Genomic DNA, 225804 nt, shown 5'->3' on the forward strand with positions numbered 1-225804 from the left:
GTCGGTCTCGGAATTGACCTCGACGACGACGCCCTTGGTGCCCTGGGTCAGGGCGCCGATCAGGCCCTCGGCCGCAACGCGACCGGCCTTCTTGGCGGCCTTCGACAGGCCCTTCTTGCGCAGCCAGTCCTGCGCGGCCTGCATGTCGCCGGCGGCCTCGGTCAGCGCCGCCTTGCAATCCATCATTCCCGCGCCGGTCGACTCGCGCAGGTCCTTGACCATCGCTGCTGTGATCGTTGCCATCATTGAATTCCTTCTTGCCTGTGAAGCGCGGCGGCGCCCTTAGGGCGCCGCCGTCAGCGACAGGGAATGCCTTGATCTGGGAATTGAAGCGCTGGCCGGAAAGGTCCGGCCACGCGGCCGTTCAGGTTATTCCGCTTCCGCGGTAAGCGCCTTGGCCTGGGCGACCCAAGCGTCGGCACGGCTCGGCAGACCGACCTGTTCGCCGATCTTGTGGGCGGTGTCGTGATCGAGCTCGGCGAGCTGCCAGTAGTGGAAGACGCCGAGGTCATTGAGCTTCTTCTCGATCGTGCCCGACACACCGGTGAGCTTCTTGAGGTTGTCGGCAGTGCCACGCGGCCCCGGCAGACCCTGGAAGCCGGTCGTCGCCGACGGCGCCGGGAGTTCTTCCTGTTGCGGCTGGACGGAGGCGCCGATATCGATGCCGGCATCGCCCTGCGCGCGCGAGATGCCGTCGATCGCGGCCCGCGCGACCAGGTCGCAATAGAGCGAAATCGCCCGGCCGGCGTCGTCATTGCCCGGCACCACATAGGTGATGCCCTTCGGGTCCGAATTGGTGTCGACGATCGCGGCGACAGGGATGTTGAGCCGCTGCGCTTCCTGGATCGCGATGTCTTCCTTGTTGGTGTCGATCACAAAGATCATGTCGGGCAGGCCGCCCATGTCCTTGATGCCGCCGAGCGAACGGTCAAGCTTGTCGCGCTCGCGCTGCAGCGTCAGCCGTTCCTTCTTGGTGTAGGAATTGGCTTCGCCGGACGAGAGCACCTCGTCCAGATGGCGCAGCCGCTTGATCGAGGCCGAGATCGTCTTCCAGTTGGTCAGCGTGCCGCCGAGCCAGCGCGAATTGACGAAATACTGCGCCGAGCGCTTGGCCGCATCCGCGACCCCGTCCTGCGCCTGCCGCTTGGTGCCGACGAACAGGATACGGCCGCCCTTGGCGACGGTATCGCTGACCGCCTGCAACGCACGGTGCAGCATCGGCACGGTCTGGGCGAGATCGATGATATGGATGTTGTTGCGGGCGCCGAAAATGTACTCCGCCATTTTCGGGTTCCAGCGGTGGGCCTGGTGGCCAAAGTGCACGCCAGCTTCCAAAAGCTGACGCATAGTGAAATCGGGTACCGACATCGTTTTGATTCTCCGGTTGGTTCCTCCGGAAACGTGTGAGCAAGCGAGCCTTGTCGGCCCGGCTGCCACCGGACGGCCTTCTAGAGCCATGTTTCCGTGTGAGATGGCGCGCTGTATAGCGCGATTTCCGCCAGAAGCAAATATGGGCGGATTTGGGGGCGCCTGGCGGCCTTAGGCGATTGGCGACGATTGGCACGCCCATTTCCTCGACATCTCGGCGGCGACACCATTTCCCAATGGCAGCAATCACTTATCTCGGTTCAACAACCGAATCTGTGAAGAATGCAATCCGCTGCGCCGTCGGTGGCGTCGGATCCGCAATCCGCCGCTCACAGCGTTTCGACCATCTCGACGCCGGTCACCGCCTTGATGGCGCCTGCGATCTGCGGGGATACCTGGAAGCGGCCTTCGAGCTTGAATTCGACCTCGGTCTCCAGATCGAGCCGCAGCACCAGCGCGACGTCGCCACCGGTGCCGTTGCCCGGCTGAAGCCGCTTGGCGATCGAGTCCAGCGGCTTGGTGTCGCGCAGGAAGATGCGCAGACCCTTTTGCGTCTTGGCGGCTGCGGCATCGAGCGGCTCGGCATGCAGCACGCGGGCGCGGACGTCCTCGCCCTGCAGCTCGGCGCCGAGCTGCAGCAGCACGGCTGCGCCCGGCTCCAGCACGTCGCGGTATTGCGCCAATCCTTCGGAAAACAGCACCGCCTCGAAATGGCCCGTGGGATCGGACAGGCCCATGATGCCCATCTTGTTGCCGGTCTTGGTGCGCCGCTCCATGCGCGACACCACGGTCGCGGCCACCTTGCCGGCGGTCGCACCGGTTTTCACCGCGCGCGAGAACTCGGCCCAGGATTGCACGCGCAATCGCTTCAAGGCCGTGGCGTAGTCGTCGAGCGGGTGACCCGACAGGAAGAAGCCGATGGCGTCATATTCGCGTCGCAGCCGATCCGCCGGCAGCCACGGCTCGACCTGCGGCAGCACGATGCTCGGCGCGTCCGAAAGCCCGCCAAACATATCGTTCTGGCCCGATGTCGCGGCCTCATGGCTCCGCTGGCAGGCGGCGAGGATCGCATCGGCGCCGGCGAAGACGCGGGCCCGGTTCGGGTCGAGCGAATCGAAGGCGCCGGCGGCGGCGAGGCTTTCGATGATGCGCTTATTGATTGCGCGCGGGCTCACGCGCGCCGCGAAATCGGCCAGCGATGTGAAGGCCCCCTTGCGCCGCTCCTCCACGATCTGCTCGACCGCCTGCAGACCGACGCCTTTCAGCGCAGCCAATGCGTAGTAGATCGTCTTGTCGCCGACATCGAAGGTTGCGCCGGAACGATTGACGTCGGGCGGCTCGACCTTGATCCCCAGCCGCTGTGCCTCGGCACGGAATTCGGAGAGCTTGTCCGTATTGTTGAGTTCGAGCGTCATCGACGCTGCCAGGAACTCCACGGGATAATGCGCCTTCATATAGGCGGTCTGATAGGAGACCAGCGCATAGGCCGCGGCGTGGCTCTTGTTGAAGCCGTAGTCGGCGAACTTGGCGAGCAGTTCGAAGATCGTCTCCGCCTGCCCTTTCGGCACGCCATTCTTGACCGCGCCGGCGACGAAGATCTCGCGCTGCTTCTCCATCTCGGCGCGAATCTTCTTGCCCATGGCGCGGCGCAACAGGTCGGCTTGGCCGAGCGTGTAGCCTGCCATCTGCTGCGCGATCTGCATCACCTGCTCCTGGTAGATGATGACGCCGAACGTCTCTTTCAGGATCGGCTCCAGGATCGGATGCAGATATTCCGGCTCTTCGTCGCCGTGCTTGCGCGCGCAATAGGTCGGGATGTTGGCCATCGGGCCGGGGCGATACAGCGCCACCAGCGCGATGATGTCCTCGAAACGGTCCGGCCGCATGTCGATCAGCGCGCGCCGCATGCCCTGGCTTTCAACCTGGAACACGCCGACCACATCGCCCCGCGCCAGCATCTGATAGCTTTTGGCATCGTCGATCGGCAGCGTAGCTAGGTCGACATGCACATCGCGCTGCTTGAGCAGCCTCACGGCGACATCAAGCACCGTCAGCGTCTTCAGGCCAAGGAAGTCGAACTTCACAAGCCCCGCCGGCTCGACCCATTTCATGTTGAACTGGGTCACCGGCATGTCGGATTTGGGATCGCGGTAGAGCGGCACGAGCTCGCTCAAGGGGCGGTCGCCGATCACGATACCGGCGGCGTGGGTCGACGCGTGCCGCGTCAGGCCTTCCAGGCGCTGCGCGATGTCGAAGGCGCGCGCGACCACCGGATCCTCGTCGCGGAAAGCCTGCAGCTTGGGTTCGCCCTCGATCGCCTGCGCCAGCGTCACGGGCGCGGCGGGATTTTGCGGCACCAGCTTGGTTAGCTTGTCGACCTGGCCATAGGGCATCTGCAGCACACGGCCGACGTCGCGCAGCACGCCGCGCGCCTGCAGCGTACCGAAGGTGATGATCTGCGCCACCTGGTCGCGGCCGTAGCGCTCCTGCACATAGGAGATCACCTCGCCGCGACGATCCTGGCAGAAGTCGATGTCGAAGTCCGGCATCGACACGCGTTCGGGATTGAGGAAGCGCTCGAACAGCAGCCCGAATCGGATCGGATCAAGATCGGTGATCGTCAGCGCCCAGGCAACCAGCGAGCCTGCGCCGGAGCCACGGCCCGGCCCGACCGGGATGTCGTGGGCCTTGGCCCATTTGATGAAGTCGGAGACGATCAGGAAGTAGCCCGCATAGTTCATGCGGTTGATGACGTCGATCTCGAAGGCGAGACGCTTCTGATAGTCCTCTTCCGTGATGCCCGGTGACAAGCCGTGGATCCGCAGACGCCTCGCGAGCCCCTCCTCGGCCTGGCGCATCAGCTCCGCCGCCTCCTCGCTTGCCGCATCGGAGGCCGATTCGGCGCCGACCGTGAAGCGCGGCAAGATCGGCTTGCGTGTCCTCGGCCGGAACGAGCAGCGCTCGGCGATCTCGACCGTCGACGCCAGGGCTTCCGGAATGTCCGCAAACAGCACCGCCATCTCGGCGCGTGTCTTGAAGCGGTGGTCGGGCGTGAGCTGCTCGCGATCGGTCTCTGCGATCAGCCGGCCGCCGGCAATGCACAGCAGCGCATCGTGGGCCTCGTAGTCGTCGGTGCTCGCGAAATAGGGCTCGTTGGTCGCAACCAGCGGCAGCCCCTTCGTATAGGCAAGATCGATCAGGCCGGCCTCGGTGCGGCGCTCTTTGTCGATGCCGTGGCGCTGCAGCTCGATATAGAGGCGGTCGCCGAACAGGCTTGCCAGCCGGTCGCAACGCGTGGCGGCAAGGCTCGCTTGATCGGCCGCGAACGCAAGCGTGATCGGCCCGTCCGGACCGCCGGTCAGCGCGATCAGGTCCTCGGCATCGTCCGTCAGCCAGTCGAACTTGATATGCGGCAACTGGTGGACGGGCGTCTCGAGGAACGCCCGCGAGTTCAGCCGCATCAGGCTGCGATAGCCGCGTTCGCGCGCGGCGAGCAGCACGATTCGGGCCGGAGCGCCGGCCAGCACACTGCGCGAATTCGGATCGACGTCGCCGAAATCGATCGCGAGTTCACAGCCGACAATAGGCTGGATGCCATAGCCGGCCATCTTGTCGGAGAATTCCAGCGCCCCGAACATGTTGTCGGTGTCGGTCAGCGCCAGCGCCGGCTGGCGGTCCGCCTTGGCGAGCTCGCCGAGCTTGGCGATCTTGATCGAACCCTTCAGCAGCGAATAGGCCGAATGAACGTGAAGATGGACGAATCCGGCACTGGGCATGGGTGATTCGAACGGCCTTGGTTTGGTGGAGGAACGCAACCGCCGGGCCTGGGCACATGGCCGCCGATCCCGACTCGCCATTCAATGGTGAAGCGTCCGATCCCCGGAGTCCACGCCGAACGCGCCATCGTGATGCGGCGTCCCGCTTTTCCCCAAGGGATGGCAACCGATGGCGGCCGACGAAATCGATGCGCCCTCCTCCCACTCAGAACTGCGGAATCAACTGCGCCCAGACCGCGATCATTCCAATGAACAGCGTGATCGATGCCAGCGCCGCCGCCTCTTCGACGAAAATCTTCAACATCGGCCGTCTCCTTGATGAGAACATACGAGGAACATTGTTCCTTATTTGTTCATGGAGTCAAGGCCGAGCCGTCGGGCTGCCGCGGAGAATCGAACGCGAATGAAGCGGGTGGTTAATGCGCGGCCGCAACCAGCAAGGTCATCCGAACACTTTTTCCGGTTGGACCGTCAGCCTGTGAGCGACGTAGGGCTCCTCGCTGTAGCGCTCGAGGATTTCATTGCAGACGAGGCAACGGAATTCCCCCGGCTGACCGGGAAGCGAATCGACCTCGATGCGGCGGTAACCGGCTTCGCATCTCGGACATTGCACGTCGGATTTCAGCCTGGCGCTGGGGATGCGCCGCGATCGCGTCATTTTCGCGCCGCGCGCCGAGAATGATCAGGAGCCGATCGCAGGCAAGCCAAGAAAAAAGCCCCGGGCAGATCGCCCGGGGCTGATTGTGCCGCGTTGGTTTCGCGAGGATCAGTACTTGCCGATGAGCGGAGCGCCGCCGAAGCCGAACTTGTAGTTCACGCGGACGGTGACGAGGTCGGCGTCCTGCTTGATGTCGTCGATACGCGTGACGCCGAGAATCGGGCTGACGAAGGTGTGGCTCTCGGTGTCGAGGAACAGATGGTTGTATTCGACGCCGGCCGACCAGCCGGGAGCGAAGGCGAATTCGAGGCCAGCGCCAACGGTGCCACCCCAACGGGTCTTTTCGACGCTATCAATGGTCAAGCCAAGGACCTGGCCCTGGTACTTGCTGTTGGTGACCGCAGCACCGCCCTTCGCGTAGAGCAGCACGTTGTTCCAGGCGTAACCGACCTGACCGGTGATCAAACCGAAGGCGTCGATCTTCGTGCGGTTGGAGAGAGCAGGAGCAAGGAGGCTGGCGTTCGAGCCGCTGAAGTCGGCCCAGTTGCCCTGGCCTTCGACACCGAACACCCAGTTGCCCGCCTGCCAGCGATAGCCGAGCTGGCCACCGACCGTACCGCCGGTCGCATCATGGGAACCTTCACCGACGCCGAAACCAAACTCCGACCTGTTGGTCCAGGTGTTGTGGCTCGAGCCCCAGCCGCCGTTGACGCCGATGTAGAAGCCGCTCCAGTCATAGATGGCGGCAACCACCGGCGGAGCCTTCGTATAAGGACGCGCAGCGAGATCCGCAGCGACCGCGGGCGCAGCGGCGCCAAGGGCGACCAAGCTCGCCGTTACAAGCAAAACCTTTTTCATTTTATTTCCCGTTCCAGATGTGACGACCCCACGGCCTTCACGCGCCTCAATAAACAGGGTTCCTCAAAATTGCTGTAACTTGGCTGCAACAGATACGGCGAAACGATTCTGACGAAAACGTGAGTTAATGTTGTATTACTTATACTTAGCTTCCGAAGATCGTACCGTTCCCCTGCCTCAAAAAATTCACAATTCGGCCTTCGCCACACTCGTTGTGTTGCATATTTGTTTGACGTCCTCTCGGTTGTACGGCTTGGATCGGGTGACGAGCGAACGAGCGACGAGCTGCGATCAAGGAGAAGAGATGCGCAACGTAATCGTGGTTTTGTCCGCGGCCGCCGCGATCGGCGCCCTTGGAACCGCGCCGGCCGCAGCGGTCGGCACGCGCTATCCATTCTGTATCCAGGGGAACGAACAGCCCGGGCTCAGCAACTGCACCTTCACCAGCTATGAGCAGTGCCAGGCAACGGCGTCCGGGCGCTTCCTGTGGTGCATACCCAATCCCTTCTATGCCGGCGGCGGCAACGGTCCGCGGGCTTCGCGCCGGCCTCTGCCGCCGTCCCCGCCCGCAATCCCCTTCTTCGAGCCTTTCAACGATTGAGTCGGGGTGCACGTCCGCTCCGCGAAGACCAAATGATCGGCGCGGGAACGTGACTTGACGGTCCCGCCCGCGAATACTCTGTTCCGAGCGGGGTTAGCGATGGGAGGACGGAATAGTCGTCCTGACGCGGGAGGAACCGATGCGCATCCCGATGTTGGCGATCCTGACGCTTGGCGCGGTCGCGGCGGCGTCATCCGCCCGCGCGCAGACTTATGACCCGAATTATCCGGTCTGCCTGCACGTCTACGGCCCCGTCACCTATTACGACTGCAGCTACACCTCGCTGCCCCAATGCGCGATGTCCGCGTCGGGCCGGGCGGCCCAGTGCGTGATCAATCCTTACGCGGCCAACGCCTACCCTTATCCTTACGCGGCCAATGCGTATGTCAACTCGTCACCGCGGCGTCACAAACGATATCGCCGGGTCTACTGAGAGACCTTTGTTTAAGCATGATCTCCGCGCAAACGCTTCGCGTTTGTCGCGAGGAGAAACGTGCTCTAATCAAGCTCGACCACCTGCCCGTTCGCCAGCGACACGCGGCGGTCCATCCGGGCGGCAAGGTCCATGTTGTGGGTCGCGATCAGCATCGCAACCCGCGTCGCCTTCACCAGTTGCATCAGCGCGTTGAAGACGTGGTCAGCAGTCTGCGGATCAAGGTTGCCGGTCGGCTCGTCGGCCAGCAGCGCCCGTGGCGCGTTCGCAACTGCGCGCGCAATGGCGACCCGCTGCTGCTCACCGCCGGAAAGCTCGGCCGGCCGATGCTTGATACGGTCTCCGAGACCAAGATAGGACAATATCTCGGTCGAGCGTTTCACGGTCTCGGAGCGTTTGAGGCCGCGGATCATCTGCGGCAGCATCACATTCTCCAGCGCGGAGAATTCCGGCAACAGCCGGTGCGACTGGTAGACGAAGCCGATATCGGTGCGGCGAATCTGGGTGCGGTCGATATCCGACATTTGCGACGTCGGCGTGCCTCCGACGTAGACTTCGCCGTCGTCGGGAGTCTCGAGCAGACCCGCGATGTGCAGGAGCGTCGATTTGCCCGAGCCTGACGGCGCCACCAGCGCCACGGACTGTCCCGGCCACAGCGCGAGCTTGGCGCCGTCGAGAATCGTCAGCGTCGCCTCACCCTGCCGGTACTGGCGCTTGATGTCGTGGAGATAGATGACCGGCACATCTTGCGCCCCCTCCGCCATCTCAGCCCTCATTCGTAGCGCAGTGCTTCGACGGGATCGAGCCGCGCGGCCCGCCACGACGGATAAAGCGTCGCCAGGAACGACAGCGTCAGCGCCATGATGACGACGGCCGTGGTTTCGCCGAAATCGATCTCGGCCGGCAGCTTCGACAGGAAATAGAGCGTCGGGTCGAACAATTCGGTGCTGGTGAGCCAGGACAGGAATTGCCGGATCGATTCGATGTTCATGCAGATCAGCATGCCCACGAGGAAGCCGACGATGGTGCCCACGACACCGATCGAGGCGCCCGTGATCAGGAAGATGCGCATGATCGATCCTTGCGAGGCGCCCATCGTGCGCAGGATCGCAATGTCCTGTCCCTTGTCCTTTACCAGCATGATCAGGCCGGAGACGATGTTGAGCGCCGCGACCAATACGATCATGGTCAGGATCAGGAACATCACGTTGCGCTCGACCTGCAGCGCGTTGAAGAAGGTCGAGTTGCGCTGCCGCCAGTCGACCAGGAACACTGGCCGTCCCGCGGCTTCCGTCACGGTCTTGCGAAACGTGTCGATGCGATCGGGATTGGTGGTGAATATCTCGATCGCGGTGACGTCGTTGTTGCGGTTGAAATAGGCCTGCGATTCCGCAAGCGGCATGAACACGAAACCCGAGTCATATTCGGACATGCCGATCTCGAACACCGCCGCGATCTTGTAAGGCTTGATGCGCGGTGTCGTCCCCATCGGCGTCACCGCACCGCGCGGGGCCACCAGCGTGATGCTGTCGCCGGCATGCAGCGATAGTTGATCGGCCAGGCGGCGGCCGATCGCGACCCCCTGCGCTTCGTCGAAATTCTCGAGGCTGCCCTGCTTGATGTTCTTCGCGATCGAGAACAGGTTGTTCAGATCTTCCGCCCGCATGCCGCGCACGAGCACGCCGGAGGCATTGAAGGCGGAGGACGCCAGCGCCTGGCCGTCCACCACCGGCGCCGCAAGCCGGACGCCCTGCACCTGGCTGATGCGCTCGGCGACATCCTTCCAGTCGGTGAGTGGCGATTCCAGCGGCTGGACCAGGAGATGGCCATTGAGGCCGAGGATCTTGTCGAGCAATTCCTTGCGGAAACCGTTCATCACGGCCATCACCACGATCAGCGTGGCGACGCCGAGCATGATGCCGAGAAAGGAAAAGCCGGCAATGACGGAAATGAAACCCTCCCTGCGACGCGCCCGCAGGTAACGTCCGGACAGCAGCCATTCGAAGGGCGCAAAAGGCGGGGTACGGACTTTTTCGGTCATGGCCTCATCCATGTGTCGATAATCCCATGATTCGGGGCCAAATGTGGCCAGACTGGCCAACCGCACGCGGATGCGGTGGATAAACGCTATCCCGCGATCTTCACAAGCGCGTCGTCGAGCGTGAGGTTTTCGCGCGTGCCGTCGCTGCGCCGCTTGATCTCGACCTTGCCTTCGGCCAGGCCTTTCGGGCCGACCAGGACCTGCCAGGGGATGCCGATCAGGTCGGCGGCGGCGAATTTCGCGCCGGCGCGCTGGTCGGTATCGTCATAGAGCACGTCGACGCCCTTGGCCTTCAAATCCGCGTAGAGCTTTTCGCAGGCAGCATCAACGGCGGCATCGCCCTGCTTCAGGTTCAGGATCGCCGCCTTGAACGGCGCAACCGCCTCCGGCCATTTGATGCCGGCATCATCGTGGCAAGCCTCGATAATGGCGCCGACCAGCCGCGAGACCCCGACGCCATAGGAGCCGCCGTGGATCGGCACTTCCGCGCCGTCGGGCCCCGCAACCAGCGCCTTCATGGTGTCGGAATATTTGGTGCCGAAATAGAAGATCTGGCCGACCTCGATGCCGCGGGTGTTGACCCGCTTCTCCGCCGGCACCTCACTCTCGAAGCGCGCAGCATCATGGACGTCCTCGGTCGCGGCATAGACCGAGGTCCATTGCTTGATGATGTCAGTGAGATCGCCGTCGTAGTCCACGTCATCGGGCGGAATCGGCAAATCGAGCACGTCGCGATTGCAGAACACGCCGGACTCGCCGGTCTCCGCCAGCACGATGAATTCGTGGCTCAAGTCGCCGCCGATCGGCCCGGTCTCGGCGCGCATCGGGATCGCCTTCAGCCCCATTCGCGCGAACGTGCGCAGGTAAGCCACGAACATCTTGTTGTAGGCGCGCCTCGCACCGGCCTCGTCGACGTCGAAGGAATAGGCGTCCTTCATCAGGAACTCGCGGCCGCGCATCACGCCGAAGCGCGGCCGCTGCTCGTCACGGAACTTCCACTGGATGTGGTAGAGATTGAGCGGCAGGCTCTTGTACGACTTCACGTAGGCACGGAAGATTTCCGTGATCATTTCCTCGTTGGTCGGCCCGTAAAGCAGCTCGCGCTTGTGGCGGTCGGTGATGCGCAGCATTTCCGGGCCGTAGGCGTCATAGCGGCCGCTCTCGCGCCAGAGGTCGGCGAGCTGCAGGGTCGGCATCATCAGTTCCAGCGCGCCGGCGCGGTCCTGCTCCTCGCGCACGATCTGCGCGATCTTCTGCAGGACCTTGAAGCCGAGCGGCAGCCAGGCATAGATGCCCGCGGCCTCCTGCCGGATCATGCCGGCGCGCAGCATCAGGCGATGCGAGACGATCTCCGCCTCTTTCGGGTTTTCTTTCAGGATAGGCAGGAAAAACCGCGACAATCGCATGGGCGCACTCAGGAATCAGTTGAGGAGGCAAGAGAAACGCAGTGAAACCGGATCGGGTGCGAAAACACAAGGCCGGGAATTGCGAAAAAGCCGCCAAATAAGCCGATTTGCGGGCGTTGCGCCGATTTGTAATGAGATCGCCGGGGGTGGGTAAAGCGAACCTTACCAGCCGTTCACACTAAATCTGGCCCACCCTGCAGCTCCATTGCCTCACTTGCTGCCGGAATGATCGTGCGACTTCTTCATTTCCATGTGGCCGCCCTGTTCGCCGCCCGGCGCCTGTGCTCCGACAGCCTGCACATCGAGCGACAGCGTCACCTTGCCCGCCTTCTCGAATTCGAGCGTGACCGGCACCTTGTCGCCCTGCTTCAGCGGCTGCTTCAGGTCGAGCATCATCAGATGATAGCCGCCGGGCGCGAGCTTCACGGTCTTGCCGGGCTCGATCGCGAGGCCCTTGTCCTGCGGCCGCATCTTCATCACTCCGTTCTCCGTCACCATCTCGTGCACCTCGAGCTTGCCGGCGATGTCGCCGGAGGCCCCCACCAGCCGGTCCGGTGACGAGCCCTTGTTCTCGATCGTGAGATAGCCGCCAGCGACCTTCGCGCCGCTCGGCGTCGCCCGGCTCCAGGCCTGGCTGATGACGAGATCGCCGGCCTTGATGTCTTCGGCCTGCGCCGGGACACCGAACAAGAGGGCCAGCAGAGGAGCGAGCGTAATGATGGAAGAGAGTTTCTTCATGTTGTTTTATCCCGTATTTCAGATTGACTTGTTATCTTGATCCCGTCGTCGCGGCTTGTCCTTGTGCCCATTTGTCGAGCTCCGGCATCTCGGCCGCTCCCTCGATGGTGGTGACTGCGCCGCCGCGCGCGATCAGCATCGTGCGCGGAATATCGCCCTGCCAGGCCGGATCGATTTCAAATCGTAGCCGATCGGCAAAGCCATCGCTGAACATCCAGTTCTCGGCCGCGGAGAGCCCGGCTTTCTGCAGCATCGATTGCGTCGCCTCCGGGAGGTTGGGCACCAGGTCCGCACTGATCGTGACCACATCGATTCCAGGATGGTCCTTCATGAACTTGCCGAGCTGGGGCAACTCGACCTTGCACGGACCACAGGTCACGCCCCAGAAATGAACCAGGGTCGGACGACCGGCGTGTGAACGCAGAATTTGCTGCCAGCTTCCGCGTTCGAATGACTTGAGCTCGGCGTCATCCGCGGTTGCTGCGGCGGAAAGCGTCCCCAACAGAAATGCTGCGGCAAGCAGTTCGCGTTTCATGGCTGTCTCTCGATTGGTTGGAAACGATATCCATCGGCCTTCGTCATCCAGGAGAGATAGACTCGCCGGCTGTCCGAGACGAGCAGCGGATGGTCGGAATTGTCGGTCGTGCTGGCGATCACCCTGGATGTCGACCAGGTCGCTCCATCATCTTGTGACGTCATCAGCTTCACCTCGGTCTTCTCGCCGTCGAACTCCTTCCAGACCATCACAAGCCCTTCCGGTCCGGCGATGACCTGCGGCCGCGACGGGCTTCGGCTGGGCTCGCCGATCGGCAGCGGATGCGAGAAGGTTTTTCCGCCGTCGGTCGAGCGCGCATAGAACAGCCCCTTGCGCGCCTTGCCGTTCGTGTACCAGGCGACATGATAGGTTCCATTCGGCGAGATTGACAGGCTCGGTCCGTGGTGCGGACAAGCCGCGATCTGCCAGTCATCCCGGCTGACGCGGTGAACCTCCCCCGGCGAGGCCGAACCTGAGAAGGTGACGACGGCATGATCGCGGACACCGCCTTCAAAGATGTTCCTAAATACGATGACCGGGCGGCCGCTACCATACAGGGCCAGGCCGAGGCGACAACATTCGCAGGTGTTGTCGGCGACGAGCTGCGCGTCGGAGTAAGTCGAACCGCCGTCCTTCGATGTCGCGAAGAACAGGCCCGCGCCGTCGTAGGGCTTGCCGTTCTGCCGCGCCGGCACGCGGTTGCGCTTGTCGAGCCAGGCCGCGAACACGGTGCCGTCAGGCTCCAAGGCAATGGCCTCGAAGCGCTGGCTCTCGTTATCAGCGGTGATCGGGCGCACCGGAGCAAAGCTCTTGCCGCCATCGGTCGATTGCGTCGCGAGCACCTGACCGTTGAAGGCCTTGTCCCTGAAGATCGAGAACGCCAGCGCAATCCGTCCCTTGCCATCGATGGCGATCTTCGGACGAGCGTCCGGCCCCCAATCCAGATTTAAGCTCTCGCGCGTGACCTGCACCGCCGAAGAGAAAGTCTTTCCGTCGTCCTTCGAACTTGCAACGGAGATCTGGCCGCCGGCCATCCACACCAGCCAAAGCGTGCCGTCGGCAGCGAACACGGGCGTGACCTTGCTCGCGCAGCGCAGGAGCGTTTCCTCGCACGCGGCTTCCGATGCGTGCTGATGGTTCATCTGCGCGAATGCACCGCCGTGCCAAAGCGTGGAGACGGCCGCGATGGCGGCAGCGCCGAGGATAGCTCTGAGGTCCCTCATGACAACGCACCTCATTTGAACGCCAGTTTCATGCCGGCCACAAACGTTCTTGGCGCTCCGGCATAGATCGAGCCGGTGGTGTTGGCCAGCACGCTCGCGGGGTTTTGAATGCCCGCCGCCGTTACCGTGTCACCAATGTTGTTGGCGGAAGCCACATATGTGCGGTCAAAGACGTTCCGCACCTCGAGGTAGAAGTTGACCGCCTTGAAGTAGTCCGAGACCAGGTCGGTGCCATAGTGGACATTGAGATTGACCAGCTCATAGCCGGGCGCCTTCAGGAGGTTGGCGTTGTCCATGTAGAAGGAGTCCTTCCACTGCACTTCCACGAACGCGCCGAGCCCTCGCAGCGGCCCAGACAACTGGTCGTAGGAAAGCCGTGCGGTCAACTCGTTCGGCGAGATGCCGGGGATCTTGTTGCCCGCGCGGTTGAAGCCGAACACCGCACCATTGGTGATGTTCTCGATGTACTCCGTGTAGATCTCATCCAGATAGGTGTAGGCCGCCGTCAGCCGCCAGCCCGAATAGAAACGCCAGTCGACGGCAAGCTCCACGCCGCGATGCTCGGATCGCGGTGCATTGAACGTATAGCTCGCATTGGGTGCTCCGACTGGCGTTGCCTGCGTCACCAGTTCGTCCTTGAAGAACTCGTAGAAACCGGTGGCGCTCAGCCTGAGCGCGCTGTTCGGCGTCCAGTCGAAGCCCAGATCATAGCCGAGATTTTTCTGGGCCTGCAGCCCTGTATTGTTGCCGTTCTGGCCGTTCGGCAGCACGAAGAGATTGCTGACCTGCGGCGTCCCGTAGCCGGTCGCCACCCTGCCGCGGAATTGCCACTCGCTGTTCAGCCTATAGAGAAGCGCAAGCTCCGGCGCGGTGTTCTGGAATTGCCGATCGGTGGTCGTCACCATCGTCGTCGTGATCGGTATCGGCCCCGTATAAGTGTACGCCGTGTTCCTTCCCTTGAGGTTGGTCGTTTCCCAGCCAATGCCCGCAATCGCGGTGAGCTGCGGGTTGAGCTTGAGTTCCTGTCGCGCGCGAACGCCGTAGTTGGATGTATCGCTGTAGAGATTGCTGGATAGCGCGCCGAGCGTGGCATTGCCGCCCGGCGCGACATTGCGCGTGTCGCTGGAGGCGACGAGCGTGTTGTACCAACCCCCGAAATAGGTGGTCGATTCCATGCCAAGGATCTCGCCGCGTCGCGTGACGTCGCTCATATAATTGTAGGACGGGAAGTCGCCGATCGCGCTGGTCGCCCCGGTGGGCTGGTTGATGTTGCGGTCGTCGAACACGAACTGGTTGCGCCAGGTGGTCTGGTTGTCGAAATCGTGCTCCCAGCGGCCGCCGACGATGGTGCGGCGATCGTTGCGACCGAGGCCTGCCTGCAGCGCAGTCTCCCTGTCGATTCCCGCCGCTGCGTTGAAGCCATTGTTGAACAGCGGCACCGTTGCGCAGCCAAGCGCGGCCGTGGTTCCGGTGACGCAGCCGCGCTGGAACGGGTTTTGGTCATATTGATTCAGCGACAGCCGGATCGGCAGCCGCGCGCTCAAGTCGTTGTTGATGAACTTGACGGTGAAGCGGTCATCGGGCGTGGCCTGCAGCGTGCCGAGGAAATTCACCGTCTGGGTGTTGAACCAGCTATTGGTGATGTAACCGTCGCCGCGCGCATCGCTCGCAAACAGCGAGCCCTCGAAATTGCCGACCTTCTTGCCCGCAGCCAGATAGTTGTTCAGGTAACCGAAGCTGCCGCCGTCGACGCCGTATTCGACACCGTCGATCGTACCGCCCGGCCGCGTCCGGAAATTCAGCGCGCCGCCGGTTGCGTAGTTGCCGTAGAGCGCCGAGGACGGTCCACGGATCACGTCGATTGCGCTGTAGGCGTGCGGATCGATCAGGTCGCTGCGCGACAGTCCATCCGGCTGGGTGACCGGAAAACCGTCCTCGAAGATGACGAGGTTGCGAATCCCGAAGCCGTTGCGGGCATTCGATCCGCGGATCGAAATGCCGACGTCGCGCGGCCCGTTGCCCTGCTTGATCGAGATGCCGGGGCTCTCTCGCAGCACGTCTCCGACCGAAAACGCCGGCCGATTGTCGAACTGACTGCGGTCGACGGTGGTTTGAGTTTGGCCACTGGGAGCCTGGTTCAGCCCGTCGCGCAGAACCGTGGGCGTGACGTCGCGCTGCACCACGACGGTCGGGATGGCGGTGGTCCTTGGCGGCGTCACCCGCGGCCGGGCGGCGAGCGTGCGTCCCGCCGGCTTCGGTTTCGCCGGCTTGGCGCGGGCTTCTCGGGGAGCCTCCACGTTGACCGGCGGCAAGGCGGTTTGCGCCGTAGCCGGTAATGAATCGGTGGCGAGCATGGCACCGAGCACCATTGTGCCGGCACCGCTCAGGAAAGCGAGGCGTAACATTGAGAAATTCCTGACACCGGCTCTGCGGCCGGCTTGATGGACGACGTCAACCGGCGCAGCGAAGGCCTAACCGGCAGCGAACGGCAGTCAGGAAATCGATGGTGGGGCGCGCGCCTGCGCGTGGGAGCGTGCCCGGACATCCGCCAGACGGGAGACGAAATCGAGCCATGCCACCTGTTCGGGCGACCGCTCGATAACGCCGGCGGTCATCTCGGGTGGATCGACCGGAGTGCCGGTCTGCAGCACATTACAGATCGAGCAGCAGCCGTCGCGGACGTGCGGTCCGCCAGGGTCGGTTTCGCCGGAACCGGCGCTGTTGTCATGGCAGATGATGGCGGCGGCCAGCGGATCAGAGGCGGCGATTCCGGCCGCCCAACAGGCCGCGATCGGCGCAAAGATTTGCACCATCAGCGCAATCAGGAAAACGGGCAGAAAATTCTTCAGCCGCCGGCGCATCGCAAAACCCATCCGATGGCGGAACTAATCACTGCGTCCGGCCGGAGTCGAGAGCGGAAACGCCGCCTTTTTGTCCCGGCACAAGGAATAATCGGGTTCGGATCGGCAGCCTCATACCCCTACTTTCGTACCCCGTGGCGGGTCTTAAACGCGGATTTACAACCGATAGTGGCGAAATCCCAATCATTTCGCAAATTGCTCGAATTTTGAACAATCGTTGCTGAAATTGATGACAAAACAAAAAAGATGGTCTACCAATTCAAGCTCAGGCCAGCCACAGGGCGGACGGTCTGGTGGTCCAAGTCTCGGGAGGAGCCCGGCGCGCAGAAGCAGCGTCACCCCATCAATCAAGATCAAATCCGAATTTTTGGGGAAATAGGGTCGACACAATTCCTCGAGCAGGGCTAGGAGCCCTGCTCTTTTTTCTTTGGGCCATCGCGATCGCTGATCATGTCATCGGCAAATCCGATCGAGCGCAGCTTCGAACTTGCGGCGGCGCGCTGCGATGATCTGACACCGCTGATCTATCGTCGCTTGTTCGAAGCGCATCCCGAAACCGTCGCAATGTTTCGCACCGAAGGCAGTGAGCTCGTCAAAGGCTCGATGCTGGCGCTGACGATCGAAGCGATTCTCGATTTCGCCGGCGAGCGGCGCGGCAACTTCCGGATGATCGAATGCGAGGTCGCCTCGCACGATGCTTACGGCACGCCCCGAGATTTATTCGTCCCGTTCTTCGCCGTGATCGCGGGCACGCTCCAGGAAATTCTTGGTGTGGAGTGGACAGCCGAGATCGATGCTGCGTGGCAAAAACTGCTGCGCGAAATCGAAAGCATGGTGATTCCTGACGTCGCCTAGCGCAGCCGCGGAAGCGGAACCGTTGGCATGAACGCTCCGATTGTGACAGACTTTCCCCGATCCGCGGCGCGTGCAACAGACGCCGACGGCGCCAAGAACAGACATCAGGGAGCGTGCGATGCCAGGGAAGGACACATCTTCAAGGACCAGGCGCGATCTTCTTCAGACGGCGGCAGCCGGCGGCGCAGCGGCTGCGCTGCTCGGCGGAATTGGCGTGAGCCCCGCGCTCGCGGCGGAAGTGGGGCGTTCCGAGAAACCGCTGAAGGCTGCATTCTCCAACGCCGGCCTGCAGGCCACCTGGTGCGCGCAAGGCAAACAGGCGGCCGAATATTGGGGCAAGCTCTTCAACGTCGAGGTCACATGGTTCGACGGCCAGCTCGATGCGGTCAAGCAGCGCGCCGCGATCGACAATATGGCGTCGCAGAAATGGGACTTCGTCGCCATCCAGGCGTTCGGCATCGGCACGCTGACCCAGCCGGTGCAGAAGATGATTGACGCCGGCATTCCCGTCATCGACATGGATACGCTGATCGCTCCGCTCGATCAGATCAGCGTCCATTCCTTCCTCGCCCCGGACAATGAATTCATGGGGTCCTCGGTGACGCAGGCGCTCGTCAACGCCATCGGCGGCAAGGGCAAGATCATCATGACGCAAGGCGCGCTCGGCCATACCGGCGCGCAGGGCCGCGCCAAGGGCTTCAACGCAGTCGTGAAGCAGTATCCGAACATCGAGGTGCTCGACACCCAGCCGGCCGATTGGGATGTCTCCAAGACCGCGCGTCTGTGGGAGACCTATCTCACCAAATACCCGCAGATCGACGCCGCCTTCTTCCACAATGACGACATGGCGCTCGCCGCCTACAACATCATGAAGGCGCGCAACCGCACCAACATCCTGATCGGCGGGGTCGACGCCATGCCGCCGGCGATCCAGGCGGTGAGCGAAGGCCGCATGTTCGCGACCGTCCGTAATCCATCCTGCCGCATCCACGGCGGCGCCATCATCGCGGGCGTCGCCGCGGTGACCGCGGGCGAGAAGAGCGGACAGGGCATTCCAAAGAGCGTGGTGACCGACGGCCCGGTGGTAACCAAAGCCAATGCCGCTGGCATGCAATGGATGGAGGATCATTTTCTGATCTGAGCCGCCCGCATGCCACAGGGACGCTCACCGATCCTCGAATTGAAGGAGATCACGAAGGCTTTCGGCGGTGTCGAAGCGCTTCGTGGGGTCGACTTCGCGCTTTACGCCGGCGAGATCCACGGTCTCGTCGGCGAAAACGGCGCTGGAAAAAGTACGCTGATGAAGATCATCGCCGGCGTGCATCCCGAATTCTCCGGCCACTTCGCACTCGACGGACGCGAAACTCGTTTCCGCTCCGCGCGCGACGCGCATTCGGCTGGTGTCGCCATGGTGCATCAGGAGTTGAGCGTCGCGCCCGATCTTTCCGTCGCCGAAAATGTCTTTCTCGGGACACAGCCGACCAACCGTTTCGGCCTGGTTCAATGGCGGAGAATGGCGCGCGAGGCGGGCGAGCAGCTTGCGCGCTTCGGAATCGACATCGATCCGATGACGCGGCTCGGCGATCTGCCGATCGGCCTGCAGCAACTGATCGAGATCGCCCGCGTGCTCTTTTCCGGCGCCCGTATCATCATTCTGGACGAGCCGACCTCCGCGCTCTCCCCGCCCGAGGTCGAGCGGTTGTTCGCGACCTTGCGACGGCTGCGCGACGAGGGCACCGGCATCGTCTTCATCTCCCATTTCATCGAGGACATCCTGCGCATTTCCGACACCGTGACGGTGTTCCGCAATGGGCGGAAGGTCCACGAAACCGAAGCCGCCGCGACCAGCAAGGCCGCACTGATCGAAGCCATGATCGGCAAGGGCCGCGAGGCGCTGGAAGAGACCTATGCGCATGACATCACGCTGCCGCCGCGCGGTGACCGCCCTGTGGTCTTGAAAGCCGACGCACTGTCGCTCGCACGCAGCGTCCAGGACGTCTCGTTCGAGGTACGCGCCGGCGAAGTGCTCGGCATCTACGGCTTCATGGGATGCGGTCAGTTGGAACTGGCGCGGGTCCTGTTTGGCAAGATCAAGCCAGATAGCGGCACGGTGGTCATCGACGACAACCGCACAGCCTTCCGCAGCACGGCCGCGGCCCGGCGCGCCGGAATCGCCTTTGTCCCCGAGAGCCGACGCGCGATGCTGTTTCACCAGGAGCCGGTCTACAAGAACATCTCGATCAGCGTGCTCGACCGTATATCTGCACTTCTGCTCAAGCCGTCGCGCGAGCGCTCGATTGCCGCCCGACAGGTCGAGCAATTGCAGATCCGCCCGGCGGCGGTTGAGCTCGACCTCGGGATGCTCTCGGGCGGCAATCAGCAGAAGGTGGCGCTGGCAAAGTGGCTGAGCTATCCGCCGCGGGTGCTGGTGCTGTGTGAGCCGACCCGCGGCATGGATGTCGGCGCCAAGAACGATGTCATCAACATCGTCCGCGAGCTCAGCGCCAAAGGGCTCGCCATCATCGTGCTCTCGACCGAACCGGAGACGGTGTTGTCGCTTGCCGATCGCATCATCGTTATGAAACGCGGCGCGGTGGTGCGCGAATTTGCGGGTGAGGTGGTCAGCAAGGACCGCCTGCTCGAGGCGGCCTGACGGAGAACAGCATGGCAAGCAGCGAAGGGGTGACTGCAACGGTGCATCGCGGCGGACAGCGCAGCGCGGCTGCGATCCTGCGCTCGCAGATGCGCAACATCGCGCCGTTCCTGACACTGATCTGCCTGAGCGGGTTCTTCGCAATCGCGAGCCCCTCCTTCGCGACCCTCGACAATCTCGGCAACATCCTGACGCAAGTCTCCGTCACCGGCATCATCGCCGTCGGCCTGACCTTCGTGATCCTGTGCGCCGAGATCGATCTCTCGATTGCCGCCATCGCCAACGTCACCGGCATTGCCGTTGCCTATTTCACGCTGCAGGAATCCTATGTGAACATCGCCAATGTCCCGTTGCCGGGCTGGGCGGCGATCATGCTGTCATTGGCGCTCTGCGCACTGCTCGGCCTCGTCAATGCCCTGGGGCTGACCGTGATCGGCATCCCCTCCTTCATCATGACGCTGGCGATGATGCAGATCGCGGCCGGCATCTCGGCGCTGCTGGTGCGCGGCCAGATCGCCTACAAGGTGCCCGACCTGGTCGCGACGCTCGGATCCGGATCCATCGGCGGCATTCCATGGATCGTGATCGTCGCGGCGGTGATGCTGCTCGCCGGCCACCTGGTGCTCACCTACACCCGCTTCGGCCGCTACGTCTACATGGTCGGCGGCAATCGCGAAGCGGCGGAATATTCCGGGCTCAACGTCAAGCTGATCCTCGGCAGCGTGATGGTGATCTCAGCAGTCTGCTCCGGCATCGCCGGCATGCTCGGCGTCGCGCATTTCGGCAGCGCCCAGCAGAACGAATTCGACACCTATCTGCTCGATTCGATCGCCGCTGTGGTGGTCGGCGGCACCAGCCTGTTCGGCGGCCGCGGCGGCATCGGCAACACCATTGTCGGCCTGTTCGTGCTGGGCGTGCTCAACAACGGCCTCGACCACGTCAATATCGACAGCTTCCTGAAGATCCTGATCCGCGGCCTGATCCTGCTCGCCGCACTCGTCATCAATGTCTATGCGCAGCGGCTGCGAGCACGGGCGGCGGAATAGTGTGCGGATCAGCTCGAACCCGTATCCTTGAACGGAGACAGATAAGGCGGCAGCGGCGACCGGTCCGCCTTCGAGAAAATCTCGAAACGCTCGAGCCAGCGTGTTGCTGCGGAGCCCAGATGCTCGCGCAACAATCTGGCGGCCTTGCTGACATTGTCGCGGTGGAGCTGCTCGACGATCGCGAGATGCTCCTCCAGGGCATCGTGCATGGTCCCCTGCGGAACGCTCAGCCTGGAGTCGAGCAGATAAAGGCTCGGCACAAACAGGATATGCGTTTTCTGCAGCGCCTTGACGATCTCGCGGTTGGGACAATGGTCCAGCAGATTGATGTGGAGGTCAGTTTCGAGTTGCCCGACCGGTCCGATTTCGACTGGGCCGCTTGATATCGCACGCCGCAGATCCGCATGCATGCGTGCGAGTTCCGCAGCCGGCGCCAGCGGCGCGGCGCGCGTCAGCGCCTCCGGCTCGAGGATCGCACGCATCTCGAATAGTTCGCGGATCTTGTCCGACGACACATGCGGCGCAATCCAATGGCCGAGCCCGTCCTTGCCGACCATCCCCACGCTGTGCATGCGGGCAAGGACATCGCGGGCGACGGTGCGGCTGACATTGAAGAAGTCAGCTAACGCCGCCTCGGTAATCCTGAGCGATCCGAACAGCACGCGAATCCAGAGTTCCTGCTCGACCTTCTTGTAAACCCGTTCCCATTGCGGCAACGGAGCGATCCGCGCTTCGCCAAGCGAGGCGATCTGCCCGACATGCTCAGCCTTCGGACGGCCGGCGACCTGGTAACCCCGCCCCTCCAATGGATGGACGATCTTCGCCTCGCACAGCGCCCGCAACGCATGTCTGGCGGGCGAACGGCTGATGCCGAATGCTTTGGCGACCTGCACTTCCAGCAATTTCTCACCGGGCCGAATCCGCCCCTGCTCGATCATGTCCTTGAGCAACAGAAATGCATCCCGTTGCATCGACGTCTTCTCGAATGCTTCGGCAGCAGCGGCGGCTTGCGGTGACGCTTTCATGTTCCCAACGTCTGGTTGCAGACTTCGCCGGAACTTAACCGGCGAACAGCGCTTCGCGAAGATATACCTTCATCGCAGGAAGGCAGCTATCCGCCGGTTCAGCTCGGAGGCGGCGGCTGGATCGGTTGCACTGGCAACCTGGTGGCCGGAATCCGAGATCACCTCCACCAATTCGCAATCGGCGATGTGCTGCGCCGCCCAGCGGCCGGCCTCCGTCGGATTGTAGAGGTCCAGCGGCGGGATCGCGATCAGCGTCCGCGCCCGGATCGATCGCAGCGCGGCGATGGTATCTCCCCGAAAGCCCGGCGTATCGCCGACATCATGGCCGTCATACGCGAAGGACTGATAGATCCAATCGAGCGGATCGAAACCCTGCTCCAGCCAGAGCCGCGTACGATCCGACAACCAGCGCCTGATCTCATCCGGACCGCTGAACTGCCTGTCAATATGCTGCGGCGTCCGCGCGCCGAGAAGCTGCATGACCGCGCTCCAGCTTTTCCCAGCGGTTCGGAAGCTGGTCCGGACATATATCCGGATCCGCCGCATGGCTTTGCAGGGCAAGCCGCGCGGCATGGTTGACGGCGCCCGACCAGGCGGTCGTCTTCGCCATCGGCGTCATGGCCACGACCTGCCGCACAATATCGGGATAGGAAACCGCCCATTGCAGCGCCTGCATCCCGCCCATCGAGGCGCCGATCACGAGATCGACGGTTTCGATGCCGAGATGCTGCATCAGCAGCTTCTGGCTGTTCACCATGTCGCGGATGGTGAAGCGGGGGAAGTTCAGCCGCGGCTGCCTGCGCGACAGTGACGGTGAGCTGCTCAGGCCGTTGCCGATTGCGTCGATCGCGAAGATCCTGGCCCGGCCGGGATCGAGCGCCCGGCCCTCCCCGATCAGGAAATCAAGCCGGTGGTGGCTGCTTCCGATGGCGCAGAGGGCGACGATGACCGGAAGCGAACGATCATCGATGTCGCCATGGACGGCATAGGACAGCTCGAAGTCCTCGATCGCTTCACCGCTCTCCAATACAAGGCGCGGCAGGCTTAGCCGTCCGTGCGGTGCATCGATCCAGCCGGGCTGCACGGGAGGGTGCATCTATGCCGGCACCTTCACGCCCTTATAGAGGATCTTCACCGAACGTTCGTGCTGCTTGCGATGAAACTCGACCGCCACCGGGTCCATGTCGCGGCTTGGAATCGGTTCGTGCTCGAAGGTCCGGTAAGTATCGACGCCACGCACCAGCGAGGCGCTGTCTTCCCCTTCGAGCTGCCGCACCGACGTCGGCATGTAGCGGATCGCAAAGCCGATGCGGCGACGCTTCGACGGATTGGGCGCCGAGCCGTGGATCAGGCGCACATGGTGCAACGACATTTCGCCCGGCTCGAGTTCGAGCATGACCGCCATTTTCGGATCGACCTCTACCGCAACCTCCTGTCCGCGCGTGAGCATGTTGTTCTTGGAGAACGTATCGCGATGCGGGATCTGATCCTGCAGATGCGTGCCGGGCACGACTTCCAGGGCGCCGTTCGCCTTGTTGCTCTCCGACAGCGCAACCCATGCGGTGACGACATCCGGGCTCGACAGGCCCCAATAGGTGGAGTCCTGGTGCCATGACACGAATGATGGATCTTCCGCTTCCTTGATGAAGAAACTGCTCGCCCAGCACAGGATATTCTCGCCGTAGAGATCCTCGATCGCATCGACGATCCGCTCTTCGCGGATCAAGTCGTTCAGCCAGGTGAACAATAGATGGCTCCGTCCGCGCAGCGACCCGCTGAGCGGACCGCCGATGGTTCGCTCGAACGCCTCAAGCTTCGCGCGGATCGAAGCCGCTTGCTCGGTCGATATCGCGCGGATGGGAGCGACATATCCATCTTTCCAAAAGCCTTCGATTTGCGCAGGCGACAACACCTTCGGCATTTCCTTCTCCCCTTGTTCTTCCCTACCCTCTTATGATGTACATTGCATTCAATGTACATTGATGGCAGGATATCGCGTCAAGTTCGGACCGGTCAACCCTCCAGCATGACGGTCCGGCCGGACCGATCCAATGAGGCCGCGCGAAGAAAGCGGCCCGCGCAAGCTAGGGAGAGTTGGAATGTCATTGAGCCATACCGTCCGGCGGGTGTTTTTCGCGGCCGTCGCTGTGCTTGCCGCAACCAGCACGGCCTCGGCGCAGAAGAAATACGACGTCGGCGCCACCGATACCGAGATCAAGATTGGCAACATCATGCCCTATAGCGGGCCGCTGTCCGCCTATGGCGTCATCGGCGAGACCGAGGCGGCCTACTTCAGGATGATCAACGAACAGGGCGGCATCAACGGCCGCAAGATCAACTTCATCTCATATGACGACGCCTACTCACCGCCGAAGACGGTCGAGCAGGCCCGCAAGCTGGTCGAAAGCGACGAAGTGCTCCTGATCTTCCATGCATTGGGAACGCCGACCAACAGCGCCATCCACAAATACATGAACACGAAAAAAGTGCCGCATCTCTTCGTCTCCAGCGGCGCCACCAAGTGGAACGACCCGAAGCACTTCCCCTGGACCACGGGCTGGCAGCCGAACTACCAGAGCGAAGCCCGCAGCTTCGCGAAATACGTACTGAACGAAAAGCCCGACGCCAGGATCGGCGTATTCTTCCAGAATGACGATTCCGGCGTCGACTTCATGAAAGGCTTCCGGGACGGGCTGGGCGACAAGGCTCGCTCGATGATTGTCGCCGAGGAGAGCTATGAGACCTCGGAGCCGACGATCGACTCGCACATCGTGAAGATGAAGTCAGCCAATGTCGACGTCATCGTCAACTTCGCGACTCCCAAGTTTGCAGCGCAAGCCATCAAGAAGATCGCGGAAATCGGCTGGAAGCCCATGCACGTCATGACCAGCGTCTCGATTTCGGTCGCGAGCGTGATGAAACCGGCCGGCCTGGAGAACGGCCAGGGCATCGTATCCGCCACCTATCTGAAGGATGCGACCGACGCCCAGTGGAAGGACGATCCCGGCATCCGCCGTTTCGACCAGTTTCTGACGAAGTATTATCCGAGGGGAAATCGGGCCGACGTGCTGGTGCTGACGGGATATTCAGCCGCCCAATCGCTGGTCCATGTCCTGAAAGCCTGCGGCGACAACCTGACGCGCGAGAACGTCATGAAGCAGGCCGCTTCGCTGAAGGACGTCGAGCTTGACGGGCTGCTGCCGGGCATCAAGATGAACACGAGCGCCAACGATTTCGGCCCGATCCAGGACCTGCAGCTCATTCGCTTCAAGGGCGAAAGCTGGGAGCGCTTCGGCGACGTCATATCCGGACGCCGCTCCGCGAGCGAGACGAACTAGCCTAGCGCTCGGGCGCCCCCTCTCCCTGTAAGAACGGGGAGAGGGAGGAAACCCGGGCTCGCTTCGCGTGCCAGAAATCGCGGCACGCCACCCGCGCAAATGAACCTCAGGAAAGATGATGGACTTCCTGCAGGCCGTAAACCGGCGTCGCAAGTCCCTCCTTTCGGGCCTTTAGCTGCAACGAAAGATACTGGGAGTAGTGGCGCGACTGGTGCAGATTGCCGCCGTGGAACCAGAGACCTTCCTGTTGCGTCGGTTTCCACATGTTGCGCTGTTCGCCTTCCCAGGGACCAGGGTCCTTGGTCGTGTTGGAGCCAAGTCCCCAGCATTTACCGACCTTGTCGGCCACGTCCTTGGAGATCAGGTCCGCAGCCCAACCATTCATCGAGCCGTAGCCGGTGGCGTAAACGATCAGATCCGCATCCAGCTCGCGGCCATCATCCAACAGGATGGAATGCTCCTTGAGCTCGCGAACGTTCACGCCGCTCACCAGCTTGATCCTTCCATCGGCAACGAGATCGCAGGCTCCGACATCTATGTAATATCCCGAGCCGCGCCGCAGATATTTCATGAACAGGCCGGACTCGTCATCGCCGAAATCCAGCATGAAGCCGGCCTTTTCCAGCCGCTTGTAGAACGCTTCGTCCTTCTTGCGAATGGCGTTGTAAATCGGGATCTGGAATTCGTGCATGATGCGATAGGGGAGCGAGGCGAAAATCAGATCCGCCTTGCGGGTCGTCATGCCCGAGGCGACGGCACGCTCGGAATAGAGATCGCCAAGGCCGATTTCCATCAGCGAGTCCGATTTCACGATGTGGGTCGACGAGCGCTGCAACATCGTCACATCGGCCCCGGCCTCCCAGAGCGCCGCGCAGATATCGTGCGCGGAGTTGTTGGATCCGACGACAACCACCTTCTTTCCCTTGTAGGCGTCCGGTCCCGGATGCTGCGACGAATGCTGCTGCTCGCCCTTGAAAACGTCCTGTCCCCTGAACTTCGGGATGTTTGCCTTGCCCGACATCCCAGTCGCCAGCACGAGCTGTTTCGGTTTCAGCACGATCTCCTTGCCGCCACGCTCGACGATGACCGTCCACTCCTTTGCCTTCTCGTCGTACTTGGCGGATTTGCACGTCGTGGAACTCCAGTAGTTCAGCTCCATGACCTTCGTGTACATTTCCAGCCAATCGCCGATCTTGTCCTTGGGCGCGAACACCGGCCAGTTCTCCGGGAACGGGATGTAGGGCAAGTGGTCGTACCAGACCGGATCGTGCAGGCAGAGCGACTTGTAGCGCTTGCGCCAGCTATCGCCCGGCCGCTCGTTCTTCTCGACGATAATGGTCGGCACGCCGAGCTGCCGCAATCGTGCGCCAAGGGCGATGCCGCCCTGACCGCCGCCGACAATAACGACGTATGGTTGCGTCTTGATGCCGAGCTCGGCGATCTCCTGTTCGCGCTTTTCCTTCCAGGTCTTGCGAGCAGGATCGCTGCCGTGCTCGGCCCCCATGGGCCGCATCGACCCTTTCGGCTCCTCGTGGCCTTTCAGCTCCGTCATGGTTGTGAGCAGCGTCCATATCAGCCCGTTCTTCAGCCGGATATGGCCGTAGCCGCGCGCCACTTCGGTTTCGAACTCAAACCAGCCGTCCGCGACGCCGTCGACTTCGCTCGCGGGATTGCTTGCGTCCTGACGAAAATGGCGGGGTTTGATGCCGGCGAGCTGCGCCGTCAACATCTCGCGAACCTGGCCCTGACCTTCCATGGTGCGCAGGTTCCAGGTGAAGGCCACGAGATCGCGCCAGTAGCAATCGGCCTGAAACAGATTCACCGCAGCATCGATCTCGCCGCCGGCGAGCGCGTCCTCCAGCTTACCGAGGGCAGCCTCCACCTTGGTGTGAGGGCTATTGTCCAGCATAGTCGTCTCCTCTCTCTTGTATTTTGGTAACATCAGTCAACGCGGGCGCTCGCCATGCATGGCGAGCGCCCGCGCCTTTCGCAGAAGCTATTTCGTCAGATCGATCAGGATTTTCAGATGCTGACCGGCGGGATCGAGCAGCACGTCGAAGCCTCCTCCGACCGCCTGATCCAGCGTGATCTTCTTGGTCACCACCTTCTTCGCCGGCAGCAGACCGGTGCTGATCAGCCTGATGACACGCGGCCAGTAATGCGTGGGATAGGCCCACGATCCCCGTATATCGATGTCCTTGAACGTGACCTGGAACCAGTCGAGCGGATTTTCGTGGGGATGAAGACCGGTCTGCACCACCACCCCCTGCTTCCGCACCGCGTCCGTGCAGGCCTTGAGAGCCTGCTCGTTGCCGACGCATTCGATCGCGACGTCGCAGCCGACATTCCCTTCGCTCAGCGAGCGGACCACATCGCCGGGATTGTCGCGCTTCGGATTGATGGTGACGACGTCAGGCAAGATGGACTTGGCGAATTTCAATCGCGCGTCGTTGATGTCTGAAACGAAAAGCTGAGCAGCACCCGCCCCCCGCGCAGCCAGCAGCGTCAGTATCCCGATTGGACCTGCGCCGGTGACCAGCACGCTGTTGCCTGCCGTCACGCCACCGCGGTCGCAGGCGTAGACGGCCACCGCTGTCGGCTCGACAAGCGCGGCTTCCTCATCAGTCATCTCGTCTGGAATCTTCTCAACATTGTATTCGTTGAGCAGGGCATATTCCGCCATTCCGCCCGACACCCAGCTCAATCCTGCCAGTGCAAGTTGCGGGCTGAGATGGAAGAGACCGCGGTCGGCGAAATAATCGCCGGCGCGTGGCATGATCAACGGCTGAACCGATACGCGCTCACCCGGCTTCACCGATGTAACCCCCTTCCCGACCGCTTCGACCACGCCGCCGAATTCGTGACCGAGAACCTGCGGCCCGCTGACACCTGTAAACGGATGCGGTTCGACGGGGATGAAGATCGGCCCGTAGGCATACTCGTGCAGGTCAGTGCCGCAGATGCCGACGAAGCGGTTCCGGATCAGGACCTGACCCGCGGCTGGCGTTTCCGCCGGTATTGGAATCGTATCGAGACGCAGATCTTTGGCTGCATGAAATCGCAAGGCTTTCATTCTTTCCTCCTGTAACTATTTGCGTTTGTGGTTTGCTGCATTCGGCTTCAATGCCTGGTCCGGCTCACGCCGGGCTGGAGGTCATGGAAGGAAATTTGCCTGACCGGCTATGATCGCGAGTTGCCCGGTTCGGCTTCTCTCTCATCCTCACGGGACATCATCCCATGAGCCTGGTGTCCTCTGTCCCTTCCAGAGATAGGGCTCAGCCAGCCCGTAACCGAACAGCATCGGAACTATGAAGGACCAGTGCGTGCCCATGTAGCCGTAGGTGAAGGCTTCGCTGATGTTGCCGAAAACCGGCCCGATCAGGTCGAACAAGAGTTTCGTCACCAGATAGGCGAGCAATAGGCAAAAGCTGGACGCCGCCAATCCACCCCACGGCATGGGAATCTGGGAGAACGGCCAGTTGTGAATGGGGATCAAAACGCCATAGGTAACCGAACAGGCGACCATGAACCACAACAGCCAGTATTGATCGTCGGTGAAGTATCCGATGGACCAGAAATTCCCGACGCCGGGCTTGGCGGAATCCCACAGCCCCAAATAGCGGCTGACCCATAGGCAGAGCAGCACGGTCAGGAACAGGATCGCGATCTGCGTAAACCCGCGACCCGGTTGTTTCATACCCCGCGTCCAGTATGCGAGCAGTCCCGTAGCGGCCCCCATCTGCACGAAGGGAAACCACCAGGCCGGTATCCACCGCACCACCGAACTCGTAACGAGATAGGTGCAGAACCCGATCAGAACCAGCAGAATGAAAAACTGCCGGTACGGCGGCATACCCGCCACGATCCAGTTCTCACCCGTGAACGAAAAGAACGCCAGAAAGAAGAAGATGCATCCGACGATCGGAAATATCCAATCGGCGCCAAGCCCGCTCCAGTAGATCGACTTTGCCGATAGCCAGCCCAGCATCCACGAAGCTGTAACGATGACAAATCCGCGCGCGAGATTGTTCTTGATCCGATCAAACGGCCAGCCGCAACATACGATTGACAGCAGGGCCCACCACAGACTGAGCAATTGCCAGGTGACGTTATCCAGCCAGAACATCTGGCTGATCTGATCGCTGCTCCATGGTCCGATCGGCATCGCCTTCACGATCAGATTGACGATGAAACACGAAAGTATCGTGAGCCCGTAGACCAACGCCAATCCCTTGATCGACGAATTAAGTCGTAATGGCGCAACCTCGATCGCATACTGCATGTTTGTTTCCCCTCCTGGAGCCTTTCCGGCGCTGATGGAATCAAGCCGGGGTTTTGGTTTTTGTTTTGATGCGGTTTCTTCGCGCGAACCGCTTTTCACGTCGCTCAAAAACGCAATAGAGCGTGATGATTTTTCTTCGCGACCTCAGATAAGAACCATGCCTCCGTCGACGACGAGACTCTGGCCGGTCATGTAGTCGGATGCGGATGACGCCAGGAACCGGGAAACACCGCAGAGATCGTCCGCCGCGGATGGACGCCCGAGCAGAATCCCGGCAGAGAACGTCTCGAAGGCTTCGTTGTCGCGCGAGGTCAAACCCTCGTCCTTGAAGCCCTTGTCGATGAGCTTCCACATGTCCGTCGCCACGACACCCGGACAGATGGCATTGACGTTGATCTTGTGCGCTCCGAAAGCGCGGGCCGCCGCCTGCGTCAACGCCACGACGCCGAACTTGCTGGCCGAATAATGAGCGAGCGGTTCATAACCCTGCTTGCCCGCGATAGAGGCGGTGTTGATGATCTTGCCTCCGTGGCCCTGCGCGATCATCTGCTTGATCGCCTCCTGCATGCAGATGAGAACACCGAGACCGTTGGTATCCATAACCCTGCGCCAATCCTGCTCGGTGATGGACAGGAACGGCTTCGTCTGCGCTATGCCCGCATTGTTGAAGATCACATCCAGCTTGCGGTGCGCCTTCACCGTCGCGGCGATCATGGCCTTGACGCTGTCGCGGCTGGTGACATCGACGCGGACGGCAATCGCCTTGCCGCCTGCGGCGCGAATTCCTTCCGCGACTGTCGAAGCATTGCCTTCGTCAATGTCCGCGATCGTCAGCAGCGCCCCATCCGCCGCAAGACCGCGTGCGATGGCTTCGCCGATGCCGCGGCCGGATCCGGTCACGACAATCGCGCACCCCTCGAGATCGAATGGCATGAAGATCCTCCCATTTGCTGTTGCACTCTTACGAATGCTTGCAAATGAAAGGAGCAATCGCCGTGCCAACGGCAAAACCCGAAGAAATCCTTCGTTTTCTGGAGCGTTTTCGAGCGAAGTGGACACCGGTTCGCGTGAAGAAAACGCGTCAAAACAAGAGTCTAGAGCGTCGGTTCTGATCAATCAGAACCGAAAATGCTCTAGCGAAATAGCGGCCGCTACTGTTGCACGGCCTGCAACAGATGCCACACCTGTTGCAGTCGCACCGCGACAGCGTCAGGTACGTTGGCTCAAACCGTATCGCTTGATTTGACGATGAACGGTGGACCGGTCGACACCTAGCCTGCGCGCGGCTTCCGAAATATTTCCGCCGCAGGCCGCAAGCATCGTTTCCAGCATCGTCTTCTGCGAATGCGGCTCTTTCGCCTTTGCGACGCCGGTCGTTCTCAGCAAAGCATCCGGAAGATCGTGAGGTTCGATGACGCCGTTCTGACAGAGCGCCGCGGCAACCGAGATGACATTGTCCAGTTCACGGATGTTGCCAGGCCAGGCGTATGTCTCAAGCACATCGAGCGCTGCCGGGGACACCACCAGCGAATCTTCCTTCGCCCGATGCCTCTCCACGATCTTGCCCAGCAGCCACGCAAAGTCGGATCGCTCCCTGAGCGGCGGCAAGAACAGCGTTGCGGCGTTCAGCCGGTAAAACAAGTCCTCACGAAAGGACCCTTCCCTCACGAGCGTTTCGATCATGCGGTGGGAGGCGGAGATTACGCGAACATCGACCGGCTTCGGACGGGTCGCACCGATCGGCATCAGTTCCTTCTCGGCGAGCACACGCAACAACCGGCTCTGCAGCGGCAGCGGCATGTCACCGATCTCGTCGAGGAACAACGTGCCGCCGTCAGCCTCTTCAATCAGACCCTTGCGGCCCTTGGCATTGGCCCCGGTGAAAGCCCCCGGAACATGGCCGAACAGTTCGCCTTCGATCAACTGCTCGGGAATCGCCGCACAATTGACGGCGACAAACCTGCCCTTGACGGCGCTGCTGTCATGGATCGCACGGGCGAGATATTCCTTGCCGGTCCCCGTTTCGCCCTGAATGAGGATCGACAACGGCTTTGCGGCAAGTTTTGCAGCCTTGACCTGAAGTGTCGCGATTTGCGGATCGCCTCGGCCGAGATCGCGCAACGAGGCGGGAATCTCGTGCCTGATGCTTGCGGGGGCGCGCACGGCGATGTTCGGTTCGATCGCATGGGCAAACAGCGCGTTGCCGTCGCGGGCAAAGACGAGGCGATCCTGCGTGCGGCGTTGTCGTGTCAGATTCGGCAAGTCGTTGATATCAATTTCAAAGAAGCGCGAAATGGGCTGCCCGATCAGATCGTCGGGCTGGCGCCAGTCGCGGCTCACGGAACGTGCCAAGATCTTGGCGCCACCATTGGTCATCCCGATGATGCGTCCAGATCCGTCGATGGAAATGGCCGCCTCCGGATCGACGTCCAGAAATTCCGGCGATCGGGCGAAGCGCAGCACCCACTCCCGGCTTGCCTGCGCCATCAAGTTGGCCAGTTCGATACGCCGCACGGTCGCCGTGACCAGGTGCAAAGCGAGATTCTGGCTCGCCTTCTTGATGGGAGAACTCAGGAGCGAAATGTCCAGCACCGCCGCGAGCGCACCGCGAACATCGTAGATCGGCGCAGCAGTGCAGGACAGCGGCGTGTGCGTATTGTCGAAATGATCGGTCTGATGAATGCTTAGCGCATCCCCGCTTTCGATGCAGGCGCCTACGGCGCAGGTACCCGCCCGGGATTCCGACCACTCTGAGCCAAGATAGAGCCCCGCCTTGCGCAGATTATTGTCGAACAGCGGATCTCCAAGAAATTCGACCGTCACGCCCTGGCGGTCCGAGAGCAGCAACACATAGTTCTGGCCGGCGACCTGCCGAAACAGGTTCTCAAGTCCCGAGCGCGCGATCGATATCAATACTTCCGACTGCTGACGGTGCTCACGCAACTCGGTATCGGGGACGATATAGGCTTCGCAAGCCTGTGCTGGATCGAGCCGGTGTTGGTTGATGCAGCGCAGCCAGCTCTGCACGACAATATCATCACGGTTGGTTGCCGCGCCGAGACTGACGCTTTCGATTTCGCGGATATGGTCAGAATGCGAAAACATGCGACAATCCGCGCTGCCTCCCAACGGCCACGGCCATATTTTCTCTTTTTTTCCCAGGCCGGGCAAGTCTGCACGAGTTTTGTCGAATGTAAACACGCTTCTTCCGGCGGATCAGTTCGCATCAAGCGCCTGTGTCCGCCGCCTCGCACAGCAGCATCTCAAATAGACCGGACCGTGCCCGAAGGCCCAAGACCGAAGCGCCCATCCTTCCCATGAGGAACAGGCCGAAAGTCAGTGGACTAGTCAAAAAAACAACGCGCGCTAGAACGGCGTTCCCATCAACTTCGACAATCTTTCGATACTGAGATAGCCGGCGTTGTAGGCCCACATCGCAACAGCAAAAATGGCCGCCGAGATCAGCGTGGTCCAAAGCAGCTTGCGGCCCATCCGCGCCATGATCGGAGCGCCGGGATCGGTGCCTTCGACGCCCCCGCCCTCCTCGTGCTGGCTGCGCACGCCGAACGGCAGCGTCAGGAACAGCACGACCCACCATAAGACGAAGTAGATCGCGAACGCGGTTGAGATGCTGTAGGCCATACCGTAGCGTTTTCAAGCGAAGTGGATGCCGGTTCGCGTCAAGAAAACGCGTCGAGACAAAAGCTAGAGCCTGATCGGTTCTGATGCAATCAGAACCGATCAGGCGCTACTCCTGCTCAATCTCGACCAGCGCGCCGGAAAAATCCTTCGGATGGAAGAACAGCACCGGCTTGCCGTGGGCGCCGATCTTGGGCTGGCCGTCGCCGAGCACGCGCGCGCCTTCGGCGATCAGCCGGTCGCGCGCGGCGATGATGTCGGGCACGTCATAGCAGACGTGATGGATGCCGCCGTCGGCATTGCGCTCGACGAATTTTGCGATCGGCGAAGCATCGCCGAGCGGCTCGATGAACTCGATCTTGGTGTTGGGCAAGGTCACGAACACGGTGATGACACCGTGCTCCGGCAACGGCACTGCATCCGAAATCTCGGCGCCGAATGCCGCGCCGTAGATCTTGGCCGCCTTCTTGGCGTCCTTGACCGCTATCGCGACGTGGTTGAGCCGGCCCAGCATGTTGTCTCTCCGTCGCAGATACGCTTGTTCTTGTCGCCGCCCGTGCCGAACCGGCGTCAGACCGTCAGCACGTGAACGATGCAAATCGGCTTCTTGCCCCAATGCTCGTTCACGGTCCCGCGCACTGCGCGGCGGACCGACTCCGCGACCGCATCCGGGTCGCGCCGGCGGGCCCGCGGCAGGCCTTCCACGGTCGATACCACCACATCGAACACGATCTCGTCGAGCACCTCGCCTACGCTATTTTTCTCCGGCACGCCGACCAGGTCGACCTCCGGATCTTCGGCCAGTTCCCCCTGCGCCGTCATGACGATCGCGACGAAGGCGCAGCCGGCAAATCCCAGCCGCCGCCGCTCGACCACGGCGCGCGACTTGGCGTCCTCCAGAATGATGCCATCCTTGTAGAGCCGCCCTGAGGGCACCTCGGCGATGATCCCGGGCTCGCCGGGCCCGAGCTTGACCAAGTCGCCATTGCGGCACTCGATCACTTTTGGCACGCCCGCAGCACGCGCAAGCTTGGCGTGCTCGTGCAAATGCAGCGCTTCACCATGTACCGGGATCAGAACCTGCGGCCGCACCCAGGACAGCAGGTCGCGCACCTCGTCGCGGCGCGGATGGCCGGAGACATGGACCAGATGGTCGCGATCGGTGATGACCTCGATACCCTGCTCGACCAGGTCGTTGATGATCGAGCCAACTGCTTTCTCGTTACCCGGAATGGTACGGGAGGAGAAGATCACGCAATCGCCCTTGTTGAGCGTGATCTCCGGATGATCGTCCTTGGCGATCCGCGCCAGCGCCGCGCGCGGCTCGCCCTGGCTGCCGGTGCAGATCGCCAGCACCTTGTCAGCCGGGAAGTGGCCGTAGAGATCGGGCCCGCGGAAATTCTGCACGCCGTCGAGGTAGCCGGTCTCGCGCGCGACCTGGACCACGCGGTCCATGGCGCGGCCGACCACCACGACTTCGCGGTCCGCGATCCGCGCCGCATCGGCGACCGCCTTGATGCGTGCGACGTTGGAAGCAAAGGTCGTCACCGCGACGCGGCCCTTCGCGCCCTTGACCAGCCCGGCGATGGTCTTCGACACCTCGGCTTCCGAGGGCGAACGCCCGTCGCGTACCGCGTTGGTGGAATCGCCGACCAGCGCCAGCACGCCGGCGTCGCCAAGCTCGCGCAAGCGTTTCTCATCGGTCGGCGGCCCGACGGTCGGCGTCGGGTCGAGCTTCCAGTCGCCGGTGTGCAGGACGGTGCCGACCTCGGTGTGGATCGCGAGCGCATGCGACTCAGGAATTGAATGCGCGACCGGAATGAATTCGACGTTGAACGGGCCGATATCGATGCGCCCGCCCGAGGGCACCACGGTGATCGGGATTTTCGGCGGGTTGCGCTCGGCGGCGCATTTGGCCTCGAACAGCGCCGCGCTGAACTTCGTCGCGTAGATCTTGCACTGCAGCTTCGGCCAGAGATCGATGATGGCGCCGAAGTGGTCCTCATGGGCGTGCGTCAGCACCAGGCCCATCAGGTTCTCTCGTTCCTTCTCCAGGAACGAGATGTCGGGCATGATCAGGTCGATGCCGGGCAGATGCTCCTCGTCACCGAAGGAGACGCCGAGATCGACCGCGAGCCAGGACCGCTGCTGGCGGTTGCCGAGCCCATAGATCGACAGGTTCATGCCGATCTCGCCGACGCCGCCGAGCGGCGCAAAGGTCAGTTCATCCGGCCGCGCCATCAGGCAGATCCTACTGAGGCCGCCGTACCGAAATAGACCTCGCCTGCGGTTACGGGGACGTGCTTGCCGTCGGGCAGCCGGATAATCATGCAACCTGTCTCATCGATGGTGTCGAACGTGCCTTCGAGAATAGCGTTCCCCGTCTGGACCGCCACATTCTCCCCCAGCCGGGCCGCACGCGCGAGCCAAAGCCTGCGGATTTCCGCAAAACCGCGGCCGTTGTCCCAGACGCCGCGGAATTCCACCCAGGCCTCCGAAAGCGCGGTAAACAGCTCCTCGGCGCCGACATGGACGCCAAGAGCGGCCAGCGAGGTCGCGGGCGTCGGCGTGCCCTCCGGCGCCCCCACGACATTGGTGCCGATGCCGACCACGACGGCAAGGCGGCCGCCCGCGACGATCTCGGCCTCGAGCAGGATGCCGGCGAGCTTCTTGTTCCCGGCCAGCACGTCGTTCGGCCATTTCAGGGAGAACTTCAGCGCATCCGTCCCGCCCAGACGCAGCGCCGCCTCGACGCTGATCTTTTGCAGCGCAGCCTCCAGCGACAGCCCCGCGGCAAAGCCGAGCGTCGCCGCGACCGCGGGCGCGACGTCCATGACCTCAAGGATGCTGCTGGCGAGATTGCCGCGTGGGGCGATCCAGGTCCGCTGCCGTCGGCCGCGCCCCGCCGTCTGCTCAGTCGTCACGAACCACATCGGTCCGCGCTCGCCTTCACGGGCGCGGACCAGAGCCTCCGCATTCGTCGAGCCGACCTGGTCAAAGGCGGCTAGCCTGTAGCCGGCGGAAGTGGCGCGATGACCAAGTGTAAACGGCATCTAGAAAAGTGACTTCGCCGCGGCGGTCGCAACGCTGACCAGCGGTCCTGGATAAGCGAAGAAGAAGATGTTGAAGAGGCCCGCGACCGCCAGCACCCCGCGCAATTCGATCCGGACCGGATCGAGCTTGCCCACCGGCTCGTCGAAATACATCGTCTTGATGATGGCGAGATAGTAGTAGGCGCCCACCACGCTGGTCAGCACGCCGATCACGGCGAGTGTGAACAGGTTGGCCTTGATCGCCGCGACGAAGACGTACCACTTGGCGAAGAAGCCCGCGAGTGGCGGAATGCCGGCGAGCGAGAACAGGAGCATCGCGAAGAAGAAGGCGAGCAGCGGATTGGTGCGCGAGAGGCCCGCGAAATCGCTGATCTGCTCGACATGCTGTCCGTTGCGCTTCATCGCGAGGATGATTGCGAACGAGCCGAGCGTCATCGCGACATAGATCGCGACGTACATCAGCACGCCCTGCGCGCCTTCCACCGTGCCGGCGGCGAGCCCGACCAGCGCAAAGCCCATGTGGCCAATCGAGGAATAGGCCATCAGGCGCTTGATGTTCTTCTGCCCGATCGCAGCGAATGAGCCGAGCGCCATCGAGGCGATGGAGACGAACACCAGGATCTGCTGCCACTGCGGCACGATGCCGGGGAATGCGGTCAGCGTCGCACGGGTGAACACTGCCATCGCCGCGACCTTCGGCGCGGAAGCGAAGAACGCCGTGACCGGCGTCGGCGCGCCCTCATAGACGTCGGGCGTCCACATATGGAACGGCACCGCCGAGACCTTGAAGCAGAGGCCGGCGAGCAGGAACACCAGCCCGAACACGATGCCGGGTGTGCCGGTCGTCGCAGCCGCCGCGATGCCAGCGAAATTGACAGTGCCGGTGAAGCCATAGATCAGCGAGGCGCCATAGAGCAGCATGCCCGAGGACAGCGCGCCCAGCACAAAATACTTGAGTCCGGCTTCGGTCGACTTGGCGTTGTCGCGGTGGCTGGCGGCGACGACGTAGAGCGCAAGGCTCATCAGCTCGAGCCCGAGATAGAGCGCAATCAGGTCGCCCGCTGAGATCAGCACCATCATGCCGAGCGTCGAGAGCAGCACCAGGATCGAATATTCGAAGATGCGACGCGACGGGTCGGACAGGAATTCCGTCGACAGGATCAGCGTTGCCGCCGAGCCGATCAGCGCGAGGATCTTCAGGAAGCGGGCAAAGTCGTCGACGATGAAGCTGCCGCCGAAGGTGACGAGCTTACCGGACGGCAGCATCAGTATGAGCACGCCGGTGAGGATGAGCAGCAACGTCGCAAGTGTGGTCACGAGCCGCGTCGTCCCCTGCCCGCGATAGGCCCCGATCATCAACAGCACCATCGAGCCGACCGCGAGCACGAGCTCGGGCAGCACCGGCTGCAACTGATAACCTGCACTCGAGAAGCTCATGGGTTAAGGCCTTACTGGAGCAGCGCGGCTGCCTTCACGGCAGTCACGGCGGTGTTGTAATTATTGACGAGCTGCTGGACCGATGCTTCGGACATATCGAGCACCGGCTTCGGATAGACGCCGAACAGGATGGTCAGCGCCACCAGCGGGAACAGGATCAGGCATTCGCGCGCCGTCAGATCCTTGATGCTCATCAAGGACGGCTTGACCAGCGCGCCGAACACCACCTTGCGATAGAGCCACAACGCGTAGGCCGCGGACAGGATCACGCCGGTGGTGGCAAGCACCGTGGTCGGCAGCGACACCTTGAACGTGCCGAGCAGCGTCATGAATTCGCCGATGAAGCCGCTGGTCCCGGGCAGGCCGACATTGGCCATGGTGAAGACCATGAACACCAGCGCATAGAGCGGCATCCGGTTCACCAGGCCGCCATAGGCGGCGATCTCGCGGGTATGCATGCGATCGTAGACGATGCCGACGCAGAGGAACAGCGCGCCGGAGACGATGCCGTGGGAGATCATCTGGAACACGCCGCCGGCGACACCCTGCATGGTCCCGGCGAAAACGCCCATGGTGACGAAGCCCATATGGGCGACGGACGAATAGGCGATCAGCTTCTTGATGTCCTCCTGCATCAGGGCCACCAGCGAGGTGTAGATGATGGCGATGACGGACAGCGCGAAGACCAGCGGCGCGAAGTCATGCGACGCCAGCGGGAACATCGGCAGCGAGAAGCGCAGGAAGCCGTAGCCGCCCATCTTCAAGAGGATTGCCGCCAGGATCACCGAGCCCGCGGTCGGCGCTTCGACGTGGGCGTCAGGCAGCCAGGTGTGCACCGGCCACATCGGCATCTTCACCGCGAAGGAAGCAAAGAACGCGAGCCACGCCCACTTCTGCAGGTTGTACGGCACGGCGGTGTGCATCAGGGTCGGAATGTCGGTCGTACCCGCGTTCCAGTACAGCGCCATGATGGCAAGCAGCATCAGCACCGAGCCGAGCAGCGTGTAGAGGAAGAACTTGAAGGAGGCATAGACCCGGCGCGGGCCGCCCCAGACGCCGATGATCAGGAACATCGGGATCAGGCCGCCTTCGAAGAACAGGTAGAACAGCACGAGGTCGAGCGCCGAGAAGGTGCCGACCATCAGCGTTTCCAGGATCAGAAACGCCATCATGTATTCGCTCACGCGCTGCGTGACCGATTTCCAGCTCGCTATGATGCAGAACGGCATGACTGCGGTGGTCAGGATCAGCAACGGCAGCGAGATGCCGTCGACGCCCATGTGATAATTGATGCCGGTGGCGAGCCACGACGCCTTCTCGACGAACTGGAAGTCGGCGTTCGCCGGATCGAACCGCACCACCAGGATCAACGAAATCAGGAAGGTGATCAGCGTGGTCCAGAACGAAATCCAGCGGGCGTTGCGGTTCGCCGCTTCGTCCCCGCCCCGCGCGAGCAGATAGACCAGAAGCGCGCCGAGCGCCGGCAGGAAGGTAACTACGGAAAGGATGGGCCAGGTCGTCATCACTGGCCTCCCAGGCCGAACATGAACCAGGTGATCAGGCCGGCAGCCCCGATCAGCATGGCGAAGGCGTAGTGGTAGAGATAGCCGGTCTGGATCTTCACAGCATTACGGGCGACATCGAGCACACGCGCCGACACGCCATCCGGCCCGAAGCCGTCGATGATGGCGCCGTCACCCTTCTTCCAGAGCGTGTAACCGATCCACTTGGCGGGCCGCACGAAGATCAGATCGTACAGCTCGTCGAAATACCACTTGTTGAGCAGGAACTGGTAGAGCATCGGCTGCTGCTTGGCGAGCTCAACCGGCAGATAGGGCCGACTGATGTAGAAGAGATACGCGATGAGGAAGCCCAGCACCATCATGACCGTCGGCAGGAAGGCGATGCTCTCGGGGATGTGGTGCATTTCCTCGATGATATGCGGGTTCATCTTCACGGATTCGCGGAAGAACTCCTCGATGCCGTGACCCGCGAACAATTCCTTGAACGGGAAACCGGCGAGGAAGGAGCCGACCGCGAGCACGCCGATCGGGATCAGCATCCAGATCGGGCTCTCATGTGCAGCCTCGTAGTGCTCCTCGTCGTGCGGCGTGCCGTGGAAGGTCTTGAAGATCAGGCGCCAGGAATAGAACGAGGTCAGGAGGGCGGCGAACACCGTCAGCAGGAAGCCGTAGAACGCGAACGGATTATGCGAGGCATAGGCCGACTCGATGATCGCGTCCTTGGAGAAGTAGCCGGCGGTCAGCGGGAAGCCGGTCAGCGCGAGCGTGCCGACCACCATCACCGCATAGGTATAGGGGATCTTGCGCCACAGCCCCCCCATGTTGCGGATGTCCTGCTCGTGATGCATCGCGTAGATCACCGAGCCGGAACCCAAGAACAGCAACGCCTTGAAGAAGGCGTGGGTGAACAGATGGAACATGCCGACCGAATAGGCCCCCGCTCCCATCGCCACGAACATATAGCCGAGCTGGGAACAGGTCGAATAAGCGACGATGCGCTTGATGTCGTTCTGTACCAGGCCGATGGTCGCGGCAAAGAACGCGGTGGTCGCGCCGAAGAACATCACAACGGCCTGCGCGTTCGGCGCCAGCTCAAACAGCGGCGACAGCCGCGCCACCATGAAGACGCCGGCGGTCACCATGGTCGCGGCATGGATCAGCGCCGAGACCGGCGTCGGGCCTTCCATCGCGTCCGGCAACCAGGTGTGCAGCAGGAACTGCGCCGATTTGCCCATCGCGCCCATGAACAGCAGGACGCAGGTGAGCGTCAGCGCATCGACATGCCAGCCGAAGAAATTGATGGTCTTGCCGGTCAGGCCCCCGGCGCCGCCGAAGATGGTGTCGAAATCGGTCGAGCCGATCAGCGCGAAGATCGAGAAGATGCCGAGCAAGAAGCCGAAATCGCCGATACGGTTGACGACAAACGCCTTGATCGCGGCGGCATTTGCTGTCGGTTTCTGATACCAGAAGCCAATCAACAGGTAGCTCGCCAGGCCCACGCCTTCCCAGCCGAAGAACATCTGCACCAGATTGTCCGCGGTCACCAGCATCAGCATCGCGAAGGTGAACAGCGACAAATAGGCGAAGAAGCGCGGCCGGTTCGGGTCCTCGTCCATGTAGCCGATGGAGTAGAGGTGCACGAGCGAGGACACGGTGTTGACGACGACGAGCATTACCGCAGTCAGCGTGTCGATCCGTAGCGCCCAGGAGACCTGCAGGTCGCCGGAAGTGATCCAGGGAAACAGCGGGACGCGGGCGTCGTGGTGCAGGAAGCCGACGTCGACCAGTGCGAACCAGGACAGCGCCGCCGAGACGAACAACAGTCCGGTCGTGATCAGCTCGGCCGCACGTGAGCCGGCGGCCGGCGGCTCGCTCACGTGGTGGTCGTCGTGGCCATGATCGCCGTGGGCATGTTCATCGTGGGCCGTGGAGGCATGGGCATCGCCATGCGCATCGTCGTGATGTTCGACGGTGTCGCCGCTCGGGTTGCGCGCATGGGCGCCGACGATCGCGATGAGCCCTGCGAGAATGGCGCCCAGCAGCGGCAGGAAGACGATTGCCTGGTACATCGGCGCGTTAGCCCTTCATCAGATTGACGTCTTCAACCGCGATCGAACCGCGGTTGCGGAAATAGACCACCAGGACGGCAAGCCCGATCGCGGCTTCCGCGGCCGCCACCGTGAGCACCAGCAGCGCGAACACCTGGCCGACGATGTCGCCGAGGAAGGTCGAGAACGCCACCAGGTTGATGTTGACCGAAAGCAGGATCAATTCGATCGACATCAGGATGACGATGATGTTCTTGCGGTTCAGGAAGATGCCGAGGATCCCGAGCGTGAACAGGATCGCACCAACCGAAAGATAGTGTCCGAGGCCGATCGTCATTTCACCCACTCCGCCGCATCAGCTTCCTGCAGCCCCTGTCCCGACGCCACCTTGCGCAGCGCCATCGCCATTTCGGGCGTGCGCGCGTTCTGCACGGTGATGTTCTGCCGCTTGACATTCGCCTTGTGGCGCAGCGTCAGCACGATGGCGCCGATCATCGCGACCAGCAGCACGAGGCCCGCGATCTGGAAGTAGAAGATGTACTTCGTGTAGAGCACGAGCCCGAGCGCCTCGGTATTGGAGACGTTGGTCGGGATCGCCGCGGTGATCGTCTTGGTGACGGCGGGATTGATCACCCAGGCGCCGGCTATCAAGAGAAGCTCGAACAGGAAGATGCCGCCGATCACAAGGCCGACCGGCAGGTATTCGAGGAAGCCCTCGCGAAGCTCGGTGAAATCGACGTCGAGCATCATGATCACGAACAGGAACAGCACCGCGACCGCGCCGACATAGACGACGATCAGGATCATCGCCAGGAACTCGGCGCCCATCAGCACGAACAGGCCCGAGGCGTTGACGAAGGCCAGGATCAGATACAGCACCGAGTGGACGGGGTTGCGCGACACAACCACCATCACCGCCGACGCCACGCAGACCGCGGCAAACAGGTAGAAGAACAGTGCGGGAAGGATCATCGGCGAGCCTCCGCGCCCCGGAATGACGTGGGAATGTTCTGAAGGATCATGCCCTCACCTCAGCGGTATGGCGCGTCGAGCTCGATCGCCTTTGCGATCTCGCGCTCCCAGCGGTCGCCATTGGCGAGCAGCTTGGCCTTGTCATAGTAGAGTTCCTCGCGAGTCTCGGTCGCGAATTCGAAATTCGGTCCCTCGACGATCGCATCGACCGGACAGGCCTCCTGGCACAGGCCGCAATAGATGCACTTCACCATGTCGATGTCGTAGCGCACGGTGCGGCGGGTGCCGTCGTTGCGGCGCGGCCCAGCCTCGATCGTGATCGCCTGGGCTGGGCAGATCGCCTCGCACAGCTTGCAGGCAATGCAGCGCTCTTCGCCGTTCGGGTAGCGGCGCAGCGCATGCTCGCCGCGAAAGCGGGGCGAGATCGGGTTCTTCTCGAAGGGATAGTTGATGGTCGGCTTCGGCTGGAAGAAATAGCGCATGGCGAGGAAGAACGCCGAGACGAATTCCGAGAGCAGAAGCGAGCGGGCTGTTGCGTTGATATTCATGACGGCCTCACTTCGGCGCGATGCCGGCGAACTGCAGCACAGCGGCAACGACCACCACCATCACCAGCGACAGCGGCAGGAACACCTTCCAGCCAAGCCGCATCAGTTGATCGTAGCGGTAGCGCGGCACGATCGCCTTCGCCATCGCGAACAGGAAGAACATGAAGAAGACTTTCAGCGCGAACCAGATCACGCCGGGGATCCAGGTGAACGGCGGCAGCGCCACCGGCGGCAGCCAGCCGCCGAGGAACAGGATCGTCGCCAGCGCGCACATCGTGGTGATCGCGACATACTCGCCAAGCATGAACAGAAGATACGGCGTCGAGCCGTATTCGACCATGAAGCCCGCGACCAGTTCGGATTCCGCTTCCACGAGGTCGAACGGCGGGCGGTTGGTTTCCGCCAGCGACGAGACGTAGAACACCACGAACATTGGCAACAGCGGCCACACATACCAGTTCAGGATGGTGAGCTGCGGCAGGCCGATCAGGTGGGCCAGCCCGCGGGTGTTCTGCGCTTCGACCACCGCGGAGAGATTGAGCGAACCGGCGCAGAGCAGCACGGTGATGATCACGAAGCCGATCGAGACTTCATAGGACACCATCTGCGCCGCGGAGCGGAGCGCCGCCAGGAACGGGTATTTCGAGTTTGACGACCAGCCGGCCATGATGATGCCGTAGATCGACAGCGAGGAGATCGCGAAGATGTAGAGCACACCGACATTGATGTCGGAGATCACCCAGCCGAAATTCATCGGGATCACCGCCCAGGCGGCAAGCGCGAGGACGCAGGACACCAGCGGCGCCAACAGGAACACGCCCTTGTTGGCGCTGGCCGGGATCGTCGGCTCCTTCAGCACGAACTTCAGGAGGTCGGCGAAGGATTGCAGCAATCCCCAGGGCCCGACCACGTTGGGGCCGCGGCGGATCTGCACCGCCGCCCAGATCTTGCGGTCGGCGAGCAGGATGTAGGCGATCGCGATCAGGAGCACGACGAGCAGGAGCACGCTCTGGGCGAGCATGATGATCAGCGGCCAGAGGAAGCCAGTCCAGAACGAGCTTGCGAAGAAATCAGACATCAGATCACGCTCACTCCGCTGCCGTCAGCATCCGCGCCGAGGCCAGGCGCGAACATTCCGCCATCACGGCGGACGCCCGGGCGATCGGGTTGGTCAGGTAAAAGTCCTCGACCGGACTCTGGAACACCGCCTTGTCGGCGCTTCCGCCCTTCGACGCAAGCGCCTTGATATCGTCGGCCTTGCCCGGTTCGATCTGGTCGATCCGCATCAGATGCGGCACCGCCTTGAACAGCGCCTGGCGCAAGGCAGCCAGCGAATCGTAAGGCAGCTTCTTGCCCAGCACGTCCGAGAGCGCGCGGATGATCGCCCAGTCCTCGCGCGCTTCCCCGGGCGGGAACGCGGCACGGGCGGCCATCTGTGCCCTGCCCTCGGTGTTGACGTAGATGCCGGACTTCTCGGTGTAGGCCGCGCCCGGCAAAATCACGTCGGCGCGGTGCGCGCCGCGGTCGCCATGGGTGCCGATATAGACGACGAACGTCCCGTCCGGCACCTTGATCTCGTCGGCGCCGAGCAGGAACAGCACGTCGAGCGCGTTAGGGGTCGTCATCTGCGTCGCATTGAGGCCGCCGGCGCCGCCCGAAAAGCCGACGTCGAGGGCACCGACCCGGGAGGCGGTATCGTGCAGCACGCCGAACCCGTTCCAGTCGTCCTTCAGCGCGCCGAAGTCCAACGCAAGCTTCGCCGCCTGCGCCAGCACCGCCGCACCGTCCTGGCGCGCGAACGCGCCGGCGCCCACCAGCACGATCGGGTTCTTGGCATTCTTGAGCACGTCGGCGAAGGAATGCTTGCCGGCAGCGAGAGCTGCAAGCGTCTCCGGTCCGGCGCCAAGATAGTCGTAGTCGTAGGTCAGGTCCGCCTTGGCACCGATCACGCCGATCTTGAGCTGGCCGGTCCGCCAGCGCTTGCGGATCCGCGCGTTGATGATCGCGGCTTCCTTGCGCGGGGTCGAGCCGATGATCAGGAGCGCGTCCGCCCGCTCGATGCCCGCAATCGTCGGATTGAAGATGTAGCTGCCGCGGCCCGCCTTCGGATCGAAGGCATCGCCACCCTGCACGGCAAGGTTGGACGAGCCGTATTTCGTCAGCAGCTCCTTCAGCGCGAACATCTCCTCGACCGCGGCAACGTCGCCGGCGATGGCGCCGATCCGCTTGCCGTCGATGCGGCCGGCCTTGGCCGCGATCGCTGCGAAGGCTTCCTGCCACGAGGCCGGGCGGAGCTTGCCGTTCTCGCGGATATAGGGCCGGTCGAGCCGCTGGGTACGCAGGCCGTCGACGATGTGGCGGGTCTTGTCGGAGATCCACTCCTCGTTCACGGCCTCGTTGATGCGCGGCAGGATCCGCATCACCTCGCGGCCGCGGGTATCGACCCGGATCGCCGAGCCGACGCCATCCATCACGTCGATCGACTGCGTCTTGCCGAGCTCCCAGGGCCGCGCCACGAAGGCGTAGGGCTTGGAGGTCAGCGCGCCCACCGGGCAGATGTCGACCAGATTGCCCTGCAGTTCCGAACTCAGCGCCTGCTCCAGATAGGTCGTGATCTCCATGTCCTCGCCGCGGCCGGTCGCGCCCATTTCCGGGGCGCCCGCCACTTCCGCGGAGAACCGGACGCAGCGCGTGCACTGGATGCAGCGGTTCATCGAGGTCTTGACCAGCGCGCCCAGATATTTGTCCTCGACCGCGCGCTTGTTCTCGGCGAAGCGGCTGGTGTCGACACCATAGCCCATCGCCTGGTCCTGCAGGTCGCATTCGCCGCCCTGGTCGCAGATCGGGCAGTCCAGCGGATGGTTGATCAGCAGGAACTCCATGACGCCTTCGCGCGCCTTCTTCACCATCGGCGAGCGGGTGGAGATTTCCGGCGGCTCGCCCTTGGGGCCCGGACGGCAGTCGCGCACGCCCCAGGCGCAGCTTGCGACCGGCTTCGGGCCGCCCTTCACTTCGACGAGGCACATCCGGCAGTTGCCGGCGATCGACAGCCGCTCATGGTAGCAGAAGCGCGGGATTTCGGCGCCGGCGGCCTCGCACGCCTGCAGCAGCGTGTATTCCGGCGGCACATCGATCTCTTTGCCATCGATGATCAGTTTGGTCATTTCTCTACGTCTTTCCCAGCTTGCAGTCGGGCGGCACGACGCTGGCGGTTTTCAGTGAAGCCTTCACCCATTGCTGGGTGTCGGCGCTGTAGGTCGCGAGATAGGCCGGCTCGGCGGCGATCTTGGCGCAGAGGAACGGCAGATGCGGCCTCAAATCGTAGTCGCAGGAAGCCGCCCATTCGCGCCGATTGGCAAACGCCGACATCGCCTCCTCGCAGGCATAGAGGAAGTACGAGACGAAGCTCTCGTACTGCACCTGGTCCTCCTGGCTCCCCGCCTTGATCCGCTCATAATCCGGCTGCGCATATTTCGGGTTCTTGAAGGCAAGATCGGTGTAGCCAAGAAACGCCTGGCGCGCGCTGGAGGCACGATTGCCGGTGCGCAGCTCGTTGATCTGGAACAGGATCGCAACAAAGCCGAGCAGCGCCACGGCCGCCTGCGCCATCTGCGCCAGCGTCCCGTATCTCTGCCACCAGAAGCTTGGTTGCGACATTACCATCACTCCGCCGCCACCATGTGCGCGGGATCGAGCACGCCGACATCATCAATGTCAGCCTTGTGCGAATATTGGTCGATGCGCGCTTCGATCTCATGACGGAAGTGCGCGATCAGGCCCTGGATCGGCCAGGCCGCGGCGTCGCCCAGCGCGCAGATGGTGTGACCCTCGACCTGTTTCGTCACCTCGAGCAGCATGTCGATCTCGCGCTTGTGGGCGCGCCCTTCGGCCATGCGGGTCAGCACGCGCCACATCCAGCCCGTGCCCTCGCGGCAAGGCGTGCACTGGCCGCAGCTCTCGTGCTTGTAGAAATAGGAGATGCGCGCGATCGCCCGGATCAGGTCGGTCGACTTGTCCATCACCATCACGGCCGCGGTGCCCAGGCCCGAGCGCAATTTGCTCAAGGAGTCGAAATCCATCGGCGTGTCGATGATCTGCTCGGCCGGCACCATGCGCACCGAGGAACCGCCGGGGATCACCGCTTTCAGATTGTCCCAGCCGCCGCGGATGCCGCCGCAATGCTTTTCGATCAGTTCGCGGAACGGAATCCCCATCGCCTCTTCGACGTTGCAGGGCCGCTCGACATGGCCGGAGACACAGAACAGCTTTGTCCCGACATTGTTGGGCCGGCCGATACCGGCAAACCAGGCCGCGCCGCGGCGCAGGATATCCGGTGCAACCGCGATCGATTCCACGTTGTTGACGGTGGTCGGGCAGCCGAACAGGCCGACATTGGCCGGGAACGGCGGCTTCAGCCGCGGCTGGCCCTTCTTGCCCTCGAGGCTTTCCAACAGCGCCGTCTCTTCGCCGCAGATATAGGCGCCGGCGCCATGGGCGACGTAGAGGTCGAATGGCCAGCCATTGACGTTGTCCTTGCCGATCAGCCTGGCCTCATAGGCCTGATCGATCGCGGCCTGCAGATGCTCGCGCTCGCGGATGAATTCGCCGCGGACATAGATGTAACAGGCATGCGCGTTCATCGCGAAGCTCGCGAGCAGGCAGCCTTCGATCAACAGATGCGGATCGTGCCGCATGATCTCGCGATCCTTGCAGGTGCCCGGCTCGGACTCGTCGGCGTTGACCACGAGATAGCTCGGCCGGCCGTCGGTCGATTCCTTCGGCATGAACGACCATTTCAGGCCGGTCGGAAAACCGGCCCCGCCGCGGCCGCGCAGACCGGAGGCCTTCATCTCGGCGATGATCCAGTCGCGGCCCTTGTCGATGATCGCCTTGGTGCCGTCCCAGGCGCCACGGCGGCGCGCGCCCTCGAGGCCCCAATCGTGGAGGCCGTAGAGGTTCTTGAAAATGCGGTCCTTGTCGTCGAGCATGCCTAGAACTTTCCAAACATCAACGATTGGCCTGGGCGTAAGCGAGCCCCGCGGCGCATCCGCCGAAGGTCAGCGCCCACAACAGGCTGGATTCGAGCGAGGCGTTCAGCCCGTAGCGCTGCAGCAGGAAAATGAACGCGGCAGCGACCGCCGCGTGGAGAGCGATGTAACGCCAGTGTTTCATCGCGACCTCCCTTCCCGCCCGCTGCCATGCGAGACCAGGCCTCATGTGGTTTCCTTCAGCGTGGTCGGCCCGCCCGCTGGCGCCGAGAACTGACGGTCGACCTGCGGACCCGGCTTCGGCGGATTGCCCGAGGCGAAACCATCGAGCACCTTGCCGAAGCTCTCCTTGGTGAGGTCCTCGTAGGTATCCTTCCAGATCTGGACCATCGGCGCGTTCACGCAAGCGCCGAGGCACTCGACCTCTTCCCAACTGAAATTGCCGTCCTTCGACAATTCGAAGGGCTCGTGACTGATGCGATGCTGGCAAACTTCGATCAGGTCGCCGGCGCCACGCAGGCGGCAGGGCGTGGTGCCGCAGACCTGCACATGCGCCTTCTTGCCGACCGGCTGCAACTGGAACATCGTGTAGAAGGTCGCGATCTCGAGCACGCGGATGTGGGGCATTTCGAGCATGTCAGCGACGGTGCGGATTGCGGCTTCCGAAACCCAGCCCTCGTTCTGTTCCTGCGCCCGCCACAGGATCGCGATCACCGCGGAGGCCTGACGTCCCGGCGGATACTTCGCGATCTGCTGCTTGGCGAAAGCGAGGTTCTCCTCCGTGAACGCAAAGCTCGCGGGCTGCAATTCCTTCGGGGCAAGGCGACGGACCGACATTTCTTACTCTCTCATTGCATGCGGCGAACGGGCTTCGCATTCAGCGCGTTGATCCGGTCCTGCCAGAAGGCGCTTGCGGTGCCGAACACGTTGTAGCCGACATGGGTCGATACCTTGATGCGATCGAGGATCGATAGCTCGGTCACGGTTTCAAGGCGATTGGAGCTGGGATCGTAGACGATCAGCTTGAGCGGGGTCTGTTCGAGGATGTAGCGCGACACGGTGTGCTTGCGATCGCTGCCATGCTCCTCGCACAGCAGCACGCTGTCGCCCTGCATCAGCCGCAAGCCGCCCTTCATCGCCTCGATCTCGACGCCCTCGACGTCGAGCTTGATCAGATATTTTCCATCCAGCGCGATCTTGCCGTCGTCGAGCAGATTGTCGAGCGCGATCACCGGCACGTCCTCGCCGCCGGTCTGGTCGCCGGCGATGCTGAACGCCTCATGCTTGGTGCCGGAGAGCTTTGCCGTACCCCTGCCTGCGCCGATCGCGCATTTCATCGTCTCGAAGCGATTGCCGTTGATCGCGGCGTTGTTCGCAAGCTTGGGAAAATTCTGTCCCGACGGCTCGATCGCGATCGCCTTTTGCGAACCGAACGGCTTGCTCGAAACCAGCACCGACCAGTAGCCGTAATTGGCGCCGCAATCGATCAGCGTGTAGTCGACGTCGGCGGAATCCTTGAACAGCAGCTCGAGCTCGTCCTCGTAATGGTAGGAGCGGTTGAGCAGCTTGCTCCAATAGCCGTCCCCATAGGGAAACTCGAACACCGCGTCCTCATTGAGCCGGATGGCGATGTTGCGCTCGGGCAGCGTCTTGCGCAGCAGGTTCGCGCAGGCGATGTAGCCCATGTGGGAAAAATGCGAGGAGATCTTCGAACCGGTCGACAGCGCCAGCGCAGCCGTCCGCTCCCACAGGTTGGCTCCTTCGAGAGCCCCTGAGGCGCGGTCAAACTGGATGGGCGGCTGCACCATCACCGATCGACCTCTCCGAACACGATGTCGAGCGAGCCGAGGATCGCCGAGACGTCGGCAAGCAGGTGGCCCGTGCAGATGTGATCCATCGCCTGCAGATGGGCAAAGCCCGGCGCCCGGATCTTGCACTTGTAGGGCTTGTTGGTGCCGTCGGAGACGAGATAGACGCCGAACTCGCCCTTGGGCGCTTCCACCGCGGCATAGACTTCGCCGGCCGGCACGTGTACGCCCTCGGTGTAGAGCTTGAAGTGATGGATCAGCGCTTCCATCGAACGCTTCATCTCGCCGCGGCGCGGCGGCGCGATCTTGTTGTCCTCGACCACGACCGGCCCCTGCCCGTCTGGCGATTTCAGTTTCTGGATGCACTGCTTCATGATGCGCACCGACTGGCGCATCTCTTCCATCCGGATCAGGTAGCGGTCGTAGCAGTCGCCGTTCTTGCCGATCGGGATGTCGAAATCCATCTCGGCATAGCATTCATAGGGCTGCGACTTGCGCAGATCCCAGGCTGCGCCCGAGCCGCGCACCATTACGCCCGAGAAGCCCCACTCCCAGGCTTCCTTCAGCGGCACGACGCCGATGTCGACGTTGCGCTGCTTGAAGATGCGGTTGCCGGTGAGCAGCGTATCGAGGTCCGCGACCACTTTAAGGAACGGATCGCACCACGCCTCGATATCGTCGATCAGCTTCGGCGGCAGATCCTGGTGCACGCCGCCGACCCGGAAGAAAGCCGCATGCATGCGCGAGCCGGAGGCACGCTCATAGAACATCATCAGCTTCTCGCGCTCTTCGAAGCCCCACAGCGGCGGGGTGAGCGCGCCGACGTCCATCGCCTGCGTGGTGACGTTGAGCAGATGCGACAGGATGCGGCCGATCTCGCAATAGAGCACACGGATCAACTGCCCGCGCCGCGGCACCTCGATCCCCAGCAGCTTTTCCGCCGCGAGGCAGAAGGCATGCTCCTGGTTCATCGGCGCGACGTAATCGAGCCGGTCGAAATACGGGATCGCCTGCAGATAGGTCTTCTGCTCGATCAGCTTCTCGGTGCCGCGATGCAAGAGCCCGATATGCGGATCGACGCGCGCAACGACCTCGCCATCGAGTTCAAGCACCAAGCGCAGCACACCGTGCGCCGCCGGATGCTGCGGTCCAAAGTTGATGGTGAAGTTGCGCAGATTCTGCGGTTGCTCGTTCATGATCAGGCCTTCGGCTCCGCCTTCGCCTTCTCGTCTCCGGGCAGCGGATAATCCGCACCTTCCCAGGGCGAGAGGAAATCGAACTTGCGGAATTCCTGGTTGAGGCGCACCGGCTCGTACACCACCCGCTTCTCCTGGTCGTCGTAGCGGACCTCGACGAAGCCGGTGAGCGGAAAGTCCTTGCGCAGCGGGTGGCCGTCGAAGCCGTAATCGGTCAGCAGCCGGCGCATGTCAGGATGGCCGGTGAAGATCACGCCATAGAGGTCGTAGGTCTCGCGCTCGAACCAGTCGGCGCCAGGAAAGACTTCGATGATCGAGGGCACCTGCGTGTTCTCGTCGGCCTCCGCGCGCAGGCGGATCCGTGTGTTCAGCGTCGGTGACAGGAAGTGGTAGACGACGTCGAACCGCTTGTCCCGCTCGGGATAATCGACCGCGGTCACATCGGTGATGTTGACGAAGCGGAGAGCCGGATCGTCACGCAGGTGCCTGACGACGTCGACGATCTTCTCGGCGTCCACGTCAACCGTGAGCTGATTGAACGCAACCGAATGCGCCTTCGCAGCGCCGGGAAGCGCGCTAACGATCGTCTGCCCCAAGGCGTCGAGCTTGGCGTCGTCCATGACGTAATACCTTAGCGTTCGATAGTGCCGATGCGGCGGATCTTCTTCTGCAGCAGCAAGACGCCGTAGAGCAGCGCTTCCGCCGTCGGCGGACAGCCCGGCACGTAGATGTCGATCGGCACGATGCGGTCGCAGCCGCGCACCACCGAATAGGAATAGTGGTAGTAGCCGCCGCCATTGGCGCACGAGCCCATCGAGATCACGTAGCGCGGCTCCGGCATCTGGTCGTAGACCTTGCGCAGCGCCGGCGCCATCTTGTTGGTCAGCGTGCCCGCGACGATCATCACGTCCGACTGCCGCGGCGACGCGCGTGGCGCAAAGCCGAAACGCTCGACGTCATAGCGCGGCATCGAGACCTGCATCATCTCGACCGCGCAGCAGGCCAGGCCGAACGTCATCCACATCAGCGAGCCGGTACGGGCCCAGGTGATCAGGTCGTCGGCAGCCGCGACGAAGAAGCCCTTGTCGGAGAGCTCGTGGTTGATCTCGCGGAAATACGGATCATTGGCGCCGACCGGCTTGCCGGTGGCGGGATCAAGGATGCCCTTCGGCGCCGGCGCGATCGCCGGCCGGGGCGTTGCGACGTTAGGGCTCAATCCCATTCGAGCGCGCCTTTCTTCCATTCATAGGCAAAGCCGACCGTCAGCACGGCCAGAAACACCATCATCGACCAGAACCCGGTTGCGCCCAGCTTGCCGAACGCCACCGCCCACGGGAACAGAAACGCCACTTCGAGGTCGAAGATGATGAAGAGGATCGCCACCAGATAAAAGCGGACGTCGAACTTCATACGGGCGTCGTCAAAAGCGTTGAATCCGCATTCATAAGCGGAGAGCTTTTCCGGATCGGGCTGCTGGAATGCGAGCAGGAATGGCGCGATCAGGAGCGCCAGGCCGATCACGCCCGCGACCCCGATAAACACCACAAGTGGAAGATAATTCTGCAGGATGCCGTTCATCGGCGGTGCCTTCTTGCTGCGGTTTCGGACGACCGCAGATTCGTGTCATTGGAATTATTCTTGAGCCTTAGCGCAGCGCAACAGAGGGCGCAAGACAAGCTATTTTAAAGCTCTGCCGGGCGGAGCCGCCTCCGATCAACCGGTGTTGAATGCTCGTTCTCGCCCCACATGAAGAACGCGTGACCTCGAAGGTTCGTGCCCCAGATTTGCAGCTCCCGATCGCTCAAATGCACGGTGGCTAATAATCGCCCGGCCGTCTCTGCGCGCCTCTCGTTTAGTTGAACCGCAGCGGTCCTGTCGGCCGACACGGTATGTTGGCCCGCCGCCCCGTGGCAGCGTTATCCCCAAGGAATCCTCCCTCGTTTGTGACTTTTTTCCTTTAGCCCCAGCCGCCTGCGGTCAGACACGCTTCGCACGAAACCAATCCCGCCGAGCAACGAAACCATTTTGGGGAACCCGCGAAACCATCCTGAAACAGATTAAAGCTACCTGTCCTCCCGACAGGCGGCGGCAAAGTTCGCCCGGAGGCGTCAGATGAACCACTCAATTCACTCGGCGGATCGCTCGACCCACCTGAAGATCGTGGTGGTCGCGTTGGTGGCGGGCATTGCGGTCACAGCCTTGGGTATCGCCGCGCGCAACAATTCGGAGTTCACCCAGACCGCCCAAACCCAGGTGATGAAGGCTGGCAAGCCGGTGGCGATTACCAGCTCGGGGACCTCCACGGTCCGCTGACCCGCACATTCCCTGACAAGAAGGCACCGAAGGCCGCCTCCGGGCGGCTTTGTTCTTTGGTGGGCTTGCGAAGCTGACAGGCTGCCCGGTTTGGAACAGCCTGTACCAATCCGGCGCAGGCGCTGGCAAAATCGCCCCCACCTTTCGCCGCCGCCGACCTGGATTCGGCTGCACGACGGCCTATGCGGCGGGCCGAAAACCCCGAAAACCCCGCCTCCGCTACCGCCGTTAACCGCGTTACCTGGGTTTCGGCCCCCCTGATGGCCTCCCTCGTCACTGCGGCACGATCGCTGCCCTTCCAAGGCATCTTCCGTCGCATCCGCCCCGATGCGGCACAGAGGCAGCCTGGAGGATTGCATGTCCGTCACCCACTACGCGCCGCCGTCGGCGGGTCTCGCCGACTACATCGCCATCGCCCGGCCCGATCACTGGATCAAGCACGTGCTGATCGTGCCAGGCGTCGCCTTCGCGATGATCATGGCAGGGACCGGACCGGTCGACTACGCGACGGTGGGAGAACGCCTGCTCGCCTGCCTGTTCGTCGCCATGGCGCTGTCGTCCGCCAACTACACCATCAACGAATGGCTCGACGCCCCCTTCGATGCGATGCACCCGACCAAGCGGGCGCGTCCGGCAGTGCAGACCGCGATGTCGCCCAGCATCGTCTTCGCCCAGTATATCCTCTTGACCGGCGTGGGCCTGCTCGTCGCCAACCAGCTCGGCCGGAGCTTCGCCCTCACCGCCGCCGTATTCGCCGCTTTCGGCGTCATCTACAACGTGCGCCCGATCCGCGCCAAGGATCGCGCCTTCCTCGACGTCATTGTCGAGTCCCTCAACAATCCCCTGCGCTTCCTGTTCGGCTGGTTCGCAGTGGTCCCGCATATCGCGCCGCCGATCTCGATCCTGCTTGCCTACTGGTTCGGCGGCGCCTTCCTGATGGCCGCCAAGCGCGTTTCCGAACATCGCGCCATCGTCGAGGCGGGCGGCACCGCCAACCTCGCCGCCTATCGCCCCTCCTTCGCCGTCTATACGCATTCGAGCCTGGTGACGAGCTGCCTCGTCTACGCCCAGGGCTTTGCGTTCATGATGGCGATCTTCCTGATCAAGTACCGGATCGAATACATCGTCGCGATCCCGTTCCTGATCGCGCTGTTCGCCGCCTACATGCGGCTCGCATTGACCCCGGATTCCGCGGCCGCACGGCCCGAGGAGCTGATGCGGCAGCCGTCCATGCTGATCGCCGCTGCCGTCACCATGGCACTGTTCGGCATCCTGACCTTCGTCGACCTGCCGCTACTCAACAGCCTGACGAGTTCGGACCTCATCCGTCTCAGCACGGGTCACTGACCATGTCGATGACAGCTTCCCTGAGCGCCCCACGAAACTACGCCGGCGTCGCGGTCGCGACGCTGGCTTTTGCCGCGCTGGCGCTTTTGCTCGACGGCCCGGTCTGGTTGGTCAAGCTGGTGCCGACCCAGGATGGCCCGGTGCATCTGGCACAGGCCGATCTGATCGCCCGCTTCGGCTGGGGTGGCGTCCTGCAGGAGCCTGCCGCCTCCTTATACCAGTGGAATTCGCGCATCGAGCCGAACTCCGCAATCTATCTGTTGCTCGCCGGCCTGATCCGGCTGACCGGCAATCCGCTGCTCGCCAACACGCTGTTTCTCAGCCTCTACGGGCTGATCTGGATCGCGGCCGCCTTTGTGGTGTCCCGCACTGAGACCGACCGCCCGCTGCTGCCGATGCTGCTGCTGTTGCCGGTTGCCTTCGGCGTCTTCATCCATTGGGGCTTCTACAATTTCGCCCTTGGCGTGCCGCTGTTCCTCTTGTTCGCAAGCTTCTGGAGCAAGGTGCGCGGGCGCGGTGACATCTTCACCTTCCTCGCCACCGCACTATTCCTGGCGGCCCTCTACCTGACCCACATCACCTCCGTGGTCGCGGCCTGCCTGCTGCTTGCGGCTGACGGTATCGCCCGTGCGCTCCGCACGCTGGAGCACGCCGGCCCGCGCGCCGCCGGCCGACGATTGCTCGTCGATGGCGTCTGGTCCGCTGCGGCCGCCATGCCGGTGCTGGTCCTGATCGCAGGGTTTCTCCTCGCCTACCAGAACATTCCCGGCGAGGTGCCGGGCGGCGAAGGCGGCATCACGCAGATCCTGCGCCGGATCCTTGCCGCCACGCACCTCTTCACCTTCACCTCCTGGGAAGTGGTGGCGCTGGCGCCGCTTCTGGCGGCGGTGCTGGTGACCGGTGTCACGGCGCTGCGGCGCTTGCGGGCGGGCAACCTGACCTGGCCCATCTTCTTCGTCCTTGTCGTGCTGCTGTCGCTGCTGAACCTGAAGACCGGCTCGGCGCTGCTGTCGGAACGGCTCGCTCCCTATAGCTGGATCGCGGTCGTGCTCTTCATCGCGAGCCGCCAGCCACGCGAAGCACTGGTGCGCATCCTGTGCTTGGCCGCGATCGCCGGCCTGGTCGGCCAGACCGCGATCCGCACGGCGGCCTACAAGAGCTGGGCGCCGATGCTGGAAAGCGAGCTTGAGATCGGCCGCGAGAACCCCGGCAGGACCTTCGTCAATGCCGATCTGATCGCCCAGCGCGACAGCTCCCTGTTCGCCTGGCGCATTCGCCCCACTTTGCATGCGGCCCAGACCGCGGCGCTGGCCGCCCGCGGCGCAGGTCTCTCGTCCACGCTGCCCTCGACCCGCTATTTCGGCTATTTCCCGCTGCAATATGTATCGTCGCACGATTTCCTGCGCGCGACCACCGACTGGGAGAGCGAGCGCGACGCCGCCGAGCTCGCAAAATTCCGCAACTCCAATCACGGCGCGCCGCAGGTGCTGATCGTGTCGTCCTCCGATCAGAGCGGATCAGCCGTCGCAAGCAATCTCGGCTATGGCGACTGCAAGGCAAGCCAGAGCGGCGGACGCGAGATTGTGGCCTGCACGGTTCCGAACCAATTGAGTGCGATACGTGACTGACCTTACCCTGAACGTTGCCTCAACACCGCGGAAGCAGCGGGACGCACGCATTGCCGCCGATACGCTGCTGGGCCTGCCGATATCGATGCCGCTGGTGCTGGACCTCGACGGCACGCTCATCAAGAGCGATCTCCTCTATAAGAGCTTCTTCTCGATCCTGCGCCGCAATCCGCTGATCGTGCTCGCCTGCGCCAGATGGCTGTTGCGAGGACGCGCCGCGCTCAAGCGCCAGCTTGCGCTGCGCAACCGCATCGACTGGGATCGGCTCGAATTTCATCATGAGGTCATCGCGTTGGCGCGCCTGGAGCAGGCCGCCGGCCGCATGATCGTGCTCGCTACCGCCGCCGACGCCGTGCTCGCCGGCCAACTCGCATTCCGCCTACCCGTCTTCGATCAGGTGTTCGCCTCCGATGGCAAGGGAAACCTGAAGGGACCGGCCAAGGCCGCGTTGCTCCGCGAGCTATTTCCGGAAGGCTTCATCTACGCCGGCGACAGCAAATCCGACCTCGCGGTCTGGGCCCACGCCAGCGGCATCATCCTCGTCAACACGCGACGATCGGTCCGTGACGCCGCGCTGGCGCTGGGACGGCCAACGCTGGATTTAACCGCCCGGCCAGACAGCCAGCGTTAACAAGCCCTAACGCAATCGTTCGATTGCAACCGACGTTGCGATCCCAAGCTTAAATTTCGGCGCGTATAGAGAAGGCCAGTAGGACCCTCGCCGCCGATGAATCTGCATCAGGAAACATACGCCTCCAGCTTCAAGATCGTCTGCACCGATTGCGGCAGCCTATCGATCAAGCTGGAGAGACCGGCCGCCGCATCCGGTGACACGGTCATCGAATGCCGCTGCTGCAGCGCTGTCCGCGGCACATTGGCCGATCTCAGGGATCTGGCCCGCGGCGGCCGGGACCTCTACGAATTCTAGTCTGGGCCAGAATCTGGCGGTCTCCGCCGTCAGGCGGCGGTCAAGCGAGCGCCGACATCCGGTACCGGAATGGCATTGATCGGACCGTCCACCCAGGCTTGCTCTTCAATATCGAGCGCACTGCTTCGCAGCTTTGCGGCGTATCCCAGAAACAGGAACAAGGCGACGTCCCTGCTGATCCTGCCGTGCGCCATGCTCAGCATGAGCGTGAATACCAGGCTGCACAGCACGAAGCGGGCTTCGCGGTTGATCCTCGCCAGCGACAACATCCGCGTTCCCATCGCGTGATAGAGCAACAGGATGAGGAAGATACCCGCCGGCCAGCCGAATTCGATGATGGCCTGCAGGATCGAGTTGTGAACCTGGAAGCCTTTCAGGCACGACCGCTGGGTGAAACCGTCCAGTCCCAGTCCCGTAAGCCCCGCTTCCGGCAGCAACGCGAAGGCGTCCTTGTAGAGCTGCTGCCGGATGACGATCGAATTGTCCAGGTCGATCGAAGGACAAGAGGCTTGCGAAGGCGGAGGCGGCACTGGCGGAGCTGCCTCGGTTGCGATGCGGCCTGATGCGGCGGGGGCTGGCAGTGCACTTGCCGGCGGCGAAACCGGCGGCGCCGGCGATTCATCGTTGCCCGGCTCGGCAACCTGAAAACCCAACGCCGCTCCGGCGAGTTTGGCGAATCTGAGCGTTGTTGATGACCTGACGACTGCGCCAAGCGCAACCGAAGCGATCGTGACGCACACGATCACGGCAATGAATTTGCGCTGGCCGGCCTTGGCGACCAACATCGCTGCGAGCAGCGCCACCACGATCACGATGAAGGAGTAGCGTACCATCGACGCCGCGAAGATGACCAGGGGCACGGCCGCGAGGATCGAGATCCATGCAGTCCGTCGCCAATTGAGTTCTGTGCAGGCCAGCGCCAGAAGCAGCAAGCCAAGCGACGTCGTGAATTGCGCCGGCGCAGCGTCGTACTCGTCAAAGACCAGCGGTTTACCATGGTGGTCGTTCCATTGGCCAAGCAGCGCCACCAGCGTGACGACGGCTCCGACCGCCACGATCGCGCCTGTGACAACCACGAAGGCTTGGGGAACTTGGCCGCAACGGGAGCTCACCCTGATCGCGGGATAAGCCGCAAGCGACAACCCCAGAAGGGCGGCCTCTTTCGGCGCGGCGACGCCGTTGACGGCGAACGAGAGCGCGATGCCGCAACACAACAGCACGAACAGCACGTCGCAAATGTCGGGTCTGAACTCACGCCATCTCGCCAGAAGAAGCAGCGCAGCAATTGGCGTGGCCAGCAGCAGACCGGTGATTGTCGAGCCAGCCCCGGCGAAACCGTGCGCGAGCACCGCAAACGGCCCAGCGGATAGCAGGATGGCGAACAATACCGATTGCAAAGCCCGGCCCTCGTGAAACTGATAGTGTCGAAGCTCGATCAGAAGAGTTCTCAGAACAGCTCTATATCGACTCCGTGACAGTTCTCGCAATTCCAAAGGTAGCAGCACGCGCCGGTCGCCACTCGACGTAAATTCGCTCTATGCTTGTGGCAACACGATGGCACCTCCAAGCGCTTTCCAGCCCGCCATCTGATGGAACCCGGCGAGTCGCCTCGGGGCAGGAAACGCGGAGCCTTCCGTGCAGCGCCGCTGATTCCCTATCAACACGCTGCAAAGCCCTGCAGGACACGGGGAATCTCAACCCTTGACTTCAAAAGACCGCCCCTTTAAGTCCCCCACGTCTCGCGGAATTGCGCATCACGCGGGAGTAGCTCAGTTGGTTAGAGCGCCGGCCTGTCACGCCGGAGGTCGCGGGTTCGAGCCCCGTCTCTCGCGCCATTTTGGCGATGTGTATCAAACAGTTAGCTCCGCGCTCGACTTTCGATCCGCTCCCTTCGCCAAACTTCCCGCCGGCAACTCGGCGCCTTCAGTTGTTGCGAACGGACCCGTTCGCACAACCGTTTCGTAGCTGCGACGTTTGGCGGTTTTGCGGTTTCGATGCAGGAAACGCCTGATTTTCGGGCGAAACGGCGTAGTCAGTCAGGGTCCGAATCGACTAAGGCCTGAAATGTCAGGGTTTCCTGGACCCTCGCCATCGAGACCCCCTAGGGCTCCAGATCTCCCGTCGACGCGTTTTCCCCAACGATTCAGCATCCGCTTCGTTCGAAAACGCTTCTTTAAGCCGTTCATCACGAGGAGGGCCACACATGGCGAAGAAAGCAGCGACCCCGGCGACCATCACCCTGAAGCATCTGGCGGCGGCGATCGCCGAAGACCAGGAACTCTCCAAGAAACAGGCCGAAAGCATCCTGACCGACGTCGTGACGCGAATCACCAAGCACCTGAAGAAGGGCGAGCGTATCCGCATCGTCGGCCTCGGCATCCTGCAGGTGCGCAAGCGCGCCGCCCGGATGGGCCGCAACCCCGCCACCGGCGAGCAGATCCACATCAAGGCCAGCAAGAAGGTCGCCTTCCGCCCCGCCAAGGAACTCAAAGAAGCCATCTGATCGGCCAAAGTGACCGGCCGAGTGATCGGCCAAGCCCTTCGTTCAGTCAGCGCCACTCCGGCTCTTCGACGCAGCCCCCGGAGTGGCGCTTTTCTGTTATAGAGCCAGCCCAATCCCTCTCGTGGAATTGCGGTCACCATGCTGGCTCCAACGCTTGATTTCAAACACACCGTCACCGAGCGCTTCCTGCGCTACGTCGTGATCGACACCCAGTCCGATCCGGAATCGCCGACCTGCCCTTCCACCGAGAAGCAGAAGGATCTCGGCCGCCTCCTCGTCTCGGAATTGCAGGCGATGGGGCTCAGCGACGCCCACCTCGACCAGCACGGCTATGTCTATGCGACCATCCCGGCCACATCAGACAAGAAGGTGCCGGTGCTCTGCTTCTGCTCGCACATGGACACCTCGCCGGACTGCACCGGCAGGAATGTGCGGCCGCAGATCGTCAAGAACTATCGCGGCGGCGACATCGTGCTGCCGGCCGACCCCGCGCAGGTGATTCGGGCCGCCGAGCATCCAGCGCTGTCCGACCAGATCGGCAACGACATCATCACAACCGACGGCACCACGCTCCTGGGAGCGGACAACAAGGCCGGCGTCGCCGAGATCATGGATGCCGCCCATTTCCTCGTTAACAATCCCCAAGTGAAGCACGGCACCATCAAGATCCTGTTCACGCCCGATGAGGAGATCGGCCGCGGCGTCGACAAGGTCGACCTGAAGAAACTCGGCGCCGATTTCGCCTACACGATCGACGGCGAGACCGCCGGCCATATCGAGGACGAGACCTTTTCCGCCGACGGCGCCACCATCACGATCGAAGGCGTCTCCACCCATCCCGGTTTCGCCAAGGGCAAGATGGAGCACGCGATCAAGATCGCCGCGGGGATCATCGAGCGGCTGCCGAAGACGACCTGCTCGCCGGAGACCACCGAAGGCAAGGAAGGCTTTCTGCATCCGATCGCGATCTCGGGCGCGCTGGAGCAGGCCAGGCTCGACTTCATCGTGCGCGATTTCACGGAAGCCGGGCTGAAGGAGAAGGAGGCGCTGCTGGAGGCCATCGTCAAGGATGTGATGAAGGCCTATCCGCGCTCGACCTACCGCATGGAGGTCAAGCAGCAGTACCGCAACATGAAGCAGGTGATCGACCGTCACCCCGAGATCGTCGACTACGCGGGCGAGGCCATCCGCCGCGCCGGCCTGACCCCGGTGAAGACCTCGATCCGCGGCGGCACCGACGGCTCGCGCCTCTCGTTCATGGGCCTGCCCTGCCCCAACATCTTCGCCGGCGAGCACGCCTTCCACTCGCGCCTGGAATGGGTGAGCCGGCAGGACATGGAAAAGGCGGTGCAGACCATCGTACATCTCGCGATGATCTGGGAAGAGCGGGCGTAGCGGTTACGTACGCAAGCTCTCTCCCCTCGTCATTGCGGCGAGTTGCTACGAAGCCTTTGCCGTGACGATCCAGATCGAGGCAGGCAGCATCACTGAATTGCCTTTGACGAACGGCGCGAGCGCCTCGCGGATCGCACCCGCGGCAGCGGTGCGGAGTTCAGGCGGCTGATCCTGCAGCGCCCGGCTGACCGGCCCGATCTCGAGCGCGCCCCGCACGGCGCCATCGAGGCCGCCGCCGATCGCAGCATCGAGCGAGAGCGGGCACGGCTCCATCTCCACATTCGTAAAGCCGGCTGCGCCGAGGATGCGTCGCACACGTTCCTCCGAGGCGAACGCGAACGGCCCGGGATCGTCGGGCCCCTGCTGCGGCAATTTCGGCACGTGCTTGTAGGCGGCCTGCAACGGCGTCATGAAGAACGGATTCTCGCGCGGCTCGCGCCAGCAGACGAATGCAAGCCGCCCCGACGATCGCAGCGCCTTCCTCATATTCGCAAACGACACCGCGGGATCGGCAAAGAACATCACGCCGAACCGCGACGCCAACAGGTCGAAGCTTGCGGGAGCGAACGGATACACGGTCGCGTCCGCGAGCGCATATTCCAGCGACAATCCCGGCGTCACGCGTTGCCGCGCCCGCTCGAGCATCGGGCCCGATACGTCGATGCCGAGCACGTGGCCGGACGGCCCGACCTTCCCTGCAAACGCGACGGTGGTCGCGCCGCTGCCGCAGCCGACATCGATGACGCGCTCGCCCGTCTTCGGCCTGGCGCGATCAATCAGGATGTCGAGGACCGGTGCCAGCAGGACGTCCTGCGCTGCCTGCCGGTCAGCCCAGCGCTGGCCCCCCGGCCCGTTCCAGTAGGCGATCTGGTCGGCGTTCTGCTCGTGGCCAAGGGCGGCGTTCATCATTGCGGCGCCTGCTTCGCGGCGCTGCCGGTCTTGGATTTCTTCTGCGTTGTGTGGCTGGCCGGCGGAGCCGCGTTGTCACTGCGCACAGCGCCCCAGGGATCGCTGGGCCCTGCCTTGTCGGGAATGTTGCGCAACGACTTCTTGTAGGCGCGCTCGGCGTTGCGCTCCTCCTCCTTCTGCGACGGACTCTTCTCCTTGTCGATGTCACCATATTGCGGCACGGCATTCTGTGCGAACGCCGATCCGGCCATCAGCGCGATCATCACGGCGGCAACAAAGACTCGCATGGGCAGCTCCCGGGGTTTTCATGCAATGATATCACCCGCTTGGGCGCATCGCCAATCCTCCGGCGAGCGCAACGCCGCGCATTGAGGCCGCATTGCTTTCACCGAATGGCCACATGAAAAGCAGACGCCTACCAGATTTCCCGGATAGGACTTGTTTGGTCTTCAACCTGGAAAGGCATGACCATGCGCATCTTTACGGCATCCGCCATCATTGCAGCTCTCTGCCTCGGAACACCATCTTTGGTGCTGGCGCAGGGAACTCCCCCGCAACGTGGGGCGGAGTCGCCGCCCGCTCAGTCCGAGCCCGGCACCGTGATACGGACCATACAGGTTGTTGACGTCAAGGAACTGCAGCCGGCGGTGCGCTCGAAAGTCGATGAGATCATCTCGCAGACGAGCGACGAGGACATGCAGTCACTTCGGAAGACCATCGACGCGACCCCGCAGGCGGTATCCGCGCTCAAGGCCAAGGGCGTGACGTCGTCGCAAGTCGTTGCCATCAACATCGCCGACGGTGTCCTGACAATGTTCACCAAGACGGCCTGAGATCGGGATATCACTCGACAGGCTGAGTTTGCATTGGTGCGGCATCGAACTTGCCGCACCAATTCGCCTTCGCTCTGCGAAACTTCGGCCCGCCGAGCCGAAGCCCGCGCAGAGCGCATTCGCGCGAGCTCAATTGTGACTGGTGCGCTATCATTGCCCATCTGAAATCCAGCCGTTGCGGCTCCGCGACGGCGAAACTATGGGTCATGCGTACCATCGAGGATCATCATGAGCTTGAGAGAAGGCGCCGCGGCCATCGTGATCGATACAGATGGTCGCTTTCTCATGCAATTGCGCGACGACAAGCCCGGTATCGTCGATCCCGGCAAGATCAGCCTTTTTGGTGGCCGACGCGAAGGCAATGAGACTTTCAGGGACTGTATCGCCCGTGAGATCCACGAAGAACTGGGCTGCCATCTGCCGGCAGAGCGCTTCCAGCATCTCGCGCGCTGCGTTGGTTCAAACCACCCGATTACCGGTGGCCACTTTCACGCCGAGATATTTATCGTCCGATCGATTTGTTCTGAAGAGCTGACGATTACTGAGGGCAAGCTAAAGACGTTCACGCTCGCCGAACTCTGTCAGATCAGGGAATCTCTCGCATCGCTTGCCCAATTTGCCGTCGACGCCTTCTTGTCGGAGGCCAAAGCGACCGACATGGCGCAAGAGTAGAAAGGCCCTGCGCTACAAAAGCTGACCTTCGCGGGTGAACAAGGATGCACGCTGACGAACAGCACTAGTCCGCCTCGCTCTCCAAGCTCCGGCTTGCCGACCCGAAACCCGCAGGGCGAAGGCTGGTGGGCGGCGAGAGATTCGAACTCCCGACCCTCTCGGTGTAAACGAGATGCTCTAACCAGCTGAGCTAGCCGCCCTCGCCTGCTTCTTTACCCTCGCCCTGCCCCGCGACGCAAGGTGGGCGACTACAGCATTTTCGGTTCTGATTGAATCAGAACCGAAGCTCTAGACTCTTGTTTTGACGCGTTTTCTTCACGCGAACCGGTGTCCACCCCCGGATCAAGTCCGAGGGCATGCTTCGCTCGAAAACGCTATAATCATTCAGTCGGAAGTCCCGGCAATGCCTTGAGATCATTGATCCAGGGCGCGGCCGAGCGGCACCAGATTTGGCGCCGCGGCTGCAATTGGTCGCGCTGGCGGATGCTGCCCCAACGGATACCCCAATCCTCCGGGCCACCGTCCTCGCCGCTCGTGAACAGCGGGGAACCGCATTCGGGGCAGAAATGCTGGAAGCGGATCCGGCCATTGTCGCCGGGCTTCCCATAGATTTTCGGCGATTGGCCCGTGAGGTGTATCGCTTCGCCGGCGCAGATCACTGTGACGCGGTAGGGCGAGCCGGTCAGCGTCTGGCAATCCGTGCAGTGGCAGATCGAGACCCGCTCCGGATCGATATCGGCATCAAAGGTCACGAAGCCGCAATGGCATTGTCCGTCGATCTTCATGGCGCCCTCCTCTCTGCCTGCCGCTTGTCCTGGCGTTATCTTCGCGCGAAACTCCCATAAACAAAAACGGCGCCCGAAGGCGCCGTCCGTTGTTCAAGCAATCCGGTCCGGTCAGTGCGCCGTCAGGCCGCCGGTCTCTTCGGCAGCGTCGGGCTTGACGTCGACCTTGGTCTCCTCTTCCCAGACGATCGGTGTGGGCACCCGCACCAACGCCCTGGCGACGACCTCGTCGAGCCGGGAGACCGGGATGATCTCCATGCCGCCCTTGATCGCATCGGAAATCTCCGTGAGATCCTTGGCGTTGTCCTCGGGGATCAGCACCGTCTTGATGCCGCCGCGGGCGGCAGCCAGGAGCTTCTCCTTCAGACCGCCGATCGGCAGCACGCGGCCCCGCAGCGTGATCTCGCCGGTCATCGCGACCTCGTGGCGGACCGGAATGCCGGTCATGACCGAGATGATCGCGGTGGCCATCGCCACGCCTGCGGACGGTCCATCCTTCGGCGTCGCACCCTCGGGCACGTGCACGTGGATATCGCGCCTGTCGAATAGCGGCGGCTCGATGCCATAGGTGATCGCACGCGAGCGGACGTAGGAGGCCGCCGCCGAGATCGATTCCTTCATGACGTCGCGCAGATTGCCCGTGACCGTCATCTTGCCCTTGCCGGGCATCATGACGCCTTCAATGGTGAGCAACTCGCCGCCGACATCGGTCCAGGCCAGACCGGTGACGATACCGACCTGGTCCTCGCTCTCGATTTCGCCGAAGCGGTACTTCGGCACGCCGAGGAACTCTTCGATGTTCTTCTCGGTGACCTTGACCGACTTCTTCTTGGAGATCATCAGCTCCTTCACCGCCTTGCGGGCGAGTGTGGAGAGCTCACGCTCCAGGTTGCGCACGCCCGCTTCGCGGGTGTAGCGGCGGATCATCAAGAGCAGCGCATCGTCATCGATCGACCATTCCTTGGAATCCAGACCGTGCTTGGAGAGCGCGTTCGGGATCAGGTGCTTGCGCGCGATCTCGACCTTCTCGTTCTCGGTGTAGCCGGCGATCCGGATGATCTCCATGCGGTCCATCAGCGGTCCCGGAATATTGAGCGTATTCGCGGTCGTAATGAACATCACGTTCGACAGGTCGTAGTCGACCTCCAGGTAGTGGTCGTTGAACGTCGAGTTCTGTTCGGGATCCAGGACCTCGAGCAGCGCCGATGACGGATCGCCGCGGAAGTCGGCGCCCATCTTGTCGATCTCGTCGAGCAGGAACAGCGGATTGGAGGTCTTCGCCTTCCGCATCGACTGGATGATCTTGCCGGGCATCGAGCCGATATAGGTGCGGCGGTGACCGCGGATCTCGGCTTCGTCGCGCACGCCGCCGAGCGAGACGCGCACGAATTCACGCCCCGTCGCCTTCGCGATCGACTTGCCGAGCGAGGTCTTGCCGACGCCGGGAGGCCCGACCAGGCACAGGATTGGTCCGGTCAGCTTGTTGGCACGCGACTGCACCGCGAGATACTCGACGATGCGGTCCTTGACCTTCTCGAGCCCGTAATGGTCGGAGTCCAACACCGCCTGCGCGGCTTCCAGGTCCTTCTTGACCTTGGACTTCTTGTTCCACGGGATCGACAGCAGCCAGTCCAGATAGTTGCGCACCACGGTCGCTTCCGCGGACATCGGCGACATCTGACGCAGCTTCTTCAGCTCATGCTGCGCCTTTTCGCGCGCTTCCTTGGACAGCTTGGTCTTGTTGATGCGCTCTTCCAGATCGGCCAGCTCGTCGCGACCTTCGTCGTCGCCAAGTTCCTTCTGGATCGCCTTCATCTGCTCGTTCAGGTAATACTCGCGCTGGGTCTTCTCCATCTGGCGCTTGACGCGCGAGCGGATGCGCTTCTCGACCTGCAAGACCGAGATCTCGCTCTCCATCAGGCCCAGCACCTTCTCCAGGCGTTGGGTGACCGACAGCGTCTCCAGGATCGCCTGGCGATCGGCGATCTTGACCGCCAGATGCGAAGCGACGTTGTCGCTCAGCTTGGCGAAATCGGTGATCCCCTGAACAACGCCGACGACTTCGGCGGAGATCTTCTTGTTCAGCTTCACATAGCTCTCGAAATCGGACACGACCGAGCGCGCCAGGGCTTCGGCTTCAACCGAATTGGCGTCGGTGTCGGCGAGCGCGACGGCGGTCGCCTCGTAGAACTCGCTGCGGTCGGAGTATTTCTCGACGCGTGCGCGCTCGAGCCCTTCGACCAGCACCTTCACGGTGCCGTCGGGCAGCTTCAGGAGCTGCAGCACGCTGGCGAGCGTTCCCGTCTCGTAGATCGACTCGGGTGCCGGATCGTCGTCGGACGCATTCTTCTGCGTCGCGAGCAGGATCAGCGCATCGTTCTTCATCACTTCTTCAAGAGCGCGGATCGACTTCTCGCGGCCGACGAAGAGCGGCACGATCATGTGCGGGAAGACGACGATGTCACGGAGCGGCAGCACCGGATAAGAATGGCTTTCGCCGTAGACAATCGATGGCCGGGGTTTTGAGGTTGTCATGGCCTATTCCTTTCGTTGTGCCCCCTTGCACGCGGCCCGCTTGCTTGCGCAACCACCACAAGGTGCCTGTATGATCCGAATGTCGTTCGGCCTTCGGCCGCTCGTTTCAGATTTCAGATGACGAATCTTGAGACGTAAATTCTCATCACCGACAGCATTAGGTGGCTATCGGCCATGGGGGTGTCAAGTACTTAGAAATACCGGAAAATCCGGAATAAACACGCGGCATTAATTACATCGAAATGGCCACCGGGAATCCGGTAGCCATCGGTATTTGCGTTCATTCAGCGGCCGCCCGCGAGCGCGATCAGGCGCTCGCGCTGCTCTCGACCGCGCGGTCGGAACGATCCGCGTAGATGTACAGCGGACGGGCCGTTCCCTCCACCACCTCGCGCGAGATCACAACCTCCTCCACACCTTCGAGGCCCGGAAGATCGAACATGGTCTCGAGCAGGATGCTCTCCAGGATCGAGCGCAACCCGCGCGCGCCGGTCTTGCGTTCGATCGCCTTGCGGGCGACCGCGCCAAGCGCCTCGTCGGCGAAGGTCAGCTCGATATTCTCCATCTCGAACAGCCGCTGATACTGCTTGACCAGGGCGTTCTTCGGATCGGTCAGGATCTTCTTCAGCGAGGTCTCGTCGAGATCCTCCAGCGTCGCGACCACCGGCAAGCGGCCGACGAATTCCGGGATCAGACCGTACTTCAGCAAATCCTCCGGTTCGACGTGGCGGAAAATCTCGCCGGTGCGGCGATCTTCCGGCGCGAGCACCTGTGCCGCAAAGCCGATCGAGGTCGAGCGGCCGCGTGCGGAGATGATCTTCTCCAACCCGGAGAAGGCGCCGCCGCAGATGAACAGGATGTTGGTGGTGTCGACCTGCAGGAATTCCTGCTGCGGATGCTTTCGGCCGCCCTGCGGCGGAACGGAAGCGACCGTGCCTTCCATGATCTTGAGCAGCGCCTGCTGGACACCCTCACCCGACACGTCGCGCGTGATCGAGGGGTTGTCCGACTTGCGGCTGATCTTGTCGATCTCGTCGATGTAGACGATGCCGCGCTGCGCGCGCTCGACATTGTAGTCGGCCGCCTGCAGCAGCTTCAGGATGATGTTCTCGACGTCCTCGCCGACATAGCCGGCTTCCGTGAGCGTCGTCGCGTCCGCCATCGTGAAGGGCACATCGAGGATGCGCGCCAGCGTCTGCGCGAGCAGCGTCTTGCCCGAGCCGGTCGGACCGATCAGCAGGATGTTCGACTTCGCGAGCTCGACGTCGTTGTGCTTGGTCTGGTGATTGAGCCGCTTGTAGTGATTGTGCACGGCAACCGACAGCACCTTCTTCGCATGGCTCTGGCCGATGACGTAATCGTCCAGCACCTTGCAGATTTCCTTCGGAGTCGGGATGCCGTCGCGCGACTTCACCAGCGAAGACTTGTTCTCCTCGCGGATGATGTCCATGCAGAGCTCGACGCATTCGTCGCAGATGAAAACGGTTGGACCCGCGATCAGCTTGCGGACTTCATGCTGGCTCTTGCCGCAGAACGAGCAATATAGCGTGTTCTTGGAATCGCTCGTGCCGACCTTACTCATTCTTATCTCCGTCCGCCGTTCGAACCCGTCGCTCCATCGACCTATTCCGGTACTGTCCGGGCTTTAGGTGTAGATAGAGCAAAAACCGTACCAAAAAAGACCCTACTTAATACTGATCCGGCGAATCGCGGTTCAGTCGAATCTCCCCCGCAACTACATCCGATACGCCAGAGCCAACCATGCTGTCATCCGACTATCAAGAATTCGCTAACCGGGTGCTTGCCGGGCACCGTGACAATACCGTGATTTATAACGTCCGCACGTGGATAACCTGTCGAAAACGCACGGTCGTTGCGAGATTGCCACGCGACAGAGCGATGCGAAAGCGGAACTTTCTGCCCAAGTTGGGGCATACTGCACCGCAATCGCCTGAGTTTGCCGACAGGGATTTCGTCGTCAACGCCAAAATCGCGCAAGCGATCCCGTAAGACTACGCGGCTTTTGCTGCAGCCGGATCGTCAGGACGCTTGTCGATCACCTTGTCGACGAGACCAAACGCTTTCGCGTCGTCCGCCGTGAGGAACTTGTCGCGCTCGAGCGCATCCTCGATGGCCTTGTAGGTCTGGCCGGTGTGCTTGACGTAGATTTCGTTCAGCCGCTTCTTGAGATTCAGGATCTCCTGCGCGTGCAGCATGATGTCGGTGGCCTGGCCCTGGAAACCACCGGAGGGCTGGTGCACCATGATGCGCGAGTTCGGCAGCGTGAAGCGCATGTCCTTCTCGCCGGCGGCGAGCAACAGCGAACCCATCGAAGCCGCCTGCCCCGTGCACAGCGTCGACACCGGCGGGCGGATGAATTGCATGGTGTCGTAGATCGCAAGGCCCGATGTCACCACGCCGCCCGGCGAGTTGATGTACATCGAGATTTCCTTCTTCGGATTCTCGGCCTCGAGGAACAGAAGCTGCGCGACGATCAGCGTCGACATGCCATCTTCGACCGGGCCGGTCACGAAGATGATGCGCTCCTTCAGCAGGCGCGAGAAGATGTCGTAGGCGCGCTCACCGCGGTTGGTCTGTTCGACGACCATCGGCACGAGGTTCATGTAGGTTTCAACGGGATCGCGCATGGGGTTACCCCTGGAGTTGGCGGGGCCGAACGTCCGCCGGCTGGCCCGGACGGACGGTCGTCCCGTGATGCAGGACTGCGTTAAGCTGCGCTCAGATATGCGCCATTTTCGCGGCGGCAAGACCGCACAGATGGCTAGGTCCGAACGCGGCAACTCAAACCGATTCGGCTGGTCCCGCCTAGCGACGGAATGCCGTCGCCGGGCCGGTTTCGCCGTTCATCATTAACACGAGGTGCCGGGATTACGCCGCAGTTTTCTCGGCGTCTTCATCCTTGAACAGGTCTTCCTTCGAGACCTTTTTCTCGGTCACGTTGGCGAGTTCGAGGATGAAATCGACCACCTTGTCCTCGTAGATCGGGGCACGGAGTTGGGCGAGCGCCTGGGCGTTGTTGCGGTAGAAGTCCCAGACCTCCTTCTCGCGGCCCGGCATCTGACGCGCGCGCTCGATGACGGCGCGGCCGACCTCATCGTCGGACACCGTGATCTTGTTCTTCTCACCGATCTCCGACAGCACAAGGCCGAGCCGCACGCGGCGGTCGGCGATCTTACGGTACTCTTCCTTGGCGGCGTCCTCGGTGGTGTTCTCGTCGGCAAAGGTCTTGCCGGCGGAATCCATCTCGGCCTTGATCGAGTTCCACATCAAGTTGAACTCCTCGTCGATCAGCGACGGCGGCGCCTCGAACTTGTGGTTCTCGTCGAGCTGGTCGAGCAGCGCTCGCTTGACGCGCTGACGCGTCGCGCCGGCGAACTCGGCCGTCAACCGCGCCCGCGCAGCTTCCTTCAGCTTGTCGAGCGATTCCAGCCCGAGCGTCTTGGCGAACTCGTCGTCGATCACGGTTTCGCCGGGCGCTTCCACCGCGGTCGCCGTGGTCTCGAATTCAGCCGGCTGGCCGGCGAGCTTTTCGCTGGCATAGTTCTTCGGGAACGTGACCTTCAGCGTGCGCGTCTCGCCTGCGCCGATGCCGATCAGTTGCTCCTCGAAGCCGGGAATGAACTGGCCCGCACCGAGCACGACCTGGATGCCTTCGCCGGTTCCGCCGTCGAAGGCTTCACCGTTGATGGTACCCTTGAAGCTGATGGTGACGCGATCGCCGTTCTCAGCCTTCGCGCCCTCGCTCTTAGCCGCATAGGGACGGCTCTGGTCGGCGATGCGCTTGATCGCCTCGTCGACATCAGCGTCGGTCACATCAGTGACCGGCTTCTCGACCTGGAAGGTCTTGAAATCGGCGAGCGTGATCGGCGGCACGACCTCGATCGCCACCGTGTAGGTGAGGTCGCTCTTGCCGGCGAGCAGCTCCTCGACCTCTTTCTGCTCGGTCGGCATCGTGATCTTCGGCTCGGTCGCAAGGCGGAAGCCGCGGTCGGTGAAGATCTGCGTGTTGGTGTCGCGAATGGTCTGGTCGATGGTCTCCGCCATCACCGAGCGGCCGTAGATCTTCTTGAGATGGCTGACCGGCACCTTGCCCGGACGGAAACCGTTGATGCGGACCTTGTCCTTCAGGTCGACAAGCTTCGCGTCCGCCTTGGCATCGAGGTCGGTGGCGGGAACGCTGATCTTGAACTCGTGCTTCAGTCCCTCATTCAGGGTCTCGGTGACCTGCATCTTCTTCTTCCGCTTCTGTCGCGCCTCGGTTGGCGCGACTGTGTCAATGGTTCGACGCGTAGCTCAACGCCTGCGCCGGTGGTTCGGCGGACCCGTCTCTCGAAATAAAGAGACAGGCCCTCCAGAAAGGGATCATGCAAACGCTGGATGAGCGCTTGGTGCGGGTGGAGGGACTCGAACCCCCACAACTTTCGTCACTGGAACCTAAATCCAGCGCGTCTACCAGTTCCGCCACACCCGCTTGGCGCATCATCTCCGGCCGCGATGCCGCGGGCGGCGGCTTATAGCATGGCCCTGCCCCCACGCAGCAAAAAAATGGCCTTTTTCGGATGTCCACTCGGCTCAATGTCCGCTGGACTCACAGGTGCAAAAATGGTCCGGATCGGGCCGATGGCAAGCCTTTTTCCGATGCTCGATCGACGCACCCTGCTCACCGGACTGGGCGCTGCTGCGCTGGAAGCAGGGCTTCCCGCCGCAACCTTGGCGCAAGCCCGCCGTTCACTTGCCCTTTCCGCGAGAGCCCACAGCCTGGTGCTGCGCCAGGGCGGCATGGCCACGCCGATCTGGTCTTTCCCGGGCGAGGACATCAGGGCGAATCGCGGTGAGACCATCGAGGTGGCGCTCAGCAACGATCTCCCCGTGCCGCTTGCAGTGTACTCCCGGGGAATCGACGGCGCCCCCGCCGGCGAGCCCCTGCTCGCCCGCCCCCCGCTTGCCGCCGGGGCAAAAGAGAGCTTCCAGCTTCCACTGCGCCATGCGGGCACTTTCCTGTGCGACCCCGGCCTCCTGAATGACGGCCAGCCGCGCCCTTTGCGCGCAAAGCCACTGATCGTCCTCGAAACCGAGCGGGTCTCCGCCGACCGCGACGAGGTGCTCCTGATCGAGGAATGGCGGCTGCGGCCGGATGGCACCGCCGTTACGCCGGGGACGGACGCCAAGGATGCGACGCCGGTCTATACCGTTAACGGCCAGACTTCATTCGAGCTCTCAGCACGCGCCAATGAACGCCTGCGGCTCCGCTTCATCAACGCCTCCCAACGCACTGTGCTCGCAGCGAAATTGGAAGGCCACGAGGTCCGCGTCATGGCGATCGACGGCGAGCCGGCCGAGCCGTTCCCGGCGCGCAATGGCGCGCTCGTGCTGGCGCCGGGCGGCCGCGCCGATGCCTTTGTCGATACAGCCGTGACCGCATCGATCCTGCTCCATGACGGCAAAGAGGCGCGCCCCGTCGGACGACTCGTGCTTTCCGGCGATGCTCCGCTGCGCGCCGCTCCGCAGCCATCGGCCCCTCCGCTACCCTCCAATGGCCTGCCGGCGCACCTTGACCTCAAGAATGCGCAGCGGTTCGAACTGGTCCTCGGCGCGCCGGCCGACTGGACGCGCCCGGCCAGCTTCACCCCCTCCGCACCGCCTGCCTTCCGCGCCAAGATCGGCCGCGCGGTCGTGCTGGCGCTCACCAACCGCGCTGCCATCGCCACCGTCTTTCACCTCCACGGTCATCACTTCCGCCTGCTCGACCGGCTCGACGACGGCTGGAAGCCGTTCTGGCTCGACACGCTCGCGATCGAACCGGGCCAGACCCAGCGCATCGCCTTTCAGGCCGAGTACGCCGGCCGCTACCTCATCGAACAGGTCGCGACCGATTGGGCGGCGCCACGGCTCGTGCGATGGTACAGTGTCGAATAAGAACAAGAGGAAACGACCATGGGCCAAACAGTTCCAGCGATTCGCGGCATCAAGGCGCGAGCCGTCGTCGTGCCGCTCAAGCGTGCTGTGAAGAACGCCTTCGGCGTGATCGATTCCGGGCCGCTGGTCCTGATCGATATCGAAACCGATCAGGGCGTTACCGGCCGTTCCTACATCTTCGCCTACACCAGCCTCACACTTAAACCGCTGGTTCATCTGGTCGAGGAGACCGGGCGCGAGCTCGTCGGCCGGCCGGTCGCCCCGTTCGACCTGATGAAGGCGATGGACGCCAAATTCCGCCTGCTGGGCTGGCAGGGTCTGGTCGGCATGGCCGTCTCCGGCCTCGACATGGCCTGTTGGGACGCGCTGGGGCAGATCGCGAACAAGCCAGTCGCCGAGTTGCTCGGCGGATCGGCGCGCCCGCTCCCCGCCTATGACAGCTATGGCGTAGTCGATCCGACAGCCGACGAGCGGGCGCTGCGTCGCTCACTCGACCAGGGCTTTCGCGGCGTCAAGATCAAGGGCGGCGACGGCGATGCCGCCAATGACGAGCGCGTAGTCAAGGGCGTGCGCGCCGTCATCGGGCCGGACATCGCCTTGATGATCGACTTCAACCAGTCGCTCGATCCGGCGGAGGCAAAACGCCGCATCGCCCGCCTTGCTCCTTACGACCTGCATTGGGTTGAGGAGCCCGTCCCGCAGGAAAATCTCTCCGGCCACGCCAGCGTCAGGATGGACTCGCCGATCCCGATCCAGGCCGGCGAGAATTGGTGGTTCCCCCGCGGCTTTGCCGAGGCGCTCTCGGTCGGCGCCAGCGATTTCATCATGCCCGATCTGATGAAGGTCGGCGGCGTCACCGGCTGGCTGCAGGTCGCCGGTCAAGCGGATGCCGCCTCGATCCCGATGTCGAGCCATCTGTTCGCGGAAGCCAGCTCCCACGTGCTCGCGGTGACGCCGACCGCGCATTGGCTCGAATTCCTCGACCTCTCCAGCGCCATCCTGGCAAAACCGGCCGAGGTCATCGACGGCGCAGTCACCGCCCGCGGCCCGGGCTTAGGCCTGGAATGGAACGAGCCGGCGGTCGCGAAATATCAGGTGACGTAATCGTCACCGCCGTAGGATGGGTAGAGCGCAAGCGAAACCCATCATCTCCGCCGCGGATGCAAATCGATGGGTTTCGCTGCGCTCTACCCATCCTACGAATCCTCAATACTCAATCCGCAACTCGTCATACAGGCGGCGGAAGACCGCCGGCAGCGTTTCGGGAAGGTCTTCCGCGATCAGGCCCGGCCCGGCTTCGGCCGCGGCTTCACCATGCATCCAGGCGCCGATGCTGGCGGCCTCGAAGGCGGCCGTGCCCTGCGCGAGCAGCCCCGCGATGATGCCGGACAGCACGTCGCCGGCGCCGGCGGTGGCGAGCCATGGCGGCGCGTTGGAGGCGATTGTGGCGCGGCCATCGGGCGCGGCGACCACGGTGTCCGGCCCCTTCAACAGCACCACCGCGCCGGAGCGCTCGGCGGCGGTGCGCACGCGCTCGAGCTTGGAGCGACCGGGATACTTGTTGCTGATATCGCTGAACAGCCGGGGGAACTCGCCCTCATGCGGCGTCAGCACCACCTGTGCACCGTGGGACGCCCTGATCGCCTCGAACAGCCGCTCCGGCGCATCGGCAAAACTGGTCAGCGCATCGGCGTCCAGCACCAAGTTACGCTTCGCCGCAAGCGCGGTGTGGACGAAATCGCGCGTGCGCGGGCCGACGCCGGCGCCGGGCCCGATCACGCTGGTGTTCAGCCGCCTGTCGTTCAAGAGGTCGGCGAACTGAATCGCATTGTCGACCGCGCGCACCATCACCGCGGTCAGCGCGGCGGCGTTCACCGCCAGCGCATCGCTCGGCGAGGCCAGCGTCACCAGCCCCGCTCCTGCCCGCAGCGCGCCGCGCGCGGCAAGCCGCGAGGCGCCGGTCGCGGCCATATCACCGGAGACGGCAAGGACGTGACCACGGGAATATTTGTGGCCGTCGATCTTCGGCACCGGAAACGCGTGCTGCCAGGTCGACGGAATGTTCTCGAAGGTTGCGGGACGGATTTCCGCCAGCACCTTCGGATCGATGCCGATGTCGGCGACGCGCACCCGGCCGCAATGCACCCGGCCCGGCAACAGCAGATGCGCCGGCTTGCGTCGGAAGAAGGTCACGGTCTCGGTGGCGCGGATCGCAATCCCCATCGGAGCACCGGTGGTGCCGTTGATGCCGCTCGGCAGGTCGACGGCGAGCACCGGCACGTCATGCGCGTTGACCGCCTCTATCATGTCATAGGGTTCGCCCTTGACGGGACGGTCGAGCCCGGCGCCGAACAGCGCATCGATGATCAGCGCGGGCTTGCCGATCGCCTGCGGGTTGAACGGCAGCACCGGATATTTCCAGCCGCGTGCAGCCAGCGCCGCGTCGCCCTTCAGGCTGTCGCGCTCGCACAACAGGATGACCGAGACTTCCCGCCCTCGGGCGGCGAGTTCGGCGGCGGCGACAAAGCCATCGCCGCCATTGTTGCCGCGGCCGGCCACCACCAGGATCGGTCCCTCCTCGAGCAGGTCCATGGCCGCTTCGGCGACCGCCTGCCCCGCGCTCATCATCAGCGAAAAGCCAGGTGTGCCCCCGGCAATGGTCAGCCGATCGGCGCGTTCCATTTCAGCCGTGGTCAGGACTTCCATGCTGAATCCTCGATCTATCAGCCTTTTCGGCAGGCATCTCGCCCGGCACGCGTCGATCTTCCGCCGATGAATGCACACCAATTCATCCGTTTGCCTATTTTGCAGGCTTCGGTATCATGGGGCGGTCGGTCCAACCTTGTCTGTCTGCCGTTAAAAGGCTGATAACATTCCGAAATCAGGGACATTTGTAACTTGGCATAGACCCTGCTTTTGAGGAAGCCGCTCAGGATGGCCGCCGTGCACGGCCGTGATGGGCGTTTCCGGCTCCGCAGGGAGTTGACGGATCGAACTGATTGCGCCACGCGCATCGCACCTAGCTACACTCTGTATTCTGGAAATGCCCGGGAGGCCTTCAGTGAAGAAAATCGAAGCCATCATCAAGCCGTTCAAGCTCGACGAGGTGAAAGAAGCGCTTCAGGAAGTCGGACTTCAGGGCATCACGGTAACGGAAGCCAAGGGGTTTGGACGGCAGAAGGGTCACGCCGAACTCTATCGCGGCGCCGAATACATCGTCGACTTCCTGCCCAAGGTGAAGATCGAGATCGTGATCGGCGACGACCTGGTCGAGAAGGCAATCGATGCGATCCGCCGCGCGGCGCAGACGGGCCGCATCGGCGACGGCAAGATTTTCGTTTCCAACATCGAGGAAGCGATCCGCATCCGGACCGGCGAATCCGGGCTGGACGCTATTTGAGCGCGGTGCTATCCGCTTGCGGCCCAATAAGAGAATAAGGCTGCCTTTGGCGGCCTGATTTCGTTTGTATCATCGCGCGAACTTGGCCAAAGCGAGAACAACGTCGCTCACCTGGAAACCGACCCGCAAAGTCAAAAGGGATACTCATGAAGACCGCCAAAGACGTCCTGAAATCGATCAAGGACAACGACGTCAAATACGTCGATCTTCGCTTCACCGATCCGCGCGGCAAGTGGCAGCACGTGACCTTCGACGTCAGCATGATCGACGAGGACATCTTCGCCGAAGGCACGATGTTCGACGGCTCCTCGATCGCCGGCTGGAAGGCGATCAACGAGTCCGACATGTGCCTGATGCCCGATCCCGTCACCGCGACGATCGACCCGTTCTTCGCCGAGACCACGATGGTAATCACCTGCGACGTGCTCGAGCCGACCACCGGCGAGCCCTACAACCGCGATCCGCGCGGCATCGCCAAGAAGGCGGAAGCGATGGTGAAGTCGATGGGCGTCGGCGACGCCGTCTATGTCGGTCCCGAGGCTGAGTTCTTCGTGTTCGACGACGTGCGCTATTCGGCAACGCCCTACAACACCGGCTTCCGGCTCGACTCCTCGGAACTTCCGACCAACTCCGACACCGAATATGAAGGCGGCAATCTCGGCCACCGCATCCGCACCAAGGGCGGCTATTTCCCGGTGCCCCCGCAGGACTCGGTGCAGGACATGCGCTCGGAAATGCTCGGCGCCATGGCCAAGATGGGCGTCAAGGTCGAGAAGCATCACCATGAGGTGGCTTCCGCCCAGCACGAGCTCGGCATGAAGTTCGACACGCTGACGCTGATGGCGGACCATATGCAGATCTACAAGTACTGCATCCACCAGGTCGCGCACATCTACGGCAAAACCGCCACCTTCATGCCGAAGCCGGTCTATGGCGACAACGGCTCGGGCATGCACGTTCATCAGTCGATCTGGAAGGAAGGCAAGCCGGTGTTCGCCGGCAACAAGTACTCCGACCTCTCGGAGACCTGCCTCTCCTACATCGCCGGCATCATCAAGCACGCCAAGGCGATCAACGCCTTCACCAACCCGTCCACCAACTCCTACAAGCGTCTGGTGCCGGGCTATGAGGCCCCCGTGCTGCTCGCCTACTCCGCGCGCAACCGCTCGGCCTCTTGCCGCATCCCCTACACCGCCTCGCCGAAGGCCAAGCGCGTCGAGGTCCGCTTCCCCGATCCGATGGCCAACCCCTATCTCGGCTTCGCCGCGATGCTGATGGCCGGCCTCGACGGCATCAAGAACAAGCTCGATCCGGGCCCGGCGATGGACAAGGACCTCTACGACCTGCCGAAGGAAGAGCTGAAGTCGATCCCGACGGTGTGCGGCAGCTTGCGCGAGGCACTGGAAAACCTCGACAAGGACCGCGCGTTCCTGAAGGCCGGCGGCGTGTTCGACGACGACTTCATCGACGCCTACATCGAACTCAAGATGACGGAAGTCGAGCGCTTCGAAATGACCCCGCATCCGGTCGAGTTCGACATGTACTATTCGCAGTGAGCTTTCACTGCCGCAACGATGCGAAAGGCGCCCCACTCGGGCGCCTTTTTGTTTTGCGCGTGATACGACCAGACCAGTTTGTAGCTTTCCCGACGACGAATTCCGGGACGAAACTGATGCTGGCTCGAGCGATCTATCAATCCGCCCTCTGCGCCATAGTGATGATTGGCGCCATCTCGGCCGCCCATGGCCTGAGCCTGAAGGAGATTGCAGCGAAGCTCGAGCGCTATTCGCAAATCTGGGAAATGAAATCCCGAAAGACTACTACTTTCAAGGCCACGAAGAACGGCAAAGTCGTATCGCTCGTTGTTGGTAGCAGCGGCCACATCAAAGAGCTTCCATAAGATACTATCTTCGCGACAGCTCATCGGATTCCGAAGTAGGGCATGTACTCATAAAGGCATAGATGTCAGCTTCTGACGACCCAGCGGAAATCTTCTGCTTAACCAGCGCATACCGCTCGTGACCCCAACCGGACTTCCGGCAAAGTGCAACCAACCACGTCACGTACTAGCGATGTAATCGCGGATCGGGAAGTGTCACAGAAAGAGACTGCACAATCCTACGATTGCGAGAAGGTAGAACAGCGCAGCGATCGGCGCGAAACAATCAAGGTCTACGCCAATCTGGCCGTTCGGCAGCCGCTTGTAAGGAGCAAGCCGGAACGGCTCGGATGAAGCATTCTGCGGCATAAGGATCACTCGACCGCCTGACACCCACGGAAGCAACCGTTTGCCGGTGACCAAGCCCACAACCTGCAATAAACCAAATATCGCTTCACCCATTGTGCTGAGCCTTTCTACCACTATCATAGGCTCTCAAACCGTTAAGTACAATTTCGCGAGGCCCATGCCCGTGGAGCTCGTATTTGTGGTTACCTATTGGGGCTGTTACATTGTTTGGCCAGTTCTCTTTGGCTGGGCGGTGATGCTCTGCTATACGATCATTCCAGGGTTTGCGTTGGGTTGGCGGCTGCAATTGGCCAATGCAAGCATTCGGACCTATATTTGGTCGGCTGAACTGCTTTTAGTAAGTTTGTTCGCGTCGATTTTGATCATCGAATCTTTTTTCGTTGGCATGCGCCGGTTCGAAAGCATGACTGCTCAGCCGCAAGGAGCGCTCTTGCTTCTTGGCTTCGTTCACGTGATCGGGTTGGTACCGGTGCGCGTTTCGATGTGGCTCGGCTGGCGCGTTGCAACAATGCTCAAGGGACATGCCAACCCTGCGTAAGAAAGCCCACATCGAGTCCGGAATGGCAGTTCCCCGCTGGCCCATCAAGGCGGCCACGATCATCGTGGCGGCGATCGGTGAGGACCAAGTGTGACTCCCGTTGATCCGGTTTGCTGGGTTGCGTGGTCGATCTATATGGGGGCGTTCTTAACTTACATAGGGCTAAAGCTACCATTGGGTCTTTCGCGCGATGCGCAGGCTCCGGCTGTCGGCATGGCCGTTTGTTCATCCCTGCCTGCCATTTTGCGGTTGGAGCGGGTCGTTACCGACTGGAAGAGCGCGGTGACCAAATCAATTTCCGGTCTGCTTATTCTCACTCTAGTAGTGGTTTCCCTCACGCTTGACTTGGCGCTGTCTCGCAATTGAGAACTCGTGCACTTCTGCAATTGGCCCGTCGGCGAAGTGCCCGCACAGCGCGTCGAGGGCCGGAGTGTGGAGTACAGCAGACTAGATTTGCTCAGATTGAGTTATTCGCATTTTGGACCCGAAGCGGTCACTGACAGGTCTAGCGCACAGTATCAATTTTCGGCATCTAGTCTTCTTCACACATACCGGCTCACTGTCGGAAATGCCCTGGGGAAACCGCCGCCGCCGCACAAAGCACCGCACTGCAGGAACAGCCGCTCGCGACACGCTTCATTCAATCCCCCTCACCTCTGTTGCTCAGCGGATCGGTCGCATCAAACAGTGGGACTGATGGCGCTTGTGTGGATTGCTCCCGCTTTCCCTTGAAGGATGACTTGCAGAACTGCGAGTGACAACGCAAACTGCCGCAAAACAAAAAAGGGAGTGAAAGATGAAACGGCGCACGTTTCTTGCCGGGCTTGGCGCAACAACAGTCTTCTCGCCGGCGATTGTCCGCGCCGCGGGAGATACGCCGTTAAAGTTCGGTGTCCTGACGGACATGAATGGCCTGTTCGCAGATAATAGCGGCAAGGGATCGGTGGCTGCCGCCCAATTGGCGATCGAGGAGTGTGGCGGCAGCGTCCTGGGCAAACCCATCGAGCTGATTTCGGCCGATCACCAGAACAAGCCCGACCTCGGCGGAAATATTGCGCGCCAATGGTACGATCAGGATGGCGTCGACGTCATCCTCGACGTGCCGGTGTCATCAGTCTGCATTGCGGTCCAGAACTTCGCCAAGGATCGAAACAAGATGTTCATCACATCCGCGGGCGGCTCCGCGGATCTGAGTGGAAAGCTATGTTCTCCTAATTTCATCCAATGGACATACAATACCTACGCACTCGCGAACGTGGCCGGGAAAGCGTTGCTGAAGCGTGGAGCCGACACGTGGTTCTTTGTTGTTGCTGACTACACTTTCGGCCATGCGCTCGAGCGCGATGTTACGGAAGTCGTGACCAAGGGCGGCGGGAAGTCACTGGGGCATGCGCCGCATCCGATCAATACGGCGGATTTCAGTTCGGTCCTTCTGACGGCCAAGTCTTCGGGCGCGAAAGTCATCGCACTCGCGAACGCCGGCGCGGACACTCAGAACGGCATCAAGCAGGCGGAAGAATTCGGCCTCACCAGTGGCGGCCAGCGGATGATCGCCCTCTTGATTGACGTCAATGACATCCAAAGCATTGGTCTGAAGAGCGCGCAGGGCCTGCTTGCGACCATCGGCTTCTATTGGAACATGGATGACCGGACGCGCGAATTCGCAAAGCGCTATGCCGCCAAGATGGGAAAACCGCCGAGTATGATGCAGGCGGGCGTGTATTCGTCCGCGTTGAACTACATCAAATCGGTCCAGGCCGCGAACACCAAGGATCCGGCCGCCGTGGTCAAGGATTTGCAGAGCCGCACCTTCAATGATGCTTTCGCGCGAAACGGCAAGCTTCGCGCTGACAACCTGATGGTGCACGACATGTATCTCGCCGAGGTCAAGAAGGTGAGCGAGGTGTCCGACCCGTCGGATGTCTTCAGGATCCTCGCAACCGTCGAAGGCAAAGACGCATTTCCACCGCTCTCGAGCAGCGTTTGCCCGATGGTAACGGCGCAGAAGTAATTCGGGCAGCCGCGCAAGCTGTGCTGCAGAATCGTCGAGGTCTACCGCAATCTTTCGCGGTGGACCTTGTTCGTATGGATTACGTTCCGCGGCCCGCTGCAATCTGATCGTGGGCGATAGATCAGGCCTCACGCGACCGATCAGCGGCGAGCGCGGCCGAGCTGTGATCGTCACTCTTTGTCATCGGCCACGCACGCATGGCCAGCCGGCCAATTTCAGACAATTTCGTCCGCGTAGCCCCATCGCGCGCTTGCACCGCAAGCCCGCGTGCGACCGCGCTGTAGTAGGCGGCCAGCATTTCGCAATCGACATCTCGGGCTACGTCGCCATCCATCACGCCTTTTCGGATGCGTGCAGCCATCGCGCCTTCAGAAAAAGCGCGATGCTCGGCCATCATGTGGCGAATGTTCTTCATTCCCGGTGCGCAATGCGTGCCCGCAAGCGAGATCATGCAGCCGAGCGGATGATCGCCGCGGGTGAACTCTTCTGCGGTCGCCTCGAACAGGCGAGCGAACGCGGTCCTGGTGTCGATTGAAGGATCGTTGAGAATGGAAAAGAACCATTGGCCGGACCATTCGAGAAAGGAATGCGTGGCTTCGCAATAGAGATCTTCCTTGCTGCCGAACGAGTTGTAGAAGCTCGACGCACTGATCCCCATCGCGGCGATGAGGTCGTTGAACGACGTGCCCTCATAGCCGCGCTCCCAGAACAGCTTCATCGCCTCCTGCAGCGCGGCGTCACGGTCGAATACGGCCGGCCGGCCCCGGCCGCGCTTCTCGTCCTGAACGTTCTTTGCCTGAATTTTCTTCCCTTGATTTATTTTTGGTGTCATCACTCCAAAAATCCTTGAACAGCGCCTCCCCAAGTTTATATCTCGCGAAGCATATTGGAGTTCCCCCTCCAAATTTCAACCCCGAACACAACTTATCCGCTTCCGAAATAACTGCCTGGCGAGACCTCCTCCCGAAACCTGGACTGGCCGGTGTGATTGGGCAGGCCGGCAGAGCTTCGGCCGAACTGCCGGCATGGCAAGGACTGATGGTAGCCTCATGGATCAGATCAGCGATCATTCGAACATTGAACGAGAACCGCTGAAGCCGCCGGCTCCGCGCCGGCGGACATGGAGAACGGCCGCAATCGCTGCAATAGCGGTGCTTGCCGCGCTCCTTGTCTACCTGGGCTTTGCGCCTCGCAACGCAGACCAGGCGGCCGCGTCAGCGCCTCCCCTGCCGGTGACGGTGAGCCAGCCCTTGCAGCGTGAGGTCGATACCAGGGTCGGTTTCCTCGGACAGTTCTCCGCTATCGACCGCGTTGAATTGCGAGCCCAGGTGGGTGGCACCCTGACCGAGATTCATTTCAAGGATGGCCAGATCGTCCACAAGGGCGACCTGCTGTTCGTGATCGACCCGCGGCCCTACGAGATCAGGTTGGCGCAGGCGCAAGCCGCGCTTGAGACCGCAATGGCCCGCGTGGCGCTTGCCAGCAACCAGCTTTCGCGCGCGCAATCGCTCAAGCGCAACGAGTTCGCAACGCAGGAGACCGTCGACCAGCGCACCAACGAGCAGGATGCGTCGCGGGCCGCGGTCGAAGACGCCAAGGCGCGGGTGCGGGATGCGCAACTCGACCTTGAATACTGCCGCGTACGGGCGCCGTTCACCGGGCGCATCGGCGCGCGCCAGGTTTCGATCGGAAGCCTGGTCGCGGGCAGCCGTGCCGCAACCAGTCCGACCACGCTGCTCACGACGTTGGTCTCGCTCGATCCTCTTTACCTCGATTTCGACATGAGCGAATCGGATTTCCTGACGTTCTCGCGCGAGCGCGCCCGCGTTGGCGGTCCGCTCGCCAACAAGGTCGCGATCAGCCTCAGCGACGAGAACAATTTCATCCGCGAGGGCACGCTGGACTTCATCGACAATGCGCTCGATCGCTCCAGCGGCACCATCCATGCCCGCGCCACCGTACCGAACCCGGATCTGTTCCTGGCGCCGGGCCAGTTCGCACGGCTGCGGGTTGCGATCGCTCCGCCGACGCAGGTTTATCTGTTGCCGGACGCCGCTGTCATGCTCGACCAGTCGCAGCGGCTGGTCATGACCGTCGGTCCTGATGCGACCGTAAAACCAAAGATCGTAACCACCGGCGATCTTCGCGGCGGATTGCGCGTGATCCGGTCGGGCCTCGAGGCGAGCGACCGCGTCGTCATCGACGGCCTGGTACGCGCCATTCCCGGCACCAAGGTGGCGCCGCAGGACGGCGTCATCCACTACGACGCTGCCGCCGACGGCCAAGGTTAACGGCAAAGGCTAAAAACCAGGACCGAGAAGACAGGAGCTTCCTCGTGACCCACAGCTTCATCGACCGGCCGATTTTTGCGACTGTCCTCTCCGTCTTCCTGACGCTGATCGGCCTCGGCGCGCTCGCCATCCTGCCGATCGCGCAATATCCGGAGATCGTGCCGCCGACGGTCCAGATCACCACCACTTATCCCGGCGCATCTGCCGAGACGGTATCGCGCACAGTGGCGACGCCGCTCGAGCAGCAGATCAACGGCGTCGAGAACATGATCTACATGAGCAGTCAGTCCACTGGCGACGGCAAGCTCACCGTCACCGTGACGTTTCGCATCGGGACCGACCTCAACGTCGCGCAGATGCTCACGCAGAACCGCGTCCAGGATGCGCTTCCCCGGCTGCCGGAGGACGTCCAGCGGCTCGGCGTTCAGGTGCGCAAGTCGACGCCAAACATCCTGCTCGCGGTGCATCTTTATTCGCCCGACTCGTCGCGGGACCTGCTCTACACATCGAACTACGCGACCTTGCACGTAAAGGACGTGCTGGCGCGGCTGCCGGGCGTCGGCGACGTGCAGATGCAAGGTGGACGCGAATACGCCATGCGCATCTGGCTCGATCCCGACAAGGTCGCCGCGCACGACATGAACGCGAGCGAGGTGCTCGCCGCGCTGCGCGCCCAGAATGTCCAGGTTTCGGCGGGCGTGCTGAACCAGCCGCCGGTCGCCTCCAAGCAGGCCTATCAGATCAACGTGCAGACGCTTGGGCGCCTGTCGACACCAGAACAGTTCGCCGCCATCGTCCTGAAGTCGGATAACGAGGGCCGCGTGACGCGGCTGCGCGATGTGGGCCGCGTCGAGATCGGCGCTTCCGATTATGGATCGTCCGCCTACATGGATCGCGAGCCGGGCCTGCCGCTCCTGATCTTCGCCCAGCCGGGCGCCAATTCCCTCGCCGTCGAGCACGAAGTGCTCGATGCGATGGAAAAGCTGGGCAAGGACTTCCCGCCCGGCCTGCAGTACAAGATCATTTACGACCCCACCATTTTCGTCGGCAAATCGGTCGACGAGGTGATCAAGACCATCTTCATCGCGATCCTCCTGGTGGTTGGCGTCGTGTTCCTGTTCCTGCAGAGCTGGCGCGCTGCGATCATTCCGGTGATCGCAATCCCGGTGTCGCTGGTCGGCACTTTCACCTTCCTCTACGCGCTCGGAATATCGCTGAACAACCTGTCGCTGTTCGGCCTCGTGCTCGCGGTCGGCATTGTCGTCGATGACGCCATTGTCGTGGTGGAGAATGTCGAACGCAATCTCGAACGCGGCATGACGCCCGCCCAAGCCGCCCATGTCACAATGGACGAGGTCGGCGGAGCGCTGATCTCGATTGCGCTGACGCTATGCGCGGTGTTCGTGCCCTCCGCCTTCCTGTCGGGTATTACCGGGCAGTTCTTTCGCCAGTTCGCGGTCACGATCGCCGTCTCCACCCTGATCTCGTGCTTTGTCTCGCTGACCCTGAGCCCTGCCCTGTGCGCGGTGTTGTTCAAGGCTCACGAGCACGGCCAGAAGCCGCGCGGCCCATGGATCGCCCGGCTGGTGCAAGCTGGATTTGCGCGGTTCAATCTCGGCTTCGAGTGGCTGTCGACGAGCTACGGACGGCTGACGCGGCGGCTGGTGCAGATCACCGGCGTCGTGCTTGTGGTCTACGCCGGGCTGATCGGCGTGGCCGGCTTTCAATTCGCCCGCGCTCCTACCGGCTTTATTCCGGAGCAAGATCAGGGCTATCTCATCACCGTCGTGCAACTGCCGCCCGGCGCCTCGCTCGAGCGCACGGAGGCGGTGGTCAAGAAGGCGATCGAGATCATCATGAGCACGCCCGGTGTCGAGCATGTCGCGCCGTTCGCAGGACTGGATGCAACCACCTTCACCATCGCCTCCAACGCCGGCACGATCTTTTCCGGCCTGCCATCGCTCTATAACCATGATGTGCCTGGCCTGACCGCACCGAGCGTGCTCGCCGATCTGCGCAAGCGCCTCTCGGTGATCCAGGAAGCTTATGTGCTGACGATCCCGCCGCCGCCGGTGCAGGGCATCGGCAATGCTGGCGGCTTCAAGATGATGCTGCAGGATCGTGCCGGTCTCGGCTCGGAGGCGCTGTCGAAAGCGGCACAGGCACTGGTCGCAGCCGCCAACAAGGATCCGAGCTTCTCGGGCGTCTTTACTCTGTTCGGTACGCGCTCGCCTTCGGTCTATGCCGATATCGATCGGGAGAAAGCCGAGAAGGTCGGGCTGACGCCCACCGACGTCTTCAACGCCCTGCAAGTCTATCTTGGCTCGCAATATGTCAACGACTTCAACTATCTCGGCCGAACCTACCAAGTCATCGCGCAGGCCGACGGCTCGTTCCGCCAGGATCCGCACGACATCGCGCGGCTGAAGGCGCGCAACGCCTCCGGCGAGATGGTGCCGGTCGGCACGGTGGCGCGGTTGAAATCCGAGAACGCACCCTATCGCGTGCCTCGTTACGATCTATTCCCCGCTGCTGAAGTGATGGGCGTCGCGGCGCCAGGCGTCGCGACCGGCACCGCGTTGCACCGCATGGAGGAACTGGCGCACGAGGTGCTGCCGCCAGGCATCGGCTTTGAATGGACCGAGCTTGCTTTCCAGCAGCAACAGCCGGGGACCTCGTCCTTGCTGGTGTTCGGCGCAGCCGCCTTGTTCGTCTTCCTGGTGCTCGCTGCGCAATATGAGAGCTGGAACCTGCCGCTCGCGGTGGTGATGATCGTTCCAATGTGCCTGCTCGCCTCCGTGACAGGACTTTTGATGCGCGGCATGGCGATCGACGTGCTGGCGCAGATCGGCTTCGTCGTGTTGGTCGGACTCGCTGCAAAGAACGCGATCCTGATCGTGGAATTCGCACGGCAAACCGAGGAAGCCGGCGCCACGCCCGGCGAGGCCGCCGTTAGCGCGGCGCGCACGCGGCTGCGGCCGATCTTGATGACGTCGCTGGCGTTCATCTTCGGTGTTGCACCTCTCGTGGTGGCAACCGGGGCGGGTTCGGAAATGCGTCAATCGCTCGGCACGGCGGTCTTCGCGGGAATGCTGGGAGTGACCGCCTTCGGCCTCTTGTTTACGCCAGCCTTTTATACAGTCGTCCGGAAGCTCGGGCGCAAAAAGGCGCTCGCTGCAGCGGAAACAGTTCGGCAAGTCGACGCTGATCGCAACGACCGGGCAAAGGACCTGCCGGCAGCTCGAGCTTAGCTGCTGCAATGCGTCACAACCCGACGGGGCAAATCACCAAAAGTCTGTCCAGTCTTGCTGCGAAAAATATTCCGCTTTCGCCGTCGGGCAAATCAGTGATTTAACTCCGCGTGTCTCACGGCGAATGAGGGGCGGCTCGCGATCGTCACGAACGTTGCGGTGAGATGCGGTGGACGCGGGTGTCGCGACTGACGAGCGTGACATCAGCGGACGGCGAAGTCGTGTGGTCCTGGCGTCCCCGACGCTGGCGCTAAGCTCGCGAGCAGCAAGAGCTGCCGCGGGCGACGGTGGCAAGAAAGCCCGGTCACCGGGGAGAGCGCGAAGGAAGCCGTAAAACCATCGCGCAGGGAAAGCCGGAGTGTTTTCGGTTGAACCTGTGGTCCTACCCCCGTGCTTTTTGTTGCACGGGACCCACGGGTGCAACCAGCACCCGGCTTTCCCTGCGCCCTCTACGATCTGAGAGGGTGGAAAGTGAAGCAAAGCTCGGACGCAAAGCGCCGCGAGAATGCGGATTCACATCCTCACGCTATTTGAAATTTGAATCAGAACCCCACCCCACGTCGTCCCGGACTTGATCCGGGACCCATAACCCCAGGCCGTTGTCGTGTGCTCCGCTGTAACCGCTTGCTCGCGCCACAACACCTTCCTGTGGTTATGGGTCCCCGATCCCGGGCGCAATTGCGCCCTAGGCGGGGACGACAGCGGTGCGAGGTTCGACGGGATCGTAGGATGGGTAGAGCGAAGCGAAACCCATCATCGCGCAACTTGCTCCATCGCGATGGGTTTCGCTTCGCTCTACCCATCCTGCGCAATCGCTGTTTGACAATGAATCAGAACCCAATCGCCCTCATGGCGAGCAGCGCCGCTACGCCGCCGCGCGCTGCCGTTCGCGCAACGCTGCCCCGAAAGCCTCGAACAGCTTCCTGTTGATCGGGTTGCGCTGCGGGTCGTATTCCGCATGCCACTGCACGCCGAGTGCAAAGCCCGACGCGTCGGCGATGCGGATCGCCTCGATGGTGCCGTCCTCGGCGACGCCTTCAATCACGACGCGTTCGCCGGGCTCAAGGATGCCCTGCCCGTGAAGCGAATTGACACGGATGGTCTCGCAGCCCAGGAGCTTCGCGAACACGCCGCCCGGTGTGAGCGTCACGTCATGCCGGTCGGCGAACACGACCAGCGGATCCGGATGGATCTCGCCATTCTCCAGCCGCGGCATGCGATGGTTGATGCGTCCCGGCAGTTCGCGGATCTCAGGATGCAGCGAGCCGCCAAAGGCGACGTTCATCTCCTGCAGGCCGCGACAGATGCCGAACAGCGGAATGCCGCGCGCGACGCAGGCTTCCGACAACGCCAGCGCAACCTCGTCACGATGGATGTCGTAAGGCTCGTGACTGATATGCGGCTCGCACTTGAAGCGGGTCGGGTGCACATTGGCCCGCGCCCCGGTCAGGACCACGCCGTCGACCACGTCGAGCAAGGCGCCGACGTCGGTAATCTCGGGCGAACCGGCGAACATCAGCGGAACAGCGCCGGCGACATCGGTGATCGCGCGCAGGTTGCGCTCCCCAACCATCTGAACCGTGAAACGATCTTCGATGCGATGGGCGTTTCCGATCACGCCGACCACGGGCCGTCTCATTGCTCAGTATCTCGCGTAGGAATGATTTTCTATGTTCGTCATGGTTCCAGAGAGATAATGCCCCCGACCGGATCATGGATCAACATATTATGCTGGCGGAGCACATTGGCACGAGACGCAGGCGCGGCGGGGTCAAGGGACGAAGCGCTGCCCCCGCAGGCCGGGCGGGCTGCCTGCCGCTATCTCCCCGCAAGGCCTGCCCGACGGGCAGCGGCAAACCGGCACACGGCTTGATCCCGGCGGGATTTTGGCGACAAGGTGAGATCAATCGATGCGCGAAGGAATCAACGTGAGGCTACCCGGCGGCGACCACCTGCAGGCCCGCAACGATCTGGCGTGGGCGATCAGCGTCGGCGGCATCGGCATCGTGCTGTTCGCGGCGCTCTTGGCGCTCGCTTGGCATTACGCGGCGACGCTGTTCCTGATCTTCGCCGGGGTCCTGCTCGGCGTCGCGCTCAACGCCCTCACCAACCTGCTCGGCCACGGAGTTAAGCTGCCCCATGCGCTTCGGCTGACCATCGTCTGCCTGGCGCTGGCGGCGCTATTGTCGGGCGTCGTCTTTCTCGGCGGAGCGACCATCGCCCAGCAGGCCTCCGCGCTCAGCGACACCATCAAGTCGCAACTGGTGAACGTGAAGTCCTTCCTCGAGAGCCACGGCATCGACACCAGCTATCTCGATTTCAGCAACCAGGCCACCACACCGACGGACTCGTCGACGCCGACGACCCCGGGCGCCGCGGCGACCCATAGTCTTCCGAGCGCCGGCGCGCTCGCCTCCAGCGGCGGCGCGATCATCAGCCAGACCTTGAAGGTGCTGCTCGGCACTGTCAGCGCGGTCGGCAACTTCTTCATCGTGCTGTTTCTCGGGCTTGCCTTCGCCGCCCAGCCCAGCATCTACCGCGCCGGGCTATTGTTCGTGATGCCGGCCCGGCACCGCGAGCAGGCCACCATCATCGTCGACCGTATCGGGGACACACTGGAGCGCTGGCTGATCGCCCAGATCATCACCATGGGCGCGGTGTTCTTCGTCACCTGGATCGGGCTCTCGATCATCGGCATCCAGAGCTCGTTCATCCTGGGTATCCAGGCCGGCCTGCTCGCTTTCATTCCGACGGTGGGCGCGATCCTCGCGGGATTGATCGTGGTGCTCGCGAGCCTTGCCTCGGGCTGGATCGCGGCGCTCTCCGCCTTCCTGCTGTTCCTTGGCGTGCACGCCATGGAGAGCTACGTGCTCACCCCGATCATCCAGCGGCAGGCGCTCGATATTCCGCCTGCCACGCTGTTTGCGTTCCAGATCCTGCTCGGGGTGGTGTTCGGCGTCTGGGGGCTCGCGCTTGCGCTCCCCCTGATGGCGATCGCCAAGGTGATGCTCGACCACTTCAAGGCCGAGGAGCCGCCTGCGGCGGCGTAAGGAGCCTCAGGCCGTCACCACGATCTCGGTATGCTCGACCTCGGGCGGCGCGGCAAAGAACGGCCCGACCAGCGCGCGCCAGGCGGCGAAGTCTTCCGAGCCGCGGAAATCGACGGTGTGGTTCTCCAGCGTCTCCCACTTCGCAACCAGCCGGTAGCGCGAGGGCTTCTCGATCGACTTGTGCAATTCGAACCCCTTGCCGCCCTTGGCGCGCAGAAACAGCGGCCGCGCCTTCTCCACCGCAGCTTCGAAATCCTTCTCGCTGCCGGGCTTGACGTCGATGAGTGCAATTTCGGTGACCATTGGGCTTCTCCCTGGAAAGGGCCCGTCTCTAGCCCAGCTTGTGGAAAAGAAAAAGGCGCCTCGCGGCGCCCATTACCGATACGGGATGTTCCCGTTACCTAATTGAACACGAGCACCGTGCCGAGGACCATCAACGTGATGCCCAGAAACATCAGCATCGGCCAAGGGCTGCGCGGGCGGCCGTAGCGGCCTTGGGCGCGGCGCTCGGCGATCAGCGCGGTCTCGTATTCAGCCGAGCTCGAGAACAGGCAGGCGAACCCGCCGCGGGCGGTGGTGGCGGCGGCTTCGAGCGACAGCAGGGCGGATTGGGCATTGTGAAGGCGGGTCGATTCCATGGCCCGGATCATAGGAATCGAATGGTAAATGGAATCCTACCAATATCGCTCAAATCGCTCTCACGCCGCGATCGGCGTCTCGCGCGCCTGCGGTGCGAGACCGGCGGTCTTGCGCCGCCAGTTCTCCAGCGACAGCGGCAACTCCTCCGCGGCCTCGACGCGGTTACGGCCGCCGCGCTTGGCTTGGTAGAGCGCGGTATCGGCGGCCGCCAGCAGCACCTCGAGTTCGGTGCCTGCCGGCCCGCCGGCGACGCCAATGCTGACGGTAGTATCGACCGCGCCCTCGTCACAGACGATGCCGGAGGCCTGGAAGCACTCGCGCACGCGCTCGGCGGCGAGCACGCCCTCCTCCAGCGAGCACGGCAGCAGCGCCGCGAATTCCTCGCCGCCAATGCGGCCGGAGAGATCGCTGATGCGGAGGTTGTTGACGACGACGGCCGAGAACAATTTCAGGATCTCGTCGCCGGCGGGATGGCCGAAACGGTCGTTGATCGATTTGAAGTGGTCGATGTCGAAGATCATCACCGTCACCGGCCGGCCGGCGCTTGCCTCGCGTTCGATCACCCGCGTGCAGGCCTCGGCAAAGCCGCGGCGGTTGAACATGCCGGTCAGAGGATCCATCGAGGCCGCCGTCTTGTGCGCGGTCACCTCGCGGTCCGATACCAGCATGAAGATCACGAAGACGGTGCCGATCGCATAGAGGATGAGCTCGACCGAGAACACCGTCACCCAGATGCTGTTGCCGAACGCCGCATCATGCGGGCGCAGGAAGTTGCCGACCAGGATCGGCAGCAGCAATACGCAGCCATGCAGCACCGGCACCGCGAGTGCGGGCCATCGCCTTTGGGTCGCGCGCCGCCGCTCGCTCCACAATTCGGCTGCCGTGAGGCATGCGTAGATCGCGATGATCGCGGCGCCGATGGTCAGCTTCAGCGTGGGCAGCTCAGGCGGCAAGGCCAGCGCGGCGCCGACCCAGGCGATAGCGCCGAGCACGAGACCGGCGACATTCGGCTTGCGGCCATGAAACACACGTGCCGCGTTCCACACCATGCCGCAGGCGATGAAGCCCACCGCATTCAGCGCCAGCGAAGCAATTTCGCCCAGCATCGAGCCCGCGATGGTCGATGCCGCGACCGCGGCAGCACCGAGCAGATACGCGCTACCCCACCACTTCAACGCCGGAATCTTCTCCTGATTGCCGAAGAACAACAACATGGCGCCGAGCATTCCGGCCACCATGGTGGCAAACAGATAAAGCGTCGAAGTATCGAACGACATGAGCCCTGCCTGGTGCGTGTGATGAAAGCGTGTGATGCCACGATCTCAAGGGCGCGATCCGAAAAGGATAGCGCGCCGTTAATGCTGCTCAGGCTATGCGTGGCGCGTTGGCAATCCGTTTGCGTGCACACAAAAGTTTTCGGGAAAAACTGCGACAATTGATGCGCAAAGGCGCAGCAAAAAGGGCGCCTCGCGGCGCCCTTCGCAATTGGTGCAAATTGCAGTGAAGCGGTTAGCGCTTCGAGAACTGGAACGACTTGCGCGCCTTGGCGCGGCCGTACTTCTTGCGCTCGACCGTGCGCGAGTCGCGGGTCAGGAAGCCGCCCTTCTTCAGGACGCCGCGCAATTCCGGCTCGAAATTGGTCAGCGCCTTGGAGAGGCCGTGGCGCACCGCACCGGCCTGGCCGGACAGGCCGCCCCCGGTGACCGTGCAGATCACGTCATACTGGCCGGCGCGGGCGGCGGCGACCAGCGGCTGCTGGATCATCATCCGCAGCACCGGACGGGCGAAATAGACTTCGACGTCGCGGGTGTTGACGGAGATCTTGCCGGAGCCCGGCTTGACCCAGACACGGGCAACCGCGTCCTTGCGCTTGCCGGTGGCATAAGCGCGGCCGTACTTGTCGATCTTCTTCACATATTTCGGCGCATCGGGAGCCGCCGGCTTCAGCTGCGCAAGCTGATCGAGAGACTGCATGGTATCGGACATCTTATGCGGCCCTCATGTTCTTGCGGTTCTGCGAGGCGAAATCGATCTTCTCGGGGTTTTGCGCTTCATGCGGATGCTCGGCGCCGGGATAGACGCGCAGATTGCCCATCTGCATGCGACCGAGCGGGCCGCGCGGGATCATGCGCTCGATGGCCTTCTCGACCACGCGCTCCGGAAAACGACCTTCGAGGATCTGCTTCGCGCTACGCTCCTTGATGCCACCGATATAGCCGGTGTGCTTGTAGTAGACCTTCTGGTCGCGCTTGCGACCGGTCAGCACCACGTGAGCGGCGTTGATGATGATGACGTTGTCGCCGCAATCGACATGCGGCGTGTAGGTGGGCAGGTGCTTGCCGCGCAGGCGCATCGCGACCATGGTGGCGAGCCGGCCGACCACCACACCCTTGGCGTCGATCACGACCCACTTCTTCTGCACCTCGGCGGGCTTGGCCGAAAAGGTTTTCATGTGAGCTGTCCGTGGAAAGGAGTTTTCGGCGCAAGACTGCCGCGCCGGACTGGGGCTTTCTAGAGAAGCGAACGAAATTCGTCAACGCCGATTGGCGCGATTTATCTTAGCCAAAACAATAGCTTATAAATAAGGTGTAATAATACCTTCAGAAACTCTATTTATTTGGAATGGAATAGGTCGCCGTCACATGCGCAATCGGATCCGCCGAATCGCCCGAAAGCAGGTTGACCTCCCCGACCGCCAGCCGCTTGCCGAGCTTCAGCAGCCTCGCCGCCGCCAGCACGTCCCGCCCCGGCTGCCCCTTGCGGAGGAAATTGATGTTGAGATTGGTAGTGACCGCCAGACCCACCGGGCCGATCGCCGACAGCAGCAGCACATACATCGCGAAATCGGCCAGCGCCATCAGCGTCGGGCCCGACACGGTGCCGCCCGGCCGCAGCATCCGCTCGCTGTAGCGCTGGCGCAAGAGACAGGTCTCGCCGTCGGCGCTCTCGATGATGATGTCGTTCCCGCTGAACGCCTGCGGAAACTCCTCGCGGAGGAACCTCTCCACGTCAGCCACGCTCATTTTCGCCAGCGCCATGCCGTCCCCACCCTCGATTCAGTCAGCGTGTTACATTAAGTTGTAGCCAAGCCTTAATTGACAAAAAGCCTTAGTGGAAATCTGGAGATGCCCCAAGCAGCCCGTGCCGTCGCGCCGCAATCGCCGATCCTCCTGCGCGAGCAGGTCGGCAGCATCGCCGTGCTGACGCTCAACCGTCCCGCCGCGCGCAACAGCCTCTCCGAGGGCTTGATCGCCGAGCTGCATGGCGCACTGAAGGCAATTCATGACGATCCAGCCGTGCGCGGCGTGGTCATTGCCGCCAATGGCCCCGCCTTCTCGGCCGGCCACGACATGAAGGAACTCACCGCGCGCCGCAGCGATGCCGATCGCGGCCGCGCCTATTTCGCAGAGATCATGAACGCCTGCAGCGCGATGATGCAGGCGGTCGTGCACCTGCCGAAGCCAGTGGTCGCTTCCGTCCAGGGGATTGCGACCGCAGCCGGTTGCCAGCTTGTCGCAAGCTGCGATCTCGCTGTCGCCTCGGAGAACGCGGCCTTCGCGACGCCCGGCGTCGATATCGGCCTGTTCTGCTCAACGCCGATGGTGGCGCTGTCGCGCAACGTCCCGCGCAAGCAGGCCATGGAGATGCTGCTCACGGGCGAGCCGATCTCGGCCGCGACCGCGCAGGCCATCGGCCTCATCAACCGCGTCGTGCCTGCCGGCACCGAACGCGAGGCCGCGATTGCGCTGGCGCAAAAAGTGGCGCTGAAATCCGCCTACACTGTCAAGCTCGGCAAGGAGGCGTTCTACCGCCAGGCCGAGATGACACTCGCGGACGCCTATCGCTACGCCGCCGAGGTGATGACCGAAAACATGATGGCGCGCGACGCCGAGGAAGGTATCGGTGCCTTCATCGAGAAGCGCGAACCGAAATGGCAGGATAGATGATCCTCATCCTGAGGAGCCTGCGAAGCAGGCGTCTCGAAGGATGCAGGCCCGTCTGGGGCCTCATGGTTCGAGATGCGCGTTCCGCGCTCCTCACCATGAGGGGCGAGAGAAGCGAAGATGAACCACGACAGCTACCCCGATAACTACATCCGCGGCATTCTCAACAGCGTGAAGTCGATTGCGATGGTCGGCGCTTCGCCGGTCAATGTGCGGCCGAGCTATTTCGCCTTCAAATATCTGGCGGAGCGCGGCTACGACATGATCCCGGTCAATCCCGGCCATGTCGGCAAGAGCCTGCTCGGCAAGCCCTTCGTCGCGTCGCTCGCCGACATCGGACGCCCGATCGACATGGTCGACATCTTTCGCAACTCCAGCCACATCATGCCGGTTGTCGAGGAGGCGCTCAGGCTGTCGCCCTTGCCGAAGGTGATCTGGATGCAACTCGGTGCACGCGACGATGCGGCCGCCGCAAAGGCCGAAGCTGTCGGCATCAAGGTCGTCATGAACCGCTGCCCGAAAATCGAATATGGCCGCCTGTCATCAGAGATTTCCTGGATGGGCGTCAATTCGCGGACGCTCAGCTCCAAGCGTGCGCCGATGCCGACGCAGGGCATGCGGCTGTCGCTGAATCGGATGAGCGTCGGCGGCGGCGAAACCGCCGCATCCGATCGTGCCGCAAAGAACAAGACCGAGACGACGTGACGCAACGACGAAACAAATGTTTCGACATCGCGTCATAACGAAGCACGCTGTTCCCAACGCGCATACGGCTCGCAACTCGCCTTGACGGCCGTCGTTGCTGCCATCAGCATGCCGCGCATTTCATTTCCGATCCAACACAGGACACTCAGAATGACCGATCGCCTTCCGGGATTTTCGACCCTCGCCGTGCATGCCGGTGCGCAGCCCGATCCTACCACCGGCGCGCGGGCGACGCCGATCTATCAGACGACGTCATTCGTGTTCAACGACGCCGACCATGCGGCCTCATTGTTCGGCCTGCAGTCGTTCGGCAACATCTATACCCGTATCGGCAACCCGACCAATGCGGTGCTGGAGGAGCGCGTCGCCGCACTCGAAGGCGGCACTGCCGCACTCGCGGTCGCATCGGGACACGCCGCGCAGGTCGTGGTGCTGCAGCAGTTGATGAAGCCGGGCGACGAGATCATCGCCGCGCGAAAACTCTATGGCGGCTCGATCAACCAGTTCACCCATGCCTTCAAGAGCTTCGGCTGGAACGTCGCCTGGGCCGATCCGGACGAGATCGAAAGCTTCGAGCGCGCGGTGACGCCGCACACCAAGGCGATCTTCATCGAATCGATCGCAAATCCCTCCGGCAGCATCACCGATATCGAGGCGATCGCCGCGGTGGCGCGCAAGGCCGGCGTGCCGCTTATCGTCGACAACACGCTGGCAACGCCGTATCTGATCAAGCCGATCGACCACGGCGCCGACATCGTCGTGCACTCGCTGACCAAGTTCCTGGGCGGCCACGGCAACTCGCTCGGCGGCATCATCGTCGATGCCGGCACCTTCGACTGGTCGAAGGACAACAAATATCCGATGCTGAGCGAGCCGCGCCCGGAGTATCACGGCATCAAGATCCAGGAGACCTTTGGCAATTTCGCCTTCGCGATCGCCTGCCGCGTGCTCGGCTTGCGCGATCTCGGCCCGGCGCTGTCACCGTTCAACGCCTTCATGATCCTGACCGGCATCGAGACGCTGCCGCTCCGCATGCAGAAGCATTGCGACAACGCCAAAGCGATCGCGGAATTCCTGGCCGGCCATCCCGCGGTGGCGTCGGTGAATTACGCCGGGCTCTCCGACGACAAGTACAACAATCTCGCGCGCAAATATGCGCCGAAGGGCGCGGGCGCCGTGTTCACCTTCAGCCTCAAGGGCGGCTATGACGCCGGCGTCAATTTGGTGTCGAACCTCAGGTTGTTCTCGCACCTCGCCAATGTCGGCGACACCCGCTCGCTGGTGATCCATCCGGCCTCCACCACCCACAGCCAGCTCGACGATGCCGCGAAGATCAAGTCCGGCGCCGCCCCCGACGTGGTCCGGCTCTCTATCGGCATCGAGGACAAGGACGACCTGATCGCCGACCTCGACCAGGCGCTGCGGGCTTAAGGTCCCCGTGTGCGGAACGCGCCAAGTTCTCTTCGTCATGCCCGGGCTCGTCCCGGGCATCCACGTTCTTGGAAGTCGCGAACAAGAGGACGTGGATGGCCGGGTCAAGCCCGACCATGACGGTGAAGGCGTTGGTCTGATGTCGCGAGCCTCTCATTAACGGTCATTCCGCTATAAGGTGGCATTCTGTCGCCCTCTCGATTCGGAGACGACGATGCTACGCTTGATATTATTCTCTTCGATCGCCCTGCTTGCGATTGATGCTGCCGTTGCTGCGGACAGCCCGGTTGCAACCAAGCGCGCGGCCTACCGCGCCGCCCGCCAACTGCCGCCCGGCCTGCCGCGCCCGCACTACAAATACCGGACGTCAGTGACATCAGCCCCCTATATCCGCCGTGGCCGCCAAATCGTCGTAGTCGAACAGGACCCCGACGTGCTGTTCACGCCTGCGGCCGTGATCCCTTACGTGCCATTCGTCAGTGGCGAGCCGATCCTGCCGGGTTCGTCGAGCCTACCCGGCTATTATGGCAATCACTTCTCCTATAGCTATGACGGTCCGTATTACGGAGGCCCCTACTACGGCGGTCCCTACTGGAATCGCCTGCCGTACGCCTGTGGCGTTTACGGCTATTGCTAGCCGCGACAGGACTCCCGCGTGGCAAAGGCACCGCGAAAAGCCGAAACATCGATCGACGCGATCGCCGCTGACCTCGTCGCCGTCCTGGTCGCGGTGACCGAGAGCGAGCCCAAGATCATGACGATCGCGAATGCGACCGCGCTGCCGAGCGGTCCGTTCCAGTTCGGGCACCGCTCGCTGCAGACCGGCCTGCGGGCTTGGGTCGAGGCCCAGACCGGACACCCGCTCGGCTATGTCGAGCAGCTCTACACTTTCGCCGATCACGGGCGCACCGGTGACGCCAGGGCGCCGCATCGCATCTCGATCAGCTATCTCGGCCTGACCCGCGAGGACCAAGTCAGAGAAGGCTCGGAGGGCCACTGGTCCGGCTGGTATGAATACTTCCCGTGGGAAGACCATCGCGCGGGTACCCCTGCCTTGATTGCCAAGATCGTGGCGCCGAAGCTGCGTGCCTGGGCCAAATCGGCAGAGAGCACCTCCGTGCAGAAAGCGCGCTGGCAGCGCGCCGCCATCACCTTCGGCCTCGACGACCGCACCTGGAATGAGGAACTGGTGCTGCAGCGCTATGAGCTCCTCTACGAGGCCTCGCTGATCCCCGAAGCAGTTCGTGCCAAGGGCACCGGGGATGCCGTCGTACCCGGCCGCGCCATGATATCGGATCATCGCCGCATTCTGGCCACCGGCATCGCGCGGCTGCGTGCCAAGATCAAATACCGGCCGGTCGTCTTCGAGCTGATGCCGGCCGAATTCACCCTGCTGCAACTGCAACGCAGTGTTGAGGCCCTCGCAGGCCGTACTGTGCACAAACAGAATTTTCGGCGCCTGATCGAACAGCAGGAACTCGTTGAAGAGACTGGCGCAATGGCTGCCGAGACGGTCGGCCGCCCGGCCAAGCTATTCCGCTTCCGTCACGGCATTGTGGCCGAACGGGCCGTCGCCGGCACCAAGCTCCCGCTCTCACGCTCTTGACTTCCATTATGCTCAGGATAAGTATAATACGAAATATACTCAAGGAGAGCATAAATGGCTACAACCTCATCCGGTGCGCTCGCGCGGACCGCGCCGCTCTATGACCGCGTCAAACGGGTGATCCCGGCGTTCGAATGGGCGACTTTCGCCGATGATGTCGACGCCATTCTCGATCTGAAGCGCAAGCGCAACGCGGTGGTGCTGGCGCACAATTATCAGACGCCGGAAATCTTCCATGGCGTCGCCGACATCGTTGGCGACAGCCTCGCGCTCGCGCGCGAGGCGACCAAGGTCGATGCCGACGTCATCGTGCTCGCCGGCGTGCACTTCATGGCGGAGACGGCAAAGCTGCTCAATCCCGAGAAGACGGTGCTGATCCCCGACCTCAAGGCCGGCTGTTCGCTCGCGGAGTCCATCACGGCGGCCGATGTACGGCTGATGCGCGAGCGCTATCCGGGCGCCCCCATCGTCACCTATGTCAACACCTCGGCCGCGGTGAAGGCGGAGTCCGATATCTGCTGCACCTCAGGCAACGCGCTGGCGATCGTGCAATCGCTCGGCGTCGAGCATGTCATCATGCTGCCGGACGAATATCTGGCGCAGAACATCGCCGCGCAGACCAAGGTGAAGATCACGGCCTGGAAGGGCCGTTGCGAAGTGCACGAGCTCTTCAATGCCGAGGATGTGCGCCAGCTTCGCGAGAATCATCCCGGCGTCACCATCCTGGCGCATCCGGAATGTCCGCCCGAGGTGGTGGCTGAGGCGGATTTCTCGGGGTCCACCGCAGCCATGTCCGGCTTTGTCGGCAAGGAGCATCCGGCACGCGTGGTGCTGCTGACGGAATGCTCGATGAGCGACAACGTCGCGGTGCTCCATCCCGACGTCGAGTTCATCCGCCCCTGCAATCTCTGCCCGCACATGAAGCGGATCACGCTGAAGAACATCCGCCACGCGCTCGAGACCAACGAGCACGAGGTTACGATCGATCCTGAGATCGCAGAGCGCGCGCGGCGCTCCGTCGAAAGGATGCTGGCCCTATGAGCTTGGATGTTTCGGCCTTGGCCGGGCAACCGGTGATCATTGGCGGCGGCGCCGCTGGATTGATGACGGCCCTGCAGCTTGCGCCCGCACCGGTCGTGCTGCTGTCGAAATCGCCGCTCGGGGCGGAGGCCTCCAGCATGTGGGCCCAAGGCGGGCTCGCGGCGGCGGTCGGCGACGACGACGCCCCTGCCCTGCATCTGCAGGACACGATCGCCGCCGGCGCCGGCCTTTGCGACGAAGAGGCCGCGGGCCGCATCGTGGATGCAGCGCCCGCTGCCGTCGAGCGTCTCGCGCGGCTCGGCGTCGGCTTTGATCGCAGACCGGATGGGAGCTGGCAGCTTGGACTCGAAGCCGCGCACAGCCGCAAGCGGATCGTTCACGCCACCGGCGACGGCACCGGGCGCGAGATCATGCGCGCACTGATCGCCGCCGTGCGGCGCTGCCCGTCGATTACGCTGATCGAGGGTTTTGAGGCGCGCCAACTCATCGTCGAGGACAACGCAGTCGAGGGCGTGCTCGCTGCAAACGAGCGTGGCTCGCTCGTCATCCCGACTAACCGCGTCGTGCTGGCGACCGGGGGCATTGGCGGCCTGTTCCAGGACAGCACCAATCCGATGGGCTGTTTCGGCCAGGGGCTGGCGCTCGCAGCCCGTGCCGGCGCCGTGCTCTCCGATCTCGAATTCATCCAGTTTCACCCTACCGCCTTCGACGGACCGTCGCGACCGATGCCGCTGCTGACCGAAGCGATCCGCGGCGATGGCGCGATCCTGATCGACGAGACCGGGCAGCGTTTCATGGCGAACGAACCGGGCGCCGAGCTCGCGCCGCGCGACATCGTGGCGCGCGCGGTCTGGCGCCGCCGCGCCGAGGGACACCGCGTCTTCCTCGATGCACGGCAGCATCCAGGCAAGAATTTCGCGCAGCGCTATCCCGTCATCAGCGCGTTCTGCAAGATGGCCGGTATCGATCCGGCCGACGATCCGATCCCGGTGCGTCCGGCGGCGCATTATCACATGGGCGGCATTGCCGTTGATGGCGAAGGCCGCAGCACGGTGACGGGCTTGTGGGCCTGCGGCGAGGTCAGCCGCACCGGCCTGCACGGCGCCAATCGGCTCGCCAGCAATTCGCTGATGGAAGCCATCGTCTCTGCGCAATGGGTCGCCGAGAGCGTCAATGGCGTGGCTAGCGGTGCCGCTCCTTTGCGCACGCCGACCGGGCTCCCGCCTGCATCAGATCCATCGACGGTGCGGCCGTTCGTCTCGCAGGCCCTCGGCGTGCTCCGTGATCGGCCCTCGATCGAGCGCGCCATTCGCAATCTCTATCCGATGGCCAGGGGGAGCGGCCCCGCCGCCGATCCGGCGCTGGTCGGATTGATGATCGCCGTCGCAGCGTCAAGGCGCGAGGAAAGCCGCGGCGGTCACTACCGCACCGACTTTCCGGACACGTTGCCCAAGGGCGTGCCCTCCACTTTCACTCTCGCGCAAGCGCTCAGCGTCGCCGGCGAGATCATCGAATCCGAACTGCCGATCAGGAGCGCTCAGTCGTGACACTCAATCCCCTTCTGCCCCTGATGTACGAACCCCTGGTGCGAACCGCGCTGCTTGAGGATCTCGGCCGCGCCGGCGACATCACGGCGGACGCGATCGTGCCCGCCGACCAGCGCGCTTCGCTCGCGTTGCGGGCACGCCAGTCGGGCGTCGTCGCCGGCCTCGACGTGGCGCGCTGCGCCTTTCAAACGATATCACCAGCGATCCGGATCGAGATCGAACGGCCCGATGGCAGCGTCGTCGCGCCCGGCGACACGATTGCAACCATCAACGGCCCGGCGCGCGCGCTGCTGACGGGCGAGCGGACCGCACTCAATTTCCTTTGCCACCTCAGCGGCGTCGCAACGGCAACGGCGTCGCTGGTTACTGCCGTGAAAGGCACGCGCTCGCAGATCGTCTGCACCCGAAAGACCACGCCTGGGCTGCGCGCATTGGAAAAATACGCGGTGCGTGCCGGCGGCGGCAGCAATCACCGTTTCGGCCTCGACGACGCTGTGCTGATCAAGGACAACCACATCGCGCTTGCCGGCGGCATCCGCACCGCGATCGAACGCGCCAAAGCGCATGTCGGCCATCTCGTCAAGATCGAGGTCGAAGTCGACACACTGGCGCAGCTTGAAGAAGCGCTGGCGCTCGGGATCGACGCGGTCCTGCTCGATAACATGACGGTCGACGATCTCAGGCAGGCGGTGGCGATGGCCCGCGACAAGGTGATCACGGAAGCATCGGGCCGCATCACGGCCACCACTGCGCCCGCGATCGCGGCGACCGGCGTCGACCTCATTTCCGTCGGCTGGGTCACGCACTCCTCGGCCGCCCTCGATATCGGGCTGGATTATCTCTAGCGCGCTGCGATTTGCTTGAACCGGCGTGACCGCGGTTGTCCACCTCTCCCACAGGGAGAGGTCGGCGCGCAGCGCCGGGTGAGGGGTTACAGTTCCTCGATGGAATTCATCCCCTCACCCGGATCGCATCTGGCGATGCGATCCGACCTCTCCCCGACGGGGAGAGGTATGGCACCTCCGACATGGCGCCAACTCGACCTAATCTCATCATGCTTTAGCGGGTGATGAGGCTGCATACCGGCACGCTCTCAAAGAGCTACCCGCGCGCCGTCCTTGCGATAGTAGAAAACCTGGCGCGCCCTCAGCTCGTTCTCAACGACCCCGATCAGACCGATCAGCTTCTCAGCGGTTCGAACCTGCACAATGTCAGGCGTCACCACGAACACCGTCGCTTCATCATAAGGCGTGGCGCTCATAATCATATGGCGCGTTTCAGCGACGACGTTTGCCCATGCCTTGGCGTGGCGCTCGGACCTCGCGAAATATGAGGTGCATGTCTTGAGCGCCAGATCATAGGTCGCTTCCATCGGTGGCATGGCCATCGACGGATATTCCCGATCGAAATAGACGAGCGCGTCGGTCAAATCTGATGTCACCGAGGGGCGGAGCCCTTCGGCGAGCGCCTGGGCGTGGTTGAAGCAGACGTTGTTGAACATCCACGACCGCTGCGCAAAACTTGTTTCTGCGAACGCGGCTGCCGCCTTGGGCACGAAACTGAACCACCAGCGCGCGATCTCGAGTAGCTGGAATCGGACGTTGTATTGCTCCCGCACGAAATCGCCGGGCGCAAGTACGGCAAGCGCCGCGATGCGATCCGTATCGAGCACGCGCAGGCTGGTCGCCGCAACCGTGGCGGCGGCTGCGAGATTGATCAACAGGGCCGCGGCGCGATCGGGCTCCTCAAGCATCGAATCGTTGAAGGCGTCGGCAGCCAGGAACGAATCCCACAGCGCATTGGCCATAATGAGCCGGATCAGGGAATGCTCCTCGGTAGCCGCCAGCAGCGGAGACGAGGCGCGCGGAACGTAGCTCACGAGAGAGGGATTGTGCCCGACATAGGGACAGGTGATCGCCGTGTTGATCCGCTTCGATCCGGCCGTGAAGCTGCCCCAGAAGGCATTGAATGCAGGTGACAAAAAGTTCGCCAATATCGTCTCACGGGACTGCGCCGGCGATGCCGATGTCCTCTCGCCCGCAGCCGATCTCATCCGCTCGCGAATATCACGCGATGTCGCCTCGATCAGCGCCCGGCGCATTTCGCCGTCGCCGACGGGTGCAGGATAGGTATCGCCCGTTTCGAAGAAATACTGGCCGCGCAGCGACCCGTTGTCCCGCGGCACGGCGATGCCATGTCCCATCACAAGCATGCGCGAGCCGGCCGACGTACTCAGGGTCCAGGCGATCTGACCATCGCCCACCGGCAGGCCCGCATTCACGCCTTCGAAGGCGATGCGCTCCTGCGCGCAGGTCGCACGCGCTGCCACCTGGATCGGGTCAGAGGCGCTGAAACGCGCTTTGGCCCGCCGCAGATAGTCCTGGCGGGCAGCAAGCAGGGAATTGCGCACAATGACCGCTTCGCGCTCGGCCGTGAGCCGATCGTTTGGCAGCGATCGCAGGGCCGGCAGCGTGCGCAGCCAGGCTGCGTTGAGCTTGGTCATGTCGCCGAGCGCAAAAAAGCGCCTGTCGAGCAGTTCGATCGCGGGATCGATTTTCCCAAAACCGCTGCCATCCTGTATGGCTTTTGCCCGACGCGGATCGCCCTTCATGATGGCCATGAACTCGTCGAAGATCGCGACGTAATCCTTTGCGCCCATCGCGACGAGCCCGCGGCGACAATTGTCGAGCGTCTGCTCGCTCATTCCACCGTTATGGGCAAACTGGCCATGGCCGCCGTTGTTGACCTGGGTCAGATAATAGTCGGCGTGATAGCTCCAGAATGCCTCCGCGACGATCTCGCCGGAGACCAGGTGGGCCGGGCCAATCGCCCAATTCACGAAATCGACGACGGTGGCGACCAGATCGCCGTCCTCTGCCACATCGGCGTCGGGGATAAGGATTTCACGTGCAATCACCCCCTGAGGCTCAAGCGCGCGCCGAGCCTCCTCGTTCTCAGTCATCTGCATGCACCGCCCCAAGATGCCCCCTCTTCTACAGACACTTCAGCGAGGCGGAATCCGCAATACAAACGAGAAAAAAACTGTCACATGGTGTTTTGATACCGCGAAAGGTTGGAGCGGACCCCTTCGCGGCCATTCGCAGCGCGGCGGAACCGGCGGCGCGCGATCTTCGGGCTGGATCGATGGCGTGTGAGATTATTCAGCCGCTGCGCTGGTCGACGCCTTGCTCTGGCGCGTCAGGCGACCGTTGCGCTGGAACACCGAATAGGTCCCGAGTGCGAACAGGATCACGAGGAGCTGCAGCGACAGCGCTTCCAGCGTCGGGTTCAGGCCGAGATCGGCGAGCCAGGACAGGCTCTTCAGTTCCGTGAACGGCAGCAGAGCCTGCTCCTGGAATTCCTGCACGGCCTCGCCGATGAACTTGATCGCCATCACGAACAGGAAAGCCGAGGTCAGGATGAACAACGGCCGCAGCGGAATCTTCTGGGCGATCAGGTTGATGAAATAGAACAGCACCGCAAGCGCAATGGTGGCGGCGCCGAGGCCGGCAAACAGGCCCGCGCTCCAGCCGCCTTCCGTACTGGCCAGCGCGTTGATGAACAGCACGGTCTCGGCGCCCTCGCGGAACACCGCCAGGAAGGCGAGCGCGCCAACCGCCCACACCGTATCCTGCGCCAGCGCGGTGTCGGCCTTGTGCGCCAGATATTCTTTCCAGCCCTGCGGGTCCTGCTTCACCATCAGCCAGCCGCTGACATAGAGCATGAGGCCCGCGGCAAAGAGGATGATGACGCCCTCGAGGATGTCGCTGTGCTCGCCCGAATTCAGCACCGCGAACAGCCAGGCCGCGATGATGCTGGCGCCGACCGCAGCCAGCGCGCCGCCATAGAGCGCCTGGATGCGATGACCGGCGCCAACCTTCGACAGGTAGCCGGCGAGCGCGGCAATCACCAGCATTGCCTCTAGCCCTTCGCGTAGCAGGATGACCGCGGCCTGAATGAATGCAGACGACATGAGCGAACCCGTTTTTCGCTCGTTCTATCGCCAGGGATTTTCAAGTAAAGCGATGTCGGGCCGCACGATTTCGTCAACCGCCGGAACATTCAAAAAGCCCGTGCAAAACGGGCACTTCTGGCGGCAACTATAGATTAGAATAGGTCAACTCAACCGGGTTGACCGACCGGCACGGCAAGCTTTGGCCGTCCCACTTCGCGGCGTCGCGGCAGCAGCCGCTCGACCTGCAGGACCGCCAGCGTGAGCACAACGATCGCCACGGCCTGGTGCATGAGCGCGAGATCGATCGGCACCTGGTTCAAGAGCGTCAGGATCCCGAGCGTCGCCTGTAGCGTGATCGCCGCCACCAGCCACCAGGCGCCGGCGATAGTCTCGCCGCTTGCGCGCGAACGGATGGTGTCGATCGCATGCAGGATCGCCAGCGCCAATAGCGCGTAAGCAGTCATGCGGTGCTCGAACTGCACCGTCAGCGTATTGTCGAACAGGTTGCGCCACCAGGGCTGCTCGAAGAACAGACGCCCCGCGGATGGAATGAAAGCGCCATCGATCTCTGGCCAGGTGTTGTAGACCTTTCCCGCGCGCAGGCCCGCGACCAGCGCGCCGAAATAGAGCTGCAGGAAGGTCAGCGCCAGCAGCAGCAAAGCGGTGATCTTCAGCCGGAGCGGCGCCGGATTTGGCGGCCGGTCGGAAAGCCGCCGCAGCGTCCAGACGATCGCCGAATAGATCAGCAGCGCCAGTATCAGATGGACAGCGAGGCGATATTGCGAGACCTCGACCTTCTCGGAGAGGCCTGAAGCGACCATCCACCAGCCCACCGCCCCCTGCAACGCGCCGAGCCCGAAGATCAGCCAGAGCCGCCGCTTCAATTCGCCGTCGGTGACGGCGCCGCGCCACAGGAAATAGAGGAACGGCAGCAAATAGGCGATCCCGATCACGCGCCCGAGCAGGCGATGGCTCCATTCCCACCAGTAGATCGTCTCGAACTCAGCGAGCGTCATCCCGGCATTGAGCTCGCGATATTGCGGGATCTTCTTGTAGCCCTCGAAGGCTTCCGCCCATTGCGCCTCGGTCAGCGGCGGCAGCGTGCCGGTGACCGGCTTCCATTCCACGATCGAAAGCCCGGATTCGGTCAGCCGGGTAGCGCCGCCGACCAGCACCATGATCGCGATCAGGGCTGCGACCGAAAGCAGCCAACAGCGAAGGTGAGCATTTTGGGAGGGCTCGGGGGCGGAACGTGCGGTCATCGGTCCTGCTTGATCGGATTGGCGCGCCCCTTATAGTCCGCCTCCTCGCAGGCGCAAGGCGCGCTTTGCCTCACGAGTTATCGATCAACCGGCCATGAATATACGCACCCGCAAGCTGCTTGGAACCATCTTCCTGCTGATGCTGGTGGTGGTGTGGTCGCTGCTCGGCATGACGGTCGCGCAGACGCCTTGGCTCGCCAATTCGGGCTTGCTGCAGGCGATTTTCTATGTCGTGGCCGGGCTCGGCTGGGTGCTGCCGGCAATGCCGATCGTGGCCTGGATGTCGCGGCCCGACCGCGCCTAGAGCTTCGGTTCTGAGAACCGCAGCTCTGGATTCTTGTTTGACGCGTTTTCTTCACGCGAACCGGTATCCACTTCGCTCGAAAACGCTCTAGATCTGCACGCGCGGCCTCGGAAACATCACGCCCGATAGCAGCACCCGCATCATGCGCAGCGAGCGCCGCCGTCCGTCCCAGGACACCCGAGGCAACGCGTGCAGGTTGGTCCGCCCCTGCGCTCCCACGATGCCCGCGATGCTCGACACCGCGCTGTAAAAGCCGGTCTCGCCGGCCATCAGCATATGCGGACGGCGAAAGCTCTCGCTGTCTCCGAACGGATAGGCAAAATGCCTGATCTCGCGACGGATGCCGGCCACGAGCACCGCCTTGCCCATTGCCATCTCGCGCTCGGCATCGACGTCGCGCAGGTTCGATAGCGCCGGATAGTTCACGGTCGCGCTGCCGATCGTGACATTGGGATCGGAGGCGAGCATCGTGAGATCGTTCCAGTCCATCGAGGCGCTGCGCGACAGTGCTGCTAGATCGACGCCGTAGCGCTTGCAGAGATCGTTGATCGCAACAGACAGATCCGGCGGCGCCAGCGTCCGCATCCATGTCGCGAGGAAATCGTAGAGCTCGTATTTCTCCGCGACACCGGCAATCGAAAAATGCAGCTCCTTCCGCTCGATCACAAGGCTGACGCGGCTCTCGCGCGCGATGATCTTCTCCAGCGCCAGCCACCACGCCTCCCCCAGCCCATCCGGAAACGCACTCGGCAGGTAGATGGCGAAGGGCACGCCATGCTTCGACAGCACCGGATAGGCGTCCGTCGCCAGATCCTTGTAGCCGCCGTCGAACGTCAGGCAGGCAAAGCGGCGCGGCAGCGGCAAGGTGACGGCGCGGCGGCAGGCTTCGTCGATCGAAACGATCTCGTAGTTCCAGCGCTTGAGCGCGCGGATCGTGCGATCCAGGAACCGAGGGGTGATCTCGCGCGAGGCCAGCGGCTGAAACCGGTCCCGACGGCGCGCACGCACGCGCTCGAAGCGCAGGATGGCGCCGGCCCCGCCGGCCTGCCGTTGCCGCAACCGCGCATAGCCTGAGAAGTAAGCGAGCTCCATCTGTGCCCGCTTCAAGAAAGTGATTTCCGACACCACGTCCCGCCCCCGATCCGGCGGTTCCCAGGCGCCGTCTAACGATTGTTATTACTCTTTGTTGACATTTCCCTGCGAAGGTCGCCCAAGCGGAATTGTAAACAATCGATTAATACCGGACTCGGCAATGACCATGGCTGCCGCGATCGAAGCACGAACGGCGGAGTTGGAAGCGTGGTCGAAAACAAGCCGCGTCGCCGGTGTCGAGATCATTCGCGATCTCGAAGCCGTCGAACCGACATGGCGTGCCTTCGAAAAGCAATTCTGCACGCCGTACCAGCGCTTTGATTTTCTCGCCGCCTGGCAGCGGCAGGTCGGCGCACGCGAGGGCGTCGCCCCATTCATCGTGATCGGCCATGATGACGAACGCCGGCCGTTGTTCGTGCTGCCGCTGACGCTCGAAAGCGCGCTCGGCGTGCGCTGTGCTAAATTCATGGGCGGCAAGCACGCGACCTTCAACATGGCGCTGTGGGACCGCGACTTCGCCGCGGGCGCCACGGCCGCCGATCTCAGGACCATGGTGTCGGCGATCGCGGCACGCGGCGAGGCCGACGTGCTCGCCTTGCAGCAGCAGCCGCTCAACTGGCGCGATCTGCCCAACCCGCTCGCCCTGCTGCGGCACCAATCCTCGGTCAACGACTGTCCCGTGCTCGCCATCGAGCCGGGCGCCGACCGCACCACCCTCATCAGCAATTCATTCCGGCGGCGATTGAAGGGCAAGGAACGCAAGCTGCAGCAGCTCGCCGGCTATCGCTATCAGATCGCCGCCACCGACGCCGATGTCACACGAGTCCTGAACTGGTTCTTCCGCGTCAAGCCGCAGCGCATGGCCGAACAAAAGCTGCCCAACGTCTTTGCCGAGCCGGGCGTCGAGGATTTCATCCGCTCCGCCTGCCTCACCGGTCTTCCCGGCGCCGGCCGCGTCATCGACATCCACGCGCTCGAATGCGACGACGAGGTGATCGCGATCTTCGCCGGCGTCGCCGACGGCCATCGCTTCTCGATGATGTTCAACACCTACACGATGTCTGCCAGCGCCAAGTTCAGCCCCGGCCTCATCCTGATGCGCAACATCATCGATCACTATGCCGCGCTGAACTACCGCGCCATCGACCTCGGCATCGGCTCGGATGAATACAAGCGGCTGTTCTGCAAGAGCGACGAGCCGATCTTCGACAGCTTCATTCCGCTCTCCTGGCGCGGCAGGCCAGCTGCAAGCGCCATGTCCGGCGTCGTCAGCGCCAAGCGGCTGGTCAAGCGTAATCGCGCGCTGTTCGATCTCGCGCAAAACCTGCGCGGCATGTTCCGCTAGAGCGCGTTTTCGAGCGAAGTGGGCACCGGTTCGCGCAAAAAAACGTCAAGACCAGAATCTAGGGCAACGGTTCTGATCCAGTCAGAACCGATGCCCTAGGGCTTCATCTATCACACCGACGTGCAGCTCATTGCGTGTGGGCCGTCGATTTGCCTGCCATCGACTTCGCGACATCGCGAACGCACGCGACGAATATCTCGGCAGCCGGGCTCAACGTGCGGTTCTTCAGCGTTACAATGGCCGCCGACACAGCCGACGTTCGCGGCAGCTTGACCGGAAGTCTCTTCAGCGACAGATCGCGGCCGCTGAACTGCACAATCGAGCTTGGAAGCAAGGTGACGAAGTTCCCGGTCGCAGCGAGCCTGCAGCAAAGGTGAAGCGACAGCGTCGTGACGGGCGTGCGAGGCATGCTCAATCCGCTTTCGCGAAACAGATCAGCCGTGGCGGAGCCTGGAAACGTGTCCGGCGGCGGCAGGATCCAGGCTTCATCGGCAAGATCGGCCAGGCTGACCTTGGAACATCGCGTCCATTTGCTTCGCTGCCCCACAACCACAACCCGTGGGTCAATCAGCACGGGCTCCACCGCCAGATCTTCCTCGGCGAACGGCGTCGGGATCCAACCCAGCAACAGATCGATACTCCGCTCGCGCAGTTCGCTGTAACGCGTCGTGCCAAGCACCATCTGCGCGACATTCAGGCGGATGCCTGGATGGCGCCGCGTGAAGCGATCGATGACTGCTGGAAGCAGGCCAGCCGCAACGCTTTCCGAACTACCGATGCGGAGCTGTCCGATGGTTGGATCGGCGAGAAATTCGAGTTCTTCCAGCCCTTGCATCAGCTCGTCGAAAATCGCTGTGCCGCGCTTGACGAGGGCGCGCCCATACGGCGTGGGCTCGATGCCGTTGCGGCCGCGGTCGAGAAGCCGAAGCCCGAGTGCATACTCCATGTCGGCGATCGCTCTCGAGACCGCAGGCTGAGAAATCGCCAATTCTGCCGCGGCCTTTGCCATGCTGCCCCGTTGCGCCACGACGAGCAGGATATGGAGATCGCGCAGCTTGATGCGGCGCCGGGCTCGCTCAATGGATTGCATGTCCGATCCTTATCAAAACAGTTATGAAACCCTCACATACTAGCATTGGACGGATATGCCCGCCTCAAGCATCCTCTCGACCCAGTCGTTTCAGACGCGGAGGATCCGATGGCCTGGATGGTGATGTCGCGCCGCGAAATGCTGGCAATGTCAGGCGCCGGCATTGCTTTCTCCGCCGCCGGTCTCGTGCCGCACAGCATCGCCGAGCCGAGCCTGAAGACCGCGCATATACTGACAGGCTTCACGCCCGGGCTTCCCGATGCCGTGGCGAGGCTCGTTGCCGATCAGATGAAGGATTATGCGGCGTCGATCGTGGTCGAGACCCGGCCAGGTGCGAGCGGGCGCGTCGCGGTGGAGGCCGTGAAGGCGGCCGCTCCCGATGGATCCGTCCTTCTGCTGGCGCCGCTTGGCTTCTTGACGCTGTTTCCTCACGTCTACAAGACGCTCAGATACGAGCCGCGGGATTTTATTCCGGTCTCGACCGTCGCCTCATTCCCGACATTGCTGACGGTGGGTGCGAAGGTGCCGCGCGAGGTAAAGACGCTGGCTGAATTCATCACTTGGTGCCGCGCCAATCCGACGCAGGCGACCTACGGCACGGCGGGTGCTGGATCGACGCTGCACTTCATCGGGGCGCTGCTGGGCCGCACTGCGCGGTTCGAGTATCTCCATGTGCCCTATCAAGGCAGGGCCGCGATACAGGATCTCGTGAAAGGCGAGATCGCCTCGGCCATCATGCCGCTCGGCAGTTCCGTTGGCCTGGTCCAGTCCGGAGAGCTTCGTGCGCTGGCGACCACCGGTCCACGCCGCAGCGCGTTTCTTCCCGATGTGCCCACGATGGCCGAAGCCGGTTATCCCTCGCTTCAGGACCTCACATGGTTTGGGTTTTTCGTGCCGGCAAAGACCCCGGCGGTAACAGTCGAAAGGCTCAATGGCTCGATCCAGGCGGCCTTGCGCACCGACGAGGTCAAAGTCGGCATGGCAAAACAGTTCGTCGAGATCGACGCAATTCCCCTCGCCGACTTCGCCCGGCTCATCACATCCGAATCCGAGCGCTGGAAAGCGATCGTGCAGGCAACCGAGTTCACGCCGAGCGATTGAAGGTCTCAGCTACCCTCGGGCGTCGTCAGGGCTATCGCATATAACTGTTTGGAGGCTGTGGACGATGCGGGCCTCATGGTTCTCCGAGCGATGCGCAGCATCGTCTCGAGACGCGCCGCAAGCGGCGCTCCTCACCATGAGGGTCTAAGATTCCACCGCGAAATCAGACCTCATCCTGAGGAGCCGCGCAGCGGCGTCTCGAAGGATGGGCCGCGAAGGGATCGCCCACCAAGTTCTATTTCATATGCCACAGCCCTGCGGGCGCCGCTGGTCTACGCTGCGACCACGCGCGGGCCCGGCTCGACGGCGTCCGATGGCTCGCACGGCTTCGTCAGCATCGTCACTTCCGAGAAGCCAACAGCGGCAAGCTGCTCGCGCATCAGGCGGCGGGCATCGTCGGCCATCGAGGCGTCCGGCACCACGACGGCGCGGGCGTGCGCCGTCAACAGATCGGCCGGCAGGTCGGAAGCCGTGCCGGCATCGAGCAGCACGTGGTCGTAGACGCTGAGCAGCGCGTCGATCGCGAGCGCCAGCCGCGGCGACTGCAGTTGCGCGCGATCGAAACCAGGGCGGCCGGCACTGACCAGATTGACCCGCGACAGCCGGTCGCGCGTGATGATCTCCGAGAACGTCGCCTGCCCCTGCATCAATTCGGCAAGCCCCGGCGCGCCGGGATCGGTCGAGACCGCCGCTATCGTCGGCGACGCCGCAGCGAGGTCGACGACGGCGACCTTGGCTTCGCGCGCCATCAGCCGCGCCAGCGTCAGCGTGCTCAGCGCGATGCTCTCGCTCGAGGCCGTCCCCAGCACCGTAACCTTGCGTGCGTCGGCGCCAGCCCGGCGCAGCTTCTCGGCGAGCTCTTCGATTTCTCCGATGGCAGTGGCGGCTTCAGGCTGCGGCGCGATGGATGCGGCCTCGACCTGGGCCTTGGGCCCCGCTGCCGGCTCCAGCTCCGGTTCCTGCTCGTCGTCGCTCTCGACGGCGGCAGCGCGAACCGGCACCTGCCCCGTCATCGGCGGCGCGACCGATGCCGCGGCGGCGCGCGGCGCGGTCATGCGCAGGAGCTCGCCGGTCACGATCAGGCCTGAGGAGAGCAACAAGGTCGCCAGCGTCGCGATCAGCACGATCGGCAGCTTCTTCGGATAGGCCGGCGTGTTGGAGACCGACGCGCGCGAGATGATGCGACCGTCGGACGGTCCTGCCTCGATGTTCTCGCGGGTATTGGCTTCGCGATATTTCGCCAGATAGGATTCGAGCAGGTCGCGCTGCGCCTTGGCTTCGCGCTCCAGCGCGCGGAGCTGGACGTCCTGGCCGTTATAGGACGATGCCTGCTTCTTCAATTGATCAAGGCTCGCGCTCAGCGCCTCGACGCGGCCACCGGCAACGCGCGCGTCATTGTCGAGCGTGCGCGAGATCTTGCCCGCCTCCTCGCGCAACTGCCGATCGAGATCGGCGAGCTGCGCCTTCAATTCCTTGATGCGCGGATGATTGTCGAGCAGCGTCGACGATTGCTCGGCGAGCTGCGCGCGCAGCGTCACCCGCTGCTCGCTGAGGCGGCGGATCAGTTCGGAATTGAGCACTTCGGAAGCTTCGATCGGCTTGCCGCTCTGCAACATCTCGCGGATCAGCCGCGCCTTGGTCTCGGCGTCGGCCTTCAGTGCACGCGCATTATTGAGCTGCGTGTTGAGCTCGCCCATCTGCTGGTTGGACAGCGAGGTATTGTTGGTGCCGACGAACAGGCTCGACTTGGAACGGAAATCCTCGACGCGGGATTCGGCGTCGGCGACTTTCTTCCGCAAATTCTCGATCTCGCCGGCCAGCCACTGGCTCGCCGTTCTCGCCTGCTCCTGCCGCGCATTCTGCTGCAGCACCAGATAGCCTTCGGCGATCGAGTTGGCGACCCGCGCGGCAAGCTCGGGATCGCGCGACTGGAATTCGACGACGATGACGCGCGACTTGTCGACCGCATAAGCCTGCAGCCGGTCATAATAGGCTTCCAGCACGCGCTCTTCCGGCGTCAGCGAGAACGGGTCGCGCCCGATGCCGAACAGCGCCAGCAGCGATTTCAGCGGCAAGAAGCCCTGCAGCACCGGATCGAATTCCGGCCGCTCGGCAAGCTTGTTCTTCTTGATGATCTCGCGCGCGAGGTCGCGCGACAGCAGGAGTTGCACCTGGCTGGTGACGGCCTCCGGATCGACGACGTTGCGCTCTTCGTTGCGCTCGCCGCTCGGCCGCAGGAACACGTTCTCGCGGCCGTCGATCAGGATGCGCGCTTCCGACTTGTAGCGCGGCGTCACCATATTGACCGCGGCAAGCGACAGCGTGAACGCCAGCACCGTCGGCACGATGATCCAGCTCCGCTTGCGCATCAGCGCCCGACCGAGCGCAGGCAGGTCGAGATCGCCTACGGGCGACGCGGCAACGGTCGCAGCCGACGCGGGCTTTGCAAGCGCGCGCTGGACCACGGCCCTGTCCTTTCCTGCACGCCAGAACGCAAAACGCATTGTTCACTCCCGCGGGGACGCCACTCAATCTGCTTCAGCCGGCGCGATTACACTCCATTAAGGTTGCCGCTGGGTTAATCGGCCCGCTTGACGAACGGCACGGCGCACACGCCCGCGCGTCACGCTTTGTTAACCATGGGCGTCCTTAATCGGCCGCGATATTTTGTCGGGATTCCCAGAATGCGCCGCCTGCGCGCCGCTGTCTTTCGCCTGCCTTCGATGCTTGCGCGCGGCGCTTCAGCCGGCGATCGCATATTCATTAGCGGGCGTGGGTTGTGACCATGGATTCCGACCAGCCGCTCCGCATCCTGCATGTCGTGCGCGCCCCTGTCGGCGGGATCTTTCGTCATATCCTCGACGTCGCCAACGGACAGATCGAGCGTGGCCATCACGTCGGCATCGTCACGGACAGCATCACCGGCGGCGAGCGCGCCGCCACCGCGCTTGCGGAAATCGAACCGCGCCTGAAACTCGGCGTCCGCCGTGTAGCCATTCGCCGTGAGCCGCGGTTTGCCGATGCGATGGTCTGGGCACAGATCGCCGGCCTGATATGGAAATGGAAGCCGGACGTGCTGCATGGCCACGGCGCCAAGGCCGGCGCTTACGTCCGCCTGCGGCCGCACTCCAAGCACACGATTCGCGTCTACACGCCGCATGGCGGCTCGCTGCACTACCCGCTCGATACGCTGAAAGGCAATTTCTACAGCCGGCTCGAGCGCGCGCTGATGAACAGCACCGACCTGTTCCTGTTCGAAAGCGCCTTCGCACGCGACACCTATCAGCGCACGGTCGGCACGCCGACCAGCGGCGTGGTGCGCTGCGTGTTCAACGGCGTGACCGCGGAAGAGTTCGATGCGATCAATCGCACTGATGATGCCACCGACATCGTCTATGTCGGCGAGTTCAGGCACATCAAGGGCGCGGACCTCTTGATCGACGCCGTGGCGAAACTGCGCGCCGAAGGCAAGCCGGTGACGCTGACGCTTGCCGGCGACGGCGAGGAGTCGGAGAAGCTGAAGGCACAGGTCAAACAGCTTGCGCTTGGCGATGCCGCGCGCTTCATCGGCCATGTCAAAGCGCGCTACGGGTTCTCGAAAGGCAAGCTGCTGGTCGTTCCCTCTCGCGGCGACTCTATGCCCTATGTCGTGATCGAGGCTGCGGCCGCGGGGATCCCGATGGTAGCCGCCAATGTCGGCGGCATCCCCGAGATCTTCGGCCCGCACACGGATGCGCTGTTTGCACCGAGCAATGCTGCTGCCATGGCGGAAGCGATCAGCCGCGCGCTCGACGATCCCGCCGCGACATTGGCGCGCGCAACGGCGCTGCGCGCGCGCATCTTTGCGCATTTCTCGCAGAAGGCGATGGTCGAGGGCGTGCTCGCCGGCTATCGCGACGCGTTTGCCAATCGTTAACCACAAGTTACCCACGTAACCGTTTGTTCCGATTTCTCCCCTAATCCCTGACGCGGGGCAATTCCGCAGCGGCCTTTGCACCCCTATCTGCGGCCGCAAGAGCATGATCCGGAAAAGTGGGCACCGGTTTTCCGAAAAGATCATGCTCAAACAACGGACGTAACGACGTGGAACCGATTAACGCACGCTCGATGCTGGACGCGGCAGCGACCGCGGGTGGCGGCCGTCCGCCGGTCGAACGGCGCCGCCGGCTATCGCCCGCCGCGCTCACCATCACCAATGAAAGGGTTCGCGGCGCCTATTCGCCGGTTGTCATCACCGGCATCGTTCGCCTCGTCGATTTCATCCTGCTGAGCCTGGTCGGCGTCGCGCTTTACCTCTGGTACGTGATGCCGCTCTCCGGCTTCCGCTGGGAATATATCGCGGCGATCCTTGCCATGACGATATCGGCGGTGGTCTGCTTCCAGGCTGCCGATATCTACGAAATCCAGATGTTCCGCGGACAGTTGCGGCAGACGACGCGCATGATCTCGTCCTGGGCGATCGTGTTCCTGCTGTTCATCGGCGTGTCGTTCCTGGTCAAGCTCGGCGGCGAGATCTCGCGGGTATGGCTGACGGCATTCTTCTTCGCGGGTCTTGCCGCCCTGATCGCCGAGCGGCTGATCCTGCGCGGCCTGGTGCGGCGCTGGGCGCGCGACGGCCGGCTCGACCGCCGCACCGTGATCGTCGGTGCCGACGAGAACGGCGAGCAGCTCGTCGAAGCGCTCAAGGCACAATCTGACACCGACATCCGCGTGCTCGGCGTATTCGACGACCGCAACGATGATCGCGCGATGGATAGCTGCGCCGGCAGCCCGAAGCTCGGCAAGGTCGACGACATCGTCGAGTTTGCCCGCCGCACCCGCGTCGACCTCGTGCTGTTCGCGCTGCCGATCTCGGCCGAGACCCGCATCCTGCAAATGTTGAAGAAGCTCTGGGTGCTGCCGGTCGATATCCGCCTGTCGACGCACACCAACAAACTGCGTTTCCGTCCCCGCTCCTATTCCTATCTCGGGAAGGTGCCGACGCTCGACGTGTTCGAGGCCCCGATCACCGACTGGGACCTGGTGATGAAATGGCTGTTCGACCGGATCGTCGGCGGCCTGATCCTGCTCGCCGCGCTGCCGGTGATGGGGCTGGTAGCGCTCGCGGTGAAGCTTGACAGTCCGGGCCCGGTGCTGTTCCGCCAGAAGCGCTTCGGCTTCAACAACGAGCGGATCGACGTCTACAAGTTCCGCTCGCTCTACCATCATCAGGCCGATCCGACCGCTTCGAAGGTCGTCACCAAGGACGATCCGCGCGTCACCCGCGTCGGCCGCTTCATCCGCAAGAGCAGCCTCGACGAATTGCCGCAGCTCTTCAACGTCGTGCTGAAGGGCAATCTCTCCCTGGTCGGCCCGCGCCCGCATGCGGTGCAGGGCAAATTGCAGAACCGCCTGTTCGATGAAGCCGTCGACGGTTATTTCGCCCGCCACCGCGTCAAGCCCGGCATCACCGGCTGGGCCCAGATCAACGGCTGGCGCGGTGAGGTCGACACCGACGAGAAGATCCAGAAGCGCGTCGAGTTCGACCTTTATTACATCGAGAACTGGTCGGTGCTGTTCGACCTCTACATCCTCCTGAAGACGCCGTTCTCATTGCTGGCCAAGAACGAGAACGCGTATTGAGGGCCGTCGGTTTGGTTGCGTGAGTTCGCAATGGCGTATGCGACGACAGCCGAGAGTTCATTTCCGCAAGCCGCGCCCGGCGTGCTGGCGCTGCAGCGCGCGATGGTGTGGCTGGCGGGCGCCTCCGGCGCGATCGTCTTCATCGAGCCGAGCCCTTACGAATTAGTCACGCTGACGGCGGTCATCATCTTCTTCGCCACCGGCCTGCGAATGCGGCTTGCCATCATGCCGCTGCTCATGATGCTCGTCGCGCTCAATGTCGGCTACAGCATCGGCGCCATCCCGGTCCTCGACAGGCCGGAGATTGCGACCTGGATCGCGACGTCCTGGTACATGGCGGTCACCGTGGTGTTCTTCGCCATGGTTACTTCCGAAGATACCGAGGCGCGGCTCGACATGCTCCGGCGGGGCCTGGTCGTCGGCGGGATGATCGCATCGCTCGCGGCGATCGGAGGCTATTTCCACCTCGTGCCCGGCGGCTACGATCTCCTGACCCTGTATGAGCGCGCGCGCGGCACCTTCAAGGACCCGAACGTGCTCGGCGCCTTCCTGATCCTGCCGGCGCTGTTCTCATTGCAAAGCGTCGTCTCCGCCCCTCGCGCCAAGGCTTTCCGCAACACCATCGCCTTCGGCATCATGTCGCTCGCGATCCTGCTCGCGTTCTCGCGCGCCGCCTGGGGCGGCCTCGTCATCACCGCGGCCTTCATGCTGGCGTCGATGGTCTTGACCAGCCGCTCGCAGACGGAACGCTCGCGCATCATCGTGATGGCGCTCGTGGCCATCGTCCTCGCGGTCGCGCTGGTCGCGATCCTGTTGTCGTTCGACTCGACCGCGCAGATGTTCAAGCAGCGCGCGAGCTTCGACCAGAGCTATGACGAAGGACGCTTCGGCCGGTTCGGGCGCCACATCCTTGGTGCCGAGATGGCGCTCGATCTGCCCTTCGGCATCGGGCCGCTGCAGTTCCGCAACTACTTCCCCGAAGACACCCACAATTCCTACCTGAACGCGTTCATGTCAGGCGGCTGGATCTCCGGCCTCGTCTATCCAGCGCTGGTCTTCGTTACCGTGATGACGGGCTTCCGCTATGTCTTCCTGCCCGTACCCTGGCAGCGGACTTATCTGGCAATCTTCTCGGCTTTCCTCGGCACCGTCGGCGAGAGCTTCATCATCGACACCGACCACTGGCGGCACTTCTGGATGATGCTTGGGGCGATGTGGGGCATGTATGTCGCTGCGGCGCACTACCGTCCCGCTGTCGGGCCGGCACTCACCGCCGCGGCGGACGCCCGCGCTTCTTAGCCGGCTTCTCCTCGGGCGTATCGAGCAGCCCCTTGAGCTTCTCGGTCGCTTCCAGCACGGACTTGTAGCCCTCGTTGGCGAAGCGCAGCAGCAATTGCAGCTCAGCTTCCGAATAGGTGCTCCAGAGCCGGTGCATCGCCTCCTGCATCGGCACGTAGTAGCGCCCAATCCTGGCAGCGTTCTCGGGCACAGTCACGATATAGACCTTGCGGCGGTCGGTCTCATCACGCTCACGGCGCACGAAGCCGGCCTTCTCCAGGCGGTCGACCACGCCGGTGATGGCGCCGGTGGTGAGCCCGGTGACCTCCGCAAGCCGGCCCGCCGTTACGCGGCCTTCGAGATTGAGGAAGTCGAGGCATTCGAGGTCGGAACCGGAAATTCCCGCCACATTGGCAACGGCTTGCCCGTACAGCACGCCCTGTGCGGAGGACCGCCGCATTGCCTCCTCCAGTTCCTGCATCAACGCCGCGCGCGGCTTCAACCTTGACAAGGCTTCTCCCATCTCTTAGTAAACATATATCTTACAAACTAAGACAATTAATTACTCACATTTCCTAACGCACGCAACCGAACGGAGCAAGCCATGCCGCGCCGTCCCCGCAAGGCCCTGATCATTGGCGGCGGCATCGCCGGCCCCGTCGCTGCGATCTTCCTCAAGCGTGCCGGCTATGACGTCGAAGTCTACGAGGGCTGGCCACATTCGAGCGGCATCGGCGGCGGCCTGCAGATCGCGCCGAACGGCATGCAGGTGATGGCCGAACTCGGCCTCGCCGACGAACTGATCCGTCAAGGCTCGATCGCCGAATCCTTCGATTTTTATTCGCAATCGGGCCGGAAGCTCGGCTCGATCAACCGCGACATGGAGAAGCGCTTTGGCCAGCCGGCGGTGAATCTGCGTCGCGCCACACTGCAGGCGATCCTCTTCAACAAGGCCTGGTGCTCGAATGCCGAGCTCTATTTCGAGAAGCGCCTGGTCAAGATCATCGACCGCCCCGACCAGCCGATCGTCGCCTATTTCGCCGACGGCACGACCGCCGAGGGCGATTTCCTGATCGGTGCCGACGGCGTGCACTCGAAGGTGCGGCGCCATGTGGTGCCGGACGGACCCAAACCCTTCGACACTGGGCTGATCGGTTTCGGCGGCTTCGTGCCCCGGTCTGTGCTCGAAGGCAGATCGATCGGCGGGCGCGTCGAGACCACGTTCGGCCAAAGCGGCTTCTTCGGTTACGGCTTCTGCAGCTCCGATCCCGCCGACGGCGTGATGTGGTGGAGCACGCAGCCTTCGCAGGGTGTCGACGCCGCAACGTTCCGCGCCATGGATCAGGCGGCGTTGAAGCAGCATTTAAGCGACTTCCATCGCGGATGGCACGATCCAATTCCGCGCATCATCGAGGCTGCCGAGAACATCGTGGTAACCGACACGCTCGATGTCGCGAGCTTGCCAACCTGGTCGCGCAAGCGCTCGCTCCTCATCGGCGACGCCGCCCATGCCACCAGCCCGCATGCCGGCCAGGGTGCTTCGCTGGCGCTGGAAGACGCGATGCGGCTCGGCAAGCTCATGCTGGCCGGACAGGAACTCGGCATGACCTTCCAGAATTTCGAGCACGAGCGCCGCCCGCGCGCGGAAAAGATCGTCGCGATCGCCCGCCGCAACGGCAACAGCAAGCGCGAATTCAGCGCCGCGGGCGCGTGGGTTCGTGATCAAGTGCTGAGTTTGCTGCTACCGGTGACGTCACGATGCATGGATTTCATGTACGTCTATGATCCGCGGGCGGCGTAGCTCGTAGGGTGTGGGCAAAGCGAAGCGTGCCACCTTTCTTGCACCGATCGTGGATGGTGGGCACGCTTCGCTTTGCCCACCCTACGATTCGCGGCTTCTACTTCTCCACCGCGAACGTCAGGCCGGCGTGATCGACCAGTCGCTTGATGAGTTTGTCCTTCATCGCAGCGCCCGGCGTCCAGATCCCGGCGGGAACATCCGGCGCATCGCGCAGCAGACCGATCGCGCATTCCGAGATCATCTTCGCTGTCGATCCATAGCCGGGATCGCGGTCGCCCTTCACCGACGCACGCGCCTGGCGTCCGTCAGGCGCAATCGCGACGTACAGGAGATCGTAGCCGCCGTTCTCGCGTTCTTCCTTCGAAGGCCCCTCGCCCGGCTTCGGCGCATTCGGACCGGTCTTCTCGGCGTTCGCGGCCATCACCAGCTTGGCGTTGGCTTCGCCTTTCTCACCGGCACCGGTCAGCACCATCTCGTCGTAGATGAATTCCTTGCCGTAGGGGAAACCCATCAGCATGTTCGAGCGATGGACGTTGCGCGTGTTGATCAGCGCCATCATGAACGGCGCCGCCCATGACTGCAGGTCTTCCTCGTAGGCCGGCCTGTTGCCTTGCGGTTGTTTGGGGCCTTTGAATCCGGGCGTCAGCGCAAAGGGATCCTTCAGAATGGCCACGAGGCTGAGATCCTTGGCAACAGCATCGAAGGTCGCCTTGGCGCTTGCCGCGGTGCCGCCCGAGAGCGTGCCGCTAAGGTCGCGCACGCGGCCCTTGACGCGCGATGCCGGCGTGCCGAACACGCGTTTCGCCTCCTCCTGTACGAAGAACGCGCCGAGCTCGAACGGCACGGAATCGAAGCCGCAGGAAAACACGATGCGCGCACCGCTCGCCTTCGCCGCAGCCTCGTGCTTGTCGATGATCTGCCGCATCCAGATCGGCTCACCGCAGAGATCGAAATAATCGACACCCGCCTCCACGCAAGCTGCGACTAGGTCGTTGCCATAGAGCTGATACGGGCCGACCGTGCTGATCACGGATTTGGTCTGACCAACCATGGCTCTCAGCGACGCGACGTCGCTTGAATCGGCGACGATCAGCGGCGTGTCCGCAGGCGCGCCAATGGCGTCGCGCACCGCAGCGAGCTTGTCCTTGCTGCGCCCGGACATCGCCCATTTCAGGCTGTCGCCCTTGTAATGCTCAGCGAGATATTCGGCGACGAGCTGGCCGGTGAAGCCGGTTGCGCCATAAACGACAATGTCGAACTTCGACGACATAGGATGACTTTCCCTGAAACGAACGATTGCCCCTTCTTGTCATTGCGAGCCAAGCGAAGCAATCCATTTCACCGCTTGTGGGGACTGGATTGCTTCGTCGCTGGCGTTCCTCGCAATGACGGCAGGAGTTCCTATTTCTTCGCATACGACACGCCCATGCCGGCACGTACGTCGGCCTGGATGCCGTAGGGCGCGATCGGATAGCGCAGGCCGTTCTTGGCGAGCTGTTTCATGCCGGCAATCGCCTTGGCGAGATCGGCCGGCGGCAGCGCCATCAGCATCTCCTCATCAGGCACGCCGCCATAGCGCCGCTCGGCAAAGCAAGGCAGCGACAGCGACGGCTCGCGCGTCTTCAGCGCCCGCCCCCAGGAATCCGCACAGGCGGTTTCGCCAACCACGCCCCATTCGAACTTCTTGTAGCCAGTATATTGCAGGCCGTTGATCAGGATGATCATCTGCCCCGGCGTCGCATAAACGAGGCAGATGTCAGGCGGACTGAGCCGGCCGCTCGCGAGCGGGCTTGCCACGAACGCCTTGTACTGGCCATAGGGCACAACATCCAGCGCCTCCTGGCGCTTGCGCGCATCTTCCGCCGTGCCATGCCAGACGCCGACATAGGATTCTCCCGCCAGCCATTTCTCGTCCTGGGGCGCCAGCCCGATCACGGCGCGGCATTGCGCGCCGACGAGATCGTCGGCAGTGACACCGACCGTCCAGCCGAGCCGCGAGGCCATGCTCACGATCTGGTCCGTGGTATGGACCGCGGTCGGGCGCCGGATCTTCGGGATCGCCATCATGTCCTCGACCCGCTCGAACAGCTTCAGGCCGATCACGGTCGTCTTCAGCCTGAGCAGGCTGTTGAGATCGGCTACCATCGTGGCCGGATCGAATTGTTCGGGCGGTGTCTGCTGTTGCATGGCGTAAGCTCCCGGCTTGTTTTGCCGATCTTAGCCCGATCGACAGCCGGTTGCGACCCACGTTCCGGGGCGTCACGACGGCGGATAGACCAGTGATGCGCCGTCCTCGCGCGCCGCGGCGGTCATTCTGGCAATTTCAGCGCGCGCCGGTCCCATCAAGTGGAAGACATCTCGTCCATGGTGGAGAAGGTAATCGGCAACGAACCGTCGATGGCAACGCCACCAGACGGCTTCCGAACACATGATCGCGCACCTCCGCTCCAAGCTCAATTGCTCCAGTTGCGACAATCCCTTGCGAAACTCGTCAGAGAGCCCGTAGTCCGCATAGTTGTGGAAGCTCTGGTTGATCCAGAAGCCATTGACTTCGGGTGGCACCGCTTTCGATTTTGGTCGTCGGCCGCCGAGTTCCTCGATCCAGATATAGCCGATCTGCCAAACCGAAAGCGCCTCAGGCAGCTTGTCGATATTGAACTGCGGGTTGGTTCGTGACCGCGGGAAGCTACGGATGTCCACGACCATCCCGACTGAACCGACTTTCAAGAGCTCGACGAATTCGACGATGCTGCGCGTCGCGTGACCGACCGTGTAGATGGGATTGACTTCGACCGGCATCATGCAAATGGAGATCGCTTGGCGTTGCTTCACACGATGAAGATAGACCGTTAAAATGCGTTTGGTAGTGGCCTGCACTGTTCGCTAAACAAGGAGGCTGCGGATGGCTGAGCGATTCAAGGTCGGCGATAGAGTCCGGTGGAACTCGGAAGCTGGGCATGTCAGCGGCACGATCATCCGAGTTCACGTCAAGGATTTCAACTACAAGGGCCATACGCATCACGCGAGCCCGGAATCACCGCAGTACGAAATCAAGAGCAGCAAAACAGACCATATTGCCGCTCACAAGGGTGAGGCACTTACCAAGCTGCCTGAGTAAGAGGCTTAACCTTGATCATGTCTCCCGGACTTACGAGTGATGCCCTAGTTGGTCGATGGCCCCGGCAGCAACGCGTCGGTTCGGCCAACGGCGCGATAAGCGATCAGGCCCATCCACTCGCGCACCGCAAGGTCGGTCCGCGACAATCCATCGAGTGCGGTGTTGGTGAACCAGAAGACGTCGTTGCCTGTCCCGACCCGCCAGTCGACAGGATAAGGCTCAACCGGAAATCCCACCTTCCGGAACAGCCCAACCGATCGCGGCATGTGAAATGCTGAAGTGACCAGGAGCCAGCGCTCGCCCGGTTTCGGCGCCACCAGCGTTTTGGAGAATTCGGCGTTCTCCCACGTGTTGCGCGATTGCCGTTCCATGGTCAGCCGCGATTTCGCGATGCCGAGGCCGTCGAATATCTCCGCCATGTAATCAGCTTCCTTGGCGTCATTGGAAATCAGGTTGGCATTGCCGCCGGAAAACACGACACGGGCATTCGGATATTTTCGCGCGAGCGCGGCCGCGGCGATGATGCGATCGGCCGCGTTACGCACGATCGGCGTATTACGTGACGCCGAAACGTCGGAATCGACCGGACCGCCAAGCACGATGATGCCATCGGGCGCGCCCTCCGCGGGATTCCACGGCGGAAAGCGCGCCTCGAGCGGATAGAGCAACAGGTTTCCAAGCGGCGAGAACCCGGCCACGACAAGCAGCACCATCACCGCGACCAAAAGCTTGCGGCCAAGCGCGGCAAACCGCGTCGCGAGCAGGATGGCCCCGAGCACGCCGACCCCAATCAGGAAATTGCCCGGCAGCAGCATGACGCCGAGCGTCTTCGACAGCACAAAAAACACCCGCGGTGGCCTCCGATCCGATCAACGGACAGCGCCATACCACAAACGGACCAGCATTCCATCTCGCGTGGATACGCATGGTGCTGATCCGCTTCATGGCCGCGGCATCGGCTCATACAATAATTTCCGCCGGAAGTGATCCGGCAACGATTGATCTGACTGCAAAAGCCCATTCTAAATGCAATGCGCGTCACACGTTACATGCTCGCCCGAGAAATCCCATGACACACCATCATCTCCCTGCGAGCCCCGAGACCTGCCACTGGGGCTTCTTCGAAGCAAAACTCAAGCCGGTGCTCGCGATCAAGAGCGGCGACGAGGTCACCATCGACACCGTCAGCGGCGGCCCCGACGTGGTGCCCGACCGGACCAAATTTCACATTCCGCCGGAGCTTGCGGACATCCATGCGAGGTCCGAGCGGATGCTGCCGGGCCACATCCTCACCGGCCCGATCGCGGTCGAGGGCGCCGAGCCCGGCGATGTGCTGGAGGTCGATATCCTTGACGTCGGGCTGCGGCAGGATTGGGGCTACAACCTGATCAAACCTCTCTCCGGCACCCTGCCCGATGATTTCCACGAGCCGCGCATCCTCAACATCCCGCTTGACCGCGAGCGCATGGTCGGCCGCCTGCCCTGGGGATTGGAGCTGCCGCTGAAACCGTTCTTCGGCGTGATGGGCGTGGCGCCGCCGCCGGCCTGGGGCCGCATCACCTCACTGATCCCGCGCGCGATGGGCGGCAATCTCGACAACAAGGAGCTCGGACGGGGCGCCAAGCTCTATTTGCCGGTGTTCGTGCCCGGCGCGCTGTTCTCGTGCGGCGACGGCCATGGTGTACAGGGCGACGGCGAGGTCTGCGTCACCGCGATCGAGACCGCGCTGCAGGGCCGCTTCAAATTGACGCTGCGCAAGGACCTGCGGCTCAACTATCCCCGGGCCGAGACCGCCGATCACTACATGACGATGGCGATGGACCCCGACCTCGACCAATGCGTGGTGCGCGCGCTGCGCGACATGATCGCGCTGCTCGGAGAGAAGCGGAATCTGTCGCGCGAGGATGCGTACACGCTGTGCAGCCTCGCCGCCGATCTGCGGGTAACGCAGACCGTCAACGGTGCCAAAGGTATCCACTGCATGATCGCAAAGGCGATCGCGCACGGTTGACCTGCCGCGGTCATTCCGGGGCGCACGAAAGTGCGAGCCCGGAATCGCCGGCGTGCTCTGTTTCGTGACCGCAAGATCTCCGGGTTCGATGCTAGGCTTCGCCCGGGAATGACCGATTGCCGCACTTGTGCTTCGCAAGCTGCGCTCGATACAATCGACCCGATACAATCAAATAACGAAAACAAAAACGACAGGGAGACACATGCTGAAAGAGAGGCTATCGCCGGCCGAAGAAGCCGCCCGCGAACAGGAAATGCGGCAGGAGCTTGCCGCCTGCCCGCGCATCCTCGATCTGATCGCCCGTGGCCCGCTCGGCGATCCCAATGCGGAAGCCGTCATCTATCTGCGCTCGCCGCTCGATCCCAATCCGGTCACCCTCTCGAACGATCAGCTCATGGGCGCGGTCAAGGCGGCGGAAAACTTCTTCCGTCGTGAGGGTATCGGCAAGGAGGATGCGGTCGCGATCCTGCTGCCGAGTTGCCCGGCCGCGATCGCCGCGATCTGGGGCGCGGCCGCCTGCGGCATCGCCGAGCCGCTCAATCTGCTGTTCACACGCGAGGCCATCATCGCCCAGCTCAATGCCATCAAGGCAAAACTGCTGCTGGCGCCGCCACCGGGCATGCCGGGCGGGCTCTACGAGAAGATCGAGGGCCTGCAGGGCGACGTGCCGTCGCTGAAGCGCATCGTGATCGGGCCGCTCGACGGCACCATCTCGTTCGATGGTGAGGTGCTCAAGCCCGATCCGGCGTGGCGTGACGATTACGGCCAGTCGAAGGATTTTTCCGAAGCCGACCGCGTCGCCGTGATGCTGCCGACCGGCGGCACCACCGGTCATCCCAAGGTGGCTCGGCTCACCAACCGCGCGATGGTCGCTTCCACGGTCTCGTCGCGCATGGCGCTCGACTTCCGAAAGGGCGAGCGCTGCACGGTCACGCTGCCGCTGTTCCATGTCGGCGGCCTGTTCTGCACGGTCGCCAACAGCCTGTCGGCCGGCGCGACCATGTTCATCCCCGGCCCCGCCGGCGCACGCGATCCGGCGCTGATCACGAATTTCTGGAAGATCGTCGAGAAGTACCGCGTCAACGTCAACGGCAATGTCCCGACCGCGCTTGGCGCCATCGCAGGCGTCCCGGTCGGCGACGCCGACATCTCGTCCCTGCGGGTGACCGCCACCGGCGCCTCGATCTGCCCGCTGGAGATCGAGCGCCGCTATCTTGCGGCCTGGGGCGGCCCCTGCATCCAGCAGCTCTACGGCATGACCGAGCTTGCCGGCGCCATCACCCATGACGTCCACGGCATCAAGCCGCGGCCCGAAGCCGTCGGCACCCGCAATCCGCTGGTCGAGCTTGCGATCCTCGCGGGCGGCAAGCTGCACACCGGCCCGTGGCCTTCGCCGGTCGGCGAACTCTTGACCCGCGGGCCGCAGGTGTTCGCGGGCTATGTCGACAAGAAGCAGACCGAAGACGCTTTCCACGATGGCTGGCTGCGCACCGGAGACATCTGCCGGATCGACGCCGACGGCTTCGTCTACATCATGGGCCGCGCCAAGGACGTGATCATCCGCGGCGGCCACAACATCGATCCGCGCTCGATCGAGGACGCGGCGCTGCAGTTTCCGGGCGTCGCGCTCGCCGCGGCGGTCGGCCGCCCCGACGCTTACGCGGGCGAGGTGCCGATGCTGTTCGTGTCGACCCAGCCCGGCGTCCAGGTCGATCCGCAGGCGCTTGCCGCGTTCGTCCAGGAGAACATCCCCGAGCCGCCGGCGCGGCCGCGCGCGGTCTCGGTGATCTCGGAAATGCCGGTGACGCCGGTCGGCAAAATCTTCAAGCCGAAGCTGCGCGAGATCGCCGCCGGAGACGCCGCGCGCGAATTGCTTGCCGCGGAAGGCCTCGCCAAGGAGGTGAACGTGGAAGCGATCACCGATCCGTCGCGCGGGCTTTATCTGCGCGTCAGCGCCGCGCCCGACAAGGCGGAGACGGCCGGCCGGTTGCTGCAGAAATTTCCTGTGAAAGTCGAGGTCGAGGCGTCCTAGAGCATGATCCGGAAAAGTGGAAACCGGTTTTCCGAAAAGGTCATGCTCAAACAAAGAGAGGAGATCATGATCCGATTCCGTCTAATCGGATCATGATCTACGCCTCATAGCTTCGATCGCAGCATCAGCCTGGCCACGAACATGACGCTGGTCTTTCCGACCAGCGCCGTTCCACTGACCTGCGCGGTGTCAGCCGAATAAAGACCGGTGAAACCGCAGGTCACATCGCGCCCGCCGAACAACGGCAGGACGCCGGCGGACTTGGTGTGCTCGCTGGTGGTGAGCTCGCCGCGCCATTTGCCGTGATCGGCGCTGTAGGAGCCCGAGTAGTAGAAATACGAATCTCCGCCCGCGATCCTGCCGTCGTGCAGCACGATGACGCCGTTGGCGCGGCCCTGCCCGCCCTCGGTCATCTCGATCTGAATGGTGTAGAGCCCGTTCGTTACTGTCATTGCGCCCGAATTCCAGACCGCATCATCGTCGGCCTGGGTGACAGGAAGCAATCCCATAAATCGTGAAATCCTCGCGCGTTTCGCCGCGCCCTCGCCGCCTGGCTCTGGGCGCTGTACACGGGGCGCGCGCGTTATCCCCAGACCACGATGAAATTTTCTCATTATTTTACAATAGGATAGCGCGCGAAAAGCGAATCAATTTGACTCACCGGTGTAAAACTAAATAGAGTCTGAATAGATACTTTTCTGTACAGGCGTAAAAGGCTAGCGTTTTGCCATGGCCACGGAGAAAGCCGAGACCGATCGCATTCCCGTCACTTTGGCGCTCTCGACCATCGCTTACATGGAGAAGCTGGTGAGACAGGGTACCCATGGCACCAGCGTCCCCGGCGTCGCCCGGACCTTGATCGAGGAAGGCATCCGCCTCGCTATCAAGGATGGGCTGTTGTCGATCCGCGACAACGGCAAGCCGTGAAGTGAGGCGTCAGACGGTCCGGCTGAAGGGTGGTCAAGCCAACCCGGAAACTTTCCGGCAACCTGGGACCATCGCCATGACCGCCATCCTATCGATCTGGACCCCCGAACGCGTCGAACAGCTCAAGCGCTGCTTCGATGCCGGACTGACCTGCCGCGAGATCGCCGTCGACATCGGCGTCAGCCGCAACGCGGTGATCGGCAAGCTCTCCCGTCTCAATCTGACACGGGAGCCGCGCGACGACGACGCCACACGACCGGCGCGGAAAGCCTCGCCCCGTGCGCCGCGCGCGAGGACAGTGCGGCATCAGATCCGGATGCTGCAGGCCGAATACGGCGAGGCGCCGCCGGAAGAGCCGATCGCGAACGGCCATTGCTGTTCGCTGCTCGAACTGGATGAGCAGCGCTGCCGCTGGCCGGTCGAGACGCCTGATGCCAGCGATTTCCGCTTCTGCGGCAACCGGCCGGTCGACGGCCTGCCCTATTGCGCCGGCCACGCCCGGCTCGCCTATCAGCCCAGCCCTCGTGCGCGAGTTGCGCGCGGCTAACCCAGCCGCCAGCCAACGTCCGCCTTGATGCGCTCCAGGAATTCCGGCGTGTAGGCCTGTTCCGGCGTCTGGCGCACGCGCTCGTCCAGCACATGGGCGTCCTCGCCGACCAGGATGCGCCAGCGGTCGGCCTTGACGCCGTCGAGGATGATTTTGGCCGCGGCGGCCGCCGTGGTCGGCGCATCATCATGAAAGGTCCGCGCGCGATCAAGCGCGGCCTGCTGGATGTCCAGGTCCGACATCGCATCGACATCGATCCCTGCGCCCTTCATCCGCTGGCGCGCCTGCAGGATCTCCTGCTCGGTGAGCTGGTCGGATTCCGTGCCGATCTGCACCTTGCGTGAGTTGGAGACGATCGAGGTGCCGATATGGCCGGGGATTACCACCGAGCACTTGATATGCGGCGCATTCAGCCTGAGGTCGTTCATCAGCGCCTCGGAGAATCCCTTCACCGCGAACTTCGCCGCGCTGTAGGCAGTGTGCGCCACGCCCATGCCGACGCTCGCCCAGAACCCGTTGACGCTGGAGGTGTTGACGATATGCCCCTCGTCCGCCTTCAGCAGGAGCGGCAGGAAGGTGCGAACACCGAGATAGACGCCGCCCCAGCAGATGTTGAAGGTGCGCTCCCACTGCTCGCGCGTATTGGTGAACAGGCTGCCACCGCCGCCGATGCCGGCATTATTGAACAACAAGTGGATATTGTCGGTCGCCTGCTGCTGGATCACCTCGTCGCGAAAGCGCTTGTAGTGATCCTCGATCGAGACATCGGCGATATGGGTGGTGACACGCAATCCCTGCGGCAGCTTCTCGGTTTCGCAGAGCCGCTTCGTCTCCGCCATCGCCTCAAGCGAGACGTCGCACATCGCGACATTGCACCCCTCCGCCACGAGCTGCCGCGCGAGTTCGCGCCCCATGCCCGTGCCGCCGCCCGTGATCACGGCAATCTTCCCGGCAAATTCCTTCATTGGAGACGCTTTCCCTGCTTCTTGTTGTTGGTTGATGCGTCCCATTCCACAAGGCGGGAAATCGACGCCCGGCGATTGTTGTGCCGGTGACAGCGAGACTAGCGAATGTCGAAGCCGCGATCCAGTTGCGGCGCGTTCACCTAGCCGCTTCGTCGCCTCGCGATCAGCCTCAGCCACGGCCCCGAGTGGAACGCGCTCATCAGCACGTACATCGGGACCATTCCCGCGAACGGCGACGTGCTTTGCGAGCAGAGCATATCGGGCGCGCCGCCGACGACGGCGGTGAGCAACGCCATGACCGCGAAGGTCGGCGCGGCCGCAAGCGATAACCAATCGGCTGCCGACATCTTCGTTGTGACGCTCGAACGTTGCGACGGCGAAGCCTCGTTCGCGGTCTCGACGTCGAGCTTTGGGCAATGCGCCGTCATCGTCGTTCCCTGTTCTCGATATCGCTCGTCGCGGGGCCGGGGCCGACCGTCAGCACTGTGACGACGGCCTCCACCCACTCCACCGTGGCGGTGAGGAATGTTGGGGAAAGGATCGTCCAGTCGACCATGAGCCGATCTCCTCGCTGCGTACTGGTCTGTAACGGTGAGGTAGACTAGGACCGGGCGCTGAAGGGGTGAGAGTGACAAGTGTGACGGGATTGCCATGGACTCGCTGATCACGGCCGCCGCGCGCGCACTCGCGATGGGCGATCCACTCGGCGCATTGAACCGCGTGGCGCTGCGCGAGGACGCGCCGGCGCTGGCACTGCGCGGGATCGCGATGGCGCAGCTCGGCGATTTCGTCCGCGCCAAGGCTCTGCTGCGCAGCGCCGCGCGCGCCTTCGGCCCGAAGGAGGCGATCGCGCGCGCCAGATGCGTCGTCGCGGAGGCCGAGGTCGCGCTCGCCTCCCGCGACCTCGGATTCCCCGCCAAGGCGCTCGACGCCGCGCGCGCGACGCTCGAAGCGCACAAGGATTTCGTCAACGCCGCGCATGCGCGCTATCTTGAGATCCGCCGCATGCTGCTGATCGGACGCCTCGATGACGCCGAGCATAGGCTTGCCGACCTTGATCCCGCGCCCTTCCCGCCGGCCTCCAGGGCCGCGCACGAATTGGTCGTTGCGGGCATCGCGATGCGCCGCATCCGAACCAAGCCAGCCCGCGCCGCACTCGCGCGAGCCGAGGCCGCGGCACGTCAGGCACGGATCCCTGCACTAACGGCCGAGGTCGAAAGCGCGGCCCTTCTGCTCGGCACACCCGCGGCGCGCCTCGTTGCACGCGGCGAGGAGCGCCCGCTTCTGCTCGATGAGGTCGAGGCGTTGCTGGCGTCGAAGTCGCTGGTCGTGGATGCGTGCCGTTATGTCGTGCGCGAGAGGGACATGACGGTTTCGCTTGCCACACGTCCGGTTCTGTTCGCGCTCGCCCGCGCTCTGGCCGAAGCCTGGCCCAGCGACGTGACCAGGGAGATGCTGATTGCACAGGCATTCCGCGGTAAGCATGCCGATGAATCGCATCGCGCGCGGCTGCGGGTCGAGATCGGGCGGCTTCGCAGCATGCTGCGCACGCTCGCCGACGTCAGCGCGACCAAGCAAGGGTTCGCACTCGTGCCGCACCAGGCACGCGACATCGTTGTGCTGGCGCGCCCGGTCGAAGAGGAGCATGCGGAGGTGCTCGCCTTTCTGGCCGACGGCGAGTCATGGTCGAGCTCGGCGCTGGCGCTGGCGCTCGGCGCCAGCCAGCGCACCGTGCAGCGGGCGCTCGACGCGCTTGCGGCCAGAGACAAGGTGCAGTCGTTCGGCCGCGGGCGCGCACGCCGCTGGGTGACCCCGCCTTTGCCGGGTTTCGCGACGACCTTGTTACTCACCGCGCCAGTGCCGAATGGCTAGGGTGCCTCCAGTTTCGAACAGCGAGGAGGAAGCATGATCACGTCAGCAGCCGAAATCATCCGCGAATACGGGCCCTTCCCGGGCGTCGACAGCGTCCATGGGCTGACCTACGACGGCAAGCTCGTCTGGTTCGCGTCCGGCGACCGGATCAGCGGCATGGACCCGGCGAGCGGGGACACGGTGCGCTCGATCGATGTGCCCGCGCATGCCGGAACGGCGTTCGATGGCCAGCATCTGTTTCAGATCGCCGAGGACCGCATCCAGAAGATCGATCCGAAAAGCGGCCGCGTGCTCGCGACGATCCCCTCGCCCGGCGGCGGCGGCGATTCAGGCCTGGCCTGGGCCGAGGGCACGCTCTGGGTCGGACAGTACCGGGAGCGCAAGATCCACCAGATCGATCCCAAAACCGGAGCGATCCTCCGCACCATCCAGTCCAACCGCTTCGTCACCGGCGTCACCTGGATCGACGGCGAGCTCTGGCACGGCACCTGGGAAGGCGACGAAGGCGATCTGACCAGAATTGATCCCAAGACGGGCGAGGCCCTGGAACGCCTGGCGCTGCCGCCCGGCGTCAGCGTGTCGGGGCTCGAGTCCGACGGACGCGATCAGTTCTTCTGCGGCGGCGGCACCAGCGGCAAGGTCCGCGCGGTGCGCAAGCCCAAGCGAAGCGCACGGTAGCGCGTTTTAGAACGAAGCATGCCTCGGACTTGATCCGAGGGTGGACACCGATTGGAACGCGGCGCACCTGCGCCGCGTTTTGCGTTTTGAACCTTGAGCCGTCTGCGCCGACCTACGTCGGGGAGGCAATGGATTGGAGGCCATCATGACCGATTGGCACGATACCATGGTCGATCAGCCCGAGGCTGGCAGGGGGGCCTACGTCACCGGCTGGACCATCAGCGGTCTCGCCGTGCTCGGCACCATCGTCGCCGTTTGGGTGCTTGGCATCTAGGCCGCACCTGATAAGTCCGGCCTACAGGGTATCCGGCGTCTTCAGTTCGTGCTGGATTTGCTCTTCCTTCAGCTGGCGCTCCGCTTCGTGCCAGAAGCGCTCTTCTTCATTTTCGGGGCTTCCCGCGGCTTCCCACAATCGATAGGCGCGCGCCCGGATTGCCTGATCGTCTATCTTCATTGCCCCAGCTCCTTCCGGACCGTGGCAGCGCTGTTGCCAACCTTGTCGACAGCCTTCTGGAGCTGCTTTCTCGTTACCCCGAGTTCTCTGGTCCAGTACTTGACCTCGAAGTCCTCGTGCATGTTGATCTTCGAGCGGTCGCGTTGATCCCTCTTGGTCAGATTATCCATGGCGGTTCCTCTTCTTGCGGATAGAACGCCAGAACACATTGCAGGTTCCCGGCAGGCAGATGGCCCTGTTCGCCAGCATCAACGGACGCTGCTCTCCGCACATGATCGGCACCTCAATGGCACCAGGAGGATTACTGCTGACGTACGTGAGCAGCTCGAGCTGTCAACAAGCGAACATCTCGATAGGCTGGAATTGAAACCGTGGCTGAACCTGGCAAGCAACTTCGCGCGGAGCGCCCAAGCGGTAAAAATATACGGGAACATTACCTATTTTAAATCATTTATTTATTTAATGCTGTATTTAATTTTGACATTTAATATCCAGTCAGCATTGGAGAAGTCAAATGAAGATCGGGTTCGGCATTGCCGCCGCGATTTTGGCCCTCGCTCTGACGACGGTCATCCCGCCCGTGCAGGCCTGCAATGGCGGGGGGAACTGCGAGGACGCGCCCGGTCAGAACAAGCCGGGTCACTACAGCGGAGCCCCCGGGCCGATCGCCGGCGCAGGCCTTCCGATCCTCGCCGTTGGCTACGGTGTCTATTGGCTGATCAGGCGCCGCCGTCGGCAGGACTGATATTTTTCGCGTGGACGCACCAACAGCCGTCGGATGGCACTCTCCGCCGCGTCGGCCGCCGGGACCGCGCGGCTTGCCCTTTGTTGGAAATCTGCCAGCGCTCGGCGCGGACCCGCTTGGCTTCTTTGCTGAACTAGCGGATCGGTACGGCGACTTCGTCTCGCTCAATCTTGCCGGATGGCCGGCCCTTTTTATCAACGATTTGCCTGCGATCGAGAAGGTCCTCCTGGAGGACCATCGAAACTACATCAAGCACAAGTTCTTCTGGCGCCATGTGACGGCGGTGTTCGGGAAAGGCCTGCTCACCAGTGAAGGCGAGCTTTGGCACCGCCAGCGTCGCTTGGCTGCGCCTGCCTTCGCCGGCCGGCAATTGCTTGCTTACGACGGCGCGATGGTGGCCCTTGCTCACCAGTTGCTTGATGGCTGGCAAGATGGCGAGATCATCGACATCCATCCCGAGATGATGGGACTGACGCTGCGGATCGCGGCCAAGACGCTCTTCGATTCCGAGGTGGAGCGAGACATTCACGACATGGATATTGCGGTCAACGACCTCACCGTGGAGATCGCATCGCGCTACAAGCGCCCGATCCTTATTCCGGACGCGTTTCCGCTGCCCGGCCACCTCAGATACCGGCGCTCGATCCGGACGATCGAAAGAGTAGTCTCGTCCATGATCGCTGAACGGCGCGCCAGCGGCGTGGAACATCGAAATGACTTTCTGTCGCGTCTGATGGCAGCGCGCGACCATGCAGGAAAACCGGTGTGCGACTCGTTGCTTCGCGATGAGGCGATCACGCTCCTTCTCGCAGGGCACGAGACCACGGCCCTGGCACTTTCCTGGACATGGTTTCTACTCGGCCAGCATTCGGACACCGAGGCGCGCATGGCCGCGGAAATCGCCGAAGTGGTTGGCGATCGCCCCGTCACAGCCAAGGATGTTCAGCGCCTGAAATTCACGGAAAGCGTCGTGATGGAAGCGATGCGGCTTTACCCGCCCGCGTGGGCCATCGGCCGGGAATCCGTGCAAGCGTTCGACCTTGGCGGCTACTCTTTCGGAGCGGGGACAACCATCTTCATCATCCCATGGGTCCTGCATCGCGACCCGCATTATTTCGAGGAGCCGGAGACTTTCCACCCCGAACGCTGGATGGGCGACCTCGAGCGCAAGCTACCCCGCTTCGCCTATATGCCGTTCGGCGGCGGACCGCGCGTCTGCATCGGCCAGCGTTTCGCCATGATGGAAGCCGTCCTGGTGCTGACGACCATGGCGCAACGTTTCTCCATGGAATGGCTGCCAGACCGCAAGGTGACGCCATTTCCGTCGATCACGCTACGCCCTCATGGGGGCGTGTGGCTCAAGGTCAAGGAGCGTCGGACAACGAATGGTCGGAGCGGCGGGATTTGACCCCAGCCCCAATCGCCCAGGCGTGGTCAGAGTTCTTTGACTCCGCTTTTTTGGAAACCGCGAAAAGTGTGAACCATTTCACACACGAGGTAGCATGGTCTTGCTAAGATGCTGTTACTGGGATTTCAGGGCACCAGTTGAGACAAACGCCGCCGGGACGCTGTATTTCCAGCCCGGCGGCGCAATTTTGCGGACCAACGTTGAGGCCGAGCCTGAGCCTGCGACAGCCTCATATCGATGGTTAGGTAGCCACGGCATTCCCACAGCTTCACAATTGACTCCCTCTCCACATTGGAGGCTGGATGACCGACGATAAAGTCACCCGTCTGCGGGCCCATACCAACAACATCAGCCGATATCGGCGGCTGCTTGGGACCAATCTCTCGGACCTTGAGCGCGGGTTTGTCGAAAGGCGCTTGAACGAGGAAAGGTTGGCTGTGCAAAGCTTGACCAGTTCTCCAGTTTCGACTTGTCGCTTGGACTGGAGCGGCCCGCCAGCGTGAACCGACGGTTGGTCGGGCGCCTCCGCACGTTGTTACACTTGTAACTCTCAGATCATGGCTCTGCCGCCAAGCGCAGGGTAAAGCGTGGCATAGACCGAAGGGTGATCTGATGAAAAAAGACGACGTGATCTGCCCTAAATGTGGGGCAGGCTTCCGCAGGATCGAGCTGTCATCCGGAAAGAGCGAGCCAGGCGAATATCGCTGCCCGGCTTGCGGCACATCGCTGGAGATTTTCAACGGCGACAGCTCGATCGCTTACCGCTTGACGATCCAGCCGTCGATTAGAGCCTTCAAAGATTAAACGGTCCCTCGGGACAGGAACGAAAAACCCGGCAGGTGCGGCCCGCCGGGTCATTCGCAAATATGATCAGGTAATACGATGCGGCAATTAAATCCCGAAGTATGTAACGAGGGAATGAAATTCGCGTCAGTAAGAATGCGGAGACCCCCCTGGTGCACACAGGTGTGCACGGACGCGAACACCAACGACCCGAGCGCCCTCTCGAAGGAAGCCCGCCATTTGCGACGGGCTCAAGGCTAGGGAGGCGCGTTTGAGGACGCCGTTTTGAGTCTACAGCGATTCGCGCTTGTCTCGTGTGTTGCAGTTTACACACCCTGCGAGGTGGCAGCGTATTTGACGGCCGTCGAACACATCAGAAAGGCGAAGCGGCCACAATAAGGTTCGTTGCGGGCGCCCTCGTAGAGACCTCGCCGCAATGAACTGGTCGCTTTTTATTTTTGCCAAGTGAAGAACCAGGCGCTCTTTGTGCAAGCTTCTTAAAATTCAAGTTGAATGGCACAATTTGCACTCACATCCCGGCAGCGGTTGTGCTTCGGTGGATGTGCGATCTCTCGCTGATCATCTCAGCCCCCTAGCCCAATGGTCGGTTGAGAGGGAGCGACGCCCCGGCGCGATCCCCACGATCCGCCGGGGCACGCACTTCCGCCGGCCACATCAAGGTGCAGGCTGAAAGGGACACGGATGAGGTTGCGAGGCTCTTCGCACCCTCCTCTCTTTGCTGCGTGTCGATCACACCGGCAGCAATTCAAGTCTTGATAAACGGCGCACCTATTTTAGCCAGTGTCGATTGCGAAGCCTGAACCAAGGCCAAGTCGATGAAGACAAACCTTCATCGAGATTGCATTGAGGTTCGCTCCTCAAATGTCGCTCGATATATGCCTCTTAGACATTTTAAATCACGATGGAGGTAGCCCCATGTCGATCGTGCAATTTACTCGTTTCAGAACCGATAAGGCCGAGGAAATGACCCAGATTGCCAGGCGGGCGAAGAAGATCTTTGAAAAACACGGTGCCGAATTTCTTCGGCTGTCCCGTTTCCACACTGGCGTGTGGGCAGGAGAATGGCTGGTTACGACGCGCTACGCCAGTTGGGAAGCTTACGGCAAAGTGCAGGAGGCCGTGGCAAAGGACCCGGAGTTCGCGCAGTTGCAGGCTGAGGGAATGAAGATCGCCGAACTGCAAGGCCGCAACATCGCTGTCGGCATCGATCTCTAGCGACCCACATTAAGCGCGGAGGCCGCTGGAGCCATGCCGGCGGCCTTTTCAATTTCGATAGATTGCGCTCGGAGTTGCGCTACTCTGCGCTCGACAATGCGGCTGGCGATGCCGCCGATCACCGAGGGCGCCCCTCCCCGCGCAGACGGAACAATCATGAGCAGGTGCTCGTTAATTTGCCTTTCCGGCAAGGAGACCGAGGAATGAGGATAAAAACCGTAGCTCTCGGAGCGGCGCTGGTGCTGTGTAACCTGGGGACGTTCAGCGTTGCAGCCTATGCGCAGGAGGCCAGAGTCGTTCGTGAACCACGGGCAAGGGCGATCGTCAGGGTGCCCATCATCAGGGAAACTCCCTACTGGGATTATTATATTGTTCCACGATATCGTTATCGTCCGGAGGACGACCGGGTCGATCCATACGGCCCGCCCGTAGCGCCGGTGATACGCTACGGAAATCAAGAGGTATATATTCCGCGGTGGTGGTGGTACTGACCGTCCAAATGCAAGCGCGCACCGGCGGGGCTATGCAGGCCATCAGGACAAAGGGCGCGATCACCGCGCCCTTTTGGTTTTCAATCTCCGGGTCGAGACTATCGGCAAGTGTCCCAGAAGCCGAAGGCAACCCGACATCTGCGCGGGTCCTGATTGAATCAGAATCGAAGCTCTAGATTCTTGTTTTGACGCGTTCTCTTCACGCGAACCGGTATCCACCCTCGGATCAAGTCCGAGGACATGCTCCGCCCAAAGACGCTCTAGGAAGCCCCCGCCGGATGCACCGGCTCGCGATGGATCTCGCGCCCTGACTCGCTGACGACCACGATCGCAAGGTCCGGTTCGGTGGGAGCCTCTTTGCGGAAATGTGCGGCGAGGATCTTGCTGTATTCGATAGCTTCGGCATCCGATGAAAACTGCTTCCCGATCCGGTCGCGGATCGGAACACCGTCTTTCTGGTCGAAATAGAAGGTCTGCACGTTCGTTTGCCTCTGATCTGGTGGCGCAGGCGGGTGGCGAAAGGCTCCTCCACGCTATGGCGCCGACGGGAACTTCAGCTTGATCTGCCTCAATCTGGGCTGACCGGCTTCGTCGGGTCGGTTTTTGCGGTAGCGTTCCAAAAGCTGGCGCTCGCGGCTAAGATTGAGGGCGTATCGCGGGCGCAGGACTGGACTTGGCGAGTTCAATCCGATCGCGCCTTGCGCGAAGCCCTGATCGCAGCTAATGGAACGGCATCGGAGCGTGGCGCAGCCCGGTTAGCGCACTAGTCTGGGAGACTAGGGGTCGAAGGTTCAAATCCTTTCGCTCCGACCAAACTTTCAATAGTTATGCTCTGGGGCGATTTACCGGCCTTCGCCGTCCTTCATCGCCGAATCCAGCATCTCCCGGCAACCGATCAGGTCCTGGAGCGCGCGCTGCAGGCGTTCGCGGTCGGCGGCGGGGATGCCGCGGGCCGGTGCGGCTGCCGGCGTGGGCTGGGCAGCCGGCGCTTGCCGGCCCTTGAACGGGGCGAGGATGCCGTCCTCGTCGGGGTCGACGAAGCGGTAATCGATCTCTATGGCGTTGCCGTCATCAAATTCCTCGTCCTCGGCATCGTTATCCTGGCCGGCGGTCTCCTCCTCCTCGTCGGATTCCCGCAGGCTCTGGCCGATCGCCTCCTCGACGGCGCCAAAGGAGATTGCCGCGCTCTGGTCGGAGATCGCCTGGACCGACTTGATGCCGTGCTCCTTCAGGATCCGCTGCACGCCGCGGATCGTATAGCCTTCGCCATACAGCAGGCGGCGGATGCCCTTGAGCAGGTCGACATCGTCGGGGCGATAGTAGCGGCGGCCGCCGCTACGCTTCATCGGCTTGATCTGCGCGAACCGCGTCTCCCAGAAACGCAACACGTGCTGGGGGATGTCGAGCTCGTCGGCTACCTCGCTGATGGTACGGAATGCATCGGGCGCCTTTTCCAAATGCCCGCTCCTTCTCCTAGAGCATGATCCGCACAAACGCGCTCGCGACAACGCCATGCGCCAGCGCGGAGATCACGCTCAAACAACGATAGCGCGGGATGACGATTCGAAGAAACGCCATCACGTCCAGGAAGGAATTATCCGCTCTTGCCTTCGCCGTTGGTCGACCCGTTGTGGCCGTTGATCCGCTGCTTCAGGATCGCCGACGGCTTGAATACCATCACCCGCCGCGGCGAGATCGGCACTTCGGTGCCGGTCTTCGGATTACGTCCGATGCGCTGGCCTTTCTTGCGCACCATGAAGGAGCCGAAGGACGAGAGCTTCACCGTTTCGCCCTTTTCCAGGCAGTCGGTGATTTCCTTCAAGACAAGTTCGACAAACGCCGAGGATTCAGTGCGCGACAATCCCACCTTCTGGTAGACCGCCTCGCACAAATCGACTCGTGTGACTGTTTTACCGGTTCCGGTCATCGCCTGCCCCGCACTCTCGGCGAACAAAATTTGTCCCCTGAAATTAGAGGGTTAGCAGGCAATGGTCAACAGTGGCGATAATGCAGCAGCCTGCCAAAATCGTCAGGGAGGTGTCTTTTCTGATTGCACGCTTCACCAGCGAACGAGCGCCGAGCCCCAGGTGAAGCCGCCGCCCATCGCTTCGAACAGCACGAGATCGCCCTTCTTCACGCGTCCATCCTGCACCGCAACTGATAGCGCCAGGGGAATCGATGCCGCCGAAGTGTTGCCGTGGCGATCGACCGTCAGCACCACCTTCTGCGGCGCAATATGGAGCTTGTGCGCCGAAGCATCGATGATCCGCTTGTTGGCCTGATGCGGGATGAACCAGTCGATGTCCTCCGCGCTGGTGCCGGTGGTGTTGAAGGCGTCGACGATCACGTCGGTGATCATGCCGACCGCGTGCTTGAACACTTCGCGGCCTTCCATTCGCAGGTGGCCGACCGTCCGGGTCGATCCCGGGCCGCCGTCGACGAACAGCTTCGCCTTGTGGCGGCCGTCGGAGCGCAGATGCGTGGTCAGTACGCCGCGGTCGGACGATGTGCCCGGCTGCTCCTGCGCTTCCAGCACCACCGCGCCGGCCCCGTCGCCGAACAGCACGCAAGTGCCGCGGTCGTTCCAGTCGAGGATGCGCGAAAAGGTCTCGGCGCCGATCACCAGCGCCCGCTTGTAGGCGCCGGTGCGCAGGAAATTGTCGGCGGTCGCCAGCGCGAAGACGAAGCCGGAGCAGACCGCCTGCAGATCGAAGGCCGCGCCATGGGTGATGCCGAGTCCGTTCTGCACCGCGACCGCGGTCGCCGGAAACGTGTTGTCCGGCGTCGAGGTCGCGAGCACGATCAGGTCGATATCCTGCGCATCGAGGCCGGCGTTCGCCAATGCCGCGCGCGCGGCATTGATGCCGAGATGGGAGGTGAACTCCCCCTCGGCCGCGATGTGCCGCTCCCGAATGCCGGTGCGCTGCACGATCCATTCGTCAGACGTATCGACGCGGGTCGCCAGCTCGGCATTGGTCAGGACCCGCTCCGGCAAATAAGAGCCGCAGCCGAGCACGACCGATCGTATCGCAGTCACGAGACAGCCTCCTGCGCGGTCTGCGCTGAGGCCAGCGCGCTTCCGTCGCGGTTGAGCATCTGATTGATCTTGGTGAGGAGATCGTAGTGGGCCATCTCATAGCCAACATCGACCGCATAGGCAAAGCCTTCGGAGTTGATCCCACCGTGACTTTTCACCACCAGGCCCTTCAGGCCGAGCAGCACCCCGCCATTGGACTTGTTGGGGTCCATCTTGTCGCGGAGCGCCCGGAAGGCGCCGCGGGCCAGGAGATAGCCGATGCGCCTCGGCCAGGTCTGGGACAGGGCATTGCGCAGAAAGTCCACCATCTGCCGCGCAGTGCCCTCTGCCGCCTTTAGCGCGATGTTGCCGGCATATCCCTCCGTGACGACCACATCGGCGATGCCCTTGCCGATGCCGTCGCTCTCGACGAAGCCGATATAATCCAGCTGCGGCAGGTTCATCGCCCGCAACAGCTCCGCCGCCTCGCGAATCTCCTCATGTCCCTTCATCTCTTCGCGGCCGATATTGAGCAGCCCTACGGTCGGCCGCTCCACGTTGAATCGGACGCTGGCCATCGCGCCGCCCATCAGTGCCAGCGCCACCAGGTGCTGTGCGTCGCCGCCGATGCTCGCGCCGAGGTCGAGCACGATGGTGTCGCCACGCACGGTCGGCCACAGCGCGGCGATCGCCGGGCGGTCGATTCCGGGCAACGTGCGCAGGTTGAACCGCGCCATCGCCATCAGCGCGCCGGTGTTGCCGGCTGACACCGCGACATCGGCCTCACCGTGCTTCACCGCGTCGATCGCAAGCCACATCGAGGAGGTCTTGCGGCCGCGCCTGAGCGCCTGACTCGGCTTCTCATCGTTGCTGATCGCAACATCGGTGTGGATCACGCGCGAGGCCGCCTTCAGGGCGGGATGCGCTGCCAATTCCGGCTCGATCAGCTTGCTGTCGCCAAACAGCAAGAATTCGGTGTCGGGATGCCGGCTCAACGAGATGGCGGCGCCAGGGACGACGACCGATGCGCCGTCATCGCCACCCATGGCGTCAAGCGCGATTCGAACCTTTTTAGGCATGAACGTCCCGGAAACCTGCTCTCGGCGGCCTTGAAGCGGACCGGCCACCCGTTTGAAAGCCACCGCCATCAGCGATGTCTATCGCGGTCAGCGATGTCTGTCGCGCAAGCGATGTACGGCCGAAGGCAACGGCGCGCCCGGCCGGGCCGCGACAATAACCTGTCCCCATTCTGACACAACCTCTTCACCATGCTTTACCGGTTGGCTCAGGGTTGCGGGAACGCGGAGGCATCGACGCAGGATATCTCAATTTATTCAATATCTTATCTCAGATTTATGAGAATGCAACGGATTGATTTCGCGCGATGGTTCGCCCTCATAATCCACTTTAACCGGAGCCTATTTCCCGTTGGATTTCCCTTTCGGCTTGTTTCCACCGGGCGTTTTCGGCGCGGCCTGCAGCGCTTTCAGGGCGGCAAACGGGTGGTCCTCGGGGTCGGCAGCCTCGACCACCGGCTCGAAAACGGCGTCCGCCTTGCGCGGATAGGGGTCGATCGCGAGGAACAGCGCGTCGGTCGCGAGCCGGCCGAGATCGATCATGCCGTTCTCGATCGGCTCCGGCGGGTCGGGTATCTCAGCGTCGCTGCGCTCGGCCTCCTCGGCCAGCGCGGCCATCTGCGGGATCTGCTCCGGCGGGGCGAAGATCAGGTCGATCTCCTCGTCGATCTCGTTCTCGATCTCCTCGAGCGTCACCACGCAGGTCTGCCCGACCCGGCCGCGCACGGAGCCCACGACGTGGAAGCGGCCGCCGCTCTTCGGCGTGACGTCGAATGACGCCTCAGCCGAAAGCACCTCGCGCAGCCCCGCGATATCGGCCAATGCCTGACGCTGGCGCGGATCGGCCTCGATGTCGCGATGCAGGCCGGTTTCCGGCACCTGCGCCACCGCGACCAGCGCGCGCCAAGGGTCACGCGGAGGATGAGGCCTCTCTGTCTCGGTATCTTTCATTGAGCCGTGCCCACCTGCTCCGGCACTGGAAACTTCCACGATCCGCCCGACAGCGCCGTTGCGTCGAGCCGGTCCAGCACGGACGCTACCCGCTCGGCATAGGTCGCAAGCCGCCGCGCCTTCTCGATGTCCTTGCCATCAAAGATATTCTTGCAGAATGCGTTTGCCAGCGCCTCATGGCCATCAGTGAGCGCGAGGTCGTAGGCCACGGAACGGCCGTAGAAGGCTTCGCCGAAAGCCTTCATCCGCTTCGGCACCGTGAGGTCGCCGACCCCCATTTCGCGTAAGTTGTCGTCCATATCCTCGCAGAAGCGGTCGAACAGCGCCTGCGACAGACCCGATTCGCCCTCCACGGCCCGGAGGCGCCGCAGCACCAGCCACAAATGCAGCAAGAGTAGGTCGAATCGGCCGTTAACCGTGTCTGCGACGGCGAACTGTCGGTAAAACACCGGTTCTCGCGCCTGCGTCACGATCATGCCATAGATGGTCTCAATGGTGCCGCTCGGGAGTAGCCGGGGTTTCTTGAATTGATTGAACGGCCAAAGCATTGTGGGTTCCGCCCGCGGGCCCAAAGCGCCCGCTTCTGTTGCAATCCTCAGCCGTGCCCGGTACGTCAACGCCTCGCGCGACGCAAGGGGACGGATCAGTTCCGCCGATGACCGAAGCCAACAAGACCAGCCCACGCGTGTCCTTCTCACGCGGCGTGCTAGCACGCTGCCGCGCCGCGGCGGCCATCGGCCTCGTCTGCGCACTGCTTGCCGCCTGCACCGGCGAACAATTCCAGAAGGGCTACATCCTGCCGCAGGGCGCGCTGGAGCAAATCCCGATCGGCGCCAGCCAGGACCAGGTTCTGATCGTGATGGGCACTCCGTCGACGGTGGCCACACTGGACGGCGAGGTGTTCTACTACATCTCCCAGCGCACCGAGCGTCCGGTCGCCTTCATGAACCAGCGGGTGGTCGACCAGCGCGTGATCGCGGTTTATTTCGACAAGAACCGCACCGTCCGCCGCATCGCCAATTATGGCCTGCAGGACGGCAAGATCTTCGACTTCGTCAGCCGCACCACGCCGACTTCGGGCCAGGAGCTCAGCTACCTGACGCCGCTGTTCAAGCTGCTCAGCTTTAACTAACCAAAGCGTTTTCGAGCGAAGCATGCCCTCGGACTTGATCCGAGGGTGGATACCGGTTCGCGTGAAGAAAACGCGTCAAAACAAGAACCCGCGGCTGCGCCAAGTCGCCGCCTAACTCCTCGCTTGCCGGACCGCCTCGCGGTCCCCTACGCTCCCTGAAAACAAGATCAAATCAGGGAGTGAACACGTGAGCCGAACCTTGCTTTCCCGCCGCCGCCTGCTGACGGGTACCGCCGCCGTCTCGGCCGCCGCCATCCTGCCGCGCGCGAGCTTAGGCGCCGGCGACTGGCGGCCGACCGAGACCGTCCGCCTGATCGTGCCGGCCGCCGCCGGCGGCTCCACCGACGTGATGGGCCGCCTGCTCGCGGCGCATCTGCAGACCGCCTGGGGACAGTCGGCGATCGTGGAGAACCGCTCAGGCGCCGGCGGCACCATCGGCACCGCCGAAGTTGCCCGCAACAAGGGCGACGGCCACACCATCCTGATCGGCAATCCCGGGCCGAATGCGATCGCCTATTCGATCTTCAAGAACCTCACCTACCAGAAGGATCAGTTGCAGCCGGTCTCCAACATGATCCGGATCCCGAACATCGTCTCGGCCCATCCCTCGACCGGCATCAAGTCGATCCCCGAGCTGATCGCCTATCTGAAGGCCAATCCGGACAAGCTCACTTACGGCTCGTCGGGAACCGGCCAGAGCCCGCATCTGACCGGCGCCTGGTTCCTGCAGCTCACGGGGCTGAAGATGACGCATGTGCCGTTCCGCGGCGCCGGGCCTGCGCTGCAGGCGGGGCTCGCGGGCGACATCCAGATCCTGTTCGACAACCTCTATCCGTCGCTGCCGCAGGTGCTGGACGGCAAGCTCAACGGGCTCTGCGTCACCACCGCCGAGCGCAGCGACGCCGCGCCGAAACTTCCGACCATGCGCGAGAGCGCGCCGGAGCTTGCGAAGTTCGAAGTCTCCTCCTGGTTCGGCGTCTTCCTGCCCAAGGCCACACCCGCGCCGATCGTGGACGAGCTCAACCGCCAGATAAAGGCGATGCTGGAGCGCGACGACGTCAGGAAGAACATCGCCGGCATGGGCGCCCGCCCCGACCACGGCACGCCGCAGCAGTTCACCGATTTCGTCGACGCCGAAACCAGGAAGTTCGCCGCCATCATCGAGAAGGAAGGCCTGCAGATGGAGGTGAAATAACTCCACCGCCGTCATTGCGAGGAGCGTCAGCGACGAAGCAATCCATCTCTCCACCCGTGGCGACATGGATTGCTTCGCTTCGCTCGCAATGACGCGTTGAGAGAGATTCGCCCGGGTTGCAGAACAAAACCCCGCGGGCTCGCTGCCCGCGGGGTTTTGCATTCGCGTCACGCGCCGCTCAATGCGCCAGGATTGCCAGCAGCAGCAGCGCCACGATGTTGGTGATCTTGATCATCGGGTTGACCGCCGGGCCCGCAGTATCCTTGTAGGGATCGCCGACGGTGTCGCCGGTCACCGCGGACTTGTGCGCGTCGGAGCCCTTGCCGCCATAATGGCCGTCCTCGATGTATTTCTTGGCGTTGTCCCATGCGCCACCGCCCGAGGTCATGGAAATCGCGACGAACAGCCCTGTGACGATGACGCCGAGCAGCATCGCGCCGACGGCCGAGAACGCCGCCGACTTGCCGGCCGCACCGCCGCCCGCGATCACGTAGATCAGGAAGTAGACCACGATCGGCGACAGCACCGGCAGCAGCGACGGGATGATCATCTCCTTGATCGCCGCCTTGGTCAGGAGGTCAACCGCCTTGCCGTAGTCCGGCTTGTCGGTGCCCTGCATGATGCCGGGCTTCTCGCGGAACTGGCGCCTCACTTCTTCGACGATCGCGCCGGCCGCACGTCCGACCGCGGTCATGCCCATCGCGCCGAACAGATACGGCAAGAGGCCGCCGAACAACAGGCCCACCACCACATAGGGATTGTTGAGCGAGAAGTCGGGATTGACGCCCTTGAAATAGGCGTGGTTGGCGGAGTCGCTGATGAAGAATTTGAGGTCCTGGTTATAGGCCGCAAACAGCACCAGCGCGCCGAGACCGGCGGAGCCGATCGCATAGCCCTTGGTCACGGCCTTGGTGGTGTTGCCGACCGCGTCGAGCGCGTCGGTCGATTTGCGCACCTCCTTCGGCAGCCCCGCCATCTCGGCGATGCCGCCGGCGTTGTCGGTGACGGGACCGAAGGCATCGAGCGCGACGATCATGCCGGCGAGCGCCAGCATGGTCGCAGTCGCGATCGCAATCCCGAACAGGCCGGCCAGGCTGTAGGTGACGAGGATGCCTGCGATGATGACCATCGCGGGCAGCGCGGTCGCCTCCATCGAGATCGCAAGGCCCTGGATCACGTTGGTGCCGTGGCCGGTCACCGAGGCCGAGGCGATGGACTTCACCGGGCGATAGTCGGTGCCGGTATAGTATTCGGTGATCCAGATGATCAGCGCGGTGACGATGAGGCCGACGACGCCGCATTGGAACAGCGCCATGCCGGAATAGTCCACGCCCGGCAGCTTGTCGAAGCCGATCAGGGCGTAGATCACGCCGGCGATGCCGATCAGCGACAGGATGCCGGTCGCGATCAGGCCCTTGTAGAGCGCGCCCATGATCGACTGGCTGCTGCCGAGCTTGACGAAGAAAGTGCCGATGATCGAGGTGATGATGCAGATGCCGCCAATCGCGAGCGGCAGCGTCATCATGCTCACCAGGATCGGCGACTTCGCGAAGAAGATCGCCGCCAGCACCATGGTGGCGACCGCTGTCACCGCGTAGGTCTCGAACAGGTCGGCGGCCATGCCGGCGCAGTCGCCGACATTGTCGCCGACATTGTCCGCGATGGTCGCCGGGTTGCGCGGATCGTCCTCGGGGATGCCGGCCTCGACCTTGCCGACGAGGTCGCCGCCGACGTCGGCGCCCTTGGTGAAGATGCCGCCGCCGAGACGGGCGAAGATCGAGATCAGCGAGGCGCCGAAGCCGAGCGCCACCATGGCGTCGATCACAGTGCGGCTGTCCGCCGCGAACCCTGCGACCTTGGTCAGGTAGGCGAAATAGATGGTGACGCCGAGCAGCGCCAGGCCCGCGACCAGGAGCCCGGTGATCGCGCCCGCCTTGAAGGCCAGTTCCAGGCCGCCCGCCAGCGACTTGGTCGCCGCCTGCGCGGTGCGGACGTTGGCGCGGACCGAGACGTTCATGCCGATGAAGCCGGCCGCCCCCGACAGGATCGCGCCGATCGCAAAGCCGATCGCGACCAGGAGGCCAAGGAAGTAAGCCAGCAGAATGAAGATCAAGACGCCGACGATGCCGATCGTGGTGTATTGGCGCCGCAGATACGCCTGTGCGCCTTCGCGCACCGCCGCGGCAATCTCCTGCATGCGCGGGCTGCCCGCGTCAGCGTTCAGGACCGAATTGGTCGCCCAAATCGCGTAGACAATGGAAAGTACCCCGCAGAGCACGATCAACCATAATGCTGTCATTTGAATTCTGCCTCAGATCCTTGATGTATCCCCACGCCCTTGTTTTTTCCGCGGGATGCGGCGGGCGCTTATTGAGCGGTCCACCCCTGCCCTCAAGGATGGCCACAATCGGTCGCGAACCTTGCCAAAATCGCTTTCGCGGCGCAACGCCGCCGGCAATCAAAACGGGACGATTTGGGCAGCTAATTAGTCTGAGGGGCGGCTTTCTCGGCCTATTCCAAAGCGTTTTCAAGCGAGGCGGACCCCGGCTCGCGTGAAGAAAACGCGTCAATACGAGAATCTAGAGCTTCGGTTCTGATGCAATCAGAACCGAAGCTCTAGAAATGGCTGTAGGACAGCCGCTTCAAGGCCAGCTCCCGGCCCTGCGAATCTAGGAAGCTGGGGGGCGCGGAGCCTGCGATGATACCGCCGATCGCAGTCACGGCAACGCCTGTGCGCTTGGCCTCTTGCACGAAGGCCGCCATGCGATCCCCGGGGATCGCGCAGAGGATCTCGTAGTCATCGCCGCCCGAGATCAGGGCCTCGATACCGACGGCCTTGCGCGCGACCAGCGCAGCGGCCGGCGACGAGAGTGGGATGCTCTGGACGTCGATCACGGCCGAGACGGCGGAAGCCGCACAGAGCTTTGCGAGATCGCCGGCGAGCCCGTCGGACACATCCATCGCGGCGCTGGCGTAATCGCGCACCGCCTTGGCGAGCGCATTGCGCGGCTGTGGCACGCGGTAGCGGCCGGTCAGCATCTCGCGGGAGGCTTCGTCGCTCGCAAGCAGCGAGGCAACAGACCCGGCCTTCAGCAGGTTGAGGCCAAGCGCGGCATCGCCGATTGTGCCGGTAACTACGACGCGGTCCCCTGCCCGCGCGCCTATACGGTGGATCATCTTGCCCTGCGGCACGCGCCCGAACGCCGTGACCGAGATCATCACCGGCCCGGGCGTGGACACCGTGTCGCCGCCGAGCAGCGGACAGCCGAACTGCGCAGCATCCTCGCCGAGCGCCTGCGCGAACGGTTTCAGCCAGACATCGTCAGCGCTACGCAGCGCCAGCGTCAGCACGAAGCCGGCGGGTGTAGCCCCCTTGGCGGCGAGATCAGAGAGATTGACCCGCAGCGCCTTGCGCGCCAGCGTCGCCGGCGGATCGCCGGGGAGGAAATGCACGCCCTCGACGATTGCATCGGTGGTGACGACGATATCGTCGCCCCCTGCCCGCAACGCCGCCGCATCGTCATCGAGATTGAAAGCGCCCGGGTCCTTCGCGAGCGGCTTGAAGTAGCGCGCGATAAGGGAATCCTCGCCGGATGGATTGCTCGGTCCGCTTGCCATGCCGCCCGACGTCTCCTCAGCCGTCGTCGCCCGGCTTGACCGGGCGATCCAGTATTCCGCGCCGCCCGTGATCCAGCACAACCGCCGCCGTTTACTGGATCATCCGCATTCGCGGATGATGACGGCAGAGTGTGTGCGGGCTACCCACGCACGAACTCATCGGCCCGGAACTGCCGGGCAATCTGGTCGAGCACCGCGTTCACCATTCCGGTCTCGTCCTTCTCCACAAACGCGTGCGCGACGTCGACATATTCGGAGACCACCACGCGGCCCGGCACGTCCTTGCGATGCTCCAGTTCATAGGAGCCTGCCCGCAGCACCGCACGCAGGATCGCATCGATCCGCTTCAGCGGCCATCCCTTCGACAGCGCCTCGTCGATCAGCGGATCGAGCCTGGCCTGGTCGCGTACCACACCCGATACCACGTCACGGAAAAACGCCGCTTCCGCCGGCAGATACGTCTCGCCTTCGACTTCGTTGCCGAGCCAGTGGCTCTCAAACTCCGCGAACACGTCGTCCAGCCCGGCGCCGGCGATATCCATCTGGTAGAGCGCCTGCACGGCGGCGAGCCGTGCGGCGCCGCGCCGATTGGCCTTCCTGTCCGCTGGTCTTACGGGCTTCCTGTCTTCCGCCATGGTCAACCCTTCGCCAGCCGGCGTTTGATGCGCAGCATCGCGAGCGCCGCGCGCGCGGCGTCGCCGCCTTTGTTCAAGTCATTGGCGCGCGCCCGTGCCCAGGCCTGTTCCTCGGTGTTGACGGTAATGATGCCGTTGCCGAGCGGAAACCTCCTGTTCACGGCGAGGTCCATCAGCCCGCGCGAAGATTCCATCGACACGATCTCGAAATGGATGGTCTCGCCGCGCACCACGCAGCCGAGCGCGACCGCCGCGTCATAGGGCTTGCCGTTCTTTTCGGCGGCATCGATCGCAATCGCGATCGCCGCGGGAATTTCCAGCGCGCCTGGAACCGTGATGACGTCGTAGCCGACGCCGGCGGCCTTCAATTCGGCGACCGCGCCCTCCAGAAGCGAGTCCTGAATATCGTCATAGAACCGCGCCTCGACGATCAGCGCACGCGCGCCGGAAATGTCGGTCTGGTCCTTCAGCGGTGCACGCCGTGCGTCTGCCATCAGTTCATCCATTCGTAACGTTGACGTTCAACGCGTGCGTTGTATGTCAACATTTTGTAGTCGCCGCAGCGGGTTTAGCCAAGCCAAAGCTGGCTGTTTGTTACTCCGTCATGGCCGGGCTTGTCCCGGCCATCCACGATCTATCTCACCGCAAGCGGACAAGACGTGGATGCCCGGGACAAGCCCGGGCATGACGGCGATCGGTCACTTCATCTCTATCAGCCGCGCCGCGTAGCGGGCCATCAGGTCCACTTCGATATTGACCTCGCTGCCGGCGCGCCAGCCGCCGATCGTCGTCACGTTGAGAGTATGCGGGATGATCAGCACCGAAAATGTGACGTCATCGACCGTATTCACCGTCAACGACACGCCATCCAGCGTGATCGAGCCTTTGACCGCGATGAAACGCGCCAGTTCGCGCGTGGTTCGGAGCACGAACCGCGCCATATCAGGCAGATCCTCGCGTGAGACGATGGTGGCGACGCCATCGGCATGGCCCGCCACGATATGGCCGCCGAGTTCGTCGCCAATCTTCAGCGCGCGCTCGAGATTGAGGCGGGTTCCGACACCCCAGTGCTTCGCCGTCGTCATGCCAAGCGTTTCCGCGGCGGCATCGACGTCGAACCAGGTCTTGCCGCCCTCGACGCCGGAGGCGACCACCGTCAGGCACACGCCATTGCAGGCGATCGAGGCGCCATCGGCGATGGTCGTGCGATCGTAACGGCAGGCGATCCGCAGCCGGTGCAACTGTCCCTGCGCCGTGGGTGTCAGGATGGTGATCTCGCCGACATCTGTGACTATGCCCGTGAACACATCAAACCCTTTCGGTCTTCGTCATGGCCGGGCTTGACCCGGCCATCCACGTCTTGCTTCGTCGCCAGTGGCCAAGGCGTGGATGCCCGGGACAAGCCCGGGCATGACGCGCGGAGACAGCACTAGGCACGATCGTAGATTGTCAAAATATCCTTGCCGAGCGTTTCGCTAGCACGAACCTTGAAGGCGGGCGACTGCGTGATCGCGGCGAGCGGCAATGCGTCCAGCGCGGGCACGCCGTCGGCGCCGACCGCCTCTGGCGCGCGGAATAGCCAGGCTTCATCGACCAGGTCAGCCGCAACGAAGGATGCCGCCACCCGTGCCCCGCCCTCGACCATCACTTTCGTGATGCCCTTCTCGGCGAGCGCATGCAGCACCGCGAGCAGATCCAGTCCCGGCGGCGAGACCGTGTCCGCGACCCGGATCACCTGGGCACCGGCGGCGCCCAGCTTCATCGCAGCCGGCGCTTCGGCAAGCTCCGAGGTCATCACCCATAACGGCGCTTCGCGCGCCGAATGCACCAGGCGGCTGTCGCCCGGCAGGCGCAGCGCGCGATCCAGCACCACCCGCACCGGCGAACGAGCCTCCATGCCCGGCAGGCGGCAGGTCAGAACCGGATCGTCGGCCAGCGCGGTGCCGATCCCGATCAGGATCGCATCGCTCTGCGCGCGGAGCAGATGCACCCGCGTCCGGACCACGTCTCCCGTGATCGCCACCGGGCGGTGGCCGGCAGCGCCGATCTTGTCGTCGGCGGAGATCGCCAGCTTGAGCAGCACATGCGGACGCTTGTCGCGGACACGGCGGAAATGACCGGCATGGTCCCGCCCCGCCTCCTCCGCGCACAGCCCGACATCAACAGCGATGCCCGCCGCGCGCAACCGTGCGTGCCCCTGCCCGCCGACTTCAGGATTGGGATCCTCGATCGCCGACACCACGCGCGCGATGCCGGCCGCAATCACCGCGTCGGCGCAGGGCGGCGAGCGGCCGAAATGCGAGCATGGCTCGAGCGTCACATACAGCGTGGCGCCGCGCGCCGCTTCGCCCGCGCGCCGCAGCGCCTCCGGCTCGGCATGCGGCCGGCCGCCCGCTTGCGTCCAGCCACGACCGACAATGACGCCATCCTTGACCACGACAGCACCGACCGCCGGATTCGGCCAGGTGCGGCCCTGCCCGCGCCGGCCGAGCGTCAGCGCGAGCTGCATGAACCGCAGGTCCTCGGCTTTCGACTGCTTGGCTTGTGCGGCGAGCTTGTCTTCCAGGATGCGGAAGATCATTTGCGGAACTGTGCGATGCGCGGGTCGTCTTCGCTGGTGAGTTCACCGAGCACCGCCTCGAAATCCTTGGCCTCGCGGAAGTTGCGGTAGACCGAAGCGAAGCGAACATAGGCGACGTCGTCGAGCTGGCGCAGATGCTCCATCACGATCTCGCCGATAGCCTCGGAAGAAACCTCCGCCTCGCCGCTGCTTTCGAGCTCCCGCACGATGGTGGACACCATCTTCTCCAAACGTTCAGTCTCCACCGGCCGCTTGCGCAGCGAGATCTGCAGCGAGCGCACCAGCTTGTCGCGGTCGAACGGAACGCGACGGCCGTTGCGCTTGATCACTGTCAGCTCGCGAAGCTGCACCCGCTCAAATGTCGTGAAACGGAAATTGCAGGTGATGCAGACGCGCCGCCGTCGGATCACAGCCGAATCCTCAGTCGGACGCGAGTCCTTGACCTGCGTATCCAGACTGTTGCAACTCGGGCAACGCATCTGCCGATTTCCTTATTGATAGATCGGGAAGCGGTCGGTCAGCGCCTTCACGCGTTCCTTGATCGCGGCTTCCACCAGCGGCGCCTTGCCCTCCGGCGACTGCTGCAGCGCGGTCAGGACTTCCGCGATCATGCCGCCGACTTCCTTGAACTCGGCGACGCCGAAGCCGCGAGTGGTCGTCGCCGGCGTGCCGAGCCGCAGGCCCGAGGTGACGAACGGCGTCTCAGGATCGAACGGAATGCCGTTCTTGTTGCAGGTGATGGCGGCGCGCACCAACGCCTTCTCCGACACATTGCCCTTCAGCCCCTTGGGCCGGAGGTCGACCAGCATCAGATGGTTGTCGGTGCCGCCGGAGACGATGTCGAGCCCATGGCCGCGCAGCGTTTCCGCGAGCGCCTTGGCATTCTCGACCACGTTCTTGGCGTAGACCTTGAAGTCCGGCCGCAGCGCCTCGCCGAACGCAACCGCCTTGGCCGCGATCACATGCATCAGGGGGCCGCCCTGCAGGCCCGGGAAGATCGCCGAGTTGAGCTTCTTGGTCAGCGTCTCGTCATTCCACAGCATCAGGCCGCCGCGCGGACCGCGCAGCGACTTGTGCGTCGTCGTGGTGGTGACATGCGCATGCGGCACCGGCGAAGCATGGACGCCGCCGGCGACGAGGCCCGCGAAATGCGCCATGTCGACCATGAGATAGGCGCCGACACTGTCGGCGATCTCGCGGAAGCGCTTGAAGTCCCAGGCGCGCGAATAGGCTGAGCCGCCCGCAACGATCAGCTTCGGCTTGACCTGTTCGGCCTGCTTGGCCACCGCATCCATGTCGATGACCTGGTCCTCGCGCCGCACCGTGTAGTGCACGGCCTTGAACCATTTGCCGGACATGTTGACGGGCGAGCCGTGGGTGAGATGGCCGCCGGCGGCGAGGTCGAGACCCATGAAGGTATCGCCGGGCTGCAGCAGCGCCAGGAACACCGCCTGGTTCATCTGGCTGCCGGAGTTCGGCTGCACGTTGGCGAACTTCGCACCGAACAGTTTCTTGGCGCGCTCGATCGCCAGCGTCTCGGCGACGTCGACCCATTCACAACCGCCATAGTAGCGCGCGCCCGGATAGCCTTCGGCGTATTTGTTGGTCATCACCGACCCCTGCGCCTCCAGCACCGCACGGCTGACGATGTTCTCGGAAGCGATCAGCTCGATCTCATGGCGCTGCCGGCCCAATTCGCCCTTGATCGCCTCCGCGATCTCGGGATCGGCCTCGGCAAGGGTCGCCCTGAAGAAGGAATCAGGCGCGGAACTGGATTTGGCGCTCGGGGAGGAAGAGGTCATCGGCGAAATATCTCCACCGCCGCAAGCCTTTAGAGGATGCGGTCGGTCCATTGTGGGCGGTCGAAGCTGGTCGGTCAGCGTTATCACATCGCCGGGTGCCGGCCAAGCGATTGCGGTAGGAGTGCGGCCTTTGTGCCAGATATGGTGGCCTGCCGGGGGTTTGCCAGTTCCAGAGGCGGCCGCATCCGTTCGCCCCGCCCCCGTCGTTCCGGGGCGCGACGAAGTCGCGAGGTCCTGGCGCCCCCGACGCTGGCGCCAAGCGCGCGAGCAGCAAGAGCTGCCTCGCGGACGATGACAGCGGAGTGTGCGCGGCGATGCGGCGGGGGCAAAGCGGAAGCGTGCTCGCCAGCGCGAGCGCGGCGCTGGATGGTGTTGATGGAGTTCGGATCGCGAGACGAAAATAAACTCACCCCAGGGCGCTGTCATGCCGGCCTGGGGTGAAAAGACAAAGATCGACGATCAGACCTGACGCTATTGCGTCACTACGTTTCCGACCGAGTTGAAGTTCTTCTTCGTATCATACCCGGAGTCGTGCAGATTTCGGAAATACAGGTCGCGGTCACCGCTACTCACTCCACCCGGCATGATGACCGAGCCCGGCGCAATGACCGGAGCGGCACGCATACTGGCATTCGCATTCATCGGGTGACGATGATGCGTCCGCTGTGCGGCCAGAGCGGTAGAAGTAGCGAGGGTGAGGATTGCAAGACTGACAAGAACGCTTTTCGTCATAGTCGGCTCCTCTGAGATAATCCACCCCGTGGAGCGCGTGGAACTTGTGGCACGGCCGGCCCTCCTCCACAAATCAACATCGCGTAACCCTCTGCGCCTGCCAAAGTGACGGCGCAACAGCCTGCTCGGGTCCAATAGAGATTGGTGATGGGTTCCGGCCCGGGGCGGTACGACAGCGGAGAGCGCCGCGACAGCCGCGCTACAACCCCGTAAATCCCGCCTTCACATGATCGGTGGAGCCGTCAAGCTGGCGCAGATAGGTCAATCCGCAGACCGTCAGGCGGTGCGTGTCGGTCTCGCCCGCCTCGAACAAGGTGCGGACATATTCCGTCACCTTCGCCCGCGCCTCCTCGCTCGCCGCGGCGGTGCGGTTCGCAAGCAGGTCATAGGTATGCATGATGCGATCGATCGCGGCTTCCATCACTTTCTCCGATTGGGAATGATCAGATCACGAGCTGTGCTGCTTCAAACTCGGCGATCGCCTTGTTGGCGAGCTTGATCTTGTTGGTTTCGCCGCGCCGGAACATCTGCACGATGATCGTGAGCAATTGCTCGTTGGTGGCATAAGAGTCCGGAATGATCCCGGTCCTGCGCAGATAGTTGGAAGCGATGGCGTAGGCCTCGCCGACCACTTCGACATTCATCGCCCACATTCCGCGCTCGACCAGCATCTCGCTCTCCGTAGCCCACGATAAAGCGTGAGGACGCGAGTGGTTCCCGGTTCCGCAAAACTCTTTTTGCGGTGCCGAAAAGCAAGAGCGCACCGACCGGGCACAGTCGATGCGCTCTGCTGGAGGCTGACGGCTTGCCGGTCTTCTATCGGGCCGGCTTGGCCGCTCTGGCGAAGTCTTGAAGGTGTTGAAGTCTTGGAGAGGTGTTGAAGTCTTGGAGAGGTGTTGAAGTCTTGGAGGTACGAAGTCTTGGAGGCGCGAAGTCTTGAAGGTATCAGAGGCGATAGAGGATCTGGTCGGTCCAGAACCGCTCGAGCCGGTGCAGCGACTTGTTCAGCGTCGAGAACTCCTCGTTCGAGATGCCGCCGACCTGCTCCACGGTCTTGACGTGCTTCTGGTAGAGCGCATCGACGATACGGCGGATCTCCTGGCCCTGCGGCGTCAGGCGAATGCGCACCGAGCGGCGATCGACACGCGAACGCTGGTGATCGAGGAAGCCGAGCTCGACGAGCTTCTTCAGATTGTAGGAGACGTTGGAGCCGAGATAGTAGCCGCGCGTGCGCAGCTCACCCGCGGTCAATTCCTTGTCGCCGATATTGTAGAGCAACAGCGCCTGCACCGAATTGATGTCGGCGCGCCCGCGGCGATCGAACTCGTCCTTGATGACGTCGAGCAGCCGGCGATGCAGCCGCTCCACCAGCGTAAGGGCTTCGAGATAGAGCGACTGCACCGTCGGCTGGCCGGCGGCGCGCTCAGCGGTTTCCACCGCCGTTGAGGCAACGGCTTTGATCATGACACTTCCCCTGTTGTCGTTTTATCGACTTATTCGACGAAACTTGTGTCCCGCCTGATAGGTTCAACTTAAGGGGGTCGTTTGAACATCAGCTTAAATAAGACAATAAAGAGATCATGAATTTAAGACAGTGAATCGCGGATTAAGCCCGTCAAACAAGGGCTTTTCGCAACCCTTCATTGACGGTGGAGCGCCCCTGTTCACGCTTCGTCTGCACGCCCTGTCACAATCGGAAACAGCTTCGCTCAAATTCGAAACGACCGCGTAATAGATATGAGGGAACCCTTTACGGTGAGCGAAACGTTACCGTACAATTTTCTGAAAATTTTCGCGACACCACTCGCGCTCGCTGCACGCTCGGCCGGTCAAGCGCGCTATGGCGGCCGTTCGCGTGCGGCCATCCAGGCGAGCGCGAGATAGCCGGCGAGCATCAAGGCTTCGAACGCCACCACTGTCAGGCTGCCGCCGTAGATGTTCGGAAACATCAATTCGATCACCGCCATCGAGACGACGGTGGTCAGCCACACCACCGCGCCCCAGGGCGTGGCGAGCCACAGCCCGACGGCGGCGACAAGCTCGATGACGGCGAAGTAGATGGTCGCGGTCTGCCAGGCCATCGACTGGTTCTCGAAGGCCTCCTCCTCGGCGCCGACGAATCCCGTCACCTGCGCCCAGTGATAGAGGCCCTTGGCGATCGAGACCACCGCCATGATGCGGAGGAAGAAGACGAGCCGCCGGGTCCATGCATTCTCATCCCGCCGGATCCGGTCCGACGACATCGCCGCAACGGAAATCGCATTGTCCCGCGACTGGTCGCGCGCAGAGGTGTCAGACATCGCAGAAGTCGTCCGTGGAAGCGAAATGGGTCATCGGCGCAGTCTTGGCCCGCCCGGCCGGCAAAATCAATTGCAGTTGCGGCAGATCAACGGCGCCGTGACGTTGCTGGACGAGGATGCTAGAGTTGGATCAAATCAAAAACCAGCCTGCCGTGTTAGGAGAACAAGCCCATGGCGATCAAATTCGGGCGTCCGATCGAACTGCGCGATGCGCCAAAGCGGCAGACGGCCCTCGCCTCCCCGCCGCTGGATTTGACCATACGGCCCCGCCGCAACCGCAAGGCGGAATGGGCCAGGCGGCTGGTGCGCGAAAACGTGCTGACCACGGACGACCTGATCTGGCCCCTGTTCGTCGTTAACGGCCATAATGTCCGCACCCCGGTTGCCTCGATGCCGGGCGTGGACAGACTAAGTGTCGACCAGGCGGTTCGCGACGCCGAGCGCGCGGCCAAGCTCGATATCCCCTGCATCGCGCTGTTTCCCTACACCGAGCCGTCGCTGCGCGACGAGCAGGGCTCGGAGGCACTCAATCCGGACAATCTCGTCTGCCAGTCGGTCCGTGCGATCAAGAAGGAATTCCCCGATATCGGCGTGCTCTGCGACGTCGCGCTCGATCCCTTCACCAGCCATGGCCATGACGGACTGATCGAGGACGGCAGGATCCTCAACGATGAGACGGTCGCGGTGCTGGTGAAGCAGGCGCTGGTGCAGGCCGAGGCCGGCTGCGACATCATCGCGCCGTCGGACATGATGGACGGGCGGGTCGGCGCGATCCGCGAAGCACTCGACGCCGAGGGCTTTGGCGACGTGCAGATCATGGCCTATGCGGCGAAATACGCCTCCGCCTTCTACGGCCCGTTCCGCGACGCTATCGGCTCGGCCAAGACGCTGACCGGCGACAAGCGCACCTACCAGATGGACAGCGCCAATTCGGACGAAGCCCTGCGCGAGGTCGAGCTCGATATCGCGGAAGGCGCCGATATGGTGATGGTGAAGCCCGGCATGCCCTATCTCGATATCGTGCGCCGGGTGAAGGACACGTTTGCGATGCCGACCTTCGTCTACCAGGTATCAGGCGAATACGCGATGATCGCGGGCGCCGCGCGCAATGGATGGATCGACGGCGAGCGCGCGATGATGGAGAGCCTGGTCGGTTTCAAGCGCGCCGGCGCCGACGGCATCCTGACGTATTTTGCACCGCAAGCAGCGGAAAAGCTGAGGGAGCGCGAATAGCGAATGGCGAATAGCGAATGGAGGGTTTCTCTATTCGCCATTCGTCACTCCCTAGTCGCCATAGCCTCCGAATCGCCGAATATTTGCGCTTGCTGGGGTTCCGGACCTTGGCACCCGGGCAGCCCGTTCCCATGTCCTGCCCGGGATAGGTCCCAGTCGGAGGGGAGATTATGTCTTACGGCGGTTCGGGAAACTATGGTGCCTGGCGTAACGACGGCGGCGTGCCGCCGCATGCGTTCGATCCGCGATTGGAGCCGGAGCTGTTCCGCGGCGTGCTCACCCGGCGGGTATTTGCCTTCCTGATTGACCTGGTTGTGCTTTCGGTCCCCGTCATCCTTGGGTATCTTTTCATCGCCGTGTTCGGCCTGATCACCCTTGGCCTCGGTTGGGCGCTGTTCTGGCTGGCGTGGCCGGCGACGATTGTCTGGGCGATCGTCTATTACGGCGCATCGATCGGCGGCGCCTCGTCGGCGACCGTCGGCATGCGGGTGATGGATCTGGAATTGCGCACCTGGTACGGGGCGCCAGGCTATTTCGTGCTCGGCGCCATGCATGCGGTGCTGTTCTGGCTGTCGGTCTCGTTCCTCTCGCCGCTTGTGCTGCTGTTCGGCCTCTTCAATAGCCGGCGGCGTTTGCTGCACGACATCGTGCTCGGAACCGTTATCATCAACAGCTCGGCCCGCGCTCACGCGGCATCCGCAGCGCACACTTATTGAGCCAGCCAATTGAGCCCAGCAAGATGATTGACCGCTAGCCTCCGGGGCGCGATGCTGGGAGGCTGTTTTGGAGGCCTGACGACTTGTCGTGACCCAGCATTCGCGTGATACCCCGCAGTTTTACCTGACGGCGCCGTCGCCCTGCCCCTATTTGCCGGGTCGCCATGAGCGCAAGGTGTTCACGCATCTGGTCGGCGACAAAGCGGGCGATCTCAACGATCTGCTCACCCATGGCGGGTTCCGCCGCAGCCAGTCGATCGCCTACCGGCCGGCTTGCGACCAATGCCGGGCCTGTGTGTCGGTGCGCGTGATCGCCAACGAATTCCGGCCCTCGCGCAGCTTCCGCAAGGTCCTGGCCCGCAACGCCGACCTCGTCGGCGAGCAGCGTTCCGCAGTGCCGACCTCCGAACAATATTCCGTGTTCCGCGCCTATCTCGACAGGCGCCACCGCCACGGCGGCATGGCCGACATGACCGTGCTCGACTATGCGATGATGGTCGAGGATAGCCATGTCGAGACCCGGATCATCGAGTATCGCAAGCGCGGCATCGACAGCGGCATCACCGGACGAGGCGAGGAGTTGATCGCAGTGGCCCTCACCGATGTGCTGAGCGACGGCCTGTCGATGGTCTATTCCTTCTTCGAGCCATCGCTCGAGAACCGCTCGCTCGGCACCTTCATGATCCTGGACCACATCGCCCGCGCGCGCCGGCTCGGACTGCCATACGTCTATCTCGGCTACTGGATCGACGGCTCCAAGAAGATGGACTACAAGGCCCGCTTCCTGCCGCAGCAGCGTCTCGCCCCGAGCGGCTGGCTCCGGGTCGATGCAGCCGGCGACATGGCCGCGGAGCCGCAGGACTGACCGGCCCTCAGCCGAAGAGGGTATCGAACAGCAGCTTTACATTCAGGATGAAGATGACGCCAGCCACCAGCCAGGCGACCGCGGCGACCGGCATCGATATCGCGAACTTGCCCGTCTTGCGCCGGTCGGACACGAACCGCACCAGCGGAATGACCGCGAACGGAAGCTGCATCGAGAGGATGACCTGGCTGAACACCAGCAGGTCGGTGGTGCCGCGCTCGCCATAAAGCGCGGTGACGACAATGACGGGTACGATCGCGATGCCGCGCGTCAGCAGCCGCCGCGCCCAACTCGGCAGCCGCAAGCTGAGGAAGCCTTCCATCACGATCTGGCCAGCCAGCGTCGCCGTTACCGTCGAGTTGAGGCCGGAGGCAAGCAGCGCCACCGCGAACAGCGTCGAGGCGATGCTGAGGCCAAGCAACGGCGAAAGCAGTTCGTAGGCCTGGCTGATATCCGCGACATCGGAATGGCCGCTCCGATGGAAGGTCGCGGCCGCGACCACCAGGATCGCCGCATTGATGAACAGCGCCAGCATCAGCGCGATCGTGGAGTCGGTCGTCGCCCATTTGATCGCGTCCCGCCGTCCCTCTTCGGTGCGCTCATAGGCGCGGGTCTGCACGATGGACGAGTGCAGATAAAGATTATGCGGCATCACGGTCGCGCCGATGATGCCGATCGCGATGTAGAGCATCTCGGGATTGGTGAAGATCTCGCTCGACGGCGCAAAGCCGCGCAGCAGCGCAGCAACCGGCGGGGCCGCCGCGGCGACCTGGATCGCAAAGCAGGTCGCGATCACGATCAGGAGCGCGATGACGAAGGCTTCCAGGAAGCGGAAGCCGCGATTCATCAGGAGCAGCAGCAGGAAGGCATCGAGCGCGGCGAGCAGCGCACCGCCGATCAGGGGAATGCCGAACAGGAGCTTCAACGCGATCGCGGTGCCGATCACCTCCGCCAGATCGCAGGCGATGATCGCGGCCTCGCAGGCGAGCCACAGCAGGAAGTTCACCGGGCGCGAATAGGTCGCCCGGCAGGCCTGGGCCAGGTCGCGGTCGGTGACGATGCCGAGGCGGGCCGCGAGCGCCTGCAAAAGGATCGCCATCAGGTTGGACAGCAGGATGACCGAAAGCAGCGTGTAGCCGAACTTCGAGCCCCCCGCGATGTCGGTCGCCCAGTTGCCGGGATCCATATAGCCGACCGACACCAGATAGCCCGGTCCGGCGAAGGCAAGCAGCCGGCGCCACCACCGGCCCGCCGTCGGAACCTCGACCGTCGCGTTCACCTCGGGGAGGCTTCGCGTATCCGGCGCGTCGGCGCGCCATCCGGTGGAGGTCGGCAGCACCTGCGGTGCGGTGTCGGGGATCAATCGGGGCGTTCGGGCATCCATGATCCCACAATGCCGGAAAACATTTTTTGTTGCAACTCATTTGCAACTGCATCTGGGAAGTCATCAGGCCACATCCTCAGGCGCCGCTGCCGCGGCCCTCGGAGCGCGTCTTGCTGCGTTGCGGCAAAGTCACACTGCTGCACGAACCCCGCGCGTGTAACGCGGTCGTCACACTGCGACATAAAGTCCCGCGTTAGGGCTCGCTAGGTGGGTATGGGGCGTGCAGTTCACAGTGGAGGCCAGCAATGGCGACAATGAGAACCTTGATCCTCGGCACCGCCGCGGGGCTGATGGCAGCCGGCGGTGCGCATGCGGCCGATCTTCCGATCAAGGCGAAGACCATCGAATATGTGAGGATTTGCTCGGCTTACGGTCCCGGCTTCTTCTTCATCCCCGGTACCGACACCTGCATGAAGATCGGCGGCTACCTCCGGGTCGACACCACATTCGATGGCGGCGTACAGGGCTCGCCAGCCTGGAACGGCGACGCAGGGCAACATAACCGCTACTTCGACTACTTCGCCGCCCGCTCCCGTATGCTGTTGTCAATTGATACCCGCACCGCCACCGACTATGGCGTGGTCCGCACCTTCGGGCAGGGCCGGTTTCAGTTCTCTACGCTCGGCAACAACACCTTCAACCCGAACTCGATCAACGGCTCGCTGCCGGTCGCAAACTCGCAGCTGCTCGACACTCCCGGCGGCGGCGTTACTACCATCCAATTCCTCTTTATCCAGTTCGCAGGCTTCACCTTCGGTCAGTCGGCGTCTGCCTACTCCTCGCCTTGGCAGGGCTTCCCCGGCAACATCTCGGACTTCCTGCTCGGCGGCCAGAACAATGATACCGGCGTCAACAACATCCAATACACTGCGGATTTCGGCAACGGAGTGACCGGCACCATCGGCCTCGACGATCCGACGGTATGGGACCGCACCGCCGTCTACAACCTGTCGCTGCCGCTGAACGCCACGCTGAACACGGGCAACGCCTATGCCGGCGTCCACGCGCCCGATGTGGTCGGCAACATCCGCGTCGACCAGGCTTGGGGTCTGTTCCAGATTTCCGCCGCGGCGCATGAGGTCAACGCCTCCTACAATGTCTTGAACGCCCTTGGAGCGCCAGCGGGCGCCGTCGGCCTGCCAGGCGCGGCGCCGACCGGAGCATCCGAGCTTTCCGGACATCCCGACACCTCGTGGGGCGGCGCGGTCATGGCGGCGTTACAGATCAAGAACATCCCGACCGGTGCCGGTGACGACATCAAGATGGACGCGAGCTATTCCAAGGGAGCGACCAAATACATCATCTCGTCGGCTTCAACCTCGCCGAGCTTTGCCATGTTCGGCAGCTCCAGCACTTTTGGCGCCTATCAGAGCATCGGGTTCGGGGCGACGACCGATGCCGTCTATCTGCCGGTCGCAGCCGGCGGCGACGGCTCGCTGCATCTGACGGAGGCCTTTGGCATTCGCGGTGCGTTCAACCACAACTGGGACCCATATTGGTCATCGAGCCTCTTCGGCTCGTATGTGGGCGTCCGCTATGACGGCGCGGCCAAAGCCTTCATCTGCGCGAACTACACCACGCCCGGCAAAGCGGTCAGTGCGGACTACGTCTGCAACCCCGACTTCAACTTGTCGCAGCTCGGTGTCATCACCCGCTGGACCCCGGTCAAGAACCTAACCTTCTCCGCCGAATTCATGTGGTTCCATCTCGACCAGAAATTCCAGGGCTCCGCGGTCCTTGGAGCTTCGGCTCCGAAGCCTACCGCGCGCTACGAGTTCAGTGATCAGGACACGTTCCACGTGCAGCTTCGCGCCCAGCGGAACTTCTGACGGACTGAGACTGGCAGGTTATTGATCCTCACTGCGGGCGAACACGCCCGCAGTGAGGATCCGCACTATCCCCTTTGGCGATTTTCATGGTCGCGCTGTGAGCGTGTGCGGCGGCGCACCGGTCGGCCCGATCTCGCGCGCTCGAACGGTGCGCAACGCCGGCAAAAGTATCCAGCCGTCCAGGAACGGAAGAAACGGCCGGGTTCTCTCGTTGTCATTGGCAGCTTTGGACGTCGGGTCGAATATCCACAAACGCGCGCAAATTCCGAGGTCACGCAGAACAACTCCTACACGTTGGTGCGACTCGTTCCGAGGCCGTGAAGCCCACCCGCCCCCGTCAGAAGGACGGCGCAGCGAGACCCAGCGCGCTCGCAGAGGCGGCCGAGGAGTCCACCCATCGCCGGATCGTGCCATCGTAAACGTCGGCACCGTAAATCGAGCCATCAGGTCCCTTCTGCAGGTCGACGATGCCTGAAATGCCGGAATCGACGACCTGGACATTGGTGACCTGTCGGCTCGCGTTCAAGGTAGCTGCGTAGATGTTTCCATTGAGGACGTCGTCGAAGAGCAGAGTGTTCTGATTGTAGAAATCCCCCGCGGTGATCGCAGATGCATTGTCCGGAGCGCCGTGGCTGCGCGACAGGATGGGGCCTACGGCAGGCGGGTCGGACGTGTTGTTGCGATTGCCATTGTTGTAAAAGCTGATCGCCTGCGAAAGGTCTTGGTAGCTGGCAGTCCGGTTCGGGCCTTCGAGGTAGGGCCACCCGAAATTCGACCCCGCCGGGCCGGTATCAATCTCTTCCCAGGTATTCCAGCCGACGTCTCCGAGCACGGGCAGATTGGTGATCGGATCGAAGCTGAAGCGGTAGGCATTGCGGACACCATAATCGAATATTTTCGACTGATTGCTGTTCGGATCGCTTGCCTGGTAGTAGGGGTTGCCCGGTGCTCCTTCGCCTGTGGTTGGATCGATTCGCAACAGCTTGCCCGAGAGATTATGGATGTCCTGGACTCGAACCGCGCGAGGGTCCGCGAAGTTATATGACGTGCCGTCGCCCACGGTGAGGTAGAGATAGCCGTCGGGACCAAAATGAACGGCACCGATGGAATGGGAGTCGCCGTCCGTCGCCAGATAATCGCGAATGTTCTGATTCTGAATCCCGGCGTGGTTCGGATCGTTGTCCTGCGTTCCGATCTCTATCTGGCTGGCGGGCGCCGTTATGGTGGTGCCGTTGACGATACCTGACGGAACAATGCTGGGATCGCCGTTGCTGTTCACGTCGGGACGGCTCGTATAGGCCCAGATGCTGTTCTTGCCGACCAGCACGAGCTCGCTCGCCGGATCGGCGACCATGGTAGCGGGGTTGACAGTCACCCTGACCAGACGAGAAGGTCGGTTCCCGGCCTGATCGCGTGCTGCGAGTCCCGCTTGGCCCGCCGTCTCGGGTGGATCGTAGGTGTACAGCAGGTAGACATAAGGATTGCTGGCGAAATTCGGGTTGACCGCGATCCCCAGCAGTCCACGATCGCCGTACTCATTCACCTCGCTCGAAAGGTCGATGAGCGGCGTCGACCGCAGTGTGCCGTTATCCACCACGCGCACCACACCGCCCTTCTGCGCAACCAGCATGTAGCGACCGTCGGGAGTCCAATCGATCGCCGTTGGCTCGCTCAGTCCGGTCACAACGGTCTGGCGCACCAGACTGCCGAGATTGAGATTGTCGTTGTCGAGGATGCTCACGGTGGTGGTCGCCTGGGCGCCGAGAGTCGCACCCGTTGGATTGCTCAAGGTGACGGAGAAGCTCTCGTCGGTTTCCGCGGCTGTATCGTTGATGATCGGGACCGAGATGGTCTGGGTGGCCTGGCCGGCGGCGAAAGTGACAGTGCCCGACGATGCCGTATAGTCCGATCCCGCGATCGCGCTGCCGTTGCTGGTCGCGAACTGGATCGTAGCTGATTGATCGATGCTACCGCTACGCAGCAGCGTGAGGGTCGCTGACGGTGTGCTCTCGGAAACGCTCACCGCCATGTCTGCCATGGATATGGTGGAGGGTGAATCGTCGTCGACAATGGTCACGAGTACCGTACGGGGAACTCCCAGCGAGCCGGATCCGGGATTCTGGAGGCCGACGGCGAACGTCTCGCTACCCTCGACGAGTTGATCGTTCACGATCGGGATGGTGAAGCTCTTGGTGCTCTCGCCAGGTCCGAAGACGACCTGCCCCGTGTTCGCTCGACCATTGAACGTGGGTTGAATGAAATCCAATCCAGCCTGCGCCGCTCCAGCGGTGCCGATCTCATTCGTCGTGTACTCCACGGTCGTTTGAGACTGCAGGTCGCCCGATCGTGCGACGGTGATGGTTGCTGTGCCGGCCGCTTCGCCGACGTAGATCGTCGCATTGTTGACCAATGAGATGATGGAGGCGGACCCTGGAACGAACACGACGTCGCGGAAGTAGTTCTCGTTCTGATAGACGAGGTTCGGGAAGACGCCTTCAACGTCATTGTAGACGCCGGCGCCGACCGGTGCGCTCAGCCCGCCGTTGGTGATCGGTGAGGCGAAGCCCTGCGACGTGACCGCGTAATAGCTGTTGGTGTTGACGGAGACACATAGCTCGTGCCGGCGGTGATGGTCAGCGGAGTGGCGAGCGCTTGCTGCTGCCAGCCCGATGCGCTTTCGTTCGTGAACGTCACCGTCGCCAGCTGCACGCCCGTGGACGACCAGATGTAGCCGACATGCGTGCCTGTCTCGCTGGGCGATTTGTAGTACCGGATCGCCTGGATCTGTCCGGGATTGTTGCTGGTGAAGCGCATCCCGAGCTCCCAATCCACCCCTGGCCCGTCGGTGAAGTTCGGTTGCGCGGGCGTCTGGGTGGTGAAGAGACTCGTGGGACTGGAACTCAGAGCCGCAACCGGCGCCGTTGCCGCGCTCGTCACGTTCTCGCTCGTGCCGAGCAGGTCGGTGTAGGCGGCATTGACCCGGATCCGCTTGCCGACGAGGCTGCTGTCGAGGGTGAGGCTCGATCCAGCGGCGGCGAGATTCGTCCAGGTGCTGCCGTCAGGACTGCTCTGCCAGATATAGCCGATCGTCGCCGGCGTGCCGTCGAGATCGGTGACGGTGGCCGTCAAAACCTGGTTCTGGGTCGCCGTGCCGTTGATCGCGACGGCACCGATGTCGTTGACGTTGGACACCGCCGTGGCGGTCGCGGGGCTCACTGGAGTCTCGCTGCTGCCCTGCAGGTCCGTATACGTCGCGGTGGCCCGCACGAAGCTGCCGACCTGGGCCTGTCCAAGGATCAGCGCGCTCGCCGTCGCGCCGCTGATGTTGGTCCAGGTGCTGCCGTTCGCACTCTGCTGCCACTGATAGGCGACGGTGGCCGGTACTCCGTCCGTATCGCTCACCGTCGCTGTCAACGTCTGGTTCTGCGTCGGCGTCCCGCTGACGCTCACCACGCCCGGGTGATTGTTGGCGGCTACCACCAGCGGGGTGGCTGCGCTCGTCCGGTTGGTTTCCACGCCCCCGAGTTGGTCGGTATAGCTGACGAGCACGCGGACCTGCCGGCCGACCTGTGCGGGTTGCAGCGTCAGCGTAGCTCCCGTGGCGTTCGCGATGTTGCTCCAGGTGGCGTTGATCAGTTGCTGCCAGCGGTACGTTATGGAAACGTTCGCCAGACCGTCAGGATCGGTGACGTCGGCCTTCAGGATCTGGCCTTGAACGGGCGTGCCTGTTATGGCCACGACGCCTGCATCGTTGACGTTTGCGATGGCCGTTGTCGCTGCGCTGGCGACCGACTCAGCGCTGCCTGCGCCGTCAATGTAGCTAACGACGGCACGGATGCTTTTCGCAACCTGCGCTTGTAAGAGCGTCAGCGCCTTTGCCGTTGCACCGGCGATGTCGCTCCACGTGACACCGTCATCCGAACTCTGCTGCCATTGGTAGCCGATGGGAGTCGTCGACGGGAGGCCGTCGACATCCGTCACGTTTGCAACGAGGACCTGGTTCTGCGTCGGAGTGCCGCTCAAAGAAACGACGCCGCTGTCGTTACCGCCAGGGTTGGTCGCGACGATCACGGGAGTGGCGGAACTCGTCCGGTTGGACTCTGACCCACCTAGCTGATCGGTATAGGTGACGCGAACCCGCACCTGCCGGCCGACCTGTGCGGCTTGAAGCGTGTAGGTCGCCGCCGTCGCGTTTGCGATGTTGCTCCAGCTTCCGTTGGTCATCTGCTGCCAGCGATAACTGATCGCCACATTCGTCAATCCGTCCAGATCGGTGACGCTCGCTGTCAGCGTCTGCCCTTGAACCGCTGTACCGACGATGCTGGCTACGCCCAAATCATTGATGTTGCCAACGGAGGCGGTCGCAGGGCTGAAGTCTTGCTCTGCGTTTCCCGCGGCATCGGTGTAGCTCACGCCGGCGCGGACGAGCCTGCCGACATATGCCTGCTGCAAAGTCAGAGAACTCGTGGTTGCCCCCGCGATGTCGGTCCAGGTCACGCCATTGTCGGCGCTCTGCTGCCACTGGTAAGCGATTGGTGCACCCACCGGGATGCCATCGACATCCGTGACGTTCGCTGCCAGAGTTTGATTTTGAGTTGAGGTACCACTGAGAGAAACGACGCCTGCCGCCATGACGCTCTCCCGCAATTAATTAATTAAAAAATAAACAATTAGGTTAGCGCCGTTCCGTGCGATGTGTAAAGCGAGCGGGGCGTGTCCCAAATTGCCGTGGGACAGCAGCGCTGACAGAGATGCCGCTTGCTGAAAACATAACAACAGAGTGACTCAAGCGGCGATCATGGTTTGCGTGATTCATGATTGTTGTGAATGCTTTCGTTCCTTTTTCCAACGTTGGGACTCCGACCCGTTCTTGGCCATGTGCTGGCTACGTTCATCGGGCCCATTACGATGAGACCCACAGGTGAAGGATTGCGCGACATGAAGTCGCACGTTAAATTTCATCCGTAGGTTCGCTATCGACGATGCCGACAGGCGATGCGCGGACTGCAAAATTCATGGTGCGCCGACCACCCGGGCCGTTCGGCACTGTGTGGCACTTTCTCCAATTTCCCGCGCCTATTCTGACGCCGGTTTTGTCATCCCGGATTGATTCTGCTTGCGACTTTTCGGCCTGTCACGCCGGCGCTGTCGGAAAGCGGGTGGGTTTGGCCGTCCTCGGGTCGGACAATGTCGACAAACGACATTCCGAGGAATTTCTGCCATGTCCGCCCTCAAGGCCCCTCACCTGCCTCCGACCTTCGGCCGTCTGGCCTGGTCGAACCTCGCCGCACAATCGGCCGAGCAGATCGCGCTGGCAGCCGCTCCCATCGTGGCGGTGCTCCTGCTCGACGTCGGCGAGGGCCAGACTGGCCTGCTGCAGACCGCGCTGACACTGCCCTTCATCCTGTTTGCTATCCCCGCGGGCCTGCTCGCCGACCGCTTCTCGCGGCGGGTCCTGATGGCGGGCTCCGAAGCGTTGCGTGCAGCGGCGCTGGCCGCAACGCTGCTCCTGATCTGGCTCAGCCTGTTGACGCTGCCCCTGCTCTCCGTGCTCGGCTTCATCGCCGTGTGCGGGACGGTTGCCTACAGCGTCGCCGCGCCGGCGCTGGTGCCGTCGCTGGTGACGCCAGATCAGTTGCCGACGGCGAATGCGCGGATCGAACTGGCCCGCACCGTCGCTTTCGCCAGCGGACCTGCGCTCGGCGGCGTGCTGGTCGGATGGGTCGGTGCCGCGCCGGCCTTCGGATTTGCCGCCGCACTTTCGGTAATCGCCGTGGTGCTGCTGGCCGGCATCCACGAGCCGGCCCGCGCGCCGGCACCGCGCCGACATCCGCTGCTGGAGATCAAGGAAGGCGCCGTGTTCGTGTTCCATCATGAGCTGCTGCGACCGGTGTTCATCACGCAGTTCATCTTCAACACCGCTTCCTTCCTGCTGCTCGCGGTGTTCGTGCCCTATGCCGTCAGGCATCTCGGCCTCTCCGCAACCGGCGTCGGCACCACGCTCGCGATGTATGGTGTCGGCATGGTGGTCGGTGCGCTTGCGGCAACGCGGGTGATGCGACGTCTTGCGTTCGGCACTGTGATCGGGCTCGGCCCGGTGACCGGCTTCATCGCCTCCACCATCATGGCGCTGACGACGATTGTCCCTACGCCTCTGCTGGCGGGCCTGAGCTTTTTCCTGCTCGGCGTCGGTCCGATCCTGTGGGTGATCTCGACGACCACGCTCCGGCAATCGGTGACGCCGCCTTCGCTGCTCGGCCGTGTCTCCGCCATCAACATCATGAGCTACGGCGCGCGCCCGCTCGGCTCCGCACTGGGCGCGATCGTCGGCGGGCTTTTCGGCGCCGAGACCTGCCTCTGCGTTGCCGCGGCAATCTTCGCCGCGCAGGCGCTGGTGATCCTGCTGTCGCCGGCGGTCTCCCTCGTCAGACAACCCGACATGGTCAGCGAACCGGCGGGATGTTGATGAGAGAAAGATTCAACTGATCTGATCTGCGATCGGAGAATGTTTTGCGTCATAGCCGATGGCCGGCCACGACGGCCAAATTAGTGGCTGGTCTTTCCCGCTTTGTATGATACACGTCATCCAATAGCCGAGCGGGAGCACCATGACCGATCAGACTGCAACCATTGACGCCGCCGCATCTCGCCCCGAATCCTCCTCCTCCGGCGCCCTGCAGATCGCGGTTCTGGCGGCTCTTGCGGCCACCGGCACGCTGGCCACCAACATCCTGCTGCCGTCGCTGCCGCAGATGGCGGCGTCGCTGAAGGTGACGACCGCGGCGGTCACGTCGGCCATCACGATCTTTCTCGCCGTGTTCGCGCTCGGCCAGCTCATAGTTGGTCCGATCTCGGATCGCGTCGGCCGCCGCTGGCCGGTTCTGATCGGTTTCGCGGTGTTCTTTGCCGGCAGCGTCTGGTGCAGTCTGGCAGAAGATCTCCCGAACCTCTTGATCGGCCGCGTCGTCCAGGCCGCCGGCGCCTGCGCAACCTCGGTATTGTCGCGCGCCATAGCCCGCGACCTGTTCACCGGTGCCGCATTGGCACGCGCGATGGCGCTGATCATGATCGCGATGGCGGCCGCGCCGGGTTTCTCGCCGCTGCTCGGCGGCGCGCTCGATCACTATTTCGGCTGGCGCTCGGAATTCGTGCTCGTCGCGGCCTTTGCGGCTCTCGGCGCGTTCGCCTATGGCGCCACGCTCGGAGAAACCCACCATTCGACGCGGATCCCGCTCAACCCTCTCGCCATCATCAGCACCTATCTCGGTCTGATCGCAGATCGCCGCTTCGTTGTGCCGACGGCGACCGTCAGCCTGATCATGGGAGGCCTGTTTGCGATGTTCTCGGCCGCGCCCCGGATCTTGATCGAGGCGCTGCATTTCTCACCGATCGAGCTCGGCCTGTTCTTCGCCGGCACGGTGCTGATCGTGTTCGCCTCCGGCTGGCTCGCGACAAGGCTTGCGCCGCGCTTTGGCCTCGACCGCTCGATCAAGGGTGCATTATTGGCGGCAGCCATCGGCGGCGCCGCCATGTTGTTGGTCTCGCTCTTCACCCCGAGCTTCCTGCCGTTCCTGACTGCGATGAGCGTGTTCCTGCTCGGCATGGGCATCGTCAACCCACTCGGCGTCGCGCAGGCGCTATCACCGTTCGGCGAAAAGGCCGGTGCGGCTTCCGCACTGCTCGGCTTCTGGCAAATGATGAACGCGGCGATCGGAGTATGGCTCGCAGCAATCGTGTCGCATGAGGCAATGTTCGGGCTGGGCGTGCTGCTGACCGCGTTCTCACTGATAGCGGTCGGCCTATATGCGCTACGGGCCAAGCAGGGCTAGCTCGCGAGGTAGCGCTCGTATTTTCCGGCCACGACTTCGTCCGCCGCAACGTCGGGATCGAGCGTATAGAGATCTTGCGCCCGGCTGATGCCACGCAGCGCGAAGCGCCCGGTCGAAACCAGATAGTTCCGCCCTGCTCCATCGAGGCCATCCCGGAACGCCTGCGAGGTCAGCAGTTCCCGATCGACCGAGCTGCACATCGAAGCGATCCGGCTGACTTCGTTGACTGCGGGCCCTACCACGGTGAAATCGAGCCGGTCCTCGCTGCCGATATTGCCATAGAACACCTCGCCGACATGCAGCCCGACATAGGCTGAGGTGGTCGGCCGACCCTCGCCGGCACGGCGGACGTTGAGCGCATTCAGATTGCGGCGCAAGCGATGCTCGGCGCGAAGCGCAGCCCGTTTTGCGCCTCCCATGTTCTCCTGCGTGAACATCGCCAGCACGCCGTCGCCGATCAGCTTCAGCACCTCGCCGCCGGCATCGTGGATCGCGTCGATCGAGGCCTGAGCATAATCGTTGAGGAACGGGATGATCTCGTCCGGCCCGATGCGCTCGCCGATCGCGGTCGAGCCGCGCACGTCCGAATACCACAACACCGCCTTGATGCGCTCGGTGACGCCGCGCGAGATGCGGCCGCGCATCACCTGCTCGGCGGTCTCGCGCCCGAGATAGACGCGCGCCAAGGTGCGCGCGATGTCGACTTGCGCAGCCGATTTCACCGCGAGCCCCAAGACCGGCACCAGGTCGCGCAGCGCCGCCATGTGGTGTTCACCAAATCCTTCGGACTGGCGGGTGGTCCAGGAGGAGTAGAAGCAGTCCATCTCGCCGATCGTGCCGGCCTCGCCGAACCGGTGCACAAAGGAGACGAAATGCTTGTGGCCCTTTTCCGCGAGGTCGTTGATCATGGAGAAATCGAGCGTGGCGCAATCGGCCAGGTCGATAACCATCTCTTCGTGCCCATTTTGCAGCATGTGGTAGAAGGTCGAACGCCGCCAATTCTGGTTGGCATCACCGCTGGAGGTCGAGCCGTATTCGAAAGCGTCGCTTTCATTGGTCTCGCTGTCGCTCCAGCGGAACCCGTGGCCTTCGAAGATCGGGTGCAGCGTATCGATGAAGACGATTGCACGTGACAGCGGCATTCCGGCCGCGCGGCAGCGTTCGCAGAAACCGCGCAGCAGATCGTTTTCGGGCAGGCCGGTCAGACCCTGTCTGACCAGCCAGTTCATCAGGCGCAGGCGGGGCGTCAGTTCCATGCGCGGATTATGCCGGGCAATCGTGTCGCGCGAAAGATCGGTTGGCGGCCCAGGGCGCGACTTGACGACAGTTCCGTGACAGCGGCAAATGCTGGGAATAACGAGGCAAGACAGAAACGCGATGGTCCGATGAGCGCCCGGCAGCTTCCGATCATTCTGGCGCTCGGCACCACCCAGACCTTGGCCTGGGCCTCGAGCTACTACCTGCCCGCGGTGCTCGCCGATCCCATCGCCAGAGATCTCGGCATCGGCCCCAACTGGATCTTCGCCGCCTTCTCCGCCTCGCTCGTGCTCTCGGCCCTGCTCGGCCCCTGGATCGGCCGCCAGATCGACCTGGTCGGCGGCAGGTCCGTGCTGTCGATCTCCAATCTGACGCTGGCCGCAGGACTGGTGCTGCTCGGCCTCACGCAATCGATTCCTCTGCTGCTGCTCGCATGGCTTTTCCTTGGGATCGGCATGGGATACGGCCTCTATGATGCCGCTTTCGGTGCGCTCGGCCGTATCTATGGCGAGGCGGCGCGGCGCCCGATCACCGGCATCACGCTGATGGCGGGCTTTGCCTCCACCGTCGGCTGGCCGCTGAGCGCGTGGGGGCTGGAGACGATCGGCTGGCGCAACACCTGCTTTGCCTGGGCAGCGACGCAGCTCTTGATCGGCCTGCCGCTCAACTGGCTGATGCTGCCGCCGATCCCCGGCGCCAAGGCCGCGGCCGCCAATGCGGTGAAGCCGCATATCCCGATCGACCGGCCGATGATCCTGCTAGCGTTTGCGTTCGCGACCGCCTGGACCGTCACCGGCGCGATGGCGGCGCACTTCCCACGCATCCTGGAAGCGGCCGGCGCGACCCCGGTGCAGGCAATTGCCGCCGGCGCCCTGATCGGGCCGGCGCAGGTCGGCGCGCGCGTGGTCGAGGCGTGGCTGCTCAGCCGCTACCATCCGCTGCTCTCGACCGAATTGGCCTGTCTCGGCCACCCGATCGGCGCCGCGATCGTGGCGATCGCCGGCGGCGGCGCGGCAAGCGTCTTCGCGCTTTGCCACGGCGCCGGCAACGGCATCCTGACCATTTCGCGCGGCACATTGCCGCTCGCGATCTTCGGCTCGCAGAACTACGCCTACCGCCTCGGCATCATCGGCGCCCCGGCCCGGATGGCGCAGGCGGCGGCCCCGCTGCTGTTCGGGCTGTTGCTCGAACGCATGGGCAGCGGCATCCTGATCGTCTCCTCCGCACTCAGTCTCGCGGCATTGGGGGCGCTGCTCCTGGTGCGCGACAACAAGCCAGCACCGCAATAGGCAGCCATTCCATCTGCCCCATCACTCATAAAACGCCGGTGCCATCTTCAGGCTATCGCGCTGGGCCTTGTCGTGATTGATCCAGAGTTGCGCCTTCTCTTTCGTGAGCGTCTCCGCGATCTTCTGCATCGAGGCCGTCGTCTGCTCCTTGCTGGCATTCATCGACGGCACCCGGCGGTTATCCCAGTTGTCCCTGAAGTGGACGGCGTCGCCGGAAAGTACGACCGCCCCGGTCTTCGGCAGTTTCACCAACAGCGACTGGTGGCCCGGCGTGTGCCCGGGCGTCGACAGGATCACCACATTGCCATCACCAAACACATCCCGGTCGCCGTCCAGCTTGGTCACCGGATGCTCCGCCTTGAAGCGCGGCTGGTTGTTGGCGCCGGGCCAGTCATATTCGGCTTTCTGCACATAGAGCATCGCGGTCGGGAACATCTCCACATTGCCGATGTGGTCCGGATGGGTATGCGAGACCGCCATCGCCTTGATGTCGGACGGCTTCACGCCGATCTGGTCGAACTGCGCGGCCAGCGTCTTGGGACGCCGCCAGATCACCGCTTTCGGATCCGACGGCACGAGCCCGTCCGGCATGCTCGCCACCGCGTCGGGAATACCGGTGTCCCACAGGAACCAACCTTGCGCGTGCTTGATCAGATAGCAGTTGTCGACGAAATCCATCGACTTGCCTTCGTTGACGCCGGGCGACCAGCGCGAGATGTCGCCCGCAACGCCCTCGCCGCAATTGAGGATATAGAGCTTCTCGACGCCCGGCTTTTCCGATTGGGCGCGCGCAGGACCCGCAGCCGCCGCAACCAACAGCAGCGCCACCGCAACACCGATTGTTGTCTTCACGTTCCGCTCCCTCGACTAATCGCCCCCAGCGTTCGAGGAAGGAATATTACGTCATCGCCGGCGGCATCGTCGCCATTGACGGTCTTTTGATCTCTCAAGCCGCCGCGTGCGCTGGCTCGTGATGCGGACAGGTCTCGACCTCGATCGTGACATGGCTGAGACCGTGCAGACCGTTGAGACGGCGCTTGTAGGTCGCCGGCGGCAGCGGATGGTCGGAGACAACCGAGATCACCGCCGCGCGATGGCCGGGACCGACCTGCCACAGATGCAGATCGGTGATGCGGTCGCCCTTGGTCTCGAGCCGGTCGCGAATAACCGCCTCGAGCTTCTTGTCGGCGCTGACGTCGAGCAGGATCGCGCCTGACGCCTTGATCAGGCCAAAGGCCCAGCTCGCGATCACAGCGCTGCCGATGATCCCGACTACCGGATCGGCCCAGACCCATCCCGCGGACATCGCAACCAGCAGCGCCGCAATGGCGAGGATGGAGGTTGCGGCATCCGCCATCACGTGGACGTAAGCCGCGCGAAGATTGTTGTCGTGGTGGTGGTGATGATGATCGTCGTCGTCATGGTCATGAGAATGGCCATGACCGTGATGATGGTCGTGGTCGTCGCGCAGCAGCCAGGCGCTGATGAGGTTGACGGCAAGTCCGAGCACGGCAACCGAGATCGCTTCCCCGTAGGCAATGGACACCGGATGGAACAGCCGGTCCACGCTTTCCCAGGCGATCTGCAGAGCGATCATCGCCAGAATGATCGCGCTGGCAAAGGCGGCGAGATCGCCGAACTTGCCGGTGCCGAAACTGAAGTGCGCGTTGCCCACCTGCCGCCGTGCGAACAGATAGGCCAGCCCGGCAATGCCCAGCGCCGCCGCATGCGTTCCCATGTGCCAGCCGTCGGCGAGCAGCGCCATCGAGCCGGACCACCAGCCCGCCGCGATCTCCCCGACCATCATGACCGTGGTCAAGGCCACCACGAGCCAGGTACGCCGTTCGTTATGGGCGTGCGTCGCGCCCAGGAAGACGTGATCGTGGGTCCACTGTTCGATCGAATGCGAGTGCATGGTTCATCTCCGGATAGTCCGCTCGTCGAATATAGCGATTGCGACGGACGGCCGTTAGAGCGTTTTCAAGCGAAGTGGACACCGGTTCGCGTGAAGAAAACGCGTCAAAATAAGAATCTAAGCTTCGGTTCCGATTCAGTCAGAACCAAAGCTCTAGACTAATTCCTCCGGCGCCAGCTTGCAGGCGGCGCCGTCGGCCTCGACCTGCAGCGTCGCATGATGGATCTTGAAGCGGTGCGAGAGCTGCGCGCAGACGTGATGCAGGAAGGCATCGTCATGTCCGCCGGGCCGGACCAGGTGCGCGGTCAGCGCCGTCTCGTTGGTGCTCATGGCCCAGATGTGCAGATCGTGGACCTCGGAGACGCCGTCGAGCGTGCGGAGAAACTCTCTCACCTCAACGAGCTCAATACCCCTCGGCACCGCGTCGAGCGCGAGGTTGACGCTGTCGCGCATCAGACCCCAGCCGCTGACCAGCACCACGAGCGCAATGACGAGACTGATCGCCGGGTCGATCCACAGCCATCCCGTCGACATGATCAGCAAGGCGGCGATGACGACGCCGAGCGAGACGCCCGCATCCGCCGCCATATGCAGGTAGGCGCCGCGAATGTTGAGGTCGCCGTGCCGCCCGCGCATGAACAATAATGCCGTGAAGCCGTTGACGAGAATCCCGAGCGCCGCGACCCAGACCACTGTCCAGCTCGCCACCTCGGCCGGCTCGCGCAGCCGGTTGACCGCCTCCACCGCGATACCGCCGACCGCGACCAGCAGGAGCCCGGCATTGAACAATGCGGCGAGGATCGAGGCGCGGCGATAGCCGTAAGTATGCCTCTCCGTCGGCCGCCTCCCCGCAAGCCACGCCGCCCCCCATGCCAGCAGCAGCGAGAACACGTCGGAGAGATTGTGGACAGCATCGGAGATCAGCGCCAGCGAATTGGCGGCATAGCCGAACACCAGCTCGGCGATCACGAAGGCGGTGTTGAGCGACGCGCCAATGGCAAAGGCCCGGCCGAAATCATCCGGGGCATGGCCGTGCCCGGCATGATCATGCGCATGGGAGTGATCGTGATGATGATGCGCCATGGGAGTGGTTATAGCGCGTCGATTTGCGAATACTATTACGGCGCGGAAAGCGTAGGGCGGATTAGCCGAAGGCGTAATCCGCCGCTTCGCGGCAAGAGGGCGGATTACAGCTTGCGCCTAATCCGCCCTACGTAACTACTCTACGCCGCGGTTGAACTTGTTCGACTTCGGCAGGCCGTGCGCGAGACGGCCAGCGTCGGCGCGGTTGCCGCGCCAGTCGGCAAGCTCCTTGATGCTCATGCCGTGCTCGCGGCCGGCGGAATCCTTCCACGTCAGGCCCGCCTTGGAATCGAACACCGCGACATCGGACAGCGAGGCGCTGGTGTATTTCTGCAACCGCACGCCGCGGCCGCGGGCCATTTCCGGCACCTGATCGAGCGGGAACAGCACCATCTTGTGATTGGTGCCGATCACCGCGACGGTGTCACCTGCCACGGTTGCGAGCGCGCGCGCCTCGTTCGGCATGTCGACGTTCAGCACCTGCTTACCCTTGCGGGTGGTGCCGACGCAGTCGTCCTCGTTGACGACGAAGCCCTGTCCTTCACTGCTGGCGACCAGGAATTTGCGGCCGCCCTTGTTGACGAACAGCGACACGATCGCCGCATCCTGCTCCATGTCGATGAACATGCGGATCGGCTCGCCATGGCCGCGACCGCCCGGCAGCTTCGCCACATCGAGCGAGTAGAATTTCCCGTTGGTGGCGAACAGCAGGAGCTTCGAGGTGGTCTCGGCGAAGAAGGCGTGATCGAGCTTGTCGTCGGTCTTGAAGGCAAGGCCCGAGAGATCGGCGACATGGCCCTTGAGCGTGCGCACCCAGCCCTTCTCGGAGATCACGACGGTGACCGGCTCGCGCTCGACGAAGGCCTCCTCGATCGCGGCGAGATCATGCTCGGGCGCATCCGCAAAGGTGGTGCGGCGCTTGCCGAGCGGCGTCTTCGGCCCGAACATGTCGCGGACCTTCCGCACCTGCTCGCCGACCTTGGCCCATTGCTCGGTCTCGGAGCGGAGCAGCTGTTCGATGCCTTTCAATTCCTTGCGGAGGTCCTTGTCCTCGGTCCGGATCTCCATTTCCTCAAGCTTGCGCAAGCTACGCAGGCGCATGTTGAGGATGGCATCGGCCTGGACCTCGGTGAGCTTGAAGGTCTTCATCAGCACCGGCTTCGGCTCGTCCTCGGTGCGGATGATCTTGATCACCTTGTCGATATTCAAGTAGGCGATCAGGTAGCCGCCGAGGATCTCCAGCCGGTTCTCGATCTGACCCTTGCGATAATTCGAGCGGCGCACCAGCACATCGCGCAGGTGGTCGAGCCATTCGCGAAGGCACTCGGCGAGGCCGACCACCTTGGGGATTTTCCCCTTCACCAGCACGTTGAGGTTCAGCGAAATCTTGCTTTCCAGCTCGGTCAGCCGGAACAGCGACTCCATCATCAGTTCGGGATCGACATTGCGCGACTTCGGCTCGATCACCAGCCGAACGTCATCCGCCGACTCGTCCCTGACCTCGCCGACCAGTGGCAATTTCTTCTGGTCGATGAGCTCGGAGATCTTCTCGACCAGGCGCGATTTCTGCACCAGCCACGGGATCTCAGTGACCACGATCACCCAGGTGCCGCGCGCACCCTCTTCCTGCTTCCAGCGCGCACGCGTGCGGAACGAGCCGCGGCCGGTGCTGTAGGCCTCGGTGATCGCTTCCTTGGAATCGATGATGATGCCGCCGGTCGGGAAATCCGGGCCCTTCACCCATCGCAAGAGCGCCTTCGACTTGGCGTCGGGCTTCTCGATCAGGTGCAGTGCCGCGTCGCAGAGCTCGGCGGCGTTGTGCGGCGGGATCGAGGTCGCCATGCCCACCGCGATGCCCTGCGAACCGTTGGCGAGCAGGTTCGGGAAGCCGCCGGGCAGAACCACCGGCTCCTTCGACTGGCCGTCATAGTTGGCGCGGAACTCGACGCCGTCCTCGTCGATGCCCTCGAGCAGCAGCCGCGCGACATCGGTCATGCGCGCTTCGGTGTAGCGGTAGGCGGCGGGGTTATCGCCGTCGATATTGCCGAAATTGCCCTGGCCGTCGACCAGCGGGTAGCGCGAGGAGAAATCCTGCGCGAGGCGCACCATGGCGTCGTAGATCGCCTGGTCGCCATGCGGATGGAACGAGCCCATCACGTCGCCGACAATCTTTGCCGATTTCTTGAACGGCGCGCCCGGATCGAGGCGCAGCAGCCGCATCCCGTAAAGGATGCGCCGGTGCACCGGCTTCAGCCCGTCGCGGGCGTCCGGCAGCGCACGATGCATGATGGTCGATAGCGCGTAAGCGAGATAGCGCTCTTCCAGCGCATCGCGCAGCGGTACCTCGTGGATCTCCGGCGGTTCCGGCGGAATCAGTGCTTTTCCCATGCCGACGGGTTAACCGCTCCGGGCGAATCGGGCAAGAATCGATTCGGCACCATACCCCGCAGAAAAAGCCCGATTTTTCAGCCTGCACCCGCCAGGGTCGCCGGGTTCGGCGTGGCATGGCCATTGGTGATGTTGAATTGCGGGATATGGCCGAGCCCGGTCACGAGATCGGCATCGGCGCCCAGCACCTTCTTCCACTCGTGCCCCTCGGTCAGGATCACGCCGACGCCGGCGACCTCGGCGCCGGCCTGCCGCACCAGCTTCAAGGTCGCAGCCAGGCTCGAGCCGGTCGCCACGACGTCATCGACCACGACGACCCGCCTGCCCTTCAGCAGCGGGATCGCCCGGCGGTCGAGCAGCAGCCGCTGCGAGCCGGATGAGGTCACCGATTGCACATACTCGACCAACGCGTCGCCCAAATGAATCTTCGGCGATTTCTGCACGATGACATATTGGTCGAGCCCGAGATGGCGCGAGACCTCGATGGCGACGGGAATGCCGAGCGTCGCCGCGCCGACCACGATGTCCGGCTCCTTCCCCTTCAGCCGCGCGGCCAGCGCCTTTCCGATCCGCTCACCGAAGCCGACGCCCATGTCGATCACCATCAGAAGCGAAATCGCCAGGCGCTCGTTGATGGCGACGAGCGGCAGCTCCGTCGGCTCGCCGGCGATGTCGACAGTATAGGTGGCGGGGGTGAGTGCGCTCATGTGGTCCTGCCCGGATTTGTCAAAGGAAAGTCGGTCTGGATGGTGAGCCAGCCGATGTCGCGCCAACTCGTGCGCGCCATCTTCGGATCGAAGCCGTAGATCGACAGCGCCAGCGCGATCGTCTCGGCCATGCGGAACGTCTGCACCATCAGCGGCACGCCGCGCGCCAGCGCATAGAGGACGCGCCGCGGCAAGGGCCCGCGGTCGAGTTCGAGGCCGCGCGCCCGCTGGGTCTCGCCGATGCTCTGGAATTCCTCGCGCATCAGCGGGATCATGCCGATCACGAGCACCAGCACGAGCGTCAACGAGCCCGGCAAGCGCAGCCGGCTGCAGGCGGCAAGCAGCGTGCCGGCCGACGTAGTCTCGATCGCGACGAAGAAACTGCCGGTGGTGGCGATCAGGCGGAAGGCCATGCGCAGCGCATCATCGATCGCCGCGGCGAGCGGCGTCCCGTTCCAGACGAAACTCAAGGTCCAGCTCAGCGTCACCAGGCCGCCGACCAGCGCCATCAGTTTGAGATAGCCTCTGGTTTGCGGCAGCCGGCAGGCGATCACGGTCGCCAGCACGATCGCGGCGATCACGCCAGCCGTCACCGCGCTGCCGGCGACCCAGCCGAGCGATGACAGCACCAGCGCCGCCAGCAATTTGACGAACGGGTTGATACGATCAAGCCGATGCACGCTGGCCTCCTCCTGATGTTGTGACGTTCTGGTCCGGGCGCGGCCAGCCGCGACGCGCAAATACGTCCGAGGACCAGGCCGCCTCGGTCGTCCCGTCGAAGGCCAGCCGGCCATCCTCCAGGATCAGTACGCGGTCGGTGGCGCGGTCGACAAGCTGCAGGTCGTGCGAGACCAGCAGCGCCGCACAACCCCGTGCGCGGCAGCGGTCGAGGAAGGCCAGCACGCCGGCACGCGAGACGCTGTCGCAGGCGATCAGCGGCTCATCCAGGATCACGACCGACGGCGCCGTCGCCTCGATGCAGACCAGCGCCAGCATCAACTGCTCGCGCGCCGACAGCGCGAATGGCGAAAGCTCGGCGCGGTCGGCGAGACCGACGCCCTGCAAAAGTTCGATCGCCCGTTCGCGATGCGCAGCAACGGCCTTGGCGCCAGCATCGCCGCCGGACAGCGAGAACACGACCTCCTCCACGACCGAGAGCAGGAAGAACATCCGCCGCAAATTCTGCGCGACATAACCGATCTCGCGCGCCCGCTGCGCGATGGTCCAGCCGGCGCTATCGCGGCCGCCGATCTCGATCGCGCCGCCGGCTGCCTTCTGCAGGCCGAGCAGCGTACGCATCAGCGTGGTCTTGCCGGCGCCGTTGCTGCCGATCAGCCCCACTACCTCGCCTTTTCCGAGCGAGAGCTCAATCGACCGCAGCACCGGCTCGCCGTTCGGACGGCGCAGCGTGCTCGAAAGCTGCCGGACCGAGAGCGCCGGGCCCGACTGCGCCGGCCGCACCACGGCCCGCGGCGCCGGCGCCGCAAAGGGCGGCTCGATGCCGGCGACCGCATAGGGCGTGATGGCGCGAACGGCTGCCTGCCAGGACAGATCGTCGACGATGCAGCCCTCCTTCAAGAACACCACACGATCGGCCACGCCATCGAACCAGGCGAGATCCTGCTCGGCGATCAACAGCGTCAGCTTCGTTTTCCTAAGCTCGCGCAGGATGCCGATCATGCGCAGCCGCGCATCGGGATCGAGCCCGCTGGTCGGCTCATCCAGGATCAGCACGTCCGGTTGCCAGACCAGCGCCGAGGCAAGCGCCGCGATCCGGCGTTCGCCACCCGAGAGCGTGCGCACGGTGCGCCCGACCAGCCGGCAGATATTCATCTGCTCGATCACGGCGCCGACGCGCGCGCGGATTTCCGCCTGCGCCACGCCGCGGTTCTCCAGCGGAAAAGCGATCAGGTCCTCGACCGAAAGATCCCAGACCTGGTCCTCGACCGATTGCAGCACGAGGCCAACGCGGCGAAACAACTCGCTGCCCGCAATCGCGCCGAGATCGGTGCCGTCGAGCGACACCGCGCCCTCCATGCGCTGCGGCCGGATCAGCTTCGGAATGAGACCGGCCGCGACCGCAAGCAGCGTCGATTTTCCCGAACCGCCCGCCCCCGTCACGATCGTGGTGCTGCCGGCTTCGAGACGGAGATTGATATCGGACAGCACGTGAGCGTCGGCCCGAAAGCCGACGCTCACTCCACGCAGATCAAGCATCAAGTCGCGCTCCCCAAGGCGGTCAGAACCGGTGCAGCGTGCCCCGGCTGATGCCGGCAAGCAGCCTGGCGCCGGGACGTACCAGCAGCGGCGTTCCGATCACCATCGGCACGATGTCCGACAGGCCGATATAGAGCATCGCATACCAGAACGGGAAAATGCCGAGCACCGCCAGACTCGCCGACACCGCCGCCACCATGATGATGCCGACCACCGCGCAGATCACCGCGATCTTGAGCAGCACCGGCATCGACAGGTCGAAATTGGTCTTGCGCAGATTGACCAGCATCGGCGGCACGGCGCCGGTGAGCCCGACCATGATGCCGTCCACGATGAGCGAATGCGCGGGAATGAAAGTGCCGGCGAGCAGCGACCAGACGATGGTGCCGATATAGCCGCAGATGAACCCGCTCTTCGGCCCGAGCAGCAGCCCGATCAACGGCGGCAGGAACGCGAAGATGCGCCACTGGATCACGCCGGGCACAAGCTGGATCGGATTGGCGTAGGCCCACAACACGCCCGTCGCCACGCCGCAGACGACCGCTAGGACGATAGGAAAGAAACCGACCGAATCGGATTCGCTGTAGGTGATTTGCGTACTCATTGCATGCTCCCCGTCATGAGTTTGCCCTGAGATTTTTCAGGCAAGTTTCGGGCCATGCGGCATGGAACGGGCCGAGGGTTGCACGCAATAGAACCACCATGTGTGGGTTGGCAATTTCGGCGCGCATTGCCGTCAGGGCGGGGCAGCGATCCGGGCCCGACGGCGCACCACCGCATTGATGAAGCCTTCCCTCGCGTCGGAGTGCCCCTGCCCGCGCGGCTCCAGCACATTGCGCAGGAGGAAGCGGCCGGTGAGCGCAAAGCCATCGAGCAGGTCCTGGTCCGAGCAGGTGCCGGCGCCGTCATCGTCATCGCGCAGGAACGGCGGCAGCCGCATCAGGCGATCGCGCCAGGGTTCACCGGCGGTACGCGAGACTGCGCCGCCCGATTTCGGCGAGACGTAGACCAGTTCGGAGGTCGCGCCGGTCGCCGCGCAATTCGAGAGGTCGAGTCCGAAGCCGAGTTCGGTCAGCATCGCCAGCTCGAAGCGGATGAGATGCATAGCGGCACCGCCAGCATCCTCGAAATCATCCAGCGTCTGCGCCAGCATCTCGTAGATGTCCTGGTGCGGATCGCGTTCCGGCAACAGCCGCGCCAGCGAAGCCAGATGGGTGACGCCATAAACGGCATGCGACGACGCCAGCAGGTTCGCGGCGCGCAGCCGCGTGCCGTCGAGCCGGTAATAGCCGAGATGCTCGTCGAGCCGCGCCCTCCACATCGCAGTGACGCTGTTGCCGGGCTGCAGCAGCGGCCGCATCCGCGCGCTGGCCCCGCCGCGCACCAGGCCGAGATGGCGGCCGTGCTCGCGCGTCAGGAGCTCGACAATGGCGGAAGATTCGCCATGCCGCCGCACCCCGAGCACGATGCCTTCGTCGGTCCACTCCATGACGCGGAGAGTAGCATGTAGGGTGGGCAAAGCGTAGCGTGCCCACCTCTCTTGCACCGATCGTGAATGGTGGGCACGATTCGCTTTGCCCACCCTACGCGACCACGCGGGCTACGCGTTGAACCAGCCGTGAGCGTCGCCGGTGAAGGAGAAATAGAGCCCGGCCGCCGTCAGCGCGCAGGAGATCACCTCGACGCCGCTGTCGAGCTGGATGCCGGTGGTGCCGATCACCTGCAACAGCGAGATCACCGACAGCAATAGCACCGCCGCCAGCACCCAGCGCGGCCAGTTCTTGCGGTGCTGTGCCGCCAGGTAAACGAAGTAGACCAGGAGCAGGATCAGGCCGGCCTGCAGCCAGGTGACGACCGTGATCATCTGCTCGGTCATCTCGCCACCCGGGGTGCGGTCCTGGAACGCCACCGACAGCGCGTCCAGCGTCAGCGACAGATACAGCAGCACCTCGAACAGAAGCACGTTTCTGGGTACTTTCATCGGAAGAGCCCGATCATTCCTTGGGAAACTCCAGTCCCATTTCCCGGTAGCGGTCGGGATCGTCGCCCCAATTCTCGCGCACCTTGACGAACAGGAACAGGTGCACGGGAACGCCCATGATCTCGGCAATCTCCTTCCGCGCCTCCGCGCCGATCGACTTGATCGTGGCGCCGCCCTTGCCGAGCACGATCTTGCGCTGGCTCTCGCGCTCGACAAAGATCGTCTGCTCGATGCGGATCGACTTGTCGTTGCGCTCGGTCCAGCTGTCGGTCTCGACCGTCGATTGGTACGGCAGTTCCTGGTGGAGCTTTTGGTAGATCTTCTCCCGCGTGATCTCGGCTGCCAAGTGCCGCATCGGCGCGTCGGACATCTGGTCCTCGGGATAGAGGAACGGCCCGGCGGCCACCATGCTTGCCAGCGCCCTGCGCAGATCGTCGACACCGTCGCCTGACAACGCCGAGATCATGAAAGTGTTCTCGAACCGCAAGCGGTCATTGGCGGTCTTCGCCAGCGCCAGCAGTTTCTCGCGCGGCACCAGATCGATCTTGTTCAGCACCAGGATCTTCGGATGGGCCACGCTATTGAGCTTGGCGAAGATCGCCTCGGCTTCCGCGTCCATGCCGGACTTGGCGTCAAGCAGCACGCAGACGAGGTCGGCGTCATGCGCCCCGCTCCAGGCAGTCGACACCATGGCCCGGTCCAGCCGCCGCCGCGGCGCAAAGATGCCGGGCGTGTCGACCAGGATAATCTGCGCATTGCCCTCGATCACGATGCCGCGGATCAGCGCACGCGTCGTCTGCACCTTGCGCGAGACGATGGTGACCTTCGAGCCGACCAGCGCGTTGACAAGCGTCGACTTGCCGACGTTCGGCGCCCCGATCAGGGCGACGAAGCCGCAACGTGTCCCGGCCGGATCGGCCTCCGCCCTCGACTCAGCCGTCATGGCTGCCGGCACCTTCGCGGGCGATCATTGCGGACGCCGCCGCCTTCTCCGCCGCGCGCTTGTTCGGGCCGACGCCTTCCGCCGGCGCCAAGCCCGGCAGGTCGACGGCAACGCGGAATTGCGGATCGTGATGCGGCCCGGTGCGTTCGACCTCGCGGTAGACGGGCGTCGGCAGGCCCCTGCTCTGCGCCCATTCCTGCAGCATGGTCTTGGGATCGCGCAGCGGCCGGCGGAGCTTGCGCATCCGGTCGATCCAGTTCCGCTCGACGAATTTCGCGGCGGCCTCGTAGCCGCCGTCGAGGAAGATCGCGCCGATCACGGCCTCGCAGACGTCGCCCAGCACGGATTTGCGCAACCGCGCCCCCTCGACCGCCTTGACCATGCCGAGCTTGATGTCGTCGAGCAGACCGAGTTGCTCGGCGACGTCGGCGCAGCTTTCCTTGCGCACGAGATCGGCGAGACGCTTCGACAATTCGCCCTCGTCCGCGCGCGGATGGGCGCGATAGAGCATGTCGGAGATGATCAATCCGAGCACATGGTCGCCGAGGAACTCAAGCCGCTGATAGCTGTCGGCGCGGTGGCGGGTAGCCGGCTTCAGCGCGGAGACATGCGTGAACGCCGTCATCAATAGCGCCGGATCCGAGAACTTGTAGCCAATGCGCGCCTCGGTTGCAGCAACCGCCTCCTTCTCGGCGGCCGCCTTGCTGGCCTTGCTGCGCTTCTTCTTCGGCGCAGCGGTGCCGACCGCGTCGGGCTGCTCGCTCGGCTCGCCGGCAGTCGGAAGACTCTGAATGACAGGCGTATCGTCTTTCATCGCACAATGGTGAATAGGCGATTCCAGCGCACCGCGGTCGGCCAACGCCAGAACATCCAGGCGTGCTCGCCCTCGCCGATCGAGAAGAAGATCATCTGCGCGCGGCCAACGAGGTTCTCGAACGGCACGTAACCCACCGCCGACAGCACGCGGCTGTCGGTCGAATTGTCGCGATTGTCTCCCATCATGAAGAAGTGGCCGGCCGGCACGGTGTAGACATTGGTGTTGTCGTAGAAGCCATTGTCGACGCAATCCAGCGTCTCATAGCTGACGCCGTTGGGCAGCGTCTCCTTCCAGCGCTTGACGCGTGCGGTCGCGTCGGATCCGCAGGGGTCTTCGCCGATGAAATCGCTGAGCCGCTCGCGCTTGACCGGGGCGTCGTTGATGTAGAGCAGCCCCTCCTTCATCTGGATGCGGTCGCCGGGCAGCCCGATCACGCGCTTGATGTAATCGGTCGAATCATCCTTCGGCAGGCGGAAGACGACGATGTCGCCGCGGTTCGGCTCCGAGCCGAAGATGCGGCCGGAAAACAAGGGCGGCGAAAGCGGGATCGAGTAGTGGCTGTAGCCGTAGGAATATTTCGACACGAACAGGTAGTCGCCGACCAGCAGCGTGGCCTTCATCGAGCCGGACGGGATGTTGAAGGGCTGGAACAGGAAGGTACGGATCACGAGCGCGATGATAAGCGCATGGATGACGACCCGGACTGTCTCGCCTAGGCCGCTTTCGGATTTCGTCCCTGTGGTCACGCTCATCGCTTTCCCAATTCCCGCAACTGCCTTAACTGCGCGGTGGCAGAACGCGCTCCTCACGCGAATCGCGTTTTCCGCGCTCGCGTCACGAAGATGGTTCCTACGTCTGGTGTAGAGAGCAAGTCCCGGCGCGAACCCGAATTTGCCCTGGCTCGGTTTACCCTGCGGCGTTTTAGACGGTTGTTACGGGGCGCGCAATCAAGCGCCGCGTTAAAACTTCATAATCAATTGAAAAATCAATGATTTTTTAGTTTTACCCGATTCCGGAGCGCCGCACCGTCCACCGACCTCAAGGTTTGGCCGGTGCGACCGCCGAAATTATGACGAAGGCCTGCGCGAGCGGCCAGTCGTCGGTGATCGAAAGGTCGATCTGCGCCTCGAGGCCATCAGGGGTGATTTGCCTGAGCCGCTCCAGTGCCCCGCCGGTCAACCGCATGGTCGGACGCCCTCCGGGCAGGTTCACCACGCCCATATCGCGCCACCAGACACCGCGCATGATCCCGGTGCCGAGCGCCTTGGCACAGGCCTCCTTGGCGGCGAAACGCTTGGCATAGGTCGCGACCACCATCTTCTCGCTGTTGGCGCGGCGCAGCGCCTTGGCGCGCTCGACGTCGGTGAAGATGCGATCGAGGAAACGATCGCCATGGCGCTCGATCACCTTGGCGATCCGGGTGATGTCGATCAGGTCGGAGCCGATGCCAAGGATCATGCCGCGCCCGCACCCTCGATCGCCTTCCGGCCACGGTCCATCGCCGCGCGCATGGCGCGGACGGTCTCCTTCAAGCCGACCAGGATCGCCTCGCCGATCATGAAGTAGCCGATATTGAGTTCCCTGATCTCGGGCAGCGCCGAAATCGTCTCGGCGGTGTCATAGTCGAGCCCGTGGCCGGCATGGACCTCAAGCCCGGCCGCCTGCGCCAGCTTGGCGCCTTCGACAATGCGCCGCCATTCGGCTTCCGCTTTTTCCCGATGACCGTCCACGACAGCATCGCACCAGCCGCCGGTGTGGATCTCGATCACCGGCGCCTTCAACTTCGCCGCCATCTCGATCTGCCTCGGGTCGGCGGCGATGAACAGCGACACCCGGATGCCGGCGTCGCTGAGCCGCGCGATGAACGGGGCCAGGGCATTGTGCTGGCCGACGACGTCCAGCCCGCCCTCGGTGGTAAGCTCCTGCCGCCGTTCCGGCACCAGGCACACGGCATGCGGCTTGGTGGCGAGTGAAATGCGCAGCATGTCGTCGGTCGCCGCCATCTCGAAATTCAGGGGCTTTGATATCTGCGCCTTCAGCCGTGCCATGTCCTCGTCGCGGATGTGGCGCCGGTCCTCGCGCAAATGTGCGGTGATCCCGTCGGCGCCGGCCTCGATGGCCAAGAGCGCCGCGCGTACCGGATCGGGCCGCGCCCCGCCCCGCGCATTGCGCAGCGTCGCGACGTGATCGACATTGACCCCAAGGCGGAGCGGCGGAACAGGCATGATGTAACTCGCTGCCAGAAACCTAGACTGTCATGCGCGGGCTCGACCCGCGCATCCATCTTCTTGAAAAGATGGGATTGCCGGGTCAAGCCCTGCAATGACGATGACCTACCCATTCACGCGCTCGACCCGTGCGACCACGGCCTTCGCGCGCAACTGGGCGAGAATAGCGCTCAAATGCTTGAGGTCATAGACCTCGAGGTCGATGGTCAGCTCGGTGAAGTCAGGCGAGCGCCGCGACATGTGGATGTTGTCGATGTTGCCGTCATGCTCGGCGATCACGGTCGCGATCTGCGCGAGGCTGCCGGGCTCGTTGACGTTGTGGACCAGGATCCGCGCCGGGAAACGCTGCGGCATGGTCTCGTCGATGTCCCAGCGCACATCGAGCCAGCGCTCGGGCTCGTCCTCGAAATCCTTCAGGGCCGGTGACTGGATCGGATAGATCGTGATCCCCTCGCCCGGCGTCACGATGCCGACGATGCGGTCGCCCGGCACCGCGCCGCCGTTCGGCGCAAACTTGACCGGCAATTCGGAATTGATGCCGCGCACCGGGATCACCGAAGCTGCGCGGGCCGGATGCGGCGGCGTCTGCGCCTTGGCGGCAAGCGCCTTCTTGGTGCCGTAGCGCACCAGCCGCTCTTCCTTGTAGTCCGGATACATCGCGCGCGCGACGTCGGAGGCTTTCAGTTCGCCACGGCCGACGGAAACCAGGACGTCCTCGATCGAGGTGCGCGCCAGCCGCGGCAATGCGCCTTTCAGCTTGTCGTCGGCGTATTCGATCTTGGCGCGGGCGAACAGGCGGTCGATGATGCGGCGGCCCAGCCCGGCATATTGGTCGCGCACCGCGGCGCGGGTGGCGCGCCGGATCGCGGCGCGCGCCTTGCCAGTGACCGCGAGCGCTTCCCAGGCCGACGGCGGCGCCGACTGCGCCTTCGAGGTCAGGACCTCCACTTCGTCGCCGTTCTGCAGCTCGGAGGACAGCGGCGCAAACTTCCCATTGATCTTGCAGCCGACCGCGCTGTTGCCAACATCGGTGTGAACGGCATAGGCGAAGTCGATCACATTGGCGTTGCGCGGCAACGCGATCAGCTTGCCCTTCGGCGTGAAGCAGAACACCTGATCGTGAAACAGCTCCAGCTTGGTGTGCTCCAGGAACTCTTCCGGATTGGCGCTCTCGGAGAGAATGCCTATGGTGTGACGCAGCCAGGCAAAGGCGTTGGACTCGTGCTTCAGCCGCTCGGTCGGCGAGCCCGTGCCCTCCTTGTAGAATGCATGCGCCGCGATGCCGAATTCGGCGATCTGGTTCATCTCCTCGGTGCGGATCTGCAGCTCGACGCGCTGCTTGCCGGGGCCGATCACGGTGGTGTGAATCGAACGGTAGTCGTTCTGCTTGGGCGTCGAGATGTAGTCCTTGAAACGCCCGGGCACGACCGGCCAGGTCGTATGCACGACGCCGAGCGCGCGGTAGCAGGCCTCGACGTCGGCAAGCACGATCCGAAAGCCGTAGATATCGGACAATTGCTCGAAGCCGACCGACTTGCGCTCCATCTTGGTCCAGATCGAAAACGGCTGCTTGCGCCGGCCGTAGACGCGTGCGCTGAGGCCGTTCTTCTGCAGGTTCTTCGAAAGCTGGCTTTCGATCTCGCCGATCAGATTGCGGTTACGCTCGGCGAGCGCATCCAGCCGATGCTTGACCACCGCATAAGCTTCCGGATCGAGCACGTGGAACGAGAGGTCCTCGAGTTCCTCTCGCATCTCCTGCATACCCATGCGGCCGGCGAGCGGCGCGTAGATATCCAGCGTCTCCTCGGCGATGCGGCGGCGTGAGGCCGGCGGCACGAACTCCAGTGTACGCATGTTGTGCAGGCGGTCGGCGAGCTTGATCAAGAGCACGCGGACGTCATCGGCGATCGCGAGCAGGAGCTTGCGCAGGTTCTCCGCCTGCTTGGCCTCGCGCGAGACGAGCTCGAGCCGCTTCAACTTGGTCAGCCCCTCCACCAGCGCGCCGATCTCGTGGCCGAACACCTGGTCGATCTCGGCCCGCGTCGCCTCGGTATCCTCGATGGTGTCGTGCAGCAGCGCCGCGACGATGGTGGCGTCGTCGAGCTTGAGGCCGGTCAGGATCGCCGCCACTTCGAGCGGGTGCGAGAAATAGGGATCGCCCGACGCCCGGGTCTGGGTGCCATGCGCCTTCATGGCGTAGACATAGGCGCGGTTCAAAAGGTCTTCGTTGGTATCGGGATTGTAGGAGCGGACGCGCTCGACCAGGTCGTACTGCCGCATCATGCGGGCGCGCGGCTTGAGCGGCTTCTGCACCACCGCGGAGTCAGGCGCGACGGCGACCGCATCGGTCGCTGCCTGCATCTGGCGGGGTGTGCGGCGCCAATACGCCATGGAATGACTGCCTCAACTCGCGAGCCGACCGCGGCTCGCGCCTCTAGTCTAGTGCGATTTCGAACCAAGCTTTAGCCTGTTCGAACCGAAAATCGTTCAATTTCCGTCAAGGCTTCAGGGACGCATCTCGCGACCAGAATGTCAACAAACGCAAAGGCCCGGGCAGTGCCCGGGCCTTCAGCCAGTTCAACCGTGTTGGGCCGCCGCGAGGACCTATTCGTCCTCTTCGGGCTGCTCCTCCGGCGGCGCGAGGCCCTCGAGGCCCTTCAGCAGCTCTTCCTCGGTCATCCGCTCCATCGCCACTTCGGTGTCGTCGGCATCGACGCTGGCACCGGCCGAACCGATCAGCGGCACGGTGTCGGGCTCCGGCTCGTCGACCTCGACGAACTTCTGCAGCGAGTGCACCAGTTCCTCGCGCAGGTCCTCCGGGGAAATGGTCTGGTCGGCGATCTCGCGGAGCGATACCACCGGGTTCTTGTCGTTGTCTCGATCAACCGTGAGTTGTGATCCCGAGGAAATCATCCGAGCGCGATGGGCAGCCAACAGGACCAGATCGAACCGGTTGTCGACCTTATCAATGCAATCTTCGACGGTGACGCGCGCCATATGCTGTCGCTCCGTTAAGTGGGACAGAATTTGCTGATTATTGTGCGTTAGTTATAGGGCGAGGCGGGGTTTCGCAACATTAAATTTGTGATTTGCCTTCGCCCAAACCTCTGCTAACCCGTGACGGGGCCAGAAGGCCGGAGCGTCCGTAACGCGGCGGGACGCCGTTGTGGACAAGTAACTCACTTCATTGCATCGTCAAAAGTGTAGGTATTTCGCCCTCGCCTCACCATAATTGCGATGGTGACTGTCGTTGGGGGAAGATTCACCGGACTTTAGGCTGCAACGCAGAATTAAGGTGCGCGGCTCGTCGCCGCTGCGCCGAGAAGCTAACAAAAGGCGAGAAACTTTGATGTCGTCACCCGTTTCCAACAAGATCGCGCTCTTTATCGATGGAGCCAATCTGTATGCAACCGCCAAGACGCTCGGGTTCGACATCGACTACAAGCGCCTCCTGAAGGAATTCCAGAGCCGCGGCACCCTGCTCCGCGCGTTCTACTACACGGCGATCATCGAGGATCAGGAGTATTCATCCATCCGGCCGCTGATCGACTGGCTCGACTACAACGGCTACACCGTCGTCACCAAGGCCACGAAGGAGTTCATCGACGCCAGCGGCCGCCGCAAGGTGAAGGGCAACATGGACATCGAGCTCGCGGTCGATGCAATGGAACTCGCCGAACATATCGACCAGATGGTGCTGTTCTCCGGCGACGGCGATTTCCGCTCGCTCGTCGAGGCTGTGCAGCGGCGCGGCGTCCGGGTAACCGTAGTCTCGACCATCGCAAGCCAGCCGCCGATGATTGCCGACGAACTCCGCCGCCAGGCCGACGTCTTCACCGACCTGGTGGAACTGCAATCCAAGCTCGGCCGCGACCCGTCCGAGCGGCCGGCCCCGCGCGAGCGCGGCGAGTCTCGCCACCACGCGCCGCAATTCCTGCAGCGCGCCACGACCACGGCGCCCCGGGCCGATGACGACGATTTCGACGACTAGCCTCCTTCCCGCCTCCACCGAACCCGACCGCAACTGCCCGCTCTGTCCGCGGCTCGCCGAGTTTCGCGCCGAGGCGCGCGCGAAGCAGCCGGGCTGGTTCAATTCGCCGGTGGACTCCTTCGGCGATGCCGAGGCGCGGCTGCTGATCGTAGGGCTGGCGCCGGGCCTGCAGGGCGCCAACCGCACGGGGCGTCCTTTCACCGGCGACTATGCCGGTGACCTGCTCTACGCCACGCTGCTGGAGTTCGGCTTTGCCGAGGGCGTCTACGAGGCACGGCCCGACGACGGCTTGCGGCTGGTCGATTGCCGGATCAGCAACGCCGTGCGCTGCGTGCCGCCACAGAACAAGCCGTTGCCGATCGAGATCAACACTTGCCGAAAGTTCCTGGCAGGGACCATCGCGACCATGCCCAGGCTGCGCGCCATCGTCCTGCTCGGCCGCATCGCGCATGAATCGACGGTGAAGGCGCTCGGCCTGCGCAATGCCGCTGCGCCCTTTACGCACGCCGCGGTGCACGAGGCCGGCAACATCCGCCTCTACGACAGCTATCACTGCTCGCGCTACAATACGAATACCGGCGTGCTCACGCCGAAGATGTTCCGCGATGTCTTTGCGCAGGTGCGGAAGGATCTGGGCTAGCCCGCTACCGGATTTTCCCGCAGCCATTCCAGGACGTCGCCGGCGTTCCGGTCGGGCGGGAACACCGGATAGAAGACGTGGGTGATACGCCCGTCGTCGATGATCAGCGCCAGCCGCTTGATCAGCGTCAGCCCCGCCACCTCCATGGTCGGCAGTTTGAGCGCGTGCGTCAACTCGAGCGTCTCGTCCGAGAGCACCGGAAACGGCAGATGCAGGCGTGACGCCATTTCCGTCTGGTATTCGTTGCTCTGCGTCGACAGGCCGAACACGTGGGCAGCGTCGGCGGCCTTGAGCTCGGCGAACAGGTCGCGGAAGGCGCAGGTCTGCGGCGTGCAGCCGCGCGCGCCCGGGATCATGTCCCAGTCGTCGACCAGCGCGATCTTGCCGGGCTCGCCGGTGCGCGGATAGGCGAACACCACGGTGCGCCCCTTCAGCGAAGACAGCGACACTGACGTATCGTCAGTCGCCATCAGGCTGACCGGCGGGATCGCCATGCCCTTCAGATGCGCGGCGCCACCATCATCGGTCGGCGCGGGAATCTTGCTCCAGTCGACTTCGAGCAGGTTCTTCTGGTTCATCGTTGCACCCTTTGTAGGATGGGTAGAGCGCAGCGAAACCCATCAACTTCGCTGCAGGCTGGCGCAATGATGCGTTTCGCTGCTCTACCCATCCTACAATTACTAGCCCCGCGCGCGCAGCAGGCGGCCCTTCTCGCGGCCCCAGTCACGCTTCTTTTCGCTCTCGCGCTTGTCGTGCAGCTTCTTGCCCTTGGCGACCGCGAGCAACAGCTTGGCGCGACCGCGCTCGTTGAAATAGAGCTTGAGCGGGATCAGCGTCATGCCCTCGCGGTCGACCGCGCCCATCAACTTGCTGATCTGCTTCTTGTGAAGCAGCAATTTGCGCGGGCGCTTCGGCTCGTGATTGAAGCGGTTGGCCTGCAGGTATTCCGGGATATTGGCGTTGATCAGCCATATCTCGCCGTTCTTGGAATCCGCATAGGACTCCGCGATCGTGCTCTTGCCGCCGCGGATCGACTTCACCTCGGTGCCGGTCAGTGCAATGCCCGCCTCGATGGTGTCCTCGATCGCATAGTTGAAGCGCGCCTTGCGGTTCTCGGCGACGACTTTGATCGGACGTTCGTTTTTCTCGGCCACGTCAGGATTTCTTGAGGAGATCGCGAATTTCGGTGAGCAGTTCTTCCTGACGGGTCAATTTCGGCGGCGCTGGCGCCGTTTCCTGCTTGCGCTTCAACTGGTTCATGAGCCGGATCACGATGAACAGCACGAAGGCGACGATCAGGAAATTCAGGGTCAGCGTCAGGAAACTGCCCCAAGCCAATACGGCACCTTGCTTCTTGGCGTCAGCGAGATTGTTGGCAGTGACCGACTTCGCCAACGGCGTGAAGTAGTTTGAGAAGTCGAGCCCGCCGGTGATGGCGCCGATGATCGGCATGATGACGTCGCCGACCAGGGAGTTCACGATGGCGCCGAAGGCCGCGCCGATGATGACGCCGACCGCAAGGTCAACGACATTGCCCTTCATTGCGAACTCTTGGAACTCCTTCAGCATGCGAAGCCCCTTCTCCTCGCCTGGCCAACCGGACCAGTCATTGGCGCAACCCGTCCGGCTTTAGTTGATGAGGCCGGCGTGCACCATGGCGCTGCGCACCGCCACGCGCGTGGATTCCGACACCGGCACCATCGGCAGCCGCAGCCGCTCCTCCAGCTTGCCGAGCAACGACATCGCGTATTTCACCGGCCCGGGATTGCTCTCGATGAACAGGTTGGTGTGCAGCGGCATCAACTTGTCGTGCACCTTCAGCGCGGTCGCGACGTCGCCCTTCTGCCAGGCGGCGTGGAACTCGGCGCACAGCCGCGGCGCCACATTAGAGGTCACGGAGATGCAACCATGGCCGCCATGGGCCATGTAGCCGAGCACGGTCGCGTCTTCGCCCGAGAGCTGATTGAAATCCTCGCCCATCGCCGCCCGCTGCTGCGACACCCGCACCATGCTCGCGGTGGCGTCTTTGACGCCGGCAATGTTCTTCAATTCCCACAGGCGCGTCATCGTATCGACCGACATGTCGATCACCGAGCGTGGCGGGATATTGTAGATAATGATCGGTATTCCAATCGCATCGTTGATCGCCTTGAAGTGCTGGTAGAGCCCTTCCTGGGTCGGCTTGTTGTAATAGGGGGTGACGACCAATACGGCGTCGGCGCCGGCCTGCTCGGCGTGCTCCGACAGCTCGATTGCCTCCTTGGTCGAATTGGAACCGGCGCCCGCGATCACCGGCACCCTGCCCTTGGCCTCATGCACACACCATTCGACCACGCGCTTGTGCTCGTCATGGCTGAGCGTCGGGCTCTCGCCCGTGGTTCCGACCGGAACCAGGCCGTTGGTGCCCTCGCCGATCTGCCAGTTCACGAGGCCGCGAAAGGCCGCCTCGTCCACGGAACCGTTCTTGAATGGCGTCACCAAAGCGGTGAACGAGCCGCGAAATTTTGTCTTGGCTGCCATGGACTTCCTCCAAACACTTAAGGGTTGCGGCGCGCGGGTCAGAAAGGCCGATTCATATCGGGTCCGGCGGCGAGGCGAAAGGGCCGCAGTCCCCCTCCCATTGCGAGCCGCGATTTTGCCGCTGTCATGGCGCAAATATTCGCTTCCCGCGACACTTTTAGCAATTTGTCTACATATTCAATCAAATACAGCTAAGGCCTCAGCGATCAGATGATTCGCCGCCGCAGAGGAAAGCCGTGACCCCTTCCCCCCGCGCAGCCGCATTGCGATCGACCGCCTTGGCAACATCGCTGGTGCTGGCGTTCGCCTTGGCCGCGATGGCAGAAGCCGCGGCCGGTCCAAATGTTCCCTTGCCGAAACCACGGCCGATCGCGCGCAGCGCGGTTCCGAAAACCACGCCTGCCATCACCGCGCCCGCGACCGCCGCCGCCGCCAAGAATACCGCCCCTCCCAAAGCTGCATCGTCCAACACGCCTGCTCCGCCCCCGCCCCATCTGGCGCCAGCCACGCGCCAGCATGCGGCGCCGGCCCGGATCAAGCCGACGGTGCCGGCCGCCGTGGCCGCGACCTCATCGACCTCCCAGAGCGACAAGGACGCGCTCGAGAATGTCATCGAGCTCGTCCGCAAGCAGAAGTCCGGCGATGCGACCGAGGTCGCGGCGACGATCTCCGATCCCGTCGCCCGAAAGCTCGCCGAGTGGCTGATCCTGCGCAGCGAAAACAACGGCGCCTCGGTCGAGCGCTACCGCGCCTTCATCTCGGCCAATCCGAGCTGGCCCTCGCAGACCTTCCTGCGCCGCCGCCTCGAGGCCGCGCTGTGGGACGACCGCCGCGAAGATGCAGCAGTCTGGGCGTGGTTCGAAAACGAGTCGCCCTTGTCCGCCAAGGGCCGGCTCGCACTGGCCAAGGCGATGCTCGCGCGCGGCGACCGCGCCAACGCCGAGCGGCTGGTGCGCGAAGCCTGGCGCAGCGATCCCATGAGCGAGGACACCGAGACCACCGCGCTGGACATGTTCGGCCCGCTGCTCACCGCCGGTGATCACAAGGCGCGCATGGACACCATGCTCTACGGCACCGAGCAGGAGGCTGCTGGCCTGCGGGCGGCCAAGCGGCTGGGCTCGGGCTATCTCGCGCTCGCCAAGGCACGGATCGCCGCCAACAAGAAAGCATCCAACCTGCGGGCGCTGCTGGAGGCGGTGCCGCGCGAACTGCACGGCGACACCGGCTATCTCTTCGCCCGGATCCAGTTGCTCCGTCGCGAGGAGAAATTCGCGGAAGCGGCGCAGGTGATGTTGAGCGCGCCGAAGGATCCGGCGAGGCTGTTCAATGTCGACGAATGGTGGATCGAGCGGCGCCTGCTGGCGCGCAAGATGATCGACGTCGGCGAGAACCGCTCCGCCTATCTGATCGCGCGCGATGCGGCGCTACCCGCCCGCGACATCTACAAGACCGAGCAGGAGTTCACCGCCGGCTGGATCGCGCTGCGCTTCCTCAGGGATCCCGGGCTCGCCGCGCAGCACTTTGCCCGCATCGGCGTTGGCAGCGTCAATCCAACCGCGCTGGCGCGTGCCGGCTATTGGCAAGGCCGCGCCGCCGAGGCCGCCGGTCGCAACCAGGAGGCGCGCGCGGCCTATCTACGCGCGGCCGAGCAATCGACCAGCTATTACGGCCAGCTCGCGCGGGCCAAGCTCGGCTTACCGCAGATCGAGCTGAACGGCGTCCCGGGCGCACGCGGCCGCGGCGTCGAGCGATTGGAAATCGTGCGCGCGGCGCAATTGCTCTATGAAGTCGACGCGCGCGAGTTCGCGGTTCCCCTGCTCGCCGACATGGGTGAAAACGGCGATCCCGACGCACTGGTCGGGCTCGGCGAGCTGACGGCGCGCTATAGCGACGCCCGCGGGATGCTGTTGATGGGCAAGGCCGCGCTCAACCGTGGTCTGCCGTTCGATTTCTACGCCTATCCCATCAACGGGATTCCGTCCTTCAGGTCGATCGGACCCGAAGTCGAGCGAAGCGTCGTCTATGCGATCGCGCGACAGGAGAGCGCATTCAATCCGGCCGTGGTTTCGCCGGCGCAGGCCTATGGCCTGATGCAAGTCACGCCGGATGCGGGGCGCTATGTCTGCAAGCGCGCCGGCGTCGCGTTTGATCTGAACCGGATGAAGACCGACTCGGTCTACAACGCCGCGCTTGGCGCCGCCGAGCTCGGCGGGTTGCTCGAGGACTATCGCGGCTCCTACATCCTCGCCTTCGCGGCCTACAATGCCGGCCGCGGCAGCGTGAAGAAATGGATCGATCGCTACGGTGACCCGCGCGATCCCAAGGTCGACGCGGTCGACTGGGTCGAGCTGATTCCATTCTCCGAGACGCGCAACTATGTGCAACGGATCATGGAGAACCTGCAGGTCTATCGCGCCCGGTTCGGCGGCGGCACGCGGCTGCAGATCGAGGCCGACCTCCACCGCGGCGCCAGCGTCGAATAGGCGAATAGCGAGTGGCGAATGGCGGGACAGGTTGCCGGTCGGGTCACGCGCAGCGCGCTTAACGACAGACGCGGCGTCCCTGCTGTTGCGAACACGCGGAAGTCCCCGGCGGTGGCGGTTGCGGAGGTTGGATCGGCACGATCGTTGGCCCCGTCATCGGGCATGCCGTCATTGGACAATTTGGCGGAAGAAGCTCGCCGGGATTTGTGCAGATCGGCTGCATCCGCCCGTTGACGCACTGACACTCGCACTTCGCCCACACCTCCGTCGGCATGGCCACGCCAAAAACCAAAATCGCGAGAAAGCGGCCCATCTGGCATTCCCTTCTTCGCTGGGCGCCGCCTTTCAGTTCGGCTTGTCGATCCCTATCGAGCATTGCCCCCTCTTTTCGTCCTGATTTGAACTCCCCGGCGTGTTGCTGGTTCGGAGCGCCATTTGCGAGGACGAAGAAGGGCGAGATCGTCTGAGCCCGGGCTGCAAGCCATAGGCGCCGAGACAAAATTGCCGGAACAGGGAACCCTGGGGCTTTCAACCGCCTGACAGTCCGCGTGATCCCTCGACACCGGCAATGTTAGGATTCAGCGCCGCGAACGCCGGCGGTGACGGCCTGCCCCATCTCTTGGCAAGCCGCCCTTACTATAACTCATTGAAATAACTATAATTATTGCGAAACGCCGCTTTCAAGATCGATACTGTCCGATCGAGTCGCGTGTTAAACGTCAGATGTTATCCACAGCGTAATCGGGCCTCGGGGCGCCAAGGCCGACGCACAGTCCGGTGTCCCCTCAATCTGCCGCTTGCGGCTCGCCCGCGCGTCGTGCATATCGGCGCTGCCGGAGACGTGGCCGAGTGGCTGAAGGCGGCGGTTTGCTAAACCGTTATAGGCTTGTAAAGGCCTATCGAGGGTTCGAATCCCTCCGTCTCCGCCAGTTCCCTTTCCCAGCCAATCCCAACCGCACAAAAAAACGCTTACGGAACCGTTGGTTACGCCGTTATGGTGTCCCAACCTATCCGACGTATGTCCCATCCAAGCCGACGATTTTGCGGGTATATTGCGGGTACGGGGAACCTGGATTGGGGGTATTTCATGCTGACCGACACCGCGATACGCAAGCTCAAACCGGGCGCCAAGGCGTTCAAGCTCGCCGATGGCGGCGGGTTGTTTCTGTTCGTCACTCCCGCTGGTGGCAAGCTCTGGCGATTTCGATACCGCTTCGAAGGCAGGGAGAAGCTCCTCAGCATAGGCCCGTACGACGCTGTGAGCCTCGCTGATGCGCGTACGGCTCGCGACGCTGCAAAGGCCGTTCTTCGCGAGGGACGCGACCCAGCGGTTGCCAAGCGCCTGCGCAAGCTGGCTGGAGTGGCATCCAATGCGAACACGTTCGAAGCAATCGCCCGCGAATGGTTCGAACTGCAAAAGCATCAATGGGTCGACCGACACGCCGATGACGTCATCACCAGCCTAGAGCGCGAGGTCTTCCCTGTGCTCGGCGATGTGCCGATAACCGAGATCACCGTCCCGGCCGTGCTGGGCATTCTGCGCGGCGTGGAAGAAACCGCGAAGGAAACCGCACGACGCATTCGGCAACGCATGTCCGGCATTTTCGTCTACGCGATCTCAACCGGCCGCGCCGAAACGGATCCAGCCGCCATGGTGGCGAAGGCTATGGCGCCAATGCGCAAGGGCAAGCAACCCGCCATCACCGATTTGGGCCAAGCCCGCGAGATGCTCCAGAAAGCCGAGGCTGAGCACTGCCACCCAGTCACCAAGCTCGCACTGCGCATCCTGGCCTTGACCTACGTTCGCCCGGGCGTAATCGCCACGACGCCGTGGTCGGAATGGCCGGCTGGCGTCGATATCTGGGATATCCCCGCGCCGCGCATGAAGATGCGCAAACATCTGAAGGACGATCAAGCTCGCAACCACCTAGTGCCGCTGTCTCGACAGGCGACAGAGGCGATCGAGGCACTGCGAACAATGACAGGGCGCGGTCCCCTCGCCTTCCCGAACCAGCGCCATGCACACAGGCCGATGTCGGAAAACGCTATGGGGTATCTTCTCAACCGAGCCGGGTATCACCAGCGCCACGTCCCTCACGGTTGGCGTGCGACATTTTCCAGCATCATGAACGAACGCTTCCCAGCCGATAAGCCGATTATCGATCTGATGCTCGCGCACGTGCCGAAAGACAAGGTGGAGGGCGCATACAACCGGGCGCTGCATCTGGAACGCCGCAAGGTGCTGCAGCAGGAGTGGGCCGATCTAATCCTAGAAGGCGCTCGCCCTGCTGCAGAACTGTTGGTTGGTCCCAGAAGGTAGCCGGGCTGATTATTGCTCGCGCGGCTTGGCCCAATCCAGCATCGCAAGCGCAGCCGACGCGTCAACGCCCGCCTCTTTCGCCATCGCCAAACCTTGAACGAGCGTGGCGAAGGCGCGGGCCGAGCCGCCAGCGTCAAACGCTTGCGTTGGTCCCATGACGTCGATGCCGACATCACCGCCCAGCTTGCGGCTGGCCTCCTCGGCAAGCAATTCGCCTATCGGCTGCAGCGTCCACTGCGCCAAATGCCGCTGCGCCTCGCGGACAAGCGGTCCCTGTGCGTTATTTGCCCACAAGGCTGGCAAGACACCGAACGCCTGTGAGACCGCCTCCCTGGCCGCCGTGAGCGATTCCACGGCCATCGACTTATCTAGCTCGGGACTCAGCGACGACGGGCGCCAATCAACGGCTGGTGCCGGACCGCCTGCAGCCGTGACCGCCACGCTTTCGCGCAACAGCACGCGGCCTCGCTGGCCTCTGAAAGACCGCGCCAGCGCGTTGTTTTCGGTCTCCGGCTGTTCCGGCATCGGAACGATCGCGGATCCCAACGGCGCAAGCTCGAACACCTCGCCGAGCGCGGACTCCACCGCGTTCAACATGCCAGCGCTCAAGCTGGAGCGTTTGAGCGGCGCGGTGCCGTAATACGGCGCGGCTGGATCACAGCCAATGCGAACGTGCAGCACCTCACCGGCAAGGGCGGTTTGCGTGGTGCCACCGCCAGCCTCAGGAATGCTAACGCGATAGGCCACCGGCTGGCCGTCACGGGTTCGCAAGTCCCAGTCTGAGCAAGGGATCAGCCGGTCCCGAATTAGCATCACGGATTCGCCGCGCACTGCCAGCGAGCGGCCGATAAGCGCCATAGTCTGACGGTCAAGCATATCGGTGCCGTCGACGGCAGCCATGCTGAAGCCACCCTCCCACAAGCTGACGCAAGACTGCGCCGTGCCCGTCAACTCAGCGATGCCGCGCCGGCCACTAATGTATGCCTCACGCGCCTGCATAATCTCGGCAGTAAAGCCGGAAGCCGCCGAGCGCTTTTCAGTGCGGCGAAACCAATCAAAAATACCCACTTAGACTCTCCTAAAGGCGCGCAACAAATCCGCCGCGCCGCTGTTCTGAATCGCTGCAGCCATCCAACTCTCGCTGCGTTGTTTCCTCGTCTCGACGCTACCGGCTCGGGTTAGCTCCAACGTTGCGCCAGGCGTGCCGGGTTTGGCCGCAGCGTACTCCGCAAAACGCGCCCAGGCCGCGTCGACGCTGGCGGGAACGCTGCCGCCGCCCACCGTGCCGGTGAACCGATAAGGCCCGGTGCACGGCAGCCAATACCCGCCGAGCGGCGACGGCTTAAGCGTTACTGCCTCCCATTCGTCGGCGCTTGACCATACCTCAACCGTAGAGATCGTTGCCGGCACCAATGGAGCATGCCACTCGCCCGGGCCGTCAACGATCCATTCGATATCCCGCTCGCTGTAACGGTGCGCGATGTAACTTTCGATACGCTGCCACACCATCACAGGATCCAGCGCGGCAGCAGCCGTAGAAAGGCCATCCGGCGCGGCGGGATAGGATGCAGGCACGCCTTCGGCCTGCCTGATAGTAATAGCCATCACGGCCTCCACCTATTAAGAACGCGAAGCAGGCCAGCGTCCGGTGCTTCGTCGCTCGCGAGTTGCCAGGAGCGCGCCGCAATCTGCGCCGCGTCGTAAGCGGGCCGAGTGACGAGCGATAACTCGAAAAGCTCTGCCGAATTCACGGTGCGCAGCAATCCACCAGCGGAACGCGTCACCACGTCGCCACCTGTCGGCACGCGGAAGCCCGGCGAAATGCCTTTCGTTAGTCCATCAGCGAGCGCGGCCAGTGCATCACGTGCCCAGCTCGTCGACGGCGCAACGCGCGCCTCGATATGCAAGGCATCGTTGCCGTCTCGCAGCGAAAGGGAGCCCGCCTCCGTAGAGGCGAGCGGTTTTTCGGGATCGTGGCCAGCGAGCAGAAACACGTTCTCGCCTGACTCAATCCGGGAGCGGAAGGCGCGAGCGGCGAACCGCTCACGCTTACCGTTTCCAAGCGTCGTTTCCGAGCCGTAGGGGAAGGCGCCCCGAAGGGTCGTCGCGCCGCCTTCGTTGCGGATTTCAAAGCCAATCGGAGCGCCATACAACATTTTTACTGAATCCCCGTCAGGATCTGCAGCTGCTCGGCACGAGAGACGGTGACGTCCATCGTGGCCAGTGCAGTGAGCCGCAAGCCGCCCGATGCCGCGTCAGAAAATACGTCGCGGATCAGGTCGATAGCACCCCACGTTCCGACGAAGATCGGAGCCACGCCGTTGACGGTAGCAGTCAGCAGCGCCTTGCTGGCGGCCGGCGTGCCGGTCGGAGCAGCGAGAGCGTTGGAGGAAAACACCGGGCTCGGAATGTTCTTCACCAGGCGGTCCCACTCGCTGACGGCGGTGTTGGTGATCAGCGTGCCGTCCATTGCGTTATAGACCTCGGGACGAAGCAGCAGATTGACGGCCGCCGCCGAAGACACGGCGTTGGCAGTCATGAAGCGCACGACAGCCGCACGGAACGCAGCCCACGACGCAGCCGCACCGACCGCGGTGGAAGTGATGCCGTACGAACCCACCAGAACGCCGGCCGGCTCGCCGCTGGCACCAGCGCCCTGGAAGACCGCCTTATCCATGCCGACAGCGAGACAGCCGTTCATGTCACGCCGCACGGCCTGTTCGAGAGCGTCGCCGCTCTGCTTCAAAGCCTTGCGAGTGATTTTCATTTGAATTCCATAATTGGAATTCGGAGCGAGCGAGCGATTGCTCGTCGAATAGACGGTCGGCCCGGCAACCGCGCCGGTTTCCGACGAAGCCCAGCCGCCAGTCACGCTTGACGAAGTAATCGGGTAGTCTTCCTGGCCCTGCGCGATGTTCACGAACCGGGTACCCATCCGGCCGGCAACCGAATCCGCAAAAATGCGGTCGATAATCGGCGCGGTATAGATCGGGTCAGGCACGCCAGCCGCGACGGTCTCGCCAGCGCGCATTTCGAGAGCCTCATAAGGCACCGGAACGCCACGATAACCGCCCTTGCCGCGCAGCTCCTGCACGATTTCAGCGGTGGCGCCGTCAATCTTCGCGCCTTCGTCAAGATGCAGCGCAACCTGCCGCAGCTCAAACTTGCCAATCAGGTCCGCATATTCCTTGTCGGAGCGCGTCTCCAGCTCGGCACCAGCCTCGCGGCGTTCGGTGTCTTCAGCAATAAGCGCAGCGCGGTAGCGCGTTTCGTTGCTGCGATATTCCGCGTCCATGGTTTCCATGCTGCGGGTTTCGTCCTCGCTCGGCGCATTCTTGCCGACCAGGGCCGCGAGCGCCTGACGGATTTCCGACTGGCGACGGGAGATTTTAACAGACTCAAGCATTATCGATAGTTCCTCTCAGTAAACTGGCCCATTCCTTACGGGCCGGGTTTGGTAGTTGACCTCGCTCACGCAAGGTGTGTTGCAGGTGGCAGTCCCGGCAAAGCGTTTTCAAATTGCCGAGGTCATAAGCCCGTTCCGGCGCCACCTGCACCGGCTCGGAATGGTGAACTTCGAGTTTGCCGCGCGCGCCGCATTCGGTGCATTTCCAATCGTCGCGCCGAACAGCCTGCATGCGTACGGCACGCCAGCGCGCGCTGTGATGCGCTACGCCCACTGAGCCGCCCGCGCTTTGCGCGCCGGCTGAGCGAGAACGCGGTCTCCCTGCGCAACGGCAAGAATGGTCGCCGCGGCAGCATCGATACGGCCAAGCGAACGTGCCTTGGCAAGCTTGTGATTGCCGGCCGGGTCAACCAGCGTGATTGCATCGGCGAAAGCGCTGCGCAGAAGCAGCGAAGGCAACGCTTTCACATTCCCGTCGAACAGCGTCTTGCGGAAGCGCTCGATGTCCTCAGCGCCATCCTTCCAGCCGAAGCCGCGCCAGATAAATGGAACGCGAGAGAGGCCCGCCTTCTGCATCGCCTCAACAAACTCGGCATGCCGGAATCGATCGCCGACGATGCATGAAATTGGACAGTCCACGCGGTTGACGATTTCAGCCAGCCACGGCCCGGCCGGGACTGTGTTTTCGCCGATCGTCGTCAACTCGCCGCGCTCTTTCATTTCAACATAGCGGCCAGACACACCATCGGAAGCGCCGCGATCGGCAAGGCTAGGCACGGTCGGGAATGTGCCGATAGCCTCTAGCCTGCCTGTTTCAGGCCAATAGAAACTGGCCGCGCTCATGCTGCGGCTTCCGCCCAGGTCGACACCGAGAATGCATGGTCCGCGGCGCGGCGGCAGTTCGCCAACCTCGCTGGAAAGCCATTCGTCGACCGTGACCAGGACCGAACGATCTTCGGTGCTGACGCGCTCATTGCGGTTGAGGTTACGGAAAGACGAGAGCGCCGAACCGCCGCGGGCGATTGCACGTCGCGCCTGCGCCTGTAGCCATTCCAATGACGAGCCGATGCCCTCAGCAGCGCCTGGATTGGCAATCAGGAGCGACTCCGCGTCGTCGGCAGGCAGGCCAAACGGCGGGCGATGTTCTTGGACATACGTGCCGGGAGGCGGTTCATCCAGCCAGCGGGAGAACGTGTTCGCGTCGTCGGGCGCGCTCGTGCTTATGATAAGCGCGCGCCCACCTCGCTTGCCCAGACCAGACAAGATAGAATTTTCCAGCGAGTCTCCCTTATCGCGCTCCCAAGCCGCGCGCTCGTCGAGGATGGCCAGGTTAGGGGCGCCGCCGAGAACGCTTTTTCCATCGGCCGCGATACAACGAGCCAAGCCGCCACCGTTGCCGCTAAACTCGACTTCGAGACGCTGGCCGCGACGGATTTTGAATAGCGCTTGCTCTTCCTCGGGCAGGCTCTCGACGAAGCCGCAAAGAAAATTGAAGGCGATTTTGGCCTGGTCTCTGTTACGTGCGGCAAGGATGATTTCCCTTTTCGGCTGGGAATCCATGATGGACGTGAGGCAGGCCAAGGCGATGCCGGCCGACAGCGCGGTCTTTGCATTGCCGCGGCCGATCGACAGCACGCCGACCATGTTGGCCGGCTCAAGCGCGCCACGAACGAAGCGTTTCTGAAATTCAGCCAGCCGAAGTGGCTGACCGGCAAGCGGTCCCTCTGGAATCTTCAGCGTTTGCAGGAACTCAATGACCTTTTCGGCGGTCGATTTTTCCCCGGATTTTTTTGGTAATTGTGAATGAAATACTTGGCCGCCGGTAGCTGAGGCAGGAGGTTTTTTCGGTATTGGGACCAATGACTTACGGGGACGCCCGCGCTTCCTCGGTTTCGGATTATCAGAAATCACGTTGGCGCCGCCACCGCTTCGCACTGCAGCTCGTACCAAGCACCAGCCGCGTCGCGCACGATCTCGCGCACCAGCCACCAACCAGACTCGATGTTGATCATGTCTAGTCGCACTGGCTCGACTGCTAGGCTGCTGCCCAGCACCTCAATCTTGGCATCACCGCGCGGGATGCCACCAATGCCGCTCTCGATAACGCCGTAACTGCTCTTCACGCCTTCGAATGGATAAGTCTCAACAGTGCCAGGCAGCGTGCCACCAGCGCCATCAGGCCCGCCAGGCAGCACACGCCGCAGCGTGCCTGCACGCAGGTTGCCAGTGAACGCTGCGTCGATATCTGCCTTCAGTTCATCGAGCATTGCCCGGCTCTTTTTTGTTGCCCTCATTATTTAACAAACGGCAGCGAGCGGCAGCGACACGCTACGCGGCGCGCTCGTAAAAGATTGCAGCGACGTCCTTCACCTCCTGTTTCCCGGCCCGTTCCAGGGTCTTGTCCGAGCCTTCCGTGCCAATGTGGCGCCCGATGTCGACGTAGGTCACGCCCGGTTCTGTGGCCATGTACTCATAGACATTGGTGTCCCACTCGATGGGCGTGGCGCCCGGGCTGTTGTCGTTGACTGCCGTCTGTGGCGGGTTGAGGTGGAAATCGGTGAGCCATAAGCGCAGCGACTTCATCGTCGGAATGTCGCCTTCACGCTTCAGCGATGTGATGATGTAATAGTTATCGTTGGCTGCAATCAATGCAGTCTCCTAATCGATAGTTCAGGGGGATTGCCGCTGGTGCGGACTTCGCGCCTACATCGCCGAGCGCGCTGGCGGCGACACCGTGCGTGCGGTGCCGTAGACCGCAAATGGCGGTCGGTCGGGCAGCGTGGCCCGTATGATGATTAGTATGGATTTGAGCCGCCGTTACTAAATCGGCGACAGACAAAGCTAGGCCATGAGCGCGAAAACGGTCAAGGAAAGCTCTAAAATATATATGGTGTCCGGCGCGGAAAAACGGGGGCGCGTCTTGTAAATATTTACAAGATAGCTCACCCCTGCAACTGGGTGGCCTCGAACCACGCGTCGTATTCGGCCTGCGCTTGCTCGATTGTCATCGGTTGCGGTTTGGGTGGTGGTGGATTCTTCTCGCGCCACTCTGCAGAAGCCCAATCGGGATATTCCGGCTCGACGGCAGGCAGGCCGAGATTGAAAAAGGCCAACCCTTTCGCGTCAGTCGCTCCGACAACGCGGCCAATCCATTCGCCGTGCGGCCTGCCCTTGCCGAATGCTGCTTTGGCCAGCTCCATCTTAAGATAGAAGTCCGGCGCCTCGTCTGCGTCCTTACCTTCAGCCAAAACGTGCATCTGCTTGGTGAATTCCTGCCCGTCCTCGGCCTGGAAGGTGAACGTCTCGAAGAAATCAGCAAACGCGCTGCCTTCGGTTTCATGTGCCGTGATGGTGAAGCGCTTGATGTTTGTGCCGATACCGAATTCGCGTTTGCCGCCCGGCTTGCCGGTTGCCTTCGCACTTCCGCGCACCTTGGCAATCGCAGCACCCTTGGTGTCGGTGTGGATGATTGGCAAGTCCTGCAGCCAGTTCTCACCGGCCAGCCAGTTGTGAGGCAGGACACGCCACCGCGGCTCGACGTTGTGCTCTGCGTAGTGCGCAGCCCAGCGGGCAGCCTCAGAGATGATGGTGGCGGCTAGCTCTGCATCTGGGTCCAGCTTAGCCCATGCCGCCTTCGCCTCTCTACGCTTTTGCTTGTGAGCATATGCGTTCCAAAACTCCTCAAACCCACCTGGCGGCGTTTCCCCCAACGGGGTGGCCGACAGGCCATCCCCGGCCGGGGGCGGCGTAGCCGCGCCGACAGAACCATCTTCTACTTCCTGTACAGCCGGCCTGTCGGCCGGTGTTTGTAAGTAGGATTCGCTGCACATGGGTACAGCACTAGCGGTCTCTAGTGCTGTACAGGGGTTCAGCACAGTGCTGCACAGGGGTACAGCACTAGGTTTTTCCTCGCTAGTGCTGCACAGGGGTACAGCACTAGGATGCACCACTGCCCATTTTGGGGTGTATTCAGTAGCGCGCGTTCCACCGCCCAGGTGCTGGGTGAAGTACCCCCACGCCACCAATTCGCGGCACGCCTTGATGATGGTGTGTTGGGAAAGGCCGGTTGCTACCTCCAGATAGCGGATGCTGGCCCGGCCGTTGCCCTTGGCCTGCATGTACCTGTCAATGATTACCCAGGCCACGGCCGCGTGCCGGCCCGCCGTGCGGCTATCGGCGGTTATTGCGCCCAGCGTCCACCACTGAGAGAGCAGCGTGCCGGGCTTAGCCGTGCGGGGTTCCTTACCGTCAGTCATAGTGCCTCATGGCTACCCGGCTAATGCCGGGTGCCGACTTCGTTATCGTTGCCCGCCACCGGCAAGGCATCTCGCCATGCCTGAAGATGGTCCGAGTCCCAGCGAACGCAGCCGGGTCCGAGTTGGAGAGGTTTGGGGAAAGTGCCTTCGGAAATTTTCCGATAAATAGTGCTACGGCCGAGGCCCGTAGCCTTGGTGACGTCCGTCAACTTAAGAAGCAGCATGTCTTGGAAATTCCGCTTGACATTGCTTTTTGGCCCTGTATTCTGAGGCTGCCGAGCTAGTGCCATCTCGCTCGCAGGGCCGCTATGTTAGCGACTTATTTTGCTTTGTCCAGATCAATCCCGCACAATCTTTTAAATTATTTAAGACTAGTTGGGACTGTTGCGTTTCTGCAACGGTAACAATTGGTGGTATCTTCGTAAATCGAACCGAAATTACTTCTTACAAATCAATGCCTTATCCAGATAAATTCGACGGTCTCCGTCTCCGCCAGCCGCCTCCGGCGGCCATTTCGGTTGCGTTACCGTTGGCCTCATCGTCCCCTGTCCCGCGTAACGACGATCCCGCGCCATCGTTTCCAGGGAACGCCACATGCGCAAGGAAGAACTCGAAGCAATTCTGAGCGACGGCTCCGGCGAGGTCGACATCGGTCCGATTGAGGATCAGCTTTTCCTGCTCGCGACCGAGCGACGCCTGCCAGACTTGGCGGTTGCCCAGTGCGCGGTCAGGATAGAGGAATCCGCGCCCGCCTTGCTCGACGTGCTCGAGCGTGCGGCGCGCGCAGAACCGCTGACGGAAAAAGACGAGACGTTACTGGTCCGCGGAATCTATCTTCTCGGCGGCGGGCAGCAGACTCAAGCCTTCCAGCCGCTCCTGCGCCTGTTGCGCCGGCCAGAGAGTGAAGTGGACGACCTGCTTGGCGATGTCGTCACCGAGGACTTGTCGCGGATTGCTGCCGGCGCTTTCGACGGCGATGCCGACGCGCTCTTTGGCGTCATCGCCGACGCTTCCGTAGAGCAGTACGTCCGTGATGCCTTGTTCGGCGCAGCGACATTCCTCACCTGGAATGGCCAGATCAAGCGCGATCAGACGCGAGGCTTCCTGGTGCGGTTCTTCGAGGGCCGGCTCGCCGAACCGGACAACGAGGCCTGGACCGGCTGGTTGGAGTCAATCGCACTGCTCGGCTTGCGCGAGCTCAAACCACTAGCCGACGGTGCCTGGAAGGCAGGCCTTGTTCCGGATTTCTCGTACAGCAGAGAGAATTTCGATGAGGATTTGCGTCAAGCCGAGCAGCGGCCTGACGATATCGAACGCTTCACGGAACGTCGGCTTGGTCTGATCGAGGACACCCTCGCGGCGCTGGAGTTGACCGACTGCGGGGATCACGACGAATCCTGGGATGACGAGGATCCCTTCACCGGCGAGCCGCTCGACGTCCACGACTGGATGCCGATGGAGCCGGTCAAAAATCCTATGCGGAATGTCGGGCGCAACGACCCCTGCCCCTGCGGCAGCGGCAAGAAGGCCAAGAAATGCTGCCTGGCCCGCAAGGACTAGACGTTGAACGAACGGGTAAGTCGTGAGGTATCGCGGGATCGTCTACGATGCAGGGCTGAACTTCGCGGACCAGGGATTTTCAGTCGAGCCCTTCGATCCCGTTCTGGTGGCGTACGACATCCGCGTGATTGCCAACGACCTCCACGCCAATGCCGTGCGGATCGAGGGCCGGACCTGACGTGTCGGCGCAGTCCGTCGGGCGACTAAGCAGGAACGTATGTCAGCCTGGCCGTGCCCTCGCCAACGAGATCGGTGGAAACAAGGCGGAGCGGCGGTCGGGGACCGGCGAAGAATGGCTTGCCGCGACCAAGCACGACGGGGTGGAAGTAGAGTCGATACTCATCGATAAGACCAAGGTCGGTTAGGCTTTGTGCCAGGTCTGGGCCGGAAACTGTAATCTCTCCAACAAGCCGAGCCTTCAGGCCACGTATCACCGCCTCGATGTTATCCTCGACAAGTGTGGCGTTGGGGCCGACTGACTTCAACGAGCGCGACACGACCCACTTCGGTTGGCGCCGCCACGCCGCCGCGAACTCATGATGCTCCGCACTCCACTCAGAACGGTCTTCGTCCCAATAACGCATAACCTCGTACATGCGGCGACCGTACACACTGCCGGTCAGGTCGCGCACGTGCTCTATCCAGTGACGAAAGAGTGCGGGACTTGGCGCAAATTCCTGGTGATCGACATAACCGTCCAAGGACAGGTTCATTCCGAAGACGATCTTTGCCATGCTGCCAAATCTCCATCCCAAGATCTTCACGGTAGTATGAATAGAGTGATGCAGAAAGTGAAGTTGGCCGTGACTGCGTACTGTTTTGACGAATAACCAGATGCCCAAGACTGGCGGCTGCACAGTGCACGGTCAGGATAGAGCAATCCGCGCCCGCAGCTCTGTGGCAGATGCCAGATTTCCAGCACTGAAAGCACCGCGCAGCTCGCGCTTGTCAAGAAGGCGCTGGACGTCTCCACCCGGCAGGCGCTTGCTGATCTGCTGAGCTCCTCGCAATCATGAACATGCCTCGTGACGGCTCGCCGCGTCTTTTACTTCCGATATTGTTCCGGCGGCTGCGGGTAGTTCGCCGGATTGCTATCGAGCTTGGAAAGGCGCGTGATCAGCTTGCCGCTGACCAGGGGCTGCAAGTCCGATTCCAGCGCGTCAGCGAGCGGCTTGGCATAGACTTCATTGCCGTCAACGTAGAGCGCGAACAACTTGACGTATTTCGCCTGCTTTTCGGGATCCTCGATCGTCGCTTTCGTCCATGCGTAAAGCGGATAGTTTTCGGTACCCCGCTTCTCAGCTTCGGCCACATAGTCGGCGAAGATGTCGAACTGACACTTCATCGTCGCATGATGTTTGGCGAGGATATCCGCCAGCGGCTTGATTGCCGGATTGTCGGGATCGCGCCGGGCCACCCCGGCAAGCTCGTCGTCGAGATTGATCCGGACCTGATATTCCCATTGCTTGGTCATCGTTGGCTTCCCCCGAGGCCCTCACAAGCCCGCCTCGTCGGCTACGAAATGAAATAGCTAGCTTGGGTAAAGCACTACATCACGTCATCCGGTTCAAGCTCGCCGCGACCAGCGCCTCGGTCCACACAAAAGTGGTTGAATACCTTTGCATGGATCGCGAAGCGCGGCTGCGGTAACACAGCAAGATCGCTCCTATGCTGGCCGGCCGGAGATCGTCCCGAGATCCCCGATCCACGCCATTGTCCCAAACACCGTTCAGCCGATCCGCATCGAAAGCTCGACGTCCCCACCGAATGGCGTCGACATGTAGCCGTTCGCGGGCGAGCGCACATGCGCCAAATAGTCGGGGCTGTAGTCGGCGTTGTCGGCGACAATGAAGGCACCGGGCCTGAGGCGACCTTCCACCAGGCTCAGTATCGCGGGATAGAGGCCCTTGGCGCCGTCGAGCAGCAGCAGGTCGATCGTATCAGGGAGATCGACGCTCAGCGTCTGCAGGGCATCTCCTTCACGGATATCCACGAGGTCGATGAGACCGCCGGCGGTCAGATTGTCGCGGGCCCGCGCCACCTTGGACGGCTCGAACTCGCTGGTGATCAGGCGGCCACCGCCATTGTCGCGCAGAGCTGCGGCAAGGTGCAGGGTCGAGATGCCGAACGAGGTCCCGAACTCGACGATCGTTCGCGCGCCGCAGCCTCGCGCCAGCATGTAGAGCAACGCGCCGGTTTCTCGCGAGACGGCGAGCGGAAGATCCTTCAGACGGCGGTAGAAGTCGCGGTATTCGGTCTTGCTTCGCATCAGACGCGAATGTTCCTCGCCTGAGAGATCGCCCACTGCAGAATTGGCCGCGGGCGAAGCCGCATCAGCCTCTTCGAACAAGCGATCCAGCAACGGCGCAAGCGGGGTGGTGGACAGTGTGGTCATGCAGGTCTCCGGTGTGAAATGAGCGCGTCCTTGCGCTGAACCAGAAATACGACTAATTCGTCGCATTTCCTATTCGCATTGCCGGGCCACTCCATGACCGATCGGCGAAGTACTCGAATTTCCTCACGAAAACAGCCCAAGCAGGTGCGCTCGGCGGAGCTCGTCGCCGCGATTTTGGATGCTGCTGTTCAGGTTTTGGCTAAGGAAGGCGCGCAGCGCTTCACCACGGCGCGCGTCGCCGAGAAGGCCGGAGTCAGTATCGGGTCGCTCTATCAGTACTTCCCGAACAAGGCGGCGATCCTCTTCCGACTTCAGAGCGACGAATGGCGGCAGACGAGCGACCTGCTGCGCGGAATCCTTGAAGACGACCATAGACCGCCGCGCGAACGGCTGCGCACCCTGGTCCACGCCTTCCTCCGCTCGGAGTGTGATGAAGCCGCGATGCGTGTGGCGCTCAATGACGCCGCCCCACTCTATCGCGATGCGCCCGAAGCACGCGAAGCGATGGCGTCGGGAGAGCGCATTGTTCAGGCCTTCATGCGGAAGGCATTGCCCGAGGCATCAGAGGCAACTCGCGCATTGGCCGGCGAGTTGATCATAACGACGCTAACCGAGGTGGGCAGGCAGTTTTCGGAGACCCCTCGCTCGTCCGCAGAGATCGATGCCTATGGCGACGCCATGGCCGATATGTTCTGCGCCTACCTTAAGGATCTCGCGCACGCCTGAGATCGGCGGCAGAGCCGGTCACGACGGATCGATCAGCGCCGCGGCCAAGGATGATCGCGGCGGCGCTTCCACCGCCTTAGTGCGCGGTCATCCAGGCGCGGGCTTCGCGCTGGGCGGCAGCGATCTCTGCTTCCGTCATCTGCTCGGCGATCTCGCGCCGCATCGCCATGGCATCCGTGCGGCCCTTCAGGGCGGCAAGGTTGAACCATTTGTGCGCCGCGACCAGGTTGACCACGCCGGAACGGCCGCTCGCCCAGTAGAGGCCGCGCTCGAACAGCACGTCCGAGATCGCGGTCGCGTCCACCGGAATGGCCGTCTCCAGATTGATATGTCCCTGAAACATTCTCGTAGCTCCCCTTTTTATTGTTGGCCGCCCTCCCCCGAGCGCGGCCCCCGTCCACATCTAACGCCTTACTTCCCCAACGCCGTTTGCCGGCTTGTTGAGGGAGATCATGCCGGCCAAATTTGAAAAGCAGTTTAAGTATCGCGATGAACGGCGTGTAAACGCCCGGGGTGCGGCGAGTTCCCGAAATCCGAGAAGTGCCTGCAGCACAATGACTTATGCGCGATGGTGAAGTTCGGTTTACCCTGGCGGTTGGCGGAACGATAACCATCGCGCGCAAACGCCAACCGGACGCGGCTGTATCGCCGCCCGCCATACGGCAGCGGAAGCCAACCCGTCGTCATGTGGGGAGATCAGGCAACAAAAAAGCCGGCACCAAACGGCCGGCTATTGGAACGAGGGCGTCGGCGAACACGTCAGGATCAGATCTCACGATGGGCCTTGGGCCCTGTGAAATTGCGGAGCCGGATAAGTGGTCCGCACCGAACGAAGAAACCTGTTTCTTCTGCCGGACCGACTTCGAAGGGCGAACCCTTCTTGGAAAGGCGATCCAGCCGTTTGACCTGATGTCTCGCCGACACCCTCTTTCGTCAACCGGAGCCGCCTGGGTGGATCGCTTCAAGGAAGCAGATCGTCCGAAGGTCCGGGTGACGGGCCGGCGTCAACCCGCCGGCATCCTCTCTCGGGCGAGAGTTACTTCTTCTTCTTCGCGACCTTCTTGGTCTTCTTCGCAGTCTTCTTCACTGCGCTCTTCGCCTTCTTCGCCTTCTTCGCTTTCTTCGCCATGTTGCCCTCCAATGAGATGGCTATACTTCGCTGCGTGCACTCGGGAATCGAGATGCACTGCATCCCGAATACACCAACACATCGAAAAAAACAGCGTCCAGCTTAAGGAAGTGTTGATGTTACGAGGCGCGAGAAGTATGCGCGCGCCAAGCGCACGCGCGACGTTGCGCTGACGCACTGATGCAGGAAATGCAGAGTCGATCGACATCGACACTCATCGCGAATGCAAAAAGTGCCTGTGCCACAGGCATTTCTTGAATCGTCGCTTCTTCGCGCGCGATCTGACTGACATGTCGACAAGACTCACCGAGCGGGCTGAGAACACCTCGCGCAGGCGTCGAGTCGCCAATTCCGGCGCCAAAAAAAATTTCGTGGGTAAGCCCTGCCAGCGGCATCTCCGCCCGCCGAAACGGCCTTTCCGGACGAATCGCGGTCGGCCGATTCGGTGAAGCGATGATCCCGACGCGGTGATCGAAGGCGCGAGAAGCGAGCCGCGGACGCCTCCGCACATCGTACAGAGTGCGTGCTGCGATGCCGTTCGCGTCCGCGCGCGAGGTGTCAGAGGCCGAGCTTCGCCTTCAGGAGATCGTTCACGGCCTGCGGGTTGGCCTTGCCGCCGGACGACTTCATCACCTGTCCGACGAACCAGCCGATCATCTGCGGCTTCGCTTTCGCCTGCGCCACCTTGTCCGGATTGGCGGCGACGATGTCGTCGACCACCTTCTCGATCGCACCCAAGTCGGTGACCTGCTTCATGCCGCGCGCTTCGACCAGCGCACGGGGATCGCCGCCTTCCTGCCAGACGATCTCGAACAGGTCCTTGGCGATCTTGCCGGAAATCGTCCCCTCGCCGATCAGCTCAACAATCGCGGCAAGCTGCTCGGAGGAGACGGGCGAGCCCGTAATATCCCGGCCTTCCTTGTTGAGGCGGCCGAACAGTTCGTTGATCACCCAGTTGGCCGCGAGCTTGCCGTCGCGCGCACGGTCGGCGAGGCGGGCAAGCACCGCCTCATAGAACTCCGCGCTCTCGCGCTCGGCCACCAGCACGCCGGCGTCATAGGGTGACAGCGCGAAGTCGGCAATGAAGCGCGCCTTCTTCTGGTCCGGCAGCTCGGGCAGCGTCGTCTTCAGCTCGTCGACGAACGCCTGGCTGAATTCGAGCGGTAGCAGGTCCGGGTCGGGAAAATAACGATAGTCGTGCGCCTCCTCCTTGGAGCGCATCGAGCGGGTTTCGCCCTTGCCCGGATCGAACAGCCGCGTCTCCTGGTCGATGGTGCCGCCGTCCTCGAGGATCTCGATCTGCCGCCGCGCCTCATACTCGATCGCCTGGCCGATGAAGTTGACCGAGTTCATGTTCTTGATTTCGCAGCGGGTGCCGAGCGGACCGCCGGGCCGGCGCACCGAGACGTTGACGTCGGCGCGCAGATTGCCCTTCTCCATGTCGCCGTCGCAGGTGCCGAGATAGCGCAGGATCGAGCGCAGCTTGGCGACGTAGGCCTTGGCCTGCTCGGCATCGCGGATGTCAGGCTTGGAGACGATCTCCATCAGCGCGACGCCGCAGCGGTTGAGGTCGACATAGGACATCGTCGGCGACTGATCGTGCAGCAACTTGCCGGCGTCCTGCTCCAGGTGCAGCCGCTCGATGCCGATGGTGACGCTGCGGCCGCCCTCGAGCTCGAGCTCGACCTCGCCCTCGCCGACGATCGGCGATTTGTACTGGCTGATCTGGTAGCCCTGCGGCGAGTCCGGATAGAAATAGTTCTTGCGGTCGAACACCGAGCGCAGGTTGATCCTGGCGTTCAGCCCAAGCCCGGTGCGCACCGCCTGCCGCACGCATTCCTCGTTGATCACGGGGAGCATGCCCGGCATCGCAGCGTCCACCAGCGAGACATGGCTGTTCGGCTCGCCGCCGAACGCGGTCGAGGCGCCCGAGAACAGCTTTGAATTGGAGACGACCTGGGCATGGATCTCCATGCCGATCACCATCTCCCAGTCGCCGGTCGCGCCCTTGATGAGCTTGTGTGATGTGACAGGTGCGTTCATTGGTCTCGGTTTCCGGACAATTGATATCTGGGACTGCTTTCGGCTTCGCGCAACCGACCGCGCCAGTCAAGCCGGAGAGCATGATCCGGAAAAGATCATGCTCAAACAAAGGGTTTTGAGCGATCAAAGCCCGCGTCGAAACGCCTGGTAGGACTTGCTCAGGCGGAGCGCGTCGGCCCCGCCTGCGATCAGGAGGTCGACCTGTTCCGGCGGCAGCGCGAACCGCGTCGGGATCGCGTTCAGGATGCCCGCGCGCTCTTCGCCCAACTGGTCGAAGCCGAGCCGCTCGACATAGATGTGGATGTCACCGCATTGCCAGTTGCCGCCGATGCCAAGGCGGGCGCGATCCGCCGCCGACAGTCCACACCGCCACCGCTTCAGCTTGCCCGACCATTCGGTGGCAAGCCCGGAGAATGCCGCGTAGCTCGAGCGCACGCTGGCATCGATGGCGGTGTCGGCCGCTGCCGCAACCAGCTCGGCCCCGCTCGGGCCTTCGAGGCGCTGTGCGAAATCGCCGGATATGCCGCGCCCGGCATCGACCACCATGAACAGGATCCGCTGGAGCTTCACCGCCTGCCGCTCCGTCAACGGCTGGTACGGCCGCTCCGCGGCCAACAGCCCGATGGTAAGACCGGACAGGCCAAAATTGTCGACAAGACCGCCGTCCAGCAGCTTCACGTAGCGCATGGAGCCGTCGCGGTAGCGCGCATTGGCCTCGGCGAACGAGCGCAGCAATGGCTGCGCATTCGGATCGCGCCGCACGCGTTCGAGCCAGGCCGGCAGCGGCTTCGAGCACCCGCCGGGATAGGTCTCCAGCACGATCGGCGCGAACGCCAGCGGCACCGCCGCCGATGCGGCAACCGCTTCCGACACACGGTAGGAGCGGATGTCGCTGCACAGCGCGTCGAAGGAGGTCTTTCCGAACACGAAGGGCGTGCGGTTATAGATGTCGGAGGCGTTGATCCAGACCTTCGGCCGCCGGTCCTCGCGCAGCGCATCGAAGCGCGCGCCGTCGAACAGGTTCTGGTCCAGCCACTCGGTGAGCTGGCTGTTGTTGACGCCGCCGGCGAGCGCTCGGCCGATATTGCCGAGCGAGACATTGGTCCTCAGCCCCTCCTCCGCATTGCGCAACAGGAAGCGTTCGCGGAAATCGTCTAGCGCGGCGCGCTTCTTCAGACCGAAATAGGCGGCGGTGATCGAACCGCCTGATACACCGGAGACGAAGTCGACGCGATCGAGCAGCGTTTTCGGCTGACCGGAGCCGCCGTGAGAGCGATCGAGCTCCTTGAGCACGCCGAACGAGAAAGCCGCCGCCCGCGTGCCGCCGCCCGAGAAGGACAGCGCGACCAGCACGTCGTCATCATAGCGTGGAATGTCAGCCCCGAGATTGCTATCGGCGAGCGCGTTGGCAAGCGGCACGTTGCTCGGCAAATTGTAGACTGTTGCGCATCCGGCAAGCGCCACTGCAAAACTGGCCGCCAGTACCGTCGACAGCCACGCCCCTATACCCGATCTACCCACAAACGCCCTCTTGCCCGCAGGCCCCCGCCACGCTTCCCCTCAGCCTATCGCGGGCAATCTGGGCGCCCGCGTGGCGCGGAAACAGGGCAATGTCTATACGAGCCAATTGAAGCGCGGTCCGGTAAAGAAACCGCGTCAAAATGAACCACGGAAAGCCTTCACAACTTGGAGAGGTTAGCCGAGCAGCGCGGTGACGATCCGCTCCCATTCGGCATCGAGCCCATCCTTGGCGACCGGCTGGCCCGCCTGGCGGTACCAATAGCCGGCGTTGCCGAGGTCGCCTTCGACGCGGTGCAGATAGGCGTGCACCCAGGCGGCCTCGGCGGTGCTTTCGTCCTGCACGATGCGGTGCGCCTGGTCCCAATCGCCTTTCGCCGCCCACCACAGCGCCGCCAGCGGCGGCGACAGCGAAGGCTCCGGCGCGGCGTCGTTCAGGCTGGCGCGGAAATCCGCCATCTCACCACCATCTCGGCGGCGTGAAGTGTCCGGCCGCCTGCTCGATCACTTCGCCGAGCGAGAACAGCGTCTCTTCATCGAAGGCGCGCCCGATCAGTTGCAGGCCGAGCGGCAAGCCTTGCGCATCCTTGCCGGCGGGCACCGCGATGCCGGGCAGGCCCGCCATGTTTACGGTCACCGTGAAGATGTCGTTGAGATACATCTCGACCGGATCAGCGCCGCCCTTCTCGCCGACGCCGAACGCCGCCGACGGCGTCGCCGGCGTGAGGATCGCGTTCACGCCCTTGGCGAAGCAGTCCTCGAAATCCTTCTTGATCAGCGTGCGCACCTTCTGCGCGCGCAGGTAATAGGCGTCGTAATAGCCGGCCGAGAGCACATAGGTACCGATCATGACGCGGCGACGCACCTCATCGCCAAACCCATCGGCGCGGGTGTTCTCATACATCTCGCCGATGCTGCGGCCGGGCACGCGCAGGCCGTAGCGAACACCGTCATAGCGCGCCAAGTTCGACGAGGCTTCCGCCGGCGCCACGATGTAATACGCCGGCAGTGCGTATTTGGTGTGCGGCAGCGACACTTCGACCAGCTCGGCACCTGCCGCCTTCAACCATGCCGCCCCATCGCTCCAGAGCTTCTCGATCTCGGCGGGCATGCCGTCGAGGCGGTACTCCTTGGGGATGCCGATCTTCATCCCCTTCACCGACTTGCCGATCGCAGCCTCGTAATCGGGCACGCCAATATTAACCGAAGTCGTGTCCTTCGGATCATGCCCCGCTATCGAGCGCATCAGGATCGCGGAATCGCGCACCGTGCGCGCGATCGGACCAGCCTGGTCGAGCGAGGATGCGAATGCAACGATGCCCCAGCGCGAGCAGCGGCCATAGGTCGGCTTCACCCCGACCGTCGCCGTGAACGCCGCCGGCTGGCGGATCGAGCCGCCGGTATCGGTTGCGGTTGCGCCCATGCACAGCAATGCCGCCACGGCGGATGCCGAACCGCCCGAGGAGCCGCCCGGCACCAGATGCGTGTTGGAGCCCTCGCGCCGCCACGGATTGACCACCGGACCGAAGCATGAGGTCTCGTTCGACGAGCCCATCGCGAACTCGTCATTGTTGAGCTTGCCGAGCAGGATCGCACCGTCGCGCCAGAGCTGCGAGGTCACGGTCGATTCGTAAGGCGGCACGAAATTGCCGAGGATCTTCGAGCAGGCGGTGGTGCGGATATCGCGCGTCGCGAACAGGTCCTTGATGCCGAGCGGGATGCCGGCGAGCGGACCGCCCTCGCCCTTGCCGATCTGCTTGTCCGCGGCGTCAGCCATCTCGCGCGCGCGATCCGGCGTCTCCAGCACATAGGCGTTGAGCACGCGCGCCGCCTCGATCGCAGCAAGGTGCGCATCGGTGAGCTCGCGCGCGGTGAAGGACTTGTTCGTCAGGCCCTCGCGGGCCTCGGCGATCGTCAGCGATGTCAAATCGGTCATTTATTGATCGGGCTGCAGAAGAACGGAGACAGGGTCTTGTCGTCGGCGGGATCGTCTTTCTTGGCGCGCGCCTTGTCGGCGGCCTCGAGCTGATCGAGCACGGTTTGCATCACCGCATTCGGATCGGCGGCCTTGCCCTGCCGCTCCATCACGTCGAGATAGTTCATGTAGGCCTGATAGGCCTTTTCATCGTCGCAGAGCAGACACATCGGACTTCCCGCAAAACAAGTAGAGAGAGGAGCTTACTCGACGACCTTCGGCACCAGGAAGAAGTGATTCTCGGTGGCCGGCGCGTTGCGGACGATATCATCCGCAATCTCGCCGTCATTGACCACGTCGGCGCGCTTCTTCATCTCCATGGGCGTCACCGAGGTCATCGGCTCGACGCCCTCGACATTCACCTCCGAAAGCTGCTCGACGAAGGCAAGCATCGCGTTCAGCTCGCCCTGCAGATGGGGAACTTCAGCCTCGGAGACCGCGATCCGCGCAAGTTGCGCGATGCGGCGGACGGTCGTGGCGTCGACTGACATTATATATGGCCTTTGGGCAGCAAGATCAGCCCGCCGTATAGCAGACGCCGGTTTTGCGCCGCAACCCGCAGCCGTTCACCTCTCCCGAAGGGAGAGGTCGCGCAAAGCGCGGGTGAGGGGCTACGGTCCCTCATTAGAGCCGCAGCCCCTCACCCGATTTGCTGCGCAAATCGACCTCTCCCCGCCGGGGAGAGGTAAAGAAGCTAGCGGCCCAAGGCCCCCATCCGCGCCAGCGCCTCGCTGGCCAATGTCCGGGTCAGCTCGTCCGCCGGCAGTTCGCGGCCCAATGGCAGCGCCTGTCCGGCCCACATATTGGTGAAATCGACCCTGCCGAGTTTTTCGGCAGCCACCTTCAGCGGCGCCAGCGCGGTTGCAGCGTGCGGAAAGGCAGGCGCGTCCGGCGAGATCGGCCCGATCTCGGACATCGCGCGGTTGGCGACCCCGCGCGCCGGCCGCCCGGTCATCACATTGGTGATCACGGTTGAATCGTCCTTCGCCTGCGCCAGCGCGGCACGCGCCGCCGGCCCCACCCTGGATTCCGGGCAGCGCAGATAGGCGCTCCCGATCTGCACGCCGGAGGCACCCAGTGCGAACGCCGCCGCAATCCCGCGCCCGTCCGCGATCCCGCCGGCCGCGATCACCGGCACTTTCACCGCATCGACGACCTGCGGCAGCAGCGCGAAGAGGCCGGGCTGCTCGGCAATATTGTCGGTCAGGAACATGCCGCGATGGCCGCCCGCCTCAGCGCCTTGCGCGATGATGACATCGGCGCCGTGCTGCTCGAGCCAGACTGCTTCCTTCACGATGGTCGCCGACGCCATCACGATCGCGCCCGCATCCTTCACCCGCTTCAGCAGCCGCTCCTCCGGCAGGCCGAAATGGAAGCTGACGACTTCCAGCTTCAGTTCCTCGACCACTTCGCACATCGCGTCATCGAACGGCGCACGGTTGGCGGCGTTGACGGGCGCCCCGGGATCCAGCCCAAGCTCTTTGTAATACGCCGCAAGCCGCGCCTTCCAGCGCGCCTCGTGCTGCGGATCCGGATCGTCCGGCTGGTGGCAGAAGAAGTTCATGTTGATCGGCGCGGAGACGCGCTGGCGGATGATGTTGACCTGCTCGCGCGCCTTCTCCGCGGTGAGCATCGCACAGGGCAGTGAGCCGAGCGCACCGCCTTGCGCGGCGGCGATCACGAGATCTGCATCCATCACGCCGGCCATCGGCGCCAGCACGATCGGAAACTCGGTCTTGAACAGATCGACAATTCGGCGGTCCGGCCACATGATTCAGCTATTTCCCCTTTTTCATCTGCACTTGCATTACGCCCGCACTGAAACCGCAGAATTGCGCTGCCCGCGCAAGATCTGTTCGGCCTCACTGACGATCCTGTCAACGATTTCACCCGCGGGCGGAATGTCGTGGATCAGCCCGACCGCCTCGCCCGCGATGACGGCGGCCACGTCGAAATTGCCGGTGGCTCTGGCCTCGGCATATTCGGCGGCAACCGTCTTCACGTGCTGCAACAGCTCGATCTCGCGTCCCATCCAGCGCCGCGCATGGTCGTTGATGAGACAGCGCCCGGTGAATGGCGCCGGCCAGACATTGTTGCGCGAGAGATCGAAGATGATGCCGCGCACGGTGTTGCCGCTCCTGGCCGCACAGATGCGCCGCTTCGCCTCCTCCGCGCCGTCGGCCTCCTCGCTGGCATAGAAGCGCGTGCCGAGCAGCACGCCGGAGGCGCCCAGCGCCAACATCGCCGCCAGGCCGCGGCCATCGGCGATGCCGCCCGCAGCGACGACAGGCACGCGACCGCCGGCAAGATCGACGATCGCCGGCACCACGTCGAGCGTCGTGCGCGAAGCGCCATGGCCGCCCGCCTCTGTCCCCTGCGCAATCAGGATATCGGCGCCCGCTTCCAGCGCCTGCCGCGCCATCTCCTCATCCTGCACCTGGCAGATCAGAAGCCGGCCGGCAGCCTTTATCTTTGGCGCAAACGGTTTCGGATCGCCGAACGACAGCATGATCGCGCGTGGGTTTGCGGCAAGCGCGATATCAAGGAGCTCCGGCTGTTTGGCCATGCTCCAGGTGATGAAGCCGATTCCGAACGGCGCGGCGCAAGATCCCAGCTTTGCCGCCTCGCGCTCCAGCCACGCACGGTCGCCGTAACCGCCGCCAAGGATGCCGAAGCCGCCGGCCTCACTGACGGCTTTCGCCAGTCGCGCGCCTGCGACCACATCCATCGGCGCCAACACAATCGGGTGACGAATGCCCAAAAGCGCTGTTAATGGCGTGTCGATCGGCATCGTGTCCCCCAAGCGATCTGGACAGTGAGAATAGGCAGGACTACCATTCTGTCGAAATGAATACTTGAGGACGCTGCCATCTCAATAATGAAACGCAGGCCGCGATCATGGAACTCACCGACCTCCAGACCTTTGCAACGGTCGCCCGTCTTGGCGGCATCACGCGCGCCGCCGACGAACTGCACACTGTGCAGTCCAACGTGACCCAGCGGATCAAAGCGCTCGAGGCCGAGATCGGCACGGCGCTGTTCGAGCGGCACAGCCGCGGCATGACGTTGACCGGCGCCGGACGGCGGCTGCTCCCTTATGCGCAACGCATGGCCGCACTCTCGCGCGAAGCGTTGCTCGCCGCCCGCGATGATGGCGAGCCGAAGGGACCGCTCGCGATCGGCTCCATGGAAACGACGGCCGCCGTCCGCCTGCCGGTGCTGCTTGCCGATTTCCATCGCCGCTTTCCGGCGGTACGCCTCACCCTGAAGACCGCGACCACGACCGATCTCGTGACCGCCGTGCTTGATGGCACGCTGGACGGCGCCTTCGTGGCCGGCCCGATCGATCACGCCGAGCTCACGTCCACCCTCGCCTTCCGCGAAGAGCTGGTGCTGGTCACCGCGCGCCGCTGGGCCAGCCTCGCCGCCTTGCGCGCGGGCACATCGGAATCCGGACCGACCGCGCTGGTGTTCCGCACCGGCTGCACCTATCGCCAGCGGCTCGAGCAGATCTTCACCGACTTCGGCTGGCCGTCGGCCGCACGCTTTGAGCTCGGCACGCTCGACGGCATGGTCGGCTGCGTCGCCGCCGACATGGGCGTGACGCTGTTGCCGCGGGTCGTCGTCGAGCGCAACGCGTTGCATGCCAGCGTCAGCATCCACACGCTCGATCCATCCTATGCCCGCGCCGAAACCATCTTCATCCAGCGCCGCAGCGCCCATCAATACAGCGCGCTGCAGAGTTTTGCCGCCTGTCTCGACAAGGACGATCAGGTCATCGCGGCCTGACTGCCCGTTCCGCTCCGCGAAATTCGCAATGCCATTTTTCTGTGACGGAGCCACACGCTTCGCGCGTGCGAGCACACGTCATCAAAAATTTTTGGATCGTTGTGCGCGTCTACGTTAGTATGTGGCGCTTTCTACCAACAACCATAACGTCAATATCTGGGAGGGACTGCGATGCGCACCGCATTCGTGTTGTGCTGTTCTGTTGCCTTGTTGGCTACGGTCGGAACGGCAAGCGCACAAGACTGGACCAAGTCGAAATGGGGGCCGAACGACGAGATCGGCGCCGCCAACTACATGACGCCCGAGCTCGTCATCAAAGCCGCGTCGTTGGTGAAGACCGGCAAGACCTACGCGCTCGGCATTCCCGTCGACACCAAGACGCCGGCCTATCCGCCGCGCAGCTTCAAGATCACCATCGTCCAGCCCGGACAGGCCGGCAGCTCCGGCATCGGTCCGAACAAGGCAACCTACAATGACGATATCATCGATACCTGGGTCGGCATCGGCAGCCAGCTCGACGGGCTCGGCCATCTCGGCATCGAGCACGTCTACTACAACGGCAACAAGCTCGCCGATTTTGCCGATCCCACCGGCCTGAAGAAGCTCGGCATCGAGAAGGTGCCGCCGATGGTCGCCCGCGGCGTGCTGCTCGACATGGCCGCCTACTACAACACCGACGTGGTCAAGGAAGGCACCGCCTTCAACGTCAAGGAGATCGAGGAAGTCGCGAAGAAACAGGGTGTCGAGATCCGCCAGGGCGACGTCGTGATCTTCCACACCGGCTGGCTCAGCCTGATCGGCAAGGACGACAAGCGCTATTCCGCCGGCGAACCCGGCCTCGGGGTCGAGGGCGCCAATTATCTCACCGGCAAGGGCGTGGTGGCCGTCGGTGCCGATACCTGGGCGGTCGAGACCATCCCGTTCGAAAGCCCGAACGTGTTCGAGGTGCACCAGATCCTGCTTGCCAAGAACGGCACCTACATCCTGGAGAACATGGACACCGCCGAGCTCGCCAAGGACAAGGGGTATGAGTTCCTGTTCGTGCTCGGACAGCCGCGCTGGCGCGGCGGCGTGCAGAGCATGATCAACCCCATCGCGATCCGGTAGCCCCGAGGCACGCTGCCGGTTTCACCTCTCCCATCGGGAGAGGTCGGCGCACAGCGCCGGGTGAGGGGTCACGGTCTCTCATGGGCACCTGCGCCCCCTCACCCGGATCGCATCTAGCGATGCGATCCGACCTCTCCCCGCTGGGGAGAGGTGAAGAGAGCGCTTTGCCTCCGCAGGGCACCACGTGTTAATCGCATCCTCATGCCCGCCCCTGTCCTCCCCCTGATCGAAGCTGTCGCGCACTGGCCCGAGCGCGGCGCGTTGATCGGGCTCGATCTCGGAACCAAGACCATCGGCATTGCCGTCTCCGATCCGGATCGACGGCTGGCGACCGGTGTCGAAACCATCCAGCGCAAGGCGTTCAAGGCTGACGCGGGGCGGTTGCTGGTGATCGCCGGCGAACGCAACGTGGTCGGCTTCGTGCTTGGGCTTCCCATCAACATGGACGGCAGCGAGGGGCCGCGAGCGCAATCGACCCGCGCCTTCGCGCGCAACCTCTCCAACCTGACCACGCTCGCGATCGGGCTCTGGGACGAGCGGCTCTCGACGGCGGCCGTCGAGCGCGAATTGATCGGCCTGGATGTCAGCCGCGCCAAGCGCGCCGAGGTGATTGACGAGCACGCCGCGATCTTCATCCTGCAGGGCGCGCTGGATCGGCTGGCAAAATTGCGGGGCGAGCGCTGAAGCATGGCCGTCGTCATCGCGGCGCTGTTGCCGACATTCCTCTTGATCGCGCTCGGCTTCATCCTGAAGCGGACGCTGCTCAAGCCCGAGATGCAATGGCAGGGCCTGGAACGGCTGACCTATTACGTGCTGTTCCCCGTGCTCTTGATCCAGACGCTGGTGAAGGCCGACCTGACAAAGGTGCCGATCGGCGGTGTCGGCGGCGCGCTGTTCCTCTCTGCGCTGGCGATGTCGCTCCTGTGCCTCGCACTGCGCCCGCTGCTCGGGCGCAGCGGCGTCGACGGTCCTGCCTTCACCTCGGTGTTCCAGGGCGCCACCCGCTGGCAGACCTATGTCGCGCTCGCGGTGTCCGGTGCCCTCTACGGCGATGTCGGACTCGCGCTCGCTTCGGTGGCGATGGTCGCGATCATTCCACTGGTCAATGTATTCAGCGTCTCCGTGCTCGCGCACTACGCCGCGCCGCAAAAGCAGTCGGCGGGCGCCATCGTCATGACGGTGGTGAAGAACCCGCTGATCTGGGCCTGCGTCGTCGGGCTCCTACTGAACGTGACCCATTTCCCGCTGCCAAAGCTCTGGCATGACGTCGCCGACGCGCTCGGCCGCTCCTCGCTTGCGATCGGCCTGCTCGTCACCGGCGCCGGCCTGCATCTCGAAGGCATGTTCCGCCCGAGCCTCGCCGCCAGCGTCACGGTGTTCCTGAAGCTGATCGCCATGCCCGTACTTGCCGTGATGCTCGGGCTCGCGTTCGGGCTATCGGGCCCGAGCCTTGTGATCGTCGCCGTCGGCTCCGCGGTCCCCACTTCCTCATCGGCCTACGTGCTCGCCCGCCAGATGGGCGGCGATGCGCCGCTGCTCGCGCAGATCATCACGCTGCAGACGATACTGGCTGCGATCACGATGCCCGTTATCATCGCGCTCGCGGCAAGCGGGCGCTAGGCTTACAACAATATCCAAATGAAGAGGGCGAACATATTCATGGCTGAATGAGCCATAACTGCCAACCAAGTCGAGTTGCTGCGCCAGCGGAAGTAACCGAGAAAAATACCGGAGACGAAGAGACAGAAACGCCCAAGCCAATCATATTGAGTGTGGAGTATCGCCCATACTATTGATGTCAGAACAATCGCGCCGGTCGGGCCGAGGAAGGATTGCGACCAGCCACGAAACATAAAACCACGAAAGAGAAATTCTTCCATTAGCGGCGCTGCAATGCAAGCGGAGAGCAAATAGATGAACAAACCGTCGGCTCCCGCGGCCCGGAAATCAGAATCGACAGGAGCGTTACTGGTGGCACCAACGACCAAACTCTCCGCCATCACGAATATGGTCGTGATTGCCAGAGCACGTCGGAGTTCAATTGGATTTGGCCACTTCAACGCAAGATATTCGGCGAACTCTCGGCGGGCCATCCAGATGGCGATCCAAAGCACCGCGATCGCAGGTGGACTTGCCAGAATGCTGGCGGCGCTTTCCAAACTATTCTGGATCACCCCTGTTCGAAGTTGCGCAGGTGACAATATCTTGCCGGCTAGGTCCGATATGATATTGAAGAAAAAGTCCGATGCGAAAATAAAAGCGCCGTAAGCGATCAGGCTGACGAACGTCGTCTCCATGAAGTCCCAGGTTCGCGGCGGCCGTGGCGAGACCGAGGCCGGCGACTTGGCTTTTTCGAAGTCCGACATATCGATTTTTCCGCGACAACGTCGCAGCGAAGGTGGGTTCAGATTCTACCTACCATAACCGGCGATCATCCCGCCAGTAGGATGCAAGCAACTACGACTGCCCCGCAAGCCACAGCGTCTGCAGCGTCGCGGCGAGATTGTTCAGCCCGTGCAGCACGATGGTGAGCCAGGTCGAGTTAAAGCGGTAGCGCAGGTAGCCGAACACGAGCCCGATCGAAAACACCTCGCTCAGGAAGAACCAGTCGTATTGCAAATGGAGCAAGGTCCAGACGAGCGACGACATCAGAATCGCGCCTCCGGGCCGCAGGGCCGTTTCCGACCAGCCGCGATAGAGGAAGCCGCGAGCGAGAAGCTCTTCCGATACCGGAGCGGCGATGCAGAACGCGAGGACGAGCAGCCAGAGTGCGCCTTCGGCCTGCGCCGATTTCATCACCTCGCCCATGAAGCCCGGCGAGGCTTCGCGGCCAACCGCGCGCAAGATGAGATCCCATACGCCAACCAATAGCGCCAGCGCGACGGCGCCGATGGCGAAACTCTTCCAGGAGGTCCAGCGTAGCGCGAGATAGTCGGCAAAAGAACTCCGGGTCGGCCGGATCGCAATCCAGAGCGGCAGCAGCACCCCCGGCAATCCCGTGATGACCGAGAGCGCAATCGTCAAGCCCCCGCCGATCGTTTGGATGACCGATGCGATATTGGGGGCGTCCTGCTTCTGCATGAAGTAGATGACGACGGCGAGCTGCCCAAGGAACATGCCGCCGAACACGAACAATCCCCACAGCGTCGTACCCCAGAATTTCCAGATCCGCGGCGGCGGTGGAGCGGTGGTCAGCGGAGGATTATCGGGACTGAGGACATCCATCAGCTAACTCTCGATCGATTGCGCGCCTGCCGCCTCCACAACGTCATGGCCGGGCTCGTCCCGGCCATCCACGTCCCTTTTTCTCTGCCTCGCACGAGAGACGTGGATGCCGGGTCAAGCCCGGGCATGACGGAGTGTGTGTCATTCAATGTGGCAGCGCCCACTCCAGCAGCGCGCGCATGTCGCTCTCGGCAACGTCCACCGCGCCGTACATGCCCGCATGCGTGGTCGCGAGCCGTGTCGCCGCGAACAGTTCGGCGTGACGCGGCATCACGGTATTGAGCGCGGCGCTCGCGGCCAGCAGCGTCAGTTTTTCGACCGCAAGCCGCGCGAGGCGCTCGCTGTCCGGTCTGCGGAACGCCTTGCCGATGAAGGCCACCGCCTCGCTTGCGCCGGGCAGGCCCTGCGTCTGCCCGGCCAATTCCTGCAGGATCGCCGATGCAGCATCCGCCTCGCGCGAGAGCGCGCGCAGCACGTCGAGGCACATCA

General features: G+C 63.1%; 220 protein-coding genes, 5 tRNA genes and 2 pseudogenes (2 of these 227 running past the window's edge). 78 read left to right on the top strand and 149 right to left on the bottom strand.

Annotation, left to right across the window (positions count from 1 at the left end):
- The 4 genes from tsf to ACZXDY_RS04340 form a co-directional block, all read right to left on the bottom strand.
- On the bottom strand, positions 1-243 hold the 5' portion of the coding sequence (gene tsf / locus ACZXDY_RS04325) for a translation elongation factor Ts (protein ID WP_456642364.1). 681 nt of this gene lie to the left of the window's left edge; 243 of the gene's 924 nt are visible here — the first part of the coding sequence; it begins with the start codon at positions 241-243; its stop codon lies beyond the left edge, outside the window.
- A 126-nt stretch (positions 244-369) separates the two neighbouring features.
- Positions 370-1368 carry a 30S ribosomal protein S2 gene (locus ACZXDY_RS04330; protein ID WP_028162761.1) on the bottom strand — a complete coding sequence of 333 codons (999 nt, stop codon included), beginning with the start codon at positions 1366-1368 and terminating at the stop codon, positions 370-372.
- A gap of 329 nt (positions 1369-1697) precedes the next feature.
- Positions 1698-5144 (bottom strand): DNA polymerase III subunit alpha, encoded by a 3447-nt coding sequence (dnaE, locus tag ACZXDY_RS04335; RefSeq protein ID WP_464344639.1) that lies wholly within the window; start codon positions 5142-5144, stop codon positions 1698-1700.
- Between the two features lie 766 nt (positions 5145-5910).
- The gene (locus ACZXDY_RS04340) at positions 5911-6660 is read right to left on the bottom strand and encodes an outer membrane protein (protein ID WP_028162763.1); all 750 of its coding nucleotides are present in this window, start codon (positions 6658-6660) and stop codon (positions 5911-5913) included.
- A gap of 304 nt (positions 6661-6964) precedes the next feature.
- Here ACZXDY_RS04340 and ACZXDY_RS04345 point away from each other — a divergent pair, with 304 nt between their 5' ends.
- Both ACZXDY_RS04345 and ACZXDY_RS04350 read left to right on the top strand, forming a co-directional pair.
- On the top strand, positions 6965-7261 hold the full coding sequence (locus ACZXDY_RS04345; RefSeq protein WP_464344640.1) for a DUF3551 domain-containing protein: 297 nt from the start codon (positions 6965-6967) through the stop codon (positions 7259-7261).
- A gap of 139 nt (positions 7262-7400) precedes the next feature.
- Positions 7401-7694: a DUF3551 domain-containing protein gene (locus tag ACZXDY_RS04350; RefSeq protein WP_464344641.1), complete on the top strand. Its 294-nt coding sequence runs from the start codon at positions 7401-7403 to the stop codon at positions 7692-7694.
- 65 nt (positions 7695-7759) lie between these two features.
- Here the strand turns inward: ACZXDY_RS04350 and ACZXDY_RS04355 are convergent, their stop codons facing one another.
- From ACZXDY_RS04355 to ACZXDY_RS04390, 8 genes are all read right to left on the bottom strand, one after another.
- Positions 7760-8458 carry an ABC transporter ATP-binding protein gene (locus ACZXDY_RS04355; protein WP_028162765.1) on the bottom strand — a complete coding sequence of 233 codons (699 nt, stop codon included), beginning with the start codon at positions 8456-8458 and terminating at the stop codon, positions 7760-7762.
- Between the two features lie 8 nt (positions 8459-8466).
- Positions 8467-9747, bottom strand: coding sequence for a lipoprotein-releasing ABC transporter permease subunit (locus ACZXDY_RS04360; RefSeq protein ID WP_130226894.1), 1281 nt, complete (start codon positions 9745-9747; stop codon positions 8467-8469).
- A gap of 74 nt (positions 9748-9821) precedes the next feature.
- Complete coding sequence (gene proS, locus ACZXDY_RS04365; RefSeq protein ID WP_464344642.1) at positions 9822-11141, bottom strand: proline--tRNA ligase; 1320 nt, start codon at positions 11139-11141, stop codon at positions 9822-9824.
- A 210-nt stretch (positions 11142-11351) separates the two neighbouring features.
- Positions 11352-11879 carry a copper chaperone PCu(A)C gene (locus ACZXDY_RS04370; RefSeq protein ID WP_464344643.1) on the bottom strand — a complete coding sequence of 176 codons (528 nt, stop codon included), beginning with the start codon at positions 11877-11879 and terminating at the stop codon, positions 11352-11354.
- Positions 11880-11910: 31 nt separating this feature from the next.
- Positions 11911-12414: a TlpA family protein disulfide reductase gene (locus tag ACZXDY_RS04375; protein WP_028162769.1), complete on the bottom strand. Its 504-nt coding sequence runs from the start codon at positions 12412-12414 to the stop codon at positions 11911-11913.
- Positions 12411-13637 carry a sialidase family protein gene (locus ACZXDY_RS04380; protein ID WP_464344644.1) on the bottom strand — a complete coding sequence of 409 codons (1227 nt, stop codon included), beginning with the start codon at positions 13635-13637 and terminating at the stop codon, positions 12411-12413. The genes ACZXDY_RS04375 and ACZXDY_RS04380 overlap by 4 nt, the downstream gene beginning before the upstream one ends.
- Positions 13638-13648: 11 nt before the next feature.
- Entirely contained in the window at positions 13649-16042 is a 2394-nt protein-coding gene (locus ACZXDY_RS04385) for a TonB-dependent receptor family protein (protein WP_464344645.1), read from the bottom strand.
- Positions 16043-16129: 87 nt separating this feature from the next.
- Complete coding sequence (locus ACZXDY_RS04390) at positions 16130-16498, bottom strand: DUF2946 domain-containing protein (protein ID WP_464344646.1); 369 nt, start codon at positions 16496-16498, stop codon at positions 16130-16132.
- A gap of 450 nt (positions 16499-16948) precedes the next feature.
- Between ACZXDY_RS04390 and ACZXDY_RS04395 the strand changes: the two genes are divergently transcribed.
- The 4 genes from ACZXDY_RS04395 (at position 16949) to ACZXDY_RS04410 (ending at position 21052) form a co-directional block, all read left to right on the top strand.
- The gene (locus tag ACZXDY_RS04395) at positions 16949-17353 is read left to right on the top strand and encodes a globin (RefSeq protein ID WP_464344647.1); all 405 of its coding nucleotides are present in this window, start codon (positions 16949-16951) and stop codon (positions 17351-17353) included.
- A gap of 118 nt (positions 17354-17471) precedes the next feature.
- Entirely contained in the window at positions 17472-18494 is a 1023-nt protein-coding gene (locus ACZXDY_RS04400) for a sugar ABC transporter substrate-binding protein (RefSeq protein WP_464344648.1), read from the top strand.
- Between the two features lie 9 nt (positions 18495-18503).
- A complete protein-coding gene (locus ACZXDY_RS04405; RefSeq protein WP_464344649.1) occupies positions 18504-20006 on the top strand; it encodes a sugar ABC transporter ATP-binding protein in 1503 nt (500 codons plus the stop codon).
- 11 nt (positions 20007-20017) lie between these two features.
- On the top strand, positions 20018-21052 hold the full coding sequence (locus ACZXDY_RS04410) for an ABC transporter permease (protein WP_246755932.1): 1035 nt from the start codon (positions 20018-20020) through the stop codon (positions 21050-21052).
- A gap of 8 nt (positions 21053-21060) precedes the next feature.
- Here ACZXDY_RS04410 and ACZXDY_RS04415 read toward each other — a convergent pair whose 3' ends face one another.
- The 4 genes from ACZXDY_RS04415 to ACZXDY_RS04430 all read right to left on the bottom strand — a co-directional run bounded on the left by ACZXDY_RS04415 (position 21061) and on the right by ACZXDY_RS04430 (position 23998).
- The gene (locus ACZXDY_RS04415) at positions 21061-22023 is read right to left on the bottom strand and encodes a GntR family transcriptional regulator (RefSeq protein WP_464344650.1); all 963 of its coding nucleotides are present in this window, start codon (positions 22021-22023) and stop codon (positions 21061-21063) included.
- Positions 22024-22146: 123 nt separating this feature from the next.
- Complete coding sequence (locus ACZXDY_RS04420; RefSeq protein WP_464344651.1) at positions 22147-22557, bottom strand: hypothetical protein; 411 nt, start codon at positions 22555-22557, stop codon at positions 22147-22149.
- Entirely contained in the window at positions 22520-23173 is a 654-nt protein-coding gene (locus tag ACZXDY_RS04425; protein WP_464344652.1) for an alpha/beta fold hydrolase, read from the bottom strand. The genes ACZXDY_RS04420 and ACZXDY_RS04425 overlap by 38 nt, the downstream gene beginning before the upstream one ends.
- The gene (locus tag ACZXDY_RS04430; RefSeq protein WP_028162779.1) at positions 23174-23998 is read right to left on the bottom strand and encodes a phytanoyl-CoA dioxygenase family protein; all 825 of its coding nucleotides are present in this window, start codon (positions 23996-23998) and stop codon (positions 23174-23176) included.
- Between the two features lie 178 nt (positions 23999-24176).
- On the opposite strand from ACZXDY_RS04430, the gene ACZXDY_RS04435 reads away from it, so the two are divergent.
- Positions 24177-25415 (top strand): ABC transporter substrate-binding protein, encoded by a 1239-nt coding sequence (locus ACZXDY_RS04435; protein WP_035689541.1) that lies wholly within the window; start codon positions 24177-24179, stop codon positions 25413-25415.
- A gap of 106 nt (positions 25416-25521) precedes the next feature.
- On the opposite strand, the gene ACZXDY_RS04440 is transcribed toward ACZXDY_RS04435, so the two are convergent.
- The 26 genes from ACZXDY_RS04440 to ACZXDY_RS04565 all read right to left on the bottom strand — a co-directional run bounded on the left by ACZXDY_RS04440 (position 25522) and on the right by ACZXDY_RS04565 (position 52487).
- Positions 25522-27324 carry an NAD(P)/FAD-dependent oxidoreductase gene (locus tag ACZXDY_RS04440; RefSeq protein WP_464344653.1) on the bottom strand — a complete coding sequence of 601 codons (1803 nt, stop codon included), beginning with the start codon at positions 27322-27324 and terminating at the stop codon, positions 25522-25524.
- An 87-nt stretch (positions 27325-27411) separates the two neighbouring features.
- Entirely contained in the window at positions 27412-28488 is a 1077-nt protein-coding gene (locus tag ACZXDY_RS04445) for a 2,3-butanediol dehydrogenase (protein ID WP_464344654.1), read from the bottom strand.
- Between the two features lie 147 nt (positions 28489-28635).
- Positions 28636-29697 (bottom strand): hypothetical protein, encoded by a 1062-nt coding sequence (locus ACZXDY_RS04450; RefSeq protein ID WP_464344655.1) that lies wholly within the window; start codon positions 29695-29697, stop codon positions 28636-28638.
- 144 nt (positions 29698-29841) lie between these two features.
- Positions 29842-30813, bottom strand: a complete 972-nt coding sequence (locus tag ACZXDY_RS04455; protein ID WP_464344656.1) for an SDR family NAD(P)-dependent oxidoreductase — start codon at positions 30811-30813, stop codon at positions 29842-29844.
- Positions 30814-30906: 93 nt separating this feature from the next.
- On the bottom strand, positions 30907-32802 hold the full coding sequence (locus ACZXDY_RS04460; RefSeq protein WP_464344657.1) for a sigma-54-dependent Fis family transcriptional regulator: 1896 nt from the start codon (positions 32800-32802) through the stop codon (positions 30907-30909).
- Between the two features lie 261 nt (positions 32803-33063).
- Positions 33064-33339: a DUF1467 family protein gene (locus tag ACZXDY_RS04465; RefSeq protein WP_028162786.1), complete on the bottom strand. Its 276-nt coding sequence runs from the start codon at positions 33337-33339 to the stop codon at positions 33064-33066.
- 106 nt (positions 33340-33445) lie between these two features.
- Positions 33446-33850 carry a methylmalonyl-CoA epimerase gene (mce, locus tag ACZXDY_RS04470; protein ID WP_028162787.1) on the bottom strand — a complete coding sequence of 135 codons (405 nt, stop codon included), beginning with the start codon at positions 33848-33850 and terminating at the stop codon, positions 33446-33448.
- A gap of 56 nt (positions 33851-33906) precedes the next feature.
- Positions 33907-35577, bottom strand: coding sequence for a ribonuclease J (locus ACZXDY_RS04475; protein WP_464344658.1), 1671 nt, complete (start codon positions 35575-35577; stop codon positions 33907-33909).
- A complete protein-coding gene (locus ACZXDY_RS04480) occupies positions 35577-36389 on the bottom strand; it encodes a biotin--[acetyl-CoA-carboxylase] ligase (RefSeq protein ID WP_464344659.1) in 813 nt (270 codons plus the stop codon). The genes ACZXDY_RS04475 and ACZXDY_RS04480 overlap by 1 nt, the downstream gene beginning before the upstream one ends.
- Complete coding sequence (nuoN, locus tag ACZXDY_RS04485; protein WP_208822644.1) at positions 36390-37826, bottom strand: NADH-quinone oxidoreductase subunit NuoN; 1437 nt, start codon at positions 37824-37826, stop codon at positions 36390-36392.
- Positions 37827-37837: 11 nt separating this feature from the next.
- Positions 37838-39349: an NADH-quinone oxidoreductase subunit M gene (locus tag ACZXDY_RS04490; RefSeq protein ID WP_028162791.1), complete on the bottom strand. Its 1512-nt coding sequence runs from the start codon at positions 39347-39349 to the stop codon at positions 37838-37840.
- Positions 39349-41418, bottom strand: coding sequence for an NADH-quinone oxidoreductase subunit L (nuoL, locus tag ACZXDY_RS04495; RefSeq protein ID WP_456642344.1), 2070 nt, complete (start codon positions 41416-41418; stop codon positions 39349-39351). Before nuoL ends, ACZXDY_RS04490 begins: the two co-directional genes overlap by 1 nt.
- A 7-nt stretch (positions 41419-41425) precedes the next feature.
- Complete coding sequence (nuoK, locus tag ACZXDY_RS04500) at positions 41426-41734, bottom strand: NADH-quinone oxidoreductase subunit NuoK (RefSeq protein ID WP_028162793.1); 309 nt, start codon at positions 41732-41734, stop codon at positions 41426-41428.
- Positions 41731-42369 (bottom strand): NADH-quinone oxidoreductase subunit J, encoded by a 639-nt coding sequence (locus ACZXDY_RS04505; protein WP_464344660.1) that lies wholly within the window; start codon positions 42367-42369, stop codon positions 41731-41733. The genes nuoK and ACZXDY_RS04505 overlap by 4 nt, the downstream gene beginning before the upstream one ends.
- 59 nt (positions 42370-42428) lie before the next feature.
- Entirely contained in the window at positions 42429-42917 is a 489-nt protein-coding gene (gene nuoI, locus ACZXDY_RS04510; RefSeq protein ID WP_027575308.1) for an NADH-quinone oxidoreductase subunit NuoI, read from the bottom strand.
- A 7-nt stretch (positions 42918-42924) separates the two neighbouring features.
- Positions 42925-43995, bottom strand: coding sequence for an NADH-quinone oxidoreductase subunit NuoH (gene nuoH, locus ACZXDY_RS04515; RefSeq protein ID WP_464344661.1), 1071 nt, complete (start codon positions 43993-43995; stop codon positions 42925-42927).
- Between the two features lie 10 nt (positions 43996-44005).
- Positions 44006-46081 carry an NADH-quinone oxidoreductase subunit NuoG gene (nuoG, locus tag ACZXDY_RS04520; protein ID WP_464344662.1) on the bottom strand — a complete coding sequence of 692 codons (2076 nt, stop codon included), beginning with the start codon at positions 46079-46081 and terminating at the stop codon, positions 44006-44008.
- Positions 46082-46085: 4 nt separating this feature from the next.
- Positions 46086-46574 carry a hypothetical protein gene (locus ACZXDY_RS04525; RefSeq protein WP_208822627.1) on the bottom strand — a complete coding sequence of 163 codons (489 nt, stop codon included), beginning with the start codon at positions 46572-46574 and terminating at the stop codon, positions 46086-46088.
- A 5-nt stretch (positions 46575-46579) separates the two neighbouring features.
- Positions 46580-47905, bottom strand: a complete 1326-nt coding sequence (gene nuoF / locus ACZXDY_RS04530; protein ID WP_464344663.1) for an NADH-quinone oxidoreductase subunit NuoF — start codon at positions 47903-47905, stop codon at positions 46580-46582.
- 19 nt (positions 47906-47924) lie between these two features.
- On the bottom strand, positions 47925-48089 hold the full coding sequence (locus ACZXDY_RS04535; protein ID WP_165420951.1) for a hypothetical protein: 165 nt from the start codon (positions 48087-48089) through the stop codon (positions 47925-47927).
- 41 nt (positions 48090-48130) lie between these two features.
- The gene (gene nuoE, locus ACZXDY_RS04540; protein WP_130227011.1) at positions 48131-48742 is read right to left on the bottom strand and encodes an NADH-quinone oxidoreductase subunit NuoE; all 612 of its coding nucleotides are present in this window, start codon (positions 48740-48742) and stop codon (positions 48131-48133) included.
- Positions 48743-48753: 11 nt separating this feature from the next.
- A complete protein-coding gene (locus ACZXDY_RS04545) occupies positions 48754-49713 on the bottom strand; it encodes an FkbM family methyltransferase (RefSeq protein ID WP_028162800.1) in 960 nt (319 codons plus the stop codon).
- Entirely contained in the window at positions 49713-50909 is a 1197-nt protein-coding gene (locus tag ACZXDY_RS04550; protein WP_464344664.1) for an NADH-quinone oxidoreductase subunit D, read from the bottom strand. The genes ACZXDY_RS04545 and ACZXDY_RS04550 overlap by 1 nt, the downstream gene beginning before the upstream one ends.
- Before the next feature lie 2 nt (positions 50910-50911).
- Positions 50912-51529 carry an NADH-quinone oxidoreductase subunit C gene (locus ACZXDY_RS04555; RefSeq protein ID WP_130227013.1) on the bottom strand — a complete coding sequence of 206 codons (618 nt, stop codon included), beginning with the start codon at positions 51527-51529 and terminating at the stop codon, positions 50912-50914.
- Positions 51530-51540: 11 nt separating this feature from the next.
- Positions 51541-52131, bottom strand: a complete 591-nt coding sequence (locus tag ACZXDY_RS04560; protein WP_464344665.1) for a NuoB/complex I 20 kDa subunit family protein — start codon at positions 52129-52131, stop codon at positions 51541-51543.
- A complete protein-coding gene (locus ACZXDY_RS04565) occupies positions 52122-52487 on the bottom strand; it encodes an NADH-quinone oxidoreductase subunit A (protein WP_028162804.1) in 366 nt (121 codons plus the stop codon). Before ACZXDY_RS04565 ends, ACZXDY_RS04560 begins: the two co-directional genes overlap by 10 nt.
- A gap of 534 nt (positions 52488-53021) precedes the next feature.
- Here ACZXDY_RS04565 and ACZXDY_RS04570 point away from each other — a divergent pair.
- From ACZXDY_RS04570 to ACZXDY_RS04590, 5 genes are all read left to right on the top strand, one after another.
- The gene (locus ACZXDY_RS04570; protein ID WP_464344666.1) at positions 53022-53222 is read left to right on the top strand and encodes a hypothetical protein; all 201 of its coding nucleotides are present in this window, start codon (positions 53022-53024) and stop codon (positions 53220-53222) included.
- Positions 53223-53579: 357 nt separating this feature from the next.
- Positions 53580-54569 (top strand): UbiA family prenyltransferase, encoded by a 990-nt coding sequence (locus ACZXDY_RS04575; protein ID WP_464344667.1) that lies wholly within the window; start codon positions 53580-53582, stop codon positions 54567-54569.
- Positions 54570-54577: 8 nt separating this feature from the next.
- Positions 54578-56197 (top strand): hypothetical protein, encoded by a 1620-nt coding sequence (locus ACZXDY_RS04580; protein WP_464344668.1) that lies wholly within the window; start codon positions 54578-54580, stop codon positions 56195-56197.
- Complete coding sequence (locus ACZXDY_RS04585) at positions 56190-56828, top strand: haloacid dehalogenase-like hydrolase (RefSeq protein WP_464344669.1); 639 nt, start codon at positions 56190-56192, stop codon at positions 56826-56828. Before ACZXDY_RS04580 ends, ACZXDY_RS04585 begins: the two co-directional genes overlap by 8 nt.
- 96 nt (positions 56829-56924) lie before the next feature.
- Positions 56925-57125, top strand: coding sequence for a hypothetical protein (locus ACZXDY_RS04590; protein ID WP_464344670.1), 201 nt, complete (start codon positions 56925-56927; stop codon positions 57123-57125).
- A gap of 29 nt (positions 57126-57154) precedes the next feature.
- Here the strand turns inward: ACZXDY_RS04590 and ACZXDY_RS04595 are convergent, their stop codons facing one another.
- Positions 57155-58522, bottom strand: a complete 1368-nt coding sequence (locus ACZXDY_RS04595) for a hypothetical protein (RefSeq protein WP_464344671.1) — start codon at positions 58520-58522, stop codon at positions 57155-57157.
- Between the two features lie 361 nt (positions 58523-58883).
- On the opposite strand from ACZXDY_RS04595, the gene ACZXDY_RS04600 reads away from it, so the two are divergent.
- The 3 genes from ACZXDY_RS04600 to pepT all read left to right on the top strand — a co-directional run bounded on the left by ACZXDY_RS04600 (position 58884) and on the right by pepT (position 61023).
- Positions 58884-58960 (top strand) — tRNA-Asp (locus ACZXDY_RS04600).
- Between the two features lie 368 nt (positions 58961-59328).
- Positions 59329-59628, top strand: a complete 300-nt coding sequence (locus ACZXDY_RS04605) for an HU family DNA-binding protein (protein ID WP_027580650.1) — start codon at positions 59329-59331, stop codon at positions 59626-59628.
- 138 nt (positions 59629-59766) lie between these two features.
- Positions 59767-61023, top strand: coding sequence for a peptidase T (gene pepT / locus ACZXDY_RS04610; RefSeq protein ID WP_464344672.1), 1257 nt, complete (start codon positions 59767-59769; stop codon positions 61021-61023).
- Between the two features lie 45 nt (positions 61024-61068).
- Here pepT and ACZXDY_RS04615 read toward each other — a convergent pair whose 3' ends face one another.
- Together ACZXDY_RS04615 and ACZXDY_RS04620 are read right to left on the bottom strand one after the other, a co-directional pair.
- Positions 61069-61929, bottom strand: a complete 861-nt coding sequence (locus ACZXDY_RS04615; RefSeq protein WP_464344785.1) for a class I SAM-dependent methyltransferase — start codon at positions 61927-61929, stop codon at positions 61069-61071.
- Entirely contained in the window at positions 61929-62219 is a 291-nt protein-coding gene (locus ACZXDY_RS04620) for a hypothetical protein (RefSeq protein WP_028162818.1), read from the bottom strand. The genes ACZXDY_RS04615 and ACZXDY_RS04620 overlap by 1 nt, the downstream gene beginning before the upstream one ends.
- Before the next feature lie 183 nt (positions 62220-62402).
- Here ACZXDY_RS04620 and ACZXDY_RS04625 point away from each other — a divergent pair, with 183 nt between their 5' ends.
- Entirely contained in the window at positions 62403-62765 is a 363-nt protein-coding gene (locus tag ACZXDY_RS04625; protein WP_464344673.1) for a hypothetical protein, read from the top strand.
- A 228-nt stretch (positions 62766-62993) separates the two neighbouring features.
- Positions 62994-63437 (top strand): NUDIX domain-containing protein, encoded by a 444-nt coding sequence (locus ACZXDY_RS04630; protein ID WP_464344674.1) that lies wholly within the window; start codon positions 62994-62996, stop codon positions 63435-63437.
- Between the two features lie 123 nt (positions 63438-63560).
- Here the strand turns inward: ACZXDY_RS04630 and ACZXDY_RS04635 are convergent.
- The 4 genes from ACZXDY_RS04635 to clpX all read right to left on the bottom strand — a co-directional run bounded on the left by ACZXDY_RS04635 (position 63561) and on the right by clpX (position 68339).
- Positions 63561-63637: transfer RNA gene (locus tag ACZXDY_RS04635), tRNA-Val, on the bottom strand.
- A 180-nt stretch (positions 63638-63817) separates the two neighbouring features.
- Complete coding sequence (locus ACZXDY_RS04640; protein WP_464344675.1) at positions 63818-64222, bottom strand: GFA family protein; 405 nt, start codon at positions 64220-64222, stop codon at positions 63818-63820.
- A gap of 111 nt (positions 64223-64333) precedes the next feature.
- The gene (gene lon / locus ACZXDY_RS04645; protein WP_130227024.1) at positions 64334-66757 is read right to left on the bottom strand and encodes an endopeptidase La; all 2424 of its coding nucleotides are present in this window, start codon (positions 66755-66757) and stop codon (positions 64334-64336) included.
- 307 nt (positions 66758-67064) lie between these two features.
- Positions 67065-68339 carry an ATP-dependent Clp protease ATP-binding subunit ClpX gene (clpX, locus tag ACZXDY_RS04650; protein ID WP_024506813.1) on the bottom strand — a complete coding sequence of 425 codons (1275 nt, stop codon included), beginning with the start codon at positions 68337-68339 and terminating at the stop codon, positions 67065-67067.
- A gap of 179 nt (positions 68340-68518) precedes the next feature.
- Here clpX and ACZXDY_RS04655 point away from each other — a divergent pair, with 179 nt between their 5' ends.
- Positions 68519-68767, top strand: a complete 249-nt coding sequence (locus ACZXDY_RS04655) for a hypothetical protein (protein ID WP_464344676.1) — start codon at positions 68519-68521, stop codon at positions 68765-68767.
- A 2-nt stretch (positions 68768-68769) separates the two neighbouring features.
- On the opposite strand, the gene ACZXDY_RS04660 is transcribed toward ACZXDY_RS04655, so the two are convergent.
- The 3 genes from ACZXDY_RS04660 to ACZXDY_RS04670 all read right to left on the bottom strand — a co-directional run bounded on the left by ACZXDY_RS04660 (position 68770) and on the right by ACZXDY_RS04670 (position 71249).
- On the bottom strand, positions 68770-69405 hold the full coding sequence (locus ACZXDY_RS04660) for an ATP-dependent Clp protease proteolytic subunit (RefSeq protein ID WP_028162822.1): 636 nt from the start codon (positions 69403-69405) through the stop codon (positions 68770-68772).
- A gap of 241 nt (positions 69406-69646) precedes the next feature.
- Positions 69647-71008 (bottom strand): trigger factor, encoded by a 1362-nt coding sequence (gene tig / locus ACZXDY_RS04665; RefSeq protein ID WP_464344677.1) that lies wholly within the window; start codon positions 71006-71008, stop codon positions 69647-69649.
- 156 nt (positions 71009-71164) lie between these two features.
- A tRNA-Leu gene (locus ACZXDY_RS04670) sits at positions 71165-71249 on the bottom strand.
- A gap of 149 nt (positions 71250-71398) precedes the next feature.
- Here ACZXDY_RS04670 and ACZXDY_RS04675 point away from each other — a divergent pair.
- Positions 71399-72694: a multicopper oxidase family protein gene (locus tag ACZXDY_RS04675; RefSeq protein ID WP_464344678.1), complete on the top strand. Its 1296-nt coding sequence runs from the start codon at positions 71399-71401 to the stop codon at positions 72692-72694.
- 18 nt (positions 72695-72712) lie between these two features.
- Positions 72713-73798 (top strand): enolase C-terminal domain-like protein, encoded by a 1086-nt coding sequence (locus ACZXDY_RS04680; RefSeq protein ID WP_464344679.1) that lies wholly within the window; start codon positions 72713-72715, stop codon positions 73796-73798.
- A 102-nt stretch (positions 73799-73900) separates the two neighbouring features.
- Here ACZXDY_RS04680 and ACZXDY_RS04685 read toward each other — a convergent pair whose 3' ends face one another.
- A complete protein-coding gene (locus ACZXDY_RS04685) occupies positions 73901-75400 on the bottom strand; it encodes an NAD(P)H-hydrate dehydratase (RefSeq protein ID WP_464344680.1) in 1500 nt (499 codons plus the stop codon).
- A gap of 355 nt (positions 75401-75755) precedes the next feature.
- Between ACZXDY_RS04685 and ACZXDY_RS04690 the strand changes: the two genes are divergently transcribed.
- From ACZXDY_RS04690 to ACZXDY_RS04700, 3 genes are all read left to right on the top strand, one after another.
- Positions 75756-76094 carry a P-II family nitrogen regulator gene (locus ACZXDY_RS04690; RefSeq protein WP_011441447.1) on the top strand — a complete coding sequence of 113 codons (339 nt, stop codon included), beginning with the start codon at positions 75756-75758 and terminating at the stop codon, positions 76092-76094.
- A gap of 146 nt (positions 76095-76240) precedes the next feature.
- Entirely contained in the window at positions 76241-77650 is a 1410-nt protein-coding gene (gene glnA / locus ACZXDY_RS04695) for a type I glutamate--ammonia ligase (RefSeq protein ID WP_028162827.1), read from the top strand.
- 116 nt (positions 77651-77766) lie between these two features.
- Positions 77767-77994 (top strand): hypothetical protein, encoded by a 228-nt coding sequence (locus ACZXDY_RS04700; RefSeq protein ID WP_464344681.1) that lies wholly within the window; start codon positions 77767-77769, stop codon positions 77992-77994.
- 195 nt (positions 77995-78189) lie between these two features.
- Here the strand turns inward: ACZXDY_RS04700 and ACZXDY_RS04705 are convergent, their stop codons facing one another.
- Entirely contained in the window at positions 78190-78435 is a 246-nt protein-coding gene (locus ACZXDY_RS04705; RefSeq protein ID WP_464344682.1) for a hypothetical protein, read from the bottom strand.
- A gap of 64 nt (positions 78436-78499) precedes the next feature.
- On the opposite strand from ACZXDY_RS04705, the gene ACZXDY_RS04710 reads away from it, so the two are divergent.
- Together ACZXDY_RS04710 and ACZXDY_RS04715 are read left to right on the top strand one after the other, a co-directional pair.
- Positions 78500-78880, top strand: coding sequence for a hypothetical protein (locus tag ACZXDY_RS04710; RefSeq protein ID WP_456642324.1), 381 nt, complete (start codon positions 78500-78502; stop codon positions 78878-78880).
- Between the two features lie 796 nt (positions 78881-79676).
- Positions 79677-80891 (top strand): ABC transporter substrate-binding protein, encoded by a 1215-nt coding sequence (locus ACZXDY_RS04715; protein WP_464344683.1) that lies wholly within the window; start codon positions 79677-79679, stop codon positions 80889-80891.
- Between the two features lie 121 nt (positions 80892-81012).
- Here the strand turns inward: ACZXDY_RS04715 and ACZXDY_RS04720 are convergent, their stop codons facing one another.
- The gene (locus tag ACZXDY_RS04720; RefSeq protein ID WP_464344684.1) at positions 81013-81723 is read right to left on the bottom strand and encodes a TetR/AcrR family transcriptional regulator; all 711 of its coding nucleotides are present in this window, start codon (positions 81721-81723) and stop codon (positions 81013-81015) included.
- A gap of 217 nt (positions 81724-81940) precedes the next feature.
- On the opposite strand from ACZXDY_RS04720, the gene ACZXDY_RS04725 reads away from it, so the two are divergent.
- Positions 81941-83182, top strand: a complete 1242-nt coding sequence (locus ACZXDY_RS04725) for an efflux RND transporter periplasmic adaptor subunit (protein WP_464344685.1) — start codon at positions 81941-81943, stop codon at positions 83180-83182.
- 44 nt (positions 83183-83226) lie between these two features.
- Positions 83227-86433: an efflux RND transporter permease subunit gene (locus ACZXDY_RS04730; protein WP_464344686.1), complete on the top strand. Its 3207-nt coding sequence runs from the start codon at positions 83227-83229 to the stop codon at positions 86431-86433.
- Between the two features lie 865 nt (positions 86434-87298).
- Here ACZXDY_RS04730 and ACZXDY_RS04735 read toward each other — a convergent pair.
- Positions 87299-88072: a gamma-glutamyl-gamma-aminobutyrate hydrolase family protein gene (locus ACZXDY_RS04735; RefSeq protein ID WP_464344687.1), complete on the bottom strand. Its 774-nt coding sequence runs from the start codon at positions 88070-88072 to the stop codon at positions 87299-87301.
- Positions 88073-88343: 271 nt separating this feature from the next.
- Here ACZXDY_RS04735 and ACZXDY_RS04740 point away from each other — a divergent pair, with 271 nt between their 5' ends.
- Positions 88344-89483: an AI-2E family transporter gene (locus tag ACZXDY_RS04740; RefSeq protein ID WP_464344688.1), complete on the top strand. Its 1140-nt coding sequence runs from the start codon at positions 88344-88346 to the stop codon at positions 89481-89483.
- Between the two features lie 6 nt (positions 89484-89489).
- On the opposite strand, the gene ACZXDY_RS04745 is transcribed toward ACZXDY_RS04740, so the two are convergent.
- The 6 genes from ACZXDY_RS04745 to ACZXDY_RS04770 form a co-directional block, all read right to left on the bottom strand.
- Entirely contained in the window at positions 89490-89786 is a 297-nt protein-coding gene (locus ACZXDY_RS04745; RefSeq protein WP_028162832.1) for an antibiotic biosynthesis monooxygenase family protein, read from the bottom strand.
- 98 nt (positions 89787-89884) lie between these two features.
- Positions 89885-90121, bottom strand: coding sequence for a hypothetical protein (locus tag ACZXDY_RS04750; RefSeq protein WP_028162833.1), 237 nt, complete (start codon positions 90119-90121; stop codon positions 89885-89887).
- A gap of 60 nt (positions 90122-90181) precedes the next feature.
- On the bottom strand, positions 90182-91399 hold the full coding sequence (locus tag ACZXDY_RS04755; protein ID WP_464344689.1) for a GGDEF domain-containing protein: 1218 nt from the start codon (positions 91397-91399) through the stop codon (positions 90182-90184).
- A gap of 232 nt (positions 91400-91631) precedes the next feature.
- The gene (gene rpsI / locus ACZXDY_RS04760) at positions 91632-92108 is read right to left on the bottom strand and encodes a 30S ribosomal protein S9 (protein ID WP_028162835.1); all 477 of its coding nucleotides are present in this window, start codon (positions 92106-92108) and stop codon (positions 91632-91634) included.
- A gap of 1 nt (position 92109) precedes the next feature.
- A complete protein-coding gene (gene rplM / locus ACZXDY_RS04765; RefSeq protein WP_028162836.1) occupies positions 92110-92574 on the bottom strand; it encodes a 50S ribosomal protein L13 in 465 nt (154 codons plus the stop codon).
- 157 nt (positions 92575-92731) lie between these two features.
- Positions 92732-93160, bottom strand: coding sequence for a PaaI family thioesterase (locus tag ACZXDY_RS04770; protein WP_464344690.1), 429 nt, complete (start codon positions 93158-93160; stop codon positions 92732-92734).
- 87 nt (positions 93161-93247) lie between these two features.
- Here ACZXDY_RS04770 and ACZXDY_RS04775 point away from each other — a divergent pair, with 87 nt between their 5' ends.
- The 8 genes from ACZXDY_RS04775 (at position 93248) to nadC (ending at position 101241) form a co-directional block, all read left to right on the top strand.
- Positions 93248-94069 (top strand): enoyl-CoA hydratase, encoded by an 822-nt coding sequence (locus ACZXDY_RS04775; RefSeq protein WP_464344691.1) that lies wholly within the window; start codon positions 93248-93250, stop codon positions 94067-94069.
- 117 nt (positions 94070-94186) lie between these two features.
- Positions 94187-94771, top strand: a complete 585-nt coding sequence (locus tag ACZXDY_RS04780) for a CoA-binding protein (protein WP_028162839.1) — start codon at positions 94187-94189, stop codon at positions 94769-94771.
- A 150-nt stretch (positions 94772-94921) separates the two neighbouring features.
- Entirely contained in the window at positions 94922-96202 is a 1281-nt protein-coding gene (locus ACZXDY_RS04785; protein ID WP_464344692.1) for an O-acetylhomoserine aminocarboxypropyltransferase, read from the top strand.
- A gap of 214 nt (positions 96203-96416) precedes the next feature.
- Positions 96417-96839, top strand: coding sequence for a hypothetical protein (locus ACZXDY_RS04790; RefSeq protein ID WP_464344693.1), 423 nt, complete (start codon positions 96417-96419; stop codon positions 96837-96839).
- A gap of 18 nt (positions 96840-96857) precedes the next feature.
- Entirely contained in the window at positions 96858-97808 is a 951-nt protein-coding gene (locus tag ACZXDY_RS04795) for an NUDIX hydrolase (RefSeq protein ID WP_464344694.1), read from the top strand.
- Between the two features lie 54 nt (positions 97809-97862).
- Positions 97863-98849 carry a quinolinate synthase NadA gene (gene nadA / locus ACZXDY_RS04800; RefSeq protein WP_464344695.1) on the top strand — a complete coding sequence of 329 codons (987 nt, stop codon included), beginning with the start codon at positions 97863-97865 and terminating at the stop codon, positions 98847-98849.
- A complete protein-coding gene (locus tag ACZXDY_RS04805) occupies positions 98846-100396 on the top strand; it encodes an L-aspartate oxidase (RefSeq protein WP_464344696.1) in 1551 nt (516 codons plus the stop codon). Before nadA ends, ACZXDY_RS04805 begins: the two co-directional genes overlap by 4 nt.
- Complete coding sequence (gene nadC / locus ACZXDY_RS04810; RefSeq protein WP_464344697.1) at positions 100393-101241, top strand: carboxylating nicotinate-nucleotide diphosphorylase; 849 nt, start codon at positions 100393-100395, stop codon at positions 101239-101241. Before ACZXDY_RS04805 ends, nadC begins: the two co-directional genes overlap by 4 nt.
- Positions 101242-101489: 248 nt before the next feature.
- Here the strand turns inward: nadC and ACZXDY_RS04815 are convergent, their stop codons facing one another.
- From ACZXDY_RS04815 to ACZXDY_RS04825, 3 genes and pseudogenes are all read right to left on the bottom strand, one after another.
- Complete coding sequence (locus tag ACZXDY_RS04815; protein ID WP_464344698.1) at positions 101490-103358, bottom strand: DMP19 family protein; 1869 nt, start codon at positions 103356-103358, stop codon at positions 101490-101492.
- Positions 103359-103553: 195 nt separating this feature from the next.
- Positions 103554-104372, bottom strand: a pseudogene (locus tag ACZXDY_RS04820) (FTR1 family iron permease); the annotation flags it as partial.
- Positions 104373-104518: 146 nt separating this feature from the next.
- Positions 104519-105613, bottom strand: coding sequence for a COX15/CtaA family protein (locus ACZXDY_RS04825; protein WP_464344699.1), 1095 nt, complete (start codon positions 105611-105613; stop codon positions 104519-104521).
- A gap of 94 nt (positions 105614-105707) precedes the next feature.
- Between ACZXDY_RS04825 and ACZXDY_RS04830 the strand changes: the two genes are divergently transcribed.
- Positions 105708-105917, top strand: a complete 210-nt coding sequence (locus tag ACZXDY_RS04830) for a DUF2842 domain-containing protein (RefSeq protein ID WP_028162849.1) — start codon at positions 105708-105710, stop codon at positions 105915-105917.
- Positions 105918-106004: 87 nt separating this feature from the next.
- On the opposite strand, the gene ACZXDY_RS04835 is transcribed toward ACZXDY_RS04830, so the two are convergent.
- Positions 106005-107045, bottom strand: coding sequence for a polysaccharide deacetylase family protein (locus ACZXDY_RS04835; protein WP_464344700.1), 1041 nt, complete (start codon positions 107043-107045; stop codon positions 106005-106007).
- A gap of 124 nt (positions 107046-107169) precedes the next feature.
- On the opposite strand from ACZXDY_RS04835, the gene ACZXDY_RS04840 reads away from it, so the two are divergent.
- Entirely contained in the window at positions 107170-108354 is a 1185-nt protein-coding gene (locus tag ACZXDY_RS04840) for a GNAT family N-acetyltransferase (RefSeq protein WP_464344701.1), read from the top strand.
- A 127-nt stretch (positions 108355-108481) separates the two neighbouring features.
- Here the strand turns inward: ACZXDY_RS04840 and ACZXDY_RS04845 are convergent, their stop codons facing one another.
- Positions 108482-109444: a LysR family transcriptional regulator gene (locus ACZXDY_RS04845; protein WP_464344702.1), complete on the bottom strand. Its 963-nt coding sequence runs from the start codon at positions 109442-109444 to the stop codon at positions 108482-108484.
- Positions 109445-109552: 108 nt separating this feature from the next.
- Here ACZXDY_RS04845 and ACZXDY_RS04850 point away from each other — a divergent pair, with 108 nt between their 5' ends.
- Positions 109553-110545 carry a Bug family tripartite tricarboxylate transporter substrate binding protein gene (locus ACZXDY_RS04850; protein WP_464344703.1) on the top strand — a complete coding sequence of 331 codons (993 nt, stop codon included), beginning with the start codon at positions 109553-109555 and terminating at the stop codon, positions 110543-110545.
- Positions 110546-110817: 272 nt separating this feature from the next.
- Here the strand turns inward: ACZXDY_RS04850 and ACZXDY_RS04855 are convergent, their stop codons facing one another.
- Positions 110818-113049: a GumC family protein gene (locus ACZXDY_RS04855; protein WP_464344704.1), complete on the bottom strand. Its 2232-nt coding sequence runs from the start codon at positions 113047-113049 to the stop codon at positions 110818-110820.
- A 281-nt stretch (positions 113050-113330) separates the two neighbouring features.
- Between ACZXDY_RS04855 and ACZXDY_RS04860 the strand changes: the two genes are divergently transcribed.
- The 3 genes from ACZXDY_RS04860 (at position 113331) to ACZXDY_RS04870 (ending at position 117466) form a co-directional block, all read left to right on the top strand.
- Positions 113331-114461: a glycosyltransferase family 4 protein gene (locus ACZXDY_RS04860; protein WP_464344705.1), complete on the top strand. Its 1131-nt coding sequence runs from the start codon at positions 113331-113333 to the stop codon at positions 114459-114461.
- A 167-nt stretch (positions 114462-114628) separates the two neighbouring features.
- On the top strand, positions 114629-116167 hold the full coding sequence (locus tag ACZXDY_RS04865; RefSeq protein WP_464344706.1) for an undecaprenyl-phosphate glucose phosphotransferase: 1539 nt from the start codon (positions 114629-114631) through the stop codon (positions 116165-116167).
- A 30-nt stretch (positions 116168-116197) separates the two neighbouring features.
- Positions 116198-117466 (top strand): O-antigen ligase family protein, encoded by a 1269-nt coding sequence (locus ACZXDY_RS04870; protein WP_464344707.1) that lies wholly within the window; start codon positions 116198-116200, stop codon positions 117464-117466.
- Here ACZXDY_RS04870 and ACZXDY_RS04875 read toward each other — a convergent pair.
- Positions 117435-117926 carry a MarR family winged helix-turn-helix transcriptional regulator gene (locus ACZXDY_RS04875; protein ID WP_464344786.1) on the bottom strand — a complete coding sequence of 164 codons (492 nt, stop codon included), beginning with the start codon at positions 117924-117926 and terminating at the stop codon, positions 117435-117437. The two genes, ACZXDY_RS04870 and ACZXDY_RS04875, sit on opposite strands and share 32 nt — an antisense overlap.
- A 123-nt stretch (positions 117927-118049) precedes the next feature.
- Here ACZXDY_RS04875 and ACZXDY_RS04880 point away from each other — a divergent pair, with 123 nt between their 5' ends.
- On the top strand, positions 118050-119246 hold the full coding sequence (locus ACZXDY_RS04880) for an FAD-dependent oxidoreductase (RefSeq protein ID WP_464344708.1): 1197 nt from the start codon (positions 118050-118052) through the stop codon (positions 119244-119246).
- Between the two features lie 97 nt (positions 119247-119343).
- Here ACZXDY_RS04880 and ACZXDY_RS04885 read toward each other — a convergent pair whose 3' ends face one another.
- The 3 genes from ACZXDY_RS04885 to ACZXDY_RS04895 all read right to left on the bottom strand — a co-directional run bounded on the left by ACZXDY_RS04885 (position 119344) and on the right by ACZXDY_RS04895 (position 122048).
- Positions 119344-120516 carry a saccharopine dehydrogenase family protein gene (locus ACZXDY_RS04885; protein WP_464344709.1) on the bottom strand — a complete coding sequence of 391 codons (1173 nt, stop codon included), beginning with the start codon at positions 120514-120516 and terminating at the stop codon, positions 119344-119346.
- A 131-nt stretch (positions 120517-120647) separates the two neighbouring features.
- Positions 120648-121433: a DUF169 domain-containing protein gene (locus tag ACZXDY_RS04890; RefSeq protein ID WP_464344710.1), complete on the bottom strand. Its 786-nt coding sequence runs from the start codon at positions 121431-121433 to the stop codon at positions 120648-120650.
- 72 nt (positions 121434-121505) lie between these two features.
- A complete protein-coding gene (locus ACZXDY_RS04895; RefSeq protein WP_464344711.1) occupies positions 121506-122048 on the bottom strand; it encodes a DUF488 domain-containing protein in 543 nt (180 codons plus the stop codon).
- A gap of 100 nt (positions 122049-122148) precedes the next feature.
- Between ACZXDY_RS04895 and ACZXDY_RS04900 the strand changes: the two genes are divergently transcribed.
- A complete protein-coding gene (locus tag ACZXDY_RS04900) occupies positions 122149-122364 on the top strand; it encodes a hypervirulence associated TUDOR domain-containing protein (RefSeq protein ID WP_028162863.1) in 216 nt (71 codons plus the stop codon).
- A 44-nt stretch (positions 122365-122408) separates the two neighbouring features.
- On the opposite strand, the gene ACZXDY_RS04905 is transcribed toward ACZXDY_RS04900, so the two are convergent.
- Positions 122409-123212 carry a YdcF family protein gene (locus tag ACZXDY_RS04905; protein ID WP_464344712.1) on the bottom strand — a complete coding sequence of 268 codons (804 nt, stop codon included), beginning with the start codon at positions 123210-123212 and terminating at the stop codon, positions 122409-122411.
- A gap of 221 nt (positions 123213-123433) precedes the next feature.
- Between ACZXDY_RS04905 and ACZXDY_RS04910 the strand changes: the two genes are divergently transcribed.
- A complete protein-coding gene (locus tag ACZXDY_RS04910) occupies positions 123434-124375 on the top strand; it encodes an acetamidase/formamidase family protein (protein ID WP_464344713.1) in 942 nt (313 codons plus the stop codon).
- 202 nt (positions 124376-124577) lie between these two features.
- Positions 124578-126407 (top strand): AMP-binding protein, encoded by a 1830-nt coding sequence (locus ACZXDY_RS04915; RefSeq protein WP_464344714.1) that lies wholly within the window; start codon positions 124578-124580, stop codon positions 126405-126407.
- A 104-nt stretch (positions 126408-126511) separates the two neighbouring features.
- On the opposite strand, the gene ACZXDY_RS04920 is transcribed toward ACZXDY_RS04915, so the two are convergent.
- Complete coding sequence (locus tag ACZXDY_RS04920; protein WP_464344715.1) at positions 126512-126916, bottom strand: GrlR family regulatory protein; 405 nt, start codon at positions 126914-126916, stop codon at positions 126512-126514.
- A gap of 220 nt (positions 126917-127136) precedes the next feature.
- Here ACZXDY_RS04920 and ACZXDY_RS04925 point away from each other — a divergent pair, with 220 nt between their 5' ends.
- Complete coding sequence (locus ACZXDY_RS04925) at positions 127137-127334, top strand: hypothetical protein (RefSeq protein WP_027580595.1); 198 nt, start codon at positions 127137-127139, stop codon at positions 127332-127334.
- A gap of 76 nt (positions 127335-127410) precedes the next feature.
- Positions 127411-127881, top strand: coding sequence for a GcrA family cell cycle regulator (locus ACZXDY_RS04930; protein WP_028162868.1), 471 nt, complete (start codon positions 127411-127413; stop codon positions 127879-127881).
- Here ACZXDY_RS04930 and ACZXDY_RS04935 read toward each other — a convergent pair.
- The 3 genes from ACZXDY_RS04935 to ACZXDY_RS04945 form a co-directional block, all read right to left on the bottom strand.
- Positions 127878-128846, bottom strand: coding sequence for an SDR family oxidoreductase (locus ACZXDY_RS04935; RefSeq protein WP_464344716.1), 969 nt, complete (start codon positions 128844-128846; stop codon positions 127878-127880). The genes ACZXDY_RS04930 and ACZXDY_RS04935 overlap by 4 nt on opposite strands.
- A 140-nt stretch (positions 128847-128986) precedes the next feature.
- Entirely contained in the window at positions 128987-129274 is a 288-nt protein-coding gene (locus tag ACZXDY_RS04940) for a hypothetical protein (RefSeq protein ID WP_464344717.1), read from the bottom strand.
- Positions 129271-129402: a hypothetical protein gene (locus ACZXDY_RS04945; protein ID WP_283806994.1), complete on the bottom strand. Its 132-nt coding sequence runs from the start codon at positions 129400-129402 to the stop codon at positions 129271-129273. Before ACZXDY_RS04945 ends, ACZXDY_RS04940 begins: the two co-directional genes overlap by 4 nt.
- A 95-nt stretch (positions 129403-129497) precedes the next feature.
- Here ACZXDY_RS04945 and ACZXDY_RS04950 point away from each other — a divergent pair, with 95 nt between their 5' ends.
- From ACZXDY_RS04950 to ACZXDY_RS04960, 3 genes are all read left to right on the top strand, one after another.
- Positions 129498-130718 (top strand): helix-turn-helix domain-containing protein, encoded by a 1221-nt coding sequence (locus ACZXDY_RS04950; protein WP_464344718.1) that lies wholly within the window; start codon positions 129498-129500, stop codon positions 130716-130718.
- 33 nt (positions 130719-130751) lie between these two features.
- A complete protein-coding gene (locus tag ACZXDY_RS04955) occupies positions 130752-131396 on the top strand; it encodes a Vgb family protein (protein WP_464344719.1) in 645 nt (214 codons plus the stop codon).
- A gap of 145 nt (positions 131397-131541) precedes the next feature.
- Complete coding sequence (locus tag ACZXDY_RS04960) at positions 131542-131670, top strand: hypothetical protein (RefSeq protein ID WP_464344720.1); 129 nt, start codon at positions 131542-131544, stop codon at positions 131668-131670.
- A gap of 21 nt (positions 131671-131691) precedes the next feature.
- Here ACZXDY_RS04960 and ACZXDY_RS04965 read toward each other — a convergent pair whose 3' ends face one another.
- Together ACZXDY_RS04965 and ACZXDY_RS04970 are read right to left on the bottom strand one after the other, a co-directional pair.
- Positions 131692-131850, bottom strand: coding sequence for a DUF2934 domain-containing protein (locus tag ACZXDY_RS04965; RefSeq protein ID WP_080663625.1), 159 nt, complete (start codon positions 131848-131850; stop codon positions 131692-131694).
- The gene (locus ACZXDY_RS04970; protein ID WP_464344721.1) at positions 131847-132020 is read right to left on the bottom strand and encodes a DUF3606 domain-containing protein; all 174 of its coding nucleotides are present in this window, start codon (positions 132018-132020) and stop codon (positions 131847-131849) included. Before ACZXDY_RS04970 ends, ACZXDY_RS04965 begins: the two co-directional genes overlap by 4 nt.
- Before the next feature lie 344 nt (positions 132021-132364).
- Between ACZXDY_RS04970 and ACZXDY_RS04975 the strand changes: the two genes are divergently transcribed.
- From ACZXDY_RS04975 to ACZXDY_RS04995, 5 genes are all read left to right on the top strand, one after another.
- Positions 132365-132595 (top strand): hypothetical protein, encoded by a 231-nt coding sequence (locus ACZXDY_RS04975; RefSeq protein ID WP_028162872.1) that lies wholly within the window; start codon positions 132365-132367, stop codon positions 132593-132595.
- A gap of 10 nt (positions 132596-132605) precedes the next feature.
- Positions 132606-134003: a cytochrome P450 gene (locus tag ACZXDY_RS04980; RefSeq protein WP_464344722.1), complete on the top strand. Its 1398-nt coding sequence runs from the start codon at positions 132606-132608 to the stop codon at positions 134001-134003.
- Positions 134004-134615: 612 nt separating this feature from the next.
- On the top strand, positions 134616-134807 hold the full coding sequence (locus tag ACZXDY_RS04985; RefSeq protein ID WP_028162873.1) for a hypothetical protein: 192 nt from the start codon (positions 134616-134618) through the stop codon (positions 134805-134807).
- A 915-nt stretch (positions 134808-135722) separates the two neighbouring features.
- Entirely contained in the window at positions 135723-136022 is a 300-nt protein-coding gene (locus ACZXDY_RS04990) for a hypothetical protein (RefSeq protein ID WP_464344723.1), read from the top strand.
- A 203-nt stretch (positions 136023-136225) separates the two neighbouring features.
- On the top strand, positions 136226-136513 hold the full coding sequence (locus tag ACZXDY_RS04995) for a hypothetical protein (protein WP_464344724.1): 288 nt from the start codon (positions 136226-136228) through the stop codon (positions 136511-136513).
- 260 nt (positions 136514-136773) lie between these two features.
- Here the strand turns inward: ACZXDY_RS04995 and ACZXDY_RS05000 are convergent, their stop codons facing one another.
- The gene (locus ACZXDY_RS05000; protein WP_464344725.1) at positions 136774-136992 is read right to left on the bottom strand and encodes a DUF6894 family protein; all 219 of its coding nucleotides are present in this window, start codon (positions 136990-136992) and stop codon (positions 136774-136776) included.
- A gap of 256 nt (positions 136993-137248) precedes the next feature.
- Here ACZXDY_RS05000 and ACZXDY_RS05005 point away from each other — a divergent pair.
- Positions 137249-137326 (top strand) — tRNA-Pro (locus ACZXDY_RS05005).
- A gap of 29 nt (positions 137327-137355) precedes the next feature.
- On the opposite strand, the gene ACZXDY_RS05010 is transcribed toward ACZXDY_RS05005, so the two are convergent.
- The 6 genes from ACZXDY_RS05010 to ACZXDY_RS05035 all read right to left on the bottom strand — a co-directional run bounded on the left by ACZXDY_RS05010 (position 137356) and on the right by ACZXDY_RS05035 (position 142104).
- The gene (locus tag ACZXDY_RS05010) at positions 137356-137970 is read right to left on the bottom strand and encodes a MerR family transcriptional regulator (protein WP_464344726.1); all 615 of its coding nucleotides are present in this window, start codon (positions 137968-137970) and stop codon (positions 137356-137358) included.
- Between the two features lie 137 nt (positions 137971-138107).
- A complete protein-coding gene (locus tag ACZXDY_RS05015) occupies positions 138108-138440 on the bottom strand; it encodes an integration host factor subunit alpha (protein ID WP_028162876.1) in 333 nt (110 codons plus the stop codon).
- A gap of 132 nt (positions 138441-138572) precedes the next feature.
- Positions 138573-139550: a beta-ketoacyl-ACP synthase III gene (locus ACZXDY_RS05020; RefSeq protein WP_464344727.1), complete on the bottom strand. Its 978-nt coding sequence runs from the start codon at positions 139548-139550 to the stop codon at positions 138573-138575.
- Complete coding sequence (plsX, locus tag ACZXDY_RS05025) at positions 139547-140608, bottom strand: phosphate acyltransferase PlsX (RefSeq protein WP_028162878.1); 1062 nt, start codon at positions 140606-140608, stop codon at positions 139547-139549. The genes ACZXDY_RS05020 and plsX overlap by 4 nt, the downstream gene beginning before the upstream one ends.
- A 339-nt stretch (positions 140609-140947) precedes the next feature.
- Positions 140948-141556: a YceD family protein gene (locus ACZXDY_RS05030; protein ID WP_464344728.1), complete on the bottom strand. Its 609-nt coding sequence runs from the start codon at positions 141554-141556 to the stop codon at positions 140948-140950.
- A complete protein-coding gene (locus ACZXDY_RS05035; protein ID WP_130231467.1) occupies positions 141553-142104 on the bottom strand; it encodes a ubiquinol-cytochrome C chaperone family protein in 552 nt (183 codons plus the stop codon). The genes ACZXDY_RS05030 and ACZXDY_RS05035 overlap by 4 nt, the downstream gene beginning before the upstream one ends.
- A gap of 107 nt (positions 142105-142211) precedes the next feature.
- Here ACZXDY_RS05035 and ACZXDY_RS05040 point away from each other — a divergent pair, with 107 nt between their 5' ends.
- Both ACZXDY_RS05040 and ACZXDY_RS05045 read left to right on the top strand, forming a co-directional pair.
- Positions 142212-142688, top strand: coding sequence for an outer membrane protein assembly factor BamE (locus ACZXDY_RS05040; protein WP_028162881.1), 477 nt, complete (start codon positions 142212-142214; stop codon positions 142686-142688).
- A gap of 187 nt (positions 142689-142875) precedes the next feature.
- On the top strand, positions 142876-143883 hold the full coding sequence (locus tag ACZXDY_RS05045; RefSeq protein ID WP_464344729.1) for a Bug family tripartite tricarboxylate transporter substrate binding protein: 1008 nt from the start codon (positions 142876-142878) through the stop codon (positions 143881-143883).
- A 178-nt stretch (positions 143884-144061) separates the two neighbouring features.
- Here ACZXDY_RS05045 and ACZXDY_RS05050 read toward each other — a convergent pair whose 3' ends face one another.
- From ACZXDY_RS05050 to ACZXDY_RS05110, 13 genes are all read right to left on the bottom strand, one after another.
- A complete protein-coding gene (locus ACZXDY_RS05050; RefSeq protein WP_130231129.1) occupies positions 144062-146182 on the bottom strand; it encodes a sodium-translocating pyrophosphatase in 2121 nt (706 codons plus the stop codon).
- 317 nt (positions 146183-146499) lie between these two features.
- Entirely contained in the window at positions 146500-147501 is a 1002-nt protein-coding gene (gene thiL, locus ACZXDY_RS05055; RefSeq protein ID WP_464344730.1) for a thiamine-phosphate kinase, read from the bottom strand.
- Between the two features lie 140 nt (positions 147502-147641).
- A complete protein-coding gene (gene nusB / locus ACZXDY_RS05060) occupies positions 147642-148136 on the bottom strand; it encodes a transcription antitermination factor NusB (protein ID WP_028162885.1) in 495 nt (164 codons plus the stop codon).
- 2 nt (positions 148137-148138) lie between these two features.
- Positions 148139-148630, bottom strand: coding sequence for a 6,7-dimethyl-8-ribityllumazine synthase (ribH, locus tag ACZXDY_RS05065; protein WP_028162886.1), 492 nt, complete (start codon positions 148628-148630; stop codon positions 148139-148141).
- Between the two features lie 204 nt (positions 148631-148834).
- Entirely contained in the window at positions 148835-149443 is a 609-nt protein-coding gene (locus tag ACZXDY_RS05070; protein WP_464344731.1) for a riboflavin synthase, read from the bottom strand.
- Between the two features lie 122 nt (positions 149444-149565).
- Positions 149566-150717 (bottom strand): bifunctional diaminohydroxyphosphoribosylaminopyrimidine deaminase/5-amino-6-(5-phosphoribosylamino)uracil reductase RibD, encoded by a 1152-nt coding sequence (ribD, locus tag ACZXDY_RS05075; protein WP_464344732.1) that lies wholly within the window; start codon positions 150715-150717, stop codon positions 149566-149568.
- A complete protein-coding gene (gene nrdR / locus ACZXDY_RS05080; RefSeq protein WP_027580572.1) occupies positions 150714-151196 on the bottom strand; it encodes a transcriptional regulator NrdR in 483 nt (160 codons plus the stop codon). The genes ribD and nrdR overlap by 4 nt, the downstream gene beginning before the upstream one ends.
- A gap of 12 nt (positions 151197-151208) precedes the next feature.
- Positions 151209-152519, bottom strand: coding sequence for a serine hydroxymethyltransferase (glyA, locus tag ACZXDY_RS05085; protein ID WP_028162890.1), 1311 nt, complete (start codon positions 152517-152519; stop codon positions 151209-151211).
- Positions 152520-152990: 471 nt separating this feature from the next.
- Positions 152991-153251, bottom strand: coding sequence for a hypothetical protein (locus ACZXDY_RS05090; RefSeq protein WP_028162891.1), 261 nt, complete (start codon positions 153249-153251; stop codon positions 152991-152993).
- A gap of 199 nt (positions 153252-153450) precedes the next feature.
- The gene (locus ACZXDY_RS05095; protein WP_028162892.1) at positions 153451-153672 is read right to left on the bottom strand and encodes a hypothetical protein; all 222 of its coding nucleotides are present in this window, start codon (positions 153670-153672) and stop codon (positions 153451-153453) included.
- A gap of 22 nt (positions 153673-153694) precedes the next feature.
- Positions 153695-153922, bottom strand: coding sequence for a hypothetical protein (locus ACZXDY_RS05100; protein ID WP_028162893.1), 228 nt, complete (start codon positions 153920-153922; stop codon positions 153695-153697).
- 274 nt (positions 153923-154196) lie between these two features.
- A complete protein-coding gene (gene ldtR / locus ACZXDY_RS05105) occupies positions 154197-154715 on the bottom strand; it encodes a transcriptional regulator LdtR (RefSeq protein WP_028162894.1) in 519 nt (172 codons plus the stop codon).
- 374 nt (positions 154716-155089) lie between these two features.
- Complete coding sequence (locus ACZXDY_RS05110) at positions 155090-155551, bottom strand: DUF6163 family protein (protein ID WP_464344733.1); 462 nt, start codon at positions 155549-155551, stop codon at positions 155090-155092.
- Between the two features lie 171 nt (positions 155552-155722).
- Between ACZXDY_RS05110 and hemB the strand changes: the two genes are divergently transcribed.
- The 3 genes from hemB to ACZXDY_RS05125 all read left to right on the top strand — a co-directional run bounded on the left by hemB (position 155723) and on the right by ACZXDY_RS05125 (position 158365).
- Complete coding sequence (hemB, locus tag ACZXDY_RS05115; protein ID WP_028162896.1) at positions 155723-156784, top strand: porphobilinogen synthase; 1062 nt, start codon at positions 155723-155725, stop codon at positions 156782-156784.
- A gap of 170 nt (positions 156785-156954) precedes the next feature.
- Positions 156955-157500: an RDD family protein gene (locus tag ACZXDY_RS05120; RefSeq protein ID WP_028162897.1), complete on the top strand. Its 546-nt coding sequence runs from the start codon at positions 156955-156957 to the stop codon at positions 157498-157500.
- Between the two features lie 88 nt (positions 157501-157588).
- The gene (locus tag ACZXDY_RS05125) at positions 157589-158365 is read left to right on the top strand and encodes an arginyltransferase (RefSeq protein ID WP_028162898.1); all 777 of its coding nucleotides are present in this window, start codon (positions 157589-157591) and stop codon (positions 158363-158365) included.
- A 7-nt stretch (positions 158366-158372) separates the two neighbouring features.
- Here ACZXDY_RS05125 and ACZXDY_RS05130 read toward each other — a convergent pair whose 3' ends face one another.
- Positions 158373-159749 (bottom strand): Nramp family divalent metal transporter, encoded by a 1377-nt coding sequence (locus ACZXDY_RS05130; RefSeq protein WP_464344734.1) that lies wholly within the window; start codon positions 159747-159749, stop codon positions 158373-158375.
- Positions 159750-159994: 245 nt separating this feature from the next.
- Between ACZXDY_RS05130 and ACZXDY_RS05135 the strand changes: the two genes are divergently transcribed.
- Entirely contained in the window at positions 159995-161578 is a 1584-nt protein-coding gene (locus ACZXDY_RS05135) for a porin (protein WP_464344735.1), read from the top strand.
- A gap of 337 nt (positions 161579-161915) precedes the next feature.
- Here the strand turns inward: ACZXDY_RS05135 and ACZXDY_RS05140 are convergent, their stop codons facing one another.
- A complete protein-coding gene (locus ACZXDY_RS05140; protein WP_464344787.1) occupies positions 161916-163988 on the bottom strand; it encodes a PQQ-dependent sugar dehydrogenase in 2073 nt (690 codons plus the stop codon).
- 102 nt (positions 163989-164090) lie between these two features.
- Positions 164091-166210: pseudogene (locus tag ACZXDY_RS05145) on the bottom strand (DUF4082 domain-containing protein); the annotation flags it as partial.
- A 589-nt stretch (positions 166211-166799) separates the two neighbouring features.
- On the opposite strand from ACZXDY_RS05145, the gene ACZXDY_RS05150 reads away from it, so the two are divergent.
- Together ACZXDY_RS05150 and ACZXDY_RS05155 are read left to right on the top strand one after the other, a co-directional pair.
- The gene (locus ACZXDY_RS05150) at positions 166800-168044 is read left to right on the top strand and encodes an MFS transporter (protein WP_464344736.1); all 1245 of its coding nucleotides are present in this window, start codon (positions 166800-166802) and stop codon (positions 168042-168044) included.
- A gap of 142 nt (positions 168045-168186) precedes the next feature.
- On the top strand, positions 168187-169407 hold the full coding sequence (locus tag ACZXDY_RS05155) for a Bcr/CflA family efflux MFS transporter (protein WP_464344737.1): 1221 nt from the start codon (positions 168187-168189) through the stop codon (positions 169405-169407).
- On the opposite strand, the gene ACZXDY_RS05160 is transcribed toward ACZXDY_RS05155, so the two are convergent.
- The gene (locus ACZXDY_RS05160; RefSeq protein ID WP_028166640.1) at positions 169404-170663 is read right to left on the bottom strand and encodes an adenylate/guanylate cyclase domain-containing protein; all 1260 of its coding nucleotides are present in this window, start codon (positions 170661-170663) and stop codon (positions 169404-169406) included. The genes ACZXDY_RS05155 and ACZXDY_RS05160 overlap by 4 nt on opposite strands.
- Positions 170664-170792: 129 nt before the next feature.
- Here ACZXDY_RS05160 and ACZXDY_RS05165 point away from each other — a divergent pair, with 129 nt between their 5' ends.
- Entirely contained in the window at positions 170793-171953 is a 1161-nt protein-coding gene (locus ACZXDY_RS05165) for an MFS transporter (RefSeq protein WP_464344738.1), read from the top strand.
- Positions 171954-171974: 21 nt separating this feature from the next.
- Here the strand turns inward: ACZXDY_RS05165 and ACZXDY_RS05170 are convergent, their stop codons facing one another.
- From ACZXDY_RS05170 to rpoZ, 17 genes are all read right to left on the bottom strand, one after another.
- A complete protein-coding gene (locus ACZXDY_RS05170; RefSeq protein ID WP_130230989.1) occupies positions 171975-172805 on the bottom strand; it encodes an N-acyl homoserine lactonase family protein in 831 nt (276 codons plus the stop codon).
- A gap of 94 nt (positions 172806-172899) precedes the next feature.
- Positions 172900-173868, bottom strand: coding sequence for a CDF family Co(II)/Ni(II) efflux transporter DmeF (dmeF, locus tag ACZXDY_RS05175; RefSeq protein ID WP_028166643.1), 969 nt, complete (start codon positions 173866-173868; stop codon positions 172900-172902).
- 153 nt (positions 173869-174021) lie between these two features.
- A complete protein-coding gene (locus ACZXDY_RS05180; RefSeq protein WP_464344739.1) occupies positions 174022-174951 on the bottom strand; it encodes a cation diffusion facilitator family transporter in 930 nt (309 codons plus the stop codon).
- 135 nt (positions 174952-175086) lie between these two features.
- The gene (gene parC / locus ACZXDY_RS05185; RefSeq protein WP_464344740.1) at positions 175087-177339 is read right to left on the bottom strand and encodes a DNA topoisomerase IV subunit A; all 2253 of its coding nucleotides are present in this window, start codon (positions 177337-177339) and stop codon (positions 175087-175089) included.
- 77 nt (positions 177340-177416) lie between these two features.
- Positions 177417-178046 carry a phosphoribosyltransferase family protein gene (locus tag ACZXDY_RS05190; RefSeq protein WP_464344741.1) on the bottom strand — a complete coding sequence of 210 codons (630 nt, stop codon included), beginning with the start codon at positions 178044-178046 and terminating at the stop codon, positions 177417-177419.
- Entirely contained in the window at positions 178043-178726 is a 684-nt protein-coding gene (locus ACZXDY_RS05195) for an energy-coupling factor transporter transmembrane component T family protein (RefSeq protein ID WP_464344742.1), read from the bottom strand. The genes ACZXDY_RS05190 and ACZXDY_RS05195 overlap by 4 nt, the downstream gene beginning before the upstream one ends.
- Positions 178713-180263 (bottom strand): ABC transporter ATP-binding protein, encoded by a 1551-nt coding sequence (locus tag ACZXDY_RS05200; protein ID WP_464344743.1) that lies wholly within the window; start codon positions 180261-180263, stop codon positions 178713-178715. Before ACZXDY_RS05200 ends, ACZXDY_RS05195 begins: the two co-directional genes overlap by 14 nt.
- A 22-nt stretch (positions 180264-180285) precedes the next feature.
- A complete protein-coding gene (locus ACZXDY_RS05205; protein WP_035691373.1) occupies positions 180286-180867 on the bottom strand; it encodes a hypothetical protein in 582 nt (193 codons plus the stop codon).
- Positions 180868-180999: 132 nt separating this feature from the next.
- Positions 181000-181752 carry a DNA repair protein RecO gene (gene recO / locus ACZXDY_RS05210; protein ID WP_464344744.1) on the bottom strand — a complete coding sequence of 251 codons (753 nt, stop codon included), beginning with the start codon at positions 181750-181752 and terminating at the stop codon, positions 181000-181002.
- Between the two features lie 111 nt (positions 181753-181863).
- Positions 181864-182244 carry a hypothetical protein gene (locus tag ACZXDY_RS05215; protein ID WP_028166651.1) on the bottom strand — a complete coding sequence of 127 codons (381 nt, stop codon included), beginning with the start codon at positions 182242-182244 and terminating at the stop codon, positions 181864-181866.
- A 13-nt stretch (positions 182245-182257) separates the two neighbouring features.
- The gene (gene era / locus ACZXDY_RS05220) at positions 182258-183187 is read right to left on the bottom strand and encodes a GTPase Era (protein ID WP_464344745.1); all 930 of its coding nucleotides are present in this window, start codon (positions 183185-183187) and stop codon (positions 182258-182260) included.
- Positions 183177-184001 carry a ribonuclease III gene (rnc, locus tag ACZXDY_RS05225; protein WP_028166653.1) on the bottom strand — a complete coding sequence of 275 codons (825 nt, stop codon included), beginning with the start codon at positions 183999-184001 and terminating at the stop codon, positions 183177-183179. The genes era and rnc overlap by 11 nt, the downstream gene beginning before the upstream one ends.
- Positions 183998-184756 (bottom strand): signal peptidase I, encoded by a 759-nt coding sequence (gene lepB / locus ACZXDY_RS05230; RefSeq protein WP_028166654.1) that lies wholly within the window; start codon positions 184754-184756, stop codon positions 183998-184000. Before lepB ends, rnc begins: the two co-directional genes overlap by 4 nt.
- A gap of 286 nt (positions 184757-185042) precedes the next feature.
- Positions 185043-185462: a holo-ACP synthase gene (acpS, locus tag ACZXDY_RS05235; RefSeq protein WP_028166655.1), complete on the bottom strand. Its 420-nt coding sequence runs from the start codon at positions 185460-185462 to the stop codon at positions 185043-185045.
- A complete protein-coding gene (locus ACZXDY_RS05240; protein WP_130229102.1) occupies positions 185459-186229 on the bottom strand; it encodes a pyridoxine 5'-phosphate synthase in 771 nt (256 codons plus the stop codon). Before ACZXDY_RS05240 ends, acpS begins: the two co-directional genes overlap by 4 nt.
- A 108-nt stretch (positions 186230-186337) precedes the next feature.
- Entirely contained in the window at positions 186338-188623 is a 2286-nt protein-coding gene (locus tag ACZXDY_RS05245) for a RelA/SpoT family protein (RefSeq protein ID WP_464344746.1), read from the bottom strand.
- Positions 188624-188836: 213 nt separating this feature from the next.
- Complete coding sequence (gene rpoZ / locus ACZXDY_RS05250; RefSeq protein ID WP_027583153.1) at positions 188837-189229, bottom strand: DNA-directed RNA polymerase subunit omega; 393 nt, start codon at positions 189227-189229, stop codon at positions 188837-188839.
- Between the two features lie 352 nt (positions 189230-189581).
- On the opposite strand from rpoZ, the gene ACZXDY_RS05255 reads away from it, so the two are divergent.
- On the top strand, positions 189582-190223 hold the full coding sequence (locus tag ACZXDY_RS05255) for a LabA-like NYN domain-containing protein (RefSeq protein WP_028166658.1): 642 nt from the start codon (positions 189582-189584) through the stop codon (positions 190221-190223).
- The gene (locus tag ACZXDY_RS05260) at positions 190201-190863 is read left to right on the top strand and encodes a uracil-DNA glycosylase (protein WP_464344747.1); all 663 of its coding nucleotides are present in this window, start codon (positions 190201-190203) and stop codon (positions 190861-190863) included. Before ACZXDY_RS05255 ends, ACZXDY_RS05260 begins: the two co-directional genes overlap by 23 nt.
- Here the strand turns inward: ACZXDY_RS05260 and ACZXDY_RS05265 are convergent.
- From ACZXDY_RS05265 to dapA, 4 genes are all read right to left on the bottom strand, one after another.
- Positions 190860-191441 carry a peroxiredoxin gene (locus ACZXDY_RS05265; protein ID WP_464344748.1) on the bottom strand — a complete coding sequence of 194 codons (582 nt, stop codon included), beginning with the start codon at positions 191439-191441 and terminating at the stop codon, positions 190860-190862. The genes ACZXDY_RS05260 and ACZXDY_RS05265 overlap by 4 nt on opposite strands.
- A 102-nt stretch (positions 191442-191543) precedes the next feature.
- Positions 191544-192017, bottom strand: a complete 474-nt coding sequence (gene smpB, locus ACZXDY_RS05270) for an SsrA-binding protein SmpB (protein WP_028166661.1) — start codon at positions 192015-192017, stop codon at positions 191544-191546.
- 1 nt (position 192018) lies between these two features.
- Positions 192019-192432, bottom strand: a complete 414-nt coding sequence (gene mscL, locus ACZXDY_RS05275) for a large conductance mechanosensitive channel protein MscL (protein ID WP_028166662.1) — start codon at positions 192430-192432, stop codon at positions 192019-192021.
- A 60-nt stretch (positions 192433-192492) separates the two neighbouring features.
- The gene (dapA, locus tag ACZXDY_RS05280) at positions 192493-193383 is read right to left on the bottom strand and encodes a 4-hydroxy-tetrahydrodipicolinate synthase (protein WP_464344749.1); all 891 of its coding nucleotides are present in this window, start codon (positions 193381-193383) and stop codon (positions 192493-192495) included.
- Between the two features lie 317 nt (positions 193384-193700).
- Between dapA and ACZXDY_RS05285 the strand changes: the two genes are divergently transcribed.
- From ACZXDY_RS05285 to ACZXDY_RS05295, 3 genes are all read left to right on the top strand, one after another.
- A complete protein-coding gene (locus tag ACZXDY_RS05285) occupies positions 193701-195866 on the top strand; it encodes a lytic transglycosylase domain-containing protein (RefSeq protein WP_464344788.1) in 2166 nt (721 codons plus the stop codon).
- Positions 195867-196701: 835 nt separating this feature from the next.
- A tRNA-Ser gene (locus ACZXDY_RS05290) sits at positions 196702-196795 on the top strand.
- A 158-nt stretch (positions 196796-196953) separates the two neighbouring features.
- Complete coding sequence (locus ACZXDY_RS05295) at positions 196954-198186, top strand: tyrosine-type recombinase/integrase (protein ID WP_464344750.1); 1233 nt, start codon at positions 196954-196956, stop codon at positions 198184-198186.
- 9 nt (positions 198187-198195) lie between these two features.
- Here ACZXDY_RS05295 and ACZXDY_RS05300 read toward each other — a convergent pair whose 3' ends face one another.
- The 10 genes from ACZXDY_RS05300 to ACZXDY_RS05345 form a co-directional block, all read right to left on the bottom strand.
- Entirely contained in the window at positions 198196-199254 is a 1059-nt protein-coding gene (locus ACZXDY_RS05300; RefSeq protein ID WP_464344751.1) for a phage portal protein, read from the bottom strand.
- On the bottom strand, positions 199255-199791 hold the full coding sequence (locus ACZXDY_RS05305; RefSeq protein WP_464344752.1) for a hypothetical protein: 537 nt from the start codon (positions 199789-199791) through the stop codon (positions 199255-199257). It abuts the gene before it with no gap.
- Positions 199791-200342: an HK97 family phage prohead protease gene (locus tag ACZXDY_RS05310; protein ID WP_464344753.1), complete on the bottom strand. Its 552-nt coding sequence runs from the start codon at positions 200340-200342 to the stop codon at positions 199791-199793. The genes ACZXDY_RS05305 and ACZXDY_RS05310 overlap by 1 nt, the downstream gene beginning before the upstream one ends.
- Before the next feature lie 2 nt (positions 200343-200344).
- Complete coding sequence (locus ACZXDY_RS05315) at positions 200345-201592, bottom strand: phage major capsid protein (protein ID WP_464344754.1); 1248 nt, start codon at positions 201590-201592, stop codon at positions 200345-200347.
- Complete coding sequence (locus ACZXDY_RS05320) at positions 201585-201824, bottom strand: HNH endonuclease (protein ID WP_464344755.1); 240 nt, start codon at positions 201822-201824, stop codon at positions 201585-201587. The genes ACZXDY_RS05315 and ACZXDY_RS05320 overlap by 8 nt, the downstream gene beginning before the upstream one ends.
- Positions 201825-201856: 32 nt before the next feature.
- A complete protein-coding gene (locus ACZXDY_RS05325) occupies positions 201857-203503 on the bottom strand; it encodes a terminase large subunit domain-containing protein (protein ID WP_464344756.1) in 1647 nt (548 codons plus the stop codon).
- Positions 203500-203859 (bottom strand): hypothetical protein, encoded by a 360-nt coding sequence (locus ACZXDY_RS05330; RefSeq protein ID WP_464344757.1) that lies wholly within the window; start codon positions 203857-203859, stop codon positions 203500-203502. The genes ACZXDY_RS05325 and ACZXDY_RS05330 overlap by 4 nt, the downstream gene beginning before the upstream one ends.
- Positions 203860-203920: 61 nt before the next feature.
- Positions 203921-204241: a hypothetical protein gene (locus tag ACZXDY_RS05335; protein WP_464344758.1), complete on the bottom strand. Its 321-nt coding sequence runs from the start codon at positions 204239-204241 to the stop codon at positions 203921-203923.
- 293 nt (positions 204242-204534) lie between these two features.
- Positions 204535-205848, bottom strand: a complete 1314-nt coding sequence (locus tag ACZXDY_RS05340; protein ID WP_464344759.1) for a hypothetical protein — start codon at positions 205846-205848, stop codon at positions 204535-204537.
- 20 nt (positions 205849-205868) lie between these two features.
- On the bottom strand, positions 205869-206138 hold the full coding sequence (locus ACZXDY_RS05345; RefSeq protein WP_464344760.1) for a helix-turn-helix transcriptional regulator: 270 nt from the start codon (positions 206136-206138) through the stop codon (positions 205869-205871).
- 304 nt (positions 206139-206442) lie between these two features.
- Here ACZXDY_RS05345 and ACZXDY_RS05350 point away from each other — a divergent pair, with 304 nt between their 5' ends.
- Both ACZXDY_RS05350 and ACZXDY_RS05355 read left to right on the top strand, forming a co-directional pair.
- Positions 206443-207408, top strand: a complete 966-nt coding sequence (locus ACZXDY_RS05350; protein ID WP_464344761.1) for a DUF1186 domain-containing protein — start codon at positions 206443-206445, stop codon at positions 207406-207408.
- 22 nt (positions 207409-207430) lie between these two features.
- A complete protein-coding gene (locus ACZXDY_RS05355; protein WP_155255386.1) occupies positions 207431-207586 on the top strand; it encodes a hypothetical protein in 156 nt (51 codons plus the stop codon).
- 25 nt (positions 207587-207611) lie between these two features.
- On the opposite strand, the gene ACZXDY_RS05360 is transcribed toward ACZXDY_RS05355, so the two are convergent.
- The 3 genes from ACZXDY_RS05360 to ACZXDY_RS05370 all read right to left on the bottom strand — a co-directional run bounded on the left by ACZXDY_RS05360 (position 207612) and on the right by ACZXDY_RS05370 (position 209803).
- The gene (locus ACZXDY_RS05360) at positions 207612-208142 is read right to left on the bottom strand and encodes a dihydrofolate reductase family protein (protein WP_464344762.1); all 531 of its coding nucleotides are present in this window, start codon (positions 208140-208142) and stop codon (positions 207612-207614) included.
- Positions 208143-208453: 311 nt separating this feature from the next.
- Entirely contained in the window at positions 208454-208882 is a 429-nt protein-coding gene (locus ACZXDY_RS05365; RefSeq protein WP_464344763.1) for a hypothetical protein, read from the bottom strand.
- Between the two features lie 255 nt (positions 208883-209137).
- Positions 209138-209803 carry an O-methyltransferase gene (locus tag ACZXDY_RS05370; RefSeq protein ID WP_464344764.1) on the bottom strand — a complete coding sequence of 222 codons (666 nt, stop codon included), beginning with the start codon at positions 209801-209803 and terminating at the stop codon, positions 209138-209140.
- Between the two features lie 93 nt (positions 209804-209896).
- Between ACZXDY_RS05370 and ACZXDY_RS05375 the strand changes: the two genes are divergently transcribed.
- Positions 209897-210529: a TetR/AcrR family transcriptional regulator gene (locus ACZXDY_RS05375; RefSeq protein ID WP_464344765.1), complete on the top strand. Its 633-nt coding sequence runs from the start codon at positions 209897-209899 to the stop codon at positions 210527-210529.
- 76 nt (positions 210530-210605) lie between these two features.
- Here ACZXDY_RS05375 and ACZXDY_RS05380 read toward each other — a convergent pair whose 3' ends face one another.
- The 9 genes from ACZXDY_RS05380 to ACZXDY_RS05420 all read right to left on the bottom strand — a co-directional run bounded on the left by ACZXDY_RS05380 (position 210606) and on the right by ACZXDY_RS05420 (position 219985).
- The gene (locus tag ACZXDY_RS05380; RefSeq protein WP_028166669.1) at positions 210606-210872 is read right to left on the bottom strand and encodes a hypothetical protein; all 267 of its coding nucleotides are present in this window, start codon (positions 210870-210872) and stop codon (positions 210606-210608) included.
- A 1344-nt stretch (positions 210873-212216) separates the two neighbouring features.
- Entirely contained in the window at positions 212217-213701 is a 1485-nt protein-coding gene (gene gatB / locus ACZXDY_RS05385) for an Asp-tRNA(Asn)/Glu-tRNA(Gln) amidotransferase subunit GatB (protein WP_464344766.1), read from the bottom strand.
- A 123-nt stretch (positions 213702-213824) separates the two neighbouring features.
- A complete protein-coding gene (locus ACZXDY_RS05390; RefSeq protein WP_464344767.1) occupies positions 213825-215222 on the bottom strand; it encodes a patatin-like phospholipase family protein in 1398 nt (465 codons plus the stop codon).
- 174 nt (positions 215223-215396) lie between these two features.
- Entirely contained in the window at positions 215397-215678 is a 282-nt protein-coding gene (locus ACZXDY_RS05395) for a hypothetical protein (RefSeq protein WP_464344768.1), read from the bottom strand.
- A gap of 1 nt (position 215679) precedes the next feature.
- Positions 215680-217155, bottom strand: coding sequence for an Asp-tRNA(Asn)/Glu-tRNA(Gln) amidotransferase subunit GatA (gene gatA, locus ACZXDY_RS05400; RefSeq protein WP_464344769.1), 1476 nt, complete (start codon positions 217153-217155; stop codon positions 215680-215682).
- Positions 217152-217364, bottom strand: coding sequence for a hypothetical protein (locus ACZXDY_RS05405; protein WP_028166674.1), 213 nt, complete (start codon positions 217362-217364; stop codon positions 217152-217154). Before ACZXDY_RS05405 ends, gatA begins: the two co-directional genes overlap by 4 nt.
- A 33-nt stretch (positions 217365-217397) precedes the next feature.
- A complete protein-coding gene (gene gatC / locus ACZXDY_RS05410; RefSeq protein WP_028166675.1) occupies positions 217398-217685 on the bottom strand; it encodes an Asp-tRNA(Asn)/Glu-tRNA(Gln) amidotransferase subunit GatC in 288 nt (95 codons plus the stop codon).
- A 203-nt stretch (positions 217686-217888) separates the two neighbouring features.
- On the bottom strand, positions 217889-218965 hold the full coding sequence (locus ACZXDY_RS05415) for an NAD(P)H-dependent flavin oxidoreductase (RefSeq protein WP_464344770.1): 1077 nt from the start codon (positions 218963-218965) through the stop codon (positions 217889-217891).
- Positions 218966-219001: 36 nt separating this feature from the next.
- Complete coding sequence (locus ACZXDY_RS05420; protein ID WP_464344771.1) at positions 219002-219985, bottom strand: NAD(P)H-dependent flavin oxidoreductase; 984 nt, start codon at positions 219983-219985, stop codon at positions 219002-219004.
- A 107-nt stretch (positions 219986-220092) separates the two neighbouring features.
- Between ACZXDY_RS05420 and ACZXDY_RS05425 the strand changes: the two genes are divergently transcribed.
- The 4 genes from ACZXDY_RS05425 (at position 220093) to ACZXDY_RS05440 (ending at position 223710) form a co-directional block, all read left to right on the top strand.
- Complete coding sequence (locus tag ACZXDY_RS05425; protein WP_028166678.1) at positions 220093-220983, top strand: LysR family transcriptional regulator; 891 nt, start codon at positions 220093-220095, stop codon at positions 220981-220983.
- A 171-nt stretch (positions 220984-221154) separates the two neighbouring features.
- The gene (locus tag ACZXDY_RS05430; protein ID WP_464344772.1) at positions 221155-222090 is read left to right on the top strand and encodes a cyclase family protein; all 936 of its coding nucleotides are present in this window, start codon (positions 221155-221157) and stop codon (positions 222088-222090) included.
- A 201-nt stretch (positions 222091-222291) separates the two neighbouring features.
- Positions 222292-222774: a Holliday junction resolvase RuvX gene (gene ruvX, locus ACZXDY_RS05435; RefSeq protein WP_464344773.1), complete on the top strand. Its 483-nt coding sequence runs from the start codon at positions 222292-222294 to the stop codon at positions 222772-222774.
- A 3-nt stretch (positions 222775-222777) separates the two neighbouring features.
- A complete protein-coding gene (locus ACZXDY_RS05440; RefSeq protein ID WP_464344774.1) occupies positions 222778-223710 on the top strand; it encodes an AEC family transporter in 933 nt (310 codons plus the stop codon).
- A 2-nt stretch (positions 223711-223712) separates the two neighbouring features.
- On the opposite strand, the gene ACZXDY_RS05445 is transcribed toward ACZXDY_RS05440, so the two are convergent.
- The 3 genes from ACZXDY_RS05445 to ACZXDY_RS05455 all read right to left on the bottom strand — a co-directional run.
- Positions 223713-224456 (bottom strand): lysostaphin resistance A-like protein, encoded by a 744-nt coding sequence (locus tag ACZXDY_RS05445; RefSeq protein WP_464344775.1) that lies wholly within the window; start codon positions 224454-224456, stop codon positions 223713-223715.
- A 91-nt stretch (positions 224457-224547) separates the two neighbouring features.
- The gene (locus ACZXDY_RS05450) at positions 224548-225315 is read right to left on the bottom strand and encodes a lysostaphin resistance A-like protein (RefSeq protein ID WP_464344776.1); all 768 of its coding nucleotides are present in this window, start codon (positions 225313-225315) and stop codon (positions 224548-224550) included.
- Positions 225316-225460: 145 nt separating this feature from the next.
- Positions 225461-225804, bottom strand: partial view of an acyl-CoA dehydrogenase family protein gene (locus ACZXDY_RS05455; protein ID WP_464344777.1) — the final stretch only. 1303 nt of this gene lie beyond the right edge of the window; the window shows 344 of its 1647 coding nt (coding positions 1304-1647); the start codon falls outside the window, past its right edge; the stop codon is at positions 225461-225463.

This window comes from Bradyrhizobium sp. LeoB3 (assembly GCF_055456055.1).

Bases quoted from the DNA above. Each gene is read 5' to 3' on its own strand.
- ACZXDY_RS05360 (WP_464344762.1), bottom strand. From the start codon at position 208,142: ATGGCAAAGATCGTCTTCGGAATGAACCTGTCCTTGGACGGTTATGTC.
- nuoG (WP_464344662.1), bottom strand. From the start codon at position 46,081: ATGACCAAACTGATCATCGATGGCAAAGAGATCGATGTGCCGCCGGAA.
- ACZXDY_RS05095 (WP_028162892.1), bottom strand. From the start codon at position 153,672: ATGGAAGCCGCGATCGATCGCATCATGCATACCTATGACCTGCTTGCG.
- ACZXDY_RS04590 (WP_464344670.1), top strand. From the start codon at position 56,925: ATGAATCTGCATCAGGAAACATACGCCTCCAGCTTCAAGATCGTCTGC.
- ACZXDY_RS04700 (WP_464344681.1), top strand. From the start codon at position 77,767: ATGCTGGCTCGAGCGATCTATCAATCCGCCCTCTGCGCCATAGTGATG.
- ACZXDY_RS05420 (WP_464344771.1), bottom strand. From the start codon at position 219,985: ATGCCGATCGACACGCCATTAACAGCGCTTTTGGGCATTCGTCACCCG.
- ACZXDY_RS04450 (WP_464344655.1), bottom strand. From the start codon at position 29,697: ATGCAGTATGCGATCGAGGTTGCGCCATTACGACTTAATTCGTCGATC.
- ACZXDY_RS05380 (WP_028166669.1), bottom strand. From the start codon at position 210,872: ATGTTTCAGGGACATATCAATCTGGAGACGGCCATTCCGGTGGACGCG.
- ACZXDY_RS05200 (WP_464344743.1), bottom strand. From the start codon at position 180,263: ATGCTTGATCTGCGTGGAGTGAGCGTCGGCTTTCGGGCCGACGCTCAC.
- ACZXDY_RS05430 (WP_464344772.1), top strand. From the start codon at position 221,155: ATGCGCACCGCATTCGTGTTGTGCTGTTCTGTTGCCTTGTTGGCTACG.
- ACZXDY_RS05215 (WP_028166651.1), bottom strand. From the start codon at position 182,244: ATGAAAGTACCCAGAAACGTGCTTCTGTTCGAGGTGCTGCTGTATCTG.
- nuoE (WP_130227011.1), bottom strand. From the start codon at position 48,742: ATGTCGGTCCGTCGCCTTGCCCCGAAGGAATTGCAGCCCGCGAGCTTT.
- clpX (WP_024506813.1), bottom strand. From the start codon at position 68,339: ATGAGTAAGGTCGGCACGAGCGATTCCAAGAACACGCTATATTGCTCG.
- ACZXDY_RS04505 (WP_464344660.1), bottom strand. From the start codon at position 42,369: ATGATCCTTCCCGCACTGTTCTTCTACCTGTTTGCCGCGGTCTGCGTG.
- ACZXDY_RS05160 (WP_028166640.1), bottom strand. From the start codon at position 170,663: ATGGAACTGACGCCCCGCCTGCGCCTGATGAACTGGCTGGTCAGACAG.
- plsX (WP_028162878.1), bottom strand. From the start codon at position 140,608: ATGCCTAAAAAGGTTCGAATCGCGCTTGACGCCATGGGTGGCGATGAC.
- ACZXDY_RS04525 (WP_208822627.1), bottom strand. From the start codon at position 46,574: ATGTCGCAACCAAGCTTCTGGTGGCAGAGATACGGGACGCTGGCGCAG.
- ACZXDY_RS04625 (WP_464344673.1), top strand. From the start codon at position 62,403: ATGCGCATCTTTACGGCATCCGCCATCATTGCAGCTCTCTGCCTCGGA.
- ACZXDY_RS04825 (WP_464344699.1), bottom strand. From the start codon at position 105,613: ATGACCGCACGTTCCGCCCCCGAGCCCTCCCAAAATGCTCACCTTCGC.
- ACZXDY_RS04920 (WP_464344715.1), bottom strand. From the start codon at position 126,916: ATGGGATTGCTTCCTGTCACCCAGGCCGACGATGATGCGGTCTGGAAT.
- ACZXDY_RS04815 (WP_464344698.1), bottom strand. From the start codon at position 103,358: ATGACTGAGAACGAGGAGGCTCGGCGCGCGCTTGAGCCTCAGGGGGTG.
- ACZXDY_RS04870 (WP_464344707.1), top strand. From the start codon at position 116,198: ATGGCGTATGCGACGACAGCCGAGAGTTCATTTCCGCAAGCCGCGCCC.
- ACZXDY_RS05050 (WP_130231129.1), bottom strand. From the start codon at position 146,182: ATGACAGCATTATGGTTGATCGTGCTCTGCGGGGTACTTTCCATTGTC.
- ACZXDY_RS04955 (WP_464344719.1), top strand. From the start codon at position 130,752: ATGATCACGTCAGCAGCCGAAATCATCCGCGAATACGGGCCCTTCCCG.
- nadA (WP_464344695.1), top strand. From the start codon at position 97,863: ATGGCTACAACCTCATCCGGTGCGCTCGCGCGGACCGCGCCGCTCTAT.
- ACZXDY_RS04655 (WP_464344676.1), top strand. From the start codon at position 68,519: ATGCTGTCATCCGACTATCAAGAATTCGCTAACCGGGTGCTTGCCGGG.
- ACZXDY_RS04895 (WP_464344711.1), bottom strand. From the start codon at position 122,048: ATGATGCCGGTCGAAGTCAATCCCATCTACACGGTCGGTCACGCGACG.
- ACZXDY_RS05320 (WP_464344755.1), bottom strand. From the start codon at position 201,824: ATGCAGGCTGTTCGGCGCGACGATTGGAAATGCACCGAATGCGGCGCG.
- ACZXDY_RS04420 (WP_464344651.1), bottom strand. From the start codon at position 22,557: ATGCAGCTTCTCGGCGCGCGGACGCCGCAGCATATTGACAGGCAGTTC.
- ACZXDY_RS04710 (WP_456642324.1), top strand. From the start codon at position 78,500: ATGCCCGTGGAGCTCGTATTTGTGGTTACCTATTGGGGCTGTTACATT.
- nuoI (WP_027575308.1), bottom strand. From the start codon at position 42,917: ATGAATATCAACGCAACAGCCCGCTCGCTTCTGCTCTCGGAATTCGTC.
- era (WP_464344745.1), bottom strand. From the start codon at position 183,187: ATGACGGCTGAGTCGAGGGCGGAGGCCGATCCGGCCGGGACACGTTGC.
- ACZXDY_RS04995 (WP_464344724.1), top strand. From the start codon at position 136,226: ATGAGGATAAAAACCGTAGCTCTCGGAGCGGCGCTGGTGCTGTGTAAC.
- ACZXDY_RS04415 (WP_464344650.1), bottom strand. From the start codon at position 22,023: ATGCAACGGGATGCATTTCTGTTGCTCAAGGACATGATCGAGCAGGGG.
- ACZXDY_RS04550 (WP_464344664.1), bottom strand. From the start codon at position 50,909: ATGAACGAGCAACCGCAGAATCTGCGCAACTTCACCATCAACTTTGGA.
- rplM (WP_028162836.1), bottom strand. From the start codon at position 92,574: ATGAAAACCTTTTCGGCCAAGCCCGCCGAGGTGCAGAAGAAGTGGGTC.
- ribH (WP_028162886.1), bottom strand. From the start codon at position 148,630: ATGGCAGACGCACGGCGTGCACCGCTGAAGGACCAGACCGACATTTCC.
- ACZXDY_RS04570 (WP_464344666.1), top strand. From the start codon at position 53,022: ATGAACCACTCAATTCACTCGGCGGATCGCTCGACCCACCTGAAGATC.
- ACZXDY_RS04490 (WP_028162791.1), bottom strand. From the start codon at position 39,349: ATGACGACCTGGCCCATCCTTTCCGTAGTTACCTTCCTGCCGGCGCTC.
- ribD (WP_464344732.1), bottom strand. From the start codon at position 150,717: ATGATCTTCCGCATCCTGGAAGACAAGCTCGCCGCACAAGCCAAGCAG.
- ACZXDY_RS05150 (WP_464344736.1), top strand. From the start codon at position 166,800: ATGTCCGCCCTCAAGGCCCCTCACCTGCCTCCGACCTTCGGCCGTCTG.
- dnaE (WP_464344639.1), bottom strand. From the start codon at position 5,144: ATGCCCAGTGCCGGATTCGTCCATCTTCACGTTCATTCGGCCTATTCG.
- ACZXDY_RS05305 (WP_464344752.1), bottom strand. From the start codon at position 199,791: ATGGCTATTACTATCAGGCAGGCCGAAGGCGTGCCTGCATCCTATCCC.
- ACZXDY_RS04845 (WP_464344702.1), bottom strand. From the start codon at position 109,444: ATGCAATCCATTGAGCGAGCCCGGCGCCGCATCAAGCTGCGCGATCTC.
- ACZXDY_RS04890 (WP_464344710.1), bottom strand. From the start codon at position 121,433: ATGCAACAGCAGACACCGCCCGAACAATTCGATCCGGCCACGATGGTA.
- ACZXDY_RS04480 (WP_464344659.1), bottom strand. From the start codon at position 36,389: ATGCCGTTTACACTTGGTCATCGCGCCACTTCCGCCGGCTACAGGCTA.
- ACZXDY_RS05165 (WP_464344738.1), top strand. From the start codon at position 170,793: ATGAGCGCCCGGCAGCTTCCGATCATTCTGGCGCTCGGCACCACCCAG.
- ACZXDY_RS04900 (WP_028162863.1), top strand. From the start codon at position 122,149: ATGGCTGAGCGATTCAAGGTCGGCGATAGAGTCCGGTGGAACTCGGAA.
- ACZXDY_RS04990 (WP_464344723.1), top strand. From the start codon at position 135,723: ATGTCGATCGTGCAATTTACTCGTTTCAGAACCGATAAGGCCGAGGAA.
- ACZXDY_RS04435 (WP_035689541.1), top strand. From the start codon at position 24,177: ATGTCATTGAGCCATACCGTCCGGCGGGTGTTTTTCGCGGCCGTCGCT.
- tig (WP_464344677.1), bottom strand. From the start codon at position 71,008: ATGCAGGTCACCGAGACCCTGAATGAGGGACTGAAGCACGAGTTCAAG.
- proS (WP_464344642.1), bottom strand. From the start codon at position 11,141: ATGCGATTGTCGCGGTTTTTCCTGCCTATCCTGAAAGAAAACCCGAAA.
- ACZXDY_RS04575 (WP_464344667.1), top strand. From the start codon at position 53,580: ATGTCCGTCACCCACTACGCGCCGCCGTCGGCGGGTCTCGCCGACTAC.
- ACZXDY_RS05330 (WP_464344757.1), bottom strand. From the start codon at position 203,859: ATGCTCGATGAACTGAAGGCAGATATCGACGCAGCGTTCACTGGCAAC.
- ACZXDY_RS05450 (WP_464344776.1), bottom strand. From the start codon at position 225,315: ATGGATGTCCTCAGTCCCGATAATCCTCCGCTGACCACCGCTCCACCG.
- ACZXDY_RS05350 (WP_464344761.1), top strand. From the start codon at position 206,443: ATGCGCAAGGAAGAACTCGAAGCAATTCTGAGCGACGGCTCCGGCGAG.
- ACZXDY_RS05120 (WP_028162897.1), top strand. From the start codon at position 156,955: ATGTCTTACGGCGGTTCGGGAAACTATGGTGCCTGGCGTAACGACGGC.
- nuoK (WP_028162793.1), bottom strand. From the start codon at position 41,734: ATGACGATCGGCCTCGGACACTATCTTTCGGTTGGTGCGATCCTGTTC.
- ACZXDY_RS04740 (WP_464344688.1), top strand. From the start codon at position 88,344: ATGCGCGAAGGAATCAACGTGAGGCTACCCGGCGGCGACCACCTGCAG.
- ACZXDY_RS05110 (WP_464344733.1), bottom strand. From the start codon at position 155,551: ATGTCTGACACCTCTGCGCGCGACCAGTCGCGGGACAATGCGATTTCC.
- ACZXDY_RS05205 (WP_035691373.1), bottom strand. From the start codon at position 180,867: ATGAGTACGCAAATCACCTACAGCGAATCCGATTCGGTCGGTTTCTTT.
- ACZXDY_RS05440 (WP_464344774.1), top strand. From the start codon at position 222,778: ATGGCCGTCGTCATCGCGGCGCTGTTGCCGACATTCCTCTTGATCGCG.
- ACZXDY_RS04840 (WP_464344701.1), top strand. From the start codon at position 107,170: ATGACCATGGCTGCCGCGATCGAAGCACGAACGGCGGAGTTGGAAGCG.
- ACZXDY_RS05425 (WP_028166678.1), top strand. From the start codon at position 220,093: ATGGAACTCACCGACCTCCAGACCTTTGCAACGGTCGCCCGTCTTGGC.
- ACZXDY_RS04720 (WP_464344684.1), bottom strand. From the start codon at position 81,723: ATGACACCAAAAATAAATCAAGGGAAGAAAATTCAGGCAAAGAACGTT.
- lepB (WP_028166654.1), bottom strand. From the start codon at position 184,756: ATGAGCGTGACCACAGGGACGAAATCCGAAAGCGGCCTAGGCGAGACA.
- ACZXDY_RS04860 (WP_464344705.1), top strand. From the start codon at position 113,331: ATGGATTCCGACCAGCCGCTCCGCATCCTGCATGTCGTGCGCGCCCCT.
- ACZXDY_RS05040 (WP_028162881.1), top strand. From the start codon at position 142,212: ATGACCGAAGCCAACAAGACCAGCCCACGCGTGTCCTTCTCACGCGGC.
- ACZXDY_RS05445 (WP_464344775.1), bottom strand. From the start codon at position 224,456: ATGTCGGACTTCGAAAAAGCCAAGTCGCCGGCCTCGGTCTCGCCACGG.
- ACZXDY_RS05155 (WP_464344737.1), top strand. From the start codon at position 168,187: ATGACCGATCAGACTGCAACCATTGACGCCGCCGCATCTCGCCCCGAA.
- ACZXDY_RS04735 (WP_464344687.1), bottom strand. From the start codon at position 88,072: ATGAGACGGCCCGTGGTCGGCGTGATCGGAAACGCCCATCGCATCGAA.
- ACZXDY_RS05375 (WP_464344765.1), top strand. From the start codon at position 209,897: ATGACCGATCGGCGAAGTACTCGAATTTCCTCACGAAAACAGCCCAAG.
- ACZXDY_RS04705 (WP_464344682.1), bottom strand. From the start codon at position 78,435: ATGGGTGAAGCGATATTTGGTTTATTGCAGGTTGTGGGCTTGGTCACC.
- ACZXDY_RS04345 (WP_464344640.1), top strand. From the start codon at position 6,965: ATGCGCAACGTAATCGTGGTTTTGTCCGCGGCCGCCGCGATCGGCGCC.
- ACZXDY_RS04440 (WP_464344653.1), bottom strand. From the start codon at position 27,324: ATGCTGGACAATAGCCCTCACACCAAGGTGGAGGCTGCCCTCGGTAAG.
- ACZXDY_RS05030 (WP_464344728.1), bottom strand. From the start codon at position 141,556: ATGAAAGATACCGAGACAGAGAGGCCTCATCCTCCGCGTGACCCTTGG.
- ACZXDY_RS04770 (WP_464344690.1), bottom strand. From the start codon at position 93,160: ATGGCGCTGGCGAAAATGAGCGTGGCTGACGTGGAGAGGTTCCTCCGC.
- ACZXDY_RS04970 (WP_464344721.1), bottom strand. From the start codon at position 132,020: ATGGATAATCTGACCAAGAGGGATCAACGCGACCGCTCGAAGATCAAC.
- mce (WP_028162787.1), bottom strand. From the start codon at position 33,850: ATGCTGGGCCGGCTCAACCACGTCGCGATAGCGGTCAAGGACGCCAAG.
- nuoH (WP_464344661.1), bottom strand. From the start codon at position 43,995: ATGTCTGATTTCTTCGCAAGCTCGTTCTGGACTGGCTTCCTCTGGCCG.
- ACZXDY_RS04535 (WP_165420951.1), bottom strand. From the start codon at position 48,089: ATGAAACACTGGCGTTACATCGCTCTCCACGCGGCGGTCGCTGCCGCG.
- ldtR (WP_028162894.1), bottom strand. From the start codon at position 154,715: ATGATCAAAGCCGTTGCCTCAACGGCGGTGGAAACCGCTGAGCGCGCC.
- ACZXDY_RS04475 (WP_464344658.1), bottom strand. From the start codon at position 35,577: ATGGCGCGGCCGGATGAACTGACCTTTGCGCCGCTCGGCGGCGTCGGC.
- ruvX (WP_464344773.1), top strand. From the start codon at position 222,292: ATGCCCGCCCCTGTCCTCCCCCTGATCGAAGCTGTCGCGCACTGGCCC.
- ACZXDY_RS05415 (WP_464344770.1), bottom strand. From the start codon at position 218,965: ATGTGGCCGGACCGCCGAATTGTCGATCTGTTCAAGACCGAGTTTCCG.
- ACZXDY_RS04380 (WP_464344644.1), bottom strand. From the start codon at position 13,637: ATGAGGGACCTCAGAGCTATCCTCGGCGCTGCCGCCATCGCGGCCGTC.
- ACZXDY_RS04375 (WP_028162769.1), bottom strand. From the start codon at position 12,414: ATGAAACGCGAACTGCTTGCCGCAGCATTTCTGTTGGGGACGCTTTCC.
- ACZXDY_RS04945 (WP_283806994.1), bottom strand. From the start codon at position 129,402: ATGGTCGACTGGACGATCCTTTCCCCAACATTCCTCACCGCCACGGTG.
- ACZXDY_RS04950 (WP_464344718.1), top strand. From the start codon at position 129,498: ATGGACTCGCTGATCACGGCCGCCGCGCGCGCACTCGCGATGGGCGAT.
- gatA (WP_464344769.1), bottom strand. From the start codon at position 217,155: ATGACCGATTTGACATCGCTGACGATCGCCGAGGCCCGCGAGGGCCTG.
- ACZXDY_RS04675 (WP_464344678.1), top strand. From the start codon at position 71,399: ATGGCAAGCCTTTTTCCGATGCTCGATCGACGCACCCTGCTCACCGGA.
- ACZXDY_RS04405 (WP_464344649.1), top strand. From the start codon at position 18,504: ATGCCACAGGGACGCTCACCGATCCTCGAATTGAAGGAGATCACGAAG.
- ACZXDY_RS04725 (WP_464344685.1), top strand. From the start codon at position 81,941: ATGGATCAGATCAGCGATCATTCGAACATTGAACGAGAACCGCTGAAG.
- ACZXDY_RS04425 (WP_464344652.1), bottom strand. From the start codon at position 23,173: ATGCACCCTCCCGTGCAGCCCGGCTGGATCGATGCACCGCACGGACGG.
- ACZXDY_RS05370 (WP_464344764.1), bottom strand. From the start codon at position 209,803: ATGACCACACTGTCCACCACCCCGCTTGCGCCGTTGCTGGATCGCTTG.
- pepT (WP_464344672.1), top strand. From the start codon at position 59,767: ATGCTGGCTCCAACGCTTGATTTCAAACACACCGTCACCGAGCGCTTC.
- nrdR (WP_027580572.1), bottom strand. From the start codon at position 151,196: ATGCGTTGCCCGAGTTGCAACAGTCTGGATACGCAGGTCAAGGACTCG.
- ACZXDY_RS04395 (WP_464344647.1), top strand. From the start codon at position 16,949: ATGTCATCGGCAAATCCGATCGAGCGCAGCTTCGAACTTGCGGCGGCG.
- nusB (WP_028162885.1), bottom strand. From the start codon at position 148,136: ATGGCGGAAGACAGGAAGCCCGTAAGACCAGCGGACAGGAAGGCCAAT.
- ACZXDY_RS04555 (WP_130227013.1), bottom strand. From the start codon at position 51,529: ATGGACGACGCCAAGCTCGACGCCTTGGGGCAGACGATCGTTAGCGCG.
- ACZXDY_RS05015 (WP_028162876.1), bottom strand. From the start codon at position 138,440: ATGACCGGAACCGGTAAAACAGTCACACGAGTCGATTTGTGCGAGGCG.
- ACZXDY_RS04560 (WP_464344665.1), bottom strand. From the start codon at position 52,131: ATGGGATTGAGCCCTAACGTCGCAACGCCCCGGCCGGCGATCGCGCCG.
- glyA (WP_028162890.1), bottom strand. From the start codon at position 152,519: ATGACCTCTTCCTCCCCGAGCGCCAAATCCAGTTCCGCGCCTGATTCC.
- ACZXDY_RS04620 (WP_028162818.1), bottom strand. From the start codon at position 62,219: ATGCGAGTCTTTGTTGCCGCCGTGATGATCGCGCTGATGGCCGGATCG.
- ACZXDY_RS04750 (WP_028162833.1), bottom strand. From the start codon at position 90,121: ATGGAATCGACCCGCCTTCACAATGCCCAATCCGCCCTGCTGTCGCTC.
- ACZXDY_RS05310 (WP_464344753.1), bottom strand. From the start codon at position 200,342: ATGTTGTATGGCGCTCCGATTGGCTTTGAAATCCGCAACGAAGGCGGC.
- ACZXDY_RS04785 (WP_464344692.1), top strand. From the start codon at position 94,922: ATGACCGATCGCCTTCCGGGATTTTCGACCCTCGCCGTGCATGCCGGT.
- ACZXDY_RS05365 (WP_464344763.1), bottom strand. From the start codon at position 208,882: ATGACCAAGCAATGGGAATATCAGGTCCGGATCAATCTCGACGACGAG.
- ACZXDY_RS04915 (WP_464344714.1), top strand. From the start codon at position 124,578: ATGCTGAAAGAGAGGCTATCGCCGGCCGAAGAAGCCGCCCGCGAACAG.
- ACZXDY_RS04910 (WP_464344713.1), top strand. From the start codon at position 123,434: ATGACACACCATCATCTCCCTGCGAGCCCCGAGACCTGCCACTGGGGC.
- ACZXDY_RS04685 (WP_464344680.1), bottom strand. From the start codon at position 75,400: ATGGAAGTCCTGACCACGGCTGAAATGGAACGCGCCGATCGGCTGACC.
- ACZXDY_RS04925 (WP_027580595.1), top strand. From the start codon at position 127,137: ATGGCCACGGAGAAAGCCGAGACCGATCGCATTCCCGTCACTTTGGCG.
- ACZXDY_RS04975 (WP_028162872.1), top strand. From the start codon at position 132,365: ATGAAGATCGGGTTCGGCATTGCCGCCGCGATTTTGGCCCTCGCTCTG.
- ACZXDY_RS04390 (WP_464344646.1), bottom strand. From the start codon at position 16,498: ATGCGCCGGCGGCTGAAGAATTTTCTGCCCGTTTTCCTGATTGCGCTG.
- ACZXDY_RS05265 (WP_464344748.1), bottom strand. From the start codon at position 191,441: ATGAACCAGAAGAACCTGCTCGAAGTCGACTGGAGCAAGATTCCCGCG.
- ACZXDY_RS04430 (WP_028162779.1), bottom strand. From the start codon at position 23,998: ATGCCGAAGGTGTTGTCGCCTGCGCAAATCGAAGGCTTTTGGAAAGAT.
- ACZXDY_RS05395 (WP_464344768.1), bottom strand. From the start codon at position 215,678: ATGGCGGATTTCCGCGCCAGCCTGAACGACGCCGCGCCGGAGCCTTCG.
- ACZXDY_RS04385 (WP_464344645.1), bottom strand. From the start codon at position 16,042: ATGTTACGCCTCGCTTTCCTGAGCGGTGCCGGCACAATGGTGCTCGGT.
- ACZXDY_RS04780 (WP_028162839.1), top strand. From the start codon at position 94,187: ATGAACCACGACAGCTACCCCGATAACTACATCCGCGGCATTCTCAAC.
- ACZXDY_RS04850 (WP_464344703.1), top strand. From the start codon at position 109,553: ATGGCCTGGATGGTGATGTCGCGCCGCGAAATGCTGGCAATGTCAGGC.
- ACZXDY_RS05130 (WP_464344734.1), bottom strand. From the start codon at position 159,749: ATGGATGCCCGAACGCCCCGATTGATCCCCGACACCGCACCGCAGGTG.
- ACZXDY_RS04460 (WP_464344657.1), bottom strand. From the start codon at position 32,802: ATGTTTTCGCATTCTGACCATATCCGCGAAATCGAAAGCGTCAGTCTC.
- ACZXDY_RS05135 (WP_464344735.1), top strand. From the start codon at position 159,995: ATGGCGACAATGAGAACCTTGATCCTCGGCACCGCCGCGGGGCTGATG.
- dmeF (WP_028166643.1), bottom strand. From the start codon at position 173,868: ATGCACTCGCATTCGATCGAACAGTGGACCCACGATCACGTCTTCCTG.
- ACZXDY_RS04370 (WP_464344643.1), bottom strand. From the start codon at position 11,879: ATGAAGAAACTCTCTTCCATCATTACGCTCGCTCCTCTGCTGGCCCTC.
- ACZXDY_RS05255 (WP_028166658.1), top strand. From the start codon at position 189,582: ATGTCGTCACCCGTTTCCAACAAGATCGCGCTCTTTATCGATGGAGCC.
- glnA (WP_028162827.1), top strand. From the start codon at position 76,241: ATGAAGACCGCCAAAGACGTCCTGAAATCGATCAAGGACAACGACGTC.
- mscL (WP_028166662.1), bottom strand. From the start codon at position 192,432: ATGCTGAAGGAGTTCCAAGAGTTCGCAATGAAGGGCAATGTCGTTGAC.
- ACZXDY_RS05190 (WP_464344741.1), bottom strand. From the start codon at position 178,046: ATGAGCGCACTCACCCCCGCCACCTATACTGTCGACATCGCCGGCGAG.
- ACZXDY_RS04880 (WP_464344708.1), top strand. From the start codon at position 118,050: ATGCCGCGCCGTCCCCGCAAGGCCCTGATCATTGGCGGCGGCATCGCC.
- ACZXDY_RS04580 (WP_464344668.1), top strand. From the start codon at position 54,578: ATGACAGCTTCCCTGAGCGCCCCACGAAACTACGCCGGCGTCGCGGTC.
- ACZXDY_RS05285 (WP_464344788.1), top strand. From the start codon at position 193,701: ATGGCAGAAGCCGCGGCCGGTCCAAATGTTCCCTTGCCGAAACCACGG.
- ACZXDY_RS04360 (WP_130226894.1), bottom strand. From the start codon at position 9,747: ATGGATGAGGCCATGACCGAAAAAGTCCGTACCCCGCCTTTTGCGCCC.
- dapA (WP_464344749.1), bottom strand. From the start codon at position 193,383: ATGGCAGCCAAGACAAAATTTCGCGGCTCGTTCACCGCTTTGGTGACG.
- nuoN (WP_208822644.1), bottom strand. From the start codon at position 37,826: ATGAGCTTCTCGAGTGCAGGTTATCAGTTGCAGCCGGTGCTGCCCGAG.
- ACZXDY_RS04355 (WP_028162765.1), bottom strand. From the start codon at position 8,458: ATGGCGGAGGGGGCGCAAGATGTGCCGGTCATCTATCTCCACGACATC.
- ACZXDY_RS04410 (WP_246755932.1), top strand. From the start codon at position 20,018: ATGGCAAGCAGCGAAGGGGTGACTGCAACGGTGCATCGCGGCGGACAG.
- ACZXDY_RS04350 (WP_464344641.1), top strand. From the start codon at position 7,401: ATGCGCATCCCGATGTTGGCGATCCTGACGCTTGGCGCGGTCGCGGCG.
- ACZXDY_RS04855 (WP_464344704.1), bottom strand. From the start codon at position 113,049: ATGCGTTTTGCGTTCTGGCGTGCAGGAAAGGACAGGGCCGTGGTCCAG.
- ACZXDY_RS05180 (WP_464344739.1), bottom strand. From the start codon at position 174,951: ATGGCGCATCATCATCACGATCACTCCCATGCGCATGATCATGCCGGG.
- ACZXDY_RS04680 (WP_464344679.1), top strand. From the start codon at position 72,713: ATGGGCCAAACAGTTCCAGCGATTCGCGGCATCAAGGCGCGAGCCGTC.
- ACZXDY_RS04330 (WP_028162761.1), bottom strand. From the start codon at position 1,368: ATGTCGGTACCCGATTTCACTATGCGTCAGCTTTTGGAAGCTGGCGTG.
- thiL (WP_464344730.1), bottom strand. From the start codon at position 147,501: ATGGCAAGCGGACCGAGCAATCCATCCGGCGAGGATTCCCTTATCGCG.
- rpsI (WP_028162835.1), bottom strand. From the start codon at position 92,108: ATGTCCGATACCATGCAGTCTCTCGATCAGCTTGCGCAGCTGAAGCCG.
- ACZXDY_RS04630 (WP_464344674.1), top strand. From the start codon at position 62,994: ATGAGCTTGAGAGAAGGCGCCGCGGCCATCGTGATCGATACAGATGGT.
- ACZXDY_RS04465 (WP_028162786.1), bottom strand. From the start codon at position 33,339: ATGGCCTACAGCATCTCAACCGCGTTCGCGATCTACTTCGTCTTATGG.
- ACZXDY_RS04660 (WP_028162822.1), bottom strand. From the start codon at position 69,405: ATGCGCGATCCCGTTGAAACCTACATGAACCTCGTGCCGATGGTCGTC.
- ACZXDY_RS04605 (WP_027580650.1), top strand. From the start codon at position 59,329: ATGGCGAAGAAAGCAGCGACCCCGGCGACCATCACCCTGAAGCATCTG.
- lon (WP_130227024.1), bottom strand. From the start codon at position 66,757: ATGACAACCTCAAAACCCCGGCCATCGATTGTCTACGGCGAAAGCCAT.
- ACZXDY_RS05295 (WP_464344750.1), top strand. From the start codon at position 196,954: ATGCTGACCGACACCGCGATACGCAAGCTCAAACCGGGCGCCAAGGCG.
- ACZXDY_RS05345 (WP_464344760.1), bottom strand. From the start codon at position 206,138: ATGGCACTAGCTCGGCAGCCTCAGAATACAGGGCCAAAAAGCAATGTC.
- ACZXDY_RS04775 (WP_464344691.1), top strand. From the start codon at position 93,248: ATGCCCCAAGCAGCCCGTGCCGTCGCGCCGCAATCGCCGATCCTCCTG.
- ACZXDY_RS04615 (WP_464344785.1), bottom strand. From the start codon at position 61,929: ATGAACGCCGCCCTTGGCCACGAGCAGAACGCCGACCAGATCGCCTAC.
- ACZXDY_RS04745 (WP_028162832.1), bottom strand. From the start codon at position 89,786: ATGGTCACCGAAATTGCACTCATCGACGTCAAGCCCGGCAGCGAGAAG.
- ACZXDY_RS05035 (WP_130231467.1), bottom strand. From the start codon at position 142,104: ATGCTTTGGCCGTTCAATCAATTCAAGAAACCCCGGCTACTCCCGAGC.
- ACZXDY_RS04545 (WP_028162800.1), bottom strand. From the start codon at position 49,713: ATGGTGCAGCCGCCCATCCAGTTTGACCGCGCCTCAGGGGCTCTCGAA.
- gatC (WP_028166675.1), bottom strand. From the start codon at position 217,685: ATGTCAGTCGACGCCACGACCGTCCGCCGCATCGCGCAACTTGCGCGG.
- ACZXDY_RS04985 (WP_028162873.1), top strand. From the start codon at position 134,616: ATGAAAAAAGACGACGTGATCTGCCCTAAATGTGGGGCAGGCTTCCGC.
- ACZXDY_RS04875 (WP_464344786.1), bottom strand. From the start codon at position 117,926: ATGCAGGAACTGGAGGAGGCAATGCGGCGGTCCTCCGCACAGGGCGTG.
- ACZXDY_RS04715 (WP_464344683.1), top strand. From the start codon at position 79,677: ATGAAACGGCGCACGTTTCTTGCCGGGCTTGGCGCAACAACAGTCTTC.
- ACZXDY_RS04790 (WP_464344693.1), top strand. From the start codon at position 96,417: ATGCTACGCTTGATATTATTCTCTTCGATCGCCCTGCTTGCGATTGAT.
- ACZXDY_RS04755 (WP_464344689.1), bottom strand. From the start codon at position 91,399: ATGTCGTTCGATACTTCGACGCTTTATCTGTTTGCCACCATGGTGGCC.
- ACZXDY_RS04930 (WP_028162868.1), top strand. From the start codon at position 127,411: ATGACCGCCATCCTATCGATCTGGACCCCCGAACGCGTCGAACAGCTC.
- parC (WP_464344740.1), bottom strand. From the start codon at position 177,339: ATGGGAAAAGCACTGATTCCGCCGGAACCGCCGGAGATCCACGAGGTA.
- ACZXDY_RS04640 (WP_464344675.1), bottom strand. From the start codon at position 64,222: ATGAAGATCGACGGACAATGCCATTGCGGCTTCGTGACCTTTGATGCC.
- ACZXDY_RS04935 (WP_464344716.1), bottom strand. From the start codon at position 128,846: ATGAAGGAATTTGCCGGGAAGATTGCCGTGATCACGGGCGGCGGCACG.
- ACZXDY_RS05090 (WP_028162891.1), bottom strand. From the start codon at position 153,251: ATGACGAAAAGCGTTCTTGTCAGTCTTGCAATCCTCACCCTCGCTACT.
- ACZXDY_RS05245 (WP_464344746.1), bottom strand. From the start codon at position 188,623: ATGGCGTATTGGCGCCGCACACCCCGCCAGATGCAGGCAGCGACCGAT.
- ACZXDY_RS05340 (WP_464344759.1), bottom strand. From the start codon at position 205,848: ATGACTGACGGTAAGGAACCCCGCACGGCTAAGCCCGGCACGCTGCTC.
- gatB (WP_464344766.1), bottom strand. From the start codon at position 213,701: ATGAACGCACCTGTCACATCACACAAGCTCATCAAGGGCGCGACCGGC.
- nuoF (WP_464344663.1), bottom strand. From the start codon at position 47,905: ATGCTCGACGACAAGGACCGCATTTTCAAGAACCTCTACGGCCTCCAC.
- ACZXDY_RS05240 (WP_130229102.1), bottom strand. From the start codon at position 186,229: ATGCCTGTTCCGCCGCTCCGCCTTGGGGTCAATGTCGATCACGTCGCG.
- ACZXDY_RS04340 (WP_028162763.1), bottom strand. From the start codon at position 6,660: ATGAAAAAGGTTTTGCTTGTAACGGCGAGCTTGGTCGCCCTTGGCGCC.
- ACZXDY_RS04965 (WP_080663625.1), bottom strand. From the start codon at position 131,850: ATGAAGATAGACGATCAGGCAATCCGGGCGCGCGCCTATCGATTGTGG.
- ACZXDY_RS05405 (WP_028166674.1), bottom strand. From the start codon at position 217,364: ATGTGTCTGCTCTGCGACGATGAAAAGGCCTATCAGGCCTACATGAAC.
- ACZXDY_RS05260 (WP_464344747.1), top strand. From the start codon at position 190,201: ATGACGACGATTTCGACGACTAGCCTCCTTCCCGCCTCCACCGAACCC.
- rpoZ (WP_027583153.1), bottom strand. From the start codon at position 189,229: ATGGCGCGCGTCACCGTCGAAGATTGCATTGATAAGGTCGACAACCGG.
- ACZXDY_RS04940 (WP_464344717.1), bottom strand. From the start codon at position 129,274: ATGACGGCGCATTGCCCAAAGCTCGACGTCGAGACCGCGAACGAGGCT.
- recO (WP_464344744.1), bottom strand. From the start codon at position 181,752: ATGGAGTGGACCGACGAAGGCATCGTGCTCGGGGTGCGGCGGCATGGC.
- nuoL (WP_456642344.1), bottom strand. From the start codon at position 41,418: ATGTACCAGGCAATCGTCTTCCTGCCGCTGCTGGGCGCCATTCTCGCA.
- rnc (WP_028166653.1), bottom strand. From the start codon at position 184,001: ATGAAAGACGATACGCCTGTCATTCAGAGTCTTCCGACTGCCGGCGAG.
- hemB (WP_028162896.1), top strand. From the start codon at position 155,723: ATGGCGATCAAATTCGGGCGTCCGATCGAACTGCGCGATGCGCCAAAG.
- ACZXDY_RS04885 (WP_464344709.1), bottom strand. From the start codon at position 120,516: ATGTCGTCGAAGTTCGACATTGTCGTTTATGGCGCAACCGGCTTCACC.
- ACZXDY_RS04830 (WP_028162849.1), top strand. From the start codon at position 105,708: ATGAATATACGCACCCGCAAGCTGCTTGGAACCATCTTCCTGCTGATG.
- ACZXDY_RS04565 (WP_028162804.1), bottom strand. From the start codon at position 52,487: ATGAACGGCATCCTGCAGAATTATCTTCCACTTGTGGTGTTTATCGGG.
- ACZXDY_RS04445 (WP_464344654.1), bottom strand. From the start codon at position 28,488: ATGAAAGCCTTGCGATTTCATGCAGCCAAAGATCTGCGTCTCGATACG.
- ACZXDY_RS05100 (WP_028162893.1), bottom strand. From the start codon at position 153,922: ATGCTGGTCGAGCGCGGAATGTGGGCGATGAATGTCGAAGTGGTCGGC.
- acpS (WP_028166655.1), bottom strand. From the start codon at position 185,462: ATGATCCTTGGCATCGGCTCCGACCTGATCGACATCACCCGGATCGCC.
- ACZXDY_RS04805 (WP_464344696.1), top strand. From the start codon at position 98,846: ATGAGCTTGGATGTTTCGGCCTTGGCCGGGCAACCGGTGATCATTGGC.
- ACZXDY_RS05315 (WP_464344754.1), bottom strand. From the start codon at position 201,592: ATGCTTGAGTCTGTTAAAATCTCCCGTCGCCAGTCGGAAATCCGTCAG.
- ACZXDY_RS04960 (WP_464344720.1), top strand. From the start codon at position 131,542: ATGACCGATTGGCACGATACCATGGTCGATCAGCCCGAGGCTGGCAGG.
- ACZXDY_RS04400 (WP_464344648.1), top strand. From the start codon at position 17,472: ATGCCAGGGAAGGACACATCTTCAAGGACCAGGCGCGATCTTCTTCAG.